The organism is Nigerium massiliense, assembly GCF_000826085.1.
Lineage (GTDB): Bacteria > Actinomycetota > Actinomycetes > Propionibacteriales > Propionibacteriaceae > Propioniciclava > Propioniciclava massiliense.
Genome location: NZ_CCYM01000002.1, coordinates 286,548 through 514,655 on the forward strand (window position 1 = coordinate 286,548; position 228,108 = coordinate 514,655).

The 228,108-nt window shown below is 70.5% G+C and carries 208 protein-coding genes, 1 tRNA gene and 2 pseudogenes (2 of these 211 running past the window's edge); 95 read left to right on the top strand and 116 right to left on the bottom strand.

Annotation, left to right across the window (positions count from 1 at the left end):
- Positions 1-284 carry the 5' end (the start) of a hypothetical protein gene (locus BN1187_RS02780; protein ID WP_040158512.1) on the bottom strand. It extends 673 nt beyond the left edge of the window, so the window shows 284 of its 957 coding nt (coding positions 1-284); it begins with the start codon at positions 282-284; its stop codon lies off the left edge, out of view.
- A 273-nt stretch (positions 285-557) separates the two neighbouring features.
- Here BN1187_RS02780 and BN1187_RS02785 point away from each other — a divergent pair, with 273 nt between their 5' ends.
- Entirely contained in the window at positions 558-1,223 is a 666-nt protein-coding gene (locus BN1187_RS02785; RefSeq protein ID WP_040158514.1) for a hypothetical protein, read from the top strand.
- A 3-nt stretch (positions 1,224-1,226) separates the two neighbouring features.
- On the opposite strand, the gene BN1187_RS02790 is transcribed toward BN1187_RS02785, so the two are convergent.
- The 3 genes from BN1187_RS02790 to BN1187_RS02800 all read right to left on the bottom strand — a co-directional run bounded on the left by BN1187_RS02790 (position 1,227) and on the right by BN1187_RS02800 (position 4,019).
- Positions 1,227-2,747: an NCS2 family permease gene (locus BN1187_RS02790; protein ID WP_040158516.1), complete on the bottom strand. Its 1,521-nt coding sequence runs from the start codon at positions 2,745-2,747 to the stop codon at positions 1,227-1,229.
- A 106-nt stretch (positions 2,748-2,853) separates the two neighbouring features.
- On the bottom strand, positions 2,854-3,636 hold the full coding sequence (locus tag BN1187_RS02795) for a DUF3027 domain-containing protein (protein ID WP_390620199.1): 783 nt from the start codon (positions 3,634-3,636) through the stop codon (positions 2,854-2,856).
- Positions 3,633-4,019, bottom strand: a complete 387-nt coding sequence (locus BN1187_RS02800; RefSeq protein WP_040158523.1) for a cold-shock protein — start codon at positions 4,017-4,019, stop codon at positions 3,633-3,635. Before BN1187_RS02800 ends, BN1187_RS02795 begins: the two co-directional genes overlap by 4 nt.
- Before the next feature lie 208 nt (positions 4,020-4,227).
- Here BN1187_RS02800 and BN1187_RS14790 point away from each other — a divergent pair, with 208 nt between their 5' ends.
- From BN1187_RS14790 to BN1187_RS02815, 3 genes are all read left to right on the top strand, one after another.
- Positions 4,228-4,920, top strand: coding sequence for a hypothetical protein (locus tag BN1187_RS14790; RefSeq protein ID WP_040158526.1), 693 nt, complete (start codon positions 4,228-4,230; stop codon positions 4,918-4,920).
- Entirely contained in the window at positions 4,917-5,477 is a 561-nt protein-coding gene (locus tag BN1187_RS14795) for an NUDIX hydrolase (protein ID WP_040158528.1), read from the top strand. The genes BN1187_RS14790 and BN1187_RS14795 overlap by 4 nt, the downstream gene beginning before the upstream one ends.
- Positions 5,478-5,538: 61 nt before the next feature.
- Complete coding sequence (locus tag BN1187_RS02815; protein WP_052462400.1) at positions 5,539-6,456, top strand: cation diffusion facilitator family transporter; 918 nt, start codon at positions 5,539-5,541, stop codon at positions 6,454-6,456.
- Positions 6,457-6,513: 57 nt separating this feature from the next.
- Here BN1187_RS02815 and BN1187_RS02820 read toward each other — a convergent pair whose 3' ends face one another.
- Both BN1187_RS02820 and groL read right to left on the bottom strand, forming a co-directional pair.
- Positions 6,514-7,236, bottom strand: coding sequence for a copper homeostasis protein CutC (locus tag BN1187_RS02820; protein ID WP_052462213.1), 723 nt, complete (start codon positions 7,234-7,236; stop codon positions 6,514-6,516).
- A 153-nt stretch (positions 7,237-7,389) separates the two neighbouring features.
- A complete protein-coding gene (groL, locus tag BN1187_RS02825; protein ID WP_040158530.1) occupies positions 7,390-9,015 on the bottom strand; it encodes a chaperonin GroEL in 1,626 nt (541 codons plus the stop codon).
- A 183-nt stretch (positions 9,016-9,198) separates the two neighbouring features.
- On the opposite strand from groL, the gene BN1187_RS02830 reads away from it, so the two are divergent.
- Entirely contained in the window at positions 9,199-9,636 is a 438-nt protein-coding gene (locus BN1187_RS02830) for a hypothetical protein (protein WP_040158533.1), read from the top strand.
- A 4-nt stretch (positions 9,637-9,640) separates the two neighbouring features.
- Here BN1187_RS02830 and BN1187_RS02835 read toward each other — a convergent pair whose 3' ends face one another.
- On the bottom strand, positions 9,641-9,922 hold the full coding sequence (locus BN1187_RS02835; protein WP_040158536.1) for a DUF3263 domain-containing protein: 282 nt from the start codon (positions 9,920-9,922) through the stop codon (positions 9,641-9,643).
- 110 nt (positions 9,923-10,032) lie between these two features.
- Here BN1187_RS02835 and manA point away from each other — a divergent pair, with 110 nt between their 5' ends.
- Both manA and BN1187_RS02845 read left to right on the top strand, forming a co-directional pair.
- Positions 10,033-11,229 (top strand): mannose-6-phosphate isomerase, class I, encoded by a 1,197-nt coding sequence (gene manA, locus BN1187_RS02840; protein ID WP_040158539.1) that lies wholly within the window; start codon positions 10,033-10,035, stop codon positions 11,227-11,229.
- A gap of 155 nt (positions 11,230-11,384) precedes the next feature.
- The gene (locus BN1187_RS02845; RefSeq protein WP_162182370.1) at positions 11,385-12,833 is read left to right on the top strand and encodes a glycoside hydrolase family 28 protein; all 1,449 of its coding nucleotides are present in this window, start codon (positions 11,385-11,387) and stop codon (positions 12,831-12,833) included.
- A gap of 36 nt (positions 12,834-12,869) precedes the next feature.
- Here the strand turns inward: BN1187_RS02845 and BN1187_RS02850 are convergent, their stop codons facing one another.
- The 9 genes from BN1187_RS02850 to BN1187_RS02895 form a co-directional block, all read right to left on the bottom strand.
- On the bottom strand, positions 12,870-13,352 hold the full coding sequence (locus tag BN1187_RS02850; protein ID WP_040158541.1) for an NUDIX domain-containing protein: 483 nt from the start codon (positions 13,350-13,352) through the stop codon (positions 12,870-12,872).
- Positions 13,353-13,402: 50 nt separating this feature from the next.
- Positions 13,403-15,907, bottom strand: coding sequence for a cytochrome P450 (locus BN1187_RS13760; RefSeq protein WP_162182371.1), 2,505 nt, complete (start codon positions 15,905-15,907; stop codon positions 13,403-13,405).
- Positions 15,904-16,839: a phytoene/squalene synthase family protein gene (locus BN1187_RS02865; protein ID WP_040158543.1), complete on the bottom strand. Its 936-nt coding sequence runs from the start codon at positions 16,837-16,839 to the stop codon at positions 15,904-15,906. The genes BN1187_RS13760 and BN1187_RS02865 overlap by 4 nt, the downstream gene beginning before the upstream one ends.
- Positions 16,836-18,317, bottom strand: a complete 1,482-nt coding sequence (locus BN1187_RS02870) for a phytoene desaturase family protein (RefSeq protein WP_040158546.1) — start codon at positions 18,315-18,317, stop codon at positions 16,836-16,838. The genes BN1187_RS02865 and BN1187_RS02870 overlap by 4 nt, the downstream gene beginning before the upstream one ends.
- Positions 18,314-19,402 (bottom strand): polyprenyl synthetase family protein, encoded by a 1,089-nt coding sequence (locus tag BN1187_RS02875; protein WP_162182372.1) that lies wholly within the window; start codon positions 19,400-19,402, stop codon positions 18,314-18,316. Before BN1187_RS02875 ends, BN1187_RS02870 begins: the two co-directional genes overlap by 4 nt.
- The gene (idi, locus tag BN1187_RS02880) at positions 19,399-19,977 is read right to left on the bottom strand and encodes an isopentenyl-diphosphate Delta-isomerase (protein ID WP_052462403.1); all 579 of its coding nucleotides are present in this window, start codon (positions 19,975-19,977) and stop codon (positions 19,399-19,401) included. The genes BN1187_RS02875 and idi overlap by 4 nt, the downstream gene beginning before the upstream one ends.
- A 35-nt stretch (positions 19,978-20,012) precedes the next feature.
- Positions 20,013-21,626 carry an FAD-dependent oxidoreductase gene (locus tag BN1187_RS02885; RefSeq protein WP_052462216.1) on the bottom strand — a complete coding sequence of 538 codons (1,614 nt, stop codon included), beginning with the start codon at positions 21,624-21,626 and terminating at the stop codon, positions 20,013-20,015.
- A gap of 90 nt (positions 21,627-21,716) precedes the next feature.
- Complete coding sequence (locus tag BN1187_RS02890; RefSeq protein WP_040158549.1) at positions 21,717-22,907, bottom strand: NAD(P)/FAD-dependent oxidoreductase; 1,191 nt, start codon at positions 22,905-22,907, stop codon at positions 21,717-21,719.
- 36 nt (positions 22,908-22,943) lie between these two features.
- Positions 22,944-23,783: an aldo/keto reductase gene (locus BN1187_RS02895; RefSeq protein ID WP_040158552.1), complete on the bottom strand. Its 840-nt coding sequence runs from the start codon at positions 23,781-23,783 to the stop codon at positions 22,944-22,946.
- 74 nt (positions 23,784-23,857) lie between these two features.
- On the opposite strand from BN1187_RS02895, the gene BN1187_RS02900 reads away from it, so the two are divergent.
- From BN1187_RS02900 to BN1187_RS02910, 3 genes are all read left to right on the top strand, one after another.
- Positions 23,858-24,418 (top strand): nucleoside/nucleotide kinase family protein, encoded by a 561-nt coding sequence (locus BN1187_RS02900; RefSeq protein WP_052462217.1) that lies wholly within the window; start codon positions 23,858-23,860, stop codon positions 24,416-24,418.
- A gap of 7 nt (positions 24,419-24,425) precedes the next feature.
- Positions 24,426-24,498: transfer RNA gene (locus BN1187_RS02905), tRNA-Thr, on the top strand.
- Position 24,499: 1 nt separating this feature from the next.
- Positions 24,500-25,108, top strand: coding sequence for a class I SAM-dependent methyltransferase (locus tag BN1187_RS02910; RefSeq protein ID WP_040159815.1), 609 nt, complete (start codon positions 24,500-24,502; stop codon positions 25,106-25,108).
- Positions 25,109-25,153: 45 nt separating this feature from the next.
- Here BN1187_RS02910 and BN1187_RS02915 read toward each other — a convergent pair whose 3' ends face one another.
- Positions 25,154-25,933, bottom strand: a complete 780-nt coding sequence (locus BN1187_RS02915) for a DedA family protein (RefSeq protein WP_052462218.1) — start codon at positions 25,931-25,933, stop codon at positions 25,154-25,156.
- 189 nt (positions 25,934-26,122) lie between these two features.
- On the opposite strand from BN1187_RS02915, the gene BN1187_RS02920 reads away from it, so the two are divergent.
- The 4 genes from BN1187_RS02920 (at position 26,123) to rlmB (ending at position 31,142) form a co-directional block, all read left to right on the top strand.
- Positions 26,123-27,217, top strand: coding sequence for an ABC transporter ATP-binding protein (locus BN1187_RS02920; RefSeq protein ID WP_040159819.1), 1,095 nt, complete (start codon positions 26,123-26,125; stop codon positions 27,215-27,217).
- 64 nt (positions 27,218-27,281) lie between these two features.
- A complete protein-coding gene (locus BN1187_RS02925) occupies positions 27,282-28,664 on the top strand; it encodes a DUF4032 domain-containing protein (protein WP_040158554.1) in 1,383 nt (460 codons plus the stop codon).
- Between the two features lie 71 nt (positions 28,665-28,735).
- Positions 28,736-30,145, top strand: a complete 1,410-nt coding sequence (gene cysS, locus BN1187_RS02930; protein ID WP_040158556.1) for a cysteine--tRNA ligase — start codon at positions 28,736-28,738, stop codon at positions 30,143-30,145.
- A 7-nt stretch (positions 30,146-30,152) separates the two neighbouring features.
- Entirely contained in the window at positions 30,153-31,142 is a 990-nt protein-coding gene (rlmB, locus tag BN1187_RS02935) for a 23S rRNA (guanosine(2251)-2'-O)-methyltransferase RlmB (protein WP_040158559.1), read from the top strand.
- 91 nt (positions 31,143-31,233) lie between these two features.
- Here the strand turns inward: rlmB and BN1187_RS02940 are convergent, their stop codons facing one another.
- Positions 31,234-32,637 (bottom strand): S49 family peptidase, encoded by a 1,404-nt coding sequence (locus BN1187_RS02940; protein WP_052462219.1) that lies wholly within the window; start codon positions 32,635-32,637, stop codon positions 31,234-31,236.
- A 133-nt stretch (positions 32,638-32,770) separates the two neighbouring features.
- Here BN1187_RS02940 and BN1187_RS02945 point away from each other — a divergent pair, with 133 nt between their 5' ends.
- Both BN1187_RS02945 and BN1187_RS02950 read left to right on the top strand, forming a co-directional pair.
- Complete coding sequence (locus BN1187_RS02945) at positions 32,771-33,352, top strand: TIGR03086 family metal-binding protein (protein ID WP_052462220.1); 582 nt, start codon at positions 32,771-32,773, stop codon at positions 33,350-33,352.
- A 119-nt stretch (positions 33,353-33,471) separates the two neighbouring features.
- Positions 33,472-34,914 (top strand): glycine hydroxymethyltransferase, encoded by a 1,443-nt coding sequence (locus tag BN1187_RS02950; protein WP_218184556.1) that lies wholly within the window; start codon positions 33,472-33,474, stop codon positions 34,912-34,914.
- A gap of 78 nt (positions 34,915-34,992) precedes the next feature.
- Here the strand turns inward: BN1187_RS02950 and BN1187_RS02955 are convergent, their stop codons facing one another.
- A complete protein-coding gene (locus BN1187_RS02955) occupies positions 34,993-36,678 on the bottom strand; it encodes a DUF2207 domain-containing protein (RefSeq protein ID WP_147675056.1) in 1,686 nt (561 codons plus the stop codon).
- Positions 36,679-36,710: 32 nt separating this feature from the next.
- On the opposite strand from BN1187_RS02955, the gene BN1187_RS02960 reads away from it, so the two are divergent.
- Entirely contained in the window at positions 36,711-37,868 is a 1,158-nt protein-coding gene (locus tag BN1187_RS02960; protein ID WP_157754729.1) for a neutral zinc metallopeptidase, read from the top strand.
- A 3-nt stretch (positions 37,869-37,871) separates the two neighbouring features.
- Here BN1187_RS02960 and ispF read toward each other — a convergent pair whose 3' ends face one another.
- From ispF to BN1187_RS02975, 3 genes are read right to left on the bottom strand one after another with little or no spacing between them, the layout of a single operon-like run.
- Positions 37,872-38,348 carry a 2-C-methyl-D-erythritol 2,4-cyclodiphosphate synthase gene (gene ispF / locus BN1187_RS02965; RefSeq protein WP_040158573.1) on the bottom strand — a complete coding sequence of 159 codons (477 nt, stop codon included), beginning with the start codon at positions 38,346-38,348 and terminating at the stop codon, positions 37,872-37,874.
- Entirely contained in the window at positions 38,345-39,061 is a 717-nt protein-coding gene (ispD, locus tag BN1187_RS02970; protein ID WP_040158576.1) for a 2-C-methyl-D-erythritol 4-phosphate cytidylyltransferase, read from the bottom strand. The genes ispF and ispD overlap by 4 nt, the downstream gene beginning before the upstream one ends.
- A 5-nt stretch (positions 39,062-39,066) precedes the next feature.
- Positions 39,067-39,552: a CarD family transcriptional regulator gene (locus BN1187_RS02975; protein ID WP_040158578.1), complete on the bottom strand. Its 486-nt coding sequence runs from the start codon at positions 39,550-39,552 to the stop codon at positions 39,067-39,069.
- A 318-nt stretch (positions 39,553-39,870) separates the two neighbouring features.
- Here BN1187_RS02975 and BN1187_RS02980 point away from each other — a divergent pair, with 318 nt between their 5' ends.
- Positions 39,871-40,452: a hypothetical protein gene (locus BN1187_RS02980; protein ID WP_040158579.1), complete on the top strand. Its 582-nt coding sequence runs from the start codon at positions 39,871-39,873 to the stop codon at positions 40,450-40,452.
- A gap of 46 nt (positions 40,453-40,498) precedes the next feature.
- On the opposite strand, the gene BN1187_RS02985 is transcribed toward BN1187_RS02980, so the two are convergent.
- The 3 genes from BN1187_RS02985 to BN1187_RS02995 form a co-directional block, all read right to left on the bottom strand.
- Entirely contained in the window at positions 40,499-41,455 is a 957-nt protein-coding gene (locus tag BN1187_RS02985) for a ribose-phosphate diphosphokinase (protein ID WP_040158581.1), read from the bottom strand.
- 67 nt (positions 41,456-41,522) lie between these two features.
- Positions 41,523-42,200: a response regulator transcription factor gene (locus BN1187_RS02990; RefSeq protein WP_040158583.1), complete on the bottom strand. Its 678-nt coding sequence runs from the start codon at positions 42,198-42,200 to the stop codon at positions 41,523-41,525.
- Positions 42,201-43,349, bottom strand: a complete 1,149-nt coding sequence (locus BN1187_RS02995; RefSeq protein WP_052462221.1) for a sensor histidine kinase — start codon at positions 43,347-43,349, stop codon at positions 42,201-42,203.
- Positions 43,350-43,537: 188 nt separating this feature from the next.
- On the opposite strand from BN1187_RS02995, the gene phoU reads away from it, so the two are divergent.
- Positions 43,538-44,203 (top strand): phosphate signaling complex protein PhoU, encoded by a 666-nt coding sequence (gene phoU, locus BN1187_RS03000; protein WP_040158585.1) that lies wholly within the window; start codon positions 43,538-43,540, stop codon positions 44,201-44,203.
- Between the two features lie 206 nt (positions 44,204-44,409).
- Here the strand turns inward: phoU and BN1187_RS03005 are convergent, their stop codons facing one another.
- Positions 44,410-45,159, bottom strand: a complete 750-nt coding sequence (locus BN1187_RS03005; protein WP_040158587.1) for a phosphoglyceromutase — start codon at positions 45,157-45,159, stop codon at positions 44,410-44,412.
- 38 nt (positions 45,160-45,197) lie between these two features.
- Between BN1187_RS03005 and BN1187_RS03010 the strand changes: the two genes are divergently transcribed.
- Positions 45,198-45,542, top strand: coding sequence for a TraR/DksA family transcriptional regulator (locus tag BN1187_RS03010; protein WP_040158589.1), 345 nt, complete (start codon positions 45,198-45,200; stop codon positions 45,540-45,542).
- Between the two features lie 93 nt (positions 45,543-45,635).
- Here the strand turns inward: BN1187_RS03010 and BN1187_RS03015 are convergent, their stop codons facing one another.
- Complete coding sequence (locus tag BN1187_RS03015) at positions 45,636-46,337, bottom strand: L-ribulose-5-phosphate 4-epimerase (RefSeq protein WP_040158591.1); 702 nt, start codon at positions 46,335-46,337, stop codon at positions 45,636-45,638.
- An 87-nt stretch (positions 46,338-46,424) separates the two neighbouring features.
- Positions 46,425-48,095 (bottom strand): ribulokinase, encoded by a 1,671-nt coding sequence (locus BN1187_RS03020; RefSeq protein ID WP_040158593.1) that lies wholly within the window; start codon positions 48,093-48,095, stop codon positions 46,425-46,427.
- A 198-nt stretch (positions 48,096-48,293) separates the two neighbouring features.
- Between BN1187_RS03020 and BN1187_RS03025 the strand changes: the two genes are divergently transcribed.
- Positions 48,294-49,031, top strand: a complete 738-nt coding sequence (locus BN1187_RS03025; protein WP_040158595.1) for an SDR family NAD(P)-dependent oxidoreductase — start codon at positions 48,294-48,296, stop codon at positions 49,029-49,031.
- A gap of 84 nt (positions 49,032-49,115) precedes the next feature.
- Here the strand turns inward: BN1187_RS03025 and BN1187_RS03030 are convergent, their stop codons facing one another.
- Genes BN1187_RS03030 through BN1187_RS03045 form a run of 4 tightly spaced genes read right to left on the bottom strand, consistent with a single transcriptional unit; the run spans position 49,116 to position 52,846 of the window.
- Positions 49,116-49,481, bottom strand: coding sequence for a biotin/lipoyl-containing protein (locus BN1187_RS03030; RefSeq protein WP_040158597.1), 366 nt, complete (start codon positions 49,479-49,481; stop codon positions 49,116-49,118).
- A 22-nt stretch (positions 49,482-49,503) separates the two neighbouring features.
- Positions 49,504-49,773 carry a hypothetical protein gene (locus BN1187_RS03035; RefSeq protein WP_040158599.1) on the bottom strand — a complete coding sequence of 90 codons (270 nt, stop codon included), beginning with the start codon at positions 49,771-49,773 and terminating at the stop codon, positions 49,504-49,506.
- A gap of 11 nt (positions 49,774-49,784) precedes the next feature.
- Complete coding sequence (locus BN1187_RS03040) at positions 49,785-51,338, bottom strand: acyl-CoA carboxylase subunit beta (protein ID WP_040158601.1); 1,554 nt, start codon at positions 51,336-51,338, stop codon at positions 49,785-49,787.
- A gap of 11 nt (positions 51,339-51,349) precedes the next feature.
- On the bottom strand, positions 51,350-52,846 hold the full coding sequence (locus tag BN1187_RS03045) for a methylmalonyl-CoA carboxytransferase subunit 5S (protein ID WP_040158604.1): 1,497 nt from the start codon (positions 52,844-52,846) through the stop codon (positions 51,350-51,352).
- A gap of 253 nt (positions 52,847-53,099) precedes the next feature.
- Here BN1187_RS03045 and BN1187_RS03050 point away from each other — a divergent pair, with 253 nt between their 5' ends.
- The 4 genes from BN1187_RS03050 (at position 53,100) to BN1187_RS03065 (ending at position 60,746) form a co-directional block, all read left to right on the top strand.
- Positions 53,100-54,335 carry a polysaccharide biosynthesis protein gene (locus tag BN1187_RS03050; RefSeq protein ID WP_040158606.1) on the top strand — a complete coding sequence of 412 codons (1,236 nt, stop codon included), beginning with the start codon at positions 53,100-53,102 and terminating at the stop codon, positions 54,333-54,335.
- An 87-nt stretch (positions 54,336-54,422) separates the two neighbouring features.
- Positions 54,423-56,288: a translational GTPase TypA gene (gene typA, locus BN1187_RS03055; RefSeq protein WP_040158608.1), complete on the top strand. Its 1,866-nt coding sequence runs from the start codon at positions 54,423-54,425 to the stop codon at positions 56,286-56,288.
- 95 nt (positions 56,289-56,383) lie between these two features.
- On the top strand, positions 56,384-58,618 hold the full coding sequence (locus BN1187_RS03060) for a hypothetical protein (RefSeq protein ID WP_147675057.1): 2,235 nt from the start codon (positions 56,384-56,386) through the stop codon (positions 58,616-58,618).
- Between the two features lie 61 nt (positions 58,619-58,679).
- Positions 58,680-60,746 carry a hypothetical protein gene (locus tag BN1187_RS03065; RefSeq protein ID WP_040158611.1) on the top strand — a complete coding sequence of 689 codons (2,067 nt, stop codon included), beginning with the start codon at positions 58,680-58,682 and terminating at the stop codon, positions 60,744-60,746.
- Between the two features lie 12 nt (positions 60,747-60,758).
- Here the strand turns inward: BN1187_RS03065 and BN1187_RS03070 are convergent, their stop codons facing one another.
- The 5 genes from BN1187_RS03070 to BN1187_RS03090 form a co-directional block, all read right to left on the bottom strand.
- The gene (locus tag BN1187_RS03070) at positions 60,759-61,682 is read right to left on the bottom strand and encodes an NAD-dependent epimerase/dehydratase family protein (protein WP_052462222.1); all 924 of its coding nucleotides are present in this window, start codon (positions 61,680-61,682) and stop codon (positions 60,759-60,761) included.
- Entirely contained in the window at positions 61,679-62,845 is a 1,167-nt protein-coding gene (locus BN1187_RS03075) for a glycosyltransferase (RefSeq protein ID WP_072041942.1), read from the bottom strand. The genes BN1187_RS03070 and BN1187_RS03075 overlap by 4 nt, the downstream gene beginning before the upstream one ends.
- The gene (locus BN1187_RS03080; protein ID WP_052462223.1) at positions 62,842-63,720 is read right to left on the bottom strand and encodes a glycosyltransferase family 2 protein; all 879 of its coding nucleotides are present in this window, start codon (positions 63,718-63,720) and stop codon (positions 62,842-62,844) included. Before BN1187_RS03080 ends, BN1187_RS03075 begins: the two co-directional genes overlap by 4 nt.
- 102 nt (positions 63,721-63,822) lie before the next feature.
- Entirely contained in the window at positions 63,823-64,740 is a 918-nt protein-coding gene (ygfZ, locus tag BN1187_RS03085; protein ID WP_040158613.1) for a CAF17-like 4Fe-4S cluster assembly/insertion protein YgfZ, read from the bottom strand.
- On the bottom strand, positions 64,737-65,234 hold the full coding sequence (locus BN1187_RS03090; protein ID WP_040158615.1) for a heme-binding beta-barrel domain-containing protein: 498 nt from the start codon (positions 65,232-65,234) through the stop codon (positions 64,737-64,739). The genes ygfZ and BN1187_RS03090 overlap by 4 nt, the downstream gene beginning before the upstream one ends.
- A 112-nt stretch (positions 65,235-65,346) precedes the next feature.
- On the opposite strand from BN1187_RS03090, the gene dtd reads away from it, so the two are divergent.
- The 10 genes from dtd (at position 65,347) to BN1187_RS14570 (ending at position 75,727) form a co-directional block, all read left to right on the top strand.
- Positions 65,347-65,784 (top strand): D-aminoacyl-tRNA deacylase, encoded by a 438-nt coding sequence (gene dtd, locus BN1187_RS03095; RefSeq protein ID WP_040158617.1) that lies wholly within the window; start codon positions 65,347-65,349, stop codon positions 65,782-65,784.
- Between the two features lie 80 nt (positions 65,785-65,864).
- Positions 65,865-66,518 carry a winged helix-turn-helix transcriptional regulator gene (locus BN1187_RS03100; RefSeq protein WP_040158619.1) on the top strand — a complete coding sequence of 218 codons (654 nt, stop codon included), beginning with the start codon at positions 65,865-65,867 and terminating at the stop codon, positions 66,516-66,518.
- A gap of 34 nt (positions 66,519-66,552) precedes the next feature.
- Positions 66,553-67,395, top strand: a complete 843-nt coding sequence (mshD, locus tag BN1187_RS03105; RefSeq protein ID WP_052462224.1) for a mycothiol synthase — start codon at positions 66,553-66,555, stop codon at positions 67,393-67,395.
- Between the two features lie 74 nt (positions 67,396-67,469).
- On the top strand, positions 67,470-69,578 hold the full coding sequence (locus BN1187_RS03110; RefSeq protein ID WP_040158622.1) for an RNA degradosome polyphosphate kinase: 2,109 nt from the start codon (positions 67,470-67,472) through the stop codon (positions 69,576-69,578).
- A gap of 2 nt (positions 69,579-69,580) precedes the next feature.
- A complete protein-coding gene (locus BN1187_RS03115) occupies positions 69,581-70,468 on the top strand; it encodes an NUDIX hydrolase (RefSeq protein WP_040158625.1) in 888 nt (295 codons plus the stop codon).
- 138 nt (positions 70,469-70,606) lie between these two features.
- A complete protein-coding gene (gene pstS, locus BN1187_RS03120) occupies positions 70,607-71,695 on the top strand; it encodes a phosphate ABC transporter substrate-binding protein PstS (RefSeq protein ID WP_040158627.1) in 1,089 nt (362 codons plus the stop codon).
- A gap of 108 nt (positions 71,696-71,803) precedes the next feature.
- Positions 71,804-72,787, top strand: a complete 984-nt coding sequence (gene pstC / locus BN1187_RS03125; protein ID WP_040158629.1) for a phosphate ABC transporter permease subunit PstC — start codon at positions 71,804-71,806, stop codon at positions 72,785-72,787.
- A complete protein-coding gene (gene pstA, locus BN1187_RS03130) occupies positions 72,787-73,866 on the top strand; it encodes a phosphate ABC transporter permease PstA (RefSeq protein WP_082034468.1) in 1,080 nt (359 codons plus the stop codon). The genes pstC and pstA overlap by 1 nt, the downstream gene beginning before the upstream one ends.
- 28 nt (positions 73,867-73,894) lie before the next feature.
- On the top strand, positions 73,895-74,674 hold the full coding sequence (gene pstB / locus BN1187_RS03135; RefSeq protein WP_040158633.1) for a phosphate ABC transporter ATP-binding protein PstB: 780 nt from the start codon (positions 73,895-73,897) through the stop codon (positions 74,672-74,674).
- Between the two features lie 78 nt (positions 74,675-74,752).
- On the top strand, positions 74,753-75,727 hold the full coding sequence (locus BN1187_RS14570) for a DUF2510 domain-containing protein (RefSeq protein WP_072041943.1): 975 nt from the start codon (positions 74,753-74,755) through the stop codon (positions 75,725-75,727).
- 65 nt (positions 75,728-75,792) lie between these two features.
- Here BN1187_RS14570 and BN1187_RS03145 read toward each other — a convergent pair whose 3' ends face one another.
- The 12 genes from BN1187_RS03145 to BN1187_RS03200 all read right to left on the bottom strand — a co-directional run bounded on the left by BN1187_RS03145 (position 75,793) and on the right by BN1187_RS03200 (position 85,972).
- A complete protein-coding gene (locus BN1187_RS03145; RefSeq protein ID WP_040158637.1) occupies positions 75,793-77,193 on the bottom strand; it encodes a mycothione reductase in 1,401 nt (466 codons plus the stop codon).
- A 19-nt stretch (positions 77,194-77,212) separates the two neighbouring features.
- Positions 77,213-78,124 carry a c-type cytochrome biogenesis protein CcsB gene (ccsB, locus tag BN1187_RS03150; RefSeq protein ID WP_040158640.1) on the bottom strand — a complete coding sequence of 304 codons (912 nt, stop codon included), beginning with the start codon at positions 78,122-78,124 and terminating at the stop codon, positions 77,213-77,215.
- Positions 78,121-79,743 (bottom strand): cytochrome c biogenesis protein ResB, encoded by a 1,623-nt coding sequence (gene resB, locus BN1187_RS03155; protein ID WP_072041944.1) that lies wholly within the window; start codon positions 79,741-79,743, stop codon positions 78,121-78,123. Before resB ends, ccsB begins: the two co-directional genes overlap by 4 nt.
- Entirely contained in the window at positions 79,743-80,462 is a 720-nt protein-coding gene (locus BN1187_RS03160; protein ID WP_052462407.1) for a cytochrome c biogenesis CcdA family protein, read from the bottom strand. The genes resB and BN1187_RS03160 overlap by 1 nt, the downstream gene beginning before the upstream one ends.
- An 86-nt stretch (positions 80,463-80,548) precedes the next feature.
- Complete coding sequence (locus BN1187_RS03165) at positions 80,549-81,109, bottom strand: TlpA family protein disulfide reductase (protein WP_082034469.1); 561 nt, start codon at positions 81,107-81,109, stop codon at positions 80,549-80,551.
- Positions 81,110-81,113: 4 nt separating this feature from the next.
- Positions 81,114-81,761 (bottom strand): histidine phosphatase family protein, encoded by a 648-nt coding sequence (locus tag BN1187_RS03170; protein ID WP_040158642.1) that lies wholly within the window; start codon positions 81,759-81,761, stop codon positions 81,114-81,116.
- Between the two features lie 89 nt (positions 81,762-81,850).
- The gene (locus BN1187_RS03175; RefSeq protein ID WP_040158644.1) at positions 81,851-82,102 is read right to left on the bottom strand and encodes a glutaredoxin family protein; all 252 of its coding nucleotides are present in this window, start codon (positions 82,100-82,102) and stop codon (positions 81,851-81,853) included.
- A 20-nt stretch (positions 82,103-82,122) separates the two neighbouring features.
- The gene (locus BN1187_RS03180) at positions 82,123-82,224 is read right to left on the bottom strand and encodes a 30S ribosomal protein bS22 (protein WP_042842924.1); all 102 of its coding nucleotides are present in this window, start codon (positions 82,222-82,224) and stop codon (positions 82,123-82,125) included.
- 161 nt (positions 82,225-82,385) lie between these two features.
- A complete protein-coding gene (locus BN1187_RS03185) occupies positions 82,386-82,949 on the bottom strand; it encodes an HdeD family acid-resistance protein (protein WP_040158646.1) in 564 nt (187 codons plus the stop codon).
- A 134-nt stretch (positions 82,950-83,083) separates the two neighbouring features.
- Entirely contained in the window at positions 83,084-84,106 is a 1,023-nt protein-coding gene (locus BN1187_RS03190) for an adenosine deaminase (protein ID WP_040158648.1), read from the bottom strand.
- A gap of 19 nt (positions 84,107-84,125) precedes the next feature.
- Positions 84,126-84,944: a pyrroline-5-carboxylate reductase gene (gene proC, locus BN1187_RS03195; RefSeq protein WP_235750563.1), complete on the bottom strand. Its 819-nt coding sequence runs from the start codon at positions 84,942-84,944 to the stop codon at positions 84,126-84,128.
- Complete coding sequence (locus BN1187_RS03200; RefSeq protein WP_040158650.1) at positions 84,941-85,972, bottom strand: aspartate-semialdehyde dehydrogenase; 1,032 nt, start codon at positions 85,970-85,972, stop codon at positions 84,941-84,943. The genes proC and BN1187_RS03200 overlap by 4 nt, the downstream gene beginning before the upstream one ends.
- A 353-nt stretch (positions 85,973-86,325) precedes the next feature.
- Here BN1187_RS03200 and BN1187_RS03205 point away from each other — a divergent pair.
- Both BN1187_RS03205 and BN1187_RS14800 read left to right on the top strand, forming a co-directional pair.
- Positions 86,326-87,485: pseudogene (locus BN1187_RS03205) on the top strand (MFS transporter); the annotation flags it as partial.
- A gap of 15 nt (positions 87,486-87,500) precedes the next feature.
- On the top strand, positions 87,501-87,650 hold the full coding sequence (locus tag BN1187_RS14800) for a hypothetical protein (protein WP_235750622.1): 150 nt from the start codon (positions 87,501-87,503) through the stop codon (positions 87,648-87,650).
- Positions 87,651-87,717: 67 nt separating this feature from the next.
- On the opposite strand, the gene BN1187_RS03210 is transcribed toward BN1187_RS14800, so the two are convergent.
- Positions 87,718-88,503: a CPBP family intramembrane glutamic endopeptidase gene (locus BN1187_RS03210; protein ID WP_040158652.1), complete on the bottom strand. Its 786-nt coding sequence runs from the start codon at positions 88,501-88,503 to the stop codon at positions 87,718-87,720.
- 97 nt (positions 88,504-88,600) lie between these two features.
- Between BN1187_RS03210 and BN1187_RS03215 the strand changes: the two genes are divergently transcribed.
- The 3 genes from BN1187_RS03215 (at position 88,601) to BN1187_RS03225 (ending at position 91,806) form a co-directional block, all read left to right on the top strand.
- Positions 88,601-89,239, top strand: coding sequence for a VOC family protein (locus BN1187_RS03215; RefSeq protein ID WP_040158655.1), 639 nt, complete (start codon positions 88,601-88,603; stop codon positions 89,237-89,239).
- Positions 89,240-89,305: 66 nt separating this feature from the next.
- Positions 89,306-90,736, top strand: coding sequence for a DNA repair protein RadA (gene radA, locus BN1187_RS03220; RefSeq protein ID WP_052462227.1), 1,431 nt, complete (start codon positions 89,306-89,308; stop codon positions 90,734-90,736).
- A gap of 131 nt (positions 90,737-90,867) precedes the next feature.
- Positions 90,868-91,806, top strand: coding sequence for an HhH-GPD family protein (locus BN1187_RS03225; RefSeq protein WP_040158658.1), 939 nt, complete (start codon positions 90,868-90,870; stop codon positions 91,804-91,806).
- A 123-nt stretch (positions 91,807-91,929) separates the two neighbouring features.
- Here the strand turns inward: BN1187_RS03225 and BN1187_RS03230 are convergent, their stop codons facing one another.
- Entirely contained in the window at positions 91,930-94,440 is a 2,511-nt protein-coding gene (locus tag BN1187_RS03230; protein WP_040158661.1) for an ATP-dependent Clp protease ATP-binding subunit, read from the bottom strand.
- Between the two features lie 299 nt (positions 94,441-94,739).
- Positions 94,740-95,060 (bottom strand): histone-like nucleoid-structuring protein Lsr2, encoded by a 321-nt coding sequence (locus BN1187_RS03235; protein ID WP_040158664.1) that lies wholly within the window; start codon positions 95,058-95,060, stop codon positions 94,740-94,742.
- A 144-nt stretch (positions 95,061-95,204) separates the two neighbouring features.
- Between BN1187_RS03235 and BN1187_RS03240 the strand changes: the two genes are divergently transcribed.
- A complete protein-coding gene (locus BN1187_RS03240; protein WP_147675059.1) occupies positions 95,205-96,341 on the top strand; it encodes an NADH-quinone oxidoreductase subunit D-related protein in 1,137 nt (378 codons plus the stop codon).
- A gap of 26 nt (positions 96,342-96,367) precedes the next feature.
- On the opposite strand, the gene BN1187_RS03245 is transcribed toward BN1187_RS03240, so the two are convergent.
- From BN1187_RS03245 to dacB, 14 genes are all read right to left on the bottom strand, one after another.
- Positions 96,368-97,327: a CPBP family intramembrane glutamic endopeptidase gene (locus BN1187_RS03245; protein ID WP_052462229.1), complete on the bottom strand. Its 960-nt coding sequence runs from the start codon at positions 97,325-97,327 to the stop codon at positions 96,368-96,370.
- Positions 97,328-97,352: 25 nt separating this feature from the next.
- Positions 97,353-98,351 (bottom strand): DUF1648 domain-containing protein, encoded by a 999-nt coding sequence (locus BN1187_RS03250; RefSeq protein WP_040158666.1) that lies wholly within the window; start codon positions 98,349-98,351, stop codon positions 97,353-97,355.
- Entirely contained in the window at positions 98,348-98,683 is a 336-nt protein-coding gene (locus BN1187_RS03255; protein WP_235750566.1) for a GntR family transcriptional regulator, read from the bottom strand. Before BN1187_RS03255 ends, BN1187_RS03250 begins: the two co-directional genes overlap by 4 nt.
- A 72-nt stretch (positions 98,684-98,755) precedes the next feature.
- On the bottom strand, positions 98,756-99,388 hold the full coding sequence (locus tag BN1187_RS03260; protein WP_147675060.1) for a hypothetical protein: 633 nt from the start codon (positions 99,386-99,388) through the stop codon (positions 98,756-98,758).
- A gap of 4 nt (positions 99,389-99,392) precedes the next feature.
- The gene (locus BN1187_RS03265; RefSeq protein ID WP_052462230.1) at positions 99,393-99,953 is read right to left on the bottom strand and encodes a DUF3180 family protein; all 561 of its coding nucleotides are present in this window, start codon (positions 99,951-99,953) and stop codon (positions 99,393-99,395) included.
- Complete coding sequence (gene folK, locus BN1187_RS03270) at positions 99,950-100,489, bottom strand: 2-amino-4-hydroxy-6-hydroxymethyldihydropteridine diphosphokinase (RefSeq protein ID WP_052462231.1); 540 nt, start codon at positions 100,487-100,489, stop codon at positions 99,950-99,952. Before folK ends, BN1187_RS03265 begins: the two co-directional genes overlap by 4 nt.
- A complete protein-coding gene (gene folB, locus BN1187_RS03275) occupies positions 100,486-100,866 on the bottom strand; it encodes a dihydroneopterin aldolase (RefSeq protein ID WP_235750571.1) in 381 nt (126 codons plus the stop codon). Before folB ends, folK begins: the two co-directional genes overlap by 4 nt.
- Before the next feature lie 43 nt (positions 100,867-100,909).
- Complete coding sequence (gene folP, locus BN1187_RS03280; protein ID WP_040158675.1) at positions 100,910-101,746, bottom strand: dihydropteroate synthase; 837 nt, start codon at positions 101,744-101,746, stop codon at positions 100,910-100,912.
- Positions 101,743-102,306: a GTP cyclohydrolase I FolE gene (gene folE / locus BN1187_RS03285; RefSeq protein ID WP_040158678.1), complete on the bottom strand. Its 564-nt coding sequence runs from the start codon at positions 102,304-102,306 to the stop codon at positions 101,743-101,745. Before folE ends, folP begins: the two co-directional genes overlap by 4 nt.
- Before the next feature lies 1 nt (position 102,307).
- Positions 102,308-104,530, bottom strand: a complete 2,223-nt coding sequence (ftsH, locus tag BN1187_RS03290) for an ATP-dependent zinc metalloprotease FtsH (protein WP_040158681.1) — start codon at positions 104,528-104,530, stop codon at positions 102,308-102,310.
- A gap of 136 nt (positions 104,531-104,666) precedes the next feature.
- The gene (hpt, locus tag BN1187_RS03295) at positions 104,667-105,218 is read right to left on the bottom strand and encodes a hypoxanthine phosphoribosyltransferase (protein WP_040158687.1); all 552 of its coding nucleotides are present in this window, start codon (positions 105,216-105,218) and stop codon (positions 104,667-104,669) included.
- Positions 105,219-105,236: 18 nt separating this feature from the next.
- Complete coding sequence (tilS, locus tag BN1187_RS03300; protein WP_040158690.1) at positions 105,237-106,235, bottom strand: tRNA lysidine(34) synthetase TilS; 999 nt, start codon at positions 106,233-106,235, stop codon at positions 105,237-105,239.
- Positions 106,235-107,224, bottom strand: coding sequence for a zinc-dependent metalloprotease (locus BN1187_RS03305; protein WP_040158694.1), 990 nt, complete (start codon positions 107,222-107,224; stop codon positions 106,235-106,237). The genes tilS and BN1187_RS03305 overlap by 1 nt, the downstream gene beginning before the upstream one ends.
- Position 107,225: 1 nt before the next feature.
- The gene (gene dacB / locus BN1187_RS03310) at positions 107,226-108,560 is read right to left on the bottom strand and encodes a D-alanyl-D-alanine carboxypeptidase/D-alanyl-D-alanine endopeptidase (RefSeq protein ID WP_052462232.1); all 1,335 of its coding nucleotides are present in this window, start codon (positions 108,558-108,560) and stop codon (positions 107,226-107,228) included.
- A 97-nt stretch (positions 108,561-108,657) separates the two neighbouring features.
- Between dacB and BN1187_RS03315 the strand changes: the two genes are divergently transcribed.
- Entirely contained in the window at positions 108,658-109,221 is a 564-nt protein-coding gene (locus BN1187_RS03315; RefSeq protein ID WP_040158697.1) for an inorganic diphosphatase, read from the top strand.
- A 12-nt stretch (positions 109,222-109,233) separates the two neighbouring features.
- The gene (locus BN1187_RS03320) at positions 109,234-110,085 is read left to right on the top strand and encodes a metallophosphoesterase (RefSeq protein WP_052462233.1); all 852 of its coding nucleotides are present in this window, start codon (positions 109,234-109,236) and stop codon (positions 110,083-110,085) included.
- 521 nt (positions 110,086-110,606) lie between these two features.
- Here the strand turns inward: BN1187_RS03320 and BN1187_RS03325 are convergent.
- Complete coding sequence (locus BN1187_RS03325; protein WP_052462234.1) at positions 110,607-111,200, bottom strand: DNA-3-methyladenine glycosylase; 594 nt, start codon at positions 111,198-111,200, stop codon at positions 110,607-110,609.
- 235 nt (positions 111,201-111,435) lie between these two features.
- Between BN1187_RS03325 and BN1187_RS03330 the strand changes: the two genes are divergently transcribed.
- Complete coding sequence (locus BN1187_RS03330; RefSeq protein WP_040158699.1) at positions 111,436-111,855, top strand: hypothetical protein; 420 nt, start codon at positions 111,436-111,438, stop codon at positions 111,853-111,855.
- An 86-nt stretch (positions 111,856-111,941) separates the two neighbouring features.
- On the opposite strand, the gene BN1187_RS03335 is transcribed toward BN1187_RS03330, so the two are convergent.
- A complete protein-coding gene (locus tag BN1187_RS03335; RefSeq protein WP_040158702.1) occupies positions 111,942-113,372 on the bottom strand; it encodes a TIGR01777 family oxidoreductase in 1,431 nt (476 codons plus the stop codon).
- Between the two features lie 136 nt (positions 113,373-113,508).
- Here BN1187_RS03335 and BN1187_RS03340 point away from each other — a divergent pair, with 136 nt between their 5' ends.
- Both BN1187_RS03340 and BN1187_RS03345 read left to right on the top strand, forming a co-directional pair.
- Positions 113,509-113,958, top strand: a complete 450-nt coding sequence (locus tag BN1187_RS03340) for an ankyrin repeat domain-containing protein (RefSeq protein ID WP_052462235.1) — start codon at positions 113,509-113,511, stop codon at positions 113,956-113,958.
- A 42-nt stretch (positions 113,959-114,000) separates the two neighbouring features.
- The gene (locus BN1187_RS03345) at positions 114,001-114,816 is read left to right on the top strand and encodes an SDR family NAD(P)-dependent oxidoreductase (RefSeq protein ID WP_040158705.1); all 816 of its coding nucleotides are present in this window, start codon (positions 114,001-114,003) and stop codon (positions 114,814-114,816) included.
- Positions 114,817-115,445: 629 nt separating this feature from the next.
- On the opposite strand, the gene BN1187_RS03350 is transcribed toward BN1187_RS03345, so the two are convergent.
- Together BN1187_RS03350 and BN1187_RS03355 are read right to left on the bottom strand one after the other, a co-directional pair.
- Positions 115,446-116,051 (bottom strand): VOC family protein, encoded by a 606-nt coding sequence (locus BN1187_RS03350; protein WP_040158708.1) that lies wholly within the window; start codon positions 116,049-116,051, stop codon positions 115,446-115,448.
- 32 nt (positions 116,052-116,083) lie between these two features.
- Entirely contained in the window at positions 116,084-116,767 is a 684-nt protein-coding gene (locus BN1187_RS03355; protein ID WP_147675061.1) for a hypothetical protein, read from the bottom strand.
- A gap of 84 nt (positions 116,768-116,851) precedes the next feature.
- Between BN1187_RS03355 and BN1187_RS03360 the strand changes: the two genes are divergently transcribed.
- Positions 116,852-117,274: a hypothetical protein gene (locus BN1187_RS03360; protein ID WP_147675062.1), complete on the top strand. Its 423-nt coding sequence runs from the start codon at positions 116,852-116,854 to the stop codon at positions 117,272-117,274.
- Positions 117,275-117,372: 98 nt separating this feature from the next.
- Complete coding sequence (locus BN1187_RS03365; protein WP_040158713.1) at positions 117,373-118,197, top strand: DUF1206 domain-containing protein; 825 nt, start codon at positions 117,373-117,375, stop codon at positions 118,195-118,197.
- A 72-nt stretch (positions 118,198-118,269) separates the two neighbouring features.
- Here BN1187_RS03365 and BN1187_RS03370 read toward each other — a convergent pair whose 3' ends face one another.
- Positions 118,270-119,559: an endonuclease/exonuclease/phosphatase family protein gene (locus tag BN1187_RS03370; protein ID WP_040159866.1), complete on the bottom strand. Its 1,290-nt coding sequence runs from the start codon at positions 119,557-119,559 to the stop codon at positions 118,270-118,272.
- Between the two features lie 191 nt (positions 119,560-119,750).
- On the opposite strand from BN1187_RS03370, the gene BN1187_RS03375 reads away from it, so the two are divergent.
- The 3 genes from BN1187_RS03375 to BN1187_RS03385 all read left to right on the top strand — a co-directional run bounded on the left by BN1187_RS03375 (position 119,751) and on the right by BN1187_RS03385 (position 124,980).
- Positions 119,751-121,031 carry an ArgE/DapE family deacylase gene (locus BN1187_RS03375; protein WP_040158715.1) on the top strand — a complete coding sequence of 427 codons (1,281 nt, stop codon included), beginning with the start codon at positions 119,751-119,753 and terminating at the stop codon, positions 121,029-121,031.
- 106 nt (positions 121,032-121,137) lie between these two features.
- Positions 121,138-123,438 (top strand): esterase-like activity of phytase family protein, encoded by a 2,301-nt coding sequence (locus BN1187_RS03380; protein WP_040158717.1) that lies wholly within the window; start codon positions 121,138-121,140, stop codon positions 123,436-123,438.
- A 162-nt stretch (positions 123,439-123,600) separates the two neighbouring features.
- Positions 123,601-124,980, top strand: a complete 1,380-nt coding sequence (locus BN1187_RS03385; protein WP_040158720.1) for a sodium/glutamate symporter — start codon at positions 123,601-123,603, stop codon at positions 124,978-124,980.
- An 84-nt stretch (positions 124,981-125,064) separates the two neighbouring features.
- On the opposite strand, the gene BN1187_RS03390 is transcribed toward BN1187_RS03385, so the two are convergent.
- The 3 genes from BN1187_RS03390 to BN1187_RS03400 all read right to left on the bottom strand — a co-directional run bounded on the left by BN1187_RS03390 (position 125,065) and on the right by BN1187_RS03400 (position 128,189).
- Positions 125,065-125,622, bottom strand: coding sequence for an NADPH-dependent FMN reductase (locus tag BN1187_RS03390; protein ID WP_040158722.1), 558 nt, complete (start codon positions 125,620-125,622; stop codon positions 125,065-125,067).
- 89 nt (positions 125,623-125,711) lie between these two features.
- A complete protein-coding gene (locus BN1187_RS03395) occupies positions 125,712-126,728 on the bottom strand; it encodes a bile acid:sodium symporter family protein (RefSeq protein ID WP_040158724.1) in 1,017 nt (338 codons plus the stop codon).
- 135 nt (positions 126,729-126,863) lie between these two features.
- Positions 126,864-128,189, bottom strand: coding sequence for a CitMHS family transporter (locus tag BN1187_RS03400; RefSeq protein ID WP_040158727.1), 1,326 nt, complete (start codon positions 128,187-128,189; stop codon positions 126,864-126,866).
- A gap of 236 nt (positions 128,190-128,425) precedes the next feature.
- On the opposite strand from BN1187_RS03400, the gene BN1187_RS03405 reads away from it, so the two are divergent.
- Positions 128,426-129,040, top strand: a complete 615-nt coding sequence (locus BN1187_RS03405) for a dihydrofolate reductase family protein (RefSeq protein WP_052462238.1) — start codon at positions 128,426-128,428, stop codon at positions 129,038-129,040.
- An 11-nt stretch (positions 129,041-129,051) separates the two neighbouring features.
- Here the strand turns inward: BN1187_RS03405 and BN1187_RS03410 are convergent, their stop codons facing one another.
- Entirely contained in the window at positions 129,052-129,552 is a 501-nt protein-coding gene (locus BN1187_RS03410; protein WP_040158730.1) for a sensor domain-containing protein, read from the bottom strand.
- Here BN1187_RS03410 and BN1187_RS03415 point away from each other — a divergent pair.
- The 4 genes from BN1187_RS03415 (at position 129,551) to BN1187_RS03430 (ending at position 133,506) form a co-directional block, all read left to right on the top strand.
- Complete coding sequence (locus tag BN1187_RS03415) at positions 129,551-130,066, top strand: hypothetical protein (RefSeq protein ID WP_052462239.1); 516 nt, start codon at positions 129,551-129,553, stop codon at positions 130,064-130,066. The two genes, BN1187_RS03410 and BN1187_RS03415, sit on opposite strands and share 2 nt — an antisense overlap.
- Positions 130,063-131,031: an L-lactate dehydrogenase gene (locus tag BN1187_RS03420; RefSeq protein WP_040158733.1), complete on the top strand. Its 969-nt coding sequence runs from the start codon at positions 130,063-130,065 to the stop codon at positions 131,029-131,031. Before BN1187_RS03415 ends, BN1187_RS03420 begins: the two co-directional genes overlap by 4 nt.
- 113 nt (positions 131,032-131,144) lie before the next feature.
- The gene (putP, locus tag BN1187_RS03425) at positions 131,145-132,668 is read left to right on the top strand and encodes a sodium/proline symporter PutP (protein WP_040158735.1); all 1,524 of its coding nucleotides are present in this window, start codon (positions 131,145-131,147) and stop codon (positions 132,666-132,668) included.
- Positions 132,669-132,735: 67 nt separating this feature from the next.
- Positions 132,736-133,506: an NAD-dependent epimerase/dehydratase family protein gene (locus BN1187_RS03430; protein ID WP_040158737.1), complete on the top strand. Its 771-nt coding sequence runs from the start codon at positions 132,736-132,738 to the stop codon at positions 133,504-133,506.
- Between the two features lie 20 nt (positions 133,507-133,526).
- On the opposite strand, the gene BN1187_RS03435 is transcribed toward BN1187_RS03430, so the two are convergent.
- On the bottom strand, positions 133,527-134,036 hold the full coding sequence (locus tag BN1187_RS03435; RefSeq protein ID WP_040158740.1) for an NUDIX hydrolase: 510 nt from the start codon (positions 134,034-134,036) through the stop codon (positions 133,527-133,529).
- A gap of 146 nt (positions 134,037-134,182) precedes the next feature.
- On the opposite strand from BN1187_RS03435, the gene BN1187_RS03440 reads away from it, so the two are divergent.
- Entirely contained in the window at positions 134,183-134,890 is a 708-nt protein-coding gene (locus tag BN1187_RS03440) for an SDR family oxidoreductase (RefSeq protein ID WP_040158743.1), read from the top strand.
- Positions 134,891-134,958: 68 nt separating this feature from the next.
- Here the strand turns inward: BN1187_RS03440 and BN1187_RS14020 are convergent, their stop codons facing one another.
- Positions 134,959-135,948: an FHA domain-containing protein gene (locus tag BN1187_RS14020; protein ID WP_097677317.1), complete on the bottom strand. Its 990-nt coding sequence runs from the start codon at positions 135,946-135,948 to the stop codon at positions 134,959-134,961.
- A gap of 223 nt (positions 135,949-136,171) precedes the next feature.
- On the opposite strand from BN1187_RS14020, the gene BN1187_RS03450 reads away from it, so the two are divergent.
- Positions 136,172-137,092, top strand: a complete 921-nt coding sequence (locus BN1187_RS03450; protein WP_040158746.1) for an ATP-grasp domain-containing protein — start codon at positions 136,172-136,174, stop codon at positions 137,090-137,092.
- A gap of 48 nt (positions 137,093-137,140) precedes the next feature.
- Here the strand turns inward: BN1187_RS03450 and BN1187_RS03455 are convergent, their stop codons facing one another.
- Positions 137,141-137,824: a helix-turn-helix transcriptional regulator gene (locus BN1187_RS03455; RefSeq protein ID WP_040158749.1), complete on the bottom strand. Its 684-nt coding sequence runs from the start codon at positions 137,822-137,824 to the stop codon at positions 137,141-137,143.
- A 163-nt stretch (positions 137,825-137,987) separates the two neighbouring features.
- Here BN1187_RS03455 and BN1187_RS03460 point away from each other — a divergent pair, with 163 nt between their 5' ends.
- Positions 137,988-138,905 (top strand): universal stress protein, encoded by a 918-nt coding sequence (locus tag BN1187_RS03460; protein ID WP_052462241.1) that lies wholly within the window; start codon positions 137,988-137,990, stop codon positions 138,903-138,905.
- A 492-nt stretch (positions 138,906-139,397) separates the two neighbouring features.
- Here the strand turns inward: BN1187_RS03460 and BN1187_RS03465 are convergent, their stop codons facing one another.
- The 3 genes from BN1187_RS03465 to BN1187_RS03475 form a co-directional block, all read right to left on the bottom strand.
- Positions 139,398-140,597 (bottom strand): M20 metallopeptidase family protein, encoded by a 1,200-nt coding sequence (locus BN1187_RS03465; RefSeq protein ID WP_040158752.1) that lies wholly within the window; start codon positions 140,595-140,597, stop codon positions 139,398-139,400.
- A gap of 49 nt (positions 140,598-140,646) precedes the next feature.
- The gene (locus BN1187_RS03470) at positions 140,647-140,943 is read right to left on the bottom strand and encodes a hypothetical protein (RefSeq protein ID WP_040158755.1); all 297 of its coding nucleotides are present in this window, start codon (positions 140,941-140,943) and stop codon (positions 140,647-140,649) included.
- A 318-nt stretch (positions 140,944-141,261) separates the two neighbouring features.
- On the bottom strand, positions 141,262-144,183 hold the full coding sequence (locus tag BN1187_RS03475) for an alkaline phosphatase family protein (protein ID WP_072041945.1): 2,922 nt from the start codon (positions 144,181-144,183) through the stop codon (positions 141,262-141,264).
- Positions 144,184-144,551: 368 nt separating this feature from the next.
- On the opposite strand from BN1187_RS03475, the gene BN1187_RS03480 reads away from it, so the two are divergent.
- From BN1187_RS03480 to htpX, 7 genes are all read left to right on the top strand, one after another.
- Positions 144,552-146,183, top strand: coding sequence for an NAD(P)-binding protein (locus BN1187_RS03480; RefSeq protein WP_040158757.1), 1,632 nt, complete (start codon positions 144,552-144,554; stop codon positions 146,181-146,183).
- 2 nt (positions 146,184-146,185) lie between these two features.
- Positions 146,186-149,854 (top strand): pyruvate:ferredoxin (flavodoxin) oxidoreductase, encoded by a 3,669-nt coding sequence (gene nifJ, locus BN1187_RS03485; RefSeq protein WP_040158760.1) that lies wholly within the window; start codon positions 146,186-146,188, stop codon positions 149,852-149,854.
- Positions 149,855-150,874 (top strand): dihydroorotate dehydrogenase-like protein, encoded by a 1,020-nt coding sequence (locus BN1187_RS03490; RefSeq protein ID WP_040158763.1) that lies wholly within the window; start codon positions 149,855-149,857, stop codon positions 150,872-150,874.
- 102 nt (positions 150,875-150,976) lie between these two features.
- Complete coding sequence (locus BN1187_RS03495; RefSeq protein ID WP_040158765.1) at positions 150,977-152,383, top strand: glycosyltransferase; 1,407 nt, start codon at positions 150,977-150,979, stop codon at positions 152,381-152,383.
- A 236-nt stretch (positions 152,384-152,619) separates the two neighbouring features.
- Complete coding sequence (phoA, locus tag BN1187_RS03500; protein WP_052462242.1) at positions 152,620-154,071, top strand: alkaline phosphatase; 1,452 nt, start codon at positions 152,620-152,622, stop codon at positions 154,069-154,071.
- A gap of 262 nt (positions 154,072-154,333) precedes the next feature.
- On the top strand, positions 154,334-154,987 hold the full coding sequence (locus tag BN1187_RS03505) for a HEAT repeat domain-containing protein (protein ID WP_040158767.1): 654 nt from the start codon (positions 154,334-154,336) through the stop codon (positions 154,985-154,987).
- 224 nt (positions 154,988-155,211) lie between these two features.
- Positions 155,212-156,102: a zinc metalloprotease HtpX gene (htpX, locus tag BN1187_RS03510; protein ID WP_040158769.1), complete on the top strand. Its 891-nt coding sequence runs from the start codon at positions 155,212-155,214 to the stop codon at positions 156,100-156,102.
- 102 nt (positions 156,103-156,204) lie between these two features.
- Here htpX and BN1187_RS03515 read toward each other — a convergent pair whose 3' ends face one another.
- The 4 genes and pseudogenes from BN1187_RS03515 to BN1187_RS03530 all read right to left on the bottom strand — a co-directional run bounded on the left by BN1187_RS03515 (position 156,205) and on the right by BN1187_RS03530 (position 160,481).
- On the bottom strand, positions 156,205-157,245 hold the full coding sequence (locus BN1187_RS03515) for a Gfo/Idh/MocA family protein (protein ID WP_052462243.1): 1,041 nt from the start codon (positions 157,243-157,245) through the stop codon (positions 156,205-156,207).
- 45 nt (positions 157,246-157,290) lie between these two features.
- Positions 157,291-159,489 carry a heavy metal translocating P-type ATPase gene (locus BN1187_RS03520; RefSeq protein WP_040158771.1) on the bottom strand — a complete coding sequence of 733 codons (2,199 nt, stop codon included), beginning with the start codon at positions 159,487-159,489 and terminating at the stop codon, positions 157,291-157,293.
- Positions 159,490-159,630: 141 nt separating this feature from the next.
- Positions 159,631-159,819, bottom strand: a pseudogene (locus tag BN1187_RS15080) (heavy-metal-associated domain-containing protein); the annotation flags it as partial.
- Positions 159,820-160,091: 272 nt separating this feature from the next.
- Positions 160,092-160,481 (bottom strand): metal-sensitive transcriptional regulator, encoded by a 390-nt coding sequence (locus BN1187_RS03530; RefSeq protein WP_082034472.1) that lies wholly within the window; start codon positions 160,479-160,481, stop codon positions 160,092-160,094.
- A gap of 508 nt (positions 160,482-160,989) precedes the next feature.
- On the opposite strand from BN1187_RS03530, the gene dnaB reads away from it, so the two are divergent.
- On the top strand, positions 160,990-162,348 hold the full coding sequence (gene dnaB / locus BN1187_RS03535; protein ID WP_040158782.1) for a replicative DNA helicase: 1,359 nt from the start codon (positions 160,990-160,992) through the stop codon (positions 162,346-162,348).
- A gap of 26 nt (positions 162,349-162,374) precedes the next feature.
- Here dnaB and BN1187_RS03540 read toward each other — a convergent pair whose 3' ends face one another.
- The 3 genes from BN1187_RS03540 to BN1187_RS03550 are packed head-to-tail and all read right to left on the bottom strand — an operon-like array spanning position 162,375 to position 164,547.
- Complete coding sequence (locus BN1187_RS03540; RefSeq protein WP_040158784.1) at positions 162,375-163,076, bottom strand: hypothetical protein; 702 nt, start codon at positions 163,074-163,076, stop codon at positions 162,375-162,377.
- Positions 163,076-163,849, bottom strand: a complete 774-nt coding sequence (locus BN1187_RS03545) for a hypothetical protein (RefSeq protein ID WP_147675063.1) — start codon at positions 163,847-163,849, stop codon at positions 163,076-163,078. Before BN1187_RS03545 ends, BN1187_RS03540 begins: the two co-directional genes overlap by 1 nt.
- Positions 163,846-164,547, bottom strand: coding sequence for an ABC transporter ATP-binding protein (locus tag BN1187_RS03550; protein WP_040158789.1), 702 nt, complete (start codon positions 164,545-164,547; stop codon positions 163,846-163,848). The genes BN1187_RS03545 and BN1187_RS03550 overlap by 4 nt, the downstream gene beginning before the upstream one ends.
- Positions 164,548-164,677: 130 nt before the next feature.
- Here BN1187_RS03550 and BN1187_RS03555 point away from each other — a divergent pair, with 130 nt between their 5' ends.
- The 4 genes from BN1187_RS03555 to BN1187_RS03565 all read left to right on the top strand — a co-directional run bounded on the left by BN1187_RS03555 (position 164,678) and on the right by BN1187_RS03565 (position 167,016).
- A complete protein-coding gene (locus tag BN1187_RS03555; RefSeq protein ID WP_052462244.1) occupies positions 164,678-165,070 on the top strand; it encodes a histidine kinase in 393 nt (130 codons plus the stop codon).
- A 58-nt stretch (positions 165,071-165,128) separates the two neighbouring features.
- Entirely contained in the window at positions 165,129-165,353 is a 225-nt protein-coding gene (locus BN1187_RS14575) for a sensor histidine kinase (RefSeq protein WP_218184557.1), read from the top strand.
- 158 nt (positions 165,354-165,511) lie between these two features.
- Positions 165,512-166,156, top strand: a complete 645-nt coding sequence (locus tag BN1187_RS03560; RefSeq protein ID WP_235750576.1) for a response regulator transcription factor — start codon at positions 165,512-165,514, stop codon at positions 166,154-166,156.
- Positions 166,153-167,016, top strand: coding sequence for an RCC1 domain-containing protein (locus BN1187_RS03565; protein ID WP_040158791.1), 864 nt, complete (start codon positions 166,153-166,155; stop codon positions 167,014-167,016). Before BN1187_RS03560 ends, BN1187_RS03565 begins: the two co-directional genes overlap by 4 nt.
- 31 nt (positions 167,017-167,047) lie before the next feature.
- Here the strand turns inward: BN1187_RS03565 and BN1187_RS03570 are convergent, their stop codons facing one another.
- Entirely contained in the window at positions 167,048-167,959 is a 912-nt protein-coding gene (locus BN1187_RS03570; RefSeq protein ID WP_040158793.1) for a cation diffusion facilitator family transporter, read from the bottom strand.
- 265 nt (positions 167,960-168,224) lie between these two features.
- Here BN1187_RS03570 and BN1187_RS03575 point away from each other — a divergent pair, with 265 nt between their 5' ends.
- The gene (locus tag BN1187_RS03575; protein WP_040158795.1) at positions 168,225-169,040 is read left to right on the top strand and encodes a Cof-type HAD-IIB family hydrolase; all 816 of its coding nucleotides are present in this window, start codon (positions 168,225-168,227) and stop codon (positions 169,038-169,040) included.
- Here BN1187_RS03575 and BN1187_RS03580 read toward each other — a convergent pair.
- Entirely contained in the window at positions 169,018-169,953 is a 936-nt protein-coding gene (locus tag BN1187_RS03580; RefSeq protein WP_235750578.1) for an alpha/beta hydrolase, read from the bottom strand. The two genes, BN1187_RS03575 and BN1187_RS03580, sit on opposite strands and share 23 nt — an antisense overlap.
- A gap of 212 nt (positions 169,954-170,165) precedes the next feature.
- On the opposite strand from BN1187_RS03580, the gene BN1187_RS03585 reads away from it, so the two are divergent.
- On the top strand, positions 170,166-171,539 hold the full coding sequence (locus BN1187_RS03585; protein ID WP_052462245.1) for an AI-2E family transporter: 1,374 nt from the start codon (positions 170,166-170,168) through the stop codon (positions 171,537-171,539).
- A 123-nt stretch (positions 171,540-171,662) separates the two neighbouring features.
- On the opposite strand, the gene BN1187_RS03590 is transcribed toward BN1187_RS03585, so the two are convergent.
- From BN1187_RS03590 to BN1187_RS03640, 11 genes are all read right to left on the bottom strand, one after another.
- Positions 171,663-172,472, bottom strand: a complete 810-nt coding sequence (locus BN1187_RS03590) for an LLM class flavin-dependent oxidoreductase (RefSeq protein ID WP_040158797.1) — start codon at positions 172,470-172,472, stop codon at positions 171,663-171,665.
- A gap of 29 nt (positions 172,473-172,501) precedes the next feature.
- The gene (locus BN1187_RS03595; protein WP_173424967.1) at positions 172,502-174,403 is read right to left on the bottom strand and encodes a heavy metal translocating P-type ATPase; all 1,902 of its coding nucleotides are present in this window, start codon (positions 174,401-174,403) and stop codon (positions 172,502-172,504) included.
- Positions 174,400-174,759, bottom strand: a complete 360-nt coding sequence (gene cmtR / locus BN1187_RS03600) for a Cd(II)/Pb(II)-sensing metalloregulatory transcriptional regulator CmtR (RefSeq protein ID WP_040158801.1) — start codon at positions 174,757-174,759, stop codon at positions 174,400-174,402. The genes BN1187_RS03595 and cmtR overlap by 4 nt, the downstream gene beginning before the upstream one ends.
- A gap of 89 nt (positions 174,760-174,848) precedes the next feature.
- Positions 174,849-175,328 carry a hypothetical protein gene (locus tag BN1187_RS13775; RefSeq protein WP_235750579.1) on the bottom strand — a complete coding sequence of 160 codons (480 nt, stop codon included), beginning with the start codon at positions 175,326-175,328 and terminating at the stop codon, positions 174,849-174,851.
- A 10-nt stretch (positions 175,329-175,338) separates the two neighbouring features.
- A complete protein-coding gene (locus tag BN1187_RS03610; RefSeq protein ID WP_072041946.1) occupies positions 175,339-176,604 on the bottom strand; it encodes a plasmid recombination protein in 1,266 nt (421 codons plus the stop codon).
- A gap of 298 nt (positions 176,605-176,902) precedes the next feature.
- Complete coding sequence (locus BN1187_RS03615; protein WP_072041947.1) at positions 176,903-179,125, bottom strand: RNA helicase; 2,223 nt, start codon at positions 179,123-179,125, stop codon at positions 176,903-176,905.
- Positions 179,122-179,370, bottom strand: coding sequence for a helix-turn-helix domain-containing protein (locus BN1187_RS03620; protein ID WP_040158807.1), 249 nt, complete (start codon positions 179,368-179,370; stop codon positions 179,122-179,124). Before BN1187_RS03620 ends, BN1187_RS03615 begins: the two co-directional genes overlap by 4 nt.
- Positions 179,370-179,582 (bottom strand): hypothetical protein, encoded by a 213-nt coding sequence (locus tag BN1187_RS03625; protein WP_040158809.1) that lies wholly within the window; start codon positions 179,580-179,582, stop codon positions 179,370-179,372. The genes BN1187_RS03620 and BN1187_RS03625 overlap by 1 nt, the downstream gene beginning before the upstream one ends.
- Positions 179,583-179,764: 182 nt before the next feature.
- Positions 179,765-181,201, bottom strand: a complete 1,437-nt coding sequence (locus BN1187_RS03630; protein WP_040158811.1) for a recombinase family protein — start codon at positions 181,199-181,201, stop codon at positions 179,765-179,767.
- A gap of 43 nt (positions 181,202-181,244) precedes the next feature.
- Positions 181,245-181,496 (bottom strand): LLM class flavin-dependent oxidoreductase, encoded by a 252-nt coding sequence (locus BN1187_RS03635; RefSeq protein WP_040158813.1) that lies wholly within the window; start codon positions 181,494-181,496, stop codon positions 181,245-181,247.
- 69 nt (positions 181,497-181,565) lie between these two features.
- The gene (locus BN1187_RS03640) at positions 181,566-182,786 is read right to left on the bottom strand and encodes a PQQ-dependent sugar dehydrogenase (protein ID WP_040159890.1); all 1,221 of its coding nucleotides are present in this window, start codon (positions 182,784-182,786) and stop codon (positions 181,566-181,568) included.
- A 243-nt stretch (positions 182,787-183,029) separates the two neighbouring features.
- On the opposite strand from BN1187_RS03640, the gene BN1187_RS03645 reads away from it, so the two are divergent.
- The 6 genes from BN1187_RS03645 to BN1187_RS03670 all read left to right on the top strand — a co-directional run bounded on the left by BN1187_RS03645 (position 183,030) and on the right by BN1187_RS03670 (position 189,642).
- Complete coding sequence (locus tag BN1187_RS03645; protein WP_040158815.1) at positions 183,030-184,583, top strand: xylulokinase; 1,554 nt, start codon at positions 183,030-183,032, stop codon at positions 184,581-184,583.
- A 24-nt stretch (positions 184,584-184,607) separates the two neighbouring features.
- Entirely contained in the window at positions 184,608-185,654 is a 1,047-nt protein-coding gene (locus BN1187_RS03650) for an NAD(P)H-dependent glycerol-3-phosphate dehydrogenase (RefSeq protein ID WP_040158817.1), read from the top strand.
- A gap of 16 nt (positions 185,655-185,670) precedes the next feature.
- Positions 185,671-186,708 (top strand): zinc-dependent alcohol dehydrogenase, encoded by a 1,038-nt coding sequence (locus tag BN1187_RS03655; RefSeq protein ID WP_040158818.1) that lies wholly within the window; start codon positions 185,671-185,673, stop codon positions 186,706-186,708.
- Positions 186,709-186,731: 23 nt separating this feature from the next.
- A complete protein-coding gene (locus BN1187_RS03660) occupies positions 186,732-187,373 on the top strand; it encodes a class II aldolase/adducin family protein (protein WP_040158820.1) in 642 nt (213 codons plus the stop codon).
- Between the two features lie 27 nt (positions 187,374-187,400).
- Complete coding sequence (locus tag BN1187_RS03665) at positions 187,401-188,204, top strand: DeoR/GlpR family DNA-binding transcription regulator (protein ID WP_052462247.1); 804 nt, start codon at positions 187,401-187,403, stop codon at positions 188,202-188,204.
- Positions 188,205-188,367: 163 nt separating this feature from the next.
- Complete coding sequence (locus BN1187_RS03670; protein ID WP_052462248.1) at positions 188,368-189,642, top strand: cytochrome P450; 1,275 nt, start codon at positions 188,368-188,370, stop codon at positions 189,640-189,642.
- A 54-nt stretch (positions 189,643-189,696) separates the two neighbouring features.
- Here BN1187_RS03670 and BN1187_RS03675 read toward each other — a convergent pair whose 3' ends face one another.
- Positions 189,697-191,175, bottom strand: a complete 1,479-nt coding sequence (locus BN1187_RS03675; RefSeq protein ID WP_040158822.1) for a glutamate-cysteine ligase family protein — start codon at positions 191,173-191,175, stop codon at positions 189,697-189,699.
- 108 nt (positions 191,176-191,283) lie between these two features.
- Positions 191,284-192,699 (bottom strand): NAD(P)/FAD-dependent oxidoreductase, encoded by a 1,416-nt coding sequence (locus tag BN1187_RS03680; RefSeq protein WP_040158824.1) that lies wholly within the window; start codon positions 192,697-192,699, stop codon positions 191,284-191,286.
- A gap of 174 nt (positions 192,700-192,873) precedes the next feature.
- Here BN1187_RS03680 and rbsK point away from each other — a divergent pair, with 174 nt between their 5' ends.
- The gene (rbsK, locus tag BN1187_RS03685; RefSeq protein ID WP_040158826.1) at positions 192,874-193,773 is read left to right on the top strand and encodes a ribokinase; all 900 of its coding nucleotides are present in this window, start codon (positions 192,874-192,876) and stop codon (positions 193,771-193,773) included.
- Here the strand turns inward: rbsK and BN1187_RS03690 are convergent.
- Entirely contained in the window at positions 193,770-194,573 is an 804-nt protein-coding gene (locus BN1187_RS03690; RefSeq protein ID WP_040158828.1) for an IclR family transcriptional regulator, read from the bottom strand. The genes rbsK and BN1187_RS03690 overlap by 4 nt on opposite strands.
- Before the next feature lie 130 nt (positions 194,574-194,703).
- On the opposite strand from BN1187_RS03690, the gene BN1187_RS03695 reads away from it, so the two are divergent.
- The 8 genes from BN1187_RS03695 (at position 194,704) to BN1187_RS03730 (ending at position 205,476) form a co-directional block, all read left to right on the top strand.
- Positions 194,704-195,978 carry an MFS transporter gene (locus BN1187_RS03695; protein ID WP_218184558.1) on the top strand — a complete coding sequence of 425 codons (1,275 nt, stop codon included), beginning with the start codon at positions 194,704-194,706 and terminating at the stop codon, positions 195,976-195,978.
- Between the two features lie 212 nt (positions 195,979-196,190).
- Complete coding sequence (eda, locus tag BN1187_RS03700; protein WP_040158830.1) at positions 196,191-196,826, top strand: bifunctional 4-hydroxy-2-oxoglutarate aldolase/2-dehydro-3-deoxy-phosphogluconate aldolase; 636 nt, start codon at positions 196,191-196,193, stop codon at positions 196,824-196,826.
- Positions 196,827-196,837: 11 nt separating this feature from the next.
- Positions 196,838-197,950, top strand: coding sequence for a sugar kinase (locus BN1187_RS03705; RefSeq protein WP_040158832.1), 1,113 nt, complete (start codon positions 196,838-196,840; stop codon positions 197,948-197,950).
- A 166-nt stretch (positions 197,951-198,116) separates the two neighbouring features.
- Entirely contained in the window at positions 198,117-200,399 is a 2,283-nt protein-coding gene (locus tag BN1187_RS03710; RefSeq protein ID WP_040158834.1) for a carbon starvation CstA family protein, read from the top strand.
- A complete protein-coding gene (locus BN1187_RS03715; RefSeq protein WP_040158836.1) occupies positions 200,396-200,614 on the top strand; it encodes a YbdD/YjiX family protein in 219 nt (72 codons plus the stop codon). Before BN1187_RS03710 ends, BN1187_RS03715 begins: the two co-directional genes overlap by 4 nt.
- 82 nt (positions 200,615-200,696) lie before the next feature.
- On the top strand, positions 200,697-203,261 hold the full coding sequence (locus BN1187_RS03720; RefSeq protein ID WP_040158839.1) for a glycogen/starch/alpha-glucan phosphorylase: 2,565 nt from the start codon (positions 200,697-200,699) through the stop codon (positions 203,259-203,261).
- Positions 203,262-203,347: 86 nt separating this feature from the next.
- The gene (locus BN1187_RS03725; protein ID WP_040159897.1) at positions 203,348-205,039 is read left to right on the top strand and encodes a glutamine--tRNA ligase/YqeY domain fusion protein; all 1,692 of its coding nucleotides are present in this window, start codon (positions 203,348-203,350) and stop codon (positions 205,037-205,039) included.
- 2 nt (positions 205,040-205,041) lie between these two features.
- Positions 205,042-205,476 carry a YdeI/OmpD-associated family protein gene (locus tag BN1187_RS03730; RefSeq protein WP_040158841.1) on the top strand — a complete coding sequence of 145 codons (435 nt, stop codon included), beginning with the start codon at positions 205,042-205,044 and terminating at the stop codon, positions 205,474-205,476.
- A gap of 78 nt (positions 205,477-205,554) precedes the next feature.
- Here BN1187_RS03730 and BN1187_RS03735 read toward each other — a convergent pair whose 3' ends face one another.
- The 6 genes from BN1187_RS03735 to BN1187_RS03755 all read right to left on the bottom strand — a co-directional run bounded on the left by BN1187_RS03735 (position 205,555) and on the right by BN1187_RS03755 (position 211,199).
- Entirely contained in the window at positions 205,555-208,080 is a 2,526-nt protein-coding gene (locus BN1187_RS03735) for an ABC transporter permease (protein WP_082034475.1), read from the bottom strand.
- Positions 208,077-208,832: an ABC transporter ATP-binding protein gene (locus BN1187_RS03740; RefSeq protein ID WP_040158843.1), complete on the bottom strand. Its 756-nt coding sequence runs from the start codon at positions 208,830-208,832 to the stop codon at positions 208,077-208,079. The genes BN1187_RS03735 and BN1187_RS03740 overlap by 4 nt, the downstream gene beginning before the upstream one ends.
- A gap of 141 nt (positions 208,833-208,973) precedes the next feature.
- A complete protein-coding gene (locus BN1187_RS03745) occupies positions 208,974-209,399 on the bottom strand; it encodes a DUF3151 domain-containing protein (protein ID WP_040158846.1) in 426 nt (141 codons plus the stop codon).
- Positions 209,400-209,464: 65 nt separating this feature from the next.
- Positions 209,465-210,088 carry a CPBP family intramembrane glutamic endopeptidase gene (locus BN1187_RS03750; protein ID WP_157754730.1) on the bottom strand — a complete coding sequence of 208 codons (624 nt, stop codon included), beginning with the start codon at positions 210,086-210,088 and terminating at the stop codon, positions 209,465-209,467.
- Between the two features lie 35 nt (positions 210,089-210,123).
- Positions 210,124-210,246 carry a hypothetical protein gene (locus tag BN1187_RS14970; RefSeq protein ID WP_261795246.1) on the bottom strand — a complete coding sequence of 41 codons (123 nt, stop codon included), beginning with the start codon at positions 210,244-210,246 and terminating at the stop codon, positions 210,124-210,126.
- A 5-nt stretch (positions 210,247-210,251) separates the two neighbouring features.
- Positions 210,252-211,199: an aldo/keto reductase gene (locus BN1187_RS03755; protein ID WP_040158848.1), complete on the bottom strand. Its 948-nt coding sequence runs from the start codon at positions 211,197-211,199 to the stop codon at positions 210,252-210,254.
- Positions 211,200-211,575: 376 nt separating this feature from the next.
- Here BN1187_RS03755 and BN1187_RS03760 point away from each other — a divergent pair, with 376 nt between their 5' ends.
- Both BN1187_RS03760 and BN1187_RS14810 read left to right on the top strand, forming a co-directional pair.
- The gene (locus BN1187_RS03760; RefSeq protein ID WP_235750582.1) at positions 211,576-212,811 is read left to right on the top strand and encodes an FAD-dependent monooxygenase; all 1,236 of its coding nucleotides are present in this window, start codon (positions 211,576-211,578) and stop codon (positions 212,809-212,811) included.
- A 43-nt stretch (positions 212,812-212,854) separates the two neighbouring features.
- Positions 212,855-213,283: an FAD-dependent phenol hydoxylase family protein gene (locus BN1187_RS14810; protein WP_235750612.1), complete on the top strand. Its 429-nt coding sequence runs from the start codon at positions 212,855-212,857 to the stop codon at positions 213,281-213,283.
- A gap of 119 nt (positions 213,284-213,402) precedes the next feature.
- On the opposite strand, the gene BN1187_RS03765 is transcribed toward BN1187_RS14810, so the two are convergent.
- A complete protein-coding gene (locus tag BN1187_RS03765) occupies positions 213,403-214,872 on the bottom strand; it encodes an NAD-dependent succinate-semialdehyde dehydrogenase (RefSeq protein WP_040158851.1) in 1,470 nt (489 codons plus the stop codon).
- 128 nt (positions 214,873-215,000) lie between these two features.
- On the opposite strand from BN1187_RS03765, the gene BN1187_RS03770 reads away from it, so the two are divergent.
- Both BN1187_RS03770 and BN1187_RS03775 read left to right on the top strand, forming a co-directional pair.
- Positions 215,001-216,551, top strand: a complete 1,551-nt coding sequence (locus tag BN1187_RS03770; protein WP_157754732.1) for an MFS transporter — start codon at positions 215,001-215,003, stop codon at positions 216,549-216,551.
- A 101-nt stretch (positions 216,552-216,652) separates the two neighbouring features.
- Positions 216,653-217,309 carry a GntR family transcriptional regulator gene (locus BN1187_RS03775; protein WP_218184559.1) on the top strand — a complete coding sequence of 219 codons (657 nt, stop codon included), beginning with the start codon at positions 216,653-216,655 and terminating at the stop codon, positions 217,307-217,309.
- Between the two features lie 15 nt (positions 217,310-217,324).
- On the opposite strand, the gene BN1187_RS03780 is transcribed toward BN1187_RS03775, so the two are convergent.
- From BN1187_RS03780 to BN1187_RS03790, 3 genes are all read right to left on the bottom strand, one after another.
- Positions 217,325-217,777, bottom strand: coding sequence for an aminoacyl-tRNA deacylase (locus BN1187_RS03780; RefSeq protein ID WP_040158854.1), 453 nt, complete (start codon positions 217,775-217,777; stop codon positions 217,325-217,327).
- Positions 217,774-218,982, bottom strand: coding sequence for an MFS transporter (locus tag BN1187_RS03785; RefSeq protein WP_040158857.1), 1,209 nt, complete (start codon positions 218,980-218,982; stop codon positions 217,774-217,776). Before BN1187_RS03785 ends, BN1187_RS03780 begins: the two co-directional genes overlap by 4 nt.
- Positions 218,983-219,058: 76 nt before the next feature.
- A complete protein-coding gene (locus tag BN1187_RS03790) occupies positions 219,059-221,278 on the bottom strand; it encodes an NADP-dependent isocitrate dehydrogenase (protein ID WP_040158859.1) in 2,220 nt (739 codons plus the stop codon).
- A gap of 260 nt (positions 221,279-221,538) precedes the next feature.
- On the opposite strand from BN1187_RS03790, the gene BN1187_RS03795 reads away from it, so the two are divergent.
- A complete protein-coding gene (locus tag BN1187_RS03795) occupies positions 221,539-224,682 on the top strand; it encodes a S8 family peptidase (protein ID WP_040158861.1) in 3,144 nt (1,047 codons plus the stop codon).
- Positions 224,683-224,779: 97 nt separating this feature from the next.
- Here BN1187_RS03795 and BN1187_RS03800 read toward each other — a convergent pair whose 3' ends face one another.
- Positions 224,780-225,061 (bottom strand): hypothetical protein, encoded by a 282-nt coding sequence (locus BN1187_RS03800; protein ID WP_052462252.1) that lies wholly within the window; start codon positions 225,059-225,061, stop codon positions 224,780-224,782.
- A gap of 241 nt (positions 225,062-225,302) precedes the next feature.
- Here BN1187_RS03800 and BN1187_RS03805 point away from each other — a divergent pair, with 241 nt between their 5' ends.
- Both BN1187_RS03805 and BN1187_RS03810 read left to right on the top strand, forming a co-directional pair.
- Positions 225,303-227,036, top strand: a complete 1,734-nt coding sequence (locus tag BN1187_RS03805; RefSeq protein ID WP_052462253.1) for a glycoside hydrolase family 13 protein — start codon at positions 225,303-225,305, stop codon at positions 227,034-227,036.
- The gene (locus tag BN1187_RS03810; protein WP_040158865.1) at positions 227,033-227,413 is read left to right on the top strand and encodes an iron chaperone; all 381 of its coding nucleotides are present in this window, start codon (positions 227,033-227,035) and stop codon (positions 227,411-227,413) included. The genes BN1187_RS03805 and BN1187_RS03810 overlap by 4 nt, the downstream gene beginning before the upstream one ends.
- 98 nt (positions 227,414-227,511) lie before the next feature.
- Here BN1187_RS03810 and BN1187_RS03815 read toward each other — a convergent pair whose 3' ends face one another.
- Positions 227,512-228,108 carry the final stretch of a glycerophosphoryl diester phosphodiesterase membrane domain-containing protein gene (locus BN1187_RS03815; RefSeq protein ID WP_162182373.1) on the bottom strand. The gene runs 807 nt beyond the window's last position, so the window shows 597 of its 1,404 coding nt (coding positions 808-1,404); its start codon lies off the right edge, out of view; the stop codon is at positions 227,512-227,514.

Here is a 228,108-nt window from a genome sequence, read left to right on the forward strand (position 1 = left end):
GCGAGGGCCTCGGGATCGCGCACCTGATCGGTGCTGCGGGTGGCGCCTTGCGATCGCCCGGACGCGTCGACGGCGTGGACGGACAGCCGTCCCGCGGTACCGCCGACGACCCAGTAACGGGACTGGTCGGGCTCCGCCGCCATGCCGGTGGGAGCCACCTGAACGGTGGAGTCGATCGTGAAACCATCCGCGGCGCTCGCCGGCCCCGCGGCCAGCACCGTCGCGGACACCGCCGGCCCGACGATCAAGATGGCGGACGCGCGTCGCCAGCGCTTATGACCCATGGAGCCGGATCCTACAGAAAAGAGGAAACGGCCCCCAGCACAACGATGACCAGCATCGCGACGAGTGTCGCGGTGACGATGGTCTGGCGGGTGCGGGTGTTCACCGATCCACTGTAGGTCATCGTCCCCGCCCTTCCCGCGGCGCGCTCACGCTCCGGCCGTCCACCCCCGCCCGCGACCTTCCCCGGCTCCCTCTCCAGCGAGGACGAGACGGCGATCGGCCGCGCCCGCGGCGTCCTCGACGGGCGGCCCCGCGGGCCCTAGGGTGCAGTCATGGGCGACGTCAGGTTCTACGCGCTCGGCATCGACGAACTGCGCGACCTCTTCTCCGGCTCCCCCGCGGCGGCCGAGCGGATGCGTGCGCTCGCCGCGCGGGCCTTCGCCCCGCCCGAACCCGTCGGGGCGCAGCGCCAATCCCTGCTCTCCCGCATGGGCGGACCGCTGACGCGTCGCCCGCCGAAGTCCGCCCCGGTCGTGCGCCCCGACGTGCCCACCGCCACCGACCTGGGGAACCTGCTCGCCGGACACCACGTGACGCCGGACCGCCTCGAGGCGACCTGGACGCTGGTGCGGCTCTGGGCCGAGGACGCCGCGTGGGGCTCGTACACCCAGCCGATCGACGAGGCGGGCATCGACGAGATCGACTTCCAGCTGAGCAGCGGCGGCGTCGAGACGCGGCACGCGCTGCGCCGGCTGTTCAACAACCGCCTCGCGCTGCCGATCGGGGCGTGTCCCCGGCAGGTCGCCGGTTACGTCCGGGGCGCCCAGGCGTTGGAGATGCGCGACGTCTACCGCGAGGCTGCCTCCTGGCTCGACCCGGAGCGCGGCGCGTTCGTCCGCGACCTGGCCGGCTGGCTGGACGGCTTCGAGGAGTGGACGCGTCGGGCGCCGGCCGAGAACCGACCGGCGCCCGATCTGATCGCGGCGTTCACCTGGTAGGGGTCAGAACAGCGACGTGATCAGCGCCTGGCTGAAGTAGAGGACGAAGGCGACCGCGACGGCCCACATCAGCGGGTGGATCTCCTTCGCCTTGCCGCGCACGGCCTTGATCAGCACGAAGAACACCAGGCCCGCGCCGATGCCGTTCGTGATCGAGTAGGTCAGCGGCATCAGGATCGAGGTCAGGAAGACCGGGATGCCCTCCTCGACGTTCGTCCAGTCGATAGTGCCGACCTGCTCCATCATCAGGAACCCCACGAACACCAGCACGGGCGCGACGGCCTCGCTCGGCACCATGTTCACCAGCGGGGAGAGGAACAGCGTCGCGATGAACGCCAGCCCGGTGACGACGGACGCCAGGCCGGTGCGGGCGCCCTCGCCGACGCCGGCGGCCGACTCGATGAACGACGTATTGGACGACGCAGACCCGAGGCCGCCGCCCAACGCGGCGAGCGAGTCGACGAGCAGCACCTCGCGGGTGTGCGGCGGGTTGCCGTCGGCGTCCAGCAGGTTGCCCTCGGCGCCGACGGCCACGATCGTGCCCATGGTGTCGAAGAAGTCGGCCAACAGCAGCGCGAAGATCGTCATGACCATGGCGACCACGACGTCGGGTCCGCCGGAGAAGGCGCCGAGCATGTCGACCCGGCCGATGATCCCGAAGTCGGGCGCCGACAGGATGCCACCGGTCGCCGGCAGCGCCGGGACGTTGAGCGCCCACCCGGTGGGGTTGGCGCCCTCGGCCTGCGGGCCCAGGTGGAACACGCCCTCGACGATCACCGAGACCAGCGTCATGGCGACGATGCTGATGAGCATGGCGCCCCGCACCCGCGCGGCGAACAGCAGCACCAGCACGATGAGGCCGACGACGAAGATCCCGATCGGCCAGCCCGTCAGCGAGCCGCCGATGCCCAGTTCGACGAGGGTGCCGGAGCCGCGGCGGATGACGCCGGCGTCCACCAGCCCGACGAACGCGATGAAGAGGCCGATGCCGATCGAGATTCCGGTCCGCAGGGGGCGCGGCACCGCCTTGAACACCGCCTCGCGGAAGCCGGTCAGCACCAGGATGGTGATGGCGATGCCCTCCCACACGATCAGCCCCATCGCCTGCGGCCAGGTCACCTTCGGGGCGACGATGTAGGCCAGCATGGCGTTGATCCCCAGGCCGGCGGCCAGGCCGAGCGGGTACCGGCCCACGACGCCCATCAGGATCGTCATGATGCCCGCGATCAGCGCCGTCGCCGCGGCGACCATCGCGATCGACCCGCTGACGTTCGCGGCGATCGGCTGACCGGCGGCGTCCAGCTTGGGCAGGCCGCTGATGAGCAGGCCGCGCGAGTCGGCCGCCGTCCCGATGATCAGGGGGTTCAACGCGAAGATGTAGGCCATCGCGAAGAAGGTGACCAGGCCGCCGCGCACCTCGCGGCTGACGGTCGACCCACGCCGGCTGATCTCGAACCAGCGGTCGAGCCCGGACGTGGTCGGCGCACCGGCGGGATCGGCGGACACGGGAGCAGCAGAGGACATGCGCGCATCATAGGATCCCGCGCGCTCTGGCCCGCCCGCCGTCCGGGGTGCGGGTCGGGTCGCCCCTGGCGTCCCGGCCGGACGCTCGATCGGGCGTCGCGGCCAATCAGTCGAAGAGCGTCTGGTCGATCGAGATGGTGTCCCATACCGGACGCGGCAGGTCGACGCCCGACTGCGGCTCGGCGACGTCGCTGTGCGCGCCGCAGCCGTGGTCGACGCTGACGACCGAGGCGTCCGCCTGGGAGTACTCGTTGGTGCAGACGCCGAACTCGCGGCCCAGGCTGCCGCTCAGCCGGACGAAGTACGCACACTCCTGGCAGACGCCGGGCGCCTGCTTCGTCATCTGGTTGTGCGGGCCCCCGTCGCCGTCGATCCAGCGGTCAGCGGCCTCGTCACGCCCGTACTGCGACAGGACACGCTCGCGACCCAGCCCCAGCTCGGCGACGACGGCGCGGGTCTGGCTCCACTCGGCCGGGTCCTCGTCGCGGGCGTGGTCGCCGCCGGTGAAGCCGGGCTCCAGGCGCGGGTCGGCGTCGGCGGTAGGCATGAGGACGCCGGGCGCGACGTCCCCGGGCTGGATGCGCTCGGCCCACGGCACCCACCGGGGCGCCACGAGCGAGTCGTCGCCGGGGACCAGGCAGGCCTCGTTGACGGTGACCAGCCGGGCGCGGGACGCGCGGACGACGGTCACCGCCCACCGCCACCCCGGGTAGCCGGGGGCGGTGCAGTCGAAGTAGTGCGTGGCGACGCGGGTGTCCTCGGGGACGACGCCCACGTGGTCACCGACGGTGGCTGCACCGGCGGCACGCTCGGCCGCGGTTCGTGCGAGATCGACGGCCTCGACGCACGCGTCGTCGAGGGTCAGCGCCCTTGCGGAAGGCACAATCACAGCTCCAATTCGTCGGCGACGGCGCGCAGGACGGCGGCGACCTTCTTGGCCTGCCTCGGGTCGGGATGCCGGCCGTGCCGGTACCCGTTGCCCAAGCCGTCGAGCGACTTGATCAGATCCTCGCAGATGACGGCCATCTGCTCGGGACGCTTGCGCGCAGCCTTGGACAGCGACGGGGGCGCCTCGAGCAGCCGGATCGACAGCGCCTGCTCACCCTTCTTCCCCGCCACGACGCCGAACTCGACCTTCTGCCCGCGCTTGAGGGCGGGGACGTCGTCGGGCAGCGCGGACGCGCGGACGAAGACGTCCTCGCCTCCCTCATCCTTGGTGAGGAAACCGAAGCCCTTGTCGGCGTCGTAATAACGCACCCGGCCAGTAGGCATACTCGTTCAACTCCTGCTGCGTGAATGTCAACCCAGTCTAGGCGGACGCGGCGGCAGTCTCCACCGCGGTCCGCACCGCCCGCCACTACGATGGCGGGCATGGCTGACTGGCGGGACGGACCCGAGTACGCACCGGCGCAACGCCCCGGCGCGTTCGCTCCGCCCTCCGGCGTCGAACCGCTCACCGGCCGGTCCGCTGGAGGAGCTCGTGACCGCCCCCGAGGAGGTCCGCGACCCGACCGTGCCGTTCGACGTGGCGTCCTCGTCGCTCACGGGCACGACCTCCGCGGCGGTCGAGCCACCAGCGCCGACCCAGCCCGTCCAGCTGTCGACCGGCTCGGCATGGGACGCCGCCCACGCCGCCCAGGCCGGACCCCGTCCCGCGCCCGCGTGGGGACCCGAACTCCCCGTCGAGCTGCCGGAACGGCCGGTGATGGACCAGCCCGCGCCCGCCCAGTACCCGCCGCCGCAGGTCAACCCGCAGCAGTTCCCCGACCAGCAGTACTGGCCCCCGCCCGAGGTCCCGCAGCGCAACCAGCCCCGTCCGGTCTCCGTCCGCGAGATCGCCGCCGCGACGACGCCCGGCGTCCTCATCGCGCTGGCCCTCGGCGCGCTGTTCGTGCCGCTGTCGATCGCGCTGCTGTTCATCGCGCACGCGCTGGCCAGCCGGGTGCTGTACCGCCGCCGTTCGGTCGACCGCGCGTTCAAGATCACCGAGTCGATCACCGCCGTCATCGCCGCGGCGCAGATGTTCGGCGACGGCTACGGCTTGGACTTCGCCGCGTTCTGGTCGTACTGGCAGGGCTGGGCGCAGCTGGGCAACCTCGTGCTGATCCCGGTAGCCGCGCTGCTCGTCGGGGCCGGTCTCCGCGCCGGCGAGAAGCCCGCGAGGACGCTGTGAGCGAGCCGTTCCGGTCGCGTGACTACCGTCCCGTCCCGCCGCGGGAGCGTCCCCGAAAGGAACGCGCGGCGGCGCGGGTCGTGGTGACCGACGGCGAGGCGGTGCTGATGTTCCGCGACAGCGATCCCGGCATCCCGGGAAGTCAGTGGTACGTGACGCCGGGTGGCGGCATCGAACCGGGCGAGACGCCCCTGCAGGCCGCCGTCCGCGAACTGCACGAGGAGACCGGGCTGAGCGTCGCGCCGTCCGCGCTCGTCGGGCCGCTGATGAGGCGGCTCGTCGTCCACGGGTACTCCGACCAGATCTGCGCCCAGACCGAGGTGTTCTACCTGGTGCGGACGCCGCGCTTCGACCTGGATCTGTCCGGGCACACCGAGGACGAGAGGCTCACGATCAAGGGTGACGCCTGGCTCCCCATCGCCGAGCTGGACGCGCAGGACGTCCCGGTCTGGCCCGTCCGGCTCGCGGAGTTGATCTCGCTGGCCGAGGACCCGCCCGCCGAGCCGGTCGACTGGGGCACGGTCGAGGAATCCACGCTGGCCTGCGATGCGTCCTGACCTGGCCACCGCCACTACCATCGTTGAGCTGCACGTTCGATCGCCTGTCCTGGAGAGCACCATGTCCCACCCCACCGCCGGCACGGCGCCGACGACGACCCCGACCTCGTTCTTGCTGAGGTTCGCGTGGTTGTCCGTGTTCGCCGCGCTCGCGACCGTCGTCATCAAGGGCGTGGCGGCCAGCCTCACCGGCTCCGTCGGCCTGCTCTCGGACGCGATGGAGTCCTGCGTCAACCTGGTGGCCGCCGTCGTGGCGCTGTGGGCGCTGCGGCTGTCGGACAAGCCCGCCGACCACAACCACGACTTCGGCCACGGCAAGGCCGAATACGTCTCCTCCGCCGTGGAGGGCGCGCTCATCTTCGTCGCCGCGGCGGCCATCATCGTCAGCGCCATCCGCCGGTTCCTGGTGCCCGAGCCCGTCGAGGAGCTCGGCCTGGGCCTCGCCCTCTCGGTGGGCGCGTCAGTGCTGAACGGCGTGGTCGGCCTGGTGCTGATCCGCACCGGCAAGAAGCACCGCTCGATCACCCTGGAGGCGGACGGCCGCCACCTGCTGACCGACGTCATCACGTCGGTGGGCGTCATCGTCGGGATCGGCCTGATCCTGCTGACCGGCTGGCAGGTCCTCGACCCGATCGTCGCGATCATCGTCGGCCTGAACATCCTCGTCACCGGCTACAAGCTGGTGCGCCGCTCCATCGTCGGCCTGCTGGACGCCGCCCTCCCGCCCGAGGAGGTCGCCGCCATCCGCGGCGCCATCGACCAGCAGGGCGGCCAGGAGGTGGAGCTCGTCGACCTGCGCACCCGGGAGTCGGGCCGCCAGCGGTTCGTGCAGGCGACGATCGTCGTGCCGGGCGACTGGACGGTTCAGCGCAGCCATGACGTCGCCGACGCCGTCGAGGACGCCGTCGACCGGGAGCTGCCGGGCACCCAGACCGTCGTGCATATCGAGCCGGCCCCGACCAGCGAGAACGTCCGCTGAGCCTCTGCTGCCCGACGGCACCGCCCGCCGCGTGCTCCCGGCCCGACGGCCCGAGCGTCAGGAGGCCGGCGCGTCCGGGTGGCGATGGTGGCCGAGCTCCTCGTCGATGAGCCGCCGCCACGAGCGCACGAGCGGCTCGTCGACGTACGCCTTCCACGAGCCGCCGGGGCGCACCTGCTCGTCGAGATGGATCTGCCGCACCCCGGCGCGGATCAGCCACGGCACCTGGTCGGGGTGGACGTCGCCGTCGGCCATGATCAGGGCCGCGTAGCGGGGGTCGGATTCGGCGCGCCGCAGCAGATCGTCCAGCCCGTGCTCGAGGTCGCGCGCCGACCCCGCCGTCCGCACCGAGTCGAGCCCCGGCAGGGTCACGAGTGTGCGCCACGCCTTGTCGGGGTCGAGCTGGGTGTCGACCGCGCGGGTGAACGTCCACGGGCACGTCACGTCGTTCAGCAGAGCGCCGAGCACCTCGACGTCGATCTGGCCCATGCCGTTCATGAAGCCCAGCGTCAGCCCGTCGGCACCGGCCTCGAGGTAGGACGCGATCAGCCCGCGCAGCCGCACGGCCTCGCCGCCGTCCGTGCCGAGGCCGGCCCGCAGCCGCACGACCGGGCGCAGCTGAAGGGTGGTGCGGCGGCGCACCTCCTCCACCGTGCGGGGCTCGGGCGACAGGCCGCCCTCATCGAGCGTGCCCACGATCTCCAGCCGATCGGCGCCGCCCGCTTCCGCGGGTGCGGCGTCGGCGGGCAGCGTGATGCGCACCTCCAGCGTCGTGGTCATAGCGCCATCATGACCAACCAGGCGCGCGCCGCGCCGCTGGACGCCCCGACACGCCGATGAAAGTGGTCCCAACCCGGCCCAGCCGGCCAGACAAACGGCGAAACGCCCCCGCCGCGAGGGCGAGGGCGTTTCGGTGATGTGGGAGCGGACGGATCAGAAGTCCATGCCGCCCATGCCGCCGTCGGCGCCAGCCGGCATGGCCGGAGCCTTCTCGGGCTTGTCGGCGATGACGGCCTCGGTGGTGAGGAACAGCGCCGCGATGGACGCCGCGTTCTGCAGCGCCGAGCGGGTGACCTTGGCCGGGTCGATGATGCCCGACTTGACCATGTCGACGTACTCGCCGGTGGCCGCGTTCAGGCCCTGACCCGCCTCGAGGCCGCGCACCTTCTCGGCCACGACGCCGCCCTCGAGGCCGGCGTTCAGCGCGATCTGCTTCAGCGGGGCCGCGCAGGCGTCCAGCACGATCTGCGCGCCGGTCTGCTCGTCGGAGGACAGCCCGCTCAGGTTCGCCTTGGACGAAGCCTGCAGAAGCGCGACGCCACCGCCGGGGATGATGCCCTCCTCGACGGCCGCCTTCGCGTTGCGGACGGCGTCCTCGATGCGGTGCTTGCGCTCCTTCAGCTCGACCTCGGTGGCCGCGCCGACCTTGATGACGGCCACGCCGCCGGCCAGCTTCGCCAGGCGCTCCTGCAGCTTCTCGCGGTCGTAGTCGGAGTCGGAGTTCTCGATCTCCTTGCGGATCTGCGAGACGCGGCCGGTGATCTGATCGGCGTCACCGGCGCCGTCCACGATCGTGCACTCGTCCTTGGTGACGCGGACGGAACGCGCGCGGCCGAGCAGCTCGAGGGTCACGGCGTCCAGCTTCAGGCCGACCTCCTCGGAGATGACCTGGCCGCCGGTCAGGATCGCGATGTCGCCCAGCATGGCCTTGCGGCGGTCGCCGAAGCCCGGGGCCTTGACGGCGATGGACTTGAACGTGCCGCGGATCTTGTTGACGATCAGGCCGGCGAGGGCCTCGCCGTCGACGTCCTCGGCGATGACCAGCAGCGGCTTGCCCGACTGCATGACCTTCTCGAGCACGGGCAGCAGGTCCTTCAGCGAGGAGATCTTGCTGTTGGCGATGAGGATGTAGGGGTCGTCGAGGACGGCCTCCATGCGCTCGGTGTCGGTGACGAAGTACGGCGAGATGTAACCCTTGTCGAAGCGCATGCCCTCGGTGAGCTCGAGGTCGAGCCCGAAGGTGTTGGACTCCTCGACGGTGATCACGCCCTCCTTGCCGACCTTGTCCATCGCCTCGGCGATGATGTCGCCGACGGTCGGGTCGGCCGCGGAGATGGACGCGGTGGCCGCGATCTGCTCGCGGGTCTCGACGTCGATGGCCATGCCCAGGAGCTCGTCGGAGATGGCCTTCGTGGCCTTCTCGATGCCCTTCTTCAGCGCCATCGGGTTCGCACCGGCGGTCACGTTGCGCAGGCCCTCGCGCACCATCGCCTGGGCGATGACGGTCGCGGTCGTGGTGCCGTCACCGGCCACGTCGTCGGTCTTCTTCGCAACTTCCTTGACCAGTTCGGCGCCGATCTTCTCGAAGGGATCCTCGAGCTCGATCTCCTTGGCGATCGACACGCCATCGTTGGTGATGGTGGGGGCGCCCCACTTCTTCTCGAGCACCACGTTGCGGCCCTTGGGGCCGAGCGTGACCTTGACGGCGTCGGCCAGGGTGTTCATGCCCTTCTCCAGACCGCGGCGCGCGTCGATGTCGAATTCAATCAGCTTTGCCATGGTTGTTGGCAATCCTCCGTAGGTTCTGGGTCGAGTCAGGAACGATGCCCGCGACGGACGACCCACCTGGGGGCCTCATCGAGTCTGACAGCGGTGGCACTCTCATCCCGAGAGTGCTAATTCATTTTTAGCACTCGCCATGGGCGAGTGCAAACGTCGGCAAAGGCGCTTAGGCTGGCGTCCATGGTGGTCGCAGAGCGCTCGCACGGGCCGTCCGGGAGGCGGACGTCCCGCTGGCTGCGCGAGACCGCCAACCTGCTCAACTCGACCACGGCGCTGGGGTTCGTCGTGGCGCGGGCCGGGGGCGCGCGGCTGCGCCGCGGGCCCGAGGGGCTGTGGTTCGCGCAGGGCTACCGGCCCCGGCTGCCGAGCGCCGGCCAGTTCACCGTCGGCAACGTCGTCTTCACGCGCGAGCCGATGGACGCCGTCCTGCGCCGCCGCCCCGGCATCCTGGCCCACGAGAGCGCCCACGCGACGCAGTACGCCTGGTTCGGGACGGCGTTCCTCCCCCTGTACGCGTTGGCTTCGGCGTGGTCCTGGCTGCTCGCGGGGGACCCGGCGACGCGCAACCCGTTCGAGATGGGAGCCGGGCTGGTAAGCGGGGGGTACGCCGGCCGTTAGACGGCTAGGGCGTGGCGCGAACGCGCAGGTTGCGCGCGGACCGGCTCTCCTGGCGGCTCTGCCGCAGCCGCCGCAGGCGCTTGACCAGCAGCGGCTGGTGCGCGAGGGCGTCCGGATCGTCGAGAAGCTGGTTGAGGATCTGGTAGTAGCGCGGGGCCGACAGCCCGAAGCGCTGACGGATCTCGGCGTCCTTGCTTCCGCCGGCCTGCCACCAGGACGCCTCGAAGTCGAGAAGCGCGGCATCGCGATCGCTGAGACCGGTGTGCGGCAGACGGGATTCGGACATGGATGCATGCTAGACCACAAATCACACGGGTGTCATTTGGAATATGATCGTGCCTACGGTTCACTGTGAGCCACCCAACGAGGGGCGAGGGAGAGGGGGACGCGTCGCCGATGCAACGGATCAACGGCACGATCAAGCACTACGCGTGGGGAACCCACGACCAGATTCCCGCGATCCTGGGCATCCCGGCCGACGGACGCCCCTTCGCCGAGTACTGGCTCGGCGCCCACCCGCTCTCGCCTTCCCTGATCGGAGACAAGCCGCTCGATGAGGCGCTCCGCGAGGAACAGTCCGCGCTCGGTGAGCGTTGTGTCGAGCACTTCGGCGACAAGCTGCCCTTCCTCATGAAGATCCTGTCGGCGCGGCACCCCGTGTCGATCCAGGCGCACCCGCCGCGCGCCAAAGCGGAGGAGGGCTTCGCCCGCGAGAACGCCGCCCAGATCCCCGTGGATGACCCCGTGCGCACCTACCGCGACGACTGGCCCAAGCCCGAGATCATGGTCGCGCTCACCCAGTTCGACTCGCTGGCCGGCTTCCGGGCCCCGCAGCACACCGTCAGGCTGTTCGAAGAACTGGGCGTCCTCGACATCGTCGGCTCGGTGATCGGGCCGCTGACGTTCCGCGAGGGCGCGGCCGGCATCGAGGAGGTCTTCCTCGACGTCCTCAGCCTGGCGGGCGACCGGCTCGACATCATCAACCACGTGCTGGCCGCGTCCGTGAGCCACGTCCACGACGACTCGGAGGTCGGCGAGTTCGCGCGCACCGCGGTCGAACTCGACGAGGCGTTCCCCGGCGACCCGGGGATCATGGCGGCCCTGCTGATGAACCGGGTGCGGCTGCAGCCGGGCGAGGCGCTCTACGTCCCCACCGGCACGATGCACGCCCACCTGTCGGGCACCGGCGTCGAGGTGATGGCCAACTCCGACAACGTCATCCGCGGCGGGCTCACCAACAAGCACATCGCGGTCGACGAGCTCGTCACCGTGGTTGACTTCGCCGACTTCGCGCCCACCGTCCTGCGCGGCACCGAGGTGCAGCCGGGCGTGTTCGACTACCCCACCGAGTGCCTGGAGTTCGACGTGTGGCGCCTTGAGGTCGAAGGCGACCGGCGCATCGAGCTGCCGGCCGAGGGGTTCGTCCGGATCGCGCTGGCCACCAAGGGAGACCTTCGGCTCACCGACGGCGCCGATAGCTGCGTCCTCGCCAGGGGCGAGGCGGTCTTCGTCCCGGCGACCGACGGCCCTGTGCTCGTCGAGGGCGACGGCGAACTGTTCGTGAGTTGCCCCGGCCTCGACGAGGAGCGCTGACCCTCCGCGACAGAGCGCGATAGGCCCACGCGCACGAGATTTCGAGATTCGCTGCGGAGCACTCTTGTGCAAACGGTTGCATGCGGATTACCGTTCTTCTCAGACGCCTTGTTCGCCCCGGCATCGCCGCCCGGGTTGACCTCCAGGAGGATTCCATGTCCGCTGCATCCCGCTCCCTCGTCGCCGCCACCCTCGCTCTCGGGCTGGCTGCCGCGCTACCACCCGCCGCTGCGCAGGCTCACCCCCACTATGGCCGCGCCATATGCGCTGCTCCTCGATTCGGCGCCCGTCCTGACGGACGCACCGACAACACCGTGGCGATCCAGCACGCCATCGACCAGTGCGCGTCCCGCGGCGGCGGAGTCGTTCGACTCTCCGGCCGCGGCACCTACCTCACGGGTCCGCTGCAGCTGCGCAGCCACATCACGCTGCAGATCGACAAAGGGGTGACCCTGCAATCGGTAGCAGACACATCTCGCTTCACCTGGGCCTTCATCGGCAACGGCTTCGACCAGAGCGCCCCGGCCGGCAGCACCGCACACGAGGCCCTCATCTGGGCCAAGGACGCCACAGACGTCGCGATCCGCGGTGGAGGCGTCATCGACGGGCAAGGACAGGAGCTGTGGTGGGCGCAGGCGAAGGCCGCCAAGGCCGACAGCACCACCTACCCGACGGCCAAGACCTACGGCGAACTCGCCGCGTCCATCCGGGCGAATCCGGCCAAGGGGTCACAGCTGCCGCCCGACCGCTACGACGCCATCGCCGCGCTCCCCACCAGCAACGGCCTGCCGCGTCCGTGGCTGGTGGAGTTCGTCGGCGTCCACCACGCATCGGTTTCCGGCGTGACGCTCACCAACTCCCCCATGTGGAGCCTCGGCCTTCGCTACAGCAGCGACGTCACCGTCTCGGACTACCGCGTCCGCAATCCATCCGACTCCCCCAACACCGACGGCATCGACCTGGTCGGCACGAGAGACGTCACCATGACCCGCCTCGACATCTCCACGGGTGACGACAACATCGCGATCAAGTCCGGGTTCCCCGGCTTCGCCACCCCGAAGATCGCCACCCGGGGCGTCACCATCACCTGGTCACGCTTCGGCACCGGCCACGGGCTCAGCGTGGGCAGCGAGGCCAACAACGGGGTGCAGGACGTCCACGGCGCGCACCTGGTCTTCAACGGCACCGACAACGGGTTCCGGATCAAGTCGGGGCGTGATCGAGGCAACGACCTGTCGAACATGACCATGACGGATCTGCGCATGACCAATGTCGGAGTGCCCCTCTACTTCACCGACTACTACACCGGTTTGCCCAAGCCCGGCACCGACACCGCCCAGCCGATCACCCCGACCACACCGTTCATCCACGACATCACCGTCAGCCGCCTCAGGGCCGCGGGAGCGACGAAAGCGCAGCTGATCGGCCTGCCCGAGGCGCCGCTGACCGGCATCACCCTGCGTCACGTGCACATCACCGGCGCGGCTACGAGCACCGGGATGGAGCTGCGTAATGTGACGGGTCGGTTCCACGACGTGACCGTGGCTCCGGCGAACGGACCCGGCTTCGTCGTCGAAGAGGGCGTGTCGGTCTCGGGCATCTGACCGGTCACGGAGACCCATGAGCGCTGACTCTGTGTCTCAGGGCGCGCCCGTGCCCACTCCGTCGACCGGGTGGCCGTCCTCCAGGTACACCGTCGAGGTCGCGGCGAGACCCGCCGCGACCCGGCGGGCGATGCGCGGCCGCAACAGCTCCTGGGCCTCGTCGGCCGCGACGAACCGGTGCCGGCTGATCTCGGTTTCCTGCAGCCGGATGGACGCAGCCTGCTCAGCGGTGATCGTCCCGCAGTGGAACAGCAGCCGCAGCCCGAGCTGCTCGTCCTTCTTGGCGCCCCGGGTGTCGACGACGACGAGGCGTCCGGACGCGACGGCCAGCCCGGTTTCCTCGGCCACCTCGCGCCGGCAGCCCTCCCATGGGGTCTCGCCGTCGGCCTCCATCACGCCGCCGGGGATCGTCCAGCCCTTCTTGTAGGTGGGCTTGAGGATGAGCAGCCGGCCCCCCTCGTCGAGCAGGATCGCGCCGCAGGAGACAGGGATCGCCGGGAGCGCGTGCTGGAATGCCATGACGCCATCCTGCCCGTGCGGACTCCTCCCCCGCACCAACTCCGCACCTGTCAGCGGCCGAGACGCAGTTCGAACCCGCGGAGCCGATACCCGGCGATCAGGTCGTCCCAGCCCAACTCGGGCTCTCGGACGATCGTCGGCGCGTGCGCGAAGAGCCTCGTCAGCAGCACGTCGGCCTCCAGCAGTGCGAGAGGTTGGCCGGGGCAGCGATGGGCGCCGTCGCCGAAGGCCAGGCCCGCGGGTTTGACGCCGTCGGCCATCGTTCGGCCCGGACAAAGCGACAGCGCATCAGGGCCCACAGCACGCTCGTCGGCGTTGGCCGGACGGACGCAGACGTCGACGAGATCGCCGGCCGGGATGCACCAGGTCCGGTCGCCATCGCTGATCTCAAGCGGTTCACGGACCCGGCGGTAGAGGTGCCCCACGACCGGCTCCAACCGGATCACCTCGGCCAGAATGGCCAGTCGCTCCGGACGCGCCGCTCCCCGGTAGCGGTCGCGCAACCGGTCGTCACCGAGCAGGTGCCAGGCCGCCATGCAGATGAACTCCCGCGTCGTCACCATCCCGGCCGTGCCGTACGTGACCGACTCGATGAGGATGTTCATGGTCGAGTAGCCCTCTGCGAGGAGGTGGCTCAGAACGTCGTCGCCCGGGCGGCGCCGACGCTGCCGCAGGGCAGGCCGTACGTCCGCGAGGTGGAAGGCCACGACCGGCGCGAGCCCGTTGGCCGCAGCCCGGGCCCACTGCACCGGGCTGCGGCCAAGGTCGGCCCGGGTCAGGTCGAACGGTGGTTGGTTGAAGAACCGGACCAGCCGGGACGCCATGGCCCGCGTCCGCCGATGGCGCACCTCGGCGCTGTCCCGGGAGGCGTGGTGGGTGAGGCCGACGATCTCGGCCGTCACCTCGACGGCATAGTGCAGGGCGAGATCGTCCAAGAGCAGCCGACCCGTCGCGGCGGCCTCAGCGAGCAAGGCGTCCGCGGACTCCTCCATCTGGCCCAGGTAGCGCTCCTCGACGACCGCGGGCGCGAAGAACCTGGCCACCTTCTTCCGTTGCCCGTCGTGAGCCGGGCCGTCACTGATGAGGATCGGGCGGTGCCGCAGGCGCCCCTGGGGGATGTACTCGGCGGTAAAGCCCGCCTGGGTGGTCGAATGGCGGGCGCGCAGCACCTGGAGGGCGGGCTCCATCGCCCGCAACCGCCACATCCCTGCTGTGCGTTCCACCCGCGGGACGTCCGCCTCACCGGGACGCACCGCGCGACGGCTGCCGCGCTGCCCTTCAGCGGGTTTCTGCGGGGATGGTCCCTGAGGCGGGGCCGCCTGTGAGCCTGGGGTCTGCCGCGCGGGCCGGTACGCCACCGACGCCTGAGCCGGCTCTGGCCTCGGGTCAGCCGGGCGGTTCGTCAGCACCCCGTGGGCGTCCACCATCCCGCGGGCGGTGGCCCGGGTGAGAGCGGCCACCGCGGACGGCCGGAGGCGAAGCGCCTGGCGTCCGAGCGCCGCAATGAGCGGGCCTCGTGACGTCGCAGGATCGAACACCGCGCGCTGCTCGGCTCGTGGGAGCCGTGCGAAGGCGTCGAAGAGCTCCCGCGTGCGGTCTCCGTCCAGTCTGGTCACCGCCGCCATCGCGGCCACCCGGACGTTGGATTGCGGCCTTGCGGCGCTCGCGGGGCCCGTGCCGGAGAGCAGGGTCGTCGCCAGGGCGTCCGCCTGCTGCAATGACGCGAACACGCTGTAGCCCGTGACCGGGTTCGACTGGGCACCCGCGGCACCGAACCGCACGACGCCGACGTCCACACTGCGCGGCGCGGCCACGAGGGGGATCGCGACGCGCTCGACGGCACCGGACGCCACGGCGCCGTCGATCGTCGCGTCCGGCACGCCGGCCCGGTGAAGACGCACGCGGAGCCGGCGGGCCAACTCCCGCTGGCCGAGGGGAGGCGCCGCGGCCAGACTGGTCTCCTCGGCCAGGATCCGACCGTCTCCGAGCGGGATCAGGTAGCAGAAGGTTGCCGCGCGGCGTCCCCAGTTCCGCGCCCCGTCGTAGGGACGCCAGTCCATCAGCACCGCTGCCGCGCCGTCCATCAGCGGGCCGAGCACCTCGGGATCGAGCGCCAAGCCGAACGCAGTCTGGGCCGGCCGCCACGCGGGGAGCCGCGTACCTCCGGATCCTGCCCGGCGTGGCCACGCGCCGCGGCCGTCGACCACGACGGGGGCTAGCCCGGCCAGCTCGTCCTCGGCGACCGTCCCCCGGCGGACGCGGGCGCCATCCAGCGTCAGCGCGGCCTGCAGCCCGGCGGTGTCGAGCACGACGTAGGAGTCAGCCAGCCGATGGTCTCCCAGCGCTCGCAACGCCGGACGCCCCACCCGCGCGCCGATCGTGGCGGCGGGGAGCCAACTCGGCAGCTGCCACGCCCAGCCCCCGTAGACCTGCCACCACGCCCGGTCGGGGTCGGTGTCGACGACGAGCACGTCCGCCCCGGCGGCCAACAGTCGGTGGCTCAGCGCACGCCCGGCGGGGCCCAGTCCGACCACCGCGACATCGGGCCGGCTCACGGCTCTTCTCGCCCCGTTTCGGCCGCACCGGGGACGGGCGCGGATCGCGGCGTCCACGCCATCGCGCCCAGGGCGGTGGCGGCCTTGCGCCAAGTGGGCAGCCGGAGGCGTCCGGAGAAGACGTCGTCATCGTTCGACTCGATGAGGTCCAAGATCTGGGAGTACAGCCGTCGAGCGGTGGCCACGCAGCGCCGCGACGCGGGCGGCAGGTACGCCAGGCCCTCGTCCGCCTGACGGTACAGCGCGCGGTTGCGCTCCCGTTCGAAATGCATCAGGGCCCGCCACGCCTCGTCCACGCGCCGACGGGCGGGGTCGGCTCCAAAGCGGCGCAAGTCCTCCTGCGGCAGGTAGACACGACCCCGGTCGAGGTCTTCGGCGACGTCGCGCAGGAAGTTGGTGAGCTGAAAGGCGAACCCGAGGGCGCGGGCAGGCTCTCGGGCGGCCGTCGAGCGGGGCTCGAGCACGGGCAGCATCATCTCTCCGATCACAGCCGCCGACCCCTCCATGTAACCCAGCAGGTCATCCCATGTCTCGTAGGTCGTGGTGTCGAGATCCATCGCCATCGCGTCGAAGAAGCGGTCGAAGCAGTCCAGCGGGATCCGCTGGTCGCGCACGGTCTGGGCCACCGCTGCAAGCACGGGCTCGGGCAACGCCTCGCCGGCTACTGCTTCATTGAACCGGGACCGGAAGGTCGCCAGGGCGACGCGCGTCGCCTCGACCCGGCCGGCTCCGGCGGTCGCGGCGGGGGCGTCCACGATGTCATCGGCCAGTCGACACAGCGCGTACACCGCGTAGACGTGGCGGCGCTGTGCCCGGGGCAACAACGCAGCTCCCCAGAAATAGGTGGTGCCGTGCCGCCAGGTCAGTTCGGAGCAGCGCCGGTAGCCGGCGCGCAGCACCGCCGGTTCCACCCCCGGGAACGAAGCCGTCATGCCGCGCCCCGTGCCCCGCCCAGCCAACCCGCCACGCGCTGCGCGGCGAGCTTGCCGCTGATCAACACCATCGGCACCCCGACGCCCGGCACCGTCGAGGAGCCCGCGAAGAACAGCCCCGGCACCCGTGGCTCCTGGTTGGCCGGCCGGAACGGGCCGGTCTGCCGGAACAGGTGGGCGAGCCCGAAGGGTGTCCCACCGCCCATGCCGAGGTCGCGCCACTCGACCGGCGTCACGAGCCGCTCGGTGACGATGTCGTCGGGGTAACCGTTGGCCGAGAGGAAGGCGTGCAGCCGTTCGCGCAGCGGCGCGCGTTCGATGTCCCAGTCGACGGCGCCGTCGAGGTTGGGCACCGGCTCCAGCACGTAGAGAGTGTGAGCGCCTGGAGGCGCCAGCGACGGCTCCCCCAATGACGAGACCGTCACGAGCCGGGCGGGGTCGCTCATCAGCCGGCCCTGATCGACCAGCTCGGTGAAGCACTGCTCCCAGGCGCGGCCGAAGTGGACGTTGTGGTGCGCCACGCCGTCCGGCAGCGCGCCTCGGACGCCGACGTGCCACACCGCCGCCGACGGTGAATAGACCGGGCGCCGGACGGCGCGCGGTGGTCGCAACCAACCGAGCAGTTCCCGATACGCGACCGGGGTGTCCAGGGTGCAGACGATGGCGTCCGCAGACACCGTCCCGGCGTCGGTGTCCACCCCTGCTACGGAGCCGTCCTTCCGCCGTAGCACGGCCGTGACGGTGGTGCCGTAGCGAACGTCGGCCTGCCGGGCCACCACGTCCGCCATCCCGTCAGCGATGGCCCCCATCCCGCCGTCGGGCAGGTAAACGCCCCGCATGGTGTCCATGTAGGTGATGACGGCGTAGACGCCGAGCGCCGTCGTGGGCGACAACCCCGCGTACAGCGCCTGGAACGACAGCATGCGACGTACCCGCTCGTCGGCCACCCGGCTGTTGACGAGACGACCGAGGGTGCCGAAGGCGCCCATCCGAACGAGCCTGGCTGCGGCCCGCGGGTGAGCCAGGAGATCGAGCGGAGAGCGGAAGTTCTTGTCGATGAAGTGCGGAAGCTCAGTCTCGTAAAGCGTGCGCAGGAAGCTCTCGAGTTCCTCGAAGGCGCGCGCGTCGGCAGCGCCGGCCAGCCGCTCGATCTCAGCGGCCGTCCCCGCCGTCGTGTCGCGGACCCGAAGCTCGCTGCCGTCCGCGAACAGGCCGCGGTAACCCGGGTCGAGGCGGCGCATCGGCACCGCCTCCTGCTGACTCGAGCCCGCCGCGCGGAGCGGCTCGTCGAGCAGCTCCGGCATCGTCATCACCGTCGGCCCCAGGTCGAAGGTGAAGCCGTCCTGCTCGACGCGGAGCCCGCGCCCGCCGGGGCCAGCCTCCCGCTCTAGTACCACCACGCGCCGGCCTTGACCGATGAGGTGGCAGGCGGCGGACAGTCCGGACAGCCCGGCCCCGATGACGACGACGGCACTCACGCGTTCCTCCAAGCCATGATGTCGACAAGTCCGTTCAGGCCCGCGAGCGCGTCCGCCCCGACAAGCTCCGGCACGAGCGCGGCGCGCGCGGCGTCCACCTCGCCAGCCACGAGGCGCTCCACCTCGTCCCGGACACCGCAGGCCTCCATCGCCCGTCGCAGCCTCGCCACCTGGACGCCGTCGAGCGGTTCGTCGCCGCGCTCCAGCAGCGACCGAGTCTCGTCATCGAGGCGGTGGGCGGCCAGCGCCAGCAGCACGGTGGGTTTCCTGGCAGCCAGGTCATCGTCGGACGACTTGCCGGTGAACGCCGGGTCGCCCCACGTCCCCAGCAGGTCGTCACGCAGGCCGAATGCTTCGCCCGCATGCGCGCCGTAGATCAGCAGGCACCCCACGAGGTCAGGGTTCGCGTCGGCCAGCAGCGCGCCCATCTGCAGCGGCCGCTGCACGGTGTAGGACCCGGACTTCAGCCGCGCCACCTGCCGAGCGTGTGCCAAGTCACGTCGCCGCTCCGCCGCTCCGGTGAGGTCGCAGCGCTGTCCGAGCACCAGCTCGATCATCATGGTGCGCCACGCCGCACGCACCGGGACCGGTAACGCGCTCACCAGGTGATCGGCCTCGGCGTGCACAAGGTCGCCGGCGAGCACCGCGACGTTGTCGCCGAAACGGGCGGCGTCGCCGTGGCAGCCGGCCGCGCGGTGGGCGTCCCGAACCAAAGCGTGGACGCTGGGCGCGCCGCGACGGCGCTCGGACCGGTCCATGACGTCGTCGTGGACCAGCGCGAACACGTGCAACAGTTCCAGCGCCGTCCCCAACTCGACGACCTGCCCGTACGCCGATGGCGGAGCGCCGCCTGCCACCCAGCCCCAGTGCGCGAGTTGCGGACGCAGCCGCTTGCCGTGACGCGTGGCCCCGGCCACCAACCCCGGCAGATCGAGACCGCCCAGGGCGACGCTGTGGTCGCCGCCAACCTCGGCCCAGGACGCCGCCATGTCGTCGAGGACGCGGGCGATGCGGGCGTCAACCCACGCCAGCGTGTCTGCGACCTCGGTCGAGGGAGTGCGCTCCCCCAGCGCGCCGACACTCACGGGGCCCGCCACGGGTCGGCGCCCAGTGCCGACACCTGTTCTACGCACCACGGGCTGAGCAGCCGCGGCAGGGCCGCGGCCGCGCGGCGGACGTCGTCCCACGCCACCCATGCGGTGTCAACGACCTCGCTGGGCTCGACACGCAGGGCCTCCGCCTCAACATCGCGGACGAAGACCGGACAGAGTTCGTTCTCCACGACACCGGACGCATCCACCGCGCGGTACCGGAAGTCCGGCAGCACAACCCGCAGGTTCAGCGGCGCGGCGCCCAACTCCTCGGGTACCCGGCGCTGCACGGCCTGCGCGGCGGTCTCGCCGGGACACAGATGACCGCAGGCCGCGTTCGTCCAGACGCCGGGCCACGTCGTCTTGCCCAGGGCGCGGCGGGTGAGGAGCACGCGGCCGCGAGCGTCACGGAGGTAGCAGGAGAAGGCCAGGTGCAGAGGCGTGTGCGCGGTGTGCACGGTGCGGCGGTCAGCCGTCCCGATCGGGGTGCCGTCGTCCCGCACGAGGACGACGGGGTCGTCCGGCAGGTGCGGCTGGCCAGTGCTCGAGCCGGCCGTGGACTCGTTCATGCTGGTCATGCGCCGTCCCCCGTTCATGCTCATGGTCACCGCTCCCGGCCGGCGGTTGCCCCCGCCGCGGTCGTGCGTTGAAGACTCCGCACGAGCCGGCGAAGCTGCGGGACGCCGGGCAGGCGTGGTGCCGTCGGGGCAGTCCACACGTCCGAGCCGGCCACCCCCCAGGTCGACAGCAAACCACGCGCCGCCAACACACCCGTGGTGGCGGCCCGCTCCATCAGAGCGACCGGGTAATCGCAGCGGATGGTGTCCCCCGCCAGCACCACGCGCGGATCCGGGGTGACGACGCCGGGCCGCAGCCGCCAGGGAGAGGTGTCCACCAAGCCGCAGTCATCGCGCACCAGCCACTGCTCGCCCAAACACTCCCCTCGCGCCAGCTCGGGATGGAGGACGTCCTGTTGCTGGGCCAACTCGGCGCGCAACGCGCCGAGATCAACGTCACCTCCGACGGCGTAGGCGTGCAGCTCGACGACGCTGCCGCCGGTCTGCTCCGCCCAGTGAGCTGCGGACGCCTCGAACTGATGCACCATCGACACGTTGTCCAGCGGCCCGAACCCGCTGGTGCCGAGGAAGTCGGGGGTGCCCGGCACGGGTCGCTCCGAGAGCCAGCGACGCCACACGACGAACCGGGGGGCTCGGCGCTGCGCCGCGACACTGTCGCGCCACGCGGCGTCCCCGAGCGTGGGGCTGGCCGCCAGCAGGCGCTGCAAGGGCCCCAGGTCTGTGGCCAGCACCACCGCGTCCGCGGTAAAAGCCTCGCCCCCGGCGGTCACGACGACGCCGTCCGGGGACGTCTCTACGACGTCGGCTGACACGCCTGTGCGCAGCTCCGCCCCGAGCCCACGCAGGTAACCGGCCAACGGCTCCCACAGGGCGGTCGTGAAGTCATCCGCGCAGACATCGAAGAGCAATCCTTCGGCCGAGCCGACGAAGTACGTGTGGAACATGGCCACCAGTTCGCCGCCAGAGAAGTCGTGAGGGTCGGCGAAGAAGCTGCGGGCGAACACCTCCAGCGCGAGATGTCGGGCGCTGTCCGGAAAACGCAGCCGATCGAGCACCTCGGCGGCGCTGACTCCGTCGTAGGCGTTGAAGGTCTGGGGGAAGCGCACGTCGAGCAGGCCGAGCGCGGCATCAAGGTCGACATCGGCGAGGGCGCGCAGCGGGAAGCTGGGCGACCCGACGACGAAGCCGGCAAGGTTGAACGGCGGCGTCCGCGGCACGCGGGCGAACGAGTCCCGGGGGCCGCCCTTGGCCACCAGTGGGTAATCGGCGACCGGACGCAGCGCCGCGAGCGTGGGATCGGCCCGGCGCAGCAGCGCGCGCAGCTGGTAGTACTGCCGAAAAAAGGCATGGAACCCGCGGCTCATCGGGGTGGTGCGTTCCCCGACGCGCACGGGCCAGGAGGAGACGCGCCCGCCCAGTTGCGGTTCTCGCTCGAGCAGCGTCACCGCCACGCCCCGCTCAGCGAGTTCGGTGGCCGCGGCTAGACCGGCGATTCCGCCGCCCACCACCACCGCACTGCGACCGGCCGCCTTCGGGACACCCCGCGGGCCCGGATGGCGCTGGGCGCGCCTGTCGCGTCCTGGACGCCAGCGCCCATCGACAGCGTCGGAGCGGTCGCGGCGCCCGCCGAAAGTGCGCATGAACGAAACATTAGTCTTTCGCCTTGCCTCCGGGAACGACCGTCTGGGCGGGGGCAGGCTCACCCCCCGCCCGACCAGGGGTATCGAGGGTCAGTCGAGAAGCCGTTCGACCCGCGTCGCCGCGTCGCGGCCCGACTTCGCGGCGCCGTCCAGGGAGGCGGTCGAGAACTGGTCGCCGCACACCACCAACCCGGCCGGAAACTCTCGGGTGCCGCGCCGCCTACCCGGCGGCACCGCGGGCACCGTCTGCGGCACGTCGTGCCGGGCCAGCAGCCGCCAGCCGGACGCGTCGGCGCCGTAGATCTCGCCGAGCTGCCGGCGGACCTCCCCCTCGCCCGGATCACGTCCGTCGGTCAGCGTAAGGGCAGCGACCAGATGCTGGCCGTCCGGGGCATACTCGGGCGCGACGTTGCTGATCACCGTCGTGACGGCGACCGGGCCGGCGCCGCGACCGTCCACGTGGATCGCGGCGGTGTCGGAGGGCGCGCGATCGGTGCCGAACCAGAAGGTGCGGGTGCCGTGCCAGTCGTCGGCGGCGGTGCCGGTGAGTTCCGGCGTTGTGACGGGCCCCGCGGCGACGACCATCGCCCGGGCGCGCAATTCGCCGGCGTCGGTCTGGACGACGCCCGCGGAGGCGTGCACGGCGCGGGCCGGCGTGTGCAGCCGGACGTCCAGTCCCTCCGCCAGAAGGCGCGGCAGGGTCCGCATGCCGCCGCTGGGCAGGCCCGGGGTGCCGGCCAGGAAGGTGCCGAGCAGCCAAGCGACGTGCCGCGACGAGGTGCTGCCGTCTTCCTCGCAGACAACGCCGGACAGGAACGGGTCGATGACCTGGCGGCGCAGCGGCCCGACGAAGCCCGCCGCGTCGAACGCGGTGCCGCGCGGCTCGTCGCGCAGCACGGAACGGCCGAAGAAACGCACGATCAGGGCGTCCGCCACCGAGACCAACCCAGTGCGCAGGTCGTCGGCAAGGCGCAGCGGGTTCCGGCTGGGGTCGGCGAGCTCGCGCAGTCCGTCGTCGGTGCGCACGCGCACCGCCCGCGGGAACCGGCGCAGGCCCAACCGGGGGAAGTCGACGCTCGCCCGCAGGTTCGTGTAGGCCGGGTTCAGCACCTGGAAGCCGCGATCAACGAGGAAACCCTCCACAGCGTCCGTGGTGACGCGGCCGCCGACCCGGTCGGCGCCCTCCAGCACCAGCACGGAGCGGCCCCGCTTCGTCAGTTCACGCGCGCAACTCAAGCCGGCGACGCCGGCACCGATCACGATCACGTCCGGATCCGTCATCTCAGCACTCCTTCAACGCGTCGTGCGCAACCATCGTCACCACTCCTCGTGGGTGTTGGGGTCCCAGGCGGCGTGCTCGCCGAGGTCGAGGGTAGCCAGGTCGGTCATGTCCTGGTCGGTCAGCTCGAAGCCGAACAGGTCGGCGTTGGCGTGCCGGCGTTCGGGGTTCTTGGACGCCGGGATCACCACGCAGCCCTGCTGGACGGCCCAGCGCAGAATGACCTGGCCCTTGGTGACGCCGATCCGGTCGGCGATCTTCTTGACGACCAATTGCTCCATCGTCCCCTCCTTCTGCCCGAGCGGGCTCCAGCCCTCGACGACGATCCCGCGCTCGCGGCAGAAGGCGCGCAGTTCCGTGCGGGCGAGCGCCGGGGACAGCTGGATCTGATTGGCGACGGGCCACACGCCGGTCGCGTCGTGCAGCTCGGTCAACTGCTGCGGCAGGAAGTTGGAGACGCCGACGTGACGGACGAGTCCCTCGGCCTGCAGGTCGAGCATCTCCTGCCAGGTCTCCAGGGCGAGGCCGCGCGAGGGGTTCGGCCAGTGAATGAGCAGCAGGTCCACGTAGTCCGTCGCGAGGCGACGCAGCGAGTCGGTGAGGCCGTGCCGGGTGTGGCCGCGGCCCTGATCCATGCCGGCGATCTTCGTGGTGAGGAAGATCTCGGCGCGGTCGACGCCGCTGCGGCGGATGGCTTCTCCCACCGCTCCCTCGTTCGCGTACTGCGCGGCGGTGTCGAGCAGGCGGAAGCCCTCGCCGATCGCCTGCGCGAGGGTGTCGGCGAGCTCGTTGCCCTTCGCGATGAGGGTTCCGGTGCCGACCTGCGGGATGCTGCCGCCATCGAGGAGCGGCAGCTGGGGAATCGCGGGAATGGTCATGGGGCCATCTTCGTCCGCGTCCTGCCGCGAGCCAACCCTCTGGGGCGCGACGAGGCGCCCCTACACTTCCCCGGATGACCCTCACCGAGCTCGTCGCGTGGCTGACCCGACCCGGCCGTGCGGCCGTCCTCATCGACGGCGGCTCCGGCTCGGGTAAGACGTCGTACGCGCACCGGCTCGCAGAGGAATGGCCGCGTCCGGTGCAACTGGTCTCCCTGGACGCGCTCTACCCCGGCTGGGACGGGCTGGCCGCCGGCGCCGCGGCCGTCCCCGGCATCCTGTCCCCCCTCACCCCCGGATACCGCACGTGGGACTGGCGGCGCGGCGCGCCCGGCGAGCGCGTCACCCTCGACCCGACGGTCGACGTCGTGGTGGAGGGCTGCGGTTCGCTGACGCCGGCGAACCGGGCGCTCGCGACGGCCGCACTCTGGCTCGACCTGGACGCCGCCGAGCGTCGCCGGCGCGCCCTCGACCGCGACCAGGACGCCTACGTCCCCTACTGGGACCGCTGGGCCGCGCAGGAGGCCGAGCACTGGGCGGCGCACCGCCCCTGGGAACTCGCCGATGCCGTGGTCGCCGACGGCGTGATTACCCGCCCGCCCCTCGATTGGGCACAATGGGCCGCGGGTCGTTGAGGCCCACGCCTCCGTAGCTCAGTTGGTAGAGCGCCCGCCTTGTAAGCGGATGGTCGCGGGTTCGAATCCTGTCGGAGGCTCGTGAACTCCAAACCGCTGAGCCGATGGCAGCAGACGATCGAGCGGAACCCCGCGCACTCCCAGTGGTACATCGAGCGTTTCAAGGCGATGGCCGCCGAGGGGCGCGACCTGGTCGGTGAGGCCCGCCTCGTGGACGCGATGGTGGGACGCGGCTCGACCATCCTGGACGCGGGCTGCGGCCCGGGCCGGCACGCGCACTACCTGCACGAGCGCGGCCACACCGTCGTCGGCATCGACCTCGACCCCGCGCTCATCGCCGCCGCCGAGGCCGACGCCCCCGGCCCGCGGTACGTGGTGGGCGACCTGTACGACGTGGTCCTGCCCGACGATGTCCCGTCGTCCTACGATCTCGTCTTCAGCGCAGGCAACGTGATGGGCTTCCTCCACCCGGACACCCGCCGCCCGGTGCTGGCGAACATCGCCGGCTGGCTCGCCGACGACGGGCGCGCGGTGATCGGTTTCGGCGCGGGACGCGGCTACGACTTCGCCGAGTTCGTCGCCGACGCCCGCAGCGTCGGCCTGGAGCCCGAGTCGCTGTTCAGCAGTTGGGACCTGCGTCCGCTGCAGGACGACTCCACGTTCCTGGTCGCGGTGCTGCACCGGGCCTGACGCCCGCGGTTCAGCCGGTGGGCGCCGCGAAGCCGTCTCGACGGCTCAGGGCTCCTCGGCGACGATGCTGTCGGCCTCGGATTCGAGGCCGTCCTTCTTCTGCTGGCGCGAGCGCCAGACGGCGACCGCGACCATGCCGACCAGGATCGCGATCGAGACGTACCACAGGTAGCGGCCGTAGTCGTCCAGCAGGCGCACGGCCGGCTCACCGATCCAGTAGCCCAGCGCAATGTATCCCGCGCTGGTGGCCAGCGCCGAGCAGAACCCGACGATGAGGAACTTGCGCAGCGTCGTCCCGGCGGCCCCCAGCGCGGCGTAGATGACGCCCGCCGGCAGCGGGATGGGCAAGAAGGTCGCGACGATCGCGATCGTCTCGTAGCGGTGGGCGAGGTTCCAGGCCCGGTCGTAGCGGCGCCGGGTGCGCTCGGAGTGGCCGGACGTCCAGACGTCCACGATGTTGCGGCCCCACAGCTTGCCGGCCCACCAATAGATCCAGTCGAACTTCATCGACATCAGCGTGCCGATCAGCAGCACCACGGGCCACCAGCGGTCCCCCACCGCGGTCAGCGCGCCCACCATCACCAGGCCCGTGCGGTAGCCGAGCGAGCCGAGCACGTGCGGGGCGAGCCCGAGCATCACGGGGCGCAGCGGGAGCATCACCAGCCCGTACATCGCCACGACGCCGAGCGCGCTCAGGCAGGCGTAGTCGGCGCGGCCGGGCTTGTGCCGCCACGGCAGGCTCGGGTCGTCCCACCACTCCTGGGGCTCGCCCGGCTCGTCGGGGCCACGGGGCGCATCGCTGATGTCGCGGGGCTCGTCGCTCACGCGGGCGAGCCTACCGCCGGGCCTGGACGCGTCCGGGACCCCGCCCGACACCACCACCCACAAGGGTGTTTGCATATGTGACGCAATCGCTTCTGCCCGTGGTCTAATACCCGCCAGGAATGTCCCCATTCCTGGATTTTCCACAACGGATCGTCGGGCACGTACCTGCCCGTGGAAAGGGAAATGACCATGGCCACCGTTTCGTTCAAGGACGCCTCCCGCGTCTATCCCGGCGCCGATCATCCGGCCGTCGACAAGCTCAACCTCACCATCGGCGACGGCGAGTTCATGGTGCTCGTCGGGCCGTCGGGCTGCGGCAAGTCCACCTCCCTGCGCATGCTCGCGGGTCTCGAGGAGGTCAACTCCGGAAGCATTCTCATCGGAGACCAAGACGTCACCAACCTGCCGCCGAAGGACCGCGACATCGCGATGGTTTTCCAGAACTACGCGCTGTACCCGCACATGACCGTCGCCGACAACATGGGTTTCGCGCTCAAGATGCAGGGCGTGTCCAAGTCGGAGCGTGAGCGGCGCGTGGGCGAGGCCGCCAAGCTGCTGGGCCTGGAAGACTTCCTGACCCGCAAGCCGAAGGCCCTGTCCGGCGGCCAGCGCCAGCGCGTCGCGATGGGCCGCGCCATCGTCCGCCAACCCCAGGTCTTCTTGATGGACGAGCCGCTGTCGAACCTGGACGCCAAGCTGCGCGTCTCCACCCGCACCCAGATCGCCGCCCTGCAGCAGCGTCTGGGCGTCACCACCGTCTACGTCACCCACGACCAGGTCGAGGCCATGACGATGGGCGACCGCGTCGCGGTCATGAAGGACGGAATCCTGCAACAGGTCGCCAACCCCCTCGAGCTGTACGACACGCCCCGCAACCTGTTCGTCGCGGGCTTCATCGGCTCCCCGGCCATGAACCTGATCAAGGGCAAGGTCGCCGACGGCGGCGTTCAAGTCGGCGACTACGTCGTCCCCGTCGAGCGCGAGGTCTTGGCGCGCGCCCAGGGCGACGACACCCTCACGATCGGCATCCGCCCCGAGCACCTGGGCAAGTCCGACGACAGCCAGGGCATCGCCGTGGATGTCGCCGTGGTCGAGGAGCTCGGCGCCGACTCGTACCTGTACGGCTCGCTGGCCGGGCTGTCCGAGGAGGAGCGCCTCGCCGGGCCGCAGATCGTGGCCCGCATGACCTCGCGGCACCCGATCGACCGCTCGGCGCCGGTCCGGCTCAAGCCGACCGGCACCGTCCACGTGTTCTCCAACAGCACGGGCGAGCGCCTGAGCTGACGAGCTGACGCCACGGCGGCTGGGGAGCCGGGTCACTCCGCTCCCCAGCTGTCACAATGGGGCGATGCCCCGGTTCCTCTCAGCCAAGCCCGACTCCCGTCTGCTGCCGCTGCCCTGGAACGTCCCCCTCGACCGCTGGCCGCGCGAGCATCTGGTCGCGCTGCCGCGCGGCATCTCGCGCCACGTCGTCCGCTTCATCCGGGTCGACGACGAGGTCTATGCCGCGAAAGAACTGACGGAGCCGACCGCCTTCCACGAGTACCGGATGCTGCAGGACCTGCACCGGCTCAACACCCCCGCCGTGGAGCCCACCGCCATCGTCACGGGACGCGCCGACGACCGCGGGCGTCCCTTGGATTCGGTGCTGCTCACCCGGCACCTGGAGTTCTCCCTGCCCTATCGCTCGCTGTTCCACTCCGGTGTGCGGCAGGAGACGGTGTCGCGCCTGCTGGACGCGATGGTCGTGCTGATGGCCCGGCTGCACCTGATCGGCTTCCTGTGGCGGGACGTCTCCCTGTCGAACATCCTGTTCCGCCGCGACGCCGGCGCGTTCGCCGCCTACCTGGTCGACGCCGAGACCGCCGAACTGCACCCGCGCCTGTCGGACGGACAGCGCAGCCACGACCTCGACATCGCGATCGTCAACCTGTTCGGCGAGTTCAGCGACCTGGAGGCGGGCCAGTTGCTGGACGAGTCGCTGGAGCCCGAGGCGCTGGTGCGCCAGATCGAGGCCCGCTATCACGCCCTCTGGTCGGAGTTGACCGGGCGCGAAGAGTTCTCCTCCGGGGAGCTCTACCGCATCGAGAACCGCGTCCGCCGGCTCAACCAGCTGGGCTTCGACGTCGCCGAGCTCGACATCTCCACGGCGGCGGACGGCTCGACCGTCCAGATCCAGCCGAAGGTCGTCGACGCCGGGCACCACTCGCGCCGGCTCATGCGCCTCACCGGGCTCGACACCGAGGAGAACCAGGCCCGCCGGCTGCTCAACGACCTCGACACGTACCGCGCCCGGACGAACCAGGGCGACGTGCCCGAGTCCGTCGTCGCCCACGAGTGGCTGACCCGGTGCTTCGAGCCGGTGGTGACGGCGATCCCGCCGCACCTGACAGGCAAGCGCGACCCCGCGCAGATCTTCCACGAGGTGCTCGACTACCGCTGGTACGCGTCCCAGCGGGCCAACCGAGAGGTGCCGCTCACCGACGCCGTCCAGGGCTACATCGCGGACGTCCTGACCGCGCTGCCCGACGAGGTGACCGGCTCCGTCGCTCAGGGCGACGATCACGCGCGTCACCAGCTGAACCCCTACGACCCGTCCGAGGGTTACGCCGAGGACCTCGAGGCGCCCCCGCACGACCCGTGGGACGCCGACGCGCTCGACCCCGACACCGAAGTGCTGCCGGCCGTCCTCGACATCGAGGCCCTGCGCCGGCGTCAGAAGGGCAAGTAGCCGCCTGCCCGTCCGGCCAGACCTGCCGGCTCGGCCGGGGCCGCGCCGGGGCGTCCCTATAGGATGAGCCGGTGACCTTCCACCTGTATGACACCGCGACCCGCTCCATCGTGGAGTTCACCCCGCTCGTGCCGGGCGAGGTGTCGCTGTACTGCTGCGGGGCCACCGTGCAGTCGTCCCCGCACCTGGGCCACGTGCGCAAGGAGGTCAACTTCGACGTCCTGCGCCGCTGGCTCGAGCACTCAGGCTACCGCGTCACCTACGTGTCCAACATCACCGACATCGACGACAAGATCCTGGCGAAGTCGGCGGAGGCCGGGCGGCCGTGGTGGGCGCACGCCTACCTCTACGAGGGCGTCTTCCATCGCGCGTTCGACGCGCTCGGGGTGCGCCGGCCGACGTACGAGCCGCGCGCGACCGGGCACATCCCCGAGATGATCGCCCTCGTCACGACGTTGATCGAGCGCGGGCACGCCTACGCTGCCGACGACGGCTCCGGGGACGTGTACTTCGACGTCCGTTCCTGGCCGCGCTACGGCGAGCTGTCGGGCCAGCGCGTCGACGAGATGGAGCCGGCGCTCGACGCCGACCTGCGCGGCAAGCGCGATCCGCGTGACTTCGCGCTGTGGAAGGGCGCCAAGCCGGACGAGCCCGCGACGGCGTCCTGGGATTCGCCGTGGGGACGCGGCCGTCCGGGCTGGCACCTGGAGTGCTCGGCGATGTCCGGGCGCTACCTGGGCGACGCGTTCGACATCCACGGCGGCGGCCTCGACCTGCGTTTCCCGCACCACGAGAACGAGCTGGCGCAGTCCGCGGCGGCCGGGCGCCCGTTCGCCCGGTACTGGATGCACAACGCCTGGGTGACGATGGCGGGCGAGAAGATGAGCAAGTCGCTGGGCAACACCGCCGACGTCTTCGAGGCGGTCAAGGCCCACGGCGGACGCGCCGTCCGGCTCTACCTCGCCGGCCCGCACTACCGCTCCGCGATCGAGCTGTCGCCGGAGTCGCTGGCCGAAGCCGAGGCGCAGCTCGACCGCATCGACTCGTTCCTCGGCCGCGCCGCCCGGGTCGCCGGCCCGGCGACGCATGACGGAGCCGTCCCGGACGCCTTCGCCGCCGCCATGGACGACGACCTCGGCACCCCCGGCGCGCTGGCGGTGCTGTTCTCGACGATCCGCGAGGGCAACTCCGCGCTGAGCGCCGGGGACGCCGAGGCGCTGCAGGCGGCACGCGAGGCCGTGGTCGCGATGCTGGACGTCTTCGGGCTAGACCCGGATGCCCCCGAGTGGGCGGCGGAGGGCTCCTCGGACGACCTGGAGCCGGTCGTCGACGGCCTGGTCGCCGCGCTGCTCAAGGAGCGTCAGGAGGCCCGCGCCCGCAAGGACTACGCGGCCGCCGACGCGATCCGCGACACCCTGAACAACCTCGGCCTCAAGGTCGAGGACACCCCGACCGGCGCTCGTTGGAGCCTCGAGAAGTAGGAGCACCATGCCAGGAAACAGCCAGCGCAAGGGGGCCGTCCGCAAGCGCGGCAAGGGCGTCGGTTCGACGGGACGCACCGCCGGTTCGGGCGGACGCGTCCGCCGCGGCCTCGAGGGCAAGGGCCCCACGCCGAAAGCCGAGGATCGCCCCTACCACAAGGCCTATCGCAAGCGACGCCCCGACGAGCCCGGCAAGTCCCCCTCGTCCTCGCGGCGCGTCCAGCAGCGTCCGGGCAGTCCCGGCGCCGACTGGGTGATCGGGCGCAACCCCGTGCTCGAGGCGCTCGAGGCTGACCTGCCGGTCAAGCGCGCCTACCTGGCCGAGGGCGTCGAACGCGACTCCCGGCTGGCCGACATCTTGAAGATCGCGGCGGAGCGGTCGATCCCGCTGCTGCAGGCGTCCCGGCCCGAACTCGACAAGCTGACCGGTGGGGCCGTCCATCAGGGCGTCGCCCTGCAGCTGCCCGAGTTCGAGTACGCCCATCCCGGCGATCTCATGGCGGACGCCCTGGAGCGCGAGGACGCCCCGATCGTCGTGGCGCTCGACCAGATCACCGACCCGCGCAACCTGGGGGCGATCATCCGGTCCGCGGCGGCGTTCGGCGCGTCCGGGGTGATCGTTCCGGAGCGACGCTCGGCGCACATGACCGCGACGGCCTGGAAGGCGTCCGCGGGGGCGGCGTCCCGGGTGCCGGTGGCGCTGGCCGGCAACCTGAACCGCACGCTCAAGGAGTACGCCGAGGCCGGGTTCGTCGTGACGGGTCTGGCCGGCGAGGGCGACACCGACATCGCGGACATCCCCGGCGCCGACGGCCCCGTGCTGCTCGTCGTGGGCAGCGAGGGCGAGGGGCTCGCCCGGCTCGTGCGCGAGAACTGCGACGTGCTGGCGTCCATCCCGATCAGCGCCGACACCGAGTCGCTCAACGCGAGCGTCGCGGCGTCCATCGCGCTGTACGAGATCTCCCGCAGCCGGCAGGCCGACGGCTCCGACGCCTGAGGAGCCGCTGGCCCGGCTCACAGCACGACCAGAACCAAGGCGAGCGCCGCGCGGATCATCCGCGCGGCGCTCGTGAGCTCGGGCTGGAGGGTCAGCCGCAGACCTGGTGCAGGTCGCCGGCGTAGGCGATCGGGGCGGGCGCGCCGACGCACAGCGAGTTCGTGACGCGGGCCGGCTGGCCCCCCTCAGGCCTGACCGGCGGCGCCTCGCCGTAGACGCGGCTCTGGGCGCCCAGCAGCGACGTCCACATCGGGGGCGCCGAGGCGACGACCACCTTCGTGTCGTTCGGGTCGAGTCCGGCGAAGCCGGCGAAGTCACGGAAAGCCTCGTCCCGGCCCATCGTCGCGTCGATGAGCTTGTTCTCCTGGGCGCGCTTGGTGTCGAACATGAACGCGCCGTACGTGTTGCGGATCGTCGCGGCCGGGATCTTGCGGTGCTGGGAGACCCAGTTGACGAAGTTGGCATACTCGTTGGCCAGCCCGGCGGTGTAGTTCTGCCGTTCCTCGGCCGAGATCGGCCGGTAGGGGTTGCCGAAGTCCTTGCCCTTGCCCTGGGTGAGGTACTCGCTGGTGATGCCGCCGGTCGTGGTGACGCCCGGGGTCAGCAGCGTGCCCGAGGTGGCGGTGACGTTCTTGTACTGCTCGAAGGGCCCCATGATGATGCCGATGCTGCCGACCAGGGAGCCGTGATCGGCGATGATCTTGTCGGCGTTCGCCATCGTGTACATGCCGCCGGACGCCGACATGCCCTGCACGTAGGCGACCGCCTTCTTGCCGGTGCGCTTCTTGTAGCGTTCGACGGCGTCCGCCATCGCCCGGGAGCCGTTCACGCTGCCGCCCGGGGTGTTCATCAGCAGGATGATGCCGTCGGCGTCCTCGGGCTTGAGCTTGTCGATGACCTGGGCGACCTCGTAGCCGTACGTCCCGGTGGAGAGCGCGCCGCCCTCGCCCGAGTCGGCCATGATCACGCCGTTGACGTTGATGGCACGCAGCTTCTTCGTGGCCCCGTCGGGGCCCCACAGCGTCTTCGTCGACTCGATCGCGGTCTGGTTGGCGCCCGCGAAGGCGCTGGCGGCGCCCATCATCATGAGGGTGGTCAGCAGCGTGCCGAGCAGGCTCAACACGAGCAGCGTGCCGACGAAGCCCAGCCCGGCCCCCGTGCCGATGCCGAAGCCACGGGCGAAGCCGCCGCGCTCCTTGGCCGGCGGGGCCTGCGGGGGCGGACCGGGCGCGTAGCCCTGAGCCCCGGGCGCGTAGCCCTGCGGCCCGGGGGTGAGCGGCGCCGGATGGGCACCTCGTCCGCGATCGGGCGGCAGCGGTCCCGGGTTCGTGGACGACTGCGGCGGCCGGCCCGCGGGCCCGGCCTGCTGGCGGGACGGCTCGGCCTGCTGCCTCCCGTGGGGCGCCTCGGCCGTCGGCGGGTCCTGCGGATGGCTCGCGTCCGGCGGGTTGTCAGGGCGCTCCTGGGGACCGGGCGCTTGGTCGGGGTGGGTCATGTCGGGCTCCTTCGTCACGGCTGTGGCTCGACCCTAGCCGTGTCACCCCTGCGGGGGATCGATCCCGGCCGGACGGCCGCCGTTAACCCGCGCGTCGTTGTCCCGGGTTGACCCAGGCCCTACGGTACGGGTCATGCCCGATCTGTTGACCACCCGCGCCCAGCTCGCCGACGTCCTGGCCCAGCTGGCCGATCTTCTCGACGCCATCGGCCCGGCCGGCTCCACCGAGCCGACGCCGTGCGAGGACTACTCGGTCAACGAGCTGCGCACCCACGTCGTGTCGTGGCTCACGGCCTTCTCCGACGGCATCGTGGACGCCGACGGCACCGTCTCCGACCCCGAGGGCGTCCGGGTCTCCGGCAGCGGCGGCGACCAGGTTCGCCGCGCCGCGGACCTGATCGACGCCGCGCTCGCCGGCGGCGCCGACCACGCCCTGGTGCTCGGCGGGAACGACCTGCCGATGGACGTCGCCCTGCCGATGATCCTCGGCGAGTACCAGGTGCACGGCTGGGATCTCGCCGTCGCCACGGGCAACGCATGGCAACCCGACGAGGCCGGCCTCGAGGCGTCCCTGCAGTTCTTCCCCGCCATGCTCACCGAGGACGCCCAAGGCGAGGGCAAGACGTTCAAACCCCGGGTCCCGGTTCCGGACGACGCGTCCGCCCTCGACCGGCTGCTCGGGCTGACCGGCCGCAATCCCGCCTGGGCACCCTGACCCACCCCGCCGCGCCAGCGCGCCAGCCGGTGTGGCGTCCGGACGCCGGGTGACCGCTGGCCCACGAGCGGGCCCGGTTCGCTAGATTGACGGCCAACACCGTCAGCGAGGAGTGCCCCGTGAACGACATCGCCGCCACCGCGTCCAGCGCCTACGCCCAGGCCCTGTCCATCATCGAAAGCGTCGAGCCCCGGATCAGCGGCGCCATCACGTCCGAGCTCGCCGACCAGCGGGCGTCCCTCAAGCTCATCGCGTCCGAGAACTACGCGTCGCTGGCCACGCTGCTGACGATGGGCAACTGGCTGAGCGACAAGTACGCCGAGGGCACCATCGGGCACCGCTTCTACGCCGGGTGCCAGAACGTCGACACGGTCGAGTCCGTCGCCGCCGAGCACGCCCGGGAGCTGTTCGGCGCCGAGTACGCCTACGTCCAGCCTCACTCGGGCATCGACGCCAACCTGGTGGCCTACTGGGCGATCCTCAACAAGCGCATCGAGTCGCCGGCGTTGGAGCGCCTGGGTGCCAAGACGGTCAACGACCTGTCGCACGACGACTGGGAGTCGCTGCGCCACGAGTTCAACAACCAGCGCGTCATGGGCATGAGCCTGGACGCCGGCGGTCACCTCACCCACGGGTTCCGGCACAACATCTCCGGCAAGATGTTCGAGCAGCGCTCCTACGGAACCGATCCCGAAACGGGGCTCATCGACTACGCCCAGCTCGAGAAGGACGCCAAAGAGTTCAAGCCGCTGATCCTCGTCGCTGGCTACTCCGCCTACCCGCGCCGGGTGAACTTCGCCACGATGCGCGAGATCGCGGACTCGGTCGGCGCCACCCTCTTCGTCGACATGGCGCACTTCGCGGGCCTGGTCGCCGGCAAGGTGTTCACCGGCGACGAGAACCCGGTGGGCCACGCGCACGTGATCGCGTCCACCACCCACAAGTCGCTGCGGGGCCCGCGCGGCGGCTTCCTGCTCTCGGACGCCGAGTACTCCGACTCCATCGACAAGGGCTGCCCGATGGTGCTGGGCGGACCCCTGAGCCACGTGATGGCGGCCAAGGCCGTCGCGTTCGCCGAGGCACGGACGCCGGACTTCCAGGTTTACGCGCGCAACGTCGCCGACAACGCGAAGGCGCTGGCCGAGGGCCTGATGAAGCGCGGCGTGAAGCTCGTCACCGACGGCACCGACAACCACCTCTGCCTGCTCGACGTGACCACCTCGTTCGGCCTCACCGGACGCCAGGCCGAATCGGCGCTGCTCGACGCGGGCGTGGTCACCAACCGCAACTCCATCCCGCGCGACCCGAACGGCGCCTGGTACACCTCCGGCGTCCGCATCGGAACCCCCGCGCTGACCTCGCGCGGCTTCGGCGCGGACGAGTTCGACAAGGTCGCCGAGCTGATCGTGGGCGTCCTGACGGAGACCTCCCCGGTCACGGCGTCCACCGGCAAGCCGGGCAAGGCGAAGTACACCATCGCCGAGGGGGTGGCCGACCGCACGAAGGCCGCCGCCGACGAGCTTCTGGACGCCAACCCGCTGTACCCGGGACTCGAGCTCTGAGCCACGCCGTCCTCCTGCGGACCAGGCCGGCTCTGCACGCCGGCCTCGTCGCCCCGCCTGGCGCTGGCCCCCGACCGGTCAGCGGGTGAAAAGCTCGCCCTGGATCGTCCGGACGAAGTTCGACAGCGAGCCCGGCAGGTCGCGCAGGTGCCAGCCTGCCGGTCCGTGGTACCAGTCAAGGTCCTCGCTGTCCTCGGCCTCGTCGTCGTCCGCGGCGACCAGCCCGTCGATCCAACGCTGCGTCCCCCCCAGCACCACCGCGTACGGCAGCACCCGGGACAGCTCGGCGTAGGCGCGGCCGCCCTGCATCTCCTCGATCGGCTGGGTCAGCAGCTGGCCGCGCAGGATCCCCAGGCCCTGAAGCACGCCGGCGCCCTTGGCCGTCCGCGCCGGCATCGCCTGGGCGACGAACATCAGGCCGAGCGCCAGCGCGACCAGCACAAGCGCCAGCAGGCCGAACTCGGTGAACGCGATCAGCAGCGCCCCGCCGATCAGTGTGAGGACGAGCGCGATCCAGCCCGCGCGCGCCCAGGTGGTGCGGGTGGAGTCGGGGCGCACGGCGAACCAGCCCTGGTGGACGACCTCGGCGTACAGCTCGTCCTGCACCTGGTGGGACGCCTCCCGGACGCGCCCGATCGCGTCGTGCAGCGGCTGCGCCTCCCCCTCGGGCGCCAGCGCGTCGAGCAGGGTCCGCTCATAGGGGCGCAGCGCGTCCACGCCGGTCCGGCGCGTCAGTAACCACTCGGTGGGCTTGAAGCCGGGATCCCGCGGCATCTCGGTGATCAGCAGGTGCCCATGCACCGCGAGGTCGAGCATCGTGGCAGTGATGTCCACCGGGTCGACGCGCTCGTCCACGAGCGTGCCCACCTGACCGGGGCGGACGTCCTCGTCCATCCGGAAGGCGCTCTGCCCATCGCCCACGGGACGGAAGCCGCCGACCATGATCGGATCCGCCTGCGGTCCGTCGTCGCGCCCGAAGCGGCGGTGCATGAGCCAGAAGAACAGGGCGCCCAGCAGACCCGTTCCGACGGCGGCCCCCAGGGGCAGCGGGGAGACCGAGAACGCGTGGTCGAGGGTCCACCGGCGCTCAAGATCCTGATTGGGCTTGACCACCGAGTTCGGGAACCGGATGACGACCTGGACGACCTCGCCCGCGCCGCGGGGGCCGTCGTGGAAGGCCGGTTCGGACTGGTCGTGGGTGCCGCCGGTGAAGTTGGCGCAGACGGCCGGCGCGGCCGGGGAGCCGGCGCGGCAATCGATCATCGTGAAGGGGCCCGGCACGGCGATCGTCGCGTCGAAGCTACGCACCGGCAGGTTGAGCCCCTGCAGCAGCCGCCAGCTCACCGTCGTGGTGCCGTCGCCGTTGTCGAGCGCGGCGCCCTTGACCTTGTACGACAGCCGCACAGGTTGGTTGCCGCTCAGCGGGACGGTGACCAGCTCGTAGTCGCCGTCCGTGCTGACGTTCGGGGTGACGGCGGTGCCACCCACCGTGGCCGCGACGTCGGTGATCTCGAACTCGTAGCGGCGGTCGCGTCCCGACTCCAGGGCGGTCGCGAACCGCTGGCGCAACTCGGAAGCGCCGTCGGGGGTGATCGTGGCCTCGACGCTGAGGACGCCGTCGGGCGCGACGGACCCGTTCACCACGTACGACGCGATCTCGTCGGCGGCGTGCGCGGGGACGGTGGAGAATCCGATCAGGCCGGCGACGGCCAGCACGATCGCGGCCCAGGTGCGGACCAGCATGCGGTGGGCAGTGGATGTCACGGGGGCGAACCTATCGCACTAGGGTGGGCCGGGTGAGTCGACAGCAGTGGGGACCTGCGCCGCGTCCGGGCCGGTCCGGCTATCCGATGCCCGGCGGGACGCCCCGGCCACCGCAGGGCTGGCAGAGCGCGCCGCCGTGGCAGGGCAACGTCGGGCAGCTCCAGCAGTGGGGCCCGCCCCAGGGTGGCCCCCGGTCGCCGCAGCCGTGGCCGCCGCCCGGCCGACCCCAGCGTCCGCGTCGCCGCCGCAGCCTGTTCGGTTCGCTGGTGCGCCTCGCGCTGGTCATCCTCGCGATCATGTTCATCTCCGCGACGCTGCGCAGCGTCACCAGCGGCCCGGAGACACCCAACTCGCCGGGCTCGTCGGACGCCCCCGCGTCCGGGCCCTATGTCAACGAGGAGTACACGCCTCCGCCGCCCGACATGAACCCGCCGGAACTGCCGATGCCGGACACGGTCGGCCAGGCCGAGAACTACGTCACCAGCAACACCGTCTACAACCAGTCCATCCCCTCGCCCACCGCGTGCAAGATGAACTCCCTCGACCCGAATGGCGCCTCGAAGGCCGAGCTCGAGACGCACCTCAACCAGCTCATGGGCTGCCTGATGGCCGTCTGGGAGCCGCCGCTGAAGGCGGCGGGGTGGCAGCTGCCGCGTCCGCCGGTGACGGTCTACAGCTCGCCCGTCCGGACGGCCTGCGGCGTCATGCGCGAGGTCAACGCGGCCTACTGCGCCGGTGACCAGCGGGTCTACTACGCCCAGCCGCTGCTGAGCGCCTTCCCCGAGGAGGTGCGCACCACCCCGTACGCGGCCGAGACGATCATCGCCCACGAGTTCGGGCACGCCGTCCAGGCGCGCAGCGCGATCCTCATCTCCGAGAAGGCGCTGGAGCAGCGCGCGTCCAAGAACGAGGGGCTGGTGATGTCGCGGCGCACCGAGACGCAGGCGGACTGCTTCGGCGCCCAGTTCGTCAGGTCCGTGGCGCAGAGCCAGAACCTGGACGCCGCGCGTCTCGCCGGCCTGCAGCGGCTCACCTACAACATCGGCGACGACGTGCTGAGCGGCCAGCCGAACATCAACGAGGGCCACGGCCTGGGCCGCAGCCGCGAAGCGTGGTTCACCCGCGGACTCGGCAGCGATCAGATCGCCGCCTGCAACACCTTCACCGCGCCGGCCTCCAGCGTGCGCTGAGCGTCAGACCGCGTAGACGAGGGCGGTCGCCACGGCCGCGACGCCCTCGCCGCGTCCGGTGAGCCCGAGCCCGTCGGTCGTGGTGGCCGCTACCGTCACGGGGGCCCCGAGAGCCTCGGACAGCACCCGCTCAGCCTCGGCGCGGCGCCCGGCCAGGCGCGGCCGGTTGCCGATGATCTGCACGGCGACGTTGCCCACCTCGAAGCCCGCGGCCCGGACGCGCCGGGCGCACTCGGCCAGGAACGCCATGCCGTCCGCGCCGGCCCACGCCGGGTCGCTGGTGCCGAAGTTCGAGCCCATGTCTCCCAACCCAGACGCCGAGAACAGCGCGTCACAGGCCGCGTGAGCGGCGACGTCGCCGTCGGAGTGCCCGGCCAGCCCGGCCGGCTCGTCGGGGAAGAACAGCCCCGCCACGTGCAGGGGGACGCCGTCGGCGAGCTGGTGGACGTCCGTGCCGACGCCGACGCGCGGAACGATCACGACCGGTCTGCGGAGGCGATCGCCTCGGCGATGACGAGGTCGAACTCGGTGGTGATCTTGAACGCCAGCCGGTCCCCGTCGACCAACGTCGCGACGCCGCCGGCGAACTCGTAGGCCGCGATGTCGTCGGTGACCGGGACCCGGTTCTCCTGGATCAGCGCGTGCGCCTCCAGCAGCGCGTCCCGTTCGAACCCCTGCGGGGTCTGGACGGCCCGCAGCGTCGAGCGGTCGATCACCGCGGACCCCACCTCGGTGAGCTGCCGGATCGAGTCGACGACCTCGGTGATGGGCGTGACCGCGGGGGCGCCCCCGCGGACGGCGGCGACGACGTCCTCCACCACGCGCACCGGGACCAGAGCCCGGGCCGCGTCGTGCACGAGGACGATCTCAGCGGCGGACAGCTCCTCGTCGCCCTGCAGCGCCAGCAGGCCGTTGCGGACGGAGTCCTGCCGCTCCGCCCCTCCGGTCACGATCCGCACCGGGATGGGCGCATCGGCCAGGACCCGCTCGAACGACTCGACCGCGGGCTCCGCGACAACGACGATCGCGGCCGCACAGCCCCCCGCGGCGAGCTGCCGGACCGAGCGCACGACCAGCGGGAGGCCGCCGACCGTGCGCAGCGCCTTGGGGACGTCACCACCCAAACGGACGCCAGAACCGGCCGCCACCACGATGGCGACGACCGGTCCGGATGAAATGCTGATCGACGGCATGCCGGTCAGGACGCGAGGACCTCATCGAGCATGGTCTCGGCCCGGTCTTCCTCGACCTTCTCGGCCAGCGCCAGCTCGGACACCAGGATCTGACGGGCCTTGGCCAGCATGCGCTTCTCGCCGGCCGACAGGCCACGCTCGCGCTCGCGGCGCCACAGGTCGCGGACGACCTCGGCGACCTTCATGACGTTGCCCGAGTGCAGCTTCTCGAGATTCGCCTTGTAGCGACGCGACCAGTTCGTGGGCTCCTCCGTGTGTGGCGCGCGCAACACGTTGAAGACACGCTCAAGGCCGTCGGCGTCGACGACGTCACGGACCCCCACCAGGTCGAGGTTGCAGGCCGGCACACGCACCACCAGGTCGTTCTGCCCCACGATGCGCAGCACAAGATAGAGGCGATCTTCCCCCTTGATCGTGCGGGTCTCGATGTCTTCAATGACAGCCGCCCCGTGGTTTGGGTAGACAACTGTTTCCCCGACAGTGAAAGTCATGTGTTCAGATCCCCTCTCCGACGACCATTCTAGCACAAAACATCGTGAATGTACTAGCCACACGGGTTTTGGGGCTTGACAACGCCGCCCGCGTGTGCTGGCACTCCGGGCTTCTTTCCGATCGCGGCGACCAAATTTCCGGCCATTGGACGCGCCATTCCTCCGGCCCCGCTCCCCCCATTCTGGACGAAGCGCGCCCGTTCGGCGGCGTTTCTCGACATCGACCGCGCCAGATCCGGCCCCCACGGCGCGCGGAACCCGAGTCGTTTGGATAAGGTGCACGCAGACATCCTTCGACGTTGCCAGGAGCGAAAGACCATGCACCGACCCCACCGTTCGTCGCGCCGCTTCCGGATGATCGGCGCCGCGGCGCTCGCCGCCGGCTCCCTGCTGCTCGGCGGCTGCGGCTTCAGCGCGCAGACGCTGCAGTCGTACACCCCGGCTCACGGCGTGAACCTCGACCAGGGCTTCCTGAAGGTGCGCAACCTGCTGATCATCGCGAAGGACGGCGGCCAGGGCGTCCTGTCCGGGTCCATCGTCTCCCAGCGCGAAGCCGACCGTCTCACCGGCATCACGGGCCACGCCATCACCGCGAGCGACGCCCCCGGCTCCCAGTTGACGATCAGCCAGGCCGCCGTGCCGCTGCCGGCCGGCCAGATGGTGGTGCTCGCCGGCGACAACGGCCCGCAGATCCGCGTCTCGGGCAGCGACTTGAAGCCCGGCCTGACGGCCCAGCTGACGCTCACGTTCGCGTCCGGCGTCACCGAGGAGGCCACGGTTCCGGTGATGAGCGCGGACGACCCGATCTATGCCACCGCCGTGCCGTCCGGCCCCGCCTCCTCGTCGGCTTCGCCGAGCGGCAGCGCGTCCGCCTCGCCGAGCCCGACCACCACCCCGTAGCCCGCGCACGCCCACCGGCCCGCCTCGAGCGGGGCCGGGCGGGTGGTCACACCCCGTAGGTGTCGACGTCGGAGAGCAGCTTGCTGACGCTCTCGCCCAGGTGGATGCGCCGGATCGCTTCGGCGAACAACGGCGCCACCGAGATCACGGTCATCCGGTCGATCGGCTTGTCCTGAGGCAGGGTGTCGGTCGTGACGATCTCGGTGACGCCCTCCAGCGCGTTCAGCCGCTCCACCGCGTTCCCGGTGAACAAACCGTGGGTGCACACCACCGAGATCGAGCGCACCTGCGCCTCCTGCAGCTTCTCCACCAGGGTCACGATCGACCCGGCGGTGGCGATCTCGTCGTCTAGGACGATGGCGTCCCGGCCGCGGACGTCGCCCACGATCGCGTCGATCACCACCGAGTCGTCGGCCATGCGCCGCTTGGCGCCGGCGGCCACGTCCGTCTTGAGCATCCGGGCGAAGCTGTTGGCTTGCTTCGCGTTGCCGAAGTCGGGCGAGACCACCACGGCGTTGCTGAGGTCGCGGTCGCGGAAGTGCTTGCTCAACACCCCGAGCGCGGACAGGTGGTCCACCGGCACCGAGAAGAACCCGTGCACCTGCTCGGCGTGGAGCGCCATGGTCAGCACCCGCGAGGCGCCCGCGGCGGAGATGAGATCGGCAACCAGCCGGCCGCCCAACGAGATGCGCGGGGCGTCCTTCTTGTCGGAGCGGGCGTAGGCGTAGTGCGGCATGACGACGTTGACGTGGGCCGCCGAGGCTCCGCGGGCGGCGTCCACCATCATCAGGAGCTCCATCAGGTTCTCCTGCGTCGGCGGGACCAGCGGCTGGACGATGTAGACGTCCTTCTGCCGACAGTTCGCGCGCAGTTGTACCTGCATGCAGTCGTTGCTGAACCGGGTGAGGCGTGAGGGGCTGAGTTCGACCCCGAGCAGGCCGCACATCTCCTCGCTGAACTGGCGGTGGGCGTGCCCCGAGAACACAACGATGTTGTCCGTCACGTCAGGCGAGTCTAGCGGCGGTGAACCCCCCGCCCGCCCGTTTCCAGAAGCGCTGACGGGCCGGCGCTCAGGCGTCGAACTTGTAGCCCAGCCCCCGGACGGTCACGAGCGTCACCGGGTGGGCCGGGTCCGCCTCGATCTTCGCGCGCAGCCGCTTGACGTGGACGTCCAGCGTCTTGGTGTCGCCCACGTAGTCGGCGCCCCAGATGCGGTCGATGAGCTGACCGCGGGTCATCACCCGCCCCGAGTTGCGCAGCAGCATCTCGAGCAGCTCGAACTCCTTCAGCGCCAGGCGGACGGACTGGCCGCGCACCCACACCTCGTGGCGCTCGACGTCCATGCGGACGTCGCCGGCCTCGATCACGTCGGGCATCAGGTCGTTGTCGCTGCCCCGGCGCAACACGGCGCGGATGCGCGCGGCCAGTTCCCGGTGGCTGAACGGCTTCGTGACGTAGTCGTCGGCGCCGAGCTCGAGGCCCACGACCTTGTCGACCTCGGCGTCCCGGGCCGTCACCATGATGATCGGCACCGAGCTGCGCTGCCGCAGCCGCCGACAGACCTCGGTGCCCGACAGGCCGGGCATCATCAGGTCGAGCAGCACGATGTCTGCGCCGTGCCGCTCGAACTCGGCCAGGCCCTCCTCGCCGTTGGCCGCGAGGACGACCTCAAAGCCCTCTTTACCGAGCATGTAGCCCAGTGCGTCGCGGTAGGACTCTTCGTCCTCGATGATCAAGACGACAGACATTCATTCCCCTTCCAGGTCGTCGTCCGGCGGTTCGGCCGCCGGGAGGCGCAGCGTGAACGTCGAGCCGCTGCCGAGTTTGCTCCACAGATGGATCGACCCGTCGTGGCCCTCGGCGATCTCGCTGACGATCGAGAGTCCCAAGCCGGTGCCACCAGTCTCGCGGCTCCGCGCATGGTCGGCGCGGAAGAACCGTTCGAAGATGCGTTGCTGGTCCTCGGCGGCGATGCCGATCCCGTTGTCGGAGACCGCGACGTCCACGAAGCGCTGTTCATCCTCGACCACGGTTCGGGAACTGACCACCACGCGGGCCCGCTCGTCGGAGTAGGAGATGGCGTTCATGATGAGGTTCGCCACCGCCGTGCTGAGCTGGTCACGGTCGCCCAGCACGTACAGCCCGTCGCGCAGGCTCTGGGTGAGACTGACCTTGCGCGACTCAGCCAGCTGCCGGCACCGGTCGAGCGCGAGCGAGACGAACTCGGCGACCTCGATGCGCTGCGCGGACGCGAGCGGGGATTCGCCCTGCAGCCGGGACAGCATGATGATCTGGCTGACCAGGTCGGTGAGCCGCTGGGTCTCGGCGCGGATCTTGCCGGCAAAGCGGGTGACGGCCTCGGGGTCGTCCGCCGCGCCCTCGGTGGCCTCGGCGAGCAGCGCGATCGCGCCGACCGGTGTCTTGAGCTCGTGGGTCGCGTTCGTCATGAAATCACGGCTGGATTCCTGCGCCCGCAGCAGCTGCGCGCGATCGTCCGCGACGACGAACACGCGGCCGTCCGAGAGCGGCTGGACGCGGGCGGCCAGCTGCAGGGTCGGCTTTCCCCGTCCGCGCTTGAGGTCGAGGTTCACCGAACTCAACTCACCGTCCTGGCGAGACTCGCGGATCAGCTCGAGCAGGGCCGGGATCGCGACGCGGGTGCGGCGCACCATGCCCATCGTCTCGGAGGCGCCGTTGGCGAGCAGGATCTCGTCGTGCGGGCCCACCAGGATCGCGCCGGGTCTCAGCACATCCATGAGCAGCCGGACGTCCTCGGCTGGGTGCCCGGGCGACTCCGGGGTCGCCTCGGCCCGACGCCGAAGCGCCATGTAGACGATCGCCGCCGCCAGCACCGCGCCCACAAGGGCGCTCACCACGGCCACGATCAACTCGCTCACGCCGCGATCATAGGGGGTGTGAGCCCTCACTCGGCTGGCCCTCAGCGGCATGGGAACCCGCCATTCACGCAAGGTTCACCCGGGGGTACCGGCGCCCGAACATCAGCGTTCTCAGCCCGCGGCTACAGTGCCAGGGACTAGGCTGCAATTGATCTAGGCAATCTCACCTCTCGACAAGGCAAGGCAGCATGAGAGCCTCATACCACGAAGCCCTGACCGAAGTAAGCAACGACCTGATCACGATGACGGAGACGGTCCAGACCGCCGTCCAGCGCGCCACGGAGGCTCTGCTGGAGGCCGACCTCCCGCTCGCCGAACAGGTCATCTCCGACGACGCCCAGCTCGACGCCGAGCACGACGACCTCGAGGCGCGCTGCTTCGGCCTGCTTGCCCGTCAGGCTCCCGTCGCCGGCGAGTTGCGCACGCTGGTGGCCGCGTTGCGCATGGTCGCCGACCTGGCCCGCATGGGCGACCTCGCAGCGCACGTGGCGAAGATCGCCCGGATGCGCTACCCCAACCACGCCGTCCCCGACCAGATGATCAGCAACTTCCGGCGCATGTCCACGTTGTCCGAGGGCATGGTCGCGATGGCGGGCAACACCCTGCGCGAACAGAACGTCCTGGACGCGGAGAAGATGGCCGACCACGACGAGGAGATCGACGAGCTCCGCACCTTGCAGTTCCGCGAGCTTCTCAACGACACGTGGCAGCACGGGGTTGAGGCCGCCGTCGACTGCGCGCTGCTCGGCCGCTACTACGAGCGCATCGCCGACCACGCCGTGCTGATGGGCTCCCGCGTGATCTACATCGTCACCGGGCTGCACCCCGAGGGCGAGAACTGGACCATCGCCTGACGACCCTTCGCACGACAGCGGCGGCCGCCCCCCCTCGGGGGCGGCCGCCGCCCGTTCGTGGCGAACCCGGGACTACTTCTTGCCCTATCGTCACCGGGCTGCACCCCGAGGGCGAGAACTGGACCATCGCCTGACGACCCTTCGCACGACAGCGGCGGCCGCCCCCGATCGGGGGCGGCCGCCGCTCGTTCGTGGCGAACCCGGGACTACTTCTTGCCCTGGTTCTTCACGGCCTCGATGGACGCCTTGGCGGCCTCCGGGTCGAGGTACCGTCCACCCTTGGTGACGGGCTTGAAGTCGTCGTCCAGCTCGTAGAACAGCGGGATGCCGGTCGGGATGTTGAGGCCGGCGATGTCGTCGTCGGAGATGCCGTCGAGGTGCTTGACCAGCGCGCGCAGCGAGTTGCCGTGCGCGGCCACCAGCACCGTCTTCCCGTCGGCGAGGTCGGGCTTGATGTCGGACTCCCAGTACGGCAGCATCCGCGCCACGACGTCCTTGAGGCACTCGGTGAGCGGGCGCTCGTTCTCGGGGATGTCGGCGTAGCGGGGGTCGTTGAACTGGCTGTACTCGCCGTCCTTGTCGATGGGGGGCGGCGGGACGTCGTAGCTGCGACGCCACTGCATGAACTGCTCTTCGCCGAACTGGTCGCGGATCTCGGTCTTGTTCAGGCCCTGCAGCTTGCCGTAGTGGCGTTCGTTGAGCCGCCAGGTGCGCTTGACCGGGATCCAGTGCCGGTCGCAGCCGGCCAGCGCGAGGTTGGCGGTGTGGATCGCCCGCAGCAGCAGCGAGGTGTGCAGCACGTCGGGCAGGATCTGCTCCTGCTTGAGGAGGTCGCCGCCCTTCTTGGCCTCGCCGACGCCCTTCTCGTTGAGGTCGACGTCGACCCAGCCGGTGAACAGGTTCTTCGCGTTCCATTCGCTCTCGCCATGGCGGAGCAGGATCAGTTTCGAAGTCATGCCCCGAGCCTAGCGGGCAGGTCTGCGATGATGTCCCGATGAGTGAATACGGTCCCGACCAGGCGGCAGCCGACCTCGCCGACAAGGAGGCGGAGCTGCGACGCAAGCTCGCCCGCCTGACCGCGCCCGTCGAGGAGGGCAGCACCATCGGCTTCGGCAAGCGCATCGGCGACGGCACGACGCAGGCGATCCAGCAGATGGAGGACGCCGGGTCCGCTCAGATCGTGGCCGGCACCCTCGATGAGGTGCTTCGCGCCCAGGAGCGTCTCGCCGCGGGCACGTGGGGCACGTGCGAGGTCTGCGGGGAGCCGATCGATCCGGGCCGCTTGGAGGTCCGCCCCTGGTCGGCGCGCTGCGTGGAGCACGCGGACGTCGTCCTCTGAGATCGGACGCCCACCCTCCGCGAGCCAGCGCGACTCCGGACGGCGCTGCCCATGAGGGCCGAGAACTGGCGCCCGAGCAGGCGCGGGCGGGCCTCAGCGCTGGCCGTACACGTTCTGGTACCGGTCGTGCAGCGCGTCGATCAGGTCCTGAGGTAGCGACTCGACCGGCCCCTTCTGCTGCGCGACGTGGATCGTCCGCGCGACCTCCTCGCACAGCACCGCCGCCTTGACCGCCGCCTGGCCGTCCTTGCCGATCGTGAACGGCCCGTGGTGCCCCATCAGCACCGCCGGTGACCGCTGCCCGCGCAGCGTCTCGACGATGCCGCGTCCGATCGAGTCGTCGCCGATCACCGCGACCGGGCCGATCGGGATGGGGCCGCCGAACTCGTCGGCCATCATCGTCAGCACGCACGGGATCTCCTCCATCCGCGCGGCGAACGCGGTGGCGTACGTCGAGTGCGTGTGGACGACGCCCCCCACCTCGGGCATGTGCCGGTACACGTAGGCGTGTGCCGCGGTGTCGGACGACGGCGTCAGCCGCGGGGAGGTGCCGTCGTTGATCTTCTCGCCGTCGAGGGTGCAGACGACCATGTTGTGCGGGCTCAGCTCGTCGTAGCTGACCCCCGACGGCTTGATGACGAACAGGTCGGCACCGGGTACCCGCTCGGAGACGTTGCCCGCGGTCCACACGACGAGCTCCCACCGGGGCAGCTGCGCGTGGAGCCTCGCCACCCGCTGGCGGGTGGTCTCGACGGCCTCCTGCGTCTCCCACGGAAGTTGGGACAACACGATCATGGTCACTCCTCGCGTCGCGGTCGCGCCGCCGGCCCGCCGGTGCCGGGCGCGCCGCCCTCCCCGGGGACGGGCGGCGCTCCGGGGCCGCTACTGGGTGGCCTCGCCGCGAACGCGGCGGACCAGGTTCTTCAGGTTGTGCATGACAGGGTTCTCGCCGCGTCCGAAGTAGTCGTGCAGCTTCTTCCACTCGGCGTAGAGCTCGTCGTAGACCTTCGCCGCCTCAGCGTCCGGCTCGTAGCTGCGCTGGTCGCGGGCTCCCATCGCGGCGGCCGCGGCCGGGGCGTCCGGGTACTCGCCGGCCGCGACGGCCGCGAAGATGGCCGACCCGAGGGCGCCCGGCTGCATGCTGGAGCAGGTGCCGAGCTTCCGGTTCAGGATGTTGGCGTAGGTCCGCATCAGGAACCTGTTCTTGATGAGGCCGCCACCGCAGATGATCTCGTTGATCGCGACGCCACACTCCTCGAACGTCTCCACGATCATGCGGGCGCCGAAGGCCGTACCCTCGATGAGCGCCCGGTAGATCTCCTCGGGCTGGGTCGCCAGCGTGAGGCCGACGATCATGCCCGAGAGGTTGGCGTCGGCGAGGACGGAACGGTTGCCGTTGTGCCAGTCGAGGGCCAGCAGGCCGGACTCCCCGGGCTTGAGTTCCTCGGCCTTGCGCGACAGGAACTCGTGGACGCTGAGTTCGAGCCGCGCGGCCTCGGCGTAGTAGTGCGCCGGCACGGTGTTCTCGACGAACCAGGCGAAGATGTCGCCGACCGCGGTCTGGCCGCACTCGAATCCCCACGAGCCCTCGACCAAGCCGCCGTCGACGACGCCGAACATGCCGGGGACTTCCTTGAGCTCCTCGCCGGGCACCAGCCAGCAGCTCGACGTGCCCATGATCGCGGTCAGCTGACCCGGCTGAAGGGCGTCGAACGCCGCGGCCGCGACGTGGGCGTCGATGTTGCCGGTCGAGACGGTGATGCCGGCCGGGAGGCCGGTCCACCCCGCTGCCTCCTCGGTCAACTCCCCGGCCTTGGCGCCCAGCGGGAGGACCTCGGCGGTCTGCTTCTCGGAGAACACCCCGCCGAACTCGGGGTTGTGGGCCTCGAGGTACTCCGTGGACGGGTACGCCCCGTCGATGTACATACGCTTGTAGCCCGAGTCGCCTGCCGCGTAGGTCAGGGTGCCGGTGAGCTTCCAGACCAGCCAGTCGACCAGGTTCGCGAACACCTCGGTCGCCTGGTAGACCTCGGGCGCCTTCTCGAGCGTCTCGAGCATCTTCGGCATGCCGAGCTCGGAGCTCATCACGCCGCCGTAGCGCGGCAGCCAGGCCTCGTCGCGCTCGCGGGCCAGCGCGACGATGCGGTCGGCCTGCTCCTGAGCGCCGTGGTGCTTCCACAGCTTCACCCATGCGTGGGGATTGTTCTTGAACTCGTCCAGCTCGCACAGCGGGGTGCCGTCCGCCTTGCAGGCGAAGAGGGTGGCGGACGTGGCGTCCAGGCCGACGGCGACCACGTCGTTCGGGTCGACGTTGGCCTCCTTCAGCGCACCCGGGACGGCGTTCTTGAGGACGTCGATGTAGTCGGCCGGCGCCTGCAGGGCGAAGTCCGGCGGGAGGTTCTGGTTGTCGGCCGCGCTCAACGTCCGGTCCATGACGCCGTGCTTGTACATGGTGAGGGCCGTGCCCATTTCCTTGCCGTCACTCAGCCGGAAGACGCCCGCGCGTCCCGACAGGGTTCCGAAATCGATGCCGACGACATACTTGTCACCCATCGTGATGTCTCCTTTGCCTTGCGCCGTTGCAGGCCGCGCAGCGGTGCGCGGTTGTGCCCCCACGATACAAATCCCGGACCGGCCTGACGAGGGACGACGGCCGCCTGAGGCCCCCGCGCCGCAGCACGTCAGTTCATCCCCGCGCGATCTTCCGGGCGTCCGTGCTGGAATGGACCCATGACCAGCGCAGGAACAGACATGTCCACCAAGACCGCCGTCGTCACGGGCGCGTCCAGCGGGATCGGGGAGGCCACCGCGCGCCGGCTCGCCGCCGAGGGATACCGCGTCGTCGTCGCGGCCCGCCGAGCCGACCGGCTGGAGGCGCTGGCCGACGAGATCGGCGCCTCCGCGGTCGCCTGCGACGTCACGGACGAGTCGTCCGTCGCGGGGTTGGCGGAGGCCGCCGGTGACTCGGTCGACGTCCTGGTGAACAACGCCGGGGGCGCGGTGGGCCAGGAGCCGCTCGCCGAGGCCGACCTCGACGCCTGGGCGACCATGTACCAGACCAACGTGCTGGGCGCGGGCCGGGTGACGAAGGCGCTGCTCCCTGCGATCGAGGCGGCCCACGGCACCGTCGTGTTCGTCACCTCCACCGCGGCGGAGGCGGCCTACGAGGGAGGCGCCGGGTACAACGCCGCCAAGGCGGGCGAGCGCATGTTGGCCGGCGCCCTGCGGCTCGAGCTGTGCGGGCGTCCGGTGCGGGTCTGCGAGATCGCGCCCGGCATGGTGCACACCGAGGAGTTCTCCCTGGTCCGCTTCGGTGGCGACCAGGCCAAGGCCGACAAGGTCTACGAGGGCGTCCCGGACCCGCTCGTCGCCGACGACATCGCCGACGCGGTCGCGTGGATGGTGACCCGGCCCGAACACGTCAACATCGATCGGCTCGTCATCCGACCCCGCGCCCAGGCCGCCAACCACAAGGTCTTCCGCGGCTGACCCGTACCCGGACGCAGAACCGCCGCAGCCCGCCCCCGAGATTCAGGGGCGGCCTGCGGCGGTTTGTCGTCGGTCAGACGGGGCTCACTCGGCCATCTCGATGAGGGCCTGGCCACCCTGCACGGCGTCGCCGGGCTTGACCAGGATGGCCCCCACGGTCCCGGCCTGCGGCGCGGTGATCTCGGTCTCCATCTTCATGGCCTCGAGGACGAGGAGGACGTCGCCCGCCTCGACGGGCTTGCCCTCCTCGGCGAGGACGCGGGCCACGGAGCCCGCGAGGGGGGCGACGACCGCGTTCGAACTCGCGGCCGGCATCTTGGCGGTCGTCGGGGCGGTCGGGGTCTGGCCGGAGCCGCCGATGACGATCGGCCCGGGGACGTGGCGCTCCTCCTCCTCGACCTCGACATCGATCGTGTACGCCGTCCCGTTGACGGTCACTTTCAGTTTCATCGCTTCCTACCTGTCTGGTGAATCAACGGACGTGGAGCACTTGGCGGTCCTGGGCGGCACGCCGGGCCTGCAGGGCCCAGTTGCTGTTGCCGCGCAGGCGGACGGCGCGGACCGTGGCCTTGAAGCCGAGGTACGCCGAGACGGCGGCGGAGATCGCCACCAGGACGTCCTCGGGCACCTCCTCGGTCTGCTGCTGCTTGAGCGTCGCGACCTCGCCCTCCAGCGCGGACAGCCGCGCCGTGAGGTCGGCCACGAGAGCCTGGAGTTCCACGACGGTCGGCTCGTTCGACATGCTTCCTCCCATCAGGCCGGCCCGAGGCCGTGCTTCTTGGACGGCCGCAGTTCGCGCTTGGTGGTCAGCATCTCCAGCGCCATCGCGATCTGTCCCCGCGTCTGCGCCGGATCGATGATGTCGTCGACCAGGCCGTGGGCGGCGGCGGCGAACGGCGAGCTGAAGGTCGTGCGGTACTCCTCCACCAGTTCGCTGCGGCGCTTCTCCGGGTCTTCCGCGGCGGCGATCTCGCGCTTGAAGACGACCGCGGCCGCGCCCTCGGCCCCCATGACCGCGATCTCGGCGGACGGCCAGGCGAACACCTTGTCAGCGCCGAGATCCTTGCTGCACATGGCGATGTAGGCGCCGCCGTAGGCCTTGCGCATGACGACCGTGATCTTCGGCACCGTCGCGGCCGAGTAGGCGTACAGCATCTTCGCGCCGTGGCGGATGATGCCGCCCTTCTCCTGCGCCACGCCTGGCAGGAAGCCGGGGACGTCCACCAGGTTCACCACCGGAATGTTGAAGGCGTTGCAGAACCGGATGAACTTGCTGCCCTTGTCGGAAGAGTCGATGTCGAGCACGCCCGACATCACGCTCGGCTGGTTCGCGATGAAGCCGACCGACCGTCCGACGATGCGGCCGAAGCCCACCACGATGTTCTGCGCGAAGCCCGCCTGTACCTCGAGGAAGTCCTCGTGGTCGACGATCTCGCGGATGACGTCGCGGACGTCGTAGCCCTTGTTGGACTCCGCCGGGATGATGTCGCGCAGCTTGACCCGGTCTTCGATGTTCTCGTCGGCATCGATGATCGGGGCGTCCTCGGCGTTGTTCTGCGGCAGGAACGACAGAAGCTTCTGCGCGATCAGGATGGCCTGCTCATCGTCGTCCGCCACGAAGCTGACGACGCCGGAGGCCATCTGCGCGTCGGCGCCGCCCAGCGCGTCCTGGGTGACCTCCTCGCCCGTGACCTGCTTGATCACGCCGGGGCCCGTGATGAACATGTGGGCCTTGCGCGTCTGGATGATGAAGTCGGTCAGCGCCGGGCTGTACGCGGCGCCGCCGGCGCACGGGCCCGCGATGATCGAGATCTGCGGCACGGCACCGGAGAGCTTGACGTTGCTGTAGAACACCTTGCCGTAGCCCGACAGCGAGTCGATGCCCTCCTGGACGCGCGCGCCGCCGGAGTCGTTGATGAAGATGAACGGCGTGCCGGTCTTCAGCGAGGCCTCCAGCGCCTCCGACACCTTGATCGAGTGGGTCTCGCCCGCCGACCCGCCCGCCACGGTGAAGTCCTGGCTGGCGACGTTGACGCCGCGGCCGAACACCGCGCCGGAGCCGGTGACGACACCGTCCGCGGGCATGTCCGCCGTGTCCATGCCGAAGCTGGTCGTGCGGTTGCGGCGGAAGGCGCCGACCTCCTGGAACGTGCCCGGGTCGAGCAGCTTCTCGATGCGCTCGCGGGCGGTCATCTTGCCCTGGGAGTGCTGCTTGTCGATACGCGCCTCGCCGCCCCCGGCTTCGACCTTGTCGCGGGCCTCCTCGAGGGTCTTGAGACGGTCCTTCATGGTGATCTTCTTAGCCATCGTTCCTGTCCTCAGGCGGGTTCAACCTGGACGCTGTGCTCGCGCCCGTTGAACGTCACGTTGTACTTGATCGGGCCACGGACGGCCTTGGCCGACCCGTCGGCGGCGGCCTTCTCGGCCGCGAGCTGCTCGGACGTCTTGCCCACGTTCTTCGGGCCCTGGTCGCGGCCGGTGAAGAACTTCGGCGCCACGCCCGGGAACATCGCGTTGGTGAGCACGTCCTCCTCAGAGCCGTCGAAGCCCTCGAGCTTCTTCGCGTCCTCGACGAGCTTGTCCCATTCGGGCTCGAGCAGGTCGGCCGGACGCTTCGTGATCGGCTCCTTCTTCGTCTGTTCCTCGGCCAGCTTCACGACCTCGGGATTTCGCTCGCCGATGCACTCGCCGTAGTAGCCGAGCATTAGGTCGGCGAACTCGCCGGTCATGACCTTGTAGCGGCCCATCAGGACGTTGAACACGGCCTGCGTGCCGACGATCTGGCTGGACGGGGTCACCAGAGGCGGGTAGCCGGCGTCCTTCTTGACGACCGGCACCTCCTCCATCACCTCGCGGATACGGTCACCCGCGCCCTGGGCCTTCAGCTGGCTCTCCATGTTCGAGAGCATGCCGCCCGGGATCTGGGAGCTGAAGATGTCGGTGTCGACGAGCGTGGCCGACTCGAACTCCTTGTACTTCGGGCGGACCTTGGCGAAGTGATCGCGGATCTTGAGCAGCCGGTCCATGTCGAGGTCGGTGGTGTAATCGGTGCCCTCGAGCATCTCGACGAGGGACTCGGTGGGGTTGTGGCCCGGTCCGAGCGACATCGAGCTGATCGCGGTGTCGACGACGTCCGCGCCGGCCTCGATGGCCTTCATCAGCGTCACCAGCGTCACGCCCGTGGTGGAGTGGCAGTGGACGTTGATCTGGGTGTCCTCGCCGTAGGTCTCCTTGATGCCGCGGATGATGTCGTAGGCGGGCTGCGGCTTGAGCAGGGCGGCCATGTCCTTCAGCGCCAGCGACTGCGCGCCCATGTCGAGCAGCTGGCCGGCCAGGTGGACGTAGCCCTCGACGGTGTGCAGCGGGCTGATCGTGTAGCAGATCGTGCCCTGGGCGTGCTTGCCGGTCTTCTTGACCGCCGCCATGGCCCGCTCCATGTTGCGCGGGTCGTTGAGGGCGTCGAAGACGCGGAAGACGTCCATGCCGTTCTCGGCTGACTTCTTCACGAACTTGTCCACCACCGTGTCCTCGTAGTGGCGGTAACCGAGCAGGTTCTGCCCGCGCAGCAGCATCTGCAGCTTGCTGTTCGGAAGGAGCTTGCGGAACGTCCGCAGGCGCTCCCAGGGATCTTCGTTCAGGAAGCGGATGCACGCGTCGTACGTGGCCCCGCCCCAGCATTCGACACTCCAGTAGCCCGCCTGGTCGATGTCCTCGCACGCGTCGACCATGTCTTCGAGCGCCATGCGGGTCGCCATGAGGCTTTGGTGAGCGTCGCGGAGGGCGACTTCGGTGACACCAATGGTTCGTGGACTCATGTCGGTCAGTCTTTCACCTCCGCCGCTGCGCGGGCTGGGCCGTTGCCAACAAACCCGTCCATTGAGACCGGTCCGCTCACTGGGTGGACGGCCGTGGCTGCGCCCCAGACCAGACCCGATACCGCTCTGGCAAGCCACGCGACCGCCCGTTCAGGGCGCCGCGCGCGGACGGGGCGAACGTGCGTGCGGGTGAACGTGCGGCAGCGTACGCTGGCGCGGTGCCTTTTACGGTCGTGACCCGAGCCGCAGCCCGATGCGCGGGCTGAAAGGCGCGTCGCCCTGGGTGATCGCGGGCGTCCTGCTGGGGCTGTCGGGCTTCGTCGCCCAGATCATCAGCGCCCAGAACCTGCCGGTCGAGGCGAACCAGCACTTCCTCGTCTACCTGTCGCTGCTCCTCGCCCTCACGGGGTCGCTCGCCGGCGTCCAGGGCGAGACGTCCCGCGCCGCAGCCGTGACCGCCACGGCGTCGGGAGCGCCGAGCGGGGCCCGCGTGCTGGCCACGTCGGTGATCCTGGGGGCTGTGCTGGCGACGCTGGTCGGCGTCAGTTCGCTGGGCTGGCTGCCCGCCTTCCTGCCGGGCGCGACGGGCTGGACCTGTCTACTGATCGGCCTTGCCGTCGCCGCCTACGCCGGCGAGAGCGCCGCGGTGGGCGCGCTGATCGGGCGCGGGACGTCCGGGCCCGCCGCGATGATGGTCGGCGCGGACGCCGTGGGCCGCATGGTCTTCGTCGCGATCGCCGCCGCCGTTGGCGCGGGGCTCGGCGGCTACCAACTCGCGATCGCGCTGCCGATGGCGTCCTGGGTCGCGGTGCTGGCGGCGTCCGGCGCCTGGACGCAGGCGTGGTCGCTCCGGGTCACGGACACCGTGCCGCGCTTCGTCCGCAACCTGCTGTTCGCGGTGGCCGGCGGGGCGTGCACCTCGTTCCTCGTCAACGGCTACCCGGCGGTGCTGGCGTCCACCAGCCACGGCGTCGACCCGCGCACCGTCGCGCCGATCATGAACGCGATCGTGCTGACCCGCGCCCCACTGCTGTTGCCGCTGCTGTCGTTCCAGGGGCTGGTCGTCTCGTTCCTCATCAAGAATCGCGCGCGACTGGCCGCGACGCTGACCAAGCTGTTCGGTGCGGTGTGGGTGCTGGCGGGCGTCGTCGCCGCCGGAATGTGGCTGCTCGGGCCGTGGTTCCTGCGGGTCGTCTACGGCCCTGACTACGAGCTTCCCGGCATGGTCCTCGCCGGCCTGACGGCCGGGGCGGGTTGCACCGCGACGCTGGTGGCCGCGGCGGCGTCCGCGCTGGCCCTGGGCCGGCACCGCCGGTACCTGGCCGCCTGGCTGGTCGGCACCGCGCTGGCCTTCGGCCTGCTGTTCATCCCGGGCGACGTGCTGACCCGGGTGCTGGCGAGCCTGGTGATCGGGCCATTGGTGGGCGCGGCCATCGCGCTCGTCGGGCTGCGCGACCGGGATTCGGATCTGGCCACGTCGCCCGCGTAGAATCGCTTCGTCAACGGCCCGTCCGCACACGGACCGGCCCGGGCGTCGCCTCGACGCCCGTTGCTCAATCCTTTGGAGACCCCGCCTATGCCCAAGCGCTCAGACCTGCGCAACGTCGCCATCGTCGCCCACGTCGACCACGGCAAGACCACCCTGGTGGACGCCATGCTGTGGCAGTCCGGCGCGTTCCGCGACAACCAGGACGTGAACAACCGCGTCATGGACTCGATGGATCTCGAGCGCGAGAAGGGCATCACGATCCTCGCCAAGAACACCGCCGTCCAGCACGTCATCGATGGCCACGACGTGACGATCAACATCATCGACACCCCCGGCCACGCCGATTTCGGCGGCGAGGTCGAGCGTGGGTTGGAGATGGTCGACGGCGTCGTCCTGCTGGTGGACGCCTCCGAGGGCCCGCTGCCCCAGACCCGGTTCGTGCTGCGCAAGGCGCTCGCCAAGCGGCTGCCGATCATCGTCGTCATCAACAAGGTGGACCGCAGCGACGCCCGCATCAGCGAGGTCGTCGACGAGGTCTACGCCCTGTTCATGGACCTGGTCGACGACGACGAGGCCGACGTCCTCGACTTCCCGATCGTCTACTGCGCCGCGAAGGCCGGACGCGCCTCGCTCGAGCAGCCGGCCGACGGCGAGATGCCCGATTCGGAGGACCTCGAGCCGCTGTTCCGGATGATCTGGGAGACCATCCCGGCCCCCGAGTACACCGAGGGCGCACCGCTGCAGGCGCACGTCACCAACCTCGACTCCTCGCCCTACCTCGGACGCCTCGCGCTGTGCCGCATCGTCGAGGGCGAACTGCATCGCGGCCAGAACGTGGCGTGGATCCGCCGCGACGGCTCCGTCCAGAACGTGAAGCTGTCGGAACTGCTCATGACCAAGGCCCTCGAGCGCGTCCCGGCCGAGAGCGCCGGCCCCGGCGACATCGTCGCCATCGCGGGCATCCCGGACATCACGATCGGCGAGACGCTCTCCGACCCCGCCGACCCGAAGCCGCTGCCGCTCATCCACGTCGACGAGCCGTCGATCTCGATGACGATCGGCATCAACACGTCACCGCTGGCCGGCAAGGCAGGCAAGAAGCTCACCGCTCGCCTCGTGAAGGCGCGCCTCGATCAGGAGCTCATCGGCAACGTGTCCGTGCGCGTCCTCAACACCGACCGCCCGGACACCTGGGAGGTGCAGGGCCGCGGCGAGCTTCAGCTGGCCGTGCTGGTCGAGATGATGCGCCGCGAGGGCTTCGAGCTCACCGTCGGCAAGCCCGAGGTGGTCACGCGCCTGATCGACGGCAAGGTCCACGAGCCGACCGAGCGGCTGACGATCGACGTCCCCGAGGAGCACCTCGGCGCCGTCACCCAGATGCTCGGCACCCGCAAGGGCCAGCTCGAGCAGATGGTCAACCACGGCACCGGCTGGGTGCGGCTGGAGTACGTCGTGCCGTCCCGCGCGCTGATCGGCTTCCGCACCGAGTTCCTCACCGACACCCGCGGCACCGGCATCATGAACCACGTCTTCGAGGGCTACACCCCGTGGGTCGGCGAGCTGCGCAACCGGCAGACCGGTTCGCTGGTCGCCGACCGCCTCGGCGTCGTGAGTTCGTACGCCCTGTTCAACCTCCAGGAGCGCGGCACGCTGTTCGTCGGCCCCGGCGAAGACGTCTACGAGGGCATGGTCGTCGGCGAGAACTCCCGCCCCGACGAGATGGACGTCAACCCGACCAAGGAGAAGCACCTCACGAACGTGCGCTCCTCCACCGGGGACGAGCTCGAGCGGCTGATCCCGCCGCAGCGGATGAGCCTCGAGCAGTCGCTGGAGTTCTGCGCCGCCGACGAGTGCCTCGAGGTCACCCCCGCGGACGTGCGCATCCGCAAGGTGATCCTGGACGCCAACGAGCGCGCCAAGGCCCGCAACCGCGCCAAGAAGGCCAACGCCTGATCCTGGACAAGAAGGCAACCCGCGCCCGTCCGCTCCTTCCTGAGCGGCGGGCGCGGCTCCGGTTCGAGCCGAACGGGTCCCCCTAAGATGTTCCGGTGTCCGCCACTGTCGCCCCTGTGCGGGGCAGGACGCCGCTGCTCAGCGCACTGACCTGGGCAGTGGCGGCCGTCGTCCTGATCCTGGCCGCCGGGATCGCCGTCGCGTACGGCGTCCCCGCCCCCCAGGTCGCCGCCTACGGCGCCTACTGGCTCTTCGCCGTGATCGCCCCCGGGTTCCTCATCCACAAGGGGCTGCGCGGTACCCGCGGCAGCTGGCTCGCCGACATCGTGTACGCCGCCGGCACGGGCCTCGCCGTGGAACTGCTGGCCTGGATGGCGCTGTCGCTGGCCCACCTGCAGCCCGCCCTGCGGTTCTGGCCGCTCGTCACGCTCGTGCTGCTGATCGTGCCCTCCGTCCGACGTCGGCTCCTCGAACGGCCCACCGAGGCCGGATCCCCGTTGTGGTCGGCCGTGACGGCGTCGGCCGTCGGGTGGGCATGGTGGCTGCTGGCGACGGGCTTCCTGAACGCGCAGCCGCTGCCGCCCAGCCCAGTCCCCTACTACGTTGATCTCCCCTGGCACCTCTCCCTGATCGCGGAGGCACGCCGGGCGTTCCCGATGCTGACGCCGCAACTGATCACCGCCGGGCCGCTGAAGTACTCCTGGTTCGTGCACGCGCACATGGCGATCGGTTCGATCGTCTCCGGGGTACCCGACTACGTCGTCCTGCTGCGGCTGGCGCCGATCGCGCTGACCGCCTTCGGCATCGCGGCCGTCGCTGTCGTGGCCCGGCAGCTCACGGGTTCGGCCGGGGCGGGCGCGCTGGCCGCCTGGCTGACCATCCCGCCCGCGCTGGTCGGGCTGTGGCCGCACCTGACCAGCACCACGAACATCTTCAACCCCGTCTCCCCCACGCAGCTCTACTCGGTGGGCATCAGCGTGCTCCTGGCCGGGGTGCTCGCGTCCCTGCTGGACGGCACGGGCTCCAAGGCGGGCACGTGGGTCATCGCCCTGCTGGTCGGGCTCGCGACGACCGGCAGCAAGAGCTCGGTCATGCTGATGATCTTCTGCGGGGTCGCCGCGGCGCTGCTCGCCGCACTGTTCCTCCGCCGGCGGAGGGTCGCCGCGGGCGTCCTGCTCGCCGGGGCGGCCGGCCTCACGGTGCTGGCGGTGGCGTTGGTGAGCGGCGGGAACTACGGCAACCGGCCGCAGCTGTTCTCCGCGCTCACGTCGCTGACCCCCTACCGGCGCATCGCCGGCGCCAACGACTTCACCCTGCCGATCCCGGCCGGCTTCACCGGGCCGGGCGGACCCGCGCTGTTCTGGCCGCTGCTGCTGCTCGCGCTGGTCAGGTTCGGGCTCCTCCTGGGGTTCGTCGTGCCGTTCCTCAGCGCGGAGCTGCGGCACCGCCTCAGCGCGTGGCTGCTGGCGGGCATCGTGGCCTCCGCGTGGATCCCCTTCGTGGTCATGGGCCACCGGGGCTACAGCCAGTACTACTTCATGTTCGGGGCGGTCCCGTTCGCGGCGATCCTCGTCGCGTGGGCCGCCCAGCGGGCGGTCGGCGGCTCACGGACGCGGCTGGTGACGGCTTGGTCGGTGGGCGCCGTGGCGGGTCTCGCCGTCGCGGTCGTCCACGCCGTCCGGCACAGCCGGCGGGCGCCCGGCTCGGTCGAGGCGTGGTGGAACGCGCTCGACAGGTTCTCGCTCGAGGCGGGCATCTTCTGCGGGCTCGCGTTGCTGTTGATCTGCGCCGGGGTGGTGCTGCGACGCCGCGGCCGTCCCATGCTGGCCGCGATCGCGGCGGGCGCCATCCTCGGCCCGGCGTTGGGAACCGCGGCCGTCACCGCCCCGATGTCGCACCCCGCCAACCAGACGGCGCGCTACTCGGTGATCACGCTGAACGAGTCGCAGGCGGCGCTGTGGATGCGCGACAACGTCCCCTTCGATGCCGTCGTCGCCACCGACACCCAGTGCCGGGTCAGGACCGGACCGACCTGCGACGCCCGCCGCTGGTGGATCTCGGGCCTGTCGGGCCACCGCGTGCTGCTCGAGGGCTGGGCGTACACCGCCGAGTTCGACGGAACCCGGTTCACCGACCCCGACCTCTACGCCTTCAACCAGTCCTTGTTCACCAAGCCCGCCCGCGACAACATCGCCCGGGCGAAGCAGCTCGGCGTCACGTGGCTCGTCAGCGAGCGGTTCCCGGGGAGCGCGACCGTCTCGGCCGACCTCGCCCGGTTCGCCGACGTCGCCTACGTCAACGACACGGTGACGGTGTATCGCCTGCGGTGACCTTCGCGCCGAACCGTGACCGTGTTCCAGCGTTTAGAGACAGTGCGTCTAGACTTTTCTGGTGACCGCTCGCCCCTCCCACCTCGCCCCGCGGCGCGCCTCCACGAAGGCCGCCGCCGCGATCCCTTCCCGCGTCGCCGCGAAGGCCGCCGTGACGCCCGCCCGAGTCGCCGCACGGGACGATGACGAGCGGCCGTCCCCCCGGTTCGTGGCGGTGTGGGTGATCGCCGCGACGATCCTGCACGTGGCGTGTCAGTCGTGGGCGATCCTGGCGACCTCCGGCGCGCCCCTCACCCACTTCCGGACGTTCGCGTCCGGTGACCAGCTCGGCTACCTGGCGATCTCCGCCAACGTCCTCGACGGCCAGTCGCCGCGCGTCGAGCCCTACACGGAAACCGGCACGAACACCTACCCGCCGCTGTACTACACGCTCATCGGCCTGGTGGCGAAGCTCCTCCATCTCGCGCCCGCGACGGCCTGGAACGCCACCGGGGTCGCGATCCAGGCGACCATGGCGGCCGTCCTGGCGCTGACGCTGGTGCGGCTGAGCGGACGCGCCTGGTGCGCGCTGCTCGCGCCCGCGGCCTTCCTGACCGGGACGTTCAGCTGGCTCGTCGGCCCGGACTGGTTCACGCACTTCGACGCGCACGCCACGCTGTGGGGCCCTTACGGCGTCCTGACCGCGCTGAACGCCGAATCCGCCGGCCTCGCGCTCGGCATCATCGGCTTGTGCCTCTTGGCCCGCGCCTTCCTGCTGGACCGTCCGCAGCGGCGCCAGCGGGCGCTGACCCTGGGGGCCGCCGTCCTGGTGGGCGTCATCGCGAACTTCCAGACGTACTCGTTCCTGACCTTCGTCTACGTCGTCGGCGCGATGGTCAGCACCTACGCGCTGGTTCGCGGCCACCACGTCGTCTCCGGCATCATGTCGGCCTTCCTGCTCCTGGCGCTCTACCTCGCCGGCCCTCTCCTGGCGCAGCGGATCGGGCAGTTCCCCCTCTTGGTCGTCGGGCTGGTCCCGTTCCTGCCCGGGATCTTCTGGGTGCTCCGCCGCTATGCCGGGACGGCCGTCCTCACCGGGCTGGTGTGCGCGGCGGCGGCCGCGCCCCAGATCCTGATGACGCTGCACGACCTGCAGGCGCGGGACCCCTTCCTCACCTACCGGGTCGCCTCGTCGAAGAACCTCGGCGTCACGCACCCCTGGACTCTGGTGTCGATGGCGCCCGTGGCGCTCCCCCTGATCGGCGTCGCGGTGGTCTCGCTCCGGCGCCACTCCCCGCTGCTGGCCGCCGGCGCCCTCGGGACACTCGTGGCGTGGCCCTTCGGCGCCACCAACGACGTCTGGGGCGCGAACGCCGAGCCCTACCGGTTCTGGATCGACGGCTTCTGCATCGGCGCCGTGGTGGTCGCGCTGAGCCTCGCCGGGCTGGCCGGACGCCGCGGGGCCGCGCCCCTGGCGCCGGTCGAGGCGACGGGGAACCCGCAGGACGCCGACGCGGGCGATCGCGCATCGGTGGCCACGGACGCCGCCACCCCGACCCGCGCGGAGGAGGGGGCTGACGCAGCCGATCACGGCGCCACGCGTCGCTTCCCCAGCGGCCGCGTCGTGGCCCTGTGCGCGGCGGCGCTGTTCGCACTCACGCTTCCCGACTACGTCCGGTGGGCGATCGACCCGCGGACGACGACCACGTGGGACCCCGCCAACTCACGCTCCCAGGCCATCACCGCGCTGGCGCGGACCGCGATCGACGGCTCCGGGAAGCTCCTGCTGACGGATCGGTGCATCAACCCGCAGTACGCAAAGGTGACGTCCGGGGCGCCCATCGCCTACTACCGCCTGGGGATGGCTTGGCCCGCCGACCCCGCCGGAATCTCGGGCGCCCTGCAGGAGCGCAACGGCAGCCTCAGCGTCGGGACGATCCGGCGCGCGGACATCCGCTACGTCCTGGTCGACTCGGCCTGCGGCACGGGATGGATGGGGCGCGTCGCGCAGCGCGCCCACCTCGTCGCGCGCGAAAACTACACCCCCGACCTGGACGCGGTTGAGGGGGCCGCCCCGCTGTCTGCCATCAACATCGGACAGGTGACCAGGACGCCCGCGTTCATCGCGCTCTACCGCCTCGACGTCTGAGCGCCCTCGATCTCAGTCCTGGCGACGCAGGTCGTCCAGCGTCCGCATCGCACCGACGGTGAACGGCGTCCACGACCGCCGGTCGAGTTCCGGCCACACGAGGGAGTGCATGCTCAGGTCGCGGGCCTGCATCGCGGACGTCGGCGAGGCGCCCAGCACGATCAGAGGGCGGCGCCGGAAGACCAGCCTCAGCTCGCCGATCACCGACGCGATCGACATCGACCGTCCGCTGGCGAAGATCTTGGTGACGACCTGCGGCCTGTCGGACGTCTCGGCGCGGAGCCGGTCGAGGGCGTCCAGGACGAGCTCGGCGCAGTCGGCGACGAACACGTAGTCGCGCAGCGTGTCCAGCGACGACCAGATGTGGCTGGCACGCCGCTTGAGGAACGAGGCGCACAGCTGGGAGACCAGGCCCTGCGGCTTGTCGAGGTTCTGGCCGGGGCCGTAGATGTTGGCGATGCGGCCGATGAGGGCGGACGTGCCGGTGCGCATCGCCCAGTCGGTGACGATGCGCTCGGCCTCGAGTTTCGCGAAGCCGTAGGGGGCGAGCGGCCGCACCGGAGAAACCTCGGTGTAGGGCGGGAACCCGACGCCGGCGTAGACGCCGCCCGCCGACGACGCGAAGAACACGGCCCCGCGCGGGCCGCCGCCGAGCCCCTCGAGCGCCGCCGACAGGGCGGCCAGTTCGTTGTCGAGGTCCTCCTTGCTGGTGCCGGTCACCCCGGCGCCCGCGCACCAGATCACCTGCCAGGGCTGGTCGCCGGCCTTCCCGACGAAGGACGCCGCGGCGTCCGCCAGCACGGCTCGGGCCCGCTCGGGCTCCGACCAGGGGATCGGCGGGGCGGCGAAGCGGGGCGCCCGCCCGTCGAGGGCGGCCACGACGTGCTGGCCGAGGAGGCCGCCGGCCCCCACCACCCAGGTCAGCGGCGCGGTCACTGCTGGGGGCGGAACTGCCCGGAGTCGTGGCCGGCGGCGTGGCTGCCGCCCGGGGCGGGCTGCTCGCCGCGCGCGTCCGTGGCCGCGGCGTCTGTGTCGTCGGCCTGCGGGCCGGACGACGGCCGCGCCTGCCCCGGCAGGGGCTGCGCCGCGCGCTCGTGGCGGACGGGGGCCCCGGGCCGGCGCCCGAACGGCCCCGCGGCCGGGTCGTTGAGGATCAGGTACGGCGGCTTGCCCATCGCCATGTTCACGGCGACGCCGACGTACTCGGCGATGACGCCGAGGCAGAACAGCACCAGGCCGGTCGACACGAGCAGGATGACGATGGTGGACGTCCAGCCCTGCGGCACCTGGGCGCCGGCGAGGCTGGAGATGACCAGCGAGAGCGCGTACAACACGCCGAGGACGGCGAACGCCGCGCCGATGCCGCTCACGATGCGCAGGCCGCGGGTGCCGCTGGAGAGCACGAGCCGCCAAAAATGCGAGATCAGCCGCTTCATGTTGTAGCCCGAGGCGCGGCCGCCCTCCTGGCGCAACGCGACCGGCACGTGGGTGATGCGGCCCATGACCCAGCCCAGGGCGACGTCGAGGTAGACGCCATGGCCCGCGTAGGCGGCCACGCTGCGTCCGGCGTCACCGATCATCAGGCGGTAGCTCTGGAACGTCGTCGTCTTGGTGCCCGTCAGGAACGTCGCGAAGACCCACTTCGCGCCGGCGCTGAGCACATTGCGCACCGCGCCGTGCGGGGCCGGGTTCGTCGGGTCGGCGTAGACGAGCTGGGCCTGCTCGGCCATCGCGGTGTCGAGGAACGCCGGCAGGTCGGCCGGATCGTGCTGGCCGTCCTCGTCGATGGTGGCGATCCAGTCGCCGGTGCTGGACGCCATGCCGGCCAGCGTCGCGGGGTGCTGGCCGAAGTTGCGGCTCAGCCAGACGGGCTTGACGAAGTCGTAGCGCTCCGCGAGCTCACCGATGACGTCGGCGGAGCCGTCGGGGCCGTTGTCCCAGGCCAGGAGCCACTCGGTGACCTTCCAGCGGTGCCCGCCGGGGCTCACGTGCTCGGTGGTGAGGGCGGCGATCTCCTCCGCCAAGGCCGGGAGGGTGAGCTCCCCCTTGTACACGGGCGTGACCACGGAGATGCGGTGCACGAAGTCCTGATCCGTCACGAGTCGACCTTAGCGGATGAGGACGGCCGTCCCGCGTCGTCCGCTGCGTGCAGCTTGCGGCCCAGGTAGGCGTAGGTGAGGCGGCGGCCCACCGCCATGCCGCGGGCCATCGCGTCCCCGCGTAGCAGGTCGGCGCGGCTGAGCAGCCCCGGGTTGGTGCGCGCCAAACGGTGGTGGAACGAGACGACCTGGTCGGCCTGCTTCTGGGCCAGATTGACGCTCCACTGCTGAGCGCTGATGCGGAAGCTGGCCAGCACCCGATCGAGCGCGTGGTACCGACCCAGCATGAGGACGTTGCACGCGGTCGCCTGGTCGATGACGTAGGGATCCTCGGCGTCCCAGCCGCCGGCCTTGGTGAAGGCGGAGCGTCGGTACAGGACGCAGCCCGGCTCGCCGAAGATGTTGGTGCCGCAGATGACCGATCGGCGCGCGGCCGAGGGGCCCGGCACCGTGCCGCGCAACCCACCCAGGCCACGCCCCGCGACGAGTTCGGCGCCGCGGGCGTCGATGAGCGAGCGCTTGCAGGAGACCATGACGACCGTGTCGTCCTCCTCCATGGGCGCGACCTGCTCCGCGAGCAGCGTGGGCGCGATGACGTCGTCGCCACAGACCAGCTTCAGGTACTCCCCGGACGCCTCGGCGCTGACGCGCTTCCAGTTGGCCGGCGCGCCGCCGCCCGGCTCGGTGCGCAGCAGCCGGACGCGGGGGTCGTCGGCGTAGGCCTGCAGCCGCTCCCACGTCCCGTCGGTGCTGGAGTGATCGGAGACGATCAACTCGAAGTCACCGAACGTCTGGTTCAGGATCGAGCGGATCGCCTCGTCGATGAACGCAGCGCTGTTGTACGACGGCACGACCACGGACACTTTCGGCGCCACAGCTGCCCCCTCCTCAGATAGTGACCCGGCACAGCCTACGCGGATCGACCCCCGCCACCGCAGCGCCGCGGCGGTGATGTCGCGACCCGGACGCGGAGGGGGTCAGCCGAGCCTGGGCCGGACGTGCAATCCGACCTCGGGGTCGACCAGCACCTCTTGGGCGGCGGCTATGGGACCGAGGCGCAGCTCGGCATCCACGGCGATGTTGCGCTTGACCAGGGCGAGCGCGATCGGGCCGAGCTCGTGGTGCTGCGCCGAGGTCCCCACCCGGCCCACCGGGCGGTCACCGAGCAGCACCGGTTCGCCCACCTCGGGCAGCGCGTTGGCGGTGCCGTCCAGGTGCAGCAGCGTCAGCCGCCGCGGCGGACGTCCGAGGGTGTGGATGCGGGCGACGGTCTCCTGCCCGCGGTAGCAGCCCTTCGCGAGGTGGACGGCCTCACCGAGCCGGTCGCCGTGCGGCGCCGCGACCTCGTTGGGGACGGTCTTCTCGTCGGTGTCGAGGAACGGCCGCGCACGCCCGGCGGCGATGCGCAGCGCCTCGTGCGCCCACGTGCCGGCCCGCACATCGCCCAGCGCCTCGTCGAGCCGGTCCCGCGGCACGATGCGCTCCCCGCCCGCGTCGCCGACCACCGCGAAGTCCGCGCTGCGGTCGCTCAGCTCGACGCGGGAGGCGAACACCATGCTGCCCAGCCATGCGAGGAGTTGCTCGAGGTGCTCGGGCTCGGTGTGCGCGAGGAAGGCCTCGCCGTCGTCGACACCGGCGAACGCGTGCTCGATGTGGCCGTTCGGGTCGAGGATGTACGCGCTGATCGGCCGCCCGGGCGTCCCCGGGACGAACTGCTGGGACGTCAGCGCGTGCAGCCAGGTCAGCCGGTCCGCGCCGGCGACGGCGAACACGGGGCGATGCGACAGGTCGACGCGCGCCGTGCCCGCCTCCAGGCGCCGCTGCTCGCGCAGCGGGTCGCCGTAGTGCAGCGGCACGCCGGCGTCGGGGCCCGCGTCGTTGAGCACCGTGATCATCGTCGCTCCAGGGTCGCCCACACGTAGGGACGCAACGCGACGTCGTCGGTCGCCCGGTCGAAGCTGTACATGAGCTTGCCGTCCACGTTGCCGTACAGGCGGCGTCCGGCGGTGTAGTTCACCGTGGCGTGCGGGGTACGGGCGACGACGTCGGTGACGATGTCGACGCGGCCGGGCTGCAGCGTGCCGTACCAGACGTCGGCGAAGCCCTCGGGGCTACACATGACGGCCTCGACCTCGGCGTGGTCGTTCGCACGCCAGAAACCCGTCTCGATCATCAGCGGCTTCACCGGGCGGCCCTGGTCGTCGATCTCGAACATCTGCGCCAGGTAGTGCAGGTAGTCGTCGCCGTTGTCGGCGATGTCGAGCTGGATGCCGAACTCGGTCTTCTCCTCACCGGGCCACTCGCGGTAACCGGTTCCCTCCCAGCGCCCGCGCAGCCAGGCCAGGCCCATCAGCGCCGGGTTCAGGTCCGAGGGGATCTCGAATGCCACTGCTCCTCCTAGGTTCGTCTCGCCCGCCTCAACGCCGGCGGACGCCGTCGATGTTCCCAGATGCCGCCGGTCCGCGGACGGCCATCCGCGCCGCCCCCGCTAGGCTCGGGGCGTGCGAGTCGTGGTGCAGCGGGTGACGTCGGCGTCGGTGCGGGTCGAGGGCACGATCGTCGGCGCGATCGACGAACCGGGGCTGCTGGTGCTCGTCGGGGTGACCCACGGGGACACCGAGCTGGTCGCCGACCGCCTCGCCGACAAGGTGTGGGGGCTGCGCATCCTCGCCGACGAGCGCAGTTGCTCCGAGCTGGGCGCGCCGCTGCTGGTGGTCAGCCAGTTCACGCTCTATGCGGACGTCCGCAAGGGGCGGCGTCCCTCATGGAGCCGCGCCGCCCCAGGCCCGGTCAGCGAACCCCTCGTGGACGCCTTCGTCGCCGCCCTGCGCGGCCGCGGCGCCCGCGTGGAGACCGGGAGATTCGGGGCCGACATGGCGGTCGACCTCGTCAACGACGGGCCGGTGACGCTCGTGATCGACTCGGCGATGTGGGACTGACGCCTGACGCCGGTCGAGGCTCACCAGCTTTAGGATGACGTCTAGCCGGTGCTCGGGCCGGTCGGGAGCGAGGAGAGTGCATGGCGCGGCTGCTGCTGGTGAGTTCCGACGCGACGCTCCCCGTGCTCGAGCAACTCTCGCACGAGATCGTCACGGTCCTCCCGGACGCCGACGCGCTCACCGCGTCGCTGCACGCGGACGTCGTGATCGTCGACGCGCGGCACGACCTGGCCGCGGCCCGCGTCGTGTGCCGGCTGCTGGCGGCCGGCTCCCCCACCCCGGTGCTGCTGCTCGTCACCGACTCCGGCTTCGCCACGGTCGGTTCCGACTGGGGCTTCGCCGACCTCGTCGGCGACCACGCAGGACCCATCGAGCTCTCCGCCCGGCTGCGATTGCTGCTGGCGGGCGCGCAGGGTGACGGTGTGACCACCGCGGGGGGCATCACCATCGACGAGGGCGCCTACCACGCCACCCTGCAGGGATCGCCGCTCGACCTCACCTACACCGAGTTCGAGCTGCTGAAGTACCTGGTGCAGCACCCGGGCCGAGTGTTCAGCCGCGAGCAGCTCCTCGCGGACGTCTGGGGCTATGACTACTACGGCGGCACCAGGACGGTGGACGTCCACGTGCGCCGGCTGCGCGCCAAGTTGGGCCCCGAGTACGAGAGCCTGATCGGCACCGTCCGCAACGTCGGCTACCGCTTCAGCCCCCAGGGCGGACCCCGCTCCGCCTGAGTTCGCCGTTCTGCTTTCGTTTATGGTGGTGCCCATGGATGCGCTCCCCCGCCTCGACGAGGCCCAACGGGCCGCCGTGGTGGCCCTCGTCGACGACGTCACGGACGCCGATGGCGTGAGCCCGCTCAACGAGGAGGCCCGCCTCGCGCTCGGCCGCGACGGGGCCCGGCACTGGCTGCTCGGCGCCGGCGGCGTCCTGGTCGGGTACGCCCAGGCCGATCCCGAGGAGGGCACCGCGCAGGTGTGCGTGGCCCCCGCCCACCGGCGCCAAGGCCACGGCCGCGCGCTGGTCGACGCGGTGCGCGCCGAGTTCCCCCAGGCGAAGTTCTGGGCGTTCGGCGACTCCGATGGCGCCCGCGCGCTGGCGTCCGTCCTGGGGCTGACGGACGGTCGCGACCTGCTGATCATGGCCCGCCCCCTGCCCGCCGACGTCGGCGCACCGCCGGTACCCGAGGGCGTCCGCATCACCGGGTTCCGCGACGAGGACGCCGAGGCGTTCCTGGCGGTCAACGCCGCGGCGTTCGCCGACCACCCCGAACAGGGGCACTTCTCCCTCGACGACCTGCGTGCCCGCCAGGCCGAAGACTGGTGGGACCCCGCCGGCCTGCTGATGGCCTGGGACGAGGAGGGCCTGCTCGGCTTCCACTGGACGAAGCGGCACCCCGGCACCACCGGCGAGGTGTACGTCCTCGGCGTCGCCCCCCGCGCCCAGGGGCTGAAGCTGGGCAAGGTGCTGCTGCAGGCGGGCTGCGACAAGCTGAGCGCTGATGGCTGCGACCGGGTGATCCTCTACGTCGACGGCGGCAACACCCGCGCCGTCCACCTCTACGAGCGCGCCGACTTCGAGGTCGTCCACCGCGACGTCCTCTACGGCTGACTTTTCCTCCCCCGACGCCGACGCCTCCTCGAGGCGTCGGCGTCGCTCGTCGCGAACCGCCCACAAGGAGGGCCATGAGCGCAGCACCGGACGCACTGCCGCTGCCAGCCGACCGCTACTACGACCGCGAGTTGTCCTGGCTGGCGTTCAACGATCGCGTGTTGGATCTGGCCAAGGACGCCGAGCGCATCCCGCTGCTGGAGCGGGCCCGCTTCCTGGCCATCTTCTCGTCCAACCTCGACGAGTACTTCATGGTGCGGATCGCGGGCCTCAAGCGGCGCATCGCCGCCGGCGTGGCGGTCCCCAGCGCGTCCGGCATCCCGCCACGAGAGCTGCACCGGCAGGTGCTGGCACGCACGCGCGAACTCGTGGCCGATCAGGCGCGCGTGTTCGCCCAGGACGTCCGCCCCGCCCTGGCCGCGGAGGGCATCGAGATCCTGGGCTGGGATCAGCTCACCGACGACGAACACGCCCGCATGACGACCCTGTTCGACGAGCGCATCTTCCCCATCCTGACCCCCCTCGCGGTCGACCCGTCGCACCCGTTCCCCTACATCTCAGGGCTGGCCGTCAACCTCGCCGTGTGGTTGGAGAACCCGCGCACCGGTCGCCGCAGCTTCGCCCGGGTGAAGCTGCCGACGATGCTCGACCGGTTCCTCCCGCTGCGCGACCAGCGCTTCGTCCCGCTCGAGGACGTCATCTCCCACCACCTCGACCGGCTGTTCCCCGGCATGGAGCTCCTGCAGTGCGCCACGTTCCGGGTCACCCGCAACGAGGACCTCGAGGTCGAGGAGGACGACGCCGAGAACCTGCTGCACGCCCTGGAGCAGGAGCTGCTGCGCCGCAAGATCGGACGCCCCCCGGTGCGCCTGGAGGTGGAGGACACCCTGGAGGGCGCGCTGCTGGACCAGCTCGCCGCCGAGCTCGACGTCGCCGAGGACGAGATCTTCCGAGTCCCGTCCCCGCTCGACCTGAGCGGGCTCAACAGCGTCGTCACGGTCAAGCGAGAGAAGCTGGCGTTCCCGGCGTTCCTGCCCCGCACGCACCCGGAGCTCGCCGAGGCCGAGACGTCCCAGCCGGCGGACATGTTCGAGGCCCTCCGCCGCCAGGACGTCCTGCTGCACCACCCCTATGACTCGTTCGCCACGAGCGTGCAGCGCTTCATCGAACAGGCCGCCGCCGACCCGCACGTGCTGGCGATCAAGCAGACGCTGTACCGGACGTCCGGCGACTCCCCCATCGTGGACGCCCTCATCGAGGCCGCCGAGGCGGGCAAGCAGGTGCTGGTGATCGTCGAGATCAAGGCCCGCTTCGACGAGCAGGCGAACATCGGCTGGGCGCGCAAGCTCGAGCACGCCGGCTGCCACGTCGTCTACGGCATCGTCGGCCTCAAGACGCACTGCAAGCTCTGCCTGGTGGTCCGCGAGGAGCCGGACGGCCTGCGCCGCTACGTCCACATCGGCACCGGCAACTACAACCCGAAGACGGCCCGCGGCTACGAGGACATGGGCCTGCTCACCTGCGACCCCGTCGTCACCGACGATGTCGCTCGCCTGTTCAACCGGCTGTCCGGGCTGTCGGAGAACGTCACCTATCAGCGGCTGATGGTCGCGCCGGAAGGTGTCCGGGACGGCCTGCTGCGCCGCATCGAGCGCGAGATCGAGCACCACCGGCACGGGCGTCCGGCCGGCATCCGGCTGAAGGTGAACGCGATCGTGGACGAGGCGATCATCGACGGGCTGTACCGCGCGTCGCAGGCCGGGGTCGCGGTGGACGTCTGGGTGCGCGGCATCTGCAGCCTGCGTCCCGGGGTGCCCGGGCTGAGCGACAACATCCGCGTCCGCAGCAACCTGGGACGTTTCCTCGAGCACAGCCGGCTGTTCTGGTTCGCCAACGGCGGCGACCCCATCGTCGCGCTCGGCTCACCCGACATGATGCACCGCAACCTCGACCGCCGCGTCGAGGTCATCGTGTCGTTGACGAGGAAGCAGCATCGCGACGAAATCGGTACCCTTTTCGACATCGCCTTCGACGAGAACACCGCCATGTGGTGGCTGGACGACAAGACGTGGCAGCAGCGGGTTCGAGGCGAAAACGGCGAGCCGAAAACGGACGTACAGACCCGCCTGATCGAACTGGTCGGCAAGCGGCGCTGCGTCAAGACCACGAGAAGAGGGTGCTAGCCGTGGGACGACGACATTCGCCGATCCTGGCCGCCGGTGCGGTCGTGATCGACCGTCCGGAGGGGAAGTCTCCGCGCGTCCTGCTGGTGCATCGCCCGCTCTACGACGATTGGACGCTGCCCAAGGGCAAGCTCGAGACGGACGAGACCCTGCCGGGCTGCGCGCAGCGCGAGGTCGAGGAGGAGACCGGCGTGCACATCCGGCTCGGCCTGCCGATCGGCAAGATCTCCTATTCGATCGGCTCCGGCAAGAAGGAGTCGTACTACTGGCTGGGCCACGCGTTGTCGTCGAAGCGGCACAAGCCGAACAAGGAGGTCGACAAGGTTGCCTGGCTGTCGGCCGGGACGGCGCTGGCGAGGATGACCTACGGCGACGAGCGGACGCTGGTCGATCGGGCGCTCACGCTCAGCCACACCACCCCCCTGCTGATCGTCCGGCATGCCAAGGCGATGGAGCGCAAGAACTGGTCGGGACGCGACCAGGCCCGCCCCCTCAGCGCCCGCGGCCGCAAGCAGGCCAGGAACCTCGTGCCGCTGCTCGGCGCCTACGGCGTCACCGAGGTGGTCTCGTCCAGCGCGACCCGCTGCGCCCAGACGATGAAGCCGTACTCCAAGGCGTCCGGTCATGAGATCGAGCTGTGGTCGTCCCTGACCGAGGAGCAGGCCGAGGCCAACGAGAAGGGCGTCGCGCAGACGATGCAGCGGCTCGTCCAGCGCGTGCGCGACACGTCGCGCCCGCTGGCGGTCTGCGGGCACCGGCCCGTCCTGCCGCTCATGCAGGAGAGCGTCGGGGTCCCGCCGAGGCCGATGCAGACCGCGGCCGTCCTCGTCGCCCATCTGGACGCCGACGGCAAGACGGTCGCCTACGAGCGCCATAAACAGCGCGTCTGAACAGGACATCCCAGGAGTTCACCTTTCGTTCACCTGTCAGAGCCCGAGTCGTTACAGGTGGTGTTTAGCTTGATTAGCGAAGCCATCATCTGCCTGGCCCGAGGGCTGTGCCCTTGACGAACTAACAGAAGGACTCTTGTGAAGAAGAAGCTTGTTGCCCCGCTCGCCATCATGGCCGCTGCGACGCTCGCGTTCTCGGGTTGCGCCGCCAACGAGTCGGGGAACTCCTCCTCGGCGGGCGCCTCCGACGCCAACCTGAGCGGCACCCTGACCGGTCGCGGCGCTTCGTCGATGCGGGCCGCGCAGGAGAAGTGGGTCGCCGATTTCCAGACCAAGAACCCGGGCGTGACCGTGAACTACTCGCCGGACGGCTCCGGCGCCGGTCGCGAGGCCTTCACCGCGGGCGCTGTGCAGTTCGCCGGTTCGGACCGCGCGCTGAAGGACACCGAGATGGGCGCCGGCAAGTTCGCCCGCTGCACCCCGGAGTCGAACGCGCTGAACCTGCCGGTTTACATCTCCCCGATCGCCGTGATCTACAACGTCCAGGGCGTCAAGGACCTGAAGCTCGACGCGGACACCCTCGCGGGCATCTTCTCCGGCAAGATCACCAAGTGGAACGACCCGAAGATCAAGGCGCTGAACGCCAGCGCCAACCTGCCGGCCACGAACATCACCGCCGTGCACCGCTCCGACGACTCGGGCACCACCAACAACTTCACCGATTACCTGGGCAAGGCCTCCACCGTCTGGGGCCAGGACGCCTCCGACACGTGGCCGAAGAACTTCAAGGGTGAGGCCGCCAAGGGCACCTCCGGCGTCGTGGACGCCGTCAAGACCGGTACCGGCACCATCGGCTACGCCGACGAGTCCGCCACGCAGGGCCTCGACATCGCCGATCTGAAGGTCGGCAACGAGTTCGTCAAGCCCACCCCCGAGGCCGCCGCGAAGATCGTGGACGGTTCCGAGAAGGTCGCCGGCCGCGCCGAGCACGACTGGGCCCTGAACCTCAACCGCAAGGCTGAGGGCGCCTACCCGGCCGTCCTGGTGTCCTACGCGATCGTGTGCGAGGACTACAAGGACGACAAGGACGCGCAGCTCGTGAAGTCCTACGTCGGCTACATCGCCTCCGCTGATGGTCAGAAGTCGGCCAGCGAGTCGGCCGGCAACGCGCCGCTGTCGGACAAGATGGCGGAGAACATCAAGGCCGCCATCGACTCAATCAAGTGATCTGATCGCGCATCAGGCCATGCCCGCCGCCGAGCTGTCGGCGGCGGGCATCGTCATGTAGGTACCGCACCGCACTCCCACCTCCTCATCGACCACACAGGGGTTCTTGTGTCTCATTCCAGCTCCTCCCCGTCGACGACCGAACGGCAAGAGTCCTCAGAGAACAGCCTCGTCCCCGCCAAGAAGCGGATCGGCGACTCGGTGTTCAAGGGGCTCTCCACCGGTTCCGGCGTCCTGATCCTCGTCGTCCTCGCCCTCGTCGCGCTCTTCCTGATCATGCAGGCGCTTCCTGCGTTGACGACCTCTCCCGACCTGCTCATGCAGCAGGGCTACGGTCCGTTCTGGTCCTGGGTCATCCCGATCGCGTTCGGCACGGTCTACTCGTCCTTCCTGGCGCTGCTGTTCGCGGTGCCGGTCGGCATGGGTATCGCCCTGTTCATCTCGCACTACGCGCCGCGTCAACTGGCGCAGCCGCTCGGCTACGTCATCGACCTGCTGGCCGCCGTGCCGTCCGTCGTCTTCGGTCTCTGGGGCGCCAACGCCTTCGCGCCCTCGGTCAACACCGCCTGGATCTGGCTGAACCGCAATATGGGCTGGTTCCCGCCCTTCGGCGGCCAGGCGTCCGGCACCGGCCGCACGATGCTGACCGCGTCCCTGGTGCTCGCGGTCATGATCCTGCCGATCATCACGTCGCTGTGCCGCGAAGTCTTCCTCCAGGCGCCCAAGCTGCACGAGGAAGCGGCCCTTGCGCTCGGCGCCACGCGCTGGGAGATGATCAGGATGTCCGTGCTGCCCTTCGCGCGCGCCGGCATCATCTCGGCCGTCATGCTCGCCCTGGGCCGCGCGCTCGGTGAGACCATGGCCGTCGCCATGATCTTGTCCGGCGCGAACGTCATCAACTGGCAGGTTCTGACCGGCACCAACTCCAACACGATCGCCGCCACCATCGCGCTGAACTTCCCCGAGGCCTTCGGCCTGCGGGTCAACCAGTTGATCGCCGGTGGCCTGGTGCTGTTCGTGATCACCCTCGCGGTCAACATGCTGGCCCGCTGGGTCGTCAGCCGCCGCGCCGCCTTCTCGGGAGCCAACTGATGTCCACCACCGCTACTGCACCGAAGTCCAGCCGCCACGAAGCCAGTTCGCTGACCGCGGGCCAGCTCCCCTCGTGGTCCACCTGGGTGGCCCTGGTCGCCTCGATCGTCGTCGCCGCGCTCCTCACCGTCGCCTTCGGCGGCTTCAACCTCGTGGGCGCGCTGGCTCTGGGGGCGCTGCTCTTCCTGGTCGTGATGCACGTCTGGTCCATGTCCGTCGAGGGCGGCCGCAAGGCTGTTGACCGGCTGGCGAAGCACCTGGTCGTCGCGGCGTTCGTGATCGCGCTGATCCCGCTCGTCTGGGTCATCTGGAGCACCCTGACCCAGGGTCTGCCCCGCATGGACGTCACGTTCTTCACCAACTCCATGCGCAGCGTGGTCGGCCAGGGCGGCGGCTTGGCGCACGCGCTGACGGGCACCCTGTGGGTCACCGGCATCGCGACCCTGATCTCCGTCCCGATCGGCCTGCTGACCGCCGTCTACCTGTCGGAGTACGGCCATGGACGCCTCGCGCGCGGCATCACGTTCTTCGTGGACGTCATGACCGGCATCCCCTCGATCGTGGCCGGCCTGTTCGCCTACTCGCTGATGACGATGCTGCGTGGCCCGGGCACCCAGAACGGTCTCGCGGGGGCCATCGCCCTGTCCGTGCTGATGATCCCCGTCGTGGTCCGCTCCACCGAGGAGCTCCTGCGCATCGTCCCGAACGAGCTCCGGGAGGCGTCGTACGCGCTGGGCGTCCCGAAGTGGGCGACGATCATGAAGGTCGTCATCCCGACCGCCATCTCCGGTATCGTCTCCGGCGTGATCCTGGCCATCGCCCGCATCATCGGCGAGACTGCTCCGCTGATGATCGCCGCGGGCTTCACCGCAAGCCAGAACATGAACCCGCTGAACAACGCGATGATGACGATGCCGGTGTTCGTGTACGACCAGTACGCCCACCCGGGCGTCCCGGTCGCCCCGTATCACGAGCGGGCCTGGGCGGGCGCCCTCACGCTGATCCTCCTCGTCATGGCCCTCAACCTTCTCGGTCGACTGATCGCTCGCCGGTTCGCACCCAAGACCGCCGGCCGCTGACCCCGACCACTGCACAAGAAAGAAACCAATGTCGAAGCGTATTGAAGCCAAGGATCTGAACATCTACTACGGCAAGTTCCGGGCGGTGGAAGGCGTCAACATGGTCATCGAGCCCCGCTCGGTGACGGCGTTCATCGGCCCGTCCGGCTGCGGCAAGTCCACCGTGCTCCGCACGATGAACCGCATGCACGAGGTCATCAACGGCGCCTACGTCGAGGGCAAGCTGCTGCTGGACGGCGAGGACCTCTACGGTCCCGGCGTCGACCCGGTGAACGTCCGCCGTCAGGTCGGCATGGTGTTCCAGCGCCCGAACCCGTTCCCCACGATGTCCATCAAGGAGAACGTGCTCGCCGGCGTCCACCTCAACAACAAGCGCGTCAACCAGGCGACCCAGGACGAGCTGTGCGAGAAGGCCCTGCGCGGCGCGAACCTGTGGGAAGAGGTCAAGAACCGCCTCGACCTGCCCGGTTCCGGCCTGTCCGGCGGCCAGCAGCAGCGCCTGTGCATCGCCCGCGCGATCGCGATGCAGCCCGAGGTGCTCCTGATGGACGAGCCCTGCTCGGCCCTCGACCCGATCTCCACGCTGGCGATCGAGGACCTGATCCAGGAACTCAAGGAGAACTACACGATCGTCATCGTGACGCACAACATGCAGCAGGCGGCGCGCGTGTCCGACCGCACCGGCTTCTTCAACATCGCCGGCACCGGCGCTCCCGGCAAGCTGATCGAGATCGGCCCGACGGAGAAGATCTTCTCCAAGCCCGACCAGCAGGCCACCGAGGATTACATCACCGGCCGCTTCGGCTGATCGTCCCGTTCTGACACCGAGTGGGGGCCCCGAGACACGTTCTCGGGGCCCCCACTCACGTTCACTAGGATGTGCCCCATGGCTAGAGCTGGCTGGTATCCCGATCCGGGCGGCGTTCCCGGGATGTTCCGCTACTGGGACGGCGCCTCGTGGTCCGCGACGCTGTCGGCGGATCCGTCCGCACCGGCGCCGCTCGGGGAGGCGCAGCCTCCGCAGGGAGGCGGCCCCGGCATGGCCCCGATCCAGCTCGGGCACCAGTCCGGCCCGGGCCCCTACGGGCACTCCGCCGGCCAGGTCGGGGACGCCGGCCAGCCGGGCGCCGACCCGTACAGCTACACCGGGGGTGGCCGCGGCCGCGGCGTCGGCTGGTGGATCCTCATCGGCGTGCTGGTGATCGGCCTCGTCTTCGGCGGCTACACCCTGCTGCGCACCGTCGGCTTCGGGCCGTTCGGCGCCGCGCCGCCGCCGAGCAATCCCACCGGGGACGTCTGCCCGAAGCGCAAGATCGACATCTCCCCCACCCCGGCTCAGCACCGCACGGCGGACGGCCGCGTCAAGGGCGGCAAGATCTCCTACCCGCTTCTCGGCGCCCCGTGGTCGTCGCCGCACGAGGACGACCGCGTCCCGTTCGGGCGCGACACCTCGAGCCAGGACGTGATGGTCGAAGAGAACTACGACGGCCGCGGGTCGTCGTGGGTGGCGTCCATCTTGGTCGGCGAACTCGTCGCCGGCGACGGCTTCTTCAGCCCCCAGCAGGGCAGCGAGATCGTGTCCCGCTGCGTCCTCGGCGAGTTCTACGGCGACAATCCGGTCGAGCGCAAGGACGTCGTGAACCGCGCCACCACCGTCGGTGGCAAGGAGGCGTGGGAGGTCGAGATGCACCTCACCTTCGACATCCAGGGTCTTCAGGTGAAGGGCGAGACCGCGATCATCGTGATCGTCGCGACGGGACAGGACGCATCCAGCCTCTACTACGCGTCCATCCCAGACAGCCGCCCCGAGCTCCTGCAGACCGCCCGGCAGGTGCAAAAGCAGCTGCGCGTCGAGCCCTAGCCCGGGCGCCGGCGTCCGGCACCGCTCGCAAGCCCCCGACTCGGGCGCGTGCGTGCTCCGGGGCCTCAGCCTTGGTCGGGGAAGCCGAGCCCGAGGAGCGCGTTCTCGACGACCTCGGTCAGCGAGGGGTGGATCCAGTACGGGGCCCTCGCCATCGTCGGGGCGTCGATGCCGAGCGTCATGCCGAGCAACAGCGGCTGGATCAGCAGCGTCGCCTCCGGGCCGAGGATGTGGGCGCCCACGACCTGGCGGGTGGCCTTGTCCGCGATCAGCTTCACGAAGTGGTCGGTGTCCTCCATCGCCCAGCCGTAGGCGACGCTGCCGTACTCCTGCTTGGCAACCGCGACGTCGATGCCCTGCTCGCGTGCCTCGCGCTCGGTGAGCCCGGCCGCCGCGATCTGCGGGTGCGCGAACACCCCGTGCGCCACGACGCGCTTCGGATCGACGGCGCGCAGGTCGTCCGGGTGCAGCAGGTTGTGCTGCACGATGCGCTCCTGGTAGTTCGCCACGTGCTTGAGCTGGTGGTGGTCGCTGACGTCGCCCAACGCCCAGATGCCCGGCACGGACGTCCGCTGGTACTCGTCCACGACGACGTAGCCGCGATCGTCCACCTCGATGCCGGCGGCTTGGACGCCCAGCCGGTCGCCGTTGGGGACGCGGCCCTGCGCGAGCAGGACGACGTCGCCTTCGTAGCGCTGCTCCTGCCCGTCCGCGTCGCGGGTGAGGACCGCGACGCGTCCGTCACCGCCCTCGCGCAGGCCCTGCACCTGCTCGCCGAGGCGGAGGTTCACGTCGTCGGGCATCAGCCGGGTGAAGCGCTCGGAGATGTCGTCGTCCTCACGGCGCAGCAGCCGCTCCGAGCGGTTGATCAGCGTCACCTTCGTGCCCAGGCTCGAGAAGATGTGGCTGAACTCGGCGGCGATGAAACCGCCGCCGAGGATCACCATCGTGACGGGCTGCTCGTCGAGCCGCATGATCGTGTCGGACGTGTGCAGCCGGTCGGCCAGCGCGGGATCGGCGACTCCCGGAACGTCCGGCAGGAAGGGCCGTGACCCCGCCGCGAGGACGAACGTGTCGGCGGTGATGGTCTCGTCGCCGACCTTCAGCGCCTTGTCACCGACGAACCGGCCGGTCTGCCGGTAGAGCGTGACGTTCGCGTTCTGCCCGCGCCAGGCCTCGCCGCCGGAGGAGATCGCGTCGATGCGGCCGAAGATGCGGTCGCGCAGGCCCTCCCAGTCAGCCTGCCCGCGGCTCAGCTGGAGGTTCACCCGGGCGGCCGCCTCCGGCGTCCTGGCCAGGTCGGCCGGGTAGGCGAACATCTTGGTGGGGATGCAGCCCCGGTTGATGCACGTGCCGCCGAAGGTGATGCCGTCGTCGACGAGCGCGATCGACAGGCCGTCGAGCTTCTCGTCGATCAGCGCGTTCCCCGATCCCGAGCCGATGATGCAGAGGTCGTAGTGAGCCATGGTGCCCTCCTCGTGCCGCTCAGATGCCCGCGTAGCTGTGCAGGCCGCTGACCAGCAGGTTGATGCCGACGAAGTTGAACCAGAACGTGATGACGCCGATGATCGCCAGGATCGCAGCCGGACGCCCCCGCCATCCAGCGGTCGAGCGCGCGTGCAGGTAGGCCGCGTAGACGACCCAGGTGATCAGCGACCAGGTCTCCTTGGGATCCCAGCCCCAGTAGCGGCCCCACGCGAACTCGGCCCAGATCGACCCGGCCGCGATCGTGAAGGTCCACAGCGGGAAGGCGAACGCGTGCGCACGGTAGGCGAACCGGTCGAGCGCCTGCGCGGACGGGATGCGCGCCAGGTAGCCGTGGAGGGTGCCGCGACGCTCGGCACGTCCGCGGATCAGGAACAGGATGGACGCGATGGCGCCCAGGTTGAACAGCGCGCCGGAGATGCTGGCCGCGACGATGTGCACGACGAACCACACCGAGTGCAGCGCCGGGACGAGCGGGGCGACGTCCACGTAGAAGACCGTCACGGCGAGGCCCTGCCCCACGGTGAGCAGCAGCGTCACGGGCAGGCCGAGCCAGCGCATCCCCTTCGCCGTGAGCAGCACCAGGGCCCCGATCGCGACGAACAGCATCGCGGTCGTGACGAACTCGTACATGTTGCCCCAGGGCGCGCGCTGGGCCGCGATCCCGCGCAGGACGACGCCGGCGAGGTGGGTGAGGAGGCCGATGGTCGCCAGTGCCACGCCGATACGGCCGAACTTATCGACGCGCAGGCGGTCGGTCTCGGAACGGGTCAGGTCGGTGACCGGGTTCCCGTCGTCGAGGTTGCGCGCGCTCGCCCACTCGGCCGAGAACGCGGCGAACGCGACCAGGTAGATGACGGCCGACGTGACCATCGCCACGAATGAGTAGTAGCCGGCGCCGGTCAGCGTCATGGCGTCCCCTTCCTCGTCGATCGAGCCTGCGCAGGTTCCGGGTCGCGGGCCCCGGCGGGGTCGGACTCCTGTTCGCCAGGCGCGGGTGGTGGAGCTGCCCCGGCGGCGGCCGCGAGCTCGGCGACCTCCTCGTCGAGGCCGGTGCGGGCGTCCGCCCGGTCGAGGCCGCCGACCTCGACGGCGCTGCCGGACTCGCCGGGGACTGCGCGCACGAACAGGCGGCGCGGCCGGACGAACAGCGACAGGCACAGGCCCGCGACGGCGGCGACGATGGACCCGAACGTCAACGGCAGGCCCGGCGTGCTGGAAACCTGCAGCTTCGTCCACCGGCGCCAGTCCAGCAGGGTCAGCGTCGAACCGTTCGGCAGGTCCACCGCCTGGCCGGGCGACAGCCGGAAGTTCACGATCTTGCCGTCACGGGTGAGCTGCGTCATCCCCGTCTTGTCGAGGGAGTAGACGTTCTCGGGGCGTCCGGTCTCCTGCCGCGGCGGGCCCGACCACGCGTTGCAGAACATCTGCGGCTCGAGCGCGTCGGGGAAGATCGAGTGCGGGCCCTGCTGGTTGACGACCGCGGTGGGCAGGAAGAAGCACTCGAACGCCAGCCGCTGCGGACGGGCGTCCGGGGCCTTGATGACGCCCATCGATGTGAAGTTGCCGTCCTGGGGCAGGAACGCGACGGGACCGGAGAAGGCGACGTGGCCCTGCGGGTCCTTCACCTCGACGACGGGCGCGTAGCCGTGGCCGATGAGGTGGACGGCGGTGTCGCCCAGCGACAGCGGGTGGTTGACCTCGAGCGTGCCGGGCACGACCGCGGCGCCGGGGCCCTCCTGGCTGCGGACGTGCGCGGTGAAGACGCGAGCGGCGCCGCGCTGGACGGGACCGGTTTCGAACTTCGCGTCGAATTTGTCGACCCAGACGGTGAACGGCGCCAGGTCGGCCGGCCGGAAGGACCCCCCGGCGGAGAAGTCGTCGTACTGGGACAGGTTGTTGCTGAACGCCTGCCCCTCGACCACGATGACCGACCCCTTGTAACCGAACAGGGTGCTCCAGGCGACGCCGGCGAGGACGAAGACCAGGCTGACGTGGAACAACAGGTTGCCGAACTCCCGCAGATAGCCGCGCTCGGCCGAGACCGAGTCGTCCTGCCGCCGGACGCGGTAGCGCCGCTTGCGCAGCCAGGCTTCGGCGGCGTCCAGCGTCTCGCCCGCGGGCAGCGCGGACAGGCCGGTGGTGCTCTCGGGCAACCGACTCAGCCGTTTCGGCGTCCGGGGCGGCTGAGCGCGCAGGGATCGCGCGTACGTCGCGATGCGGGGCACGATGCAGCCGATCAGCGACAGGAACAGCAGCAGGTAGACCGCCGCGAACCACGGCGACGCGTAGACATCGAAGAGGCCGAGGGTGTCGTAGATCGGGCCGAGCGTGGGGTTGTCGCGGATGAAGTCGGAGACCTTGACGGGGTTGACCGGGCGCTGCGGGATCAGGGAGCCCGGCACGGCCGCGATCGCCAGCGCGAACAGCAGCACCAGCGCGGTGCGCATGCTTGTCAGCTGCGTCCACAGGAACCGCAGCGACTCGCGCGGGGTCAGCGGCGCGGCGTCCTCGGTGGTGTTCTTGGCCATCAGATCAGCACCCCGAACCCGGCGGCCCACGAACGGACGACGCTCATCACGACGTCCCACCAGCCGGTGACGAGAAGGACGCCGACGGCGACCATCAAGAACCCGCCGATGCGCTGCAGGAGAAGCCCGTGCCCGCGCACCCACCCCAGCGTGCCGGACAGCCGGGTGAAGCCCAGTCCGAACGCCAGGAACGGCAGCCCCAGCCCCAGCGCGTACACGAGCGCGAGGACCGCGCCGCGGACGGCGGTGGCCTCGTTGAGGGCGAGGTTGAGGACGACGGACAGCGCCGGGCCGATGCACGGCGTCCACCCGAGCCCGAAGACCACGCCGAGCAGCGGCGCGGACGCGACCCCGAACCGCGGCGCCGCGCTGAGCCGGACGGTGCGCTGGCCGATATGCAGGACGTCGGCGAAGATCAGGCCCAGCACGATCGCGAGGACGCCGACGACGACGTTGATCGCCTGCTGGTAGGCCTTCAGCAGGCTGCCCAGGCCGCCGAACAACGCCCCGGAGCTCACGAAGACCGCCGCGAAACCGGCGATGAACAGCGACGTGCCGGCCAGGATGCGCCCGCGGGCACTCTTCGTCTCGCCGCTGGTGATCTGGGACGCCGCCAGCCCGGTCGCGTACGACAGGTAGCCCGGCAGCAGCGGCAGCACACACGGAGAGAAGAACGACACCAGCCCCGCCAACAGGGCGACGGGCATCGCGATCAGCATCGAGCCGCCCACGGCGTCGCGGGCCCAGGTGCCGATGTCCAGCGGGACGATCATCACCTCCAGCGGGAGCTGCGCGAGGGTGCCGATCATTTCCCCTCCGCCACGTCGGTGACGACCCCGGTGAGGGTGGCCTTCGTGGTCTCGCCGAGGATACGCGCGGCGATGCGGCCCTCGCGGTCGACGACGATCGTGCTGGGAATGGCGCTGGGCGGCAGGTCGCGGCCGAACGTCAGCAGCAGTGCGCCGTCGGGGTCGAACACGTTGACGTACGGCACCCCGAACGCCCGGACGAACGCCTGGGCGGGCTCCTTGGACAGGTCCCGGGTGTTGATGCCGACGAACGTCGCGGTGCCCTTGAGCTCCTTGGACGCGTCGGCCAGCGCCGGCGCCTCCTTCCGGCAGGGCGCGCACCACGAGCCCCAGACGTTGTAGACCAGCACGCCGCCGGGGTGCTGAGCGGAGTCGAACCGGGCGCCGTCGAGGGTCTCCCCGGCGATGCGCGGCGCGGGGCGGCGCTGGTCGGGCGGCACGGTGGTGAGCGTCCCGTCGCCGGACACGAACCCGCCCTCGCTGGCGGGCCGCGAGCCACAGCCGGATGCCACGAGGCCCAGCAGCAGCATCAGGACGGTCAGAAGCAGACGGCGCACGCGCTCACATCCCCGGACGGAAGATCTTCTTCTTCGCCGGGTACAACTCGGCCGCGGGCTCGGTGTAGTCGACGCGGACGACGCGACCTTCGACGAAGGTGAAAGACGTGACGGACGCCAGCCGGCACTCGCGCGCGGCGGGGTTGTGCACCAGCGGACGTCCCTCGCTCGCCAGCCGGGCCATATAGATCGGGAGCTGATGGGCGACGATCACGGCCTGGCCGCCGGGAACCGCAGCGGCGGCGTCCGAGATGGCGGCGAGCATGCGGTCACGGACCGCCATGTAGGGCTCGCCCCAACTGGGCCGCAGCGGGTTCCACAGGTGCCGCAGGTTCTTCGGCAGCAGGAGCCGCTGGTTGAACCGGCCGAAACTCTGCCCCTCGAGCACGTTGGCGGCCTCGATCAGGCGTCGGTCGATGACGACGTCGAGGCCCGGGAAGTCCGCGGCGATCGGCGCCATCGTCTCGCGGGCGCGCTCCAGCGGGGAACAGCGCAGGTGCGAGATCGGCTTGCCGTCGAAGAACTCCCCCAGCTTGTCGGCCATCTGCCGACCGAGCGCGGAGAGGTGGTAGCCGTCGGCGCGTCCGTAAAGGATGTGCTCGGGGTTCTCGACCTGGCCGTGCCGGCACACGTGAACGATCGTCGGCTGCATGAAACTCCTCATCGGGGCGTGTGGCCACCACTGTACGGCCTCCCGCAGACGGTTCCGCCCAGGCGTCCGCCTCCCTTTGCCGGCCCAGGCTACCCCACCAAGGCCGTGCGCAGCGCCGTCTCGTCCACGAACCAGAGCGCGTGCTGGGCGCCGCGCACGAACGTCACGGGGACGTGATCGGTGTACTGGGCGCGCACGTCGGCGTCCTCGTCCACGTCAAAGGCCTGCCAGGACGCGTGGACGTCCTGACAGACCCTGTCGATGATGTGGACGGCGTCATCACACAGATGGCAGCCGTCCCGGACGAGCACCACCACGTCGGCGGCGTCGAGGTCGAGCACAGCTCAGCGGCTACGCGGCGCTACTTGCCTGCGCGACGACGCTGGATGCGCGTCCTCTTCAGCAGCTTGCGGTGCTTCTTCTTCGCCATCCTCTTGCGGCGCTTCTTGATGACCGAACCCACGTGTCGACCCCTCACAATCCGGCCCAGAGCGGGGCCGGGAACTATCCGATAGATGCAATGTCTCGGCCCGACCACTGCCGAGCCAACTCACCTAGCTTACTCGCCCACGGCTACCCAGGCCTAATCGCCCGATCGGTACCGGCCACAGGGACGCCCGTGGGTCAGCGCAGGCGGGCGCGTTCCTCGAGGCGGCGGACGATCGTGCGCATCTTCAGCCCGGCGATGATCTGGAGGACGCCAGACACGAGGGCGCCGATGGCGAGGAACGCGATCAACGTGCTCAGCGCCAGCGCCGGCCACGCGAACAGGACGATGCCGAGGATCGCCGAGAACGCGCCGGCGGCGATGATCAGCCACTCACCGGTGATCTCCCTGCGGACCGTCCAGCCGAACGCGATCTGTCCGATGCCGGTGAGGATGAGCCAGACCGCGAAGATCAGGGCGAGGGCTGCGACGGCCACGCCGGGCCGGGTCAGGGCGAGGACGCCGGCCACGATGCCGATCAGGCCGAGCACACCGAGCAGCACGCGGTGGCCGGTGGGGGCGCCGGACAGCGCGAACGCGTTGAGGAGCGAGCCGATGCCGTCGAGCAGGAACCAGACGCCCAGCAGAGTGCCCAGCACCGCGATGGTCGCCCCGGGCCACGCAAGCGCCACAATCCCCAAGACGACGGCGAGGACGCCGCGCAGGACGACCCAGGGCCATGATTTTCCGGACAACAACATGATGCACTCTCTCCACGTATCGCTTCGTCGCTCTCCACTCTTCGTCACCGCGAGCGCGCTTTCAACGAGTTCCCCCGGGTTTGCCTGTCGGAGAGGCATCTCGTTGCCCTGCGAGAGCGTGCGGGCACCGGGACCTAGGCGGGCGAGGCGAGCCAGTCGTCGATCTCTCTCGACCAGCGGCGCTTGTCGGCGTCCGGCACCACCGACGCCGCGATGCTGGAGCGGGCGAGGCCGGCGAGCTCGTCGTCGCCGAGTCCGTGCACCTCCCGCGCGACCCGGTACTGGTCGGTCAGCCTGGAGAGGAAGAGCAGCGGGTCGTCTGCGCTCAGCGCGATCGGCACCCCGGAGGCCATCAGCTGGCGCAGCGGGACGTCCTCCTGGCGGCTGAAGATGCCGAGGTTGACGTTGGACGTCGGGCAGATCTCCAGGGCGATCCCGCGGGCGGCGAGTTCCTCCAGCAGCGCCGGGTCCTCGGCGGCGCGGACGCCGTGCCCGAGGCGGTCGGGCTTGAGCGCGTCCAGCACCTGGCGCAGGTGACCGGGACCGAGCAACTCCCCGCCGTGCGGGACGCTGATCAGGCCGCCGCGCTTCGCGAGGCGGAACGCGGGTGCCCAGTCGGCGGTGTTGCCGCTGCGCTCGTCGTTGCTCAGCCCGAAGCCGATCACCTCGCCCGGGCCGTGTCCGGCGTTGCGCACCGCGAGGCGAGCCAGCGTGCGGGCGTCCAGCGGGTGCCGCCGCCGGGACGCCGCGACGATCAGCCCGACGCTCACGCCCGTCTCCGCGGACGCCGCCCTGCACTCGTCCCGGACGATGTCGAGCACGGCCTGGAGTCCGCCGACCTCGCCGGCGTACCCCGAGGGGTCGATCTGCAACTCCAGGCGCCGCGCGCCCTCGCGCGCGTCATCCTCGATGGCGCGGCGCATCACAAAGCGGATGGCGTCCTCGCTCCGGACGACCCGGCGGGCCATCTCGTAAAGCGACTGAAATCGGTACCAGCCACGCTTGTCGGGCGGGATCTCGAGCGCGTCGGCGTCGAGCAGGGCGTCCGGGACCTCCATGTGCTCGCGGTCGGCCAACTCGCGCAGCGTCGGGACGCTCATCGACCCGGTGAAGTGCAGGTGCAGGTGCGCCTTCGGCAACAGGTCGAGGTCACGCATCGGGTCGCGGGGTCCCCCCTCAGCCGCCCATCGCGGCGCTGCGGTCGCGCGCCGCCTCGAGCGCCGTCATGAACGCGGCCTTGACGCTGCGCTCCTCGAGCTGACGCAGCGCCGCGGCGGTCGTCCCGGCCGGGGACGTCACCCGCTCGCGCAGCACCGTGGGGTGCTCGCCGCTCTCGACGAGCAGCTTCGCCGAACCGAAGACCGTCTGGTTGACCAACAGGGTGGCTGTGTCGCGCGGCAGTCCCAGCATGACGCCGGCGTCGATCATCGCCTCGACGACGAAGAACAGGTACGCCGGCCCGGAGCCGGAGATGGCGGTCACCGCGTCCTGGTACTTCTCGGGGACCGTGACCGCCTTGCCCACCGCCGTCATGATCTCCGACGCCCGCGCCAGGTGCTGCGTCTGCGCATGCGAGCCGCCCGAGACGGCCGCCATGCCCTCGGCGACCTGCGCGGGCGTGTTCGGCATGACGCGGACGACGGGCGTCCCGAGGGGCAGGCCCGCCTCCAGGGTGGCCGTCGAGACCCCGGCGCACAGGGAGATCACCAGCGTGCCGGGCGGCATCTCCTCACCGATGCCCGGCAGCACGTCCGCGACGTCCTGCGGCTTCACCACGAGCAACACCGTGCCGGCGCCCCGGGCCGCCTCGCGGTCGGAGACCATCGAGATCCCGTAGCGCTCGCGCAACTCGTCGCGGCGGAACCCGCGCCGGTCGGCGCCGACGATGCTTGAGACGTCCCAACCCGCCCGCAGCAGGCCGGCCAGCAGCGTCTCGCCCATCACGCCGGCGCCGATGAGCGCCAGGTGACCGTCGTCCGGCTGTGCGGAGTTCACTCGGCGACCAGGAGTTCGGCGATCTGCACGGCGTTGAGGGCCGCGCCCTTGCGCAGGTTGTCGCCGGTCACGAACAAGATGAGGCCCTTGTCTCCCGGGACCGCCTGGTCCTGGCGCACGCGGCCGACGAACACATCGTCCTTGCCCGCGGCCTGGCGGGGGTTCGGAACGTCGACGACCTGGACGCCCGGCGCGTCCGCCAGAAGCTCCAGCGCTCGCTCGGGCGTGATGTCACGGTCGAACTCCGCGTGGATCGCGAGGCTGTGCCCACTGAACACCGGCACGCGGACGCAGGTACCGGAGACGGCGAGCTCGGGCAGGTGCAGGATCTTGCGGGACTCGTTGCGGAGCTTCTGCTCCTCGTCGGTCTCCAGGGAGCCGTCGTCGACGAGCGCCCCGGCGATGGCGACCACGTTGAACGCGATGGGCAGCACGTAGGGCGCCGGGTCGCCGACGGGCACAGCCTCGCCGTCGAGCGCCAGGGCCTCGACCTCGTGGTTCTCGACGGCGTCGCGGGACTGGTCGGCCAGGGCCCGGACACCCTTCAGCCCCGACCCGGACGTCGCCTGGTAGGTCGCCACCCGAAGTCGGGTCAGCCCGGCCTCGTCGTGCAGGGGCTTGAGGACCGGCATCGCGGCCATCGTGGTGCAGTTCGGGTTCGCGATGATGCCCTTGGGCGGGTTCGTCGCATCCTCGGGATTGACCTCGCTGACGACCAGCGGGACGTCCGCGTCCTTGCGCCAGGCCGAGCTGTTGTCGACGACGATCGCCCCGGCCGCCGCCACCTTGGGCGCGAACTCGCGCGACATCGTCGCGCCGGCCGACATGATCGCCACGTCCAGGCCTGAGAAGTCGGCGGTGGCGGTGTCCTCGACGGTGATCTCCTCGCCCTTCCAGGGCAACGTCGTGCCGGCCGACTTCGCCGACGCGAAATACCGCATCTCGTCCACGGGGAAGTCGCGCTCCTCCAGCAGGGCCCGCATGACCTTCCCGACCTGACCGGTCGCTCCAAACACTCCAAGTCGCATGAGCCGAGTCTAGAGGCGCGGACCCCGCACGGTCAGGACGTCCGTGCCCGCCCGGTTGCCATCAGTTGCCATGCTGACGGCAACCCGCGTCGCCTGGAAATCATGATTGTTGCCCTATAACGGGCGCATAACACTGGACCTACCCGAACCGCGTGCCGGAACCGGGCGTCTGCCGGGACAGACAACGAAGCGCCCGGCACCTCGGAAGGATTTCACAGCACATGAGTAGCAACACCGAAGCGCCCGGATCCTTGCGGCGCAAGGACGTCCGCCCGTTCGGGTGGCGCGACAAGATCGGCTATGCCGCCGGTGACCTCGCGAACGACATGACCTTCATGATTCAGGCCTTCTTCATGACTGTCTATTTCGTCAAGGTGATCGGCATCGATCCCCTGCACATCGGCGCCCTCGTCGCCGCCGTGCGCGTCCTGGATGCCTTCACCGACGTCGGCATGGGCATGATCGTCGACCGGATGAAGCCCGCCTTCGACGGCAAGTTCAAGCCCTGGATCCGCCGGATGGCGGTCCCGGTCGCGTTGTCGTCGGCTCTGCTGTTCCAGCCCTTCATCGTGAACTGGAGCTACGGTGCGAAGCTCGCCTGGATGGTGATCTTCTACATCCTGTGGGGCTCCGTGTTCTACACCGCGATCAACATTCCCTACGGCTCGATGGCGTCGGTCATCTCCGACAAGGCCGAACACCGCGCCGAGCTGTCCGTGTGGCGCTCAACCGGCGCCCAGATCGCCTTCCTGGCCGTCTCGGCGAGCCTCCCGGCCCTCGTCTTCGAGGGCTCCCAGATCAACGCGCAGCGCTTCGGCTGGGCCGCGATCGCGATGGCGGTGCTCGCCGTGTTCTTCTACGCGATCTTGTACTTCAACGTCGAGGAGCGCGTCGTCGTGCCGCGCAAGACGAAGAGCGAAGGCGGCCTGTCGATCGGCCAGCTCTTGGGCTCCCTCGTCACCAACCGCGCCCTGCTCGCCATCGTTGCGGCCGCCCTGCTGCTGCTCCTCGGCAACCTGTTCAACGGTCAGGTCGCCTCGTTCCTCTACCTCGACTACTTCGGCAACGGCCAACTGCAGAGCCTGGCGCAGGTCGTCTCGATCCTGCCGGCGTTCCTGCTGGTGTTCATCACCGCCCCGCTGGTCAAGCGGTACGGCAAGACCGAGCTCGGCATCGCCGGCGTCGCGCTGTACACCGTCGCGATGCTGCTGAACTACTTCCTCCATCCGCCGTTCGCCGTCTTCCTGGCGCTGCTGACGGTCGCCACGTTCGGACTGTCGATCTTCAACTTCCTGATCTGGGCGTTCATCGTCGACGTGATCGACTACCAGGAGGTCCGGTCGGGCAGCGCGACGACGGCACCGTCTACGCCGTCTACTCCTGGGCCCGCAAGCTCGGTCAGGCGGGTGCCTCGCTGCTGGGCGGCATCGGGCTGTCGGCCATCGGCTACCAGGCGAAGGCCGCGCAGCAGTCCCCCGAGACCATCAACGGCATCTGGACGCTGTTCAACCTCGTCCCCGCGCTGTTCATGCTGGCCACCCTGCTGATCCTGGTGTTCTGGTACCCGCTGAAGAAGGGCAAGGTGCAGGAGAACGAGCGCATCCTCGCGGAGCGCCGCGCGGCCGCGGGGCCGGTCAGCGCTGAGGGTCCCCACGCCGACGGGAAGACCGAGGGCTGACCGAACCCATCCGTCTCACCCAACGCAGGGGCCCGGCCATCGCGGCCGGGCCCCTGCGCGTCCGGGATCACAGCCAGTCGACGTAGGGGGCGAGCAGCGCGTAGCCGATGAAGCTCACCAGGTCGAGGATCGTGTGCGCCACGACGAGCGGCATGACGCGGCCCCAGCGGCGGTACAGCCACCCGAACACCAGGCCCATCACCACGTTGCCGACGAACCCGCCGAAGCCCTGGTAGAGGTGATACGAGCCGCGGACGAGAGCGCTGATGACGATGCCCGTCCAGGGCGCTCGGCCCAGCTGGTCGAGGCGGCGCAGCAGGAAACCGAGCATCACGACCTCTTCGAGCACGCCGTTCATCACGGCGAGCGCGGCCAGCACCGGCACCGTCCACCAGTTCTCCGCCAGGTTGGCCGGGGCGACGGTGGTGTTGATGCCGAACTGCCGCGCGGCGAAGTAGAAGGCAAGCCCCGGGATGCCGATCAGCGCCGCCGCGCCGAAGCCGCGCGCCAGGTCGAACCCGGGGCGCCGCAGGTCGAACCCGATGCGCTCGCGGTCGCCGGTGAGCGCCAGGAGGTACAGCACCAGGAAGACCGGCACGAGCGGGAAGACCAGGTTGGCCAGTTGATAGGACAGGTCGAGCCACGGCCGGTCGGGCGTCACGGACGAGTTGATCGTCGTGGTCTGCTTGTTGAGTGGCTCGGGCCGGGTCAGCTTCTCGGCGATCGAGAGCACCGAGTACACCGCCGACTTCCCCAGCGATAGTCCCAGCACGATGAGGATCTCCGCCCGCCAGCGGGCGGTTCCGGAGGGCGCGCCCCCCTGAACGGGTACGGGTGGCGGGGCTGAAACCATGGCGGTCAGCCTAGGCGACGAGGCGTCCGGCCGGATCTGTGCAGGTGTCAAGAGCCTCGATTTCCTTTTGAAAGAACACATGGTCTTGAATGGCTTTATGAACATCGCGAACCTCTCGTTCGCGGCCGGCCCCGAGGGCCTGCCTGCCGCGGTCGCGAGCCTGGAAGAGCAACTCGGCGCTGAGTTCAAGGACGGTGGTTTCCACCCGCGGTTCGGCACGCGGAACCACATCCTGCCGCTCACCCGGTCGCAGTACCTCGAGGTGGTGGAGGTCCTGGAGCACCCCGCGGCCGAGAAGGCGCCCTTCGGCCAAGCCGTGCGCGCCCGCACGGAGATGGGCGGCGGCTGGCTCGGCTGGGTCATGGACGTGGACGACCTGCAGCCCTACATCGACCGGCTCCAGCGCGAGCCCGTGCACGGCTCGCGGCAGTTCCCGGACGGCCGCCGGCTCGAATGGGAGCAGCTCGGCGTCAAGGGGCTGCTGAACGACCCGCAGCTGCCCTACTTCATCAAATGGATCAGCGAGCCCAGCGTTCGCCCGTCGGCGCTCGGAGAGGGTTCGGTGGAGCTGGCGAAGGTCGAGATCGCCGGCAACCGATCGCGGGTGAGCGAGTGGCTCGGCTTCGACCTGGGCGACACGTTCGGCGGCGTCGAGTTCGAGTTCACCTCGCCGCACGGCCAGCCCGGGATCGACGCGGTGACCTTCCGCACCCTCCGCGGGCTCGTCCGCATCTGAACCGGCGGCGTGGCCCCGGCTGCGCCGCCACGAAAAGTGTCAGCGGGGGGCTCTAGTCTCACCGGCATGGCAAAGAACCCGTCCACGACCCTGCGATGCACCGAGTGCGGCTGGACGACCCCGCGCTGGGTCGGCCGCTGTAAGGAGTGCCAGACGTGGGGCAGCGTGGCCCCGGTCGAGGCGCCGGCGACCGCGACACCCGTGCAGCGGCCCGTGGCCCGCGCGCTCAGCATCGCCGAGGTCCCTGCAGACGAGGCGGCAGGCGTCCCCACCGGCATCGGCGAGCTCGACCGGGTGCTGGGCGAGGGGCTCGTCCCTGGGGCGGTGGTGCTGCTGGCCGGCGAGCCGGGGGTCGGCAAGTCCACGCTTCTGCTCGAGGTGGCCAGCCACTGGGCCCGCGCCGGACGCCGCACGTTGTACGTCAGCGCCGAGGAGTCGGCCGCGCAGGTGCGCCGCCGGGCCGATCGCACGGGGGCCATCACCTCCGACCTGCTGCTCGCGGCCGAGAACGACCTCGGCACGATCCTCGGCCACATCGAAGACCTCTCCCCCAGCCTGCTCGTGCTCGACTCGGTGCAGACCGTGTCGGCGAGCGGCACCGACGGCATCGCAGGCGGCGTCACCCAGGTGCGCGAGGTCACGAACGCCCTCGTCCGGGTCGCGAAGCGCCGCGGAATGGCCGTGCTGATCATCGGCCACGTCACCAAAGAGGGCTCGATCGCCGGCCCACGCACGCTGGAGCACCTGGTCGATGTCGTGCTGTCGTTCGAGGGAGACCGGCACGCGGGGTTCCGCATGGTGCGCGCCACGAAGAATCGCTTCGGCCCCGCCGACGAGGTGGGCTGCTTCGAGATGACCGAGCGCGGCATCGACGAGGTCGCCGACCCGTCCGGGTTGTTCACGTCGTCGCACGCGCGGCCCTCCGCGGGCACCTGCGTGGCCGCCACGCTGGAGGGCCGCCGGCCCATGCTCACCGAGATCCAGGCGCTGGTGGCGCCGAGCGCGCTGCAGGTGCCACGACGGGTCACCCAGGGCGTCGAGAACGGCCGGGTCGCGATGGGGCTGGCCGTCCTCGAGCGGCGGGCCCGGCTCAAGCTGCACAACCAGGACGTCTACGTGTCGACGGCGGGCGGCGTCCGGGTGGCCGATCCCGCCGCCGACCTGGCCGTCGCGCTGGCTGTCGCCTCGGCGTCCCAAGATTGGGTGCCGCGGCAGCGCATCATCGCGCTCGGTGAGATCGGGCTGTCGGGCGACCTGCGCCGCGTCGCCGGGACGCCGCGGCGGCTCGGCGAGGCGGCGCGACTGGGCTTTCGGGCCGCGATCGTCCCGGCCGGGTCGGAGAAGATGGCCAAGCACGCGGGCTTTGAGGTCGTGGAGGTCGCCACGGTCGCCGACGCCCTCGACGCGCTGTACACGCGCTTCACCGAGCCACCGAACGCCGCCACCGACCTCCGAGCCTGGCAGCGTGCCCGGGGCCAGGAGGCGGCGATCTCCTGACGCTGGACGCCCGAGACCCCGACTCGGGGGTGTGTCCGCCGAACCGTGAGGGCCCGGCGGGGTCTGCGGATCGGCGTCCTGGAGCGACGCTCTAGACTGGCCCGCGCCCCGATGCCGTCCCAGGAGGTGCGATGTCCGCCGAACCGGAACGCCCGAGCCGACCCCGCCCGGCCGACGGCCCGGAGCGCGGGGCGACGCGGACTCGGGAACAGGTCGTCCCCGACATCTGCGCCTGGTACGCGGCGCACGCCCGCGACCTTCCCTGGCGCGAGCGCGGCGTGAGCGCCTGGGGCGTCATGGTGAGCGAGTTCATGCTGCAGCAGACCCCAGTGAGTCGCGTCCTGCCCCGTTGGCGGGAGTGGATGGAGCGGTGGCCCACCCCCGCCGACCTGAGTGTAGAGCCCGTGGGCGAAGCCGTCCGCGCCTGGGGACACCTCGGCTATCCACGGCGCGCGCAGCGGCTGTGGCAGGCCGCGGCCGAGATCGCCGGGCGCTTCGGCAACGTGGTCCCGGACGACCTGGAGGACCTGCGCTCGCTGCCCGGCGTGGGCGAGTACACCGCCGCCGCGATCGCCTCGTTCGCCTACGGCCGACGCCACGTCGTGCTCGACACCAACGTCCGGCGCGTGCTGGCCCGGCTTGACGGCGGCGTCGCGCAGCCGCCCGCCACCGTGACCCGCGCCGAGCGCGATCGCGCCCGGTCCTGGTTGCCCGACGACGACGCGGACGCTGCCCTGTGGGCCGTCGCCGCCATGGAGCTCGGTGCCCAGGTGTGCGTCGCCACCACCCCCGACTGCGGCCGCTGTCCCGTGCGCAGCGACTGCGCTTGGGCCCGCGCGGGCTATCCCGCCTGGACGGGCCCCGCTCGCCGCGGGCAGGCCTACGCCGGCACCGACCGGCAGTGCCGGGGCGCGCTGCTCGCGGTGCTCCGCGAGTCGGACGCTCCCCGGCACGAGGCAGACCTGTTGGCCGCCTGGCCGGTGGACGCCGCGCAGGCCGATCGCGCGCTGGCGTCCCTGCTGGCCGACGGGCTGGTTCGCCGCGAGGACGCCGGCCTGCTCAGTCTGTGACCGGGTGGCCGGCCAGCGCTCCGTCCCGGACTGCGCGAGGAACCCCGCCCTGGACGCGACGAAGCCCCCAGCCTCGAAAGGCTGGGGGCTTCGGGCGGGACGGTCAGGCTCGACCGTTCCGGCTCACTCCTGCGGGCCGCCGGACAGCTCGGCCGGGGCGTGATCGGGCAGCTCCGACTTGGGCTGGCCGGTGAAGGTGAACGCCTGCTCCGAACCCTCCGGGGCGACGTCCACGACCACGAACTCACCCGGGTGGAACTCCCCGAACAGGATCTTCTCGGCCAGGATGTCCTCGATGTCGCGCTGGATCGCACGCCGCAGCGGGCGGGCGCCGAGCACCGGGTCGAAGCCGCGCTTCGCCACCAGGCTCTTGGCCGCGTCCGTGAGGACGATGCCCATGTCGCGATCCTGCAGTCGAACCTCGATTTCGCCCACCATCAGATCGACGATGCGCTCGATGTCGGCCTGCGACAGCTGGTGGAACACCACGATCTCGTCGACGCGGTTCAGGAACTCAGGACGGAAATGCTGCTTGAGCTCGTCGCTGACCTTCGCCTTCATCTTCTCGTAGCTGTTCACTTCGTCGCCGGCCTGGCTGAAGCCCAGGTTGACCGACTTGGAAATGTCGCGGGTACCGAGGTTGGTGGTCATGACGATCACGGTGTTCTTGAAATCGACCACGCGACCCTGGGCGTCTGTCAAGCGACCTTCGTCCAGAATCTGGAGCAGCGAATTGAAGATATCCGGATGCGCCTTCTCGATCTCGTCGAACAGCACCACCGAGAACGGCTTGCGCCGCACCTTCTCGGTGAGCTGGCCACCCTCTTCGTAACCGACATAGCCGGGGGGCGAACCAAACATGCGGGAGGCCGTATGCTTTTCGGAGTATTCGGACATATCGAGGGTGATCAACGCGTCCTCGTCCCCGAACAGGAACTCGGTCAGCGCCTTCGTCAGCTCGGTCTTTCCGACGCCCGAGGGGCCGGCGAAGATGAACGAACCGGACGGACGCTTCGGGTCCTTCAGGCCGGCGCGAGTTCGCCGAATGGACCGCGAGAGCGCCTTCACCGCATCGGTCTGCCCGATGTAGCGCTTGCCGATCTCCTCCTCCATGTTCAGCAGGCGGCTCGACTCCTCCTCGGTGAGCTTGAACACCGGAATACCGGTAGCACCCGAAAGGACCTCGGCGATCTCATCCTCGCCGACCTCGGGCTTGACGCCCTGGTCGCCGTTCTTCCACTGCTCTTCCTTCTCCGCGCGGGCGACGAGCAGCTTCTTCTCGTCGTCGCGCAGCCCGGCGGCGCGCTCGAAGTCCTGTGCGTCGATCGCGGCCTCCTTCTCGAGCCGGACGGCGGCGATCTTCTCGTCGAACTCGCGCAGGTCCGGCGGAGCCGTCATGCGACGGATGCGCAGCCGGGCGCCGGCCTCGTCGATCAGGTCGATGGCCTTGTCGGGGAGGAAACGGTCGGAGATGTAGCGGTCGGCCAGTTGCGCGGCCGCCGTCAGCGCCTCGTCCGTGATCGTGATGCGGTGGTGAGCCTCGTAGCGGTCACGCAGACCCTTGAGGATGTCGATCGTCAGCGCGATCGACGGCTCCGCGACCTGGATCGGCTGGAAACGACGCTCCAGCGCCGCGTCCTTCTCGATGTGCTTGCGGTACTCGTCGAGGGTGGTCGCACCGATCGTCTGCAGTTCGCCACGGGCGAGCATCGGCTTGAGGATCGAAGCGGCGTCGATGGCCCCCTCGGCCGCGCCGGCGCCCACCAGCGTGTGGATCTCGTCGATGAACAGCACGACGTCGCCGCGGGTCTTGATCTCCTTGAGCACCTTCTTCAGGCGCTCCTCGAAGTCACCGCGATACCGGGAGCCAGCCACCAGCGCACCGAGGTCGAGGGTGTAGATCTGCTTGTCGCGCAGCGTCTCGGGGACGTCGCCCCGCACGATCGCCTGCGACAGGCCCTCCACGACCGCGGTCTTGCCCACACCGGGCTCGCCGATGAGGACGGGGTTGTTCTTGGTGCGGCGCGAGAGCACCGTCATGACCCGCTCGATCTCCTTCTCGCGCCCGATGACCGGGTCGAGCTTGTTCTCGCGCGCAGCCTGCGTGAGGTTGCGGCCGAACTGATCGAGGATCGTCTGGTTGCCCTGCTGCGGATTCGCCTCGGGGGCGCCCGCGGTGGAGGGCTTCTCGTTGCCCTGGAACCCGCTCAGCAGCTGCAGCACCTGGTTACGAACCCGGTTGAGATCGGCGCCCAGCTTGATCAGCACCTGGGCGGCGACGCCCTCGCCCTCGCGGATGAGGCCGAGCAGGATGTGCTCGGTGCCGATGTAGGGGTGGTTGAGCTGGAGCGCCTCGCGCATGCTCAGCTCGAGGACCTTCTTCGCGCGCGGCGTGAACGGGATGTGCCCGGTCGGCGCCTGCTGGCCCTGACCGATGATCTCCTCCACCTGCTCGCGCACCGCCTCGAGGGAGATACCGAGAGACTCCAGCGCCTTGGCCGCAACACCTTCACCCTCGTGGATCAGCCCGAGGAGAATGTGTTCCGTGCCGATGTAGTTATGGTTCAGCATGCGGGCCTCGTCCTGAGCCAACACGATGACCCGACGCGCACGGTCTGTAAACCGGTCGAACAATGGACTCTCCTTCACTCCCAGCGATTGCTGGTCGTGCCGCCGCCCTGTGTGCGGGGCACTGTTGTCAGTCTACTTAACCGCCGAGGCCCGCCCGCTTGTTCCCTGTTCGCCTGCGGCGCAACCGACCATTCTCGCGTCGCCTCGGAGGCGCCCGCCGGGAAGCCTACGAATGGCCGCCTTGAGACCAATCCCCGGGCCCCGCCTGGACGGGCGGGGTCCCGCTCGGGAACGCCCAGCTCCGACAAACAGCGCGGGCCACCCGCCGGTGAGGCGATGGCCCGTCGGTCGAGCGAGGAAGGTCAGTGCGCGGCCTCGTAGGCTTCGCGGATCTCGGCGGGGACGCGTCCGCGGGAAGACACGGTCATACCCTGCGCCTGGGCCCACGCGCGGATATCGGTGGCGGAGCTGTCGGAAGACGGACGGCGCTTGCCGGGGGTGCGACGGGTCGTCACCTTACGGGCAACGGCGACATAGGGCTGCAGCGCGTCGCGAAGCTTGGCCACATTCTGTTCGGACAAATCGATCTCATAGGTATTGCCATCGAGGCCGAACGTGACCGTCTCGACAGCGTCGCTGCCATCCAGGTCGTCGGTCAGGACAATATGCACACGCTGTGCCATCAGTGAGCCTCCAGGACAATCGATGTTATGAATCCGCATAAGGAAGAAGGGGTGGTCGTCTTACGCCCAGGATTACCTGGACGACGCCGAGCCTATCCCATTGTTGCGGGTATTCCCCACCAGGCGACGTATTAGACTTACCCGGTGACCGAATCATCATCAAGCCTGGGCATCGGCTCGCTGCTCGATCCCGATCGCTTTAGTGCAGAGAATACGATCGATCTCGGTCCCGATCATCCCTCGAGCGCGGGGCTCCTCACCATGGAGATGACGCTCGCCGAGGGCGTGATCCAGCGCTTGGACGTGCAACCCGGCGCGCTTCACCGCGGTGCCGAGATGCTGTTCGAAGTGCGTGATTACCGACAGATCCTCTCCCTCGCGAACCGGCATGACTGGCAGGCACCCTTCTTCGGCGAATTGGTCGTCGCAACTTTGGTCGAGCGTGAACTCGGCATTGAGATTCCGTTCCGTGCCGCGTGGATCAGGACATTACTCGCCGAACACCACCGGGTGATCAGCCACCTGGCGCATCTCTCGTTCGTCGCCCACCGGCTGGGACGCGCCGACCTGGCCACCTCGCGGCTCCGCGAAGAACTGCGCCGGCGGTCGCTGGAACTGACCGGGAACCGGCTGCACCCGATGGCGGTGCGGCTGGGCGGCATCGCGGTCGACCCCACGCCCGACTGGCTCGAGCGCGCCGCCGCCACCCACGCCGACGCCGCGGAACTCGCGCTGCGCCTCCGCGAGGCGCTGGACGGCACCGGGCTCGGACGTGGCGTCGGCGTCCTGAGCCCCGAGGACGTCTCCGGCTACGGGCTGAGCGGGTCCGTGGCCCGCGCGAGCGGGGTCGGCGAGGACGTCCGACGCGACCGTCCCGACCTCGCCTACCCCGCGCTGGCCGCAGAGCTGACGCCGCCCTCGGCGCCGTCGGACGGCGACGCCGCGTCCCGGTTCGCCTGGTGGGCCGCCGAGGTCGCCCAGTCGGCGGGGCTCGTGCGGGCGTGCGCCGAGCGACTGCCCGAGGGCGAACTGACCGCGCACCTGCCCAAGTCGGTGAAGCTACCCGAAGGCGACTTCTACGCCGAGGTCGAGGCGCCGCTGGGCCGCGCCGGCGCGTTCATCGTGTCCCGCGCCGACCGGACGCCGTGGCGGCTGCGCCTGCGCACCCCGTCCATGGCCAACGTAAGCGCCTGGGACGCCGCGGCGCGGGGCGAGCGCCCGGACGACCTGCCGATCGTCCTCGCCTCGCTCGGCTACGTCACCGGCGACCTCGACAAGTAGGCGCCCGCGGGCCCCTTGAGGCCGCGCTACGCGGAGGTCGGGGACTCGCGCGGCGTCCGCGGGACGAACGCGTGGCGCCGGAGCAGCACCAGCGTCAGCAGCACCGGGATCGGCCAACCGGACCAGCCCATGATCGTGGCGTCCAGCGTCTCCGCCGACGCCCCGGCGCGGCTGAAGACCAGCGCGAACGTGCCGACGGCGGCGTTCATCGTCCCGTGTCCGAGCGCGGCGGGCCACACCGAGCTCGAGCGCTGGCGCAGGAACGCCAGGAAGGCGCCGACGACCGTCCCCACGACGCACATGGCTCCCAGCCCGAGGACCGGGTTGCTCGGGTAGTTGTAGCCCAACAGGATCAGGGGCGCGTGCCACAGTCCCCAGATGATGCCGCTGCCGAGCACGGCCCAGACCGGGCCGGCGAGCTCATTGAGGCGCGGGAACAGGTAGCCGCGCCAGCCGAGCTCCTCGCCGAAGGCGGGCACCGTGTTGATGAGGCCGCCCAGGGCGGTCTGGGCCAGCACGATCGCCACCCAGCCACCCATCGGGATGCCGACCGACTCCACGCTCAGCCCTGCGGGGGCCAGCTGGGCTTCGAGTAGCGCGCGCAGCGCCGACAGACCAGGGTCGATCGCGTACTGTCCGAGCAGGGCGCTGGTGACCATCGCGGCCGCGACGAGCAGCATCATCCCCACCAGGGCGAGCACGAGGTACCCGAGGAACCGCCCGACGGGCCGGCTCGCGCCGATCCCGAGCGTGCGCCACGAGCGGCGTTCGACGAACCGGTTGACGATCAGCGCCGAGACCGCCGGGGTGAACATCATCACCACGGCCAGCGGCATCGCCAGCGGGTTCGCGAGGCCGCGGCCGTCCAGCCACAGGGGGAGGCAGACCAGCCAGGCCAACCCGTAGGCCAGCACGCAGTAGACGAGGACGCCGCGCCACCCCGTCCGCGTGGCCGGTCGCGTCGGCGTCGTGCTCTGCTGTGACACCGGGTGTCCTCTCGGTCGGCCGGGCTCAGCCCCGGCGCTGGATCAGCGTGTTGACGACAGCGGCGGCCCGGGCGGGGTCGTCCACGGTGATGACGACGGGGGTGTCCCGCGCGCGCTCCAGTCGCAGCGCGGGGCCCGCGGAGGTGACGAGCGCCACCGACCCGTCGACGCCGCGACGGCGTCCGTAGCCCCTGTACTCCCCCAGCGGGTACTCGATCGTCTGGACGCCCGCCGACTCGATCGTCTCCAGCGGCACGTGCACCCAGCGGATGAACCCGAACCCGGACGCCGTGACGCCCCGCGCGTCCACCGTGACGGGGCCCGCCATGCCGGCCAGCAACGCGATCAGCACCACCAGCAGCACGCCCACGAACACCGCGACGCCGGTGCCGCCGGCCACCGCGAGCCACACGGTCAGCACGACCAGCGGCACCAGGGTCACGATGGAGAAGATCACCACGCCGCGGGAGACGCGGGTGCGGCCGGTCCAGGCGAGGCGGGCGCCCTCGGGGACGTCCAGAGTGGGAGCGCCGGCCGGAAGCCCACCGGAATGCGCCTCTGGCAGGTCAGAATCGCGCCGCCGGACGACCAGCCAGACCAGCGCGCCGACCACAACTCCGGCGACGCCCGAGCCGAGCAGCAGGCCGTCGATCGACGCCGACGAGCCCTGGCGCTGGGCCAGGATCGAGCCCCACACGGTGCCGCCGAGGAACACCGCGGCGCCGGAGGTCGCCGGCGCCATGTCGCGGGCCGCATGCAGGGCGCGGCCCACCAGCGTGAGCCCGATCGACGTGGCCGCCAGCAGCACCAGGGCGAAGCCGATCGAGCCGGTCACGGAGCTGAAACCGTCCGGCCGCCCGCTCGGGCCCCAGTGGGTCGCGACGACATCGGGGAGCTCGGCGCGGACGGCGAGGACGGCGACGAGCCCGGCGACGGCCACGAGCGCGGCGATGGCCAGCGGGATCCAGGTGGCGCGGGCAGGCTCGGGGGCGAGGTCTCTGGGTGGGGTGGCGGTGCTGGTCATCGGTCTCTCCTCGAGATCAGGTCAGCGATGTCGCTGGGGCCGAGCCCGAGCCGAGCACCCTCGGCGAGGACGTCGTCCACCAGCCCGGTCAGACGGGCGTCGGAGACCGCGCCGCACACCACGGCGCCGCGACCGCGGCGCAGCTCGATGAGCCCCTCGTCCCGCAAGGTGCGGTAGGCGCGCAGCACGGTGTTCTGGTTCATGCCGAGGCTGCCGGCGATCTCGTGAGCGGCAGGCAGCTTCTCGCCCTCGCGCAGCTCGCCCTCGGCGATGGCGCGGCGCACCGACGCGGCCACCTGATCGAACAGGGGGCGGTCGGATGACGGGTCCACCAACCACAACATAGTGCTAGTTGTACTAGCACTTTAGGAGGAAGGCAAGGGCCCGAGGGGACGGGCCCGGCCTCAGGCGCGGCGGCGCAGCTCCACGACGTCGGCAACCTGGTCGCGGGTCATGAGTTCGACCTCGAGCTGGTGGTTGACCAGGCGCAGTTCGGCGTTCTCGGCGAGCAGCCCGTCGCGCTCGGAGCGCAGCTCGTCGTTGTCGGCCCCCAGCTCGGACGCCTCGGCGCGCGCCAGATCGCGGTCGTGCCGGGCGTCGAGGATGAGCTCGCCGAGCATGGCGTTCTCCGTGCGCACCTCGGCGACCTCGTCGCGCAGGCCGGCGTTCACCGCGGCGAGCGCGGCCGCGCGGCCGGCGGCCCGGTCCGCCTGCACGCGCAGGCCCTCGGCCCGGTCGCTCAACACCCCCATGACGGCGACGTGCCGCCGGCGCTCCTCGCGGAGCTTCTCGCCGTGTTGCGCGAGGGCGTCCCCGGCGCGCTTCTCGGCCCGGCGGCGGACGTTCGCGACCTCGCGCCAGGCGGCGGAGCAGACCACGATCGCGGTGACCACGACGACGACGACGCCCAGGCGCACCATCGTCACGGGGCCCAGGCTGAGCAGCACCGCGAGCACGCTCCCGACGATGAGCACGCTTCGCGCCAACCGTCGCAGCGGGGAGGGGGTGAGCTGATGAGCGGCGTGTGGTCGAGTCACTCGGTCAGGATAACGGCGGCCCGTCGCCGCCCGGCTCGCTCCGGCGAGTGTCGCCGCCCTCGATCTCGTCCTCGGGCGTGTCGTCCGGATCCCGAGGGACGCGGCAGGCCCGTTCCAGGAACCAGCCGGCCACGGCCCACCACACGCACAGCGCGACGGCGATGGACCCGTGGATCACCCGGTCCTGCGCCAGCGGCGCCGGCCAGCCGGACAGCGACATCAGCACGAGCGTGACGTAGGCCCCGCCGAGCCCCGCGCCGCCGAGCAGGGAGCCTTTACCGAGCAGCAGCCGGTTGACGGCCGCCAAGTTGTCGAGGTCGGCCCGGCGCTCGCGGACGAGGCGTCCTGTGCTGACGGCCAGGTAGGTGATGCCGGCGGCGATGATCGCGACGGAGGCCCACGAGATGGCCTCGACGCGGGGCAGCGACTGGCCGGCGCGGCGCAGGCCGTCCAGCACGAGGTAGGTGGCGCCGGCGCCGAGCGCCGCCGCGATCGCGACCCAGCTCGGGGTCGTCGGTTCGATGACGGGGCCGCCGGGCTCCGGCTTGCCGGTGGGGTCGCTCATGGCTGCCGGTCCCCCTCGTCCGCGGGCGTCCGCTCGCCGGGTTTCGGCTGGACGTCGACGCCCGGCAGCCGCCGGACGCCGGCGGCGTCGATGGCGCCGGCGAGGTCCGCGACCCGACCGCGGCCCGGGAGTTCGGCCGCGGGGTCGACCTCGGCCCAGGGCACCAGCACGAAGGCCCGCTCGTGGGCCCGCGGGTGCGGGAGGATGAGCTCGGGGTCGTCCGAGCGGAGGTCGCCGACCGCGAGGACGTCGATGTCGAGGGTCCGCGGGCCCCAGCGCACCTCGCGGGTGCGGCCGTGCGCGTCCTCGATGCGGTGGACGGCCGCCGACAGGTCCCTGGGCGGGAGCGCGGTGTCGCCGACGACGACGAGGTTGCAGAAGTCGTCCTGCTCGACCCCGCCGACGGGCGCGGTGCGGTAGACCGACGACACCCCCGTCACGACGACGCCGGGCAGCGCGGCGATCTCCGCGACCGCCTCGCGCAGGGTACCCAGGGCGTCACCGACGTTGGCGCCGAGCGAGAGCGCGAACCTCATCGCGTCCTCGCCACGGTGACCGCGGAGTCGGCCACCCGCACCGGCATGGGCGCCTTCGGCTTGTGCACGGTGACGACGACGGCGTCGATGGCGCGGCGGGCCAGGCAGGCGTCCGCGATGACGTCGGCGAGCGTCTCGACGAGGTCGTAGGGGCCGCCCTCGATGAGCGAGACGACCTGGCCGGCGATCTCGCCGTAGTCGACGGTGGTGGCCAGGTCGTCGGCAAGGGACGTCCGCACGAGGCGGCAGGTCACGTCCACGACGAACGGCTGGCCGTCGCGCTTCTCGTGCGCGTACACCCCGTGATGTCCGATGGCCTCGATCCCCGTGAGGGTGATGAGCTGCTGGTCGGTGCCTACAAGCATCTCGTGCGGCATGGGGCGGTCCTTTCTGCCGGGGGCGGGTTCACGGCGGCTGGGGTCAGGGTTCGCGGCGCAGGCGCTCCACGACGGCGACGGCGTCTCGGTGGGGACGGACGGTGTGCGTGCGGACGGCCCACGCCCCCCGCTCGGCCACCCAGGTGGTGACGGCGAGGGTCGCGTCGTCCCGCTCGACGGCCGGGCGAGGCTCGCCGCCGTCCGCGAGGAGCGTCCCGAGGAAGCGCTTGCGCGAGACGCCGATGAGCAACGGGTAACCGAGCGCGTCGAAGGCGTCCAGATGCTTGAGCAGCGTCCAGTTGTGCTCGCCGGTCTTGGCGAAGCCGAAGCCCGGATCGAGGACGAGCTTGTCGGGCGCGATGCCAGACGCGAGCGCTTCGTCGCGGCGCTGGGCCAGCTCGGCGAGGACCTCGGCGAGCACGTCGTCGTAGACCGCGTTGGCGCCCATCTCGGTGGCGTGCCCGCGCCAGTGCATGCTCACGTACCCTCCGTCGCGCTCGGCGACCACGCCCAGCATCGCGGGGTCGGCGAGGCCGCCGGAGACGTCGTTGATCCAGGTGGCGCCGGCGTCCAGCGACGCGGCGGCGACCGACGCCCGGGTGGTGTCGACCGAGACCTCGACTCCGCGGGCGGCCAACTCGGCCACGACCGGGACGACGCGGGAGAGCTCGACGTCCTCGGCCACCCGCTCCGAGTCGGGCCGCGTCGACTCCCCGCCGACGTCGACGATGTCGGCGCCCTGGGCGACGAGTTCGAGGCCGTGCGCGAGGGCGTCCGCGTGCTCGAGCCATCGGCCCCCGTCGGAGAACGAGTTCGCCGTCACGTTGAGCACGCCCATGACGAGCGTGCGGCCCCGGTAGGCCCCGGACGCGGCGCTCATCCGATGATGAGGCTCATGGCCTCGGCTCGGGTGGCGGGGTTGCGCAGCCCGCCGCGGACGGCGCTGGTGACGGTCTTGGAGCCCGGCTTGCGGACGCCGCGCATCGTCATGCACTGGTGCTCGGCCTCCACGACCACCATCGCGCCCTGGGGGCGCAGGTGCGTCACGAGCGCGTCGGCGATCTCGCCGGTGAGCCGTTCCTGCACCTGCGGCCGGCGCGCGTAGACGTCGACGAGGCGGGCGAGCTTCGACAACCCGGTGACGCGGCCGTCCTTGGACGGAATGTAGGCGACGTGCGCGACGCCGGTGAACGGCAGCAGGTGGTGCTCGCAGACGCTCACCAGCTCGATGTCCTTCACGAGCACCATCTCCTCGTGGTGGATGTCGAACGTCGTCGCCAGCAGCTCGGCCGGGTCGGAGGTCAGGCCGGCGAACAGCTCGTCGCAGGCGCGGGCCACGCGGGCTGGGGTGTCCCGCAGGCCGTCGCGGTCGGGGTCCTCGCCGATGCCCAGCAGGATCTCCCTGACCGCCGCCGCGATGCGGTCGTGGTCGACCGCCACGTCAGGACCGTCCGTTCGGTCCGCCCCACTGCCCGCCGCCCCTCGGGGGCTGCGGGCCAGCGCCCGGGCCCGGGGGCTGCCAGCCGGGTCCGGGTTGCTGGCCGGGACCGGGGCCCTGCTGCGGTCCGCCGCTGCCGGGCCAGCCGCCCTGCGGGGGCAGCGGGCCGCCTTGCTGCGGTCCGGGCAGCGGACCGCCCTGGCCCGGGTAGGGACCGGGCTGGCCACCGGGCCCGGGGTAGGGGCCCTGACCGCCGCCGGGCAGCTGGCCGCCGGGGACGTCCACGGGGTAGAGCCGGCCGGGCTCCTTCGGCTTGGCGGGCGGGGGCTCGACCGGCGGGGTGTCGGACGGCTGCCGGCTGTCGGAGCCCGTCCACGCCGGACGGCGGTCGCGCTTGATCAAGGGCTCGAAGACCTTGGCCACCTGCGCCTTGTCGAGGGTCTCCTTGTCGAACAACTGCCGCACGAGCTCGTCGAGCACCTCGCGGTTCTCGTTGAGGACGTCGTAGGCCTCCTGGTGCGCGGTGCCGATCAGGGACGCCACCTCCTCGTCGATGATGCCGGCGATCTCCTCGGAGTAGTCGCGCGAGCCGCCCATGCCGGCCTGCATGCCGACGAACGGCTCGCTGCTGTCGCCGCCGAACTTCACGGCTCCGAGGCGCTCGGTCATGCCGTACTGGGTGACCATCGCGCGGGCGACCTTGGTGGCCTTCTCGATGTCGTTGGACGCGCCGGTCGTCGGGTCGTGGAAGACGAGTTCCTCCGCGGCGCGTCCGCCCATCATGTAGGCGAGCTGGTCGAGCAGCTCGCCGCGGGTCTGGGAGTACTTGTCGGCGTCCGGCATCACCATCGTGTAGCCGAGGGCCCGGCCGCGCGGCAGGATCGTCACCTTCTGCACCGGGTCGTTGCCGGGCATCGCGGCGGCGACCAGCGCGTGGCCGCCCTCGTGGTAGGCGGTGATCAGCAACTCACGCTGGTTCATCGCGCGCGAGCTCTTCTGCGGGCCCGCGATGACCCGGTCGATGGCCTCGTCCAGCGCCGGCATCGTGATGTAGTGCTGGTTCTGCCGCGCGGTGAGCAGCGCGGCCTCGTTGAGGACGTTGGCCAAGTCGGCGCCGGTGAAACCGGGCGTGCGGCGGGCCACCGACGCGAGGTCGACGTCGTTGCCCATCGGCTTGTTGACCGCGTGGACGCGCAGGATCTGCAGGCGGCCGGCCATGTCGGGGGCCTCCACCGGGATCTGCCGGTCGAAGCGGCCCGGACGCAGCAGCGCCGGGTCGAGGACGTCCGGCCGGTTCGTCGCGGCGATCAGCACCACGCCGCCGCGCACGTCGAAGCCGTCCATCTCGACGAGCAACTGGTTCAGCGTCTGCTCGCGCTCGTCGTGGCCGCCGCCCATGCCGGCGCCGCGGTGCCGTCCGACGGCGTCGATCTCGTCGATGAAGATGATCGCTGGGGCGTTGTCCTTGGCCTGCTCGAACAGATCGCGGACGCGGGAGGCGCCGACGCCCACGAACATCTCGACGAAGTCGGAACCCGAGATGGAGAAGAACGGGACGCCCGCCTCGCCCGCGACCGCGCGGGCGAGCAGCGTCTTGCCGGTGCCGGGCGGGCCGTACAGAAGGACGCCCTTGGGGATCTTCGCGCCGACGGCCTGGAACTTGCCGGGCTCGGCGAGGAACTCGCGGATCTCCTGCAGCTCCTCGATCGCCTCATCGCAGCCCGCGACGTCCGAGAACAGCGTCTGCGGGGTGTCCTTGCTCATCACCTTGGCCTTGGACTTGCCGAAGCCGAGGATGCGGTTCCCGCCGCCCTGAGCGTTGTTCATCATGAACAGGAACAGGGCGCCGATGATGAGGAACGGCAGCAGGCTCAGCAGCACCATCGACAGCCCGCGGTCGGGCACCTCGGCGCGCCAGGAGTCCAGCGTCCCGGCGGCGGCGCGTTCGTTGAGCTTGTCGACGAGGCCCTGGCTCTGGTTGCCCACCCAGTTCGCCCGAATGCGGGTGCGCGCCTGGTCCTTCTGCTCGATGCGGATCTCCTGGTCGCCGTCCACCAGGACGACCTCGGCCAGCGGCTGGTTGCCGTTGATGACCGCGACGGCCTGCGAGGTGGGCACCTGCCGGTAGCCGCTGCCGCCGCCGAACCAGTTGATGCCGAGCATCACGATCAGGAAGATCGCGACGATCCAGAACAGGGGCGAGCGGAACACCCGGGACGCTTTCATGGGCTACCTCAAAGAAGGGTCGAGACGTGCTCCGGCGAGACTACCCGACGCCCGCGCCGCCGCCGCTGGAGGGGTGCGTTCGCCCTGCGAGGACGGCCGCCGTCACCTCGGAGCCTGAGACGGGGGCGTGCGGCGCTCAGCTGTAGACGTGGGGAGCGAGCGTCCCGACGTCGGTGAGGTTGCGATAGCGGCCCGCGTAGTCGAGGCCGAAGCCCACGACGAACTCGTCGGGGAGGTCGAAGCCGACGTAGCGGACGTCCACGTCGCTCTTGAGCGCGTCGGGCTTGCGGAACATGGTCATGATCTCGAGGCTCGCCGGCTTGCGGGAGCGCAGGTTCTGCACGAGGTAGGCCAGCGTCAGGCCGGTGTCGATGATGTCCTCGACGATCAGCACGTCGCGGCCCTCGATGTCGGCGCTCAGGTCCTTGAGGATGCGCACCACGCCGGAGCTCTTCGTCCCGGCGCCGTACGACGAGATCGCCATCCAATCCATCTGCAGGTGGCTCTTCATGTGGCGGGTGAGGTCGGCCATCACCATGACCGCGCCGTTGAGGACGCCGATGCACAGCACTTCCTTGCCCGCGTAGTCCGCGTCGATCTGGGCGGCCACCGCGGCAAGGCGGTCGTCGACCTGCTGCTTGGTGTAAAGGACTTCCGTCAGCTCATTTTCGATGTCCGAGGCGTGCACTCTGGGCAGTCTAGGGGCTCAGCGTTGCGCCCGTAACCACCCGTCGCGACGCACGATCCGTGTTCCGGGGACGTCCACGCCGCGCTGGCCGCGCCAGGCGACGACCAGGTCGCTCACCGCGGCGACGTGCCCCGCCGAGACGTCCACGCAGCCCAACCCGGCCAGCCAGCCGCGCAGCACCCGGGAGCGGACGGCCGGGGCCAGCCCGGCCAGCCAGGTCGCGTCCAGCGCGCCGCCTTCGCCCGTGTCCCCGGCGCCGGGCTCCCCCGCCTCCCCGGCCGCCGCGGCAGCCAAGGCGTCCAGGACGTCGGCGTCCTCGCGCGCCAGCGCTGCCGTGCGGGCGAGCGCCTCACGCACCCCGGGGCCGAGCTCGCGCTCCAGCAACGGCAACACCCGGTTGCGCACCCGGACGCGGGCGAACCGATCGTCGGCGTTCTGCGGATCGTGCCACGGCGTCAGCCCGAGGTCGGCGCAGCAGCGGTGCGTGACTTCGCGACCCACCCCGAGCAGAGGACGCAGCAGCGGCCCGCGCGCCGCCGGCATCCCGGCCAGCGACCGCGTCCCCGAGCCGCGGGCCAGGCCGAGCAGCACCGTCTCGGCCTGGTCGTCGAGGGTGTGACCGAGCAGGACCTGCTCCCCCGGCCGCGCCTGCTCCTCGAAGGCGGCGTAACGCGCCCGCCGCGCGGACGCCTCCGGCCCGCCCCCGGGCGCGACGTCGACGCGGACGACCGTCGCGTCCAGCCTCAGCGCAACTCCGGAGGACGAGGACGGATCGGGCAGCGCGGCCAGGGTCTCGGCGACCCGGGCGGCCACCACGTCGGAGCCCTCCTGAAGGCCGTGGTCGACGACCAGCGCGCGGCAGGGCGTCCCGCGGCGACGGGCGAGCGAACCGGCGGCCCAGGCCAGGGCCAACGAGTCGGGCCCGCCCGAGCACGCGACCAGCCACGGCTCGGGCGCCAGCGCGGCGACGGCCTGACGGACGCTCAGCTGGGCGTCGGTGAGGGCGCGGCGGGCCATCAGGGGTGGACGCGGCGCAACCAGCGCTGCGGGTCGTGGATCTCCTCCATGCTGGGCAGCAGGCCGGCGCCGGAATAGACGACGTTGAGGCCGTCCACGCCGACGGCCGCGATGACGGCCTGGCAGAACGCGGCGCCGTCGCGGTACTGGGCCAGCTTGAGGTCCATCCCGAGGAGGCGGTTGAGCAGGGCGTGGACGCCGCCGCGCGAGCGACGCTTCTCGAACAGCCGCCGGATGTGCCCGACGGTCGGCACGACGTCGGGGCCGACGCGGTCCATCATCACGTCGGCGTAGCCCTCGAGCAGCGCCATCACCCCGGAGATCCGCTCGAAGACGACCCGCTGCTCGGGGGTGGTCAGCGCGTCCAGCACCGAGCCGCGCAGCAGCCCCTCGCGCGCGGGAATCCTCCGCTGCGGCTGCTCGAGGAGCGCGCCCATCTGTCGGATCAGGTAGTCGCGCAGCCACGGGGCCTGATGGAACTGCAGGCGATGCGTCTGCTCGTGCAGGCACACCCACAGCCGGAAGTCGGCGTGGTCGACCCCCAGCTCGCGCTCGACGGAGGCGACGTTGGGCGCCACGAGCAGCAGCATCGGGTCGCGTCCGAACGGCAGGTACTGGCCGAGCACGCGGGTGGCCATGAACGCCAGCGCGCCGCCGAGCTGGGCACCGTTGACGCGGGCCTCCACCTGCTCGCGCGGCCCGGACGGCCGCCGCAGCGGTGTCCGGGCGGCCAGCTCGAGCATGTCGCCGGCCATGGCGCAGTTCTGCCGCACCCAGCCCGCCCGGCTGACGACGCGCATCCCCTGGTCGGGCGGCGCGCTGAGCCCGGTCACCTCGGCGACGGGCGCGACGGAGGCGGCCATCGCCGCCCGGAGGCCGTCGACGACGCCCTCGATCGCCCCCTCGCTCAGCCGCGGCCCCGCCGGAACGAGGTAACCGACGCGGCCTGCGGCGCCGAGGTCGACGACGGGCAGCGGGTGGTCGGTCACGTCAGCACCCGCAGTTCGCCAGCACGGAGGCGGCCTGGTCGATCCACTGCCGGCCGCGGGCCTCGCTGGGCGCCCCGTTCAGCACGAAGGCGAACGAGTAGCGCTCGCCGTCCTTGCTGGTGACGTAGCCGGCCAGCCCGTCGACGGACGCGATGGAGCCGGTCTTGCCGCGCACGCGGCCGCGTCCGGGCGCCATCGTCGGCTCCTGGAAGCGACCGGCGAGCGTCCCCGTCACGCCGGCGACAGGGAGCCCGGTGAGCAGGTAGCGGAGGTTGGGGTCCTCGACGCCCTGGCGGATCGCGCGGGCGAGGACCCCGGGCGTGATGCGGTTGCGCGTCGAGATGCCGTTGCCGTCGGCGACGAACATGCCCGGGTCGAACAGTCCGCGCCGGGTCAGCTCGTCGGTCAGCACCGCGCGCGAATCCGCGAACGACGCGGCCTTGCCGCGCTTGGCGGAGACGAGGAACGCCAGCGTCTCGGCGGCGTCGTTGTCGCTCTCGGACAGCGTGTGCTCGACGATCGCCGAGATCGGCGGCGACGAGACGCTCGCCAGCGTCTCGGTGCCGGGGACGGCCTTGCCCTTGTTGGTCGCGGTGACCTTGATACCCCTGGCGGCGAGCGCCGCCACGAAGGCCCGGCCCGCGTGGTCGACCGGTGACTTGTCGCGGTTGAGGCTGCCGGGCGTGCTCAGCGCGTTGTCGACCTTCAGCGCGGTGATGGGAGCCACGGACCACTGGAACTGTTGCGGCCAGTCCGCGTTCCAGGCCGGCCCGGAGAACAGCGTGGCGTCCAGGGTCAGCGACACGGTCGCCACCTTCTTCGCCTTCAGCTTCGCCGCCGTCGCCGCGGCGAGCCGGTCGAGGGACGCCGCACCGGGCCTACGGTCGGCGGTGCTCTGCAGCAGGGGATCCCCGCCCCCGACCAGCGCGATCTGGTTGATGGCTCTGCCCTGCACGACCGTGGTCTGCAGCCGGCTCTCGGCGCCCAGCACGTCCAGCGCGACGACCGACGTCAGCACCTTCATCGTGGACGCGGGCGTCTTGGGCGTGTTTCCGGCCTGGTAGACGATCTCGCCGTCGCGGTTCAGCACCATCGCCCCGATCGACGGCAGGCCGTCCTTCTTGATAGCTGAGATGCGTTGTCCCACGACCGCGGGGTTGCGTGGCAGGCCCCGCTGGACGCCCTCGAGCACCGCCGGGGGGAGCGTGTCCGCGACCGGCAGCGGGCCCGATCTCCCGCCTGGAGCCGTCCACCCCGGCGTCGCCGGGGAGAGCACCAGGGTCGTGGTCAGGGACGCCGCGACGGCGGCGACGAGCACTCGCTTCAGGGCCGTCACCGCGATCCGTCCTTCTGCGCGGATGCCGGGATCATGCGCTAAACGATAGGGTGCAAACGTTCACTAGCCGTGCCATCGACACAAAGGTAGGTCCCGGATGTCCAAGTCGTTCGCTCGCCCACGAATCAAGCCCAGCCTTCGGTTCGACGTGACGATCGAGATTCCCAAGGGCACCAAGAACAAGTACGAAATGGATCACCTCACCGGACGCATCCGCCTCGACCGCACTCTGTTCACCGCCACGCAGTACCCCAACGACTACGGTTTCATCGAGGGAACCCTGGGCCAGGACGGCGACCCGCTCGACGCGATGGTGCTGCTGCCCGAGGCGACGTTCCCCGGCGCGCTGATCGAGTGCCGCGCGATCGGCATGTTCCGCATGAAGGACGAGATGGGCGGCGACGACAAGGTGCTCGCCATCCCCACCGCCGACCTGCGCCAGGACAGCATCACCGAGCTCGACGACCTGCCCGCGCTGAACCTGCTGGAGATCGAGCACTTCTTCGCGGTCTACAAGGACCTCGAGCCCGGCAAGTCCGTCGAGGGGGCCACGTGGGTGGGCCGCAGCGAGGCGGAGAAGGAGATCCAGGCCAGCTGGGAGCGCGCCCGCGGCACCTCCTTCGCCAACGAGTTCACCCCGCGTCCCGAACTCGAGGCCTGATCCGTCCCGACCGTGTACGCGTTCCCCGCCCCTGAGTTCACGCTCGCCCACCTGAGCGACTCGCACATCCGTGCGGCCGCCGATCCGCTGGTCGGGGGCCGCGTCGACTCGCGGGCGACCACCTCCCGCGCGCTGGACGTGCTGACGTCCTGGGACCAGCCGGTCGACGCGTGGCTGTTCTCCGGGGACCTGAGCGACGACGGCAGCCCCGACTCCTACGCCTGGCTGCGCCGGCAGGTCGAGGACGCCGCCGCGTCCGTCGGCGTCCCGGTGCTGTGGCTGAACGGCAACCACGACGAGCGGGCCGCCTTCCGCGCCGGCCTGCTCGGGCAGGCGCCATCAGAGGAGCCGTACAACGCGGAGCACCGCGTGGGGGACGTGCGGTTCCTGCTGCTGGACACCAACCTGCCCGGACGCCCCGAGGGCCTCGTCGCCGACTCCTCCTTGGGGTGGCTGGCCGACCGCCTCGCCGAGCCGGACCCGCCCCTCGGGACCGTCCTCGTGATGCACCACACCCCGCTGCCGCCGCTGCAGACCGCTGCCGGGCTCTGGCCGCTGACGAACCCTCAGCCCGTGGCGGAGGCCGTGCGCGGCTCGGGGGTCCGGCTCATCCTGGGCGGCCATTTCCACCAGCCCTCGCACGGCACCTTCGCGGGCATCCCGGTGTCGGGCGCCACCTCGCTCACCTACACCCAGGACCTGACCGACGGCTTGACCCTGCGCGGCCAGGACGCAGGCCAGGGCTTCGCGCTGGTGCAGCTCTACCCCGCCGACGTCATGTCGACCACGGTGGGCCTCACCCGCGGCGCGCTCGTGCACCAGAGGATCACCCCGGCGGACACCGCGAAGCTGAGAAAATCCTAAGAATCTGTGCGTGAGCAGCGGCGCATTCCAAAACACTGTCACGCATGTTCACTTTCTCGCGTGAAGTGAAAAGGCGTCCCTTTTCGGGCTTCAATGCGCATTAGTGTCCCCTGCCCGGGTGACCTCTCGTCACCCGGCCAGGGGACATTTCATACTTTTCTCCTATCAGGACGAGACGAAAGTGCCTGTCTCGCCAACGCGGCGCTGGCTACCGTTGACACTGGAACTCGACTCACGAAGCCCCGGAATTCGGCATCGACGAAAGTGTCCCTTCCGCGAGGTAGAGACATATGTCCCGTCTTGGTGCAGAATGGGGATGACCGATGAGAACACCGGTCATTTCGAAGCCAGCTTTCGAGTGGAACGGATCCCTGCGGGGATCCCCCAAGACGGAGCTTTCTCGTGTCGTCGACTCAGTGACCGACCGGCACGAGAGGGCTTCAGCCCCCGGGATTGGTCCCCCTGGGGAAGCCGACCCGCATTCCCCCCGCGGGCGGCAGGCGGGTCGTGAGCCTCGACGCTCACGACCCGCTCACATTTTGCTTGGGTCGATGCGGCTTGAACGCCGAGACAGCCGGGTCACCCGCCAGCCAGAACCGCCAGGGCCGATCCGCCGCCCGGGAGACGTTCACCCGCGGGCCGGACGCCACCTCCCTGCGTCGCGCCGCCGCGACGGCGTCCGCGGGCTCCAGCACGACCTCGGGGCCGCCCAGCACGGCCCCGTTGTGAGCGGCGGTGATGCCGAGGGCTCGACACAGGTTGCCGGGCCCCCTCCCCAGGGCCGCGTCGGGGACGCCGCCCCGCCGCTCCCGGGCCCGCTCGGCTCCCGCGACGATCGACCCCGCCCGCAGCAGCACGGCGCTGGCCCGGCCCTCCGGGCCGCAGACGACGTTGCAGCAGTGGTGCCCGTGCATCTGGTACACGTACAGCCGGCCCGCGGGGCCGAACATCACCTCGTTACGCCTGGTTGGGCCGCGCCACGCGTGGGACGCCGGGTCGAACTCACCCTCGTAGGCCTCCACCTCGACGATGACGGCGGCCACGTCCCCGACGCGCAGCAGGCAGCCCAGCAGGGCGGGGGCGGCGTCCAGAGCCGGGCGGCTGAGCACGGGCACCGTCGCGTCCGTTGGCCGGGAGGTGACGGGGCCCCCTTCCGGGGACGGCGGCGAAACAGAGGGCACGGTCGTTCACCCTGCCACACGCTTCGCGACGTCAGGTCCCGGATTGGTAGCGATTCGCCCACCCCTGTGGAAGGAAGGCCTCGGACGGCCGAAACTGGGGACGTCCGCTCCGACCGGGTTTCTCGCGGTGACGGGCTCACAGCAACGGATACGCCGGGAGGGGGACACCGTGGATCGAAAGAAAGACACGGCTTCGTCGCCGTCCTACCCGTCCGACTGGCGCGTGGAGCGCTGGCAGCGCCAGGAGTACGACCGCCTCTACATCCGCTCGGGCGACGGCGTCCCCGTGGGCTGGTTCGATCTCATCTCCGGCGTCGTCTCCGCCGTCGAGCCCCGCAGGCTCGGGGAACTTCTCGACTTCCTCGCCGACTGGCGGTCGACCCCGGAGGCTGCGCACATCGACCGGCTACCCCGGCCCGAGCCGCTTCCGATCCGGCGCGAGAGCGTGCGCCCCGCCCGCCGCGGCGGGCACGAACCCGTCGTGCACGAGCACGGCGAGCAGGCTCCGGCTCGCGAGCGTGGCCGGGCCCTCTTCGGACGCCGTTCCCGCCGCCGCGCCCGGACCGGCACTGACACGGATAGACACTGACACCCACCGAGACTGACACGACCCGGCACTGACACACGCCCGTCACGGGCCGGCGCGGGGTGCCAGCCGTGCGCTCGACGACCTCCTCAGCGTCGCAACACGTGCCGTAGCGCGCGACCAAGCTCCGGGTAGGCGAACTCGAACCCGGTCTCGGGTAGCCGCGTGTGCACGCGTTGATCGGTGCGCACGATCTGGTCCGTGGCGCCGCGGCCGAGCACCGCGCTCGGCGCCCAGCTCGGCAGCGGGACCGCGCTCGGACGGTGCAGCGTCCGGCCCAGTTCGGCGGCGAACTCGGCCTGGGTCACCGGTTCCGGCGAGGTGAGATTCAACGGGCCCGAGGCGTCCGGGGCGAGGGCGGCGTGCGCGAACCCGCGGACGGCGTCGTCCAGGGCGATCCAGCTCAGGTAGGCGTCCGGCTCGGTCAGCGGGCCGCCGAGCCCGACTCCGAAGGACGCCAGCTGCGGCAGCAGCATGCCGCCCGACTCGGCCAGCACCGTGCCGGTCCGCAGATACGCGACCCGCAGCCCCGCGTCCTCGGCCGGCCGTGCGGCGCCCTCCCAGTGCTGCACGACGTCCGCCAGGAAGCCGGAGCCCGCGGCGGCGTCCTCGGTGAGGATCTCGCCGGGACGCCGCGCCCCGTAGTAGCCGACCGCGGAGCCTTGGACGAGGGTCCGTCCGCGGCCGTCGCCCACCTCGGCCAGCGCCTGCGCGATGGTGCGGGTCGCCCTGACCCGCGAGTGATGGAGCTGCTGCTTGCCGGTGCGCGAGAAGCGCCGCGCGATGGGGCTGCCCGCCAGATTGATGACGACGTCCACGTCGGCCAGCGCGGACGGCTCGAGGCGCCCGGGACGCCCGCCCGCCCCCGTATCGGCCTGGCCGGGGTCCCAGACGATCTCACCGTCGCGCGGGCGCTCGTCGGGTGTCCCGCGTCCGCGCACGAGCCGGGTGACGCGGTGGCCGCCGGTGGTGAGCAGGGCGCACAGCTGCGTCCCGATCAACCCGGACGCCCCGGCGACCGCGACGTGGCGGGCCTCGCCCGCGGCGTGACCGGCGTGGAAGGCGAGATCGTCGCGCAGCTGGGCCTCCCGGAACCGGAAGAACCGGACCAGCTGGGACTCGACGAGCGACCGGGGCGCGGGGAACTCCCACGTGACCCGGTCGGTGATGGTGGTTCCGCCGCCGGGGGCGTCCGCGAAGAGGTGCTCGTGGCGCCAGGAGCGGAAGGGCCCCTTGAGTTGCTCGTCAATGAACCGCTCGCCGGGCACGAGGCCGAAATGGCGCAGCGTCCAGCCGACGTGCGGCCGGACCCGCAGCCCGAGCATGCCGGCCGCCCCCGAGACGACCGGGTGGCTCACGTGCAGCGTGATGACCGAGCCGGGCGTGAGCCCCGCGTCCTCGCCCTCGGCGGTGGCCATTCCGGGCGGCGTCAGGCGGACGAACGCGCCCGGGCGCTCGTGCCAGGCCCAGACGTGGTCGCGCGGGTACGGATAGGTGGCGGTGTGCTCGAAGACCGGCATGACACGACGCTACTGCCATCCGCGTCCGGAACCGCTACCCCTTCCCGGACCGCCGCGATGAACCGGGCGCCGATCTCGCCGCTGCGCCCGGCCGAGCACGGCGACGGACGCGAGCCGGCTCGGTACCGTGAACCGCATGAGCGATGCGAACGACCTGTCCCCCGCCGAACTCGACGCCCTCAACGGGCTGTTCGATGCCGCCCGCGAGGGCGACCGCACCCTGTTGGCGGCGGTCGACGCCGGCGTCCCGGTGAACCTGACCAACTCCAACGGCGACACCCTGCTCATCCTGGCCGCCTACCGCGAGCAGCCTGAGATCGCCGCCGGGCTTCTCGAGCGCGGCGCGGACCCCGACCGCATCAACGACCGCGGGCAGACCGCGATCGCGTGCGCGGTGTTCCGGCAGTCGGAGGAGATCGTTCGGATGCTCCTGAACGCCGGCGCCGACCCGAAGCTCGGCGCGCAACCGGCCCGCGAGATCGCGCGGTTCTTCGGCCTGGACGCCATCGGCGCGGTGCTCGACGAGGCGGCCGGGGCGTCCGAGGGGCAGGGGCACAGCGACGGCCCGCGGCCGGACGCGAACTAGGCTGACACCGGACGACCGCCGTCCACGACCGAAGGAGCAGACATGGCCCGCACGATCGTCATCACCGGCGCCAGCGACGGGGTGGGTGCTGCCGCGGCGCGCGAACTCGCGTCCCAGGGCCACCACATCGCGGTCGTCGGGCGCAACCCCGAGCGCACCCGCCGGGTCGCCGAGGAGGTGCACGGCGAGGCGTTCCTCGCCGACTTCTCCCGGCTCACCGAGGTGCGCCGGCTCGCCCAGCAGCTCCGCGACCGGTACGAGCGCATCGACGTGCTGGCGAACAACGCCGGCGGCATCTTCGGCGAGCGCATCGTCACCGAGGACGGCCACGAGCTCACCCTGCAGGTGAACTACCTGGCGCCGTTCCTGCTGACGAACCTGCTGCTCGACCGGCTGATCGAGTCGCGGGCGTCCGTGATCTCGACCTCCAGCGTCGCGTCGACGGGCGGGCACATCGACCTGCGCAACCTCGAGCTCGAGCGGCGCTGGGGCAAGTGGCCGGCCTATTGCAACGCCAAGCTGCTCAACGTCCTGTTCACCCGGGGACTGCATCGCGCGTGCGTTCTCGACGGGGTCTCGGCCGCCGCGTTCCACCCGGGGGTGGTGGCGAGCAGCTTCGCCCACCAGAGCCGCGGGCTCACCTCGAAGCTGTGGACGTCCGCCCTCGGGCGCCGTTTCATGGTCTCCCCCGCCCAGGGTGCCGACCAGCTCGTCTGGCTGGCCACCGGCACGCCGCCCCGCGATTGGGCGTCCGGCCAGTACTACGTCAAGCGCCGGGCGAGGGTGCCCAACAGGCAAGTGCGGGACGACCGCCTCGTGGACGACCTGTGGAAGGCCACCGCCGCGATGGTGGCCTGACCCTTCACCAGGCCGTTAACGGAAGAAGGGCAACTCCTCCGGGTTCCCCCGCCGCAGAGAAGCTGCCCTCTACACCGTCGACGATCCACGTGGTCAGCGCGGATGTCTCCGTTCGTCTCCCATCAGCGCGTGGTCAGCACGCTGCGATCGACACGTCACCTCGAGGTGCTGGTCAGGCACCCCCAGACGACCATTTCCCCCCCATCAACCGGGCCACTCCCCCTGCCCTGCGGCCCCGAGAGCATCAATCCCCCCACGCTCCCGGCGCGGACCTATCCCCCAACAGATCCGAACAATCAATGTCGAAGCCGGTCGGTCATTCCCGCCTCCGGGAATAACTATGCACCTCGGAAGGCGCGATTCCTAATCGACATCTCGCGCCATTCGGTACTTTCGTCACCGTCGTGACTAGGGGTTTCACTCGATAACGACGATTCTTTGGTACTTTCGTCCCTGCAAATAGGGACATAGGTTCCACATCACCATGCGTCCCCAATATCAGGGACAACGGCCATCGCCTGGGCCCTCTCGACGACCAGACCGGCCGCAACAGGGCACCCGTGCTCACGCCGGAGATCACAGGCTCCGGCCCCGACGAAGCGCCCCCGCGGCCCCGGAACCGAGCTGCGCTACAGCTCGATCCGCACCTTCTCCCCGCCGGGCGTCGCCCGCTCCAGCGTGGCGCGCAGGCCGACGGCGTCCCCGTCACGGACGACCACGCGCTCGTCCGCCAGCCCCAGCCCGCTGAGCGTGTCCCCCAGCGCGTCCGGGTCGGGCGTGACCAGCGCCAGTTCGACGAGGCGCAAACCCTGATCTGGCAGCGAGGTGGACGGCCGGGGCGTCTCCCAGGCGATGAGTGACGGCTCGACGCCGCCGCCCGGCAGATGCCCGTCGGCGGGGACGGTCAACCGCCAGCGGTTCTCTCCGCGCTGCATCGCGATGGCGTCGGGGTGGTCGAGGTCGTCCACCCGCGCCACCCAGTGGATGAGCCGTGGCCCGGTGGTCAGGTCAAGGGTGTCCAGTCCGAAAGGCCGCGGACGCTCGGGCGCCGGGGCGTCCGGATCGCGGGCGATGAGCTCCAGATAGCTGTCGGGACCGAGGGAGACGAGCGCGTTGTGCGTCCCCAGTCCGGCGTGCCGGCCGCCCGGGGACGGCTCGACCCCGAGCGTCTCGGCGAGCCAGCGCCCCTCGTCGAGGGTGGGCGCGGCGATGACGAGGTGATCGAGAGTGGCCATGGGCCCATTCTTCACCCGCAACTCGAGCACCGTCAGCGCAGGGGAGCTCCGCAGTTCTGGCACTCGTCGCCGGGGGGCGTCTGCAGGAAACACGACGAGCACACCACGAACGGGGCCCGGTTCTCATCGGGGTCGCGGCGCGGTCGGGCGGGCTTCGCCGAGCGTCCGCCGGCCTCCGTCCGCGCGGACGCCCCACCCGCCCGGGACGCGGCGCGCGCCTCGGGACGCCGGGCCGAGCCCGCGCGGGTCGCCTTGACGCGTTGCCCCGACCGCACGGGCCCGACGACGAGCGGGCCCACGACGGGCTCGGCGTCCTCGGGAACGTCGTCGGCGAACCTGCGATAGCACTCCAGCCGGGCGGCTGCGGCCTGCCGTTCCCGCGCCTCCCCGGAGACGACCGGGAGCCCGGCGATGCGCAGCGACTCGTCGTAGGCGGCCACGGGTGAGCCGTCCGGGCCGACGACCAGGGACGTGAGCGCGGGCTCGCCCAGGCGCTGCCCGACGTGCGCCACCATCGTCAGCGCCTCGCCCAGCCAGGCGTCCACGGGGCGGCCGACGCGGATACCGCTGCGGCTCTGGGCTGCGTCGGCCAACTGCTTGACGGTCACGATGGTCTCGTGGGAGGACGCAGCGTCCAACAACACGTCCCGGCATGCCTTCGCGAGTTCGACCTGCGCCTGATCACGCTCCAGGTTCACCCCGGTCGCTACCCTCACATATCCCGCCCTGGCCACGCGGTCCCCTCTCGACGGGGATCCATCGTAGGCGACTATCGTGACCACTCTCACCGAGGAGGATGCATGGACAGCCGAGATCGACGAGGCGAACTGAGTCGGGTGGCGCACGTGGCGGCGGCGGGCGCCCGCGGCACCCACCGCGCGTGGCGCGCGCTCAACAAGGACGGACGCCTCACCGGCGCCGCTCGCTCCCTGCTCCACCAGATGCGGCTGGCGGTCATGGAGCGCGATCCGAGCCGGCGACTCCTGCGCCAGCTGGACGCCATCGACGCCTACCTGCGCGAGGTCACGCTCCCCCAGCCCACGGCAGACTCCTGCGCGACCGCCAGCGCGGCACTCCGCAAGCGCGCGACCCTCCTCGCGGCGATGCCGCGCGACGGCCGCGCGGCGGTGGGACGCGCCCTGGAGCGCGAGACGGCGGCCCTGTTCGCCGAGGTCATCGCCGAGCCGGCGACCGACGAGCCGCGCTCCCGCCGGCGGCGCTGACCGACCCCAGAACAGGGTCGCCGACTCGCCCGTCCGGGCGGCCCAGGCGACCCGTCGCCCGGGGATTTCCTGCCTCCCGCGTAGGGGAGAATGTGGCCATGAACGACAAGGCGCGGCAGGCAGAGGACGCCGCGGCGCGGGCCGAGGAATCCCCAGCGCTCCGCGTCGCGGCCAGAGCGGGGTTCGTCGTCAGCGGCCTGGTGCACATCCTCATCGGCTGGATCGCCCTGCAGGTGGCCAGGGGCGCCCGCGGCGACAGCGCCGACCAGTCGGGGGCGCTCTCCCAGATCGCGAAAGCACCGGGTGGCACGGTCCTGCTGGCGGCCGCCGCGGTCGCGATGGGCGCGCTCGGCGTCTGGAACCTCCTCGAGGCCTACTTCGAGTCCCGGCGGCAGACCGAGGCGAAGAAGAAGGTCTCCAAGGGCGTGTCGCACGCGGGCAAGGCGATCGTGTTCTTCGTCGTGGGCGTCGCCGCGGCGCGCTTCACGATGGGCGCAGGCAAGTCGTCCGGCCAGCAGACCGAGTCGATCACCGCCCCCTTCCTCGCCAGCCCCGCCGGACGCGCGCTGGTGGTGGGCGTCGGGCTGGTCGTCATCGGCATCGGCATCTACCACGTCTATCGAGGCCTGAGCCGAACGTTCACCGAGGACCTGCGTGGACGCCCCGGCAGGCAGGCGTCCAGGGTGCTCATCGCGAGCGGCATGGCGGGGTTCGTCGCCAAGGGCATCGCCCTGGTGGCCGTGGGCGTCCTGTTCTGCTGGGCCGGCATTCGGGCCGACCCGTCCCAGGCCCGCGGGCTCGACGCCGCGCTGCGCTCGATGGCGGGACTGCCCGCCGGCACGCAGCTGTTGGCCGTCGTCGGCATCGGGCTGATGCTCTATGGGGTGTTCTCCTTCTTCCGCGCCCGCTACGAGGACCTGTGAGCGCGCACGACGAGAACGCCGTCGGGCGGCGCCCCCTGCGAGGGACGCCGCCCGATGCGGTCGGTCGGTTCGTCAGCGCCGGTGCGGGAGGCGGACGTCCACCCAGACCAGCCGGTGATCACTGGACGGGAACGGGTAGACGCCGGTCAGCCGCGACAGCGGGTCGGACAGCGTCGGCCAGAAGATGCCGGACGCCTTGATCGGCAGGTTGCGGCTCGGCAGCACGTAGTCGGCGCGCAGGTTTCCGGACGATCCGATGGCATCGCCGAAGTCCGCGGTGTCGAAACGGGCCGGGGTGCGGTGCGTAAGGTTGGCCAGCCCCTGCAGCCGGGACGCCTCCGGCCCGCCGTTGCTGGTCGGCGTCCGGGAGTCGTTGACGCGGCGGTTGTCGAGCAGCTGGTTGATGGCGCCCGGGAGCGAGTCGCCATCGCGCGGGTCGGAGTTCTGGTCCCCGGCGACCACGAAGCGGGCCCCCCGGTCGAGGCCGCCGCGGCGGCCCTGGTCGTCGTAGATGTAGCGGGCGGCCCGTCCACCGGTGACGTAGTCGGACCAGAAGCGGATCTCGTCGAAGTTGCGGCGGCCGTTGCGGTCCTCGGGGCCGTCGAACACCGGCGGCGTCGGGTGCGACGTCAGGAAGTGGACGGTCTTGCCGCCGACGCGGATCGGGACGTCCCAGTGCGACTTGCTCGACAGCCGCACCTTCGCCAGCTCGTCCTTGGAGTACCAGTCGGCCTTGGCCGGCGTGGCCGGGTCGTCGGGCAGCAGCGCGCCCGGCATGTCCTTCCACAGGAATTTCTGGAACGTCCGGACGTGCGCGGTGTCGATCGGGTACTTGGAGTAGACGACCATGCCGTACTGGCCGGGGAAGACCCCGAAGCCGTACGCGTCGTCGGGGCCGCCGATGGTGCCGTCGTTGTTGAGGTCCATCCCGCTCGGGACGCCGGTGTTCACCGGGGCGACGTAGTAGTACGGGTACTCGACCGGCTTGGCGCCGTTGTGGCCCACCTCGAGGTAGTTGCTGCGGAACAGTTCGGCTGCCTTGCCGCCCTCGACGTAGTCGAACTCGTTGACGAGCAGGACGTCGGGGTTCGTCCGCTGGATGATCTCGGCGACCGCCGCGGCTTGGGCGTTGTCCCGGGTCGAGAGATCCTTGACGAGGTCACCCGCCGCGTTGCGGTTGAGGGAAGCGTTGAACGTCGAGAACCGGACGTCCTTGTCGAGGCGATGGTGGCCGCCGCGGTGGTCGGGAGTGGTGGAGGAGACGGTGGTCGCGGGGGTCGCCTGGGCGATGCCGCCGAAGGCGATGGACGCGGCGGACGCGGCAGCGAGGGCCGCGAGCGCCTTGCGGGATGTGGTCAGCATGAGCACCCACGGTAGGAACCGGCCACCGCCGGGTCCACACCCTGCAGGTGACAAGCGGTTGAACAAGCTCCGGGGCTGGGAGCGGACCGGCCGCACAACGGACGCCTCGCGTGGAACGATGGGTCGATAGCCGCGTCCGGCAGGCCTCTTTCGGCGGGGATCGCGGCGACGACCGAGGGGGACTCACTGCGATGAACAAGGCCGACCTGACGGATGCCCAGCGACGCGTGCTCGAGGCGCTCGATGTGACCGAGATCGTCGACGACGTCGTCTCGCTGGTGCAGGTGCCGTCGGTGACGGGCACGGACGCCGAGTCGGAGCTGCAGAACACGATGGCCGCCCGCCTGCGCGCGCTCGGCATGGACGTCGACTGCTGGAAGCTCGACCTCGACGAGCTGGCGGCCGACCCGGAGTACCCGGGCGTCGAGGCCGAGCGCGTCGAGGGCTACGGCCTCGTGGCGGAGTCCGGCGGCCAGGGCGTTCCCGCGCTCGTCCTGCAGGGCCACATCGACGTCGTTCCGGTCGGCGACCTCAGCTCCTGGGGCGGCCGGGAGCCGTTCGACGGACGGGTGAGCGGCGACACCATCTTCGGGCGCGGCACCGTCGACATGAAGGCCGGCGTCGCGGTGAACGTCGCGGTCGCCAAGGCGCTCCTGACCTCGGGCGTGACGCTCGAGCGCCCCTTCGCCGTCCACCAGGTGATCAGCGAGGAGGACGGCGGGCTGGGCGCCTTCGCGACGATGCGGCGCGGCCATCGCGGCGAGGTCGCGGTGATCACCGAGCCGACGTCCGGACGCCTGGTCGTCGCCAACGCCGGCGCCCTCACGTTCACGCTGCGGGTTCCCGGCCTCGCCGCCCACGGCAGCACCCGGCTCTCGGGCGTCTCGGCGCTGGAGGTGTTCTGGCCGCTGTTCGCCGCGATGCAGGAGCTCGAGGCCGAGCGCAACACCCACGTCGATCCCCTGTTCGCGGACTACGAGATGCCCTACGGCGTCTCGATCGGCAAGGTGTCGGCCGGCGACTGGTCGAGCTCGGTGCCGAACCTGCTGGTCGCCGAGGGACGCTTCGGGGTCATCCTCGGCGAGGACGTCTCCGACGCCCGGCTCGCCCTCGAGCGGACGATCGCGGACGCCGCCGCCAAGCACCCGTGGCTGCGCGACCATCCGCCGGTGATCGAGTGGGACGGCGGACAGTTCGCGTCCGGGCGCCTCGCCGAGGGCCACCCGCTGATCGACGAGGTCGCCGACGCCGTCGAGGCCGTGACGGGCGCCCGTCCGGACGCGGGGGCGGCCCCCTACGGGTCCGACCTGCGCCTGTACACCGGCATCGGCGGCATCCCGACGCTGCAGTTCGGGCCGGGCGACGTCCGCTACGCCCACGCGCCGCGCGAGCAGGTCAGCATCGCCGAGATCGAGCGGGTCGCGCAGGCGCTGGCCATCATGGCGACCGCGCGGCTGGGCGTCCATCTGTAACGGCGGCCCGGGCGTCCATGACCCGCGCCGGGAGGCGGTCCAGCATTCACCGAGCCCTCACCTGGTGGTCACCTGGCGGGGGACCGCAGCCGTTAGGTTTCGAGCCATGAAGATCCCTCGCTTGCTGGCCGCGGGCGTCCTGTCCGCCGCCCTCGCCACCCCGCTCCTCGTCACTCCCGCCCAGGCCGCGCCGTCGCCCGACGCCGCCGTCTCCGGCAGCCACCGCGGCGGTGACCGCGACCACCGCTCGACCGCCAAGGCCGTCGTCCCGACCCTGGAGGCCCGCGCCACCCTGTCGGCCGACTACCTCGCCCCCGGCCCCGCCTCCGGCGCCAAGGCCAGCCCGGGCAACGGACGCCAGGGCCCGTGGGCCGGCCAGGTCATCCCCGGCTTCTCCGCGATGATCGACAACGGCGACGGCACCTTCCTCGCCATGCCCGACAACGGCTTCGGCTCGAAGGCGAACTCCGCCGACTACCTGCTGCGCCTCTACAAGGTCGCGCCGAAGTGGGAGACGGCCCACGGCGGCCGCGGCCAGATCAAGGTGAAGGGCTTCATCTCCCTGCGCGACCCGAAGAAGCTCGCGGGCTTCGACATCGTGAACAAGGACTCCGCCGAGCGGCTGCTGACGGGCGCCGACTTCGACGTCGAGTCGGTCGTCCGCCAGCCCGACGGCACCTTCTGGATCGGCGAGGAGTTCGGGCCGTACCTGCTGCACTTCAGCGCCGACGGCGTCCTGCTGCAGGCCCCGGTGCCGTTCGTCGACGGCAAGTCCCCGTCCAACCCGACGCTGAAGCCGGGCGAGACCGCGAACGTCCGGTCGTCCAAGGGCTTCGAGGCGATGGCGTCCTCGAAGAACGGCCGCTTCCTCTACCCGATGACCGAGGGCTACCTCGCGAACGAGAAGGACAAGCGCCGCCGCGTCATCTACCAGTTCGACACCCGCGCCGGCAAGTACACCGGCAAGACCTGGTCCTACGAGGCCGACACCGACGACACCCTGCTCGGCGACGCGTTCGCCGTCAGCGACTCGAAGTTCCTCGTCCTCGAGCGCGACGACTTCTGGGGCCCGCAGTCGGTCACCAAGCGCGTCTACTCGATCGACCTGCACAAGACCGAGAAGGACGGCTACCTCGCCAAGAACCTGGTCGTCGACCTGCTCAAGATCGACAACCCCGGCAAGATCGGGATGCGGCGCGACAAGAGCGCCTACGGCGTCGGGACGGACTTCTCGTTCCCGATGCAGTCGACCGAGACGGTCGTCCAGCTCAAGGACGGACGCCTGCTGTTCGCCAACGACAACAACTACCCGGGCAACGACGCGCGCTACCCGGGGCGTCCGGACGACACCGAGATGCTGATCGTTGACTTGAAGAAGAAGCAGGTCCCGACCAACGGTGACCACATCCTGTTCTCCCACCGCGGCGCCTCCGGCTACCGCCCCGAGCACACGCTCGCCGCCTACGAGCTCGGCATCAACCAGTGCGCCGACTACATCGAGCCCGACCTGGTCTCCACCAAGGACGGCGTCCTCGTCGACCGCCACGAGAACGAGATCAGCGGCACCACCGACGTCGCCACGCGTCCGGAGTTCGCCGGCCGCAAGACCACCAAGGTCGTGGACGGCACCTCGCTGACGGGCTGGTTCACCGAGGACTTCACCCTCGCCGAGCTGCGCACCCTGCGCGCCAAGGAGCGGCTGCCGAAGCTGCGCCCCCAGAACACCAAGTTCGACGGGCTGTACCAGGTGCCCACCTTCGAGGAGGTCATCGATCTGGCCCGCCACTCGCGCACCTGCTCCGGCAAGCCGGTCGGCATCATCCCCGAGATCAAGCACTCCACCTACTTCGCCTCGATCGGGCTGAAGATGGAGGACAAGGTCGTCGCCGCCCTCAAGGCCAACGGCCTCGATCGCAAGAAGGCGCCGGTCGTCATCCAGTCGTTCGAGGTCGGCAACCTCAAGGAGCTCAGCCGCAAGACGAAGGTGCAGCTCGTGCAGCTCATCGACTGCTCCGGCGGCCCGGCCGACCTGACGAAGCAGGGCGTGACCTACCAGCAGATGGTGACCCCGCAGGGCCTGCGCGACATCAAGCGCTACGCCGACAACGTGGGGTTCTGCAACGCCGTGATGATCCCGGTGAAGGCGGACGGCACGCTGGGTGAGCCGACCAGCGTGATCCGGGACGCCCACCGCGCCGGCCTCAAGGTGACGGGCTGGACGTTCCGGGCGGAGAACGACTTCCTCCCGCTCGATTACCGCAACGGCACGGATCCCGCCGCGCATGGCGACCTGGTGCGCTACATCCGCACCTTCCTGGCCGCCGGCCTCGACAACGTGTTCACCGACAACCCCGACCTGGGTGCGGAGGCCATTCGCGGCTACCGTCCCAGCCACGGCCGCCGCTGACCACGGCCTGACGTCCTGACGAGCGGGGCCCGGGGCAACCCGGGCCCCGTTCGCCGTCTCCGCATGGGTGGGCTCCACCGTTCGCTCGGGGGAGCCACGCCACGCGGGGCCGTGGCATCATCACCGCGTGGCCGCGCCCGTCGGTCCGGCAAAGGAGACCAGATGAACGCCGCGCTCTTCCGCGAGACCCTCGTCGGCGATGTCGGCCTCATCGGGCTCCTGCTGCTGGTGGGCGTGCTGCTGCGCGCCACGCTCCGCCCCCTGCAATGGCTGATGCTGCCGGCCCCGGTGATCGCCGGCCTGCTGGGCTTCCTGCTCGGACCGAACGTGCTGGGCGCCGCGGCGTCCGCGAACCATTGGATGATCGGCTCCTGGCAGGTCTCGGGGCTGCCGTTCTCGCCGTACGTGGGCTCGTACACGACGATCCTGATCGCCGTCGTCTTCTCCTGCATGGCGCTGTCGCAGGAGTTCGGGATCTCGAAGATGACGCGGTCCCTGGGCGGCTTCGCCGGCTACGGCGTCCTCATGTCGGCCGGGCAGGTGCTGGTCGGCATGCTGCTCGCCCTGTTCGTCCTGGGCCCGGTGTTCTCCGAGCCCGCCTCGATGGGGCTGATCCTGTTCGCTTCCTGGTCGGGCGGCTTCGGGACGTCCGCGGCCATGGGTGACGTCTTCGCCGCGAACGGCCAGCCCGAGGTGACGTCGGTGGCGTTCACGTCGGCCACGGTCGGCATGCTCTCGGGCATCGTCGGCGGCGTCATCCTCGCCCGCATCGGCGCCTCCCGCGGCCAGGTGGCCGCCTTCGACACCAGCGAGGCGCTCCCCCGCTCCCTGCGCACCGGAGTGCTGGACGACGAGGAGCGGCGTCCGTTCGGGCACCACACGATGTCCGGCAGCTCGATCGAGACCCTGTCGCTGCACGTGGCGCTGGTGGGGACGATCGTCGGGCTCGGCTACGTCATCCAGTCCACGTCGGCCGATTGGCTGAACGCGTTCGCGCTGCCGCTGTTCACGACGGCGTTCCTCGTCGGGATCCTGGTGCGCTGGATCTTCAAGCGCACCCGCGCCATCCGGGTCGTCGACGAGCAGACCACCAAGGCGATCTCGGGCGCGGCCTCGGACGTGCTGATCGTCTGCGGCATGGTGTCGATCGAGCCGTCCTTCGTGTCGGCACACCTGGCGTCGCTGGTGCTGATCTTCGTCCTGGGCCTCGCCTTCTGCCTCTTCCTAGGCCTCGTCGTCGCGCCGCGGTTCCTGCAGGATCACTGGTTCGAGAAGCAGCTCTTCACCTGGGGCTGGGCCACCGGCTCGGTGGCCACCGGCATCGCGCTGCTGCGCATCGTCGACCCCGAACTCGAGTCGGGCACGGTCGAGGACTTCGGGTACGCCTACATCCCGCTCATCCCCATCGAGGGCGCCGCGGTCGCGATCGCGCCGCTGCTGGTGGTCGCCGGGGCATCCTGGAGCGTGGCGCTGATCTGGGGCGTCATCGCGCTGGCCGGGTTCGCGGTGCTGGCGCGCTCGCGCCGACCCGCCCGCGCCTGAACGACGACGGGCCCCGCCCCGGGGACGGACGCGGCGGCGTCCGGCGGCCCAGGAAGCGAGGCCCGTTCAGGATCGGTGTCAGGGTCAGCCCTGCGCGACCCCGCTCTTCTCGACGGCGTCCAGCAGCTGGTCGAGCAGGGTGTTCAGCTGGCCGGCGCGGTGATCGGCGGGGGCGAACCCGCTCTCGCCGAACTCGTTGAACAAGGACAGCGACACCTGGGCGCGCACGTCGATCATGCTCAGGTTGGCCAGGCTGCCGCGCCAATGCTCGACGGCGCGCACGCCGCCGTCCACGCCATAGGAGACGAAGCCCACGGCCTTGCCCATCCACTCCACGCCGAGGTTGTCGACGGCGTTCTTGAAGGGGCCGGGCACGGAGTGGTTGTACTCCGGGGTCACGAAGATGAAGCCGTCGTACTGGCCGATCTCCTTGGCCCACGCGGCGACCGCGGGGTCGGGGTACTGGCCCTGCAGGGCGGCCGGCGGGGTGTCCACGGTCAGCAGCGGAACGTTGAACTCAGCGAGGTCCACCAGGGAGAACTCCGCGCCGCCGTGCTCGTCGGCGACCTTCTTCACCCAGTCGCCGACGCCGCGGCCGACGCGGCCCTTGCGGATGGATCCAACGATGATGCCGATCTTCATACTGCTCCTTCAAAGAACTGTGGGCGTCGCGCGGGGGACGGGCGACGCGTGCCTTCGGGTAGTTGAACGATCAGCGATCCCCCCCCCCGCTATTCCCCGTCGCGCATCCTTTCTGCCGTGGTTTCGGAGCGGTGCCGGTCGCCAGAGCGCCGGAAGTACATCGCGAGCAACGCGCCCGAGAGGTTGTGCCAGATCGAGAACACCGCCGCCGGCAGCGCCGCCGCGGGGTTGAAGTACTTCGCGGCGAGCCCCGCCGCGAGGCCCGAGTTCTGCATGCCGACCTCGATGGCGATCGTGCGGCAGGCGCGCTCGCTGCGTCCGGTGAGGCGTCCGGCGAGATAGCCGAGCAGGTACCCCAGGCCGTTGTGCAGGACCACGGCCACGAACACGATGAGCCCGGCGGACACGACGCGGGTGGCCGACCCGGCGACGACCGCCGTGACCACCCCCGAGATGGCGAGCACGGAGATCCAGGGCATCGCGGGGAGGAGCGGATCGACGAGTTTGGGCAGCAGGAGGCGCACCAGCAGGCCGCCGAGCACAGGAACGAGCACGATCTGGACGATGCTCAGCGCCATGCCCGGGCCGTCCACCGGCATGTACGCCCCGGCGAGCCACAGGGTGAGCAGCGGGGTCATCAGCGGGGCGAGCAGCGTCGAGACGGAGGTCATGGTCACCGAGAGTGCCGTGTCGGCCTTCGCGAGGTAGGACACGACGTTGGACGACGTGCCGCCCGGGGCGCAGCCGACGAGGATCACGCCGGCCGCCAGGTCGGGCGGCAACTGCAGGACGCGTGCCACCGTCCAACCGACCAGAGGCATGATCAGGTACTGGGCGGCGACACCGATGAGGATCGGCAGCGGCCGCGTCACCACGAGCTTGAAGTCGGGCAGCGTCAGCGTCAGCCCCATGCCGAACATGATGACGATCAGCAGGGTGTTCACGTGCGGGCCGAGCCCCACCATGACCGGGGAGAACACGAACCCGATCACGGCCGCCGCCAGCACCAGCAGCGGGAACACGGTCACCGCCACCCGGGCGCTGCGGTCTTCCTTGGACGCCCCGGGCGTCGCGGTCCGGGTCTCACGCATGGTCGCCTCGCTCATCCCCCCATCCTCCGCGATCTCCACGATGTGAGATCATGGGACCATAGGTCGAGACAGGGGCGGGAGACCGCCCGTCAACTCACCGGGCGACCGTGCGCCCCGGACGGCTCCGGGACGCACGCAGCGCGGGGGCGCTCAGAGGCGGACGCCGCCGAACGTGGCGATCGAGATCAGGAAGATCACGAACGTGCCGATCGCCCACTTCGCCGACTTGCGCTGCCAGGTGCCCATGTCGACTCCGGTCAGGTGCAGCAGCAGGTAGATGAAGCCGACCAGCGGGCTGAGCAGGTGGAAGGCCTGGCCCGTCGTGGACGCCACCCCGATCTCCATGGGCGTGAACCCGTACTGGGTGCCCGTCTGCGCCAGGATCGGCAGCACACCCAGGTAGAAGGCGTCGTTGCTGAGGGCGAACGTGCCGGGCACGGACGCCAGCGCGGTCACCAGCGCCCAGTGGTTGCCCCAGGACGCCGGGACGGCGCTGCCGAGCCACTGTCCCATCGCCTCGGACATGCCCGACTCGTTCAGGATGCCCATGAAGATGCCGGCGGCCAGCACCATCGTGATCACGTGCATGACGTTCGCGCCGTGCTCTTCGATGATCTCGCGCTGGTCGGAGAGCTTGCGGTAGTTGATCAGCAGCGCGATCGCGAACGCGACCTCGAAGATGATGGCCGACGGGATGTCGGGGATGATCCACATGCCGCCGAAGATCAGGTAGACCATCACGATCACCGTCAGAGCCAGGTTGATCCAGATCAGCTTCGGCCGCTTGAGCGCCTCCTGATCGTCCTTCGTGATGGCGCCGACGGCCCGGAAGCTGTTGATCTCCTCATCGCTCAGTTCGATGATGCCGAGGCGCTTGCGCTCGGAGAGCCCGCGGATGATCGAGACGACGATCACCCAGACGATGGCGATCAGCATGCCGGGCAGGATGCGGCGCAGCAGGTCGCCCTCGTCCACCTTCAGCGCCGCGATGATGCGGGCGGTCGGGCCGCCCCAGGGCAGCAGGTTCATGATCGAGTTCGCGAGGATGATGATGACCGCCAGATCCATCATCTTCATGTTCAGCCGCTTGTAGACCGGGATCATGGCCGAGCACACGATCATGGTGGTCGTGGAGCCGTCGCCGTCGACCGACACCGCGGACGCGAGGATAGCCGTGCCGACCAACACCTTCAGCGGGTCGCCCTTGACCACGCGCAGAATGAAGTGGATGAGTGGATCGAACAGGCCCGCCGTCAGCATCAGGCCGAAGAACAAGATGGCGAACATCAGCATGACGACGGTGGACGCGACGCCCTTGACCCCGGTCAGCGCGAAATCGCCGATGTCGTTGGCGAAGCCCGCGAACAGCGCGATCACGATCGGCGAGAGCACCAGCGCGGTGAACGGTGTCGTCCGCTTCGTCATGATCAGCACCATGAAGATGATGACGATCAGCAATCCCCACATGGCCAGCATGGTGAACCTCCCGTAGCCCGCCGGGCTCCTGTGCCCGGTCGCGAGAAGCGTAAACCAAGGAGGCGCTCTCCTTGTGATCTCGGCGTGATCTCGCACGTCGTCGCGTCCCGTGCGACCGCATGCGGCAAGGCAGCCCCCACGACGTGGAACGGCCCACGGGCCCGTCCGTGGCGCACGCGCGGCTATCGTGGTGGCGGCGAGCACGCGCCCAATCCCTCACCCCTCGCCGCCACGACATGCCACGACACCACCGCGCCTGGACGTCCCGGGCCTTCATCGCGACCAGCCTCGACGGCTTCATCGCGCGCCGCGACCACGACCTGCGCTGGCTCACCGATCCGCCGCGCCTGGAGGGGCACGCGCGCGGGCAGAGCTGTGCGGACGTCCCCGACTACGAGCAGCACATGGCCGGCGTGGACCACGTCGTGATGGGCCGCGGCACCTACGAGGTGGTCCGCCGCTTCGACGGCTGGCCCTACCCCGACCATCGGGTCATCGTGCTGAGCCACACCCTGCACACGGGGGACGACCGCATCACGGTCGCATCATCGACGCCGGAGGCGGTGCATCTGCTCAACGACCGCGACTCCCGCGGCGTCTACGTCGACGGCGGCGTCGTCGTGCAGGACTGGCTGCGCCGCGACCTGCTCGACGAGATCGTCCTCACCCGCGCCCCCGTGTTGCTGGGCGCGGGCATCCCGCTGTTCGGCGAGGCCACCCGGGACGTCCGGCTGCTGCACCAGGGCAGCGCCTGGAACGCCGAGGGCTACGTTACCTCGCGCTACCGCGTCGTCCACCCGGACGCCCCGCGGCGCCGCCGTCCGGCGCGCGCCCCCGACGCGTCGTCCTGAACCGGTCGCACTCACCCCAGCGAGTCGAGGATCTTCTTCACCTGGGCGACGGCCTCGGCCGACGGGGCGGACGGGGCGCTGTCGTACATGCCGGAGTTGGCGTAGACCGCGACGTTCGCGCCGCGGCGCACGATCAGCGAGCCCTGGCCCCACGTCATGCCGCCGGACGCCTTCGCCGGGTACTGGCTGGACGTGAACACTGACCGCTCCCACGCGGAGTTGCTCGGCGCCGTCCGCTTCGCGCTCAGGGTCAGCCCGCCGCGGGTCTTCACGCCCTGGCACCGCTCGGACTGCGTGATCGCCGAGCGCATGAACGCGCGCGCCTGGTCGACGGTCGCGAAGGTGATGGCGCCGTTGCCGACGTAGTGCTCTTCGCCGGCGTCGCGGCTGAAGCGGGAGGCGGTGCGGCCGGCGAGGGAGGCGGCGGGCGGCGCCACCTCGAAGCACGGCCGGATGTTCTGCAGGGTGTTGTCGGCCGGGTAGCCGCCCGGCAGCGCGAACCCCTTCGGCATGGTGCCGACCCGGCCCGCGTCGGCCGTCGCCTGCGGGTTCGGCGAGGCGCTCGGCGAACCCGACGGACTGGCCGACGGGGACGCCGACCTGCTCGGCGAGGCAGACACGGAGACCGACGGAGTGGCGCTCGCCGAGTCGGACGGCGACGGGGAGGCGCTCGCCGAGTCCGACGGCGTGGGGCTATCGGTCGGCGACGCCATCGGGGTGTCGGACGGGGAGGCGCTCACCGAGGGCGCAGGGGACGAGATCGTCGGCTCGGGCGTCGGCACGGAGCTCGGCGTCCAGGCGGGAGCGGTGGCGGTGGCGGAGCTGGAGCATCCGGCGGTCAGCATCAGCAGCGCGCTCGCAAGAGCAAGGGAGGTTCGCTTCATGATGCGACCCACTTTGACACCGATCGCGCCCAACGCCGGCAGCGACGCGGCCTTGGGCACGATCCGAATGCAGGGACGCGTGGTGGCAACGACGGGGCGCGGATGCGCCGCGCGGGGCCCGCGCCCTAGGCTGATCACATGACCGTCCACGTCCCGAAAGACACGAAGACCAAGCTCTCGATCATCGGCGCAGGCTCGGTGGGCTCGTCCCTGGCCTACGCCTCGCTGATCCGCGGCTCCGCCGATGAGATCGTCCTGTACGACATCAACGAGAAGAAGGTGAACGCGGAGGTCCACGACCTGGCGCACGGCACCCAGTACACCCCCACCGCGGCCGTCAACGGCGGTCCCGACATCGAGGTCGTCAAGGACAGCTCGATCGTCATCATCACCGCGGGCGCCCGGCAGAAGCCCGGCCAGACCCGCATGGACCTGGCGGCCATCAACGCCGACATCATGAAGTCGCTGATGCCGCAGCTCCTGGAGCAGGCCCCGAACGCCATCTACGTCCTGGTCACCAACCCGTGCGACGTTCTCACCTACGTCGCGCAGAAGGTCAGCGGCCTGCCGGCCAGCCAGGTGTTCTCCACCGGGACGATGCTCGACACCTCCCGGCTGCGTTGGGCCATCGGACGCCGCGCCGAGGTCGCCCAGGGCAACGTCCACGTCACGATCATGGGCGAGCACGGCGACACCGAGTTCCCCGTCTGGTCGAACGCGGAGATCGGCAACGTCCCGCTGCGTGACTGGACGGACGACCGCGGCAACCAGCTGTTCACCAAGAAGGTCATGGACGAGCTGGAGGACGAGGCCATCCGCGCCGCCTACAAGATCATCGAGGGCAAGGGCGCGACGAACTACGCGATCGGCATCGCCGGGGCGCGTCTGGTGGAGGCTCTGCTGCGGGCACAGCGGACGATCCTGCCGCTGTCGTCCGTGCTCGAGGATTACTACGGCATCACCGACGTCTCGCTGTCGGTGCCCTCGATCGTTTCCCGGAACGGCATCGAGCGCGTCCTCGAGACCCCGCTCAGCGCGTTCGAGCTCACCAAGCTGCGCCGCTCCGCCGAGGCGATCCGAGGCACCCTGCACGAACTGGGCTTCTGACGGGGCTCATCGGGCCTCAACCCGTCCTGGACGGTTCGCGTTCGTCTTCGCGCAGATGATCGCGGCGCGATCACGGCAGGCATTACTGTGCCGCCACGAGGAAATGAGGCCCAATGACCGCGTCACCGTGGACGATCGCCGCGATCGTCTTGTACTTCGCCGCCATGATCGCCATCGGCTTGTTCGCGTTCCGCCGCACCGAGGACCACGACGACTACATGCTCGGCGGCCGCTCCCTGAGCCCGTTCGTGGCCGCGCTGTCCGCGGGTGCCGCCGACATGTCCGGCTGGCTGCTGATGGGCCTGCCCGGCGCCCTGTACGTGGCCGGCCTGGTCGAGTCGTGGATCGCGATCGGCCTGACGGTGGGCGCCTGGCTCAACTGGAAGTTCGTCGCTCCCCGCCTGCGCGTCTACACCCAGGCCGTCGGCGCGATCACCGTCCCGACGTTCTTCGAGAACCGCACCCACGACCGGTCCCGGCTCCTGCGCATCGTGTCCGGCCTGGTCATCCTGGTGTTCTTCACGTTCTACGTGTCCTCGGGCATGGTCGCCGGCGGCGTGTTCTTCCAATCCTCGTTCGGCACCACCTACCAGGCCGGCATGCTGATCGTCGCCGGCGTCACCCTGCTCTACACGCTGTTCGGCGGCTTCCTCGGCGCCACCTACACCGACGTGGTGCAGGGCTGCATCATGGTGATCTCCCTGCTGATGGTGCCCGCGTTCGCGATCGCCGCCGTCGGCGGGTTCGGCCCGATGGTCGACTCGGTCACGCAGGTCAACGCGGAGTTCGCGTCCCTCACCCAGGGGGCGACGGTGATCGGCGTGGTCTCGTCCCTGGCCTGGGGCCTGGGCTACTTCGGCCAGCCCCACATCATCGTGCGGTTCATGGCGCTCCGGAACGCCGAGGAGGCCAAGCAGGGCCGCTGGATCGGCATCGGCTGGATGATCCTGTCCGTCGGCGGCGCCATCCTCACCGCGATGGCCGGCATCGCCTACTTCCACCAGCACCCCGAGCAGAAGCTGACCGACCCCGAGGCGGTCTTCCTCGACCTCAGCCAGATCCTGTTCCATCCGTTCTTCGCCGGCATCGTGCTGTCGGCCGTCCTCGCCGCCATCATGTCGACGATGTCGTCGCAGATGGTCGTGACGTCCTCGGCGCTCATCGAGGACCTGCTGCGCATCATCAGTCACCGCGAGTACAGCAAGAGCGGGCAGCTCTGGCTCGGCCGCGTCGGCGTCCTCATCATCGCCGTCGTCGCGACGGTGCTGGCCTGGGCGCGCAACGAGACGATCCTCGATCTGGTCGGTTTCGCGTGGGCCGGTTTCGGCGGCGCCTTCGGCCCGATCGTGCTGCTGTCGCTGTGGTGGCCGAAGCTGACGAACTGGGGAGCGATCACCGGCATGGTGGCCGGCGCCGTCACCGTCTTCGTCTGGGGACGCTTCGAGCCGGACGTCGCCCTCGGTTGGCTGCCCGAGCACCTGTACGAGATCGTCCCCGGCTTCCTCATCTGCCTGGTCCTGGCGGTCGTCGTCAGTCTGCTCACCAACAAGCACGACCCGGCCATCGAGCGCGAGTTCAACGAGTCGACCCGGCGGCTGCGCCGCTTCGAAGAGACCACCGCGGACCAGGCCGCCTGAGGCTGCCCGCCGATCACCGCCTGAACGGTCAGTGTGCCCACCGGGTGCGGTGCGGCATGATCGAAGCATGACAAATCGCCGCAAGATCCTTGTCACCGGAGGCACCGGCAACATCGGTGACCTGCTCCTGGACGGCCTCGACCAGTACGAGGTCGTCATCCAGGGCCGCACGCCGAAGAACGAAGCCCAGGCTGAGGCACTGCAGAAGGCCGACCTGACCGACTACGGCGAGATCGAGGCGCTGATGGACGGCGTCGACACCGTCGTCCACCTGGCCGGCTCGTCATCGCCCGAGTCGAGTTGGGACGACGTCCTCGAGTCGAACATCATCGGCTTCCGCAACACCCTCGAGGCGGCGCGCGCCCAGGGCGTCCGCCGGTTCGTGTTCGCCTCCTCGAACCACATCAACGGCATGTACGACCGGGACGAAGAGTGGCCCGTGTACCCGCACATGCTGCCGCGGCCCGACTCGCTCTACGGCGTCTCGAAGGCGTTCGGCGAGGCGATGGGGCGCTTCTACCACGACGAGTACGGCATTGACTTCATCGCGCTGCGCATCGGCTGGACGTCCGGGGATCCGGATCTGGCGGACGTCGACCTCCTCCGCGCGATGTGGCTGAGCGAGCGCGACACCGTCGAGGTGATCCGCTGCGCCATCGAGGCCGACGTGACGTGGGGGCTGTACTACGCGGTCTCCGACAACCCGAACCGACGCTGGGACATCACGAACACGATGCTTGAGCTGGGCTACCGCCCGAAGGACAGCTACACCGACTACTCCGACGTCCCCGAGAACACCGACGAGCCGACCCCGTCCGACTGGCCGAAGAACTCCTAGCCGGACGGGCGGCCCGGCGCTCAGCGCGCGGGGTCGCCCGTGGTCAGCCAGTCGCGCCCGAGCCGGGCCTCGGGGGCGTTCTCGATCGCCGCGCGGGCGCGCTCGGCGTGCACGGGCGGCATCGCGGGCAGGGCGTCCACCGGGAAGAAGCGGGCCTCGGTGGCTTCCCCGTCGACCGGGAAGGGGTCGCCGGAGACGTAGCGGCAGCGGAACGTGTGGTCGATGTACTGCGTCCGGTCGCCGTTGTCGTAGGTGACCGGCTCGGTGACGCTCATCCACACGAGCCGCTCGATCGCGCAGACGACGCCGGCCTCCTCGGCCACCTCTCGGACGGCCGCCTCGTGCGGCTCCTCGCCGGGGTCGACGATGCCGCAGACCGGGGACCACGCTCCGTCGTCGGCGCGCTTGACGAGCAGGATCTCGTCCCCCGCCACGCCGTCGCGGAACACCACCGCGGTACAGCCCGAGAGCCACAGCAGGTGGTGGCCCACGCGCTCGCGCAGGTGCAGGACGAACTCTGGAGTCGGCATGCCTTTAGCCTAGTGCCGAGGCGAAGGCGGTCCGGAGCCCACCGGCCGGGCCCGCCAACCACCGTCACCGGCCCGGCCGGCACGGGGGTTGACGCGGCCGTCGCCGCCCAGCCGAACCGTCCGTCCCCTCCACCACAGGAGCCATCATGACCACCCTGCGACCAGTCGCCCTCATCACCGGCGGCAGCCGCGGCATCGGCCGCGCCATCGCCCACGAACTGGCCTCGACCCACGATCTGCTGATCGGTGGCTCGTCGCCCGAATCGGTCGGCGGGGCGGTGGACGACCTGCGCGCTGCCGGGGCGTCCGCGGAGGCGTTCATCTGCGACCTCGCCGACGAGGACGACACCGCCCGCGCCGCGGGGCAGGTGCGCCGACTCGACGTGCTGATCCATTCGGCCGGCATCGGGACGTCCGGCGAGGTCGGCGAGACCGGCCGAGACCCCTGGCGCCGCATCTTCGAGCTGAACGTGATCGCCGTCGCCGACCTCACCCGGCTCCTGCTGCCGCTGCTGCGCGAGAGCGGACGGGGCCACGTGCTGACGATCAACTCGGGGTCGGGCTACAAGTCCGGCCCGGGCGGAGGCCTGTACTCGGGGTCGAAGTTCGCGCTGCGGGCGCTGACGGACGCCCTGCGCGAGGAGGAGCGCGGCACCGTCCGCGTTACCTCGGTTCACCCCGGCCGGGTCGACACCGACATGCAGGTGCAACTGCAGGCCGAGAAGGGACGCCCCTACGTCGCCGCCGAGCACCTTCGTCCGGCGTCCGTGGCCGCCGTGGTGCGGATGGCCGTCGACGCGACACCCGAGGCGAACGTCGACGAGGTGTCCATCCGGCCGGTCTTCGTGGAGTGAGCCCCGGGCGACCTGTGCTGACCGGAGGCGTCGCTCCGCGGCGAAGCCCCCGGCCGCAAAGGGCCTGGTCAGTGCAACGGGGCGCGGCGCAGGGTGATGCTGGTCCAGGAACCCACGAGGACGCTGTCGCCCTCGGCCAGCTTCGTCGGCCCGGAGATCGGCTCGTCCGGCATCGGCCCGCCGTCGCGGCGCACGTAGGTGCCGTTGGCCGAATCGAGGTCGGTCACCGTCCAGGACGCCCCGTCGAACACGAGCTCAGCGTGGCGGCGGCTGCAGCCGGTGTCCGCGCCGCAGTCGATGTCGGGGCGAATGTTGCGGCGCACGGACGTCCGCCCGACCGCCACGCGCGTCCCCGGCAGCGGCACGCTGCGCGGCTCCTGCCCCTCGGGCAGTTCGTCCGGGCTGTCCTGCGTGTTGTACCAGTCGGGGTCGACGCTCACCCCGGCCACCCAGCCACGGTCGTCGGCCTCGGCGTCCGCCGCCTCTCCCGAGCCGACCTCGGCCTCGGGTGCCTCCTTCGAGCCATCCAGGCGGGCGGTCGCTTCCTCGGCCCGGACCTCGCCGTCAGCGTCGCCGGCAGGGGCGTCCTCTTCGATCAGCGGCTGCGTCAGCGGCGACGGCGCGTCTGCAGGGACGATCTCGCCCGGATCGACCTGCGGGAACGGCTCCACGTCGGCCACCTCGCCCGCGGGCACCAACTCCTCCTCGCCAGGACGCGAGGCCTCCGGGCCGGGCGCGGACACCTCCGCGTCCGCGGGGCTGGACGGCCCCGGCTCGACGGGCGACGCCGCGGCGTCCAGCAGCGTGTCCTGCGGCCCGGTGACGGCGTCCTCGCCCTGCGGTTCAACGGGAGCGCCGTGGGCGACCTCGGACTCGGGCAGGGCGGCCTGGCGCTGCGCCTCCGCCTGAGCCTCGGGATCGGGCTCGCCGTCGATGACCGGCACCTCCCAGGTCTGCGGCACCTCATCGATCCCGCGAGTGTCGGGCGGTGTGGTGGCTGGGGTGGTCTCCTCGGGGGCGACGCCGTCCTCGCGCTCGTCCTGCGGATACGTCGGCATGGTGATCCTCTCTCGCGAAGCAGCGGTGACGAGGGCGGCGCGGGCCGTCGGCGCCCGCAGCATTCGCTCTCCTTCGCGACGCTACCCGACCTGACGCCGCCTCGCGAGGCAATGACCACGTCCGGAGTGCGCCCGCCCGGCCCGCCGCGAGGCGCATTCCCACCGCCTCGCGTGGCCGGGGCCGCGGTCGAGAATGTCCGGCGTCCATGCCACGATGGAAGACATGACAGCAGTGGTGGGCCTCGTGACCGCAGACCCCGAAGCGCTGGGCGACGCGCACGACGACGACCTCGACACGCTGGTCGCGGCGTTCAACGACGCCGGGATCCCGACGGACGCGCCTATCTGGAACGACCCCAACGACTGGGCGGGCTACCAGTTGCTCGTCCTGCGCTCGCCCTGGGACTACTCCCAACGCCCCGAGGACTTCCTCGACTGGGTCGACGAGGTCGAGCAGGCCACGACCATCCGCAACCACCCGACGATGGTCCGCTGGAACTACGACAAGCACTACATGGACGAGCTCGCCGCCCGGGGCGTCCCCTGCGTCCGCTCGACGTTCTGCGGCACCGGCGCCGAGGTGGCCCGCTCACTCGCCTCCCACGGCAAGCACAAGGTGGTCGTCAAGCCGTCCATCTCGGCGGGGACGACCGACACCGGCCTGTTCGTCGCCGACGACCCCCACGCGCTCGCGCTCGGCGAACTGATCCTCGGCGAGGGCAAGACCGTGGTCGTCCAGCCCGCGCTCGGCTCGGTGAACCAGCAGGGCGAGCGGTCGCTGGTCTACCTGGGCGGGCGGTTGTCCCACGCGATCACCCGTGGCGCGATCCTGGGCCTGGGCGGTGGCTACATCGAGGGCCGATTCAGCATGCCCGCCTCGCCGGCCGAGGCCACGCCCGACGAGGTGGCCGTCGGTGATCTCGTCATCGAGACGGTCCGCGCGGCCATGCGCGCCCGTCGCCTCGCCGAGGACGAGGCGACGCCGGTGTACGGGCGCATCGACCTGATCCGCGCCGACGACGGGCGTCCGCTGTTGGTCGACGCCGACCTGTTCGAGCCGAACGTCTATCTGACCCAGGACGCCGGCGCCGTCGACCGCTACGTGGCGGCCGTGCGCGCCATCCTCGACCGCGTGACGGTCTGACGTGTCGCCGGCCCGAGCGCCGGGTCGCGCGTCACGGAGCGGAGGAGATCAACTGAGCGCGGGGTCGCCGAGCGACAGCAGGCAGGCGCCGGGCTCCGCGAACGGTTCGAGGCGCACGCCGGCGTCCGCGCCGATCCGGTCGAGGATCCCCTGCACCAGCCCCCGATGGATGCCGCACATCACCTCGGGGTAGGTGCGCGCGATCTGCAGAAGGGGGCACGTGCGCAGCCGGACCTTCCCCGCGGCCGGCTCCGGACCGAAGCCCAGGCGATCGAGCGTTGCCACCACGACGGCCTGGGCGTCGACCTCACCGCCGGCGGCCGCGGTTGCGTCCGGGCCGGTCTTCTCCCGGCCCCACCGGTTCCCGATCTCGAAAGCGTGCTCCTCGGGCTCCCCGGTCGCGAGCAGATACTCGGCGACCACTTCGACGAGTTCACGGTAGTCGCCGACCGCGTCGGAGCCGGCCAGCGCCCGTACGCCGTCGGGCGTCGCCCGGTAGTGCAGCGGCGGACGCCCGGGCTCCCCGGTCTGCAGCGCCTCGGCGACGATCAGGTCGTCGGCCAGCAGCGACTCGAGGTGCTGGCGGGTGGTGTTCGGGTGCCCGCCGAGTTGCTCGGCCAGGGAGGTCAGCGTGCCGGGAGCGTCGGCGACCGCCTGCAGGACGCGACGGCGGGCCGGCGACAGCGGCGGCGTCACTGCCGGCATCTCGGGGCCCAGCGTCGGGATCGTCATGGCCGCATTTTACCTTTGCCCACCCCTGTCTGTAGTTTTTCCGGGCTTCCCTCGCCCGCCCCCCAGTCCCGCCCGCGCCGCGTCACCGGACCGGCCGGGAATAGGATGAGCAGACAGAGACGGCGCTCGTCTCCGGGCGCCGTCGCGGACTCGAGGAGGAGCCATGTCGAACAGCGCGCAGTCCATGAATCTCGCCGGCCGGATCGTGGTGGGCACCGACCTGTCCCCCCGGGCGGGGAAGGCGGTCGACTGGGCCGCCGCCCGCGCCGCGCGGCTCCGCCTGCCGCTCACCATCGTGCTGTCGATCCCGGAGGTGATCATCCCGGCGCGCACCAGCATCTACGACGCGACCGTGACCCCTGACTTCCTCGACCGGCTCACCCAACGTGGCAAGGAGAAGCTGCGCACCGTCAACGACCACGTCCGCGAGGGCCACCCCGACCTGGACGCCCAGACGCTCCTCGTCCACGGGGAGCCGGACGGCGTCCTCATCGAGGCGTCCCCGACGGCCGCGCTCGTGGTCGTCGGGAGCCGCGGCCGCTCGGCACCGGTCAGCATGCCGGTGCTCGGCGGGACGTCCGACGGCGTCGTCACTCACGCCCGGGGACCGGTCGTCGTCGTCCCCGATCACGACGTGACGGACCCGAACGGCCCGGTCGTCGTCGGCGTCGACGACGCTCCGGAGTCGCTGGAGGCCATCAAGGTCGCGGTCGACGAGGCCGTCGCGCGCGGCGTCGCATTGCGGGCGGTGCACGGCTGGGAGCAGATCCCCTGGGCCGCCGACGTGGCGCTGGGCTGGTCGGTCGACAACGCGGCGCTCGGCGCCTCGCTGCGCACGATGGTGGACGACCTCGTCGCCCCCTACGTCGCCGACCACCCCGGCCTCGACGTGACGACCTCTGTCGAGCCCGGCCGCCCTTCTGAGGTACTCGTGGACGCGACGCGCGACGCGTCGATGCTGGTCGTGGGTTCCCGCGGCCGGGGCGGCTTCGCCGGCCTGATGCTCGGCTCGACCAGCCGGGAGGTGCTGCGGGGGACCCGCTGCCCCGTCCTGGTGGTGCGACGTCCGAAGCAGCGCTGAGACCTGGCGTTCGCGGTTCGCCCGGTCACCGGCGCGGCCGGACGAACCGCGAACAGCGTCGGCACAAGGAAAGGGCGGCTCCACCGAAACCCCCGTAACGGTGAAGCCGCCCTTTGCACTCTTTCGTCCTGGTCAGCCTCTCGGCTGGCCCACCCGATCGTCGCAACGCGACCTCTCGGGCCATTGACCATCGAGACCCTCTCGCGAGCCCCAATTGCCATCCCTTGGGGTGATCCGGACATCCCCGCCCCGTGTGTTGCCCTTTCCCCCGAAGAGGCCCAAATCGGCGGTCTCCCTCACCACCGATCGATCACCCCGAGCAAGTGGTCGGCTCGCTCATGCCCGTGAGTATGCACCCCTCGCCAGAGGAGGGCCAACGTGCCTTTTCCCGGAGTTTCGCAACACCCATATGTTTTCGACTAGGTGATTCGTCCGTAAATCCTGGACATTTCGGGACACAATGTCCCCTATTTTAGGGACGTAGACATCGGCTCATTCAAGCTTGCCGGAGCCCTGTTCCAGGCGCTTCCAGGCCATCTGGGCCAGAGCCGCGGCCTGGTCTCCCAGAACGGCGTCATCGAACAGAACGAAGGGCGAGTGGTTGTAGGCCGCCGTCGCCGGGTCGACCTCGTCCGGGCTGGCCGCCAGCATGTAGAAGCTGATCGGCAGTTCCTCCGCGACGAACGAGAAGTCCTCCGACCCCATGAGGGGGTCGTCCCACACGGTCGTCCGCTCGGGACCGAACATCTCGCTCAGCGTCTGGAGGGTGAACCGCGTTTCCCCCTCGTCGTTCCAGGTCACCGGGTAGAGCAGAGAGAAGTCGAACTCGGCCGTGCAGCCGTACGCCGCCGCGATGCCCTCGACGAGCTGGCGTCCGCGTTCGACGAACAGTTCGCGGGACTCGTTCGACAGCGTCCGCACCGTCGCCATGAACTGCGCCTGATCGGGGATGACGTTCATGGCGGTGCCCGCGTTGACCATGGTGACGCTCATCACGACCGGCTCGAACGTGGGGATCGCGCGGGTGATCATCGTCTGCAGGCCGGTGATCATCTCGGCCATGGGCGGCACCGGGTCGAGGGCCGTCGCCGGCTGCGAGCCGTGCCCACCCTTGCCATGCACCGTGACGGTCAGGTAGTTCGACCCGGCCAGCATCGCGTGCGAGCGCGTGTTGAAGACGCCGCGCGGGCCGGGCGCGACGTGGATCGCGTAGCCGGCGACGGGACGCTCGCCTGCCGCCTCCAAGAGGCCCTCGTCGATCATCACCTTCGCGCCGCCGTAGCCCTCTTCCCCGGGCTGGAACATGAAGAGCACCGTGCCCGGGAGCTCGTCACGGTGCGCCGCCAGGATCTTCGCCGCCCCGATCAGCCCGGCCGTGTGCAGGTCGTGGCCGCAGGCGTGCATGTTTCCGTTCTCGCCCGCGTACTCCAGCCCGGTCTGCTCCTGCACCGGCAGGCCGTCCATGTCGCCGCGCAAGAGGACGACGGGCCCGGGCTTACCGCCCCGCAGCACGCCGACGACGGACGTGGTGCGTTCGCCCGTGGTGATCTTGAGGCCCAGGTCGCTGATGGCGTCCAGCACGATCCGCTGGGTCTTGGGCAGGTCGAGCCCGATTTCGGGCTCGCGGTGCATCGTGCGGCGGATCTCCTGCAGTTCGGGTAGCAGCGCAGCCCCTTCGGCGATGAAGTCCATGGTGTCGGTGGCCCCTTCTGGTTGACGATGGTGAGGACGTGGCGACCGTTCAGGAGCGGTCACCGGCGGGTTCGCTCTTTCCCGCCTGAATGAGCTTCGCGGTGATCGCGCGCCGCCGGGAGATGACCAGCAGCAGCGCCAACGCCCAGAGCGAAGCACAGACGAGCCAGACGGTCACGTAGCCCGCCTGGGCGACGGCCGTGGTGCCCTGGATGGCGAACGACGTCAAGATGACGCCGAACACCGCGCCGGCGACCGAGCCGCCGAGGGTCCGCAGCGAGTTGTACACCCCCGTGGCGATGCCGGTCTCGTCGGGCGGGGACAGCTCGGCCACGATGCTCGGCATCACGCCCAACAGCAGGCCGGAGGCGACGTACGCGCTCGCGATGAGCGGCAGGAGGCGCGATACCCGCGAGCAGCGGCAGGTAGTAGCTCTGGATGAAGCCGCTGGTCAGCTCGACGAAGACGAGGAAACCGACGCCGGTCCCACCTTGACCGGGGCGCCGCCGGCGGCGCTGTTGGGCTCGGACATGGAGGCACAGTACGGCGGACTCCGCTCGGTGGCACACCTCACCTGGGTTTCCCGGGGACAGGGAGAGGCCGCCCCCACCCGATCGATCGAGTGGGGGCGGCCCCGGGGATGTCAAAACCTGTCGGTCAGGCCCTACTTCTTCGGCTTGTCCTTGGCGTCCTCCTCGTCGGCCTTCCCAGCCTTGTCGGCCTTGTCAGCACCCTCGGCCTTGTCAGCCTCGTCGGCCTTCTCAGCCTTGTCGGTCTTCTCGGCCTTGTCAGCGCCCTCGGCCTCGTCAGCCTCGTCGCCCTTCTCCCGCTCGCCCTCAGTGCCAGCGACCTGAGCCGCCGTGACACCGGGGACGTCCTTCGGCGCGTAGACCACCTTGTCGCCGGGGTACGGCGTCGAGAAGTTGTGCGCCTGGTACCAGGTGAACCGGTTCATGAGGGGCGGAACGACCTCGTCCTCTTCTTGCTCGGTGACGAACGGCTGGGTCACCCGCCACTGCTCCCACTGCTTGGCCAGGCTCTTCGCCTTGGCCGGCAGCGGGGGCAGCGCCGCGGACGTGGGCGCCTTGGCGTTCGGAACCAGCGTGCCGGGAACGTCCGGGCCGCAGGCCGGGGCGTCCTTGACGTTCTCGGTCAGCGGCACCTGGTTGGGCAGCGTGGCGAACCGGCTGTAGTTCGGCTTGTTCGTGAAGGCGTCGTACATCGGCGTCGCCGCGGCGAGCTTCTGGTTCAGCGGCTGCGCGCCCAGGATCTGCTGGATCGTGCGGATCATGTTGATCTGGCTGTAGTAGGTGCTGTTGACGACGCCGTGCTTGGCCCACGGCGAGATCACCTGGACGGGCGCGCGGTGACCGTCGACGTGGTCGACGCCGTCCTGAGAGTCGTCCTCGACCACGAAGATCACCGAGTCGCGCCAGTACTTCGAGTGCGAGATCTCGTCGACCATCTGGCCGGTGGCCAGGTCGCTGTCCGCCACCTGCGCGCGGGCGTCGACCGGTCCGCCGGTGTGGTCGGAGGAGAGCCAGAACATGTTCAGCGCGGACGGGCCGCGCTTCTCGAACTCCTGCTTCCACAGCTGGACGCGGTAGATGTCGGGGATGTCCGTGTCGAACTGCGGGAACGTGTGCAGCGAGATGTCCTCGAGCGACGCGATCGGCGAGTGGGCGTCCAGCTTCAGCTGGGGGGCGGTCAGCTGCGCCGGGTCGCCGCCGTTGATGACGTCCTTGGCCGCGCAGTAGTACTTCTGCCACGTGGCTCCGGCCGGCTTTTTGGTCTTGGCGATGAACTCGCCGTAGTTGCGGACGTTCTTACCGGCCTGCTCGGCCGACGTCCACAGGAAGCCGGAGCGCTGGTGGCCCAGCACGTCGTCCTCGGTGTCGTAGCTGCGCTGGTAGGCGCCGTTGTTGTGCTCGGTGTACTCCGGATCGTCGCCCTGCATGAGCCAGTTGTGGCCCTCGGCGGAGTTGGTGCCGATGTCGTAGACGTTGTCGAACAGGCCGAACTGGTTGGCCAGCGCGTGCTGGTTCGGGGTGACGACCTGCCCGAACTGCGCCAGCGACGGGTCACCGTTGCCCTGCGGCATGTCGCCGTACATCTGGTCGTAGGTGCGGTTCTCCTTGACGATCAGGAAGACGTGCTTGATCGTCGACGGGTCGCCGATGCGCTGCGGCACCGGGACGGCCTTCTGCTTCTTGCCCCGGGCCTGCTTGACGTCGTTCTTCTGCCAGTCGTTCTGCTCGAAGACGACCTTCGTCTGCTGGCGGGTCACCTTGTCGTTCGGCATAGCGAAGCTGGTCAGCGAACCCGTGGTGCTGTGGGTGCCGTGCCCGGTGGCGGGGTTGGTGCCGTAGCCCTTGTTGATCGTCACCTCGGGGCCGCGCGCGTCGATGCCCCGGGTGTTGGTGACGACGACCTTGCCGTTGGCCACGGCGATGTCGGACGGGTAGTAGTCGGTGGGCAACAGTCCGATGTAGCTCACCGGCTCCATCGGATCGTTGGCGTAGCGGTAGACGGCCACGGCGTTGACGCGGCCCAGCGTGACGAGCAGGCGTCCGTCGCGGGTCATCGCGAGAGCCGTCGGCGCGTAGCCGACGCTCGAGTTCGAGTAGGGCTGGGTGTTGATCGTCTGGACGACCTTGTTCTTGGTGGTGTCGACGACCGAGACCGTGTCGCTGTTCGTGTTGGCGACGAAGAGGACGTCCTCGTGCACCAGCATCGCGGTCGGGTGCAGGCCGACGTCGATCGACTTCACGGCGTCGCCGGAGGCCGACGGGTCGATGACGCTGAGGGTGCCGGTGGTCGACGTGCCGAGGAACGTGTTGGCGGGCACGTCGGTGCCGTAGGAGTTGATGGTGGCCTCGCCCGGACGCGCGGGGCGTCCGCCCTCGTTGCTGACGTAAAGCTTGTCGCCGACGAAGACGACCTCGCGCGGGGCGATCCCCACGTTCCACGTCCGCTTGACCGCGCCGGTGTTCGGGTCGAGTGCGGCGACCTTGTTCTGCCCGTTGACCGCGACGTAGAGCGTGCCGCCGTCCGGGGAGTAGGTGACCTTGCCGGGAAGGGCCAGCTTCTTGCCGTCAGCCGCCAGCGGGAAGCTGACCGGGGTTCCCAGCGTGCCGTCGGCGTTCACCGGGAAGCGGGTGAGGGCGGCGTTCTGCGACAGCCAGAGGAACTTGCCGTCGGGCGAGTAGGTCGGGCTCTCCTGGCCGACCGATCCATCGGTGAGGCGCAGGTTCGCGCCGGCGTCGCGGCCGGCGCGCCAGATGAGCTTGTTGGCCTTGAGGTCGAAGATCTGCAGCGAGATGTTGCGGTCGGCGGCGCTGGCGGCGAGGAAGCGGCCGTTGGGGCTGACCGTCGAGCCCATGAACTTGCCGTACTCGGTCACGAGGCGGTTGCCGAGGGGCTTGAGGACCTGGTTGTCGGAGGCCTGAAGGCCGGCCGGGGTCTCCTGGCCGACCTTGTTCTGGCCGAACCCGGTGGAGACGCCATAGGCGGCGACTCCCGCGGTGACGGTGAGCGCAAGTGCGCCGGCAGCGATGGCACGCCGCGGGCGGAGATTGAACGTCATGGGGTGATTCCCTTCCTGTGACAGGCGCGCACCCGGGGTACGGAAGGGGCTCCTGGCCGGTCGGCACCGTGTCGAACCGGCCAGACGTCCGAGGCGGGAGGGCGGCGCCTGGAGACGAGATGGCGGTGGGATAGAAGGAGCGACTTGTGATCGCGGCGCTGACGCTACGCCTGTCCGGAACCGAGAGAACCGAACGATAAACGAAACCTGAGCGAACTCTGAGCACTCTTCCGGAGGCCAGGAATGCGGGCTTTCCGTCCGACGGCCGGCGGAGATTCTCACAGGCGGCCCATGCATCTACTACGGGGGTTAGTATGACGGCGAACGGGGCGTCTCCACGGGCGCCTGAATCACCATGGAGGGTGACGATGACGACTGACCGCCATGACTTGACGGCGCTCCCGATCCTGGGGCAGGAGGGTGGCCGCGTCGGTCCGACCCGCACTCGGATGCCGATCTATCTGGACATGCTGCCGCCCTGCAACAACGCCTGTCCCGCCGGGGAGAACATTCAGGAGTGGCTGCGCCTGGTCATCGCCCATCAGGACGAGGCCGCCTGGCGCGAGCTGGTGCGCAACAACCCGTTCCCCGCGATCCACGGACGCGTGTGCTACCACCCGTGCGAGACGTCGTGCAACCGCAAGGAGCTCGACGGCTCCGTCTCGATCCACTCGGTCGAGCGTTACCTCGGCGACCTCGCCATCGAGAAGGGCTGGCAGTTCACCAAGCCCGCCCGCCGGACGGGCCGCAAGGTGCTCGTCATCGGGGCCGGGCCGTCCGGCCTCTCCGCCGCCTACCAGCTGGCGATGATGGGCCACGAGGTCGAGATCCGCGACGCCTCGCCGCAGCCCGGCGGCATGATGCGCTACGGCATCCCGGAGTACCGGCTGCCGCGGCCGGTGCTGGACGCCGAGATCGGCCGCCTGGTCGAGTTGGGCGTCACGATCACCTGCGACGCGAAGGTCGACGACCTACTGGCCGAGCAGGCTGCCGGCGGCTTCGACGCGGCGTTCGTCGCGATCGGAGCCCACCTGAGCAAGCGCGTCGACATCCCGACGGTGGACGCGTCCCGCATGGTCGACGCCGTCACCCTCCTGCGCGACGTCGCCAGCGGCGGGCGTCCCGACATCGGCAAGCGTGTCGCGGTCTACGGCGGCGGCAACACGGCCATGGACGCCGCGCGCGTCGCCCGCCGCCTCGGCGCCGACGACTCGGTCATCATCTACCGGCGCACCGAGGCGCAGATGCCCGCCAACGTCGAGGAGCGCGAAGGCGCCACCCGCGAGGGCGTTCGCATGAACTGGCTGCGCACGATCACCGCGATGGACGCCGACGACCTGACGGTCGAGATCATGGAGCTCGACGAGGACGGGCGTCCGCGCGGCACCGGCCAATTCGAGAAGTTGCAGGCCGACACCGTGATCCTCGCGGTCGGCCAGGAGACCGACAGCCACTTCCTGCGCAAGATCCCGGGCATGCGCTTCGACCACGACGTCGTCTCGGTCGATCCCCGCACGCTGATGACGGACGTCCCCGGCATCTTCGCCGGCGGCGACGCCGTCCCCAGCGAGCGCACGGTCACCGTCGGGGTCGGGCACGGCAAGCGCGCCGCCCGCACCATCGACGCCTGGCTGAACAGCCGCGAGGTGCCCGACCGCCCCAAGCACGCGCTGGCGACGTTCGACAAGCTCAACGTCTGGTACTTCGGCGACAACCGCCGCACCGATCAGCCGGAGCTCGAGCCCGAGCACCGCGTCGTCGACTTCGACGAGATCGTGGGTGGCCTCGACGCCGAGCAGGCGCATGTGGAGGCTGGCCGCTGCCTGTCCTGCGGCAACTGCATCGAGTGCGACGGTTGCTTGGGCGCCTGCCCTGAGGACGCGGTGATCAAGCTCGGCAAGGGCTTCCGCTACCGCTACGACTACGAGAAATGCACCGGCTGTGCGGCCTGCTACGAGCAGTGCCCCGTGCACGCCATCGAGATGATCCCGGAGCGCTGACCATGACCAAAGCCATCATCGACGGCAACGAGGCCGCGGCCTCCGTGGCCTATCGTCTCAACGAACTCTGCTCGATCTACCCCATCACCCCCTCCTCGACGATGGCCGAGCTGGCCGACGAGTGGTCCGCCAAGGGCCAGTCCAACGTCTACGGCACGCGTCCGACCGTCATCGAGATGCAGTCCGAGGGCGGCGCCGCCGGCGCGCTGCACGGCGCCCTGCAGGGCGGGGCGCTGAGCACGACGTTCACGGCGTCCCAGGGCCTGCTGCTGATGATCCCGAACATGTACAAGATCGCCGGCGAGTTGACCTCGACGGTGTTCCACGTCGCGGCGCGCTCGTTGGCCGCGCAGGGCCTGTCCATCTTCGGCGACCACCAGGACGTCATGGCCGTCCGGCAGACGGGCTTCGCGCTGCTGTCCAGCGCGTCGGTGCAGGAGGCGCACGACTCCGCCGCGATCTGCCAGCTGGCGACGCTGCGCAGCCGGGTCCCCTTCCTGCACTTCTTCGACGGCTTCCGCACCAGCCACGAGTTGAACACGCTCGAGATGCTGACCGACGAGCAGCTGCGCACCTACGTCCCCGAGGAACTCGTCATCAAGCACCGCCGGCGGGCGCTGTCCCCCGAACACCCCTACATCAGGGGCACCGCGCAGAACCCGGACACCTACTTCCAGTCGCGCGAGACCGTCAACCCCTTCTACGAGAACACCCCGGGCATCGTCGAGCAGGCGATGGCGGAGTTCGCGGAGATGACCGGCCGCGAGTACCACCTGGCCGAGTACCACGGCGACCCGGACGCCGAGCGCGTCATCGTCGTGATGGGCTCCGGCGCGCAGACCGTGGCACAGGCCGTCGACCACCTGCGCCGCGACGGCGAGAAGGTCGGCGTCGTGCAGCTGCGGCTCTACCGGCCCTTCCCGGTCGCGGAGCTGCTGGCCGTCATCCCCGAGTCGACCAAGAAGATCGCCGTGCTCGACCGCACCAAGGAGCCCGGCTCCGGTGGCGAGCCGTTGTTCCTCGACGTGACCGCCGCCCTCGGCGAAGCGGTCTCCGCGGGACGCCGCGCGCGCCTGCCGCTCGTCATCGGCGGCCGCTACGGGCTCTCCAGCAAGGAGTTCACCCCCGGCATGGTGGTGGCGATCTTCGATGAGTTGGCGCTGGAGCATCCGCGTCCGCGGTTCACCGTCGGCATCAACGACGACGTCACCCACCTGTCGCTGCCCTACTCGGCCGAGCTCGACGTCGAAGACCCCGAGACGCTGCGCGCGGTTTTCTACGGCCTCGGCTCGGACGGCACCGTCGGCGCCAACAAGAACACCATCAAGATCCTCGGCAGCCAGGACGGCACCTACGCCCAGGGTTACTTCGTCTACGACTCGAAGAAGTCCGGCAGCCGCACGGTCAGCCACCTGCGCTTCGGCCCCAAACCGATCGCCGCGCCGTACCTCGTCAACGCGGCCGGCTTCATCGGCTGCCATCACTGGTCGATCCTCCAGCGGGTGGACGTGCTGAAGTTCGCCCGCGAGGGCACCGTCCTCCTCCTCAACGCGCCGTATCCGGCCGATGAGGTTTTCGCCCGCCTGCCCAAGCCGATGCAGGAACGCATCATAGAGCTCGGCATCGAGCTCTACGTCATCGACGCCAACGCCGTCGCCCGCAAGGCGGGGATGGGCAACCGCACCAACACCGTCCTGCAGACCTGCTTCTTCGCGATCAGCCGGGTGATGCCGCGCGAGGCGGCGATCGAGGCGGTCAAGAAGTCCATCGAGAAGACCTACGGACGCCGCGGCGCCGACGTCGTTCAGAAGAACAAGAACGCGGTGGACGCCTCCCTGGCCGACCTGCACCGCGTCGAGGTTCCGGACGCCCCCGTCAGCGACGCGCAGCGCATCGAGCCCGTCCCGCTGACCGCGCCGACGTTCGTCCGCGACGTCACCGCGAAGATGCTCGTGGACGCCGGCGACGACCTGCCGGTCTCGGCGCTCCCGGTCGACGGCACCTACCCGTCGGGCACGACGCAGTACGAGAAGCGCAACATCTCCGACATCATCGCCGTCTGGGATCAGGACGCCTGCATCCAGTGCGGCAACTGCGCGTTCGTCTGCCCACACGCGGTGCTGCGCGCCAAGTACTACCCCGAGACGGCGCTGGAGGGCGCGCCCGAGACCTTCGAGAGCGCCCCGCTCAACGCGGCCGGCCTGCCCGGGGCGCGCTACACCCTGCAGGTCTACGCCGAGGACTGCACCGGCTGCGGCCTGTGCGTCGAGGCCTGCCCGGTCAAGCCGCTGGGCGGCGGCGGCCAGCGCAAGGCGATCAACCTCGAGCCCGTGCTCGACCGCACGAAGCAGAAGGAGAACATCGAGTTCTACGAGACGATCCCGGTGAACCGGCGCAGCCGCGTCGACTTCGCCACCGTCCGCGGCACCCAGTTCCTCGAGCCCCTGTTCGAGTTCTCCGGGGCGTGCTCGGGTTGCGGCGAGACGCCGTACCTGAAGCTGCTCACCCAGCTGTTCGGCGGACGCGCCACCGTCGCGAACGCCACGGGTTGCAGCTCGATCTACGGTGGCAACCTGCCGACCACCCCGTGGTCGTCCAACAAGTACGGCCGCGGTCCCGCCTGGTCGAACTCCCTGTTCGAGGACAACGCCGAGTTCGGCCTCGGCCTGCGCCTGGCGGCCGACATGCAGGGACAGCTCGCACAGGACCGGCTGAACCAGTTGCGGGGCATCCTCGGCGACGAGCAGGCGGACGAGCTGCTCAACGCCCGCCAGCTGTTCGAGTCGGATCTCTCGCACCAGCGGGCCCGCCTCGACCTGCTGAAGCTGTTCTTGGAGGACATGCTGACGGGCGTGAAGCGCGACGGGGCGTACGTCTCGGAGAGCCAGTACCCGACCTCGCTGTCGGAGTACGCCGACCGCGAGCTGCCCGAGCTCACCGAGCGCGAGCGGCTGCTGGTCGAAGACCTGCGGTCGGTGTGCGACCACCTGATGCGCCGCTCGGTGTGGATCGTGGGCGGCGACGGCTGGGCCTTCGACATCGGCGCGGGCGGCCTCGACCACGTCCTCGCGACCGGACGCGACATCAACGTCCTGGTGCTCGACACCGAGGTCTACTCCAATACCGGCGGGCAGTCGTCCAAGGCGACGCCGATGGGCGCCGTGGCGAAGTTCGCGTCCGCGGGTAAGGAGACGAACAAGAAGGACCTCGCGATGCAGGCCATCGCCTACGGCAACGTCTACGTCGCCCGCGTCGCGATGGGCGCCGACCCGCAGCAGACGCTGCAGGCGTTCCGCGAGGCCGAGGCGTACGAGGGGCCGAGCCTGATCCTGGCCTACAGCCACTGCATCGCCCACGGCATCGACATGAAGAAGGGCCTCGACCAGCAGTACGCCGCGGTGGCGTCCGGGCACTGGCCGCTGATGCGGTTCAACCCGGTGCTGCGGATGGAGAACAAGAACCCGTTCCTGCTCGACTCCCCGCGCCCGCGCATCCCGCTGTCGCAGTACCACGACAAGGAACTGCGGTTCCGCATGCTGAAGAACGCCGACCCCGAGGCGGCCGAGCGCATGCTGGCCTACGGCCAGCAGCAGGTCGAGCGCCGGTGGGCGGACTACGAAGAGATGGCAACCCGCGACGCTTCCCGCTTCGCGGCCAATGCGAGAGAGTGAATCATGGATCTCAGCACGAAGTACCTGGGGCTCGACCTGGTCAGCCCGCTCGTGGCCTCCGCCGGTCCGCTGTCGCAGACGGTGGACGGCGTCCGCTCGCTCGCCGCGGGCGGAGTCGGCGCGGTCGTCCTGTATTCGCTGTTCGAGGAACAGCTCAAGACGCAGGTCACCCGCGAGATCGAGATGATCGAGGCGCACGAGGAGACCTACTCCGAGGCGACGAGCTACTTCCCGGACGCGGCGATCCCCAGCGAGAAGTCGATGGCGCACGCCTACCTGACGCTCGTGGAGGAGTCCGCGAAGGCGATCGACGTCCCGCTGATCGCCAGCCTGAACGGGTCCGGCCTGGGCGGCTGGACGGAGTTCTCGCGGCAGCTCCAGGACGCGGGGGCGTCCGCGCTGGAGCTGAACATCTATGCGGTCCCGGGAGACGTCCACGTCGACGGGCCGACGATCGAGAAGAAGCACCTGGAGATCGTCCAGGCGGTCAAGGAGAACGTCTCGATCCCCGTGGCCGTGAAGCTGTCGCCGTACTTCAGCTCGACGGGGCACATGGCACTCGATGTCCTGGAGGCAGGCGCCGACGGTCTCGTGCTGTTCAACCGCTGGCTGCAGCCGGACATCGACGTCGAGACCGTGGAGGTGCGCCCGGGCGTCGAGCTGTCGTCGCCGGCGGACGGCAAGCTTCCGCGCACCTGGATCGCCGCCCTGCGCAACCACACGACGAAGTCGCTGGCGCTGACCTCCGGCGTCGAGACCGCCGACGACATCGTCAAGGGCCTGCTGGCCGGCGCCGACGTGGTGATGACGACCTCCGCGCTGGTGCGGCACGGCACCGACTACTCGGCGATCATGCTGGGCGGCCTCGAGGAGTGGCTGGAGCGCAAGGGCTTCGAGTCCCTGGACAAGGTCCGCGGCATGCTGGCCGTCCCGACCAACACCGACGGCGCGGCCCTGCAGCGCGCCGGCTACGTGTCCGCCCTGGAGCGAGCGAAGCAGACCTACGGCAGCCTGGCCTGAACCGTTGCGGGCGGACGTCCGCGGGGGTGAGCGGGGCCCGGTTCAGGGGTCGATCGGCCTGTGAGTACACTCGGGCCCAGCCGTCGACCTGAGGGGTGAGGAATGCCTGCGCTGCACCAGCACCGGGACGCCCCAGGCACCGGCCGTACCGCCCCTGGACGCGAACTCGCGTCGCCGGACAGCCAGGGTTCCGGCGCGACCGAGCGCCGCACCGAGCGCCCGCTGCGCGTGGCCCTGTTCACCGACAACTACGGCCCCGGCCACTCGGGGCTGCTCTACGCGGTCCAGTTCATCGAGGGCGAGCTTCTCAAGTGCGGGCACCGCGTCCTCGTCGTCGCCCCGCAGGCGAAGGGCCCGAACCCCTACAAGGACGCCCCCGGCCGCCGCGAGATGCGGCTGCCGTCGCTGCTGATCCCGGGCTTCCCGGCGCGCGTCGCGAGCGGAACGGGCTTCGAGAAGGCGCTGGAGGAGTTCGAGAAGGACCCGCCCGACATCATCCACGTGCACGGCCTCGGTCCCATCGGCATGCTCGGCGTGTGGGCGGCCGACCGCTGCGACGTCCCGCTCATCACCACCTGGCACACGGACTTCGAGGCCTACGCCAGCCACTACAGCCACCTGACGCCGTTCCTGGACGCCTACTACCGGCTCCTGCGGGTTTCCGCGAACGGCATGAACCGGCCGTCCCTGAAGGACATGCGGCAGTGGGTCAGCAAATGGCCTCGGCGCGGCATCTCGCGGCGTTCGCTGCTGGGCGCGGCGCGGGACATGCTCGAGGCGTCCGAGTTGGTCACGACACCCTCGGACAAGACGGCCGTGCGGGTGCGCGAGCTGGCGCCGCACTCCCGCATCCGCGTGGTGCCCAACGGCGCGGACGCCCTCCCGCCACACCAGCCCCTGGCGCAGCCGCCGGGACCCCGGATCATCTATGTGGGGCGCATCGCCCCGGAGAAGGGCATCGGCCTGCTGCTGGAGGCCTTCGAGTGGGTGCGCGAGGAGGTGCCGGACGCCGAGCTGATGGTCGTCGGGGACTGGCGCAAGTCGCAGTCGCTCAAGCAGAAGCTGTCCCGAGCGCGGCGACGCGGCGGCGTCACGTTGGTGGGGCAGGTGCCGCGGGACCGGCTGCGCCCCTACTACGAGTCCGCGGACGTCTTCGCCTTCCCGTCCCTGACCGACACGCAGGCGCTGGTGCTGCACGAGGCGGCGCACGCGGGGCTGCCGATCGTCTCGGTCGACCACGAGCTGCGGCTGGTCATCGACGAAGGTGTCAACGGGCTGTTCGCCCGGCCGACCCCGGAGTCGTTCGCCCGCGCCCTGGTATCGATGCTGCGCAAGCTCAAGGATCCCGACTTCAAGGCCCGCGCCCAGGCCCGCAGCCACGAGATGGCCGGCTGGTGGACGATCGACCATCAGTCCGAGGAGATCGTGCGGCTTTATGAGGATCTCGCCGCCTGCGTCCCTATCGAGGAGCGGATGAACGCGGTGCCGCCCGACGAGACCTCTCGCTGAGCGAAGGCCTGGCCGCATCCTGCCCGGTCCGTTCGGCGACAGGGAAGAACGCCCCAGCCCTTGGGGTGAAGTCAGGGTGAACTCAGGGTCGCGTCCGGCGATCCGGAACGGTGTCATCGCCGGCGGGTCAGCAGTTGTTCACCCAGACGTCGCCGGGTTGGCGTCTGCTTGCCGCTCTGGAGAATGAGAATCCCTCACAGGGACATCCCCGACATCCTCGCTCGAAGGGACCATCAATGAAGAACTCTCGCCGCCTGCTGACCGCAGGCGCCGCCGCTGCTCTCGTCGCCAGCTGCGCGCTCTCGGCCAACGCCTACTCCTTCGCTCCGTTGCTGGACCGCTCGGCCAATGGCCGTCTCTCCGAGCCGGGTGGAGCCGCCCGCCTCGACGGCGACCAGACCAGCACCATCCGGGCCTCGATCCAGAAGCCGGGCGCCAAGAACGTCATCCTGATCATCGGTGACGGCATGGGTGCCTCCGAGATCACCATCGCCCGCAACTACCTCGTGGGCGCCGGCCAGGCGCTGGGCGGCATCGACGCCCTGCCGCTGTCCGGCTTCATGACGCACTACTCCCTGCGCAAGGACGGCAAGCCGGACTACACGCCCGACTCCGCCGCCACCGGCACCGCCTGGGCCACCGGCGTCAAGACCTACGACAACGCGATCTCGGTCGACATCAACGAGAAGCCGCACCAGACGCTGCTCGAGTACGCCAAGAAGACCGGCCGTGCGACCGGAGACATCACCACCTCCGAGATCCAGGACGCGACCCCCGCCGTCCAGGTCGCCAAGGTGAGCCTGCGCAAGTGCTACGGCCCCGAGGCCACCAGCAAGGACTGCCCCGCCTTCGCCAAGGAGAAGGGCGGCCTCGGCTCGATCTCCGAGCAGCTGCTCGACACCCGCCCCGACGTCACCCTGGGTGGCGGCTCCAAGACCTTCAGCGAGAAGGCCAAGGCCGGCCGGTGGGCGGGCAAGACCCTCGAGCAGCAGGCCCGCGAGCGCGGCTACAACTACATCACCGAGAAGGACCAGCTCGCCGGCGTCCGCGCCGCCAACCAGAACAAGCCGGTCCTCGGCCTGTTCGACGAGGGCAACCTGCCGGTGAAGTTCAACGAGCTGGTGGCCACCAAGGGTGGCGCCGAAGAGGGCAAGGCTGCTCAGCGCTGCACCGTCAACGACAAGTGGCGCAAGGTCCCGGCCCTGGGCGACATGACCCGCAAGTCGATCGACCTGCTCTCCAACAACGACAAGGGCAAGAAGAACGGCTTCTTCCTGCAGGTCGAGTCCGCCTCGATCGACAAGAAGGACCACGCCGCCGACGCCTGCGGTCAGATCGGTGAGACCGATCAGATCAACGACGCCGTCAAGGCCGCCCTCTCCTTCGCCAAGAAGGACGGCAACACCCTCGTCATCGTGACCGCGGACCACGCGCACACGAGCCAGATCGTCGACGGCCCGACCCCGGGTCTGGACACCAAGCTGCTCACCAACGAGGGCTCCGAGATGGTCGTGACCTACGGCACCTCCCCCGCCGGCGGCTCGCAGCAGCACACCGGCGCTGAGGTGCCCGTCGCTGCCTACGGTCCCGGTGCTGCCAACGTCGTCGGCCTGATCGACCAGACCGACCTGAACGCCATCATCAAGAACGGCTTCAACTCCTACAAGAAGGGCGGCCACCGCCGCTGAGTGACGTTACCGTCGCGCGAACAAGACGGGGTGGGGCCGAATGGCCCCGCCCCGTCGTCGCGTCCGGGTGGTGTCCGACACGCGCCAAAGTGACCGCCCCTCCCCTTCACAGGCCCCGGCCGACTCGACCGTGCGAAGTCAGAACCACTACCCGGACGCGTCCAGCTGCTCACCTGCCCCCCGGCACCTCTCTTCGCAGCCCTGGCACCGGAGCGAACAAGGCACTTGACCCTCCCGCAGCGTGAGTCTCTTGGATGGCCGCATGGATCCCTCGCACGACAGGCAACCGTCACCTGTCGAGGAGCTGGCCACCGCGCTCGAATCACCCGACTCATCGATCAGGCTCAAGGCGGCCATGCTGGCCGGCACCTATCCAGAGCCGACCGTGCTCGGACACTTGATCGATCGCTGCAGGGTAGAGGGTGACTTCTACGTGCGCGAAATGTTGACCTGGGCCCTGATCCAACACGCACGGCCCTCGGTGATCCCCCTCCTGAGGACCGAACTGAGCTCAGGAGTGCCGCAGGCCCGGTCACAGGCCCTTCACACGCTTTCCAAGCTCGTCGTTCCTGAGAGCTGGCCCTGGGTGTTCCCCCACCTCCTCGAGGACGCCGACGATGAGGTCGCCCGGGCTGCTTGGCGGGTCGCCGTAGCGATTGTCCCCAGGGGTAGCGAGTCAGACCTGCTGGCGATTCTGATCGACCAGTTGGGACGCGGGGATCTGGAGGTGAAGAAGAGCTTGGCCAGGGCTCTGGTCGAACTCGAGATCATCCACCCACCTGTCACTGCCACGCTCAGGGACACCGTTGGGACCTCCACGAGGGAGGCCGGCGCGCACGCGCAAGCCACCATCAAGCTGATCAACGACCCGGGGGCCAGCTTCCCCGCATTGCTCGCTGAAGCCTCACGGATATAGATCGCCGTCACTTACGCGACGCATGATGCCACCAAGAGGTCTGGCCAAGACAAGGGTTCTCGGGCGCCACGGCGTCCAGCGTCATGTGGTCGCATCTTGTTGCTCCAGGTCGCAACTCGGCGGGTGTCGGACAGGTGGACGCTCTCGCTCAGGGATCCCCCGGGGCCGCCCCTGGACCGACGCCTGGCGGGAATCCGGGCGACCTGCGCGGGCGTTGAGCAGGCATGCATGGCCATAACAACGGTGTGAAGTCCGCCCTTCTGCTGGGCGGCATGTTCGGGCTGCTCCTGCTCATCGGTGGCGGGTTGTCGGCCTACTCGGGTTCGTCGTCGTTCATCTGGATCTTCGGCCTCATGGGCGTGGCCAGCACGTTCTACTCGTACTGGAACAGCGACAAGCTGGCGATCCGGGCGATGAACGCCCAGCCGGTCAGCGCGCAGCAGGCGCCGCAGCTGTACCGCATCGTCGAGGAGCTCTCGGCCAAGGCGCAGCAGCCGATGCCCGCGATCTACATCGCCCCGACCGGCGCCCCCAACGCGTTCGCCACCGGACGTAACCCGCAGCACGCGGCCGTCTGCGTCACCGGCGGCATCCTGGAGCTGCTGGACGAGCGGGAGATCCGCGCGGTGCTCGGCCACGAGCTCATGCACGTGTACAACCGCGACATCATGACGAGCTCGATCGCCGCGGGCATGGCGGGCATCATCTCGACGATCGGTCAGGCGCTGAGCTTCGGCACGATGTTCGGCGGGCGCGGTTCCTCCGACCGCAACCCCGCGGGCGTCCTCGCGACGCTGGCGGCCGCGCTTCTCGCGCCGTTGGCCGCCGCGGTCATCCAGTTCGCGTTGAGCCGCACCCGCGAGTTCGACGCCGACGAGGACGGCTCGCGGCTCACCGGCGATCCGCTCGGGCTGGCGTCCGCGCTGGAGAAGCTGGAGCGGGGCACCCAGGCCCGCCCGCTGAAGCCGACGAAGCGGCTGGTGGACACGAGCCACTCGTTTATCGCCAACCCGTTCCGCGCCGGCGACGTGCAGCAGATTTTCGCCACGCACCCGCCGATGGATCAGCGCATCGCCCGGCTCTACGACCAGGCCCGCCAGCTCGGCCAGCTCTGAGCGCCCCCGCGCCCCCAGGCCGCCCGGTACGACGCCGGGCGGCCTCGTCGCGTTCCGGTCGGGTGGGCGCGTTCCACAGCGGTTCAGCTCGTGGGGAAGGGGTCAGTGCGCGTCGGCCCGATGCAACCCGACGATCTCGCGGCACGCGCTGGAGCGGCGGGCGGCGTCGATGACCTCGGCGACGCGGACGCCCGCCTCCGCCTCGACCGGCATCGCCGCCTGCGGGTCGGGCGCGCCCAAGGCGGCGAACACCCCACGGTAGAAGTCGGCGTGGCCTCCGGGGACGCGCGGGGCGGGCTCGCGCTCGGGCCCGGACACGAACCAGCCGGCGTGCTCGGCGTCCGCGTCGTTCCAGTGCGGGTACGCATACGACTCCTCGACCTGATCGTGGTAGACGTAGGCGCCCTGGCTGCCCAGCACGTTCATCCGCAGCCTGGGCTGGGCCGTCACCGACGTCGTCGTCAGGTGGGTGATGCCGCCTCGGACGTGGGTGAGCGCGAGGAAGGCGTCGTCGTCCGACGGCGAGAGACGGGAGCGCAGCTCGGCGTAGACCGACGCGACGGGGCCGAGCAACTGCAGCGCGAAGTCGATGACGTGCGGGCCGAGGTCGAGCAGCACTCCCCCGCCGTCGGCGGGTGGGGCGTCCTCGCGCCAGCGGTGCCGCGGGACGGGCCGCCAGCGGTCCCAGCCGAAGTCGAGACGCCACGTCTCGCCGAGCCGGCCGCGGCGGGCGGCGTCCAGGACGACCAGCGGGGCCGGGTCCCAGCGGCGCTGGTGATACACCGCGAACGGGACGCCCGCCGACGTCGCCTCGTCGACGATGAGCCGGGCCTCCTCGGCCGACGGGGCCAGCGGCTTCTCGATGACGAACGGGCGACCGGCGGCGATCGCGGCCTGCGCGTGCTGCACGTGCTTGCCGGACGGCGTGACGATCGCCACGAGGTCGAGGTCGTCGAGGGCGAGCAGCGCGTCGAGGTCGTCCACGATGCGTGCCTGCGGATGCTCCGCGCGCGCCTGTTCGACGCGCTCGGGATTCGAGGTGGCGATGGCGGCGATCTCGCCTCCGGCCTCGAGGATGAAGGGGGCGTGCAGGGTACGGCCAGCGGCGTAGCCGGCCAGTCCCACGCGGATCGGTGCCATCATCGGACCTCTCGTCGGTGTCCGCTCAGCCTACCGGCCGGACCCCGCTCAGCGCTGCGCCCGGAACGCGTTCAGCCGCAGGCTGTTGCCGACGACGAACACGGACGACAGCGCCATGGCGGCCGCCGCGATCATCGGGTTGAGCAGGCCGAACGCCGCCAGCGGGATGGCAGCGACGTTGTACGCGAACGCCCAGAACAGGTTCTGCCTGATCGTGCGCAGCGTCGCCCGGGACAGCCGGACGGCGTCCGCGGCCACCCGCAGGTCGCCGCGCATCAGCGTGATGTCGGACGCCTCCATCGCCGCGTCCGTGCCGGTGCCCATGGCCAGGCCCAGATCGGCCTGCGCGAGCGCGGCGGCGTCGTTGACGCCGTCGCCGACCATCGCCGTGGTGAACCCGCGGGCCTGATGATCGCGGACGACCTGCACCTTGTCTTCGGGCCGCACCCCGGCGATGACCTCGTCGATGCCGACCTGGGACGCGACGGCCCGCGCCGCCTGCTCGTTGTCGCCGGTCAGCAGCACCGGCGTCAGGCCCTGGGCGCGCAGGTCACGGATCGCGTCGGCGGACGTCTCCTTGACGGTGTCCGAGACGGCCACGACACCCACCGGCCGGCCCTCGACGGTGACGACCACGGCGGTCTGACCGGCCTGCTCGGCGGAGGCCAGGGCGGTCTCCAGCGCGTCAGGAAGGGCGGCGGCGTGGCGTCCGACGGTGACGGACCGGCCGTCGACGGTGGCCCGGACTCCGGCGCCCGGCGCGTTCTCGAAGGCGGTGAGCGCACCCAGCGTGGGGCTGGCCGCGGTGATGGCGCGGGCGATCGGGTGCTCCGAGCCCGACTCGGCCGTGGCGGCCAGCCGCAGCACCTCGTCGTCGGACAGCCCGACGGTGGTGACGGACGCGACCTGCATGCGCCCGGTGGTGATCGTTCCGGTCTTGTCGAGCAGGATCGCGTCGATGGCCCGGGCATGCTCGAGCACCTCGGGCCCGCGGATGAGGATCCCGAGCTGGGAGCCGCGCAGGGTCCCGACCAGCAGGGCCGTGGGGGTGGCGAGCCCGAGCGCGCAGGGGCACGCGATGATGAGCACGGCCACGGCCGCGGTGGCCGCGAAGACGGCCCCGGCGCCGGCCAAGAGCCAGGCCACCAGGGTGATCAGCGAGATCACCAGCACGACGGGCACGAAGATCCCGGAGATGCGATCGGCGAGGGCCTGGACGGGCGCTTTTCCGGTCTGGGCCTCCTCGACGAGGCGTCCCATCTGGGCGAGCTGCGTGTCGGAGCCGACGCGGGTGGCGCGGACGACGAGGCGTCCGTTGGCGTTGACGGTGGCGCCGACCACGGCGTCCCCGGGGCCCTTTTCGACGGGCACGGACTCGCCGGTGACCATCGATTCGTCGATCGCGGACGTCCCCGTGACGATGACGCCGTCGGTGGCAACCTTCTCGCCGGGTCGCACGACGAACTCGTCCCCGACGGCCAGGCGGTCGACCGGGACGCGACGTTCTACTCCGTTCACCAGCACGGACGCCTCGGCAACCCCCAGCTCGAGAAGGGCCCGCATGGCGTCCCCGCTGGACTGGCGGGAGCGGGCCTCGAAGTAGCGTCCGAGCAGCAGGAACGTGATGATCGCCACGACGGCTTCGAAGTAGATGGACGCCTCACCGCCGTGCTGCATCGGCATCAGCTCGAACGGGTGGGTGTAGCCGATGACGCCGGCCCCGCCGAACAGCAGCGCGTAGACCGACCAGGCGAAGCCGGCGGTGGTGCCGAGGCTGATCAGGGTGTCCATGGTGGTGGCGCCGTGCCGCAGGTTCACCAGCGTGGAGCGGTGGAACCGCCAGCCGCAGACGAAGTACACGGGGATCGTCAGGGCGAAGCAGACCCACTGCCAGCCTGGGAACTGCCAGGCCGGGACCATCGACAGCACAATGACGGGCACCGCCAGCACGGCCGACACGATCGCGGTGCGGCGCAGCTTGCCGACGTGGTCGACGGGCTCGTCGGCCGGGTCCGGCTCCTTGGCGCCGTAGCCGGTCTTCTCCACGGTGGCGATGAGGTCGTCCACCGTCGTCGTGGCCGGGTAGAGCACCTTGGCCTTCTCGGTGGCGTAGTTGACGGACGCGTCGACGCCGTCCATCTTGTTGAGCTTCTTCTCGATGCGGGCGGCGCAGGATGCGCAGGTCATTCCGCTGATATCGAGGTCGACCGACGAACGCTCCTTCGCCGGGCGCGGGTGGGTGGTCATGGGTCCTCGCTGGTGACGGAGGGCCGGCCGGTGGGGCGCCCGCTCGGGGCGCGGACCGGAGGGCCCTGGACGACAAGGGTGGCGCCCGCCCGCTGGGGCGGGCGCCCTTTTCTGTTGTCGGGTGAGGGGGCCTGGAGGTCAGGCGACGGTGTAGTCGCCCGCCTCGCCGACGGCCTCGACGATGCGGTCGAAGTCGACCGGGGCGTCCGAGGCGACCTTGAGCGAGCCGCTGTCGAGGTCGACCTTCACGTCCGTAACGCCGTCGATCGCCGAGACCTCCTCGGTGACGGCCCTGACGCAGTGCTCGCAGGTCATGCCGGAGACGGTGTACTGCGCGACGCTCGCGCCGGCGACGTCCGTGGACGCCTCGGACTGCTGGCCGCAGGTACAGGGCTTACCGTCCTGGCAGCCACAGGTGCAGTCGGCACCGCACGCGCAGGTGGAAGCGGACTGCTGGACCCTGGCCTCGCCCTGGTGGCCGCCGCACCCGCAGCCGCCGCCGTTGCCATGGCCACCGCAGCCGCAGCCGCCGCTCGCGTGGGCGTCCTTGATGTTCAGGTCAACCATCGTCGTTCTCCTTCGAATCGTGGAATGTCTGGCGGTCAGGAGCGCACGAGGCGCGCGATGGCCTCGGACGCCTCGGCGACCTTCTCCTCGGCCTCGTCGCCGCCGGCCTGGGCGGCTGCGACGACGCAGTGGTTCATGTGGTCTTCGAGCAGACCCAGCGCCACGGACTGCAGCGCCTTGGTGGTCGCGGAGATCTGGGTGAGGATGTCGATGCAGTACTGCTCTTCGTCAACCATGCGGGCGATGCCGCGAGCCTGCCCCTCGATGCGGCGCAGCCGACGAAGGTAGCCCTCCTTGTTGCCGATGTAGGCGTGCCCCACAGCTGGATCGTGCCACTCCGAGCCGTGTTCCCCCTGCGGGTGACCCGCAGCGCCATCCGCGCTCGGGACAGAAGAATCTGCAGTTGTCGACTTGTGGTCGGTCATCGGCTATCCGCCTCCTTACCCCAGTCAGTTTACCCCCAGGGGGTATTCGATTTCCACCCCGCGCCGGTGGATCACCTGTGGATGACGAGAAGATTTCCACCCGATAGCACACCCCCCGGGGCCACTGTCAACCGAATGTTTGCCTCCCCATTAAGTGAATGACAGGTCGTCATCCACACCCTGGGCGCAGGGTAACTCCTAGCCAGAGGGCTTTTTGTCTTCATATGCCCCACAATGAGGGTGTTACTACACCGCGTCGTTCACAGGCTGGCCGCGCGTCTCCACAAGGATCCCCAGGTTATCCACAGGGGGTGTGGGGAACGGGTTTGGAGACACCCCTCGCAAGAGGCTAGCTTGAGCGGACCCGGCAGCCGGATCGCTGATCCACCGCCGGGGAACCTGCCCCCACAGGACGCGGCTCTCGTGGCTCGCGCCGCGCTCGCACGAAGAAATGTCGGAGCCGCGGGGCAGGGTGAAGTCGTCCAGGTGTCCAGTGTCGAGGAGTGCGATGTCCGCGGAGAATGTGGTCGCGTTCGGCGAGCAACGAGGCGGCTACGCCGACCGGACGCCGCCTCAAGACCTGCCTGCTGAACAAAGCGTTCTCGGCGCGATGCTGCTCAGCAAGGACGCCATCGGCGAGGTCACCGAGATCCTCAAGGGCCGTGACTTCTATCGGCCCGCGCACGAGTACATCTTCGACGCGGTCATGGATCTGTACGGCCGGGGCGAGCCCGCCGACGCGATCACCGTCGCCGACACCCTCGGCAAGCGCGGCCAACTGTCCCAGGTCGGTGGCCACATCTACCTGCACGAGCTCGTCTCGAGCGTGTCGGTCACGGCGAACGCGACGTACTACGCCGAGATCGTCCGCGACAAGGCGACGCTGCGCCGGCTCGTCGACGCGTCCATGAAGATCTCGCAGATGGGCTACCAGGCCGAGGGCGACGTCAACGGCATCGTCGACCGGGCCCAGCAGGTCGTCTACGAGGTGGCCGAGGGCAAGACCAGCGACGACTACCAGCCGCTGAGCGAGCTCGTCGAGATCACGCTCGACGAGATGGAGTCGCTGAGCCAGCACGGCGTCATGTCGGGCGTCCCGACGGGGTTCATCGACCTCGACCACCTGACCAACGGCCTGCACGCCGGCCAGATGATCATCGTCGCCGCCCGGCCCGGTATGGGTAAGTCGACCCTCGGCCTCGACTTCGCGCGCAGCGCCGCCATCAAGCACGGGCTCTGCAGCGTCTTCTTCAGCCTCGAGATGACGAAGTCCGAGATCGTGATGCGGCTGATGAGCGCGGAGGCGTCCGTGCCGCTGAACCACATCCGCAAGGGCGAGATGAAGGAGGAGGACTGGGCGCGCATCGCGGCGAAGACGGCGCAGGTGTCCCAGGCGCCGCTGTTCATCGACGACTCCCCCAACCTGACGATGATGGAGATCCGCGCCAAGGCCCGCCGGCTCAAGCAGCGCTTCGACCTGCGGCTCGTCGTCATCGACTACATGCAGCTGATGTCGTCGGGCAAGAAGGTCGAGAGCCGCCAGCTCGAGGTCTCGGAGTTCTCCCGCCAGATCAAGCTGCTGGCCAAGGAGCTCGAGGTCCCCGTGGTCGCGCTGAGCCAGCTCAACCGCGGCCCCGAGACCCGGCAGGACAAGAAGCCGATGCTGTCCGACCTGCGCGAGTCCGGATCGCTGGAGCAGGACGCCGACGTCGTGATCCTGCTGCACCGCGAGGACGCCTACGACAAGAACTCCCCCCGTGTGGGCGAGGCCGACTTCATCATCGCCAAGCACCGCAACGGTGCCACCGACACCATCCCCGTCGCGTTTCAGGGTTCGCTCAGCCGCTTCGTCGACATGCAGCGTTGAGTGGCGGGGTGCGGCACCGTGGAAGCTCAGGCGTCACTTCGCATGAAGCGCGTGGCCGCACCGATTGAGGTCGCGATGACCCAGATCGCGAGGGTGAGGGCTGCCGGCTGCTGCGCTGCCGAGGGGACGACGGAGTCGAGCAGCCGTTGTCCGGCGATCGTCGGGAGCCACGGCCCGTAGGTGGTGAGGGCGTCCACGAGGGGCGGCGCGACAACGAGCAGCAGGAGCGCTGTCGTGAGGCTCACGATCATTCCGCGCAGCACGACGCTCAAGGCCGCCGCGATCAGACCCATGAGAGCCAGATAGACGCCGCCCAGCAGAATCGCCGGTGGTACGTCCGCGCCGCGCGACGCATTCGAGGCCGCCCACGCCAGTCCGAGCGCGATCCAGCCGGTTCCGACCGCCCATCCCGTGACGACCACCGCCTTTGCGGCGAGGAGTCGCGCGCGAGAAGGCACGCTGATGAGCGAACGGCTGACCTGCCGTGTCGTGTACTCGCTCACGACCAGCCAGACCGCCCCAACGATGGTGACGACCATCACGTAGGCCGGAACCTGCGTCAGTACACCGGGAGAGCCGGCGGCGATCGGGCTGGAGGCGAGGGCGCGGGCTACGAGCGTCGCGACGACGACTTCGGTGAGCGTCCATCCCCACATCAGGGGAAGGGAGGCTGCCTTCCTGGCTTCCACGGCGATGGCGGATGCCAGGGTGACATCGTGGTCGCCCATCACGCGTCCCGTCGCTGGAAGACCGCGGCGGCGGCGAGGACGAAGCCGACCGCCCACACGACGAGGACGGCCTGTCCGACGCTGGCCGGAAGCGGATGCTCCATCGGATGGCTGGCGAGGAACGACGGGTAGGCGGCCAGGTCAGGAAGGTATTTCGCCCACTCGGTCGCCCGCGCCGCCAGCATGCTGAACGACACCAGGGACGCGTTGGTGATGAAGAGCGCCAGCGGGATCACGCCGTTGCGCACGAGGGCGGTCATCCCGAAGGCGACCCATGCCATGGCCAGCAGATAGAACGCGGCATTCACGGCCCGCGACCAGTCGGTGCCGGTCCAGGGTTGAGCCCAGGGGCCAAGCGCCCACCGGGAGGCAACAAGCGTGAGCGTCACCGACAGGCTTGCCAGCCCGGCGGCCCAGCACGTGAGGGCGGCCAGCTTGGCCGTGAACAGCGTCCATCGGTGGGGACAGGCTGACACGGTGGTGAGGATCTGGCGTCCCGAACCGACCGTGCGGGAGTTGCGGGCGTACTCGCTGGAGATGGCCGTCACCCCGAGGACGGCGATCCCGACCAGCCCGAAGGTCACCTGGCCGAAGCCTTCGTCCACCGGGTCTGTCGTCACCATGCCGCCCGCGTCGCCGGTCGTCAACGCTTGATTGAGCATGCGGCCGTTGAGCAGGGCCAGGAGCGGGGGGATCCCGAGGGTCAGCGCGGTGGCGATCCACGTCGCGGGCAGCGTCGCGAGCTTCAGCAGCTCGGCGTGAAGCACCCTCATCGAAGGGCCTCGGTCAGGCTGAAGAAGGCATCCTCGAGCGTGGCGTGGCCCGCGACGATCTCGTTCAGAGTCCCGGTGGCGCGGATCCGTCCGTCGGCGATGACGACGATGTCGTCGGCGATTTCGGCCAGTACGGACATGAGGTGGCTGGACAGCAGGATCGTTCCGCCGTCGTCGGCCCGTCGTCGCAGCAGGTCTCGGATCCAGCGGACGCCTTGGGGATCGAGTCCATTGACAGGTTCGTCCAGGATCAACGCAGGGGGGTCGCCCAAGAGCGCGGTCGCCAGTCCCAGTCGCTGCCCCATGCCGAGGGAAAAGGTGCCGACGCGGCGGCGCGCAGCGTCGGCCAGTCCGACCTCCTCCAGGCATTCGTCCACCCGGGTGCGCGGGATTCCGTTGGACGCGGCCACCCAGGCGAGGTACGCCCGCGCGGTCCGCGAAGGGTGCGCCCCTGCCCCGTCCAGCATCGCGCCCACGGTTCGTAACGGCCGCCGCAGCCGCGAATACGGGACACCGTCGACGGTGGCCCGGCCCGCGCCGGCCCGGTGGAGCCCCAGCAGGATGCGCAGCGTCGACGACTTTCCTGCGCCGTTGGGGCCGACGAAACCTGTGACGGCCCCGGGTGCCGCCCGAAAGCTCACGTCGTGGAGGATCTCTCGGGAGCCATGGTGCTTTGTGATGCCTTGGATGTCGATCATGCGTCGACCCTCTTCGGAACGCGGCGGGAAATCTTCAGCCCGCGGGCCGCATTCCCCCATCGGTGTGGCCCCCAGGGCCGATGTCCTCGGGGCCGATGCCCTCGCCATCGGCGCCGACTAGCCTGACCGCATGCTCTCTCGCCAGCTGGTTCCCAGCACGGTCGCGACGGGGCTGGCCGCGCTCCTCGTCCTCGGGCTGCTGGTGAGCGGGCTCTCCGCGTCCAGCTCGTCCATCGCGCCCTGGCTCACGGTCACGATCCTCCTCACGACCCTGGCGGCACTCCTGCTGAGCCACCGCGAACGCCTCAAGTACCGACGGCTGTTGCGAGCCCAAGCGGTCGAGAACGCACTGATCCGCGAGCGACTGGCCATTGCCCGCGACCTGCACGACATCGTCTCCCACGGGCTCGCCCTCATCACGATGCGCGCCAGCGTTGCCCGCTACGCCACCCCCCCACGAGCCGGCCGCGCTTCTGGCGGCCCTTCACGTCGTCGAGGACGCCAGCCGTGCCACCACCCGTGACCTCAGAAGCATGGTGGCGGCACTCCGCTCGGACGCGTCCGGACCATCAGTCGCCCCCGTGGCAACCGATCTTGGCGACCTGGTTGCGCAGGCCCGCCGCGCCGGCCTTGAGGTCAGCGTCGTCGCCACCGACACCGTCATCCACGACCCGAGCGTCTCGATCGCCACCTACCGGATCGTCCAGGAGGCCCTCGCCAACGTCGCCCGCTATGCGGGCCCCGCCCCCCTGCACTGTGGAACTGGCCCGGGACGACGACGTGCTGGAGATCACCGTGACCGATGACGGCCCACGCCAAGGATGGCGCAGCCACCCCGGCACCGGAACCGGGCTCCTGGGCCTTCACGAACGTGCGAGATCGGTGGGAGGCACCCTGGACGCGGGTCCGAGCGGACGCGGCTTCGTTCTCCACGCCTCCCTGCCCGATCCGCAGCGGTGCCCTCGTGACCCGCATCACCGTGGCCCTGGCAGAGGACCAGCCCCTCCTGCGGGCCACCCTGCTCACGGTGCTCCGCCTTGACCCGTCGCTGGACGTCGTCGGCGAGGCCGGCGACGGAGAAGAGGCCACCCGCCTGTGTGAGTCTCGAAGCCCCGACGTCATCCTGATGGACATTCAGATGCCTGTCCTGGACGGCATCAGTGCCACCGCACGGATCTCGCGGGTCGCGCCGTCCACCAAGGTGATCATCCTCACCATGTACGACCTGGACGAATACGTCTACCGCGCGCTGAAGGCAGGGGCGTCCGGGTTCCTGCTCAAGGACACGAGCCCTCCGGGCATCATCGATGCCATCAAAGCCGTCCATTCGGGCCAAGCGCTGCTGGCGCCCACCGCGCTCCGGCGGCTCGTCGACCGCCACAGCCCCCGACGCGTCCTCGCCGAGGACCCTCACCTCACCTCCCGGCAGAACGAGATCCTGCGTCTCGTCGGGCTCGGTCTTTCGAACGACGAGATCGAGAGGGCGCTGGTCATCAGCCGCTCGACCTTGAAGAGTCACCTCTCAGCCCTGCTCCAACGGCTGGGAGCGCGCGACCGAGCCCAGCTCGTCATCGAGGCCTACGAGCGTGGTCTCGTGGGGCACCCATGACAGCACCAGCATCTGGGTCAGGCTCGCCGATCGCCGCGGGACGCCGCCACACGGTGGGCGTCCGGCGCGATGGGACGGTGGTCGTCGCCGGCAACGGCTCGGCCGGTGAGGGCGACGTCGGCGGTTGGACGGACGTCGTGGCCGTCGCCGCCGGCAACGTGCACGCGTTCGGCAACACCGGACGCTCGCACACTGCGGCCCTGCGCGCGGACGGCACCGCCGTCGCAGCCGGCTGGAACGGCGACGGCCAGTGCGCGGTAAGCGGCTGGGGCTGCCTCGTCGGCATCGCCGCAGGCTGGCGACGAACGCTCGGGGTTCGCCGGGACGGGACCGTGGTCGCGGTCGGCCGCCGCGCCGAGGGCGCGTGCGACGTCGACAGTTGGCGCGAGGTCGTCGCCGTCTCGTGCGGGGACTGGCACTCCGTGGGCCTTCGGGCGGACGGCACCGCCGTCGCCGCCGGCACGAACCGGCGGGGGCAGGGCGAGGTGGGCGACTGGACGGGCCTCGCCGCCGTCGCGGCGGGCTACCTGCACACCGTGGGCCTCACGAAGGACGGCCGGGTCGTCGCCGCCGGGGATCGGACGTCCGGCGCGTGCGATGTCGAAGGCTGGCGCGACGTCGTCGCGGTCGCCGCGGGCAGCCGGCACACCGTCGGGCTGACGGCCGCCGGGCGCGCGCTGGCGGCCGGCGGCGACGAGTGCGGACAGTGCGACGTGGCCGCCTGGTCGGGCGTCGTCGCGGTGGCGGCCGGGGCGGAACACACCGTCGGGCTGCTGGCCGACGGGACGGCCGTCGCCGCCGGGACCAACCGCCACGGCCAGTGCGACGTCGCCGGGTGGGCGGGCCTCCGCGCCGGCTGAGCACGAGGCTGCCCCGGAGCGGCGTCCAACCTCACCAGTTGGTTCCGTGACAGGCTCCGCCGTCGGCCGGCTCGACCTGCAGGGTCGCGTGCTCGATGTTGAACCGCTCACGCAGCACGGCGCCGGCCGAGGTCAGGACGGCCGCGTTGGCGGTGTCGTGCGCGGTCACGAGGTGCGCGGTGGCGACGTCCATGCCGGAGGTGAGCTGCCACACGTGCAGGTCGTGGACGTCCACGACATCCTCCACCTCGCCGAGCGCGCACAGGATCTCTTCCGGCTCGACGCCCGCGGGGGCGTCCTGGGCGAGCACCGAGAGCACCTCGCGGCCCAGCAGCAGCGCGCGCACCGCGACGAACAGGGCGATGGCGAGGGCGATCACCGTGTCCCAGAGCGGCTGCCCGGTGGCGAGCACGAGAAACCCGGCGACGATGACGCCGATCGAGCCGACGGCGTCCGCCAAGACCTCGAGGTAGGCGCCCTTGACGTTGAGGGACTCCGTTGCGCCGCCGCGCAGCAGCAGGATGCCGACGGCGTTGATGGCCAGCCCGACGAGGCCGACCAGCAGCATCACCCCGGACGCCGGCTCGACGCCTTCCCCGAAGCGGTGGACCGCCTCGATGCCGACGAAGAGCGCGACGCCGAGCATCAGCAACACCGCGAGCCCGGACGCGAACACCTCCGCCCGGTAGCGGCCGTAGGTGCGGCGGCCGGTGGCGTCGGGCATCGTCGCCAACCGCGTCGCGACCAGAGCCGCGCCCAGGGTGACCACGTCAGCGGCCATGTGGCCGGCGTCCGAGATCAGGGCGAGCGATCGGCTGAGCAGGCCGGCGACGAGCTCGACGACGAAGAACGTGCCGGTGAGGCCGAACGTGACCGCGAGGCGCCAGCGGTGACGGCCGGCAGCGGAGACGCCGTGCGAGGGGGAGTGGGAGTGCCCGCTCATCGCTCGTCCCCGTGGGTGGCGTGCTCGCGGGTGGCACACCCGTCCAGGGCAACGATCCCGGCCATGGAGCATCCCTTCATCTGATCATCTGCTCACATATAGGCAATCACGGAAGCGGTGCACGCGCCAAGGCGACGGAGCGCCCTTTCTCGGGGCGGGCGGACACCCGCGGGCGCGCCGCCCCGGCTGCCCAGCCCCCGCTCCGATCGGTAAGGTCGGCGTGCCGGGGTTTCTCCGGCCACCGCCCGCTCCCCGAAAGGCCCCCATGCCGTCCTCCCGCACGATCTTCCTCGACGTCGACGGCACCATCCTCGCCGGGGCCGACCGGATCGCCCCGTCTACCATCGACGCCATCCGCGCGGCCCGCGCCCGCGGCCACCAGGTGTTCCTGTGCACGGGCCGCTCCGCGTCCGACATCAGCCCCGCGGTCGCCGACATCGGCTTCGACGGCGCGATCACCAACTCCGGCGCGTTCGCGATCCGCGACGGCGAACTCATCCTGTCGCGCACGATGACCCGGGCGGACGCCGAGCGGCTCATCGACTTCTTCCGCGGCCACGGCATGGAGTTCTTCCTGCAGGCGAACGAGGGGGTCTACGCGTCCGACGGGGCGCACGCGATGGTGACATCGGGCCGCGACGACGCCGACAAGGACAGCGAGCCCGCGCCCGTCATCCGGCACCGCCCGCTCGCCGAAGCCGACCTGAGCTCCATCGCCAAGGCCTCGTTCGCGTCCGCCGACCCGGACGGCCTCACGCTCGCCCAGACCGAGCTCGGCGACCGGTTCCACGTGATCTCCGGGAGCATCCCGCTGCCCGGCGGCTCCAACGGCGAGGCCAGCCTCCACGGCACCAACAAGGGCACCGCGATCACCCACGTCATGGACGCCCTGGGGCTCGACCAGCCGACGTCGGTCGGCATCGGGGACAGCTGGAACGACGTCGAGATGTTCGACGTCGTCGGCACGTCGGTCGCGATGGGCAACGCCGACCCCGAGCTGCAGCGCCTGGCCGACCGCGTCACGACCGCCGTCCTCGACGACGGGGTGTGGAACGCGTTCAGCGAGCTCGGCCTGCTGTGAGGACGCGGCGTAGATAGGCGTCCACGCGGGCGATGTACCCGAGACGATCCGCGAAATAGCCGCCGCAGTGGTCGACGCCCTCGAACGTCACCAGCTCCACCGCGCCGGGCTGGGCGGCGTTCACCAACTGCAGCGCGTGCTCGTACGGGACGACGCGATCGTCGGTGCCGTGCAGCAACAGGATCGGCCGCGGCGCCACCCGCGCGATCGCGTCCACCGGCCGCACCTGGGCGAAGCGGTAGCCGTAGCGCAGCCAGGTCGCCCCGTCCGCCAGCGGGATGAGGCGCGTGAACGGCAGGTGATAGCGCCGGTAGTTCGCGGCGATGACGTCGCTCATCGTCGCGAACGGCGAGTCGAGCACGAGGGCCTCGATGCGGTCGTCGTCCGCGGCGGTGAGCAGCGCCGTGGCGGCGCCCATCGAGAACGCGACGACGGCGATGTGGGCGTCCGGACGCCTCCGGCGCACCCAGTCGACGGCCGCGCGCAGGTCGGCCTGCTCGTGGAACGCCAGGGATTGCGGCCCGTCCGCCGACTCCCCCGACCCGCGGAAGTCGAAGAGAAGCACCGAGTGGCCGGCCCGGCGCAGACCCGGCCCGATCCCGAGCATCTCGTCCTTGCCGCCGCGGTGTCCGTGGCAGCAGATCACGACGGTGTCGGCGTCCGGGTCCTCGAACCACCAGCCGGCCAGCCGGACGCCGTCGGACGAGGTGAAGCGGACGTCCTCGGCGTCCATGCCGATCTCGAACGGGGTGAACGTGTACGGCGGCCACGGGCGCTTCGGCCCGCTGATCGTCCACGCGGTGAACCCCGCCAACGCGGACGCCCCCAGCGCGGCTCCGGCGGCGGTCCAGCCGAGCGCGCGGGAGGCGCGGCGGAGGCGGGGGCGGGCGGGACGCAGCTCGACTCGTTTCACCCGGCCAGTATCCCGCCTCCGGCCGGCATCACCGCGGCGGGGTCAAACCGCCGTCGCCTCCCGGCGTCGTCCGCCAGCGAGGGGCCTCTGGAAAGGGTGGCAATCGCCACCCGGTTGGTTGGTCCCTCTCAACGCGCGTGGAAAGATGAATAGGTATGTTATGCGTCCGAACGACGGACGCTCGCACTCCCCCCGACTCCCCAGGAGGACCCATGGCCTCATCCAGCACCGGCCACGCCAGCAATAGGCCCGTCCGCGTCAGCCTGCTCGACGAGCACCCCGCCATCCGAGCCATCCTGCTGACGTCGGTGCTCATCATCGTGGTGGTGGTCGCCGCCCAGATGGTGGGCTCGGTGGCCTCGATGTTCAGCTCGATCCTCACCCCGCTGGCCCTGTCGGTGCTGCTGACCGGCCTGCTGATGCCGCTCCAGGTGGTGCTGAACCACAAGGTGCGGCTCCCCCGGCACGTCGCCTCGGCGGGCACCCTCCTGATCGCGGTGGCGGTCGTCGGCGGCCTTCTCGCCGTGGCCGGCGCCCAGATCGCCGCCGGCATGGACGACATCTCCCGGGTCCTGGGCCAGCAGCTGGAGTCGTTCCGCACCTGGCTCGCCGGCGTCTCCCCCGTCGCGCAGCAGCAACTCAACGAGGCGATCACCCAGATCCAAAACTGGGTGCAGGCCAACCAGGCGTCGCTGGCCCAGGGCGTCCTCGGCGCCGGATCGGGCGCGGCGAACTTCCTGGTCGGCGGGCTGGTCGCCCTGGTCGCGACGTTCTTCCTGCTCGCCGAAGGCGACCGCGTCTGGGCGTGGGTCGTGAACATGCTTCCCCGCGACATGCAGCGCCGCACCTACCAGGCGTCCCGGCGCGGCTGGGTCACGCTCGGCGCCTACGCGCGCACGCAGCTGATCGTCGCGGCGGTGGACGCCGTCGGCATCGGTCTGGGCGCGTTCTTCCTGGGCATCCCGTTCGTCGTGCCGATCATCGCGATCACGTTCGTGTTCTGCTTCATCCCGTTCGTCGGCGCGTTCCTGGCAGGCGCCCTCGCGGTGGTGCTGGCGCTCGCGTTCCAGGGGCCCGTGGCCGCCGTCATCATGCTGGCGGTCGTCGTCGTCGTCCAGCAGATGGAGGGCAACGTCATCTCCCCCATCCTGATGGGCGCCGCCGTCGACCTGCACCCGCTCGTCGTGCTGATCTCCGTCACCGCGGGCACCTACGTGATGGGCCTGCTGGGCGCGCTGTTCGCCGTCCCGATCGTCGCGACCATCAAGTCGATGGTCAACTACCTGCGCGGCAACGACCCGTTCCCGCTGCTGGCTCGCGACGGAAGCGCCCTGACCGACGTCCCGAAGAGCCTGGTGGGCGACAAGTTCGAGATCAAGGACCCGAGCCGCATCGGCGAGGCCACCCCGCAGTGGCTGCGCGAGGAGCAGGCCAAGGAGGCCGAGCACATCAAGGATCAGGGTGGCGAGATCCCGGCGGTGTCCGACGAGCAGGTGCCGCCCGAGAAGCAGATCCCTGGCGGGCGGCCGCCCGGCGACCCCCGGGACACGCAGCGCGCCCTCGAGGACGAGCGTTCGGACGACTGATCCTCGCCGTGGCCGCGCCGGAGCGCCCTAGGCGCGATCACGCGGCGGCCGCCAACGCCTTCGGGACGCCTGACCCCGGCGCCGGTCGTACCGGGCCGGGGTCAACGCCGTCCAAGGGCTGGGTCACAGCGGCATGGGTTCCACGGGGCCGTCGGTGTTCGGACGCCAGCCGAGCGCCGGCGCGACGTGCTCCGCGAACGACTGCAGCACGTGCAGGTTGTAGTCGACGCCCAGCGTGTTCGGGATCGTCAACATCACCGTGTCGGCCGCCTCGATCGCGGCGTCCTGCTTGAGCTGCTCGATCAGCTTGTCGGGCTCGGCGGCGTACGTCTTGCCGAACGTCGAGCGGAACCCATCGATGACGCCGATCTGATCGGCCGACTCCTGGCCGCGCAGGCCGAAGAAGCGGTAGTCGAGTTCGTGCGTCAGCGGGAAGATGCTGCGGCTCACCGAGACCCGCGGCGTGAAGTCGTGCCCGGACGCCTTCCAGACCGCGCGGAACCGGTCGATCTGCTCGCGCTGTAGGTCCCCCAGCGACTCGCCGCTGGCCTCCGTGAGCAACGTGGAGCTCATCAAGTTCACGCCCTGCTCGGCCGTCCACTCGGCGGTCGCCCGCGTCCCGGCACCCCACCAGATGCGCCTGTCGAGCCCCGGCGACTGCGGCTCGATGCGCAGCTTGCCCGTCTTGCCGAACTGCTCGGGGTCGGCGTCCGCCATGCCCTCGCCGCGGATCGCGGCCATGAAGCGCTCGAACTTGGGCCGCGCGATGTCGGCGCCGCGCGGATCGGTGGAGCCCGCGTAGCCGAATGCCTCCCAGCCACGAAGGGCTGGCTCGGGCGATCCCCGGCTGACGCCGAGCGCCACCCGGCCGTCCGCGATCAGGTCGAGCGCCGCGGCCTCCTCGGCGAGGTAGAGCGGGTTCTCGTAGCGCATATCGGAGTTATAGCACTCGATGATCCCTCCTACTTCCTCGTCCTGGCGGCGCGGAGCCCGTTGAGGATCACTATCACCTCGGCGATCTCATGCACGAGCACCACCGCTGCGAGGCCGAGTACGCCGAACAGGGCGAGCGGCAGCAGGGCGGTGATGATCAGCAGGGACAGGATGATGTTCTGGTTGATGATGTGCCTGCCGCGGCGGGCGTGGTCGAACGCCCGCGGGAGGAGCCGCAGGTCGTGGCCGGTGAAGGCGACGTCGGCGGACTCGATCGCGGCATCGGAGCCGGTCGCGCCCATCGCGATGCCGATGTCCGCGGCCGCCAGGGCGGGGGCGTCGTTGATGCCGTCGCCGATCATCGCGACCGAGCCGTGCCTGCCCAGCTCGCTGATCGCGGCGGCCTTGTCCTCGGGACGCAGCTCGGCGCGCACGTCCCCGATCCCGGCCTGCGCGGCCAGCGCGCGGGCGGTGCGGGCGTTGTCGCCGGTGAGCATGGTCATCCCGACGCCCTGGGCCGCGAGGGTGCGCACGACCTCTGGGACCTCGGGGCGCAGCTCGTCGCGGACCCCGATCGCGGCGACCGGGACCCCGTCGAGGTGCACAATGACGACGGTCATGCCCTGCTCCTCCAGGCCCGCGACCTGGTCCTTGAGCGTCCCCGAGTCCAGCCAGCGAGGGCTGCCGACGGTGACCCGGGCCCCGTCGAGGGTGCCTTCGATGCCGTGCCCGGCCTGCTCGGTGACGTCCAGGGCGGCGGGGGCTCCGGGTGCGGCGGCGGTGATCGCGGCGGCCAGCGGGTGGGTGCTGTGCTGCTCCAGGGATGCCGCCCAGGCCAGGGCCTGCGCCTCGGTCACGCCGTCGGCGGTGAGGACGGCGGTGACGGCGGGCTCGTTGCGGGTGAGGGTGCCGGTCTTGTCGACGGCGACGTGGCGGATCACGCCGAAGCGCTCGAACACGGCACCGGACTTGATGATCACGCCGAACCGGCTCGCCGAGCCGATCGCGGCGACGACGGTGAGCGGGACGGAGATCGCCAGCGCGCACGGCGACGCGGCGACGAGCACCACGAGGGCGCGGGTGATCCACAGCTCCGGGTCGCCGAGCAGCGAGCCGATGATCGCGATGAGAGCGGCGAGGATCAGCACGCCGGGCACGAGGGGTCGGGCGATCCGGTCGGCCAGCCGAGCGCGGTCTCCCTTCTCGGCCTGCGCCTGCTCGACCAGCTCCACGATCGTGGTCAGCGAGTTGTCCGTACCCGCCGCGGTCGCCTCGACCTCCAGGGCACCGGCGGTGTTGATCGCCCCGGCCGACACCGCGTCGCCGGGCTCGACCTCGACCGGGATCGACTCGCCGGTGATCGCGGAGGTATCCAGGCTCGACCGACCTGTGCGGACGATGCCGTCGGTCGCGATCCGCTCACCGGGGCGCACCAGCATGAGCTGCCCGACCTGGAGGTCCTTCGCGGCGACCTCCACGGGCGCGCCGTCCCGCCGGAGGGTCGCGGTCTCCGGGACGAGCTTGAGGAGAGCCCGCAGCCCGCCGCGGGCGCGGTCCATGGCCTTGTCCTCCAGCGCTTCGGCGATGGAGTACAGGAACGCCAAGGCGGCGGCCTCCTCGACGTAGCCGAGGATCACCGCGCCGACCGCGCTGATCGTCATCAGCAGGCCGATGCCCAGCTTGCCCTTGATCAGCTTGCGGATCGCGCCCGGGGTGAACGTCGACGCGCCCAGCAGCAGGCCGATCCAGAACGCCACCAGCGCCGGGACCTCCGCCCCTGTCCATTCCAGGACCAGGCCCGTGCCGAAGGCGACGCCGGAGAGCACCGGGACCATGATCCCGCGGTCACGCCACCACGGACGCTCCTGCTCCTCATCGGCTTCCTCGCCGACCCGGGTCTCCGGCTCGTCGCAGCCGCACGCCGCGCTCACGCGCCCGCTCCCGTCCCGCAGCAGCCCGGCACAGTGCACGCGGCGTCCAAGCACGGCGCGTGCTCGTCCACGGCCAGCGTCACGTCCACCAGCGCCGTGAGCGCCGCCGCGAGGTGCGGGTCGGCGATCTCGTAGCGCGTCTGCCGACCCTCGGGCTCGGCGACCACGATCCCGCAGTCGCGAAGACAGGTCAGGTGGTTCGACACGTTCGAACGCGTCAGCTCCAGCTCGCGCGAGAGCACGGCCGGGTAGCTCGGCCCGTCCAGCAGGGTCATCAGGATCCGGGAGCGCGTCGGGTCCGCCATGGCCCGGCCCAGCCGGTTCATGACGTCGAGGCGAGAAGCAATAGTCAGCATGCACTGAACTATACAGTAGTGGCTGACCTATTGTCACTCTGGGGAGTTCTGCCGCACGCGCTCCGCGCGCTTGCCCTCGGGAGCTGGGGTCACCTCCGCCAGCGGGGCCATGACGGCATCCCGCGGCCCTTCCACGTCTCCGCGAGGCCGACGACCCAGCGGGCGGAGGCGAAGAGGGCGTAGCCGGCCCCGGCGAGGCCAGCGCCGACTACGAGCCACCGCCCGATGCCGAGCCACACGCTCCCGTCCACGTCCAGCGCCCACTGAGCACCCGTGATGAGGCCCGCTGCGGCCATCCAGACGCCCGCGACCAGCATCGCGAGCGGCACGAGCGCGAGGAGCATCGCGGCGGCGGCGCTCCAGAGCTGGCGCGCCTCAACCTTCGCTGTCGCGGCGATGATCCGCTCGGCCCGCTCGTTCGCGGCGTCGAGGTTCGCCGTCATCGTGGTCGAGGCATCCCCGGCGACCTGCTCGACGGCCTTCTGCACGCGCTCCTCGGTGCGCTTCTCGATCCGCTGCACCGCACCGCCGACCTGGCTCACGAGCTTCTGGTTCGCCGCGGCCTGCACCTTGAGCCCGTCAATCGCCGAGGCCGTAGCCGCGCGATTCTTCTGCGCCTCCGCGACCAAGCTCTGCGACGCGGCGCTCAAACGCTTCCCGTCGAGACTCTGCGCGAACTCGCCGAGCGTGCTCTCGATCTCGCTCAGCCTGCTCTCGACGCTCGCGATCTGCGGCGACGTGCTGGCGGACGGCTGCGAGATCGACGCCCGGTCGATCCGCTTCGTCAGCTCCTCGTCCATGATCTTCTGATGCCCGGTGAGGTCCCTCACGGCCTTCGTCAGCGTCGTGAGCTGCTGCTCGACGGCGGCGTGCTTCGAGACCAACGTCTCCAGCATCTCCGTAGTCCGCTGCTGCTCGATCTTCTCCGTCGCCCTCGCCGTGGCCATCGCGGTGATGCTGTCCATGTCCCTGCTCCTCCTGCGCGCGGATGCGCTGCTCGATCTCGTTCGTGTACTCGTCCAGCACCTGGCCGAACGCCTCTGGGTGCTGCTGCTCGAAGAACTGGCCGAAGTCCGACTGTTCGACCTGCTCGCGGACCGTGGCGAGGTGCTGCGCGGCCTCAGCGGCCCGTTCGCGGGCCTGGTCAACCTTCTTGGCGAACTCCTCGCTGCTCAGGTGCTCCTTCGAGCGCTTGGTGACCTTGAACTCGACGTCGTACCCGGCATCGGCCAGCGCCTGGCGGTGCGCCTTGTGCTGGCGCTGGAGATCGCCGGGACCCTTGAAAAAGTCCTTCTGGCTCAGCCTCCCGTCCTCCGTCACCGGGGTGAACAGGAGCTGGAGTTGAGGATTCGTCTCATCCATATGCACGGAGTAGCCCGGAAGGTTCTGCTGCCCGAACTCCTGGGCGGCCCAGTCGAGCTGCGTGCCGATGTACTGCTCTGCTTCGGCGTTCAGACCGTCCTCGCGCCAGTCCGGGTTGTGCTCGGCGAACCACTTCGGATCGAGCTGCAAGACGAGGGGGCGCATCGCCACCGCGTCGGCCTTGATCTTCTTCTCGACCGTCGCCAGGCGCGCGTCCAGATAGTCCGTCAGCTCTGCCGACGGCGGCCGGTCGTTGCCCTTCTCGTCCTGCGTCACGACCGGGGCACGCCAACCTCCGTTGCCGTCGTTGACCATCGTGATGTTCATCGACGTGCGCGCCGGATCGATGTTCGGGTTCCGCTGAGCGAAGGAGAACCCCGCGGCCTGATCCGCATCGCGGGCGATGTGGCGAACGAAGTTCGTCGCGTGAGCGCCTGACGCCTTGACCTTGTGGCTCGCGTCAAAAGTTGCCGTGTAGCTCATCGCGCACCTCCCGATGATCCGACGCCCGCCGCTGCGCGACGTGCCCCGGAGCCTCCGGCGGCACTCCCGTGGGGCCTTCCGTTCCGGAGGTCATCGCCCCTCCACATCTGGGACCCTGCGCCCTGATGTGGAGCCTCTGCGACAACCTCCGGAACGGAAGGTGTAGCCCCATACACCTTTCCGCTGCGCTCCAAGGTTCCCGGGGCCCTCCGGGGGCCGCTGCGCGGGCATGCAGCCCGATCCTCCAGCGCTCCACCGGAGCCCTGACGAATCGGCTGCGGCTGGCCGTCGAAGGTACTCATCGTGCACCTCCCACGACCAGCAGGCCGCCGTTCGCGCGGAGCCGCGCGACCTTCCGCTCAAGCTCGGCCTGACGGTGGGCCTCCGCCGCCGCTTCGCGCTCGGCCTCGCGCTGGCGCATCTCCGCCATCGCCGCCTCGGCATCCGTGCGGATCGGGCAGGACTCGGTGTGGTCCAGGGCGTAGCCCTGCCACTCGTCGCAGATGCAGCGATCGCGGGGGCTCGGCTCACTCGGTGCAACTGCGACCTCGACGGAACTCTGCGGGATTGGCTGCCCGACCCCGGCGAACTCCGCGAACAGATCGTCCGCGTCAATCGCGTCCAGCTCAGGGCATGCGATCCGGTCGTGCTGCTCCACGATCGGCGCGACCGTGCGCGCCTCGATCGCACCGCGAACGCGCTCCCGCTCGGCGGTGTCCTTGATCGCCTTGCACTTGCGTGCCAGCAGCTCCAGGTCCTGGCGCATGTGCTCGTACCGCTCGTAGCTCTGGTACTCGCGGGTGCCGTTGAGCACGCCGGAGTTCACGAAGATCGAGAACTCACGCTCGGCCACCGGGATGATCACCGGGAAGCGGCGGAACCCCTGCCCGAGGTTCTCCGCATGGTGCTTGACCCGAACTCCGCCCTGCATCGACTCGTACTCGCCCGCCAAGCCCCGGAGGAACTCCTCGTAACCCTCAGGCCCCGTCACAATGTTCACCCGGTTGAGCAGCTGCGTCTTGGACCCCTTGATGTTCACGACCGGCTTCTCGTCCGGCTCGCGCCACGGGCCGAGAATGCGGAAGAGCATTCCCCGGCTCTTCGCCGTGCGGATCATGTCGCCGACGCGCATGTCCTCCCAGATCACGACCGGCTCGCCGTCGTATCCCTCCCACGAGACGTTCTCGCCGCCGACCTTGAAGTACGGCTTGTCCGCGTCCGGGGCCAGGGCGCGAGCGAGCGCCTTCGCGAGCAGGTCCTTGCCCGTGCCGCCCTCGCCGAACACGTAGAAGTTCATGACCGACTCCGGCGCGTCCTGGTGCGAGAGGAAGTCGCCGCGCAGCTTCTGAAAATGCGCCAGGTTGCCCTTCGCAAAGTAGATCGCAGGCTCCTGATCACGGACCTGCTTCAGCGTCAGCGAACCCTTGCCCACGGCCTGGAAGAGCTTGCTCAGCTTCGCGCTGCCGCCGCCCTCCGCGGCGGTGCGGCGCATCGCCATGTGCGCGTCCAGCTCCCGGCCGAAATCGAAGTTCGCGACGATCCGCCCGCGCCCGTACTGGTACTTGCCGGGCTTGCCCTCCTGCGTCTTGTCCACGAGGTAGTGCCGATCCGACTGGTGGATGCCGGGGGTTGCGTCCCTCCCGCGCGATTCGTGCGGCAGGTACTCGGCGAGGTCGAAAAACGCCTTCTCCGCAGCGCCTCGGCCCTTGTGCTCGGTGCCGTCCTGCTCCGCGGTCTCCTTCGGCGGCTTCACCCGCGCCGAAGGGATCGAGAAGGCATCGGAGACCGTGCGGATCGTGGGGCGCGGACCGTCCGCATCGGCGACCCACAGCACCATGTGCGCGTGCAGGCCCTTGATTCCGCAGCACACCGTCTCGCCGGTGCCCTCGTCCACCTCGACCAGGCGGTCGTACGGGTGCCACACGTAGGCCCAGCGGTGGAGGCGATCGCCCAGCGCCGCGAGGCCCTCGTCGATCTGCTCCTGCGTGAGCATGACCTCGCCGGTCTCCGGGTGCTCCCGGTACTGCATCACCGAGAACACGCGCGACTGCATCCGTGCGCGCTTCACCTGCTCCGAGCTCTCCGCAGCCTTCGCCCGGGCGAAAAAATCCTTCGCCTCGGCGACCTGCGCGGGCGTGGATTCGACCACGAACGCCTCAACCTCATCACCGGGATCGGCCCCCGGCACGTCCATCTCGGCGAAGTCCACGGGTGTAGCCGAAGTAGGCGCCTGTGCAGCCGTTTCTGAAACGGATGCGCGGCCACCCAAGGAAGGCCGCGCATGAATTGCGGCGGTAGATCCCAGGTCAGAGCTGAGATCGGCGGTCGTGTCGGAGCCAGCGGAATCGCTCTGTGCAGCCGTATAGCCGTTTTCTTCGAGAAGGTCCTCGACGGCGAGAACCGGGTTCGCGACATTCGGATCGACGACGGGCAGCCCGCCTTCGGCGGGTGCCAGGCCAGGCCCTCCGGGCGGGGTCAGGTCGGCGGACACGAGGGCGCTTGTGCGTTCGGCGGCGTTCATCGGGCACCGCCCTTGCGGTAGCGCTTGATGACGGCCTGGTGCGTGACGCCGAGGGCGTCGCCGATCTTGGCCCAGGTCACACCGTCGGCGCGGGCATCGGCGACGGCGATCTCGACGGCCTCCTCCAGCACGGAGCGGAGCACACCGAGGTCGTAGAGGTGCGCCTCGCTGTCGGCGAGGGCGGGATCGCCCAGACGCCAGCGGAAGCCGTTCACGTAGTCGAAAGCGGTGGAGTTGGCGCTCATCAGCGATCACCGCCCATCACAGCGGCGACCGCGGCGCGCTGGCGCGGGGTCAGCGGCGTGCGGGCCAGGCGCTCACCAGCTCGGCGACCGGCGGCGAGGGCGGCAGCGATGACGGGATCGAGCCCATCAGCCTGCGGAACGGGGTTCAGGTCCTGGTCGAGCCCAGGACGGTCCAGCGCAGATGCGCGGGGAGCGTCGATAACGACAGACATCGGAAGTCCTCAAACATGAGTGTGCTTCCGGTTCCCCGCCACGTTCGTTGGGCTGTTTGACCGGCTACTCATCCGGGAGCAGAACCCCGCGCTTCTAAGTCGCGGCCCCGGTGGGATCTTCTTGTCTGCAACTATTCTCCCACGACTCGACTCACCGGTCCACTGACGAGTCGACTCGCGTGTCAGTCGCGACGAGGCTCTATTCGAATGAGGTCGGGGTCGAACTTCACGTGACCCGGCGCGATGGGCTCGATTGTCACCGTCACCAGCTCGTCCACGAGCATCCGGCGACGGTCCACGTCCAACTCCTTCCACTTCGACTCGACCACCTCGCGGCGCTCCGCGGTGCCGACCAGCTCGTCCACGTCCGCGAGCAGCTTCGCCGCCACCGACACCGATCGGTCGAGCAGCTCCGCGTCGATCTCGTCGATGCGAGCCTTCACGTCGTTGATCGCCGCGGTGATCTCCAGCACGGGCTGGTGGATGTCGCGCAGCAGCGGGCTCAGCTCCTTGACGCGCTCGACCAGGGCGTTCCGCTCGCTCAGCAGCTCTTCGCGGTCCGGCCCAGCATCTTCCTGCGGCATCACGAGGTCGTGCACGTCCACCGAGGACAGTCGGGTGAGCACCGCCTCGGTGACCATCGCATCGACGGGCTCGCGCTGGCGGGTGAGGTGGAACTGCTCACCGCAGCGGTACGTCGGCTGCTTGCGGCTGTTCGTCCCCGAGACGAGCGTCGCGCCGCACTTCCCGCACAGCCCGATCGTGGACAGGAGGTACTTCGGTTGGTTGCCCTGCCTCGCCGACCTCCGCACGTTGTCCTCCAGCTTCGCCACCGCAGCCCGCCATGTCTGTTCGCTGACGATGGGCGGGAACCCCGCGCCCTGCACCGGGTACAGCTCGCCCGAGGCGTAGTGCTTGATGTAGCCAGCGTAGAGCGGGTTCGCCAGCAGGTACCGCACGGCATCGACGGAGAACTCCGCCCCGCGCGCGGTCAGATGACCGGCGTTGTTCAGGTCCTCGCGGATGCGCCGGATCGACAGCGACGGCTCGCCGAGGAACGCGTCGAAGGCCCACCGAATCGCGTCGGCCTCCTCCTCGATCAGCTCGCCCTCCCTTGTCCAGCCGAACGCCTTCCAGGTGGACGCCGGTATGCCCTCGGCGCGGCGGCGCTCGTTCGACCTGATCTGACGCTCGGCCTTGCGACGCGCCTCGAACCGCGCGAGAGCGGCGAGCATCGTCGCCCGGAACTCTCCGTCCGCCGTCGAGAGGTCGATCTCGCCGTCCACGGTGACGACCCGCAGACCGAGGTCGATCAGCGTGTTCAAGTCCTTCGTGCTGCGCAGCAACCGGTCCATGTCCACCGCGACGACCATCGAGAACCGACCCGCCCGGGCGTCATCCAGCATCTCGGCCCACCGGGTGCCAGCGCGGCGCTTCTTCGTCGCCGAGACCGCGTTGTCGTCGTAGATCTCGACGACCTCCCAGTCCTTCGCCTCGGCCAGCGCCCTGATCTTCCGCAACTGGGTCTCGACCGTCCACCGGTCGCCCTTGCGATCCATCGAAGCGCGGACGTACGCGGCGACCTCGTTCGTCTTCCTCAGCGATACCAGTTCAACCATGCAACCAAGCTTACGTGAACGGGTGTTGTAACCCTGACATGTGCTACCGCATGTCGATGACGCCCGTGCCGACCTCGATGCGCTGGGTGCGCGCGGCGATGGCGCTGAGCAGCGGCATCGGTGAGGCGGCCTGCCGGGCGAAGTGATGGACGCGGAAGAACGCGCCGTTGACGCCGATCTCGTCGGCGGCGACGCTCAAGTCGATGGCGTCGTGCAACGCCTGACCCGCGGACGGGTCGCCGGGGCGTCCCCCGTGGCCGTAGTGGCCGAAGCTCAGGAATCCGAAAGCTCTCATGGCCACGCAACGTAGTTGATCGGACAACTATTCCGTCGGACGCGCGCCGCTCCGTCCCCGGGAGGCGGCCTAGGCCGGTGGCGTCAGCTGCAGCAGGCGTCCGCTCGGGGCGTCCTCGAGGATCCAGATCGAGCCGTCGGGGGCCTGCTTCACCGCGCGGATGCGCTGGCCCATGTCCCACTGGTCGCCCTTCGTGGCGTTCTCGCCGTCCAGGTCGACGCGAATCAGCGCCTGCCCCGACAGCGCCCCGACGAAGGCGTCCCCGCGCCACTGGGGGAAGAGGTCGCCGGAGTAGATCATGAGGGACCCCGGCGAGATGCTCGGGTTCCAGAAGACCTTGGGCGCCTCGTAGCCGTCCCCGGGCTTGTGGTCGGGGATGTCGGCGCCGCCGTACTGGCTGCCGTCGGACGCGTTGGGCCAGCCGTAGTTGGCGCCGGGCTTGATGAGGTTGATCTCGTCGCCGCCCTGGGGGCCCATCTCGGACGCCCAGAGCCGCCCATCGGCGTCGAACGCCAGGCCGAGGACGTTACGGTGTCCGTAGCTGTAGATCTGCGCGCTTACCCCACCCCGACCCGCGAACGGGTTGCCCGGGGCGGGCGTCCCGTCGAGGTTGAGCCGCAGGATCTTGCCGAGGTTGTTCGACAGGTCTTGGGCGGGCTGGAACTTCTGCCGCTCTCCCGAGCTGACGAAGAGGTAGCGGCCGTCGGGGCTGAACGCGATGCGGTGCGAGAAGTGTCCCGAGCCGCTCACCTTCGGCTCCTGCCGCCAGATCACCCTCAGCCCGTCCAGCCGGGGGGTGTCGCCGGACGTGTTCAGCGTGGCGCGTCCCACGACCGCGCCCGCATCACCGCCCCCGGCCTCGACCCAGCTGAGGTAGACGGTGTTGTCGTCGGCGAACGTCGGTCCCGGCACGATGTCGCCGAGCCCGCCCTGGCCGGCATGGACGACCTGTGGCGTCCCCTGCACCTGGACCGAGCGCCCGGTCGCGTTGTCACGCAGCAGCAACGCACCCGAGCGCTGGGTGATGAGCATGCGATCCGAACCGGGCAGGAACGCCATCGCCCACGGCTCGGTGAACCTGCCCAGTTCCTTCACCACGAAAGGACGTCCGTCCGGCGCGGTGCGCGGCGACGCGTTCGACGCGCTGGGGGTCTGGCCCGGAATGTCGGCGCTGCTGGCCGCGCCGGGGACCTGGCGGCTCTGGTCGGCGGTCGGGGTCGGGGCGGTCGCCGTGCAGCCGGTCAGGGCGAGGGCGGCGGCGATGGCCCCTCCGAGGAGTCTCCATCGCATAAGCCGACGGTACCGGCAGGGCCGATCGGCGGCCCAGCCGACAAGGCGGCGCTCCTGGGCATCCGTGCCGAACGGCTGACCATCCGCCCGAATCACCATCTTTCGTGATTCTTCCATCACTCATCCTGGTTGTTTTGTGCTTGAATGAACCAGACGGAGGCCCCACGCGCACCGCGCGACAGAGGGCTGCCGGACGCGCAGACGCGTCCCCGACCCGATCAACGTCGATTTGAGGTGCTCACAATGTCCGCGACCGAACCACTCGTCATCGCCATCGATTCGTCCACGACGTCCAGCAAGGCGATCATCGTCGATCCGCAGGGAAAGGTGCTCGCCCTGGGCAAGCGCGAGATCATCCTGCGCACGCCGAAGCAGGGCTACGGGGAACACGACCCATTCGCATGGTGGGTCTCCACCAACGAATCCATCATGGAAGCCATCAGCCAGCTCAGTCAGGCCGATAGGGCCAGAATCGTAGCGATGGGCATGACCCACCAGCGCGAGACGTTCGCGCCGTTCGACGCCGCGGGGACGCCGCTGCGAAACGGCATCTTGTGGCTCGACATCCGAGCCGCCGACCAGATCTTGCGCTACGGCAGCCAGGAGATCTGGGAGTTGTCCGGCAAACCGGCCGACGTCACGCCCGCCCTCTACAAGATGGCCTGGGTCAAGGAGAACGAGCCGGGCGTCCTCGAGAAGGCCGCCAAGGTCGTCGACGTCCACGCCTACCTGGTCTTCAAGCTGCTCGGCGAGTGGAAGGACTCGGTCGCCTGCGCCGACTCCCTCGGCCTGTTCAACATCGCCGAACAGACCTGGGACGACTCGCTACTGGAGATCGCCGGTGTCCGCCGCGATCAGATGCCCGAGCTGACCAAGCCCGGCGAGGTGCTCGGCACCGTCCAGCGCTCCGTGCTCGACCAATGGGGACTCACCCAGGAGGTCACCCTCGTCGCCGGCCTGGGCGATGGGCAGGCCGCCGGCATCGGCGCGGCCGCGGTCGACCCGGAGATCGCCTACCTCAACATGGGCACCGCCGTGAACGCGGGCGTCTTGTCCCACGAGTACTCGTTCGGCCCGGTGTACCGCACCCTGGCCGGCGGCATCCCCGACACCTACGTGCTCGAGGTGCTGCAGTCGTCTGGCGCGTTCCTGTCCACGTGGTTCCGCCGGACGTTCGGCAACCCCGAGCTCGAGGGCCGACCCGACCCGGAGCTCGAGCGCAAGGCCGCCGAGCGGACGCCCGGCTGCGGCGGCCTGGTGACGATGCCGTACTGGAACGCCGTGCAGAGCCCGCACTGGGACCCCATCGCCCGTGGCGCGATCGTCGGCTGGCGCGGGACGCACGGCCCGGCATCCATGTACCGCTCGATCCTCGAGGCGATCTGCCTCGAGATGGCCCGCTCCCTGGGCGGCCTTGAGCAGGCGACGGGCACGAAGCTGACCACCGTCCGCGCGATGGGCGGCGGCGTGCGATCCCGGCTGTGGCGCCAGATCATGGCCGATGCCACCGGCCTGCCGATCACCGCGTGCCTCGAGGACGAGATCTCGGCGCTCGGCGCGGCCGTGCTCGCGATGGCGCACACCGGCGTCCACGGCGACACGTCGATCGCGACGGCGGCGAAGGCGATGGCGCACTTCGGGCTCGTCACCGACCCGAACCCGCGCGTCCACGCGATCTACACCGAACTCGGCGAGATCCAGGCCAAGCTGTACGACCAGCTGAAGGAGACGACGGACGCCCTGCAACACTTCGCGGACCGTCACCCGGACGCCGAGGTCGCCGACATCGAAGACTGACCCTCCCCCAAGAGAAGGAAGACCATGAACCAGATCACGATCCTCGGCGCGGGGGCCATGGGCTCCGCCCTGGCCAGCGCCATGGTCCGCGCGGGATGGCGCACCCACCTGTGGGGGACATGGCTCGACGACCACCTGATCGACGCCATCGAGGCGGGGCGTCCGCACCCGCGTATCGACGTGGTGATCGAGCGGGACGTCCAGACGTTCCGCTCAGCCCAGCTCACCGAGGCGATGGAGGACTCCGACGTGGTCGTGATGGCGGTGGCGTCGGTCGGCGTCCCCAAGGTCATCGAGCTCGCCCTCGACGGCGTCGCGAAGGCGGACGCCCTGTGGCTCACGTCGAAGGGCTTCCTGGAGGCGCCGGACGGCACGATCGAGCAGCTGCCCGCCGGCATCCGGCGCATCGCGGCCGAGCGCGGCGTCACCGTCCCGCCCATCGTCGCCATCGGTGGCCCGGTGAAGGCCAACGAGTGCGCGGCGGGCGAGCCGACGTCCACGATCTTCGCGTGCACCGACCTCGACGTGGCCACCCGGTACGCCCGCGAGGCCCGCTCGGCGCGCTACTGCATCGAGCCGAGCGACGACGAGGTCGGCGTGGAGATCTGCGCGCCGATGAAGAACGTCTACGCGATCATGCTCGGCATCGCCGACGGCCTGCACGAGCTGCGCGATCGGCCGCACCACAACCTGAAGGCGGCCACCTTCGCCCAGGCCGTCAAGGAGATGTCGCTGCTGGGGCAGGCGCTGGGTGCCCGGCCCGAGACCGCCTTCGGGCTCGCCGGCGTCGGCGACCTCGAGGTCACCGGCCTCGCCGGACGCAACAAGTTCTACGGCGTCCGCATCGGCAAGGGTGAGGGTTCTCGCGCGGCGCTGCAGACGATGGCCGATCTCGAGCAGACCGTCGAGGGCGAGCCCGCCGTCGGGCTCGCCGTGAAGCTGGTCGACCAGCGCGGGGACGGCCTCGCCGACCGGCTACCCCTGCTGGCCGCCGCCCGCCGCATCGTGCAGGACGACCCTGACGACTACGAGGACATCCTCATCCAGGCCGTCCTGCCGGCGAAGCCCTGACACCGAGGAGACGAGCATGCGCGCCTATATGTTCCACGGACCGGGCGACCTGCGCCTGGCAGACGTCCCCGAGGGCCGGCCCGGGCCCGGGGAGGTCGCCGTCGAGATCAAGGCCGCGGCGACCTGCGGCACCGACCTGAAGTCGTACCGCCGCGGGCACCCGACCCTGTTCCCCACACTGCCGGCCCGGTTCGGCCACGAGTTCGCCGGCGTCGTCACCGAGGTCGGCGACGGCGTCGAGGGCTTCGCGCCGGGCCAGCGGGTCGTCGCCGCCAACACCGCCCCGTGCGGGCACTGCTGGGCGTGCACGCTCGGGCGCGAGTCGCTGTGCGAGAACCTGCAGTACCTCAACGGCGCCTTCGCCGAGCAGATCGTCATCCCGAAGGCGATCGTCGAGCGGAACACCTACGTCATCCCCGACACGCTGCCGTTCGAGGCGGCCGCGCCGCTGGAGCCGCTCTCGACGGTGGTGCACGGCATGAACGAATCCGGCATCGCGCTCGGCGACACCGTCGTGGTCAACGGCGCCGGGCCGATCGGGCAGATGTTCCTGCGCCTGGCGCGACTGCGCGGGGCGACCGTCGTCGTCGCGGACCGCTCGGCCGGTCGGCTGCAGCAGGCCAGCGACGCCGGGGCGGCGGCGACCGTCGACCTGACCGGGCTCGAGACGCCGCAGGAGTGCGCCGCGGCGATCAAGCCGTACACCCCGGGCGAGCGCGGAGCGGACGTCGCGATCGAGGCGGTGGGCCTGCCGGCCGTGTGGGAGCAGACGGTGTTGTGCCTGCGTCCGGGTGGGACGGCCGTCCTGTTCGGAGGGACGCCGAAGGACGCCCCGTTCTCGGTGAACTCGTCGGCGATGCACTACCAGGAGTACACGCTCAAGGGGGTCTACCATCACCAGCCCCGCTTCGTGCAGGTCGCCGTCGAGCTGCTGTCGTCGGGCAAGTTCGACGGCATGAGCCTGTGCACGGAGGTGCGCCCGCTGGAGGCCCTGGTCGACTCCCTGGAGGACATGGCCGCCGGCAACGGATCGAAGTACATCCTGCGGCCCTGACCCGCGGGACGAGAGGAGAAGCCATGCTGTTGGAGCAGGAGCGGGCCGAGGTCGTCCGGATCTGCCAGGAGATGCAGCGCCAAGGCCTGGTGGTCGGCACGGCGGGCAACGTCTCCGTGCGCGTGGACGACCGGGTCGTCATCTCGCCGTCGGGCATGGAGTACGCCGACCTCGAGCCCGGGGACGTCGGCGTCCACGACTTGACCGGCGAGCCCGTCGACGCCCGGTTCAAGCCGTCCAGCGAACTGCCGCTGCACCTGGCCGTCTACGCCGCCACGGACGCCGGCGCGATCGTCCACAACCACGCGCCGGCGTCCACGGCCCTGGGCCTGCTCGTCGACGAGATCCCCGCCACGCACTACTACTCGGCCATGTTCGGCGGGCTGATCCGCGTCGCGCCGTACGCCACGTTCGGCACCGCCGAGCTGGCCGACAACGTCGCCCGCGCCCTGGACGGACGCCTCGGGGCGCTGATGGCCAACCACGGCGCGATCACCGTCGGCCCGACGCTTTCGAAGGCGTTCTCGCTGCTGCCCTACCTCGAGTACGTCTGTGAGGTGCAGCTGCGCGCGATGGCCGCGTCCCCGGCGACGATGCGGGTGCTCTCCCCCGAGCAGATGAGGGAGGCGAGCGCGGGCCTCAGCGGTTATGGTCAGTCGAAGTAGCGACGGACGAGAGGCGAAGACGAGACGGTGACGAACGAGGACGGCGCCTCGCCCAAGCAACTGCGTCAGAACCGGATGGCGGCCCTGATCTTCCAGCGCGGCACGATCCGCGTCGACGCGCTGCAGGAGATCACGGGCGTCTCGCCGATGACGCTGTACCGCGACCTCGCCGAGCTCGAGTCGCGCCACGTCATCCACCGGTCCCGCGGCGAGGTGTCGGCAGCGGCGTCCTCGCTGTCGGAGACGCCGTTCCACTTCCGGCTGGGCCAGGAGGTCGGCGCGAAGACACAGCTGGCCGACCTCGCGGCCACGCTGGTGCAGCGCGGAGACTCCCTTCTGGTGGACGACTCGACCTCGGCCCACTTCGTGCTGGAGAAGGCTCTGGGCGTTGGCCAGCTCACGGTCGTGACGAACTGCCAAGGCCCCGCGTCGCTGGTGGCCACCCAACCCAACGCGGAGTTGATCCTGCTGGGCGGCAGGTACTTGCGCCAGCTCCAGGCGTTCTACGGCCCGGCCGCGAACCAGGCGCTGGACGGGATCCGCGTCGACATCGCCGTCACCGGGGCGGCCGCCATCGAAAACGGCATCGTGCTGCACCCCTACGAAGACGTGGCCACGTTCAAACGCCGCGTCCTCGGGCGCACGCGGCGCAGCGTACTGGTCGTGACCCGCAGCAAATTCACGCGCCGGGCGCTGTACGAGGTGTGCACGCTGAGCGATTTCGACGTCGTCGTCACCGATCTCCCCGCGGACGACCCGCAGTTGGACGCGGCCCGCGACGCCGGCGTCCACGTGATCACCCCGCCCGCCGCACCGGAGGCGTCCGGCTAACCGCGACGGTTCGACCGCCGCGCCGTGCACGTCGGGGCCGTGCTCCTGGGGCACGACACGTGCCGCCTGCGCGATCCAGGCCCGGATCCTGAGCAAGTTGCGATCCGGTGTCGGACGCTGCCGAACGCCGGTGCGACATATGCATCGAACTACCGTAAAGTGCATGGCCTTTCCCGCTCTGCTGAACCGGCTCCCCGACCAAACCCTTCACTTCATCGCCCGCGGCTACGACTTCACCCGCGACGTCTGGCACGCCGCAGGACAGCAGGCGCGCGCCACCGGATTCCGCGTCCTCGGCAAGCGTGCCGTCCTCGTCCGGGGTGCCGAGGGCGTCCGCACCTTCTACGACACCGATCGCGTGAAGCGGCACGGTGCCATGCCGGAGTTCATCAAGGGCCCGCTGTTCGGCCAGGGCACCGTGCACGACATGGACGGCGAAGCCCACCGCCACCGCAAGGCCACGTTCGTCCGCATCGCCTACGACGACGCCCAGGTGGAGCGGCTCCAGCCGCTGCTCGAGCAGACATGGGCCGAGGAGAAGGCGGCCTGGCTCGCCGGCGGCAAGCGCACCGCCTACGACGCGGCCGTCGGTGCGTCCGGACGCGCGGTCATGCGCTGGGCCGGCGTCCCCGGCCCGGACAGCGACCTCACCGAGTGGGCTGGCCAGCTCGCCCAGATCGTCGACAGCTTCGGCGCTGTTTCCCCGCAGCACCTGCTCGCGCGGGCCAACCGCGAGCGCAGCGACCGGCACGCCGCGGACCTGATCGCGGCCGTCCGCGCGGGCCACCTCGACCCGGCCCCCGGCACGGCCTTGCGCGAGATCGCCGACCACCGCGAGCTGGACGGCAACCAGCTCGACGATCGCCAGGCCGGCGTCGAGTTCCAGAACGTGATCCGACCCACGATCGCGACCAGCCTGTTCGTCGCCTTGGCCGGGGCCGCCCTCCATACCTACCCCCAGTGGCGCGAGCGGATCGCCGCCGAGACCGCCGAGCGCGGCACCACTGCGGGCGGCCCGCTCGCCATGGCCTTCGCCCAGGAGGTGCGCCGGCGCTACCCGTTCGTCCCGATGCTGCCGGCGACGGCCACCGAGCGGACGCGCGTCGGCGGGGAGACCATCGAGCCGGGCGACATGGTGCTCATCGACATCCAGGGCACGAACCTCGACGACGAGTCGTGGGAGCGCCCGGACGTCTTCGACCCCGAGCGCTTCATGGGGGTGGACGCCGAGAGCATCAAGACCTTCGTCCCGCAGGGCGGCGGCGACGTCCGCACCGGCCACCGCTGCCCCGGCGAGAAGATCGCCGTCGCCGCGATCGCCGTCGGCGTCGCCACGCTGTCCGACCCGGCGCTCCGGATCAGCGGCGAGGGCCTCGACTTCCCCCGCCACCGCATGCCCACCAAGCCGCGCAGCGGCGTGAAGGTGACGGCGGCCTGACTCAAGCTCCGTCGGACGGGTCCTCGCGACCCGTCCGACGGGCGGGCGTCCGGCTCAGTCGGGCAGCTTCCAGGTGTGCACGGGCCGGTTGCTGTGCATGGCCTTGGTGTAGAGCTCGGTCATCTTCGTGAGCGCCTCGTGCCGGCTGAGGCCGCGCGCCTCGAGGCGACGCACGACGTTCACCTGCCACTCGGCACCGGTCACGCCGGTGAGACAACGGCCCTCGATGACCCGCAGGTAACGATCGATGACGTCCTCGTCCACCTCCCAGCGGCGCAGCCCCTCCCGCGCCAGCGGGAGCAGGTGCCGCAGCACGAGTTCGCTGGCGGGCAGCTCACCCAGCCCCGGCCAGTAGAGCATCGCGTCGATGCCGTGCCGCGCGCCCTGATGGAAGTTGTGCTCTGCGGTGGAGAACGCCATCCGCGACCACAGCGGCCGCTCGTCCTCGGCCAGCACCCGCAGCGTCCCGTAGTAGAACGCCGCGTTGGCCAGGGTGTCGACGATGGTCGGACCGGCAGGCAGCACCCGGTTCTCCACCCGCAGGTGCGCGTGCTCGCCGGCGGTGTCGTAGATCGGCCGGTTCCAGCGATAGATGGAACCGTTGTGCAGCATCATCTCCGCCAGCTCAGGGACGCCGCCGGCGTCCAGCACGGCCTGCGGATCCTCGTCGCCGACCTCGGGCAGCAGCGCCGGGAAGAAATGCGCGTTCTCCTCGAACAGGTCGAAGATCGACGTGATCCAGCCCTCGCCGAAGAACACCCGCGGCCGGACGCCCTGGTTCTTCAGCTCGACCGGCCGGGTGTCGGTGGCCTGGGCGAAGATCTCGGTGCGCGTCTCGGCCCACAGCTCCTTGCCGAAGAAGTACGGCGAGTTCGCCGCGAGCGCGAGCTGGGGCCCCGCGAGCAGTTGCGCGGCGTTCCAGTGCTGGGCGAACTCGTTCGGCTTGACCTGCAGGTGCAGCTGCACGGAGGTGCACACCGACTCGGCGGCGATCGAGTCGGTGAACTGCCGGACGAACTCCTTGCCCTGGACGTCGAGGTAGATGTCCTCGCCGCGGGACGTCAGGATCGCGTCGTTGAGCGCGGTGTACCGGGAGTTGTCGCTCATCCACTCCCCGACGAACGTGTCCGCGGACACCGTGGGCAGCATGCCCGTCATGACGATGTGGGTGTCCCGCTCGTTGCAGCGCAACTCGGCGTGGTTGAGCGATCCCCGCAGGTCGCGCTCGAGTTCATGCAGGCTTTCGCCGCGCAGGCTCCGCGGCGGCACGTTGAACTCGATGTTGAACTGCGCCAGTTCCGTCTGGAACTCCGGGTCGGCGATCGCCTGCAGAACCTCGGCGTTGTTCATCTTGGGCTGGAAGCCCGCGTCGACGAGGTTGAGCTCGATCTCCAACCCGCACAGCGGCTCGTCGAACTCGAAGGCGTCCCGCTCGAGCATCTGCTCGAGGACGTCGAGGTCGCGTCTGACCTTGTCGCGAAACTGCTGCCGCTGCTCCCGGGTGTAGTGGGTCGCGGAGGTCTCTCGTCCCATGGCGGCGATCCTCCCACGCCGATCCCCTCAGCGCGATCCGTCCCGCCCCTGATCTGGACGCCCGCGGCGGGCCTCGACACTCGTGAGGCCGCCCCGGGCGTCCGGGCGTCAGGACCGCTCGGCGGGCTGCTCCTCGTGCAGGACGAGCGGGGTCTCACCGCGGAAGATACGCTCGGCGGTGTCGGTGCCCACGTCCTCCAGGGCGAGACGCCCGAGCAGCTGCTGGTCGGTGGACGTGCGCTCGGAGCGGCCGGTGCCGATGAAGCTGATCGCCCAGCTCAGCAGCGTCGAGAGGCGCTGCTTGAACCCGGTGATCGACAGCAGGTGGACGGCCAGCCACGCCACCCAGGCGATGAATCCCGTCAGCTCGATCTTGCCGATCTTGGCAACGCCCGAGAACTTCGCGATCGTCGCCATCGAGCCCTTGTCGAAGTACGAGAACGGCTCGGTGGCCTTCGCGAGCTCGGCGTCCTTGGCGTCGCCGTCCGGCATCGTGCGCGCCGCGATGATGCGCGCGACGTAGCGGCCGCTCTGGATCGCCCCCTGGGCCATGCCCGGGACGCCCTCCTTGGCCATCAGGTCGCCGATCACGAACACCTCGGGATGTCCCGGCAAGGACAGGTCGTCGCCGACGACGACGCGTCCGCCCTTGAGGGCGACGCCGGTCTGGTCGGCGAGCGTCCGGCCGAGACTGTTGCCGCGGACGCCGGCGGCCCACACCTTGCACGACGACTCGATGCGCTGCGTCGACCCGTCGCTGGTGCGTAGGGTCAACCCGTCGTAGTCGAGATCGACGACCCGGCTCTGGAGCTTCACCTCGACGCCGCGCTTCTCGAGATCGCGCTGGGCCCGCCGGCCGAGGCGCTCGCCGAACGGCTTGAGCAACTGGTCGCCGCCGTCGATCAGCAGCACGCGGGTGCACCGCGGGTCGAACGAGCGGAAGTCGGACGCGAGCGTGCGGGACGCCAACTCGCGGATCTGGCCCGCCATCTCGACGCCGGTCGGGCCGCCTCCGACGACACAGAACGTGAGCAGGCGCCGGCGGACGTCGGGATCGGTCGCGACCTCGGCCTGCTCGAAGGCGCCGAAGATGCGCGAGCGGAGCTCGAGCGCGTCGTCGATCGTCTTCATGCCGGGCGCGAAGGTGGCGAACTCGTCGTGGCCGAAGAACGACTGCTCCGTGCCGGCGGCGACGATCACGTAGTCGTAGGAGGACGTCGCCGGGGTCCCGGCGTGCGTCCAGTGCACCTCGCGCGCTTCGACGTCGATGTCCCCGACCTCGCCCAGGACGACGCGGACGTTCTTCTGGTGCCGGAGCACCTCGCGCGTGGACGGGGCGATCTCACCGGACGACAGGATGCCGGTCGCCACCTGGTAGAGCAGCGGCTGGAACAGGTGGTGGCCGGTGCGCGAGATCAGCGTGATGTCGACGTCCGCGTCCTTCAGCGCCTGGGAGGCGAACAGGCCGCCGAAGCCCGACCCGATGATGACGACGTGCGGCCGGCGACGACCGAATCGCTCCATGAAGACTCTCCTCAACCCGTCACCGGGACGGGGATCGACGATGACGGCTCGGTACAAGGAGCCTCAACCAGCGTACGCCATCGGTCCAGGAGTTCGCCTCGCGCCAGGGCTGAGCCGCGCCGACCGAGCAGGGACTCCTGGTGGCCGGACGCGCGCACCTGCGATGATCGCGGCATGGACATCGCCGTCATCGGATCGAACATGGTCGACCTCATCACCTACGTCGAGCGCATGCCCGACGTCGGTGAGACCCTCGCGGCGCCGGACTTCCGGATGGGGCACGGCGGCAAAGGCGCCAACCAGGCCATCGCGGCGTCCCGACTCGGGGCGGACGTGTTGATGCTGACGCGGGTGGGCAACGACTCGTTCGCCGACGACACGGTCGCGAACTTCGAGGCGAACGGCATCGACACCGCCCGGGTGCTGCGCACCGAAGCCACCAGCGGCGTCGCTCCGATCTTCGTGGACCCGCAGGGCAACAACTCGATCCTCATCATCAAGGGCGCGAACGACCAGCTCTCCCCCGCCGACATCGACGCGGTCGCCGACGAGATCGCGGCCTGCCGGCTGATCGTGCTGCAACTGGAGGTTCCGCTCGAAACCGTCTACCACGCGGTCGCGTTCGGCGAGGCCCACGGCGTCCCGGTCCTGCTCAACCCCGCCCCCGCGACGGCCGAGCTCGACTTCGAGCGCGTCGCGTCCGTCGACTGGTTCGTCCCGAACGAGACCGAGCTTGCGCTGCTGTCGGGCCGCGCGGTCGAGTCGATGGCTGACGTCGACGCCGCGGCCGAGACGCTGCTGAAGCGCGGCATGCGCAACGTGCTGGTCACGGTCGGCGCCCGCGGGGCGGTGTGGTACCACGGCGACCAGCGGCACCTCGTGGAGGGGGAGGAGGTGACGACCGTCGACAGCACCGGTGCCGGCGACGCCTTCATCGGTTGCTTCGCGCACGGCCTGGTCACCGGGCTGGCCGTCGAGGACGCCCTCGCCCGGGCCAACGCGTACGCCGCCGACTCCGTCACCCGGCGGGGCACCCAGACGAGCTACGCCACCGCCGAGGAGTTCGGCGGCTAGCGCGATCCGGCGGCCATCAACTCGACGCCCTCGGGGAGAAGCTCGGGCAGCCCCGCGCGCATCAGCGCCGCCAGCTCGACCTGCCGTTCGGGACCCAACCGGTCGGACATCGCGGTGATGGACACCGCGCCGATCACGTCCCCGCCGCGAAGCAACGCCATGCCGAGGCAGGCCACACCCGCCTCGTTCTCCTCGAACTCGGTGGCGTAACCGCGGCCCTGGGCCTCCCGGACGATCTCGCCAAGCCGCGCCGGCTCGACGGCCGGGCCGGCCGCGTTGCCGTTCGGGCGTCCGTAGACGGCCAGCTGCGCGTCGTCGAGGCCGCGGGCCGCCAGCATCGCCCGGCCCAGCGAGGTCGTCGCCAGCGGCGCGCGGCGTCCGACGAACGAGCGCACCTGGATCGCCCGCTGCGGCTCGACCTTGGCCACGTAGAGAACCTGATCGTCCTCCCACACCCCCAGGTGGACGAGCTCGTCGCTCGCCCGCGACAGCCACAGCAGCGCCGGGTGCATCGCGCCCGCGAGGTCCCCGGGGGCGAGGAAGCCGGCGTCGAGCGTCATCGCCGTCCGGCCGAGCCGGTAGAAGCCGGTGTCGGACGACTGGCCCGCGAAGCCCCGGCGCCGCATCGTCGACAGCGAGCGGTAGGCGGTGGACTTGTTCATGCCGGTGGCGGCGGCCAGGTCGGCCAGGCTTGCCCCGCCCGGGCCGGCGTCGGCCAACGCAAGCAGCAGCGTCAAGGCTCGATCGACGGCCTCGACCCGAGGAAGGTGGGCGAGGACCTCATCGTCCGTGGTTTGCATACGGTCATCATTCCCCAGGGCCAGATTGTCCACAAAGGTTCCCAAATATTGTCGTTGCGCGGGATGCCTGCATGGTGGACGGAACCGCCACCGGCTGGCCGTGGGTCGATCCTGGCCGACGGAGGTGACGATGAACCGTCTTCATCCGGCGTGGCCGGTCGCGATCGTGACCGCGGCGGCGCTGCTCTCGGCGTCGGCGTTCCGGTCTACGACAGGTGTGCTCATGCCGCCCATCATGGTCTCAACCTGTCGGTCGATGGCGACGGTCTCGGGTGCGGCGAGCCTCAACCTCGTGCTCTACGGACTCGCCACGCCGTTCACCGCGGCACTCATGCAGACGTTGGGCGTCCGGCGGACGGTGGTGCTCTCGCTCGGGGTCGTCGCGGCGGCGTCCGCGGCGACCGTCGCGATGACGGCGCCGTGGCAGCTGTGGCTGTTGTGGGGAGTCCTCCTCGGGCTCGGGACGGGGGCGATGGCCCTGACCTTCGGCGCGATCGTTGCCAACCGCTGGTTCGTCGCGCACCGCAACGTCGTCACCGGCGTCTTCTCCGCGGCCACGGCGGCCGGTCAGGTGCTGTTCGTCCCGATCGTCGCCGCCATCGCCGACGGGCCGGGCTGGCAGACGGCGGCCCTGGTCACGTCCGCGTGCGCGCTCGCCACCGGGGTGGCCTGCCTGCTGTGGCTCCGCGACCGGCCGAGCGACGTCGGCGCCACACCCCTGGGAGCCGGACCGGACGACCCCGGTGAGGACGAGCCCAGCGGGGAGCCTCCCCTGCGCGCGACGCTCCGCGTCCTGCTGGAGGGGTCGCGGCGGTGGCCGTTCTGGGCGCTGATGCTCACGTTCTTCGTGTGCGGCTGGTCGACGAACGGCCTCATCGTGGTGCACCTGATGCCCGCCGGGCACGACCACTCCATGCCGGCGACGCTCACGGCGTCCCTCATCGGGATCATCGGCGTCTTCGACATCGTCGGCGCGGTCGCCTCCGGCTGGCTGACCCGACAGCATCGACCCACGCCTCCTGCTCGCCGTGTACTACAGCACGCGCGGACTCTCCCTGCTGCTCGTCAACGGGCTGCTGGGCCCGACCCCCGACCTGCCGTTGTGGGCCTGGGTGGTCTTCTACGGGTTGGACTGGACGGCGACCGTCCCGCCCACCGTCGACCTCACCCGGCGGGTGTTCGGCATCGCCGATTCGGGGTCGCGTTCGGCTGGATCTACGCCGCCCACATGGTGGGGGCTGGGGTCGGCGCCAACGTCTCGGGGCTGCTGCGCGATCACCAGGGCACCTACGACGCCGCCTGGCTGCTAGGCGCGGCACTGTGCCTCGTCGCCGGTGGCGTGGCCCTGACGATCCGGCGTCCCCGGACGCCCGCGGCTGCTGAGCTGACCGTCCTCAGCTCCTGATCCAAGGCTCTCTGCCGGGCCCGCCGACACCCCGGACGGCCCTACGCGCTGCGGACGCGCCTTCGCCGTCAATCTCACCCGGCGTGGCGAGAGTCCCCGGATCGCCCGGCGATGGTGGCCATGAAAACGGTTGCACCGCATCGCTCGCCATGCCATAATTTCACTATCAGCAACATGATGTTTTATTGAGTGAAATAGGAATCGAGAACCCGATGCGCGTCTCCGACAAGGATCTGCTCGCCCACCACATCATTCCCGTGGTCGTCCTCGAGGACGCCGCGGACGCCGCCCCGCTCGCGGCGGCGCTCACCGCCGGCGGCCTCCCCGTCGCGGAGGTCACCTTCCGCACCGCGGCCGCCGCGGAATCCATCGCCGCGATGGCGAAGCACCCCGACATGATCGTCGGCGCCGGGACCGTCATCACCGCCGATCAGCTCGACACCGCCGCCGACGCCGGGGCGTCCTTCATCGTGTCGCCCGGCCTCAACGCCGCCGTGGTGAAACGGGCCCGGGAGCGCGACCTCCTCGTGCTGCCCGGTGCCGTCACCCCCTCCGAGATCATGGCCACCCTCGATCTCGGCCTCACCCTGTGCAAGTTCTTCCCCGCCGCCACCTTCGGCGGTCCGGGTGCGCTGAAGTCCCTCGGCGCCCCGTTCCGCCAGGTGCGGTTCGTCCCCACCGGCGGCGTGAGCGCCGAGAACCTCCCCGAGTACCTGACGCTGCCCAACGTCGCCGCCGTCGGCGGCTCGTGGATGGTCAAGCCCTCGCTGATCTCGGCCGGCGACTTCGACTCCGTGACCCGTCTGACCACCGAGGCCGTCGCCGCCGCGGCGGCCGCCCGGAAGTGAAGGAGACTGTGATGACCGACACCGACCTGCTCCCCCTGCGCCCGGCCGACGAGTGCCGCTACGACGTGGTCTCGCTCGGCGAGATCATGCTGCGTCTCGATCCGGGCGACCTGCGCATCCGCACCGCCCGCACCTTCGATGCCTGGGAGGGCGGCGGCGAGTACAACGTCGCCCGGGGCCTCAGCCGCGTGTTCGGATTGCGCGCCGGCGCCCTCACCGCGTTCGCCGACAACGAGGTGGGACGCCTCCTCGAGGGCTTCATGCTCGCCGGCGGCGTCGATACCTCGCTCATCCACTGGGCCGACTTCGACGGCGTCGGCCGCACCGTGCGCAACGGGCTGAACTTCACCGAACGCGGCTACGGCGTCCGTGGCTCCAAGGGCGTCTCCGATCGCGGCAACACGGCGATCTCCCAGCTCACCCCGGATGACCTCGACCTCGACCGGCTCTTCGGCGACCTCGGTGTCCGCTGGCTGCACACCGGCGGCATCTTCGCCGCCTTGTCGGAGCAGAGCGCCGAGACCGCGCAGGCCGTCCTGACCGCCGCGCACGAGCACGGCACGATGGTCTCCTACGACCTGAACTACCGGCCCAGCCTGTGGAAGGCGATCGGCGGCCAAGAGCGTGCTCGGGAGGTCAACCGTTCGCTGGCCGGCCTAGTGGACGTCATGATCGGCAACGAGGAGGACTTCACCGCCGCGCTCGGCTTCGAGATCGAGGGCGTGGACGAGAACCTCACCGAACTCCCCGTGGCCGCCTTCAACGCCATGATCGAGCGCGCGGTCGAGGCCTTCCCGAACTTCCGCGTCATCGCGACCACGCTGCGGGCGGTGCACAGCGCGTCCGATAACGACTGGAGCGCGATCGCCTGGTCGAAGGAGTCGGGCCTCGTCCAAGCCGCAGACCGCAAGAACGTGGAGATCTACGACCGGGTCGGCGGGGGCGACTCCTTCGCGTCCGGCCTCATCTACGGCCTGATGACCGGGCAGGACCTGCAGACCTGCGTCGAGTACGGTGCGGCGCACGGCGCGCTGGCCATGACAACGCCGGGCGACACCTCGATGGTGGACGCCTCCGACGTGCTCAAGCTCGCCGGAGGCGGCAGCGCCCGCGTCGACCGCTGACCAGTCGTTCGCCTACTCCCTCTCGACCGGCACCCCGTCCCTCGGGTGCCGGTCGAGACTTTTGGGTCCATTGGCGCGAACGTTCGTGCCATTCGTGGCCGACCTCGTTTCAATGCGGTTGACTGCTGCCAGAGGCCCTGAAGTCATCGCCGATGGAGGGAGATCGATGTCCACCGCCACGGAACCGTCGCGTTCGCTGACCCGCACCCCCGAGGGAATCCCGCCCGTCGCCGCCGACCCCGAGAACGTCGAGCGGCACCAGCGGCTGACGCCGCCCAAGATCGCCCTGTGGGTGGCCGTCGCCCTGCTCGGCGCGGTGTCGTGGTCGATCATCGCGATCGTCCGCGGCGAGACCATCAACGGGATCTGGTTCGTGTTCGCGGCGGTGTGCTCCTACCTGATCGGATACCGCTTCTACGCCCGCTACATCACCGCGCGGTTGACCCGTCCGGACGACCGCCGCGCCACGCCGGCGGAATACCAGTACGACGGGCACGACTTCGTCCCCACCGATCGGCGCATTCTCTTCGGCCACCACTTCGCCGCCATCGCCGGCGCCGGCCCCCTCGTCGGCCCGGTGCTGGCCGCGCAGATGGGCTACCTACCCGGCACGATCTGGATCATCGTCGGCGTCATCCTGGCGGGTGCCGTCCAGGACTACCTGGTGCTGTTCGTGTCGATGCGCCGGGGCGGCCGCTCCATCGGCCAGATCGCCAAGGACGAACTCGGACGCTTCGGCGGCACGGCGGCCCTCATCGCGACCATCGTCATCTTGCTGATCATCATCGCGATCCTCGCTCTGGTGGTCGTCAACGCCCTCGGCGAGAGCGTGTGGGGCGTGTTCAGCGTCGGCATGACGATCCCGATCGCGCTGTTCATGGGCCTCTACCTGCGGTTCCTGAGGCCCGGGAAGGTCGCCGAGGTCTCCCTGATCGGCGTCGTGCTGCTCCTCGCCGCGATCATCGGCGGCGGCCAGGTCGCGGCCACCGAGTGGGGCCAGGAGTTCCTCCATCTCAGCCGCTTCTCGATCGGTTGGGCGATCATCATCTACGGCTTCGTCGCGGCCGTCCTGCCCGTGTGGCTGTTGCTGGCGCCGCGCGACTACCTGTCGACGTTCATGAAGGTCGGCACCATCGCGATGCTGGCCGTGGCGATCATCGTCGTCCGGCCCGAGATCAACGTCCCGCCGCTGACGCAGTGGGCGTTCCGCAGCGACGGCCCGGTCTTCACCGGCGGGCTGTTCCCGTTCCTGTTCGTCACGATCGCCTGCGGCGCGCTGTCCGGCTTCCACGCCACCATCGCGTCCGGGACGACACCGAAACTCGTCGAGAAGGAGCGCCAGACGCCGCTGCTGGGCTACGGCGGCATGCTCATGGAGTCCTTCGTGGCGATCATGGCGTTCGTCGCCGCGCTGTCGGTCGACCAGGGCATCTACTACGCGATGAACTCCGCGCCCGCCGCGACGCACAACACCGTCGAGGGGGCCGTGGCCTTCGTGAACTCTCTGGGGCTCACCGGCGTGCACCTGCAACCCGAGCAACTCACCGAGACCGCGCGCCTGGTCGGCGAGACGTCCATCGTGTCCCGCACGGGCGGCGCGCCGACCCTGGCGATCGGCCTGTCGACGATCATGCACCAGTGGTTCGGCGGCCCAGCGATGATGGGCTTTTGGTATCACTTCGCGATCATGTTCGAGGCCCTGTTCATCCTGACCTCGGTGGACGCCGGCACCCGCGTCGCCCGGTTCATGCTCGCGGACGCCCTCGGCAACGTCTACCCCAAGTTCCGGCACGCCGACTGGAAGCTCGGCAGCTACATCACGACGGCGCTGATGGTCGCCGGCTGGGGCAGCATCCTGCTGCTGGGCATCACCGACCCGCTCGGCGGCATCAACACGTTCTTCCCGCTGTTCGGGGTCGCCAATCAATTGCTGGCCTCGCTGGCCCTTGCCGTCTGCCTGCTCGTGTTCGCCCGGCGCGGTCACCGCTGGTCGCTGCTGATCGTCGCCGTCCCGATGGTGTTCGCGGCGGTCGTGACGATCTACGGTTCGTTCCTCAAGATCTTCAGCCCCGATCCCAAGGTCGGCTACTGGGCGAACAACCGGCGCTACTCCGCCGCGCTCGACCAGGGGCTCACCGAGCTCGCCGGCGTCAAGGGCGTCCCGCAGATGGAGGCGGTCGTCCGCAACACCGCCGTCCAAACCGGGTTGTCCGTGGTCTTCCTCGTCTGCGCGCTCATCGTCATCGTGATGTGCGTCTGGCAGTCGATCGTCGCCCTGCGCGACGGCGGCGGCAAGAACACCGAGGATCCGGCGCAGCAGTCCCGTACCTTCGCCCCCGCCGGGATGATCCCGACCCCCGAGGAGAAGGAGCTCGAGCAACGGTGGGCGTCCTATTACGAGGAGCACCCGGGCGAGGACCTGGAGCACCGCGCAAAGGCCCACGCATGACCGCGACCGCGCCCTCCCCCGGGCCAGCGGCGGCGCTGGCCCGGGCCTGGCGCACGGCCCGCTGGTTCATCGACGGGGTGCTGGGCGCCAACGCGTACCAGCACTACCTCGTTCACCATCGCCGGCACGGCCACGACGAGCCGCTGAGCGAACGGGAGTTCTGGAAGGCCGAGTACGCCCGCCAGGGCCGCGCGGTCAACGCGCGCTGCTGCTGAGGGTAGCGGCAGCTGCCCCGCGCTTCCGTCCGTCTGACAACAAGGTTTCGACCGCCCCCCTGGGGCAACTAGGTTGGGGACCATGACCGAGACTCCACAGTCGAGCATCCCCGGACCCGCCGTGGTCCCGGCGGACGAAACGCCTACGACCGAGGTCCACGCCTACGGTCCGCCCGAGCCGCCGACCCACCCCCTTGCGCTCGCCCCGGTGGGCGCGCCGCCGTACTCCGTCGACGGCTTCGTCAAGGAATTTCTGCACGAGCTCAACACCAACCAGGGCGTGACGCTGTCGCGCTCCAGCGTCAACGACCAGTACCTGGCGCTGGCGTCCACGGTGCGCAACTACCTGATGGCGCGCTGGCTCGAGACGAGCCGTCGCATCCAGGAGAGCGGCGCGAAGACGGTCGGCTACCTGTCGGCCGAGTACCTGCTGGGACGCCAGCTCGGCAACGCGCTTTTGGCCACCGATCTCAACGACATCGCCGCGAAGGGCCTGGCCGCCTGCGGTCTCGACCTGCCCACCCTGCGTTCCCAGGAGGTCGAGCCCGGCCTGGGCAACGGCGGCCTCGGACGCCTCGCGGCCTGCTTCATCGACTCGTTGGCCACCTTGAGCGTCCCCTGCATCGGCTACGGCATCCGCTACGAGTACGGCATCTTCCGCCAGACGTTCGTCGACAACCGTCAGGTCGAGAAGCCCGACACGTGGCTCTCGCTCGGCTCGCCGTGGGAGTTCCCCCACCCCGAATCCGCGGTGCAGGTCAACTTCGCGGGCCACACCGAGACCTACGACGACAACGGCGTCCAGCGCACCCGTTGGGTGCCCGACTGGAACGTCCTCGGTGTCCCCTACAACTACATGGTCCCGGGCTATCTCAACGGTCGCGTCAACACGCTGCGCCTGTGGTCGGCCCAGGCGACCAAGGCGTTCGACCTGGAGATCTTCAACGCCGGCGACTACGCGCAGGCCGTCCGTGCGCAGACGTTCGCCGAGAACATCTCCAAGGTGCTCTACCCCGAGGACTCCACGCCCCAGGGCAAGGAGCTGCGCCTGCAGCAGCAGTACTTCTTCGTGGCGTGCTCGCTGCGCGACTTCATCGACGACCAGGGCCCCGACTTCGACCTGCACGAACTGCCCAAGCGCATCATCTTCCAGTTGAACGACACCCACCCCGTGATCGCGGTGCCGGAGCTCATGCGCATCCTCGTGGACGAGCACAAGTGGGAGTGGGACGAGGCCTGGGACGTCACCCGCCAGTGCTTCGCCTACACCTGCCACACCCTGCTGCCCGAGGCGCTGGAGGTCTGGTCGACGGAACTCCTGGGACGCCTGCTGCCGCGGCACCTGGAGATCATCTACCGCATCAACGAGGAGTTCCTCGCCGACGTCCGCAAGACCTACCCCGGCGACGAGCCGCGCGCCCGCCGCATGTCGATCATCACCGAGTACCCCGAGCGGGGCGTCCGGATGGCCTACCTGGCGTCCGTCGCGGCGACGAAGATCAACGGCGTCGCCGAGCTGCACAGCCAGCTGCTGCGCGACAAGGTTTTGCCCGACTTCTCACAGCTGTGGCCCGACAAGTTCACCAACGTGACCAACGGCGTCACCCCGCGCCGCTTCGTGAAGATGGCGAACCCGAAGCTGTCCGATCTCATCAACGACGCCGTGGGCACCGGCTGGGTCACGGACCTCGATCGGCTGCGCGAGCTGGAGCCCTACGCCGAGGACCCGGACTTCCGGGAGCAGTTCCGCGCCGTCAAGCGGTGGAACAAGACGCGCCTGACGAACCTGCTGCGCAAGCGGGACGGCATCGAGCTGCCCGAGGGACACATGCTCGACGTGATGGTCAAGCGCCTGCACGAGTACAAGCGCCAGTCCCTGAAGCTGCTGCACGTGGTGTCGCTGTACGAGCAGGTCGTCTCCGGCAAGATCAAGGCCTCCGACGTCCTGCCGCGCACGGTCGTCTTCGGCGCGAAGGCGGCCCCGGGTTACAAGATGGCGAAGGAGACGATCTACCTGATCAACAGCGTCGCCGAGACCATCAACGCCGACGCGCGCGTCGAGGGACGTCTCAAGGTCGGCTTCCCCGCGAACTACAACGTCACGTTGGCCGAGAAGCTGATCCCGGCGGCCGACCTGTCCGAGCAGATCTCGCTGGCGGGCATGGAGGCGTCCGGCACCGGCAACATGAAGTTGGCCCTGAACGGCGCCCTCACCGTGGGCACCGACGACGGGGCGAACGTCGAGATCCGCAAGCTGGTCGGCGACGACAACTTCTTCCTGTTCGGCATGACCGAGCCACAGGTCGCGGAGCTGCAGGCGAAGGGCTACAAGCCGGACGACCTGTACGCCAGCAACGAGCAACTGCGCGCGACGATCGACCTGATCAGCTCGGGCGCGTTCTCCCACGGCGACCCGCACGCGTTCGACTCGTTCGTGGCGAACCTGCTGCACCAGGACCGCTTCATGGCGCTGGCCGACTTCGATGCCTACGTCGCGGCGCAGGGCGAGATCGAGAAGGCGTACCTCGACGAGGACCGCTGGACGCGCTCGGCGATCCTCAACGTGGCCCGCACCGGCTACTTCTCCTCCGACCGATCCGTCCGCGATTACCTCAAGGGCATCTGGCACGCCGAGCCGCTGATCTGACCGGCGCGGCGGAAGACCGTCACGGGGGTGGGGCCACGACCCCACCCCCGTTCTTCGCGCCCAGCGCCCATTGCTAGCCTGTGCGCATGACCGAACCGACCGTGCCTGCCACCAACGACTTCATTCGCGAGACCATCCGTCGCGACAACGAGGCAGGGACGTTCGGCCAGCGGGTGCAGACCCGTTTCCCGCCCGAGCCCAACGGCTACCTGCACATCGGGCACGCCAAGGCGATCGTGCAGGACTTCGGGGTCGCCGAGGACTTCGGCGGCGTCTGCAACTTGCGCCTGGACGACACGAACCCGGGAGCCGAGGAGGCCGAGTACGTCGGCTCGATCGTCGACGACATCGCCTGGCTGGGCTACACGCCGGCGTCGATCGTGCACGCGTCCGACTACTTCGAGCAGCTGTATGCCTGGGCCGAGTACCTCGTCGAGCAGGGCAAGGCGTACGTCGACGACCAGGACGGCGAGACGATCTCCGCTCAGCGCGGCGGCTTCGGCAAGCCGGGCGTGAACTCGCCGTTCCGCGACCGGACGCCGCAGGAGAACCTCGACCTGCTGCGCCGCATGCGTGCGGGCGAGTTCCCGGACGGCTCGAAGGCGTTGCGGGCGAAGATCGACATGGCGCACGAGAACATGTGGCTGCGCGACCCGGTCATGTACCGCATCCGGCACCTGACGCACCACAACACCGGCGACACCTGGTGCATCTACCCCACCTACGACTGGGCGCACGGGCAGTCGGACGCGATCGAGGGCGTCACCCACTCCATCTGCACGCTCGAGTTCGAGGGGCACCGGCCGCTGTACGACTGGTTCCTCGAGCAGTTGCCGCTGCCGTCCGACCAGCCGAAGCAGCTCGAGTTCGCCCGGCTGGAGCTGACGCACACGATCACGTCCAAACGCCGGCTGCGCAAGCTGATCACCGACGGTGTCGTCGACGGCTGGGACGACCCGCGCATGCCGACCCTGCGCGGGCTGCGCCGTCGCGGCTACCCGGCCCGCGCGCTGCGCGACTTCTGCACCGCGATCGGGACGACCCGGACGAACAGCCGCAAGGCGATCGAAGAGCTCGAGTCGTACGTGCGCCGTGAGCTGAACAAGACCGCGCAGCGCCGCATGGTGGTGCTGCGGCCGGTCAAGCTGGTCATCACGAACTGGCCGACGGACGCCGACGGCAACCCGGTCGTGGAGTACTTCGAGCTGACGAACAACCCGGAGAACCCCGCCGACGGCGTCCGGGAGGCGGCGTTCAGCGGCGAGCTGTTCATCGAGGCGGACGACTTCGCCGAGGTGCCGCCGCCGAAGTTCTTCCGGCTCTCCCCCGGCCGCGAGGTGCGGCTGCGCGGAGCGTACTTCGTCACGGCGACGGACGCGGTCAAGGACGAGGCGGGCAACGTCGTCCAGATCAACGCGACCTACGACCCGGCCACCCGGGGTGGGGACGCCCCGGACGGACGCCGCGTGAAGTCGACGATGCACTGGGTCTCGGCGGCCCACGCCGTGGACGCGAACGTCGCGCTCTACGACCGGCTGTTCACCACCGAGGTTCCCGGCCGCGAGACCGGCGAGCCGCTGGACGACCTCAACCCCGCGTCGCGCGAGCTGCTGACCGGCTGCAAGGCCGAGCAGGCGATCGCCGGCACCGAGCCCGGCGAGGTCGTGCAGTTCGAGCGGCTGGGCTACTTCGCGCTCGACCCCGACGAGCCGATGCTGTTCCACCGCACAGTCGGCCTGCGCGATGAGTGGGCCGCGGCGCAGAAGCGAAAGGGCTGACCATGAAGCTGACAGCGGACGTCGAGGCGATCAACGCGTCGAACGTGGCGTACATCATCCCCGACGACGTCGTCGCCGAGCTCGGCAGCAGGCGTCCGAAGGTCGTGGTGACCGTCAACGGGCACACGTGGCGCTCGTCGATCGCCAGCATGGGCGGCCGCTTCCTGCTCGGGCTGACCAAGCAGCAGCGCGCCGACACCGGCATCGAGCCGGGACCGGCGCAGCCGCTGGAGATCGTCCTGGACACCGAGGAGCGCACCGTCAAGGCGCCGGACGACCTGGCCGCCGCCCTGGCCGAGGACGACGCCGCCGCCCAGCGTTGGGCGGGGTGGAGCTACACCCGGCGCAAGGAGGCCGCGGGGCAGCTCACCTCGGCGAAGAAGGACGAGACCCGGGCCAGGCGTCTCGCCACGATCCTCGCGGAACTGCGCGGGTAGAGAGCGGGCCCAGGGCGGTCGGCGTCAGGAACTCGACGACTGACACGACCAGACCCGCTCCCCAGGCCGCGGTGGCGGCTACCCGTCGTCGCGGGCAAGCGCCGCGGCCGGCGCGGTGGCGGCGGCGCGGCGTCCGGGAAGCACCGAGGCCAGCCACCCGGCGAGGACGGCGAGCGCCAGCACCAGCGCGATCTGCTCCCACGGCATCGCGACCACGACCGCGAACGAGCCGCCGAGCAGGCAGTAGGCCCCCAGCACGCCGTAGCCGATGCCGAGCAGCACGCCCAGCACTGCCCCGACGACGGCCAGCAGGACGCCCTCCCAGCCGAGCATGGCCCGCACCTGGCGCTTCGTCATGCCGAGCGCGCGGACGAGCGCGTTCTCGCGGCCGCGCTCGATCACGCCCAGGCTGAGCGTGTTGGCCACGCCGACCAGGGCGACGATGACCGCGATGGCCAGCAGCCCCGCGGTGATGCCGAGCAGCACGCCGAGGAGCTGCCCGTAGAACTCCCGCTCCATGCCGCCGGTCTCGACGGAGGCGTCCTGCAGGCCGGGCAGCTTCTGGATCCCCGCGACGATTTCATGGCCATCCACTCCTGCGCGCTGCGGCGATCCGAGCGGGGCGAACTTCACCAGGACCGCATCGTGGCCGCTCCGGCCGGCGAGCCTGGCGAACGTGGCCGGCGTCAGCAGCGACAGCTGGAGGTTCCCGGTCACGCGGACCCGCAGCGCGTGCGACCCGCCGCCCTCGACGGACGCGGTGACGCGCTGGCCGTCCCGCAGCCCGAACCGATCCGCGCGGGACTGCCCGAGCAGCACCTCGTCGTCGGCGAGCAGCGGCCCGAGGTCGGTGCGGTTGGCGACGCGGTCGAGCTGCGCCGGAGTGGCCGCGTAGAACGTCATGGGCTCCGCGGCCCCGACCGCGGCGTCCACCGTCCCCACCCGCTCCGCGGCCTGGACGCCGGCGACGCGCGCGATACGGTCCTGTGCGTCGGCGGGGAGCCGCTCCGAGGAGGACACGATCACGTCGATCGGCCGCCGCGAATCGAGGTCGCGGGTCAGCGACACCTCGGCGGTGCGAGCGCCCACGGCCATCATCGTCATCAGCGTGGTGCCGATCAGCAGCGCGGCGATCGTCGCGGCGCTGCGGCGGGGGTGCCGAGCGGTGTTGGCGGCGGCCAGCCGGGCGGGCGCGCCGCCGAGGCGTCCCGCGACCGCGCCCGTGAGGCGTCCCAGCGGGCGGGTCACCACCACGAGACCGATCAACACGCCCGTGAAGCTCAACACGCCGCCGGCGACGCCGGTCAGGATGCCGGCCTCCTCCCGGTGACGCAGCGACAGCGTGACCCCGGCGCCCAGCGCCACCGCGCCCGTCGCGATCAGGACGAGGCTGACGATGCCGCGCCACCCGAAGCGGGCCGCCGTCTGGGGCGGCTCGGGGCGCAGGGCCTGCAGCGGCTTGACGCGGGTGGCGGCCCTGATCGGCCCGACCGCCGCGAGCAGGGTGACCGCCAGCCCGGCCGCCACCGGGGCCAGCACGGAGGTCGCGCTCACCGGCACCGGCAGGACGCCGTGGAGCCAGCCCGCCGCCGCGGCACCCGCCAGGACGAGCTGGACGATGAGGTGGCCCAGGGCCATCCCGATCAGCGAACCGACGAGCCCGACGGCGACCGACTCGCGCAGCACGACCGCGCGCACCTGACGCCGGGTGGCGCCCACCGTCCGCAGCAACGCCAGGGACCGGGTGCGCTGGGCGACCGTGACCGCGAAGGTGTTGGCGATGACGACCGCGCTCGTGACCAAGGCGACGACGACGAAGACACCCAGGACGAGGGCGAGCGAGCCGAACCCGGCCAAGGTGGCCTTGATCTCCTCCTGCCGGATCTCGTCGGCCAGGCTGACCCGCCAACCGGACGCCGTGTCCTTGACCAGCGTGGCGGGGTCGGTCCCCGCCGGCACGGTGGCCAGCCAGGTTTCGCTGCCCGCGGCGCCGAACGTGGGCAGGGCCGCCTCGCTCAGGAAGCCGGTGTGGTAGCCGTCCAACAGCGCCGTCAACGTGCCGGAGCGGGCGATCCCTGAGACCGTCAGCGCCGGGGTGGCAGCAGTCGCCCCCGGTCCGTCCACGGTCACGCGGTCCCCGACGCCGACGCGCAGGGCCTCCGCGGCGGACGCGTCCAGCAGCACCTCGGTGGGCGAGGAGGGCAGCGCGCCGGACTCCAGCGCCGGCGGGGCGACCTCGGCGGGGCGCGCGGTGAAGCCGACGGTCACGGGGTCGCTGACGGCGGCGCTCGTCAGCGGCAACGCCAGCATCACCTGCGGCCACAGCTGCGCGAGACCCGGGACGTCCGGGCGGCCCGCGCCGGTCGCGCCCTCGTCGGTGATCACGAGTTCGGCGCCGGCGTAGCGCTCCTCGACGCTGGCGGTCATCGCGAGCTGGATGAGGTTGGCACCGAGCACCATGATCGCGACGAAGGCGGTGGACAGGGCGATGGCGAGGCCGGCCGCCACGTGCCGGCGCCAGGGGGTGAGCCGCAGGCGGCGGCGTCCGGGTTTGGGGGCGGGCGGACGCTGCGGGGCGCGGGCCTCGACCGTGGCGGCGCTCATCGGACGTCGCCCCGGATCGCCTTGACCTGCAGCACGTGATCGCTGGACACACGTCCGTCGACGAGGGTGATCACCCGGTCGGCGCGCGCGGCGGCCTCCTTCTCGTGGGTGACCATGATGACGCTCTGGTCGAACTCGTCGACCGACAGCCGCAGGAAGTCGAGCACCTCGGCCGAGGTCGCCGAGTCGAGGTTGCCGGTCGGCTCGTCGGCGAAGACCACCGCGGGGGTGGTGATCAGCGCCCGCGCGATCGCGACACGCTGGCTTTGCCCGCCGGACAGCTGCGAGGGCAGGTGGGTGAGCCGATCGCCGAGGCCGAAGGCGGCCACGATCGAGTCGAAGAGGTCGCGGTCGACGCGCTTGCCGGCCAGGTCGAGCGGCAACAGGATGTTCTGCTCGGCGGTGAGCATCGGCAGCAGGTTGAAGCTTTGGAACACGAACCCGATGCGCTCGCGGCGCAGCACGGTTAGCGCGTCGTCGTCCAGGGTGGTGATCTCGGTGCCGTCGACGACCACCGAGCCGCCGTCGGCCGCGTCCAGCCCGGCGAGCACGTGCAGCAGCGTCGACTTGCCCGAGCCGGAGGGCCCCATGATCGCGGTGAACGCGCCGCGGCGGATGTCGAGGTCGAGGCCGTCGAGCGCGGTGACGGCGCGGTCGCCGGTGCCGTAGGTGCGCCGCACGCCGCGAGCCTGGATGACGGCCGGGCTCGCGGCGTCGGCCCGATCGATGAGGGAGGTGGGAAGCGTTGTCATGCCCCCACCCTTTCGCACAGGCCCACGCGGCTCCCAGGGACCCTGGTGTGCGCCCCCTACGACTACGGTCTAAGCGTTCTCATAGCCAGCTCTACCGCCGGACGTTGCAGCCCGCCACGGCCGGCCCGTGGCGGGACGATGTCACCGGCCCTCGGCCTCGATCGCGGAGCGCGCCTGCGGGTCGGACTCGTCGAGGAAGGCCGAGATGCGCTGCACCTCGTCGGTCTCCCCGATCGCGGCGGCCGCCCGGCCCAGGGCGTACAGGGCGCGTAGGAAGCCGCGGTTGGGCTCGTGCGACCACGGCACCGGCCCCGCGCCCCGCCAGCCGGCGCGACGCAGCGCGTCCAACCCGCGGTGGTAACCGACCCGGGCGTACGCGTAGGAATCGACCGTGCGGCCTTCATCCCACGCCTCGTCGGCGAGCAGCGCCCAGGCCAGCGAGGACGCCGGGAACGCCGCGGCCAGGTCGACGGGCTCGTCGCCGGCGTCGTAGCGCGCCATCACCTCGGTCTCTTCCGGCAGCAGCGTCGGGTCAGGCCCGACGAGGTTCTTTCCCACCAACGACATCTGTGCTCCTTCGTGCGCGGACGCCCCCAGTCAAGCAGACGCGGCCGACAGTCCGCCGGGCGCGGTCAGCCCTGCATCGCCAGGAACAGGGACGGCAGCCCCAGCCCCAGCACGTCCAGCACCCAGTGGGCGATGACCAGCGGCCACAACCGGCGGCGCCACCACAGCAGGGCCCCGAAGATCAGCCCCGCGAAGAACGTGGTGAAGAACCGCGATGCGGCGAAGCCGACCGAGACCGGGGCGAGCGCGATGTGCTGGATGCCGAACAGGAACGCGACGACGAGCCAGGCGGCCCAGCGTCCCCAGCGCAGCGTGAGCAGGTGCTGCCCATAGCCGCGGTAGAGCAGCTCCTCGGCCAGGGCGATGGTGGCCGGCATCACGATCAGGCTCAGCCACCCGAGCCACAGGGGGACGGACGGAGCGCTCGTGTCGCGCGGGGGCGGGCCGTGGTACACGATGAGGTTCGCCAGGAAGTTCGACGCCGCAAAGCCGACGACGAGGATGACCGAGAACAGCAGCCCCCAGCCGAGGTCGGCGAGCGTGAACCGCGGCAGGAGGTCCCGCAGCGAGAACCCGGCCCGCCGCAGCAGGGCCGCTACCACCGCGATCGTCACGATGTCGACGACGACGATCGTGGCGTTGTTGTAGTAGACGCCCAGGCCGGTCCCGATCAGGATCCCGCTGCTCACCAGCAGCAACGCGGTCCGCAGGAACAGGGGCAGGATCAGCCAGCGAGCGGCAGCCGGGACGCGGGCGTCAGGTCGCGTCCGCCGAGGGAGCCGGCGACGGGCTTCGGCGCCGAGGACTGGCCCGCCACGGCCGAGTCCTGAGATAAGGGATTGTGCATGGCGGTCATTCAAACAGTTCGCCGATGCGGTCCACCAGAGAATCCGGCAGCCGAACGTCTCCGGCAGCGACATTCTGCTCGACCTGCTCGACGCGCGTCGCTCCGGCGATCACGCAGCTCACCGGGTCCTGCGCGAGCAGCCAGCCGATGCTCGCCTGCACCATGGTCAGGCCGGCCTCCTCGCAGAGCGCACGGTAGGCGTCCAGCTTGTCCCAGTCGACGTCCTCGAGCTGCTCCGGGCGCTGCGTCAGCCGACCCTCGCCGCCGGAGCGGCTGTACTTGCCGGATAGTAGCCCCGACTTCAGCGGCAGGTACGGCAGGAAGCCCAGCGCCAGCCGCCGGGCCGCGGGCAGGACGCCGGCCTCCGCGTCCCGGTGCAGCAGCGAGTACTGGTCCTGGGCGGTGACGAAGCGGACGAAGCCCTCCTCGCGGGCGACCCGGTCGGCCTCCTCAAGCTGGTCGGGGCTGAAGTTCGAGCTGCCGACGCAGCGCACCTTGCCCTCGGCGACCAGGCGGGTCAGCGCGGCGAGCGTCTCGGCGATCGGAGTCCCCTCGTCCGGGGTGTGCATCTGCAGCAGGTCGATGCGGTCGGTTCGCAGGCGCCGAAGCGACTCCTCGACCGCGTGCCGCACGTAGCGCTCCCCGCCCTTGGCGCCGTACTCGTCGTAGCCGGGGATCTGGAGCTGCCGATGGCCGAACTTCGTCGCCAGGACGACCTTGTCGCGGTAGCCGTCGCGCAGCGCCACCCCCAGGAACTCCTCGGAACGTCCCGGCTCGCCGCCGTAGACGTCCGCCCCGTCGAAGAACGTCACGCCGGCGTCGATCGCGGCGCGGATGACGGCGGAGCTACCTTCCTGCGTCTCGGTCGCGGTTCCGGGGCGCGAAAAGTTGTTGCAGCCCATCCCGACGACGCTGACGAGGAGGTCGCTGCTTCCGAGGGTCCGTTGCTCCATGGGCGACACCCTAGGGGACGAGCCCCGCCTCGCAGCACCCCTGCGCCGCCCGAACGCTCTCGGGACGCTGCCCCGAGGCGCACCGTTGTCCGGGGCCGGAGCCTTGCCCTACTCTCGAATCATATATGATTCTGTACACGGTCGCGACGGGACCCGCCGCCCAAGGCTCGCAGTAGCAGCCACCCACAACGCAGTGAGGAGCGACTCGTGCAATTCCACCACCATGGCTACGTGTCCGGTGACCCGCGGATCTCTGCCCCCGCGGGGACGGGCATCGACCGCCCCCAGGAACTTCCCGACGAGATGGACGTCCTGATCGTCGGCGGCGGTCCGGCCGGCATGCTGACGGCCGCGCAGCTCTCCCAGTTACCCCGAGTTGACCACGCGCCTTCTCGAGCGCCGCCCCGGCCGCCTCGAGATCGGCCAGGCGGACGGCATCCAGGCCCGGTCCGTCGAGACCTTCCAGGCCTTCGGATTCGCCGAGCGCATCATCGCCGAGGCGTACCGCATCACCGAAATGTGCTTTTGGAAGCCCGACCCCAACGACCCCGCCACCATCGTCCGCAGCGCCCGCACGCCCGACGACGAGACCGGCATCTCCGAGTTCCCGCACCTCATCGTGAATCAGGCCCGCGTGCTGGACTACTTCGCCGAGTCGGCCGAGCGCGGGCCGGCCCGCATCACGCCCCACTACGGCTGGGAGTTCAAGAAGCTCACCGTCGAGGACGAAGGCGACTACCCCGTCAGGGTGGAGCTCGCCGGCTGCGCCGAGCACAACCAGGGCGTCGAGCGCACCGTCCGCGCCAAGTACGTCCTGGGTGCGGACGGCGCGCACAGCCGCGTCCGGGACAGCATCGGCGCGCGGCACTTCGGCGACGTCGCCAACCACGCGTGGGGTGTGATGGACGTCCTCGCCGTCAGCGATTTCCCCGACTACCGCACCAAGTGCGCGATCTCGTCGCAGGCCGGCAGCATCCTGCACATCCCGCGCGAGGGCGGCTACCTGTGCCGCATGTACATCGATCTCGGCGTGGTGTCGGCCGACGACAACAAGGCGGTCCGCAAGACCCCGATCGAGACCATCATCCGCAAGGCCAACGAGATCCTGCACCCCTACACCCTGGACGTCCGCAACGTCGCCTGGTGGAGCGTCTACGAGGTGGACCACCGCGTGACGGACCCCTTCGACGACGTCCCGGTCGACCAGGCCGGCGAGAAGCTGCCCCACGTCTTCATCGCCGGCGACGCGTGCCACACCCACTCCGCCAAGGCCGGCCAGGGCATGAACGTCTCGATGCAGGACGGCTTCAACCTCGGCTGGAAGCACGGTCAGGTGCTGACCGGCCGCAGCCCCGAGTCACTGCTGTCGACCTACAGCCAGGAGCGGCACGTCATCGCGCGCAACCTCATCGAGTTCGATCGCAAGTGGTCCTCGATCATGGCCGTCAACGCGAAGGAGCTTGAGGAGCCCGCCGAGGAGTTCTACGTCAAGACCTTCGAGTTCCCCGCCGGCTTCATGACCCAGAACGAGCCGTCGATGATCGTCGGCGAGGCGACCCACCAAGAGCTTGCGGCGGACTTCCCGATCGGCAAGCGGTTCAAGTCGCGTTAAGTGATCCGCATCAGCGACGCCAACCCGGTCCAGCTGGGGCCATCTGCACCGGGCGGACGGCCGCTGGCGCCTCTACGCCTTCGCCGACGGTCCCTTCAAGAACACCCCCAAGCTCGATGCCTTCGCCCAGTGGCTGGGCTCGGCGCACGACTCCCCCGTCGTGGCGCACACCCGGCCCGACGAGGACGCCAACGCGCTCTTCGACGTGAAGGTGATCTACCAGGCCCCGTACACGAACGTCGTCATCCCGCAGGTGCCCGACGCGTTCAAGCCGATCGTCGGCCCGTTCGAACTCGTCGACGTCAACGAGATCTTCGCCGCCGCCGACCGCGACGACATCTTCGACGTCCGAGAACTCTCCCGCGACGGCGTCCTGGTCGTCGTCCGTCCCGACCAGTACGTCGCGCACGTCCTCCCGCTGGACGCCAACGAGGAGCTGGCCGCCTTATTCAAGCCGATCTTCCCCGTCTGACCACCCAAGACGACGCGGGCGGCGCCCCGGTGCGGGGCTGCCGCCCGCGTCGCCGTCTCGTCCCACGCAGATGCGAAGGGCGGCGCTCCACTCGGAGCGCCGCCCTTCGTGATCGTCGGTCAGAGGCTGCGGAACGGATCCGGGAGGCTGACGTAGACGGTCTCCAGGTACTCCTCGATGCCGTCCTCTGAGCCTTCGCGGCCCATGCCGGACTGCTTCACGCCGCCGAACGGGGCGGCCGCGTTCGACAGCAGCCCGGAGTTGATCGCGATCATGCCCGCTTCGATGCTCTCGGTGGCGCGCAGGATGCGATCGGGGTCCCGCGTGAAGACGTAGGACGCCAGGCCCACCTCGGCCCTGTTCGCCATCTCGAACGCCTCCTCGTCGGTGGAGAAGGTCGTCACCGGGGCGACCGGGCCGAAGATCTCCTCGTCGAGGATGGTGGCCGACCGGCTGACGTTCGCCAGCACCGTGGGTTGGTAGAACCAGCCGGCGCCCTGCTCCGGGCCGCCACCGGTCAGCGCGACCGCGCCGTCGGCCTTCGCCGCCTGAACCAGCTCGTCGATGCCCTCCCGCGCCGACTCGGAGACGACCGGGCCGATGTCGGTGGCGTCGTCGAGCCCGGCGCCGACGGTCAGCTTGTCGAACCGCTCGGAGAGCTTGCGGGCGAACTCGTCCGCGACCGATTCGTGCACGAGGAAGCGGTTCGCCGCCGTGCACGCCTCGCCCATGTTGCGCATTTTGGCCACCATCGCGCCGTCGACGGCGGCGTCCAGGTCGGCGTCGCCGAAGACGAGGAACGGTGCGTTGCCGCCCAACTCCATCGACGTGCGCAGCACGTTGTCGGCGGCCTGCTTCATCAGCGTCTTCCCGACCTTGGTGGAGCCGGTGAACGACACCTTCCGCAGCCGCGGGTCGGCGATCAGCGCGTCCGAGACGTCGTGCTTGACCGACGTCACGATGTTGACGACGCCCGCGGGGACGCCGGCCTCCAGCAGCATCTGGCCGAACAGCAGCGCGGTCAGCGGGGTCAGCTGGGCCGGGCGCAGCACGACGGTGCAGCCGGCGGCCAGGGCCGGCGCGACCTTGCGCGTCGCCATCGCCAGCGGGAAGTTCCACGGGGTGATGAGCAGCGCCGGGCCGACGGGGCGCTTGGTCACGAGGTGCCGGGACGTCCCCTCGGGGGCCGGGCGGTACCGACCTGCCACGCGGACGGCCTCCTCCGCGTACCAGCGCAGGAACTCGGCGCCGTAGGTCACCTCGCCGCGGGCTTCTGCGAGCGGCTTGCCCATCTCCAGCGTCATGACCGTGGCGAGCTCGTCGGCCCGCTCGGTGACGAGTTCGAAGGCCTTGCGCAGGATCTCCGACCGCTCCCGCGCGGGGGTGCGGGCCCAGGACCGGCCGGCCGCGGAGGCGGCGTCCAGGGCGGCGAGGCCGTCCTCGACGGAGGCGTCCGCGACCGCCGCGAGCCGCTCGCCGGTCGCCGGATCATGGACGTCGAACGTGCCCCTGCCGCCGGCGCGCCACTCGCCGTTGATGAGCAGGCCGTACGGCTGCGCGGCCGGAAGTCGGACGTCGGTGTCACTCATGAATCTGTCCTTCCGAGAAATGTCTGTGCGAACCACTCGACTGTCTGTATATCAGATCGTATATGATCTCGTACATAGTCCAGTCGGGTAAGGCGGATACCCCCAGCCTGACAGTTCAAGGACGAGCTATGGAGAACATCGTCGAAACCGGAACCGGTCTGAGGCCGGGCAAGGTGATCGCCGTTCACCTGAGCTACCCCTCGCGCGCTGCCCAACGTGGGCGCACCCCCGCGGCGGCGTCCTACTTCCTCAAGCCGAGCAGTTCGCTGACCGGCAGCGGCACCGTCGAACGCCCCGAGGGCTTCGAGCTCCTCGCCTACGAGGGCGAGGTTGCCCTGATCATCGGGACGGCCGCCCGCCGCGTCGCCGTCGCGTCGCTCGTCGGCACCACCGTCGAGTGGTACGACTACTTCATCTATGCGAACGCCGCGGCGCTCATCTTCGGGCCGCAGTTCTTCTCGGCGGTGCCGAAGGAGAACCAGTTGCTCATCTCGTTCGCGACCGTCGGCATCTCGTTCCTGTTCCGCCCGCTGGGCGCGGCCGTGGCCGGCCACTTCGGTGACCGCATCGGCCGCAAGAAGATGCTCTTGCTGACGCTGCTGATGATGGGCGGCGCGACGGCGCTGATCGGCGTCCTGCCGCCGGCCGCATCGATCGGCATCTGGGCCCCGGTCCTGCTGGTGGTCCTGCGCGTGGTGCAGGGCTTCTCGGCCGGCGGCGAGTGGGGCGGCGCGGCGCTGATGGCCGTCGAGCACTCCCCCGCCGACAAGCGCGGACGCTTCGGCGCCTTCCCCCAGATGGGCGTGCCGCTCGGCATGCTGCTGGCGACCGGCTTCCTCGCGATGCTGTCGGTGTTGCTCTCCCCCGAGGCGTTCATCGCGTGGGGCTGGCGCATCCCGTTCCTCAGCTCGCTGGTGCTGATCGCGGTGGGCCTGTGGATCCGCCTCGGCGTCGAGGAGTCGCCGGTCTTCAAGGACATCTCGGCGCACGACGACGAGGTCAAGATGCCGCTGGCCGAGGTCTTCCGGTTCAACGGCAAGCAGGTGCTGCTCGGTGCGCTCGTCGTCGCCGGCAACGGCGTCGCGGGCTACATGGCGACCGGCGGTTTCATCCTCGCCTACGCCACCACCGCCCTGGAGATGAGCCGCCCCGTCATCCTCAACCTCGTCACGCTGGCCTCGGCCACCTGGATCCTCACGACCGGGATCGGCGGCCTGCTCTGCGACCACCTCGGCCGCGTCCGGGTCTACCAGATCGGGTTCGTGCTGCAGTTGCTGTGGGTGTTCCCGCTCTTCATGCTCGTCAACACCCGCAGCATCGTCTGGATCGCCGTCGCGCTGATCGTCCTGACCATCGGGCTGGGCCTCACCTACGGCCCGCAGTCGGCGCTGTTCGCCGAGATGTTCCCGGACCGCATCCGCTACTCGGGGGCCTCGATGGCCTACGCCGTCGGCGCCATCCTCGGCGGCGCGTTCGCGCCGATGATCGCCCAGGCGCTGCTGGACAGCACGAAGAGCACCACGTCGATCTCCGCCTACCTTTTCGGCGTCACCCTGCTGGGCCTGATCGCGACCTTCTTCATCAAGGACCGCACCGGCAAGCGTCTCGACAAGGACGCGATGGACATCCCGGGCGCCGCGGAGCTGGAGGAGTCGCTGCGCGCCAGGCGCGTCGTCTGACAGCACACGATCGAGGGGCCGGACGCGGGGAGCGTCCGGCCCTTGTCAGTGCCGCGTTTGCTAATCTCGTTGAGCCCCACCCGAGAAGCCGGAGGATCCACGTGGCGCCTCGCTCCAAGTCGCAACTGGTCTACGACGACCTGCGCCAGCGCATCGCCGACGGCGAGTACTCCCCCGGCTACCGTCTCGTACTGTCGCGCGTCGCCGAGCAGCACCAGGTCTCGCCCGTTCCCGTGCGCGAGGCGTTGCGCCGACTGGAGGCCGAGGGGCTCATCCGCTACACCCACAACGTCGGCGCCGAGGTCGTGGGCGTCGACCGCGCCGAGTACGCCCAGGTGATGGAGGCCCTCGCGGTTCTCGAGGGCGCGAGCACCGCCCTGGCCGCTCCCCTCGCGACCCCCGAGGTGCTCGGCCACGCCCGCGAGCTCAATGCCGAGATGCGGCACGTCCGCGAGCACGGCATGGAGCCCCTGCTGTTCACGAAGCTCAACGAGGAGTTCCACAAGGTGCTGTGCGCGCCGTGCCCCAACCCGCACCTGTTGGAGATCCTGGGCCGCGAGTGGGACCGCATGGCGCAGGTGCGCCACTCGACGTTCACCTACGTCCCCGACCGCTCGCTGACGTCGGTCGAGGAGCACGAGAACATCCTCCGGCTGATCGAGGCGGGCGCGCCCGCGCGAGAGATCGAGACCGCCTGCCGCGAACACAAGCTCCGCACGCTGGCCCGGTTCCTCGAGGAACGGCGCCGCGCCTCCTGACCCGGACGAACGCCGTCAGTCGACGATGTCCGCGCGCTGCGCGCCGAGGGCGGCGAGCGCCGCGTCGGCGTTCAGCAGCAGCCCGGCGTTCGGTTCCCCGGCGCCCAACGAGATCGGCCCGGCGATGGACGCGTCCGCGATCACCGGCCACGCGCGCGTCGAGCCGAAGGGCGTGATCGTCCCGCGGGCGTACCCGGTGACGTCCTTGGCGGTGGCGGCGTCCGGCATGGACAGGCGGTTGACGCCCAGCAGCGCGCGCAGCTTCGGCCAGGAGAACCCCTTGTCGCCCGGCACCAGGACGAACACGTAGTCGTCCTCGCCGCGGCGCACGACCAGGGTCTTGACCAGGGCGCGCGGCTCGATCCCGCGCAGGCGGGCGGCTTCCTCGAGCGACGTCACCGGCGCGTGCCGGACGAGGCGCGCGTCGAGGCCGAGCGCCTCCGCGGCGGTCAGGGCGGGGTTCGTCACGGCGTCACCTCCACGAGGCTGCCCTGGCCCCTCACGCGCCCGCGCAGGTGGCCCGACAGGGCGACGATGGCGGCCATGGCCACCGGCATGATGATGAGCGCGATGCGCAGCGACGTGGCGTCCGAGACGAATCCCACCAGCGGCGGCATGATGACGAATCCCAGCCGCAGGATCCAGTTCACGACCACGAGTCCAGCGCCGTGCGGCAGCCCCGCCAGCTCGTCGGCGGTGGCGTAGACCGCCGGGACGATCGTCGCGACCCCCCACCCGGCGCAGGCGTAGCCGATCAGGACGAGCGGGACGGACGGGAACAGCAGCGCCAGCCCCATGCCGGCGGCACCGAGGGTGCAGCCGACCTGCGCGACCCGCCGGTTGCCGAACCGGTCGACGAGGCGGTCGCCGGTGAGGCGTCCGATCGTCTGCGCGCCGACCAGGGAAACGACGCCCAACCCCGCCACCGCCGGGGAGGCGCCGAGGTCGCCGCGCAGGAACAGCGCGCTCCAGCTGAAGCCGGCGTCCTCGATGCTAGCGCCGAACGCCGCGATCAGGCCGAGGGCGATCAGCGGCCACCACATCGCCCGCGGGACGCGGGCCGGCGGGGCGGCGTCCGACTGGGCGTCGGGCTCCTTGTCGTGCCCGGGCAGCAGATGCGGGCGCAGCAGCACGTTGATGAGGATCAGCAGCGCGCCGAACCCGAGGGCGTGCCAGGGCAGCGGCAGCGCGATGCCGGCGAAGAACGCGCCGACCAGGCCGCCGCAGACCGCGCCGAAGCTCCAGAACGCGTGGAACGCGTTGTTGATCGACCGGCCGTAGCCGCGCTGCACGCGCAAGCCGTGGCTGTTCATCGCGATGTCGGTGTAGACGTCGACCGAACTCATGAGGAACACGAACGCCGCGAACAGCCACGGGTTCGGCGCGTTGAGCACCAGCCCCGCGAAGACCACCTGCGCGACCTGCGCCCACGTGGCGACGCGCGCCGAGCCGAACCGGCGCAGCAGCGGGCTGGTGAACGCGCCCGCGATCAGCGCGCCGAACGGCCCGACGGCGAGCGCCAGGCCGAAGAAGGCGTTGGGGATGTCGAGGTTGTCCTTCACCAGGGGGTAGCGCGGAACGACCGACGCGATGGTGGCGCCGTTGAGCCAGAAGAGGGCGGCGACGGCCCAGCGGGCGCGGCGCAGCCGCAGGGACGGGGTCGGTGCGTTCATGGTTCCTATCGCGGACAGCTCGGGACAGACGAGGGCTCCCGGCACCCTCAGCGGATGCCGGGAACCAGCCGGTGGATCAGGCCTTGCTCAGCGCGTCGATGATGCCGTTGAGCGTCTCGGACGGCCGCATCACCTTCGCCGCCTTGGCGTCGTCGGGACGGTAGTAGCCGCCGATGTCGGCCGGGCTGCCCTGGACGGCGAGCAGTTCGGAGTCGATCGTCGACTCGGCCTGCGTGAGCTGGTCGGCGATCGGCTTGAACGCCTCGGCCAGCTCGGCGTCGTCGGTCTGCTTCGCCAACTCCTGGGCCCAGTAGAGCGCCAGGTAGAAGTGCGAGCCGCGGTTGTCGATCTGGCCCACCTTGCGGGCCGGCGACTTGCCCTCGTTGAGCAGCGTCTCGGTCGCCCGGTCGAGCGCACCGGCGAGCACCCGCGCACGGGGGTTGTCGTCGGAGTCGGCCAGGTGCCGCAGGCTCTCGGCCAGGGCGAGGAACTCGCCGAGGGAATCCCACCGCAGGTAGTTCTCCTCCAGCAGCTGCTGCACGTGCTTGGGGGCCGAACCGCCGGCGCCGGTCTCGAACAGGCCGCCGCCGTTCATCAGCGGGACGACCGACAGCATCTTCGCGCTGGTCCCCAGCTCGAGGATCGGGAAGAGGTCGGTGTTGTAGTCGCGCAGCACGTTGCCGGTGACGGAGATGGTGTCCTCGCCCCGGCGGATGCGCTCGATCGAGTACGTCGTGGCGTCGATGGGCGTCATGATGCGGATCTCGAGGCCGTCGGTGTCGTGGTCGCCGAGGTAGCGCTCGACCTTCTCGATGAGGTTGCGGTCGTGCGCGCGCTCCGGGTCGAGCCAGAACACGGCCGGCGTCTCGGACGCGCGGGCGCGGGTGACGGCCAGCTTCACCCAGTCCTGAATCGGGGCGTCCTTGGTCTGGCAGGCGCGCCAGATGTCGCCCTTGGCGACCTCGTGCTCGAGCAGGACCTTCCCGTTCTCGTCGACGACCTGCACCGTGCCGGGCGCCTCGATCTCGAAAGTCTTGTCGTGGCTGCCGTACTCCTCGGCCTTCTGCGCCATGAGGCCGACGTTCGGCACCGAGCCCATCGTGGTCGGGTCGTAGGCGCCGTTGGCGCGGCAGTCGTCGATCACGGCCTGGTAGATGCCGGCGTAGCTGGAGTCGGGGATGACGGCCAGGGTGTCCTGGGTCTCGCCCTTGGCGTTCCACATCTGGCCGGACGTGCGGATCATGGCCGGCATGGAGGCGTCCACGATGACGTCGGAGGGGACGTGCAGGTTGGTGATGCCCTTGTCGGAGTTCACCATCGCCAGCGCGGGCCCCTCGGCGAGCTCGCGGTCGAAGGACGCCCGGATCTCGGCCCCGCCGTCCAGGGACTCCAGCCCGCTGAAGATGCCTGCCAGGCCGTTGTTGGCGCTGAGGCCGGCGGCCTCGAGCTTGTCGCCGTAGCGGGCGAAGGTGCCCGGGAAGAATGCGCGCACGACGTGGCCGAAGATGATCGGGTCGGAGACCTTCATCATGGTGGCCTTGAGGTGCGTGGAGAACAGGATGCCCTCGTCGGCGGCCCGGCGCACCTGGTCGGCGAGGAAGGTGTCCAGCGCCTCCGCGGACATGACGGTGCCGTCGAGCACCTCGCCCTCCTGCAGCTTCAGCCCCTCCTTCAGCGGGGTGACGGTGCCGTCGGTGGCGACGTGCTGGATGGTGACGGTCGTCGGGGCGTCCAGGACGACCGACTTCTCGTTGTGGCGGAAGTCACCCTCCCCCATGGTGGCGACGTTGGTCTTGGAGTCCTTCGACCACGCGCCCATCGAGTGCGGGTGCGCCTTGGCGTAGTTCTTCACCGCTGCGGGGGCGCGGCGGTCGGAGTTGCCCTCGCGCAGGACGGGGTTCACGGCGCTGCCCTTGACGCTGTCATAGGCCGCGCGGATGCGCTTCTCCTCGTCGGTGGAAGGGTTGTCCGGGTAGTCGGGCACCTGGATGCCCTGGTCCTGCAACTCCTTGATCGCGGCCTTCAGCTGCGGCATGGACGCGGAGATGTTCGGCAGCTTGATGATGTTGGCCTCGGGCGACTTGGCCAGCTCACCCAGCTCCGCCAGGTCGTCGGACGCCTGCTGCTCGGCGGGCAGGAAGTCGGCCAGCGCCGCGACGATGCGGCCGGCGAGCGAGATGTCCCGCGTCTCCACGTCGATGCCCGCGGTCGAGGTGAAGGCCTCGACGATCGGCAGCAAAGAATAGGTGGCGAGCATCGGGGCCTCGTCCGTATGGGTGTAGATGATCTTGGCCATGAGCGTGCTCTTCTCCCTCGGTCGTCACGAATGGTCGCAGGTATCCCGCTCACCCTATCGACGCGCATGGTCCCGGGCCAACGACCCCTGTCTGGGGCCACCCCGGCACGGAGTCGCGGCCGATCACAACTTGAAATTGTTAACACCCGGCCTCAGGTGGACTTTCTCAGCCTCTTCACAGCCAAATCACGCGGAGGATACGGTTCCCCCACGCGCGATCCCGCGTTGCCCTCCGTAGCCCCGAAAGGCTGGGACCACCCTTGCGACGAAGCAAAATCCTGATCGCCACGGGCATCTTCGCCCTGGCACTGCCTGCGACGGCGGCCTCCGCCGCCCCCAACCCGGCGGACAAGTTCCTGCCGGCGCCCTCGTCGGGACGCATTGATTCCTCGGTCCTCCCGGCATCCCTCCAGGACGATTCCCGCGTCGACGTCATCGTGCAGATGAAGGGCGATCCGGTCGCCGTCGTCGAGGCCAAGACGCCCGGCACGCTCTCGAGCTCGCAGCGCGCGTCGATCCGCTCGAAGCTGGCCAAGCAGCAGGACGCGATCTCCGGCGACATCGCCCGCAAGGGAGGCCGCATCGAGGCCACGATGCAGTCGGCGTACAACGGCATCCGGGTGAGCGTGAAGCGCAACCAGGTGCCGGCCATCGCCAAGCTGAGCAACGTTGCGGGCATCCACGGCGTCACCACGTTCACGCGGAACAACGCCACCAGCGTCCCGTTCCTCGGCGTCCCGCAGGTGTGGAAGAACACCGGCTACACCGGCAAGAACGTCCGGGTCGCCATCATCGACACCGGCATCGACTACACCCACGCCGACTTCGGCGGTCCGGGCACCGTCGAGGCCTACACCAAGGCGCACGCCACCGAGACGCAGCCGGCCGATCCGGCGCTGTTCGGCCCGAACGCCCCGCGCGTTAAGGGCGGCTGGGACTTCGTGGGCGACAACTACGACGCCAACAAGCCCGACTCCGTCGCGAAGCCGGACCCGAACCCGCTCGACTGCCAGGGGCACGGCAGCCACGTCGCCGGCACCACCGCCGGTGGCGGCGTGACCGCCGACGGCAAGGCCTACACCGGCCCGTACGACGACACCACCCCGTCGAAGAAGTTCAAGGTGGGCCCGGGCGTCGCCCCGCAGGCCGACCTGTACGCGGTGCGCGTCTTCGGCTGCTCCGGCTCGACCAACGTCACCACCGAGGCCATCGACTGGGCCGTCAAGAACGGCATGAACGTCGTCAACATGTCGCTCGGCTCGCCGTACGGCCGGGTCGACGATCCGACCGCCGTGGCCGCCGCCAACGCGGTCGCCTCCGGCGTCGTCGTCGTCACGTCCGCGGGCAACAGCGGCCCCAACCCGTACATCACGGGCGCTCCGGGCGTCGGCCGCGGGGTCATCTCCGTCGCCGCGATGGACGCCACCGAGTCCTACCCCGGCGCGAACATCAAGCTGCCGGACGGCTCGACGGTCGGTGCGGTGAACGCCAACGGCGCCCCCATTCCGACCACCCCGTTCACCGTCGTCGTCCTGAAGGACGACCCGGCCACGACCGAGGACGAGTCCCTCGGCTGCTCCACCGAGGCCTACACGAAGAACGGCGTCAACTCCGCCAGCCAGCTCGCGGTGTCCAAGCGCGGCACCTGCGCCCGCGTCGCCAAGGCGATCTGGGCGCAGAAGGCCGGCGCCGGCGCCGCCCTGATGATCAACAACGCGCCGATCTTCCCGCCGTACGAGGGCGAGATCACCGAGGACCCGGACACCGGCGAGAAGTACACGGTCACGATCCCGTTCCTCGGCGTCCGCTCCACCGACGGCCCCAAGATCGTCGCCGCCGAGGGCAAGCAGGTCACGCTCGCGGCCGCGCCGCTGGCCAACCCGGGCTTCCGCAAGTACGGCTCGTTCTCGTCCGGCGGCCCGCGTAACGGCGACTCCGGCCTGAAGCCGGCCGTCAGCGCGCCGGGCGTCTCGATCGCGTCCGCGGGCGTTGGCACCGGCAGCGACGTCGCCATCATGTCCGGCACCTCGATGGCGTCCCCGCACGTCGCCGGCGTCGCCGCGCTGACCGTGCAGGCCCACCCGGGCTGGACGGCGTCCGACGTCTCCGCGGCGATCGTCTCCACCGCCGATCCGTCCGGCCAGCTCGACTACCGCCTCACGCTGGGCGGCGCGGGTCTGGTCGACACGGCGCAGTCGGTGAGCACCAAGGCGATCGCCACCGGCGACACCTACGTCGCCAACGGCATGACCTACAAGGAGCCGAGCCTCTCCTTCGGCTTCCAGGAGTCGACGACCAACTTCCGGGGTTCCAAGACGGTCACGGTCATCAACCACGGCACGAAGGCGATGACGTTCACCGCGTCCAACGAGGCCACCCCGCAGTCGCGTCCGGCGACCGTGCGGTTCAGCCCCGCCAAGGTGACCGTCCAGCCCGGCGGCCAGGCCACGCTGAAGGTGAACCTCACCGCCCGCGTCAAGGACGTCATGACCTCGACGATGTCGAAGGACCAGTTCAACTTCCGGGAGGTCTCCGGCAACGTGAAGCTGACCTCCGGCAACGAGACCCTGCGGGTTCCCTACCTGCTGGTTCCCCGCGGGGACACCAAGCTGACGGCCACCTCCGTCGGCGCGATCAAGCAGAACGGCACCACCCAGGTGCGGCTGGCCAACCGCGGCGGCGCGTACGCCGCCAACGCGGACTTCTTCACCTGGGGTCTGCAGGACGCCGCCGGCGACGTCACCCGGGCCGGTTCCGCGCCGGCCAACGGTGAGGACAAGCTGACGGTCCCGACCGGTCTCGACCTGCGGGCCGCGGGTGTCCAGGCGTCCGACATGGCCGGCGGCGGCAAGATGCTGGTCTTCGCGATCAACAACCACGACCGGTTCTCGAACGCGGCCACCAACGAGTACGACGTCAACATCGACACGAACGGCGACAACAAGCCGGACTACGTCGTGCTGGCTGCCGACTCGGGCCAGATCCGCTCCGGTGACGCCGACGGCCTCTCCGAGGTCTTCGTCTACAACGTGGCGACCAAGGCGCTCAGCTCGTCCGGGTACCTCAGCGTCGCCCCGACCGACAGCGGCACCGTGCTGCTGCCCGTCGAGGCCGCCGACCTCGGGCTGACGCAGGCCAAGGGTCCGTTCTCGTACTCGGTGATGAGCTCCTCCCTCGAGGGCCCGTTCAGCGACACCATGAGCGGCGTCGCCACGTACAACCCGTGGAACAAGGCGATCTCCGACGACCACTTCGTGACCGTCGGCATCAACAAGACCGCCACCCAGACCCTCTCGTCGAACGGTGCCGCCTTCGCGCAGCAGAAGCCGCTCGGCTCGATGGTCGTCTCGCTCGACAACGCGGCCGGCGCCCCGGAGGCCATCCTCCTGCCGGCGGCCAAGTAACCCGCTAGACCAGCAGCGCCCCGCCGATCAGTCGGCGGGGCGCTGTTGCGCGTCCGGGGTCAGGCGGGGCGGGCACACACAGCCGCGGGGCGCACCGTCAGCGGATGCCTTCGCACAGCATCGGCGTGCCGCCGCGACCGAATCGGTAGTCGTACTGCTCGCCGCCGGCCTCGACGATCACCCAGAGGCCCTCCTCGATGGCCTGGGTGTACATGCGCCCGGGCTGGGGGCAGCCGAGCGAGCCGTTCGGCCAGGTGACCGCCTCGCTTTTGACGACCGTGATCTCGTCGGTGACGCCCCGGGCGGCGAGGTCGTCCTGGATCGCCGTGCGCCGATCGCCGGGCAGGTCGACGGGCGTGCCCGAGGGGCTGGGGCCCATGGGCGGGGCGGTCTGGAACGGCAGGCTGGGCGGGGTTCGGGCTGGGGGTCACGGTGGCTCCTTGACAGGCGGTGAGGCACGTGAGGGCGCAGGCTGCCGCGAGGGCGGCGCTGAGCCGCGGGGAGGGACGCCGGCGTCCGTTCATCTCGACTCCTCGGACCGGATGGATGTGCTGCTCCCAGCCTAAGGCGCACCGCAAGGTCGGTTGATTCTGGCCCCTTCGGCCGCGAGTCTGGGGGCCATGACATCACCTCAGCGTGGCAACGCCCGCCCGTCCGTGCTCGACGATCCGCAGTGGTGGCGTTCCGCCGTGGTGTACCAGATCTATCCGCGCTCGTTCGCCGACGCGAACGGCGACGGCACGGGCGACGTCCGCGGCATGATCGACCGGCTGCCCTACCTGGCGGAGCTGGGCGTGGACGCCGTGTGGGTGAGCCCCTGGTATCCGTCCCCGCTGCTGGACGGCGGCTACGACGTCGCCGACTACCGCGACATCTCCCCCGACTACGGGACGCTGGCCGACGCCGACGCGTTCGTCTCCCGCGCGCACGAGCTGGGCCTGCGGGTCCTCATCGACCTCGTGCCGAACCACAGCTCCTGGGAGCACCCCTGGTTCAAGGCCGCGGTGGCGGCCGGTCCCGGCTCGACGGAGCGCGACCTGTTCATCTTCCGCGATGGCCGTGGCCCGGGAGGCGACGAGCCCCCGAACAACTGGGGCGGTATGTTCGGCGGCCCGGCGTGGACGCGGGTGACGGAGCCCGATGGGACGCCCGGCCAGTGGTACCTGCACCTGTTCGACCCGAGCCAGCCCGACTGGAACTGGACCAACCCGAAGGTCGCCGACGAGTTCGACTCGATCCTGCGGTTTTGGTTCGACCGCGGCGTGGACGGGTTCCGCATCGACGTGGCGAACTCGATGGCCAAGGACATGGCGCTGCCGGACGTCCGGGTCGATCCGCTGACCGGCTACGGCACCACCGAGTCCTTCGAGGGCGCGCCCGCCTGGGACCACGCCGACCTGCCGCCCATCCACCGCCGCTGGCGCGAGGTCGCGGACTCCTATGCCGACACCGAACTCGGCCCCCGCGTCTTCGTGGCCGAGGCCTACCTCGACCCCATCGAGCGGCTGATCCGCTACGTCGACCCCGGACGCCTGCACACCACGTTCAACTTCGACGCGATGCTGTCGCAGTGGTCGGCCGACTCTCAGCGAGCGGTGATCACCAAGACCCTGGTCGCCCACCACACGGTCGGCGCGCCCGCCACCTGGGTGCTGGGGAACCACGACAACGTCCGCGTCGCGACCCGGTACGGCAAAGCGGTCACCGGCATCGACTTCTCCGCCGACGACCCATTCAGCCTGTCCTCGCTGGAGTTCGATCAGCAGGTGGCGGCGATGCCGGTCGACATCGAGCTCGGACGCCGCCGCGCCCGCGCGGCCGCGCTGCTCGAGCTGGCGCTGCCCGGCGGGGCGTACGTCTACCAGGGCGAGGAGCTCGGGCTCGACGAGGTCGAGGACCTGCCCGAGGACTCCCTGCAGGACCCGACCTGGGAGCGTTCCGGGCACACGGTGCGCGGCCGGGACGGCTGCCGCGTCCCGCTGCCGTGGTCGGGCACCGAGCCGCCGTTCGGGTTCGGCCCGTCCGACCGGCAGCCCTGGCTGCCTCAGCCGGAGCACTGGGCGGGACTCACGGTGCAGGCGCAGTCCGACGACCCGACCAGCACGCTGAACCTGTATCGCGCGGCGCTGGCCGAGCGGCACGCCAATCCGGCGCTCGGCGACGGCGTCCTCGACTGGCACCCGCTCAACGGTGGCGACGTGGTGGCGTTCACCCGCGGTGACCGCTTCGCCTGCGTGGTGAACTTCGGCGCCGCCGAGGTGGACCTCCCCGCGGGGTCCGAGGTGATCGTCGCGTCGTCCCCCGTCGACGGCGGACGCCTGCCGGGCTACGCCGCGGTCTGGCTACGCCTGTGAGCGACGTCGGCGGTCGCTCCAGCGCGGTCGACCGCTACATCGCGGGGTCGGGCGAGAAGCAGCGCGAGCTCATGACCGAGCTGCGGGCGTTGATCGCGGAACTGGCGCCGGAGGCGTCCGAGAAGATCAGCTACGGCATGCCGACGTTCGACCTCAACGGCAACCTGGTGCACTTCGCCGCGTTCGACCGCCACGTCGGCTTCTACCCCGGCGCGGACGGGGTCGCGTTCGCCGAGGACCGGCTCGCCGGGTTCACCCACGCGAAGGGGTCCATCCGGTTCCCGCTCGACCGGCCGCTGCCCGTCGAACTCGTCCGCGACATCGTGGAGTTCCGCGTCGCGCAGAATCGGGCTAAGCCGACCAAGCGGCGGCGCTGAGCGGCGGCAACCCGGCGGTCCCGCTGCCGCGACGTGCTGGCAGAAGACGCACGAAGGCCCCGGCCAGCCGATGCTGTCCGGGGCCTCGGGTTGTCGGATCAGGACAGCGGCTCGTCGGGGCGGCGGCCGTCGTAGCGCCCCTCGTCCCTCGGGCGTCCGTCGTCGGCCCGGCCGCCCTGGTCGCCGAACGAAGCGTCGGTAGCGCCCGGGTCCTGCTCAACGGGCCGGCGGAACGTCTGGTCGTCCTGGCCCGTGGGCTGCTGCCACCGCTCGGGCTGCTGGCCGTACTGACCGCCCTGGTCGGGGCGAGCGGACTGGCCGTACTGCTGCTGGCCGTCCAGGTTCTGCTGCCCGTACTGCTGTCCGTACTGGTTCTGCTGGTCCCCGTACTGGTTCGGCTGCCCGTACTGCTGCTGGGCGTAGCCGTCCTGCTGGCCGTACTGGTTGGGCTGGCCGTACTCACCCTGCTGTGGGTACTGGCCGTACTGGTCCGGCTGACCGCCGGCGCCCCGTTCGACGCCGGGCTGGGCGTAGCCGCCGGCCACCGCGGAGCCGTTCGGCGCCTGCGGGTAGGCGCCGACCGGCTGACCGGCGCGCTGGTCGCGGGCGAGCTGATCGAGGTACATGACGCTGACGTAGATCTGCACGAACGGCGTGATGAGCAGCGACACCACGAGCCAGATGAGCGACACGAT

Excerpts from the sequence above, each read along its gene's own strand:
- BN1187_RS03265 (WP_052462230.1), bottom strand. The coding sequence starts at position 99,953 with ATGAGCGACCCCACCGGCAAGCCGGAGCCCGGCGGCCCCGTCATCGAA.
- BN1187_RS03100 (WP_040158619.1), top strand. The coding sequence starts at position 65,865 with ATGGCGCGGCTGCTGCTGGTGAGTTCCGACGCGACGCTCCCCGTGCTC.
- BN1187_RS03660 (WP_040158820.1), top strand. The coding sequence starts at position 186,732 with ATGCTGTTGGAGCAGGAGCGGGCCGAGGTCGTCCGGATCTGCCAGGAG.
- BN1187_RS03025 (WP_040158595.1), top strand. The coding sequence starts at position 48,294 with ATGTCCACCAAGACCGCCGTCGTCACGGGCGCGTCCAGCGGGATCGGG.
- BN1187_RS03035 (WP_040158599.1), bottom strand. The coding sequence starts at position 49,773 with ATGTCGAACGAGCCGACCGTCGTGGAACTCCAGGCTCTCGTGGCCGAC.
- BN1187_RS02885 (WP_052462216.1), bottom strand. The coding sequence starts at position 21,626 with ATGCGCACTTTCGGCGGGCGCCGCGACCGCTCCGACGCTGTCGATGGG.
- putP (WP_040158735.1), top strand. The coding sequence starts at position 131,145 with ATGACCGCGTCACCGTGGACGATCGCCGCGATCGTCTTGTACTTCGCC.
- BN1187_RS03740 (WP_040158843.1), bottom strand. The coding sequence starts at position 208,832 with ATGACAACGCTTCCCACCTCCCTCATCGATCGGGCCGACGCCGCGAGC.
- BN1187_RS02820 (WP_052462213.1), bottom strand. The coding sequence starts at position 7,236 with ATGACCACGACGCTGGAGGTGCGCATCACGCTGCCCGCCGACGCCGCA.
- BN1187_RS03010 (WP_040158589.1), top strand. The coding sequence starts at position 45,198 with ATGAGTGAATACGGTCCCGACCAGGCGGCAGCCGACCTCGCCGACAAG.
- BN1187_RS03465 (WP_040158752.1), bottom strand. The coding sequence starts at position 140,597 with ATGGACTTCATCGCCGAAGGGGCTGCGCTGCTACCCGAACTGCAGGAG.
- BN1187_RS14570 (WP_072041943.1), top strand. The coding sequence starts at position 74,753 with ATGGCTAGAGCTGGCTGGTATCCCGATCCGGGCGGCGTTCCCGGGATG.
- BN1187_RS03235 (WP_040158664.1), bottom strand. The coding sequence starts at position 95,060 with ATGGCACAGCGTGTGCATATTGTCCTGACCGACGACCTGGATGGCAGC.
- BN1187_RS03400 (WP_040158727.1), bottom strand. The coding sequence starts at position 128,189 with ATGCTGGCCATGTGGGGATTGCTGATCGTCATCATCTTCATGGTGCTG.
- BN1187_RS03670 (WP_052462248.1), top strand. The coding sequence starts at position 188,368 with ATGGCCTTTCCCGCTCTGCTGAACCGGCTCCCCGACCAAACCCTTCAC.
- BN1187_RS03735 (WP_082034475.1), bottom strand. The coding sequence starts at position 208,080 with ATGAGCGCCGCCACGGTCGAGGCCCGCGCCCCGCAGCGTCCGCCCGCC.
- BN1187_RS03620 (WP_040158807.1), bottom strand. The coding sequence starts at position 179,370 with ATGAGCGCCAACTCCACCGCTTTCGACTACGTGAACGGCTTCCGCTGG.
- BN1187_RS03715 (WP_040158836.1), top strand. The coding sequence starts at position 200,396 with ATGACCGCGACCGCGCCCTCCCCCGGGCCAGCGGCGGCGCTGGCCCGG.
- BN1187_RS03570 (WP_040158793.1), bottom strand. The coding sequence starts at position 167,959 with ATGAGCGGGCACTCCCACTCCCCCTCGCACGGCGTCTCCGCTGCCGGC.
- BN1187_RS03020 (WP_040158593.1), bottom strand. The coding sequence starts at position 48,095 with ATGGGTGACAAGTATGTCGTCGGCATCGATTTCGGAACCCTGTCGGGA.
- BN1187_RS03800 (WP_052462252.1), bottom strand. The coding sequence starts at position 225,061 with ATGGGCCCCAGCCCCTCGGGCACGCCCGTCGACCTGCCCGGCGATCGG.
- BN1187_RS02785 (WP_040158514.1), top strand. The coding sequence starts at position 558 with ATGGGCGACGTCAGGTTCTACGCGCTCGGCATCGACGAACTGCGCGAC.
- BN1187_RS03250 (WP_040158666.1), bottom strand. The coding sequence starts at position 98,351 with ATGACCAGCACCGCCACCCCACCCAGAGACCTCGCCCCCGAGCCTGCC.
- BN1187_RS03705 (WP_040158832.1), top strand. The coding sequence starts at position 196,838 with ATGACCGACACCGACCTGCTCCCCCTGCGCCCGGCCGACGAGTGCCGC.
- radA (WP_052462227.1), top strand. The coding sequence starts at position 89,306 with ATGGCAAAGAACCCGTCCACGACCCTGCGATGCACCGAGTGCGGCTGG.
- BN1187_RS02900 (WP_052462217.1), top strand. The coding sequence starts at position 23,858 with ATGACCCTCACCGAGCTCGTCGCGTGGCTGACCCGACCCGGCCGTGCG.
- BN1187_RS03585 (WP_052462245.1), top strand. The coding sequence starts at position 170,166 with ATGGCCTCATCCAGCACCGGCCACGCCAGCAATAGGCCCGTCCGCGTC.
- BN1187_RS03710 (WP_040158834.1), top strand. The coding sequence starts at position 198,117 with ATGTCCACCGCCACGGAACCGTCGCGTTCGCTGACCCGCACCCCCGAG.
- BN1187_RS03630 (WP_040158811.1), bottom strand. The coding sequence starts at position 181,201 with ATGGTTGAACTGGTATCGCTGAGGAAGACGAACGAGGTCGCCGCGTAC.
- BN1187_RS03565 (WP_040158791.1), top strand. The coding sequence starts at position 166,153 with ATGACAGCACCAGCATCTGGGTCAGGCTCGCCGATCGCCGCGGGACGC.
- BN1187_RS03185 (WP_040158646.1), bottom strand. The coding sequence starts at position 82,949 with ATGTTGTTGTCCGGAAAATCATGGCCCTGGGTCGTCCTGCGCGGCGTC.
- BN1187_RS03435 (WP_040158740.1), bottom strand. The coding sequence starts at position 134,036 with ATGCCGACTCCAGAGTTCGTCCTGCACCTGCGCGAGCGCGTGGGCCAC.
- BN1187_RS02835 (WP_040158536.1), bottom strand. The coding sequence starts at position 9,922 with ATGTCCGAATCCCGTCTGCCGCACACCGGTCTCAGCGATCGCGATGCC.
- BN1187_RS03625 (WP_040158809.1), bottom strand. The coding sequence starts at position 179,582 with ATGTCTGTCGTTATCGACGCTCCCCGCGCATCTGCGCTGGACCGTCCT.
- BN1187_RS03385 (WP_040158720.1), top strand. The coding sequence starts at position 123,601 with ATGAACGCCGCGCTCTTCCGCGAGACCCTCGTCGGCGATGTCGGCCTC.
- nifJ (WP_040158760.1), top strand. The coding sequence starts at position 146,186 with ATGACCAAAGCCATCATCGACGGCAACGAGGCCGCGGCCTCCGTGGCC.
- BN1187_RS02850 (WP_040158541.1), bottom strand. The coding sequence starts at position 13,352 with ATGGCATTCCAGCACGCGCTCCCGGCGATCCCTGTCTCCTGCGGCGCG.
- BN1187_RS03170 (WP_040158642.1), bottom strand. The coding sequence starts at position 81,761 with ATGCAGCCGACGATCGTTCACGTGTGCCGGCACGGCCAGGTCGAGAAC.
- BN1187_RS03550 (WP_040158789.1), bottom strand. The coding sequence starts at position 164,547 with ATGATCGACATCCAAGGCATCACAAAGCACCATGGCTCCCGAGAGATC.
- BN1187_RS03450 (WP_040158746.1), top strand. The coding sequence starts at position 136,172 with ATGACAGCAGTGGTGGGCCTCGTGACCGCAGACCCCGAAGCGCTGGGC.
- rlmB (WP_040158559.1), top strand. The coding sequence starts at position 30,153 with ATGCCAGGAAACAGCCAGCGCAAGGGGGCCGTCCGCAAGCGCGGCAAG.
- ccsB (WP_040158640.1), bottom strand. The coding sequence starts at position 78,124 with ATGACGCTGACCGGCGCCGGCTACTACTCATTCGTGGCGATGGTCACG.
- mshD (WP_052462224.1), top strand. The coding sequence starts at position 66,553 with ATGGATGCGCTCCCCCGCCTCGACGAGGCCCAACGGGCCGCCGTGGTG.
- BN1187_RS03790 (WP_040158859.1), bottom strand. The coding sequence starts at position 221,278 with ATGGCCAAGATCATCTACACCCATACGGACGAGGCCCCGATGCTCGCC.
- BN1187_RS02975 (WP_040158578.1), bottom strand. The coding sequence starts at position 39,552 with ATGACTTTCACTGTCGGGGAAACAGTTGTCTACCCAAACCACGGGGCG.
- BN1187_RS03770 (WP_157754732.1), top strand. The coding sequence starts at position 215,001 with ATGGAGAACATCGTCGAAACCGGAACCGGTCTGAGGCCGGGCAAGGTG.
- BN1187_RS03335 (WP_040158702.1), bottom strand. The coding sequence starts at position 113,372 with ATGCCGGTCTTCGAGCACACCGCCACCTATCCGTACCCGCGCGACCAC.
- BN1187_RS02890 (WP_040158549.1), bottom strand. The coding sequence starts at position 22,907 with ATGACGGATCCGGACGTGATCGTGATCGGTGCCGGCGTCGCCGGCTTG.
- BN1187_RS03615 (WP_072041947.1), bottom strand. The coding sequence starts at position 179,125 with ATGAACGCCGCCGAACGCACAAGCGCCCTCGTGTCCGCCGACCTGACC.
- ygfZ (WP_040158613.1), bottom strand. The coding sequence starts at position 64,740 with ATGATCACGGTGCTCAACGACGCGGGCCCCGACGCCGGCGTGCCGCTG.
- BN1187_RS02815 (WP_052462400.1), top strand. The coding sequence starts at position 5,539 with ATGTCCCACCCCACCGCCGGCACGGCGCCGACGACGACCCCGACCTCG.
- BN1187_RS03640 (WP_040159890.1), bottom strand. The coding sequence starts at position 182,786 with ATGCGATGGAGACTCCTCGGAGGGGCCATCGCCGCCGCCCTCGCCCTG.
- BN1187_RS03590 (WP_040158797.1), bottom strand. The coding sequence starts at position 172,472 with ATGCGCTACGAGAACCCGCTCTACCTCGCCGAGGAGGCCGCGGCGCTC.
- BN1187_RS03420 (WP_040158733.1), top strand. The coding sequence starts at position 130,063 with ATGACCGTCCACGTCCCGAAAGACACGAAGACCAAGCTCTCGATCATC.
- BN1187_RS03575 (WP_040158795.1), top strand. The coding sequence starts at position 168,225 with ATGCCGTCCTCCCGCACGATCTTCCTCGACGTCGACGGCACCATCCTC.
- BN1187_RS03015 (WP_040158591.1), bottom strand. The coding sequence starts at position 46,337 with ATGATCGTGTTGTCCCAACTTCCGTGGGAGACGCAGGAGGCCGTCGAG.
- cmtR (WP_040158801.1), bottom strand. The coding sequence starts at position 174,759 with ATGCTGACTATTGCTTCTCGCCTCGACGTCATGAACCGGCTGGGCCGG.
- BN1187_RS03360 (WP_147675062.1), top strand. The coding sequence starts at position 116,852 with ATGGACAGCCGAGATCGACGAGGCGAACTGAGTCGGGTGGCGCACGTG.
- BN1187_RS02845 (WP_162182370.1), top strand. The coding sequence starts at position 11,385 with ATGTCCGCTGCATCCCGCTCCCTCGTCGCCGCCACCCTCGCTCTCGGG.
- folK (WP_052462231.1), bottom strand. The coding sequence starts at position 100,489 with ATGAGGTTCGCGCTCTCGCTCGGCGCCAACGTCGGTGACGCCCTGGGT.
- folP (WP_040158675.1), bottom strand. The coding sequence starts at position 101,746 with ATGAGCGCCGCGTCCGGGGCCTACCGGGGCCGCACGCTCGTCATGGGC.
- BN1187_RS02925 (WP_040158554.1), top strand. The coding sequence starts at position 27,282 with ATGCCCCGGTTCCTCTCAGCCAAGCCCGACTCCCGTCTGCTGCCGCTG.
- BN1187_RS03045 (WP_040158604.1), bottom strand. The coding sequence starts at position 52,846 with ATGAGTCCACGAACCATTGGTGTCACCGAAGTCGCCCTCCGCGACGCT.
- BN1187_RS03415 (WP_052462239.1), top strand. The coding sequence starts at position 129,551 with ATGGTGCCGACCCGGCCCGCGTCGGCCGTCGCCTGCGGGTTCGGCGAG.
- BN1187_RS03160 (WP_052462407.1), bottom strand. The coding sequence starts at position 80,462 with ATGCTGATCGCGATGCCCGTCGCCCTGTTGGCGGGGCTGGTGTCGTTC.
- BN1187_RS02940 (WP_052462219.1), bottom strand. The coding sequence starts at position 32,637 with ATGACCCACCCCGACCAAGCGCCCGGTCCCCAGGAGCGCCCTGACAAC.
- BN1187_RS03695 (WP_218184558.1), top strand. The coding sequence starts at position 194,704 with ATGAACCGTCTTCATCCGGCGTGGCCGGTCGCGATCGTGACCGCGGCG.
- BN1187_RS03315 (WP_040158697.1), top strand. The coding sequence starts at position 108,658 with ATGTCCAAGTCGTTCGCTCGCCCACGAATCAAGCCCAGCCTTCGGTTC.
- BN1187_RS03040 (WP_040158601.1), bottom strand. The coding sequence starts at position 51,338 with ATGGCTAAGAAGATCACCATGAAGGACCGTCTCAAGACCCTCGAGGAG.
- BN1187_RS03410 (WP_040158730.1), bottom strand. The coding sequence starts at position 129,552 with ATGCCGAAGGGGTTCGCGCTGCCGGGCGGCTACCCGGCCGACAACACC.
- ispD (WP_040158576.1), bottom strand. The coding sequence starts at position 39,061 with ATGCCGTCGATCAGCATTTCATCCGGACCGGTCGTCGCCATCGTGGTG.
- BN1187_RS02865 (WP_040158543.1), bottom strand. The coding sequence starts at position 16,839 with ATGACGGCTTCGTTCCCGGGGGTGGAACCGGCGGTGCTGCGCGCCGGC.
- BN1187_RS03380 (WP_040158717.1), top strand. The coding sequence starts at position 121,138 with ATGAAGATCCCTCGCTTGCTGGCCGCGGGCGTCCTGTCCGCCGCCCTC.
- BN1187_RS03405 (WP_052462238.1), top strand. The coding sequence starts at position 128,426 with ATGCCACGACACCACCGCGCCTGGACGTCCCGGGCCTTCATCGCGACC.
- BN1187_RS03225 (WP_040158658.1), top strand. The coding sequence starts at position 90,868 with ATGTCCGCCGAACCGGAACGCCCGAGCCGACCCCGCCCGGCCGACGGC.
- manA (WP_040158539.1), top strand. The coding sequence starts at position 10,033 with ATGCAACGGATCAACGGCACGATCAAGCACTACGCGTGGGGAACCCAC.
- BN1187_RS03650 (WP_040158817.1), top strand. The coding sequence starts at position 184,608 with ATGAACCAGATCACGATCCTCGGCGCGGGGGCCATGGGCTCCGCCCTG.
- BN1187_RS03365 (WP_040158713.1), top strand. The coding sequence starts at position 117,373 with ATGAACGACAAGGCGCGGCAGGCAGAGGACGCCGCGGCGCGGGCCGAG.
- BN1187_RS03540 (WP_040158784.1), bottom strand. The coding sequence starts at position 163,076 with ATGGGCGACCACGATGTCACCCTGGCATCCGCCATCGCCGTGGAAGCC.
- BN1187_RS03720 (WP_040158839.1), top strand. The coding sequence starts at position 200,697 with ATGACCGAGACTCCACAGTCGAGCATCCCCGGACCCGCCGTGGTCCCG.
- BN1187_RS03440 (WP_040158743.1), top strand. The coding sequence starts at position 134,183 with ATGACCACCCTGCGACCAGTCGCCCTCATCACCGGCGGCAGCCGCGGC.
- resB (WP_072041944.1), bottom strand. The coding sequence starts at position 79,743 with ATGGCCAAGAACACCACCGAGGACGCCGCGCCGCTGACCCCGCGCGAG.
- BN1187_RS03005 (WP_040158587.1), bottom strand. The coding sequence starts at position 45,159 with ATGACTTCGAAACTGATCCTGCTCCGCCATGGCGAGAGCGAATGGAAC.
- dnaB (WP_040158782.1), top strand. The coding sequence starts at position 160,990 with ATGTCCGCGGAGAATGTGGTCGCGTTCGGCGAGCAACGAGGCGGCTAC.
- htpX (WP_040158769.1), top strand. The coding sequence starts at position 155,212 with ATGCATGGCCATAACAACGGTGTGAAGTCCGCCCTTCTGCTGGGCGGC.
- BN1187_RS03370 (WP_040159866.1), bottom strand. The coding sequence starts at position 119,559 with ATGCTGACCACATCCCGCAAGGCGCTCGCGGCCCTCGCTGCCGCGTCC.
- BN1187_RS03675 (WP_040158822.1), bottom strand. The coding sequence starts at position 191,175 with ATGGGACGAGAGACCTCCGCGACCCACTACACCCGGGAGCAGCGGCAG.
- BN1187_RS03805 (WP_052462253.1), top strand. The coding sequence starts at position 225,303 with ATGACATCACCTCAGCGTGGCAACGCCCGCCCGTCCGTGCTCGACGAT.
- tilS (WP_040158690.1), bottom strand. The coding sequence starts at position 106,235 with ATGGCCCGCCGCGCCCTCACCGACGCCCAGCTGAGCGTCCGTCAGGCC.
- BN1187_RS02980 (WP_040158579.1), top strand. The coding sequence starts at position 39,871 with ATGCACCGACCCCACCGTTCGTCGCGCCGCTTCCGGATGATCGGCGCC.
- BN1187_RS03375 (WP_040158715.1), top strand. The coding sequence starts at position 119,751 with ATGAACAAGGCCGACCTGACGGATGCCCAGCGACGCGTGCTCGAGGCG.
- BN1187_RS03475 (WP_072041945.1), bottom strand. The coding sequence starts at position 144,183 with ATGACGTTCAATCTCCGCCCGCGGCGTGCCATCGCTGCCGGCGCACTT.
- BN1187_RS03495 (WP_040158765.1), top strand. The coding sequence starts at position 150,977 with ATGCCTGCGCTGCACCAGCACCGGGACGCCCCAGGCACCGGCCGTACC.
- BN1187_RS14020 (WP_097677317.1), bottom strand. The coding sequence starts at position 135,948 with ATGCCGACGTATCCGCAGGACGAGCGCGAGGACGGCGTCGCCCCCGAG.
- BN1187_RS03345 (WP_040158705.1), top strand. The coding sequence starts at position 114,001 with ATGGCCCGCACGATCGTCATCACCGGCGCCAGCGACGGGGTGGGTGCT.
- folB (WP_235750571.1), bottom strand. The coding sequence starts at position 100,866 with ATGCCGCACGAGATGCTTGTAGGCACCGACCAGCAGCTCATCACCCTC.
- BN1187_RS03645 (WP_040158815.1), top strand. The coding sequence starts at position 183,030 with ATGTCCGCGACCGAACCACTCGTCATCGCCATCGATTCGTCCACGACG.
- BN1187_RS03210 (WP_040158652.1), bottom strand. The coding sequence starts at position 88,503 with ATGGTTTCAGCCCCGCCACCCGTACCCGTTCAGGGGGGCGCGCCCTCC.
- BN1187_RS03515 (WP_052462243.1), bottom strand. The coding sequence starts at position 157,245 with ATGATGGCACCGATCCGCGTGGGACTGGCCGGCTACGCCGCTGGCCGT.
- BN1187_RS03145 (WP_040158637.1), bottom strand. The coding sequence starts at position 77,193 with ATGGCTCACTACGACCTCTGCATCATCGGCTCGGGATCGGGGAACGCG.
- rbsK (WP_040158826.1), top strand. The coding sequence starts at position 192,874 with ATGGACATCGCCGTCATCGGATCGAACATGGTCGACCTCATCACCTAC.
- BN1187_RS03755 (WP_040158848.1), bottom strand. The coding sequence starts at position 211,199 with ATGGAGCAACGGACCCTCGGAAGCAGCGACCTCCTCGTCAGCGTCGTC.
- BN1187_RS03470 (WP_040158755.1), bottom strand. The coding sequence starts at position 140,943 with ATGCCGAGCATCGTGGCCGAGCTGTCCCCGCCCGACGAGACCGGCATC.
- BN1187_RS02945 (WP_052462220.1), top strand. The coding sequence starts at position 32,771 with ATGCCCGATCTGTTGACCACCCGCGCCCAGCTCGCCGACGTCCTGGCC.
- BN1187_RS03690 (WP_040158828.1), bottom strand. The coding sequence starts at position 194,573 with ATGCAAACCACGGACGATGAGGTCCTCGCCCACCTTCCTCGGGTCGAG.
- BN1187_RS03730 (WP_040158841.1), top strand. The coding sequence starts at position 205,042 with ATGAAGCTGACAGCGGACGTCGAGGCGATCAACGCGTCGAACGTGGCG.
- ftsH (WP_040158681.1), bottom strand. The coding sequence starts at position 104,530 with ATGAAAGCGTCCCGGGTGTTCCGCTCGCCCCTGTTCTGGATCGTCGCG.
- BN1187_RS03460 (WP_052462241.1), top strand. The coding sequence starts at position 137,988 with ATGTCGAACAGCGCGCAGTCCATGAATCTCGCCGGCCGGATCGTGGTG.
- pstA (WP_082034468.1), top strand. The coding sequence starts at position 72,787 with ATGTCCACCACCGCTACTGCACCGAAGTCCAGCCGCCACGAAGCCAGT.
- BN1187_RS14800 (WP_235750622.1), top strand. The coding sequence starts at position 87,501 with ATGCTGGCCACCCTGCTGATCCTGGTGTTCTGGTACCCGCTGAAGAAG.
- phoA (WP_052462242.1), top strand. The coding sequence starts at position 152,620 with ATGAAGAACTCTCGCCGCCTGCTGACCGCAGGCGCCGCCGCTGCTCTC.
- BN1187_RS03765 (WP_040158851.1), bottom strand. The coding sequence starts at position 214,872 with ATGAGTGACACCGACGTCCGACTTCCGGCCGCGCAGCCGTACGGCCTG.
- BN1187_RS03340 (WP_052462235.1), top strand. The coding sequence starts at position 113,509 with ATGAGCGATGCGAACGACCTGTCCCCCGCCGAACTCGACGCCCTCAAC.
- BN1187_RS03520 (WP_040158771.1), bottom strand. The coding sequence starts at position 159,489 with ATGACCACCCACCCGCGCCCGGCGAAGGAGCGTTCGTCGGTCGACCTC.
- eda (WP_040158830.1), top strand. The coding sequence starts at position 196,191 with ATGCGCGTCTCCGACAAGGATCTGCTCGCCCACCACATCATTCCCGTG.
- BN1187_RS03430 (WP_040158737.1), top strand. The coding sequence starts at position 132,736 with ATGACAAATCGCCGCAAGATCCTTGTCACCGGAGGCACCGGCAACATC.
- BN1187_RS03455 (WP_040158749.1), bottom strand. The coding sequence starts at position 137,824 with ATGACGATCCCGACGCTGGGCCCCGAGATGCCGGCAGTGACGCCGCCG.
- phoU (WP_040158585.1), top strand. The coding sequence starts at position 43,538 with ATGAGAGCCTCATACCACGAAGCCCTGACCGAAGTAAGCAACGACCTG.
- BN1187_RS03505 (WP_040158767.1), top strand. The coding sequence starts at position 154,334 with ATGGATCCCTCGCACGACAGGCAACCGTCACCTGTCGAGGAGCTGGCC.
- BN1187_RS02990 (WP_040158583.1), bottom strand. The coding sequence starts at position 42,200 with ATGTCTGTCGTCTTGATCATCGAGGACGAAGAGTCCTACCGCGACGCA.
- BN1187_RS03655 (WP_040158818.1), top strand. The coding sequence starts at position 185,671 with ATGCGCGCCTATATGTTCCACGGACCGGGCGACCTGCGCCTGGCAGAC.
- BN1187_RS03745 (WP_040158846.1), bottom strand. The coding sequence starts at position 209,399 with ATGTCGTTGGTGGGAAAGAACCTCGTCGGGCCTGACCCGACGCTGCTG.
- BN1187_RS03395 (WP_040158724.1), bottom strand. The coding sequence starts at position 126,728 with ATGAGCGAGGCGACCATGCGTGAGACCCGGACCGCGACGCCCGGGGCG.
- BN1187_RS03390 (WP_040158722.1), bottom strand. The coding sequence starts at position 125,622 with ATGAAGATCGGCATCATCGTTGGATCCATCCGCAAGGGCCGCGTCGGC.
- BN1187_RS03110 (WP_040158622.1), top strand. The coding sequence starts at position 67,470 with ATGAGCGCAGCACCGGACGCACTGCCGCTGCCAGCCGACCGCTACTAC.
- BN1187_RS02830 (WP_040158533.1), top strand. The coding sequence starts at position 9,199 with ATGGTGGTCGCAGAGCGCTCGCACGGGCCGTCCGGGAGGCGGACGTCC.
- BN1187_RS03050 (WP_040158606.1), top strand. The coding sequence starts at position 53,100 with ATGCGCGGGCTGAAAGGCGCGTCGCCCTGGGTGATCGCGGGCGTCCTG.
- BN1187_RS03545 (WP_147675063.1), bottom strand. The coding sequence starts at position 163,849 with ATGAGGGTGCTTCACGCCGAGCTGCTGAAGCTCGCGACGCTGCCCGCG.
- BN1187_RS03480 (WP_040158757.1), top strand. The coding sequence starts at position 144,552 with ATGACGACTGACCGCCATGACTTGACGGCGCTCCCGATCCTGGGGCAG.
- idi (WP_052462403.1), bottom strand. The coding sequence starts at position 19,977 with ATGAACGAGTCCACGGCCGGCTCGAGCACTGGCCAGCCGCACCTGCCG.
- BN1187_RS03680 (WP_040158824.1), bottom strand. The coding sequence starts at position 192,699 with ATGGAGCGATTCGGTCGTCGCCGGCCGCACGTCGTCATCATCGGGTCG.
- BN1187_RS03030 (WP_040158597.1), bottom strand. The coding sequence starts at position 49,481 with ATGAAACTGAAAGTGACCGTCAACGGGACGGCGTACACGATCGATGTC.
- BN1187_RS02920 (WP_040159819.1), top strand. The coding sequence starts at position 26,123 with ATGGCCACCGTTTCGTTCAAGGACGCCTCCCGCGTCTATCCCGGCGCC.
- BN1187_RS03610 (WP_072041946.1), bottom strand. The coding sequence starts at position 176,604 with ATGAGCTACACGGCAACTTTTGACGCGAGCCACAAGGTCAAGGCGTCA.
- BN1187_RS03200 (WP_040158650.1), bottom strand. The coding sequence starts at position 85,972 with ATGCGACTTGGAGTGTTTGGAGCGACCGGTCAGGTCGGGAAGGTCATG.
- BN1187_RS02790 (WP_040158516.1), bottom strand. The coding sequence starts at position 2,747 with ATGTCCTCTGCTGCTCCCGTGTCCGCCGATCCCGCCGGTGCGCCGACC.
- BN1187_RS02895 (WP_040158552.1), bottom strand. The coding sequence starts at position 23,783 with ATGACCATTCCCGCGATTCCCCAGCTGCCGCTCCTCGATGGCGGCAGC.
- BN1187_RS03785 (WP_040158857.1), bottom strand. The coding sequence starts at position 218,982 with ATGAACGCACCGACCCCGTCCCTGCGGCTGCGCCGCGCCCGCTGGGCC.
- BN1187_RS03635 (WP_040158813.1), bottom strand. The coding sequence starts at position 181,496 with ATGAGAGCTTTCGGATTCCTGAGCTTCGGCCACTACGGCCACGGGGGA.
- BN1187_RS03555 (WP_052462244.1), top strand. The coding sequence starts at position 164,678 with ATGCTCTCTCGCCAGCTGGTTCCCAGCACGGTCGCGACGGGGCTGGCC.
- pstB (WP_040158633.1), top strand. The coding sequence starts at position 73,895 with ATGTCGAAGCGTATTGAAGCCAAGGATCTGAACATCTACTACGGCAAG.
- BN1187_RS03215 (WP_040158655.1), top strand. The coding sequence starts at position 88,601 with ATGAACATCGCGAACCTCTCGTTCGCGGCCGGCCCCGAGGGCCTGCCT.
- BN1187_RS03530 (WP_082034472.1), bottom strand. The coding sequence starts at position 160,481 with ATGACCGACCACAAGTCGACAACTGCAGATTCTTCTGTCCCGAGCGCG.
- BN1187_RS14970 (WP_261795246.1), bottom strand. The coding sequence starts at position 210,246 with ATGCACAATCCCTTATCTCAGGACTCGGCCGTGGCGGGCCAGTCCTCG.
- BN1187_RS02800 (WP_040158523.1), bottom strand. The coding sequence starts at position 4,019 with ATGCCTACTGGCCGGGTGCGTTATTACGACGCCGACAAGGGCTTCGGT.
- BN1187_RS03190 (WP_040158648.1), bottom strand. The coding sequence starts at position 84,106 with ATGCGTGACCTCGACCTGTTGCCGAAGGCGCACCTGCACCTGCACTTC.
- BN1187_RS03350 (WP_040158708.1), bottom strand. The coding sequence starts at position 116,051 with ATGGCCACTCTCGATCACCTCGTCATCGCCGCGCCCACCCTCGACGAG.
- typA (WP_040158608.1), top strand. The coding sequence starts at position 54,423 with ATGCCCAAGCGCTCAGACCTGCGCAACGTCGCCATCGTCGCCCACGTC.
- groL (WP_040158530.1), bottom strand. The coding sequence starts at position 9,015 with ATGGCAAAGCTGATTGAATTCGACATCGACGCGCGCCGCGGTCTGGAG.
- BN1187_RS03725 (WP_040159897.1), top strand. The coding sequence starts at position 203,348 with ATGACCGAACCGACCGTGCCTGCCACCAACGACTTCATTCGCGAGACC.